224 protein-coding genes and 4 tRNA genes (1 of these 228 running past the window's edge) are annotated in these 229,808 nt (G+C 62.5%); 99 read left to right on the top strand and 129 right to left on the bottom strand.

The features are described from left to right. Nucleotides 1–809 precede the first annotated feature (809 nt). Complete coding sequence (locus R4P65_RS15390; protein WP_317827161.1) at nt 810–1,040, top strand: PLD nuclease N-terminal domain-containing protein; 231 nt, start codon at nt 810–812, stop codon at nt 1,038–1,040. Here R4P65_RS15390 and R4P65_RS15395 read toward each other — a convergent pair. The 8 genes from R4P65_RS15395 to R4P65_RS15430 form a co-directional block, all read right to left on the bottom strand. Further along, a complete protein-coding gene (locus R4P65_RS15395; RefSeq protein ID WP_230814153.1) occupies nt 1,028–1,969 on the bottom strand; it encodes an antibiotic biosynthesis monooxygenase in 942 nt (313 codons plus the stop codon). The genes R4P65_RS15390 and R4P65_RS15395 overlap by 13 nt on opposite strands. Nucleotide 1,970: 1 nt before the next feature. Further along, the gene (locus R4P65_RS15400) at nt 1,971–3,371 is read right to left on the bottom strand and encodes an amidohydrolase family protein (protein ID WP_317827162.1); all 1,401 of its coding nucleotides are present in this window, start codon (nt 3,369–3,371) and stop codon (nt 1,971–1,973) included. 69 nt (nt 3,372–3,440) lie between these two features. After that, complete coding sequence (locus tag R4P65_RS15405; RefSeq protein WP_317827409.1) at nt 3,441–4,139, bottom strand: CPBP family intramembrane glutamic endopeptidase; 699 nt, start codon at nt 4,137–4,139, stop codon at nt 3,441–3,443. A gap of 168 nt (nt 4,140–4,307) precedes the next feature. After that, entirely contained in the window at nt 4,308–5,270 is a 963-nt protein-coding gene (locus R4P65_RS15410) for an iron-siderophore ABC transporter substrate-binding protein (RefSeq protein ID WP_411742547.1), read from the bottom strand. Between the two features lie 110 nt (nt 5,271–5,380). Next, complete coding sequence (locus R4P65_RS15415; protein ID WP_317827164.1) at nt 5,381–5,860, bottom strand: VOC family protein; 480 nt, start codon at nt 5,858–5,860, stop codon at nt 5,381–5,383. A gap of 85 nt (nt 5,861–5,945) precedes the next feature. After that, a complete protein-coding gene (locus R4P65_RS15420) occupies nt 5,946–6,932 on the bottom strand; it encodes an alpha/beta hydrolase family protein (RefSeq protein WP_317827166.1) in 987 nt (328 codons plus the stop codon). After that, nucleotides 6,929–7,453, bottom strand: a complete 525-nt coding sequence (locus tag R4P65_RS15425) for a hypothetical protein (protein ID WP_317827167.1) — start codon at nt 7,451–7,453, stop codon at nt 6,929–6,931. Before R4P65_RS15425 ends, R4P65_RS15420 begins: the two co-directional genes overlap by 4 nt. A gap of 394 nt (nt 7,454–7,847) precedes the next feature. Continuing rightward, nucleotides 7,848–7,979, bottom strand: coding sequence for a hypothetical protein (locus R4P65_RS15430; RefSeq protein WP_269068115.1), 132 nt, complete (start codon nt 7,977–7,979; stop codon nt 7,848–7,850). 273 nt (nt 7,980–8,252) lie between these two features. On the opposite strand from R4P65_RS15430, the gene R4P65_RS15435 reads away from it, so the two are divergent. Beyond that, the gene (locus tag R4P65_RS15435; RefSeq protein ID WP_317827168.1) at nt 8,253–9,374 is read left to right on the top strand and encodes a winged helix DNA-binding domain-containing protein; all 1,122 of its coding nucleotides are present in this window, start codon (nt 8,253–8,255) and stop codon (nt 9,372–9,374) included. A gap of 114 nt (nt 9,375–9,488) precedes the next feature. After that, nucleotides 9,489–11,186 (top strand): fumarate hydratase, encoded by a 1,698-nt coding sequence (locus tag R4P65_RS15440; protein WP_230814724.1) that lies wholly within the window; start codon nt 9,489–9,491, stop codon nt 11,184–11,186. 61 nt (nt 11,187–11,247) lie between these two features. On the opposite strand, the gene R4P65_RS15445 is transcribed toward R4P65_RS15440, so the two are convergent. The 7 genes from R4P65_RS15445 to R4P65_RS15475 all read right to left on the bottom strand — a co-directional run bounded on the left by R4P65_RS15445 (nt 11,248) and on the right by R4P65_RS15475 (nt 15,914). After that, nucleotides 11,248–11,598 (bottom strand): hypothetical protein, encoded by a 351-nt coding sequence (locus R4P65_RS15445; protein ID WP_230814160.1) that lies wholly within the window; start codon nt 11,596–11,598, stop codon nt 11,248–11,250. A gap of 52 nt (nt 11,599–11,650) precedes the next feature. Next, the gene (locus tag R4P65_RS15450; protein WP_317827169.1) at nt 11,651–12,214 is read right to left on the bottom strand and encodes a mismatch-specific DNA-glycosylase; all 564 of its coding nucleotides are present in this window, start codon (nt 12,212–12,214) and stop codon (nt 11,651–11,653) included. A gap of 20 nt (nt 12,215–12,234) precedes the next feature. Continuing rightward, nucleotides 12,235–13,560: a WS/DGAT domain-containing protein gene (locus R4P65_RS15455; RefSeq protein ID WP_317827170.1), complete on the bottom strand. Its 1,326-nt coding sequence runs from the start codon at nt 13,558–13,560 to the stop codon at nt 12,235–12,237. A gap of 32 nt (nt 13,561–13,592) precedes the next feature. Then, nucleotides 13,593–14,084 (bottom strand): SRPBCC family protein, encoded by a 492-nt coding sequence (locus R4P65_RS15460; protein ID WP_317827171.1) that lies wholly within the window; start codon nt 14,082–14,084, stop codon nt 13,593–13,595. Nucleotides 14,085–14,159: 75 nt separating this feature from the next. Then, entirely contained in the window at nt 14,160–14,525 is a 366-nt protein-coding gene (locus R4P65_RS15465; RefSeq protein ID WP_230814164.1) for a VOC family protein, read from the bottom strand. Beyond that, complete coding sequence (locus tag R4P65_RS15470; RefSeq protein ID WP_230814165.1) at nt 14,522–14,908, bottom strand: phage holin family protein; 387 nt, start codon at nt 14,906–14,908, stop codon at nt 14,522–14,524. Before R4P65_RS15470 ends, R4P65_RS15465 begins: the two co-directional genes overlap by 4 nt. Before the next feature lie 40 nt (nt 14,909–14,948). Beyond that, a complete protein-coding gene (locus R4P65_RS15475) occupies nt 14,949–15,914 on the bottom strand; it encodes an L-lactate dehydrogenase (RefSeq protein WP_230814166.1) in 966 nt (321 codons plus the stop codon). A 107-nt stretch (nt 15,915–16,021) separates the two neighbouring features. Between R4P65_RS15475 and R4P65_RS15480 the strand changes: the two genes are divergently transcribed. Then, on the top strand, nt 16,022–16,891 hold the full coding sequence (locus R4P65_RS15480) for a PE-PPE domain-containing protein (protein ID WP_317827172.1): 870 nt from the start codon (nt 16,022–16,024) through the stop codon (nt 16,889–16,891). A gap of 62 nt (nt 16,892–16,953) precedes the next feature. Next, nucleotides 16,954–18,051 carry a glycerophosphodiester phosphodiesterase family protein gene (locus R4P65_RS15485; RefSeq protein WP_317827173.1) on the top strand — a complete coding sequence of 366 codons (1,098 nt, stop codon included), beginning with the start codon at nt 16,954–16,956 and terminating at the stop codon, nt 18,049–18,051. Nucleotides 18,052–18,354: 303 nt separating this feature from the next. Here R4P65_RS15485 and R4P65_RS15490 read toward each other — a convergent pair. Continuing rightward, nucleotides 18,355–18,427: transfer RNA gene (locus R4P65_RS15490), tRNA-His, on the bottom strand. 188 nt (nt 18,428–18,615) lie between these two features. Between R4P65_RS15490 and R4P65_RS15495 the strand changes: the two genes are divergently transcribed. Together R4P65_RS15495 and R4P65_RS15500 are read left to right on the top strand one after the other, a co-directional pair. Beyond that, nucleotides 18,616–19,593, top strand: coding sequence for a pseudouridine synthase (locus tag R4P65_RS15495; RefSeq protein WP_317827174.1), 978 nt, complete (start codon nt 18,616–18,618; stop codon nt 19,591–19,593). Nucleotides 19,594–20,207: 614 nt separating this feature from the next. After that, complete coding sequence (locus R4P65_RS15500; protein WP_317827175.1) at nt 20,208–22,163, top strand: hypothetical protein; 1,956 nt, start codon at nt 20,208–20,210, stop codon at nt 22,161–22,163. Between the two features lie 716 nt (nt 22,164–22,879). Here the strand turns inward: R4P65_RS15500 and ychF are convergent. Next, entirely contained in the window at nt 22,880–23,959 is a 1,080-nt protein-coding gene (gene ychF, locus R4P65_RS15505; RefSeq protein ID WP_030536245.1) for a redox-regulated ATPase YchF, read from the bottom strand. A 70-nt stretch (nt 23,960–24,029) separates the two neighbouring features. After that, nucleotides 24,030–24,479 (bottom strand): CD225/dispanin family protein, encoded by a 450-nt coding sequence (locus tag R4P65_RS15510; RefSeq protein WP_317827176.1) that lies wholly within the window; start codon nt 24,477–24,479, stop codon nt 24,030–24,032. An 89-nt stretch (nt 24,480–24,568) separates the two neighbouring features. Between R4P65_RS15510 and R4P65_RS15515 the strand changes: the two genes are divergently transcribed. The 3 genes from R4P65_RS15515 to R4P65_RS15525 all read left to right on the top strand — a co-directional run bounded on the left by R4P65_RS15515 (nt 24,569) and on the right by R4P65_RS15525 (nt 28,750). Further along, on the top strand, nt 24,569–26,146 hold the full coding sequence (locus R4P65_RS15515) for an FMN-binding glutamate synthase family protein (protein ID WP_317827410.1): 1,578 nt from the start codon (nt 24,569–24,571) through the stop codon (nt 26,144–26,146). Nucleotides 26,147–26,258: 112 nt separating this feature from the next. Continuing rightward, nucleotides 26,259–28,541 (top strand): carbon starvation CstA family protein, encoded by a 2,283-nt coding sequence (locus R4P65_RS15520; protein ID WP_317827177.1) that lies wholly within the window; start codon nt 26,259–26,261, stop codon nt 28,539–28,541. Nucleotides 28,542–28,543: 2 nt separating this feature from the next. Continuing rightward, a complete protein-coding gene (locus R4P65_RS15525) occupies nt 28,544–28,750 on the top strand; it encodes a YbdD/YjiX family protein (protein WP_230814173.1) in 207 nt (68 codons plus the stop codon). 6 nt (nt 28,751–28,756) lie between these two features. Here the strand turns inward: R4P65_RS15525 and R4P65_RS15530 are convergent, their stop codons facing one another. Then, on the bottom strand, nt 28,757–29,161 hold the full coding sequence (locus tag R4P65_RS15530; protein WP_317827178.1) for a hypothetical protein: 405 nt from the start codon (nt 29,159–29,161) through the stop codon (nt 28,757–28,759). 152 nt (nt 29,162–29,313) lie between these two features. Between R4P65_RS15530 and R4P65_RS15535 the strand changes: the two genes are divergently transcribed. Beyond that, a complete protein-coding gene (locus tag R4P65_RS15535; protein WP_230814174.1) occupies nt 29,314–30,507 on the top strand; it encodes an AI-2E family transporter in 1,194 nt (397 codons plus the stop codon). Here the strand turns inward: R4P65_RS15535 and R4P65_RS15540 are convergent, their stop codons facing one another. After that, complete coding sequence (locus R4P65_RS15540; protein ID WP_317827179.1) at nt 30,508–33,486, bottom strand: SMC family ATPase; 2,979 nt, start codon at nt 33,484–33,486, stop codon at nt 30,508–30,510. Next, a complete protein-coding gene (locus R4P65_RS15545; protein WP_317827180.1) occupies nt 33,483–34,658 on the bottom strand; it encodes an exonuclease SbcCD subunit D in 1,176 nt (391 codons plus the stop codon). The genes R4P65_RS15540 and R4P65_RS15545 overlap by 4 nt, the downstream gene beginning before the upstream one ends. Nucleotides 34,659–34,875: 217 nt before the next feature. Between R4P65_RS15545 and R4P65_RS15550 the strand changes: the two genes are divergently transcribed. Beyond that, nucleotides 34,876–35,814, top strand: coding sequence for a DUF6542 domain-containing protein (locus tag R4P65_RS15550; protein WP_317827181.1), 939 nt, complete (start codon nt 34,876–34,878; stop codon nt 35,812–35,814). 68 nt (nt 35,815–35,882) lie between these two features. Here the strand turns inward: R4P65_RS15550 and R4P65_RS15555 are convergent, their stop codons facing one another. Beyond that, complete coding sequence (locus R4P65_RS15555) at nt 35,883–36,896, bottom strand: 4-hydroxy-3-methylbut-2-enyl diphosphate reductase (RefSeq protein ID WP_003945273.1); 1,014 nt, start codon at nt 36,894–36,896, stop codon at nt 35,883–35,885. Between the two features lie 152 nt (nt 36,897–37,048). On the opposite strand from R4P65_RS15555, the gene R4P65_RS15560 reads away from it, so the two are divergent. Genes R4P65_RS15560 through R4P65_RS15570 form a run of 3 tightly spaced genes read left to right on the top strand, consistent with a single transcriptional unit; the run spans nt 37,049 to nt 39,131 of the window. After that, the gene (locus tag R4P65_RS15560) at nt 37,049–37,648 is read left to right on the top strand and encodes a lipid droplet-associated protein (protein WP_317827182.1); all 600 of its coding nucleotides are present in this window, start codon (nt 37,049–37,051) and stop codon (nt 37,646–37,648) included. Then, nucleotides 37,645–38,910, top strand: coding sequence for an exodeoxyribonuclease VII large subunit (gene xseA, locus R4P65_RS15565; RefSeq protein ID WP_317827183.1), 1,266 nt, complete (start codon nt 37,645–37,647; stop codon nt 38,908–38,910). The genes R4P65_RS15560 and xseA overlap by 4 nt, the downstream gene beginning before the upstream one ends. Further along, entirely contained in the window at nt 38,907–39,131 is a 225-nt protein-coding gene (locus R4P65_RS15570) for an exodeoxyribonuclease VII small subunit (RefSeq protein ID WP_019744579.1), read from the top strand. Before xseA ends, R4P65_RS15570 begins: the two co-directional genes overlap by 4 nt. Before the next feature lie 21 nt (nt 39,132–39,152). On the opposite strand, the gene R4P65_RS15575 is transcribed toward R4P65_RS15570, so the two are convergent. Beyond that, nucleotides 39,153–39,722, bottom strand: a complete 570-nt coding sequence (locus R4P65_RS15575; protein WP_003945206.1) for a DUF4245 domain-containing protein — start codon at nt 39,720–39,722, stop codon at nt 39,153–39,155. A gap of 180 nt (nt 39,723–39,902) precedes the next feature. On the opposite strand from R4P65_RS15575, the gene glpX reads away from it, so the two are divergent. Both glpX and R4P65_RS15585 read left to right on the top strand, forming a co-directional pair. Next, nucleotides 39,903–40,937 (top strand): class II fructose-bisphosphatase, encoded by a 1,035-nt coding sequence (glpX, locus tag R4P65_RS15580; protein WP_003945202.1) that lies wholly within the window; start codon nt 39,903–39,905, stop codon nt 40,935–40,937. A gap of 101 nt (nt 40,938–41,038) precedes the next feature. Next, nucleotides 41,039–42,442 (top strand): class II fumarate hydratase, encoded by a 1,404-nt coding sequence (locus R4P65_RS15585; RefSeq protein WP_230814180.1) that lies wholly within the window; start codon nt 41,039–41,041, stop codon nt 42,440–42,442. A 48-nt stretch (nt 42,443–42,490) separates the two neighbouring features. Here the strand turns inward: R4P65_RS15585 and R4P65_RS15590 are convergent, their stop codons facing one another. Next, entirely contained in the window at nt 42,491–43,210 is a 720-nt protein-coding gene (locus R4P65_RS15590) for an NADPH-dependent F420 reductase (RefSeq protein ID WP_317827184.1), read from the bottom strand. Between the two features lie 59 nt (nt 43,211–43,269). Then, entirely contained in the window at nt 43,270–43,725 is a 456-nt protein-coding gene (locus tag R4P65_RS15595; protein WP_317827185.1) for a nitroreductase family deazaflavin-dependent oxidoreductase, read from the bottom strand. Nucleotides 43,726–44,065: 340 nt separating this feature from the next. On the opposite strand from R4P65_RS15595, the gene R4P65_RS15600 reads away from it, so the two are divergent. The 5 genes from R4P65_RS15600 to R4P65_RS15620 all read left to right on the top strand — a co-directional run bounded on the left by R4P65_RS15600 (nt 44,066) and on the right by R4P65_RS15620 (nt 48,888). Beyond that, complete coding sequence (locus R4P65_RS15600; RefSeq protein ID WP_317827186.1) at nt 44,066–44,632, top strand: TetR/AcrR family transcriptional regulator; 567 nt, start codon at nt 44,066–44,068, stop codon at nt 44,630–44,632. Nucleotides 44,633–44,729: 97 nt separating this feature from the next. Next, on the top strand, nt 44,730–46,301 hold the full coding sequence (locus R4P65_RS15605) for an MFS transporter (protein ID WP_317827411.1): 1,572 nt from the start codon (nt 44,730–44,732) through the stop codon (nt 46,299–46,301). Nucleotides 46,302–46,396: 95 nt separating this feature from the next. Then, entirely contained in the window at nt 46,397–48,010 is a 1,614-nt protein-coding gene (locus R4P65_RS15610) for a serine hydrolase domain-containing protein (RefSeq protein WP_317827187.1), read from the top strand. A 17-nt stretch (nt 48,011–48,027) separates the two neighbouring features. Beyond that, nucleotides 48,028–48,453 (top strand): limonene-1,2-epoxide hydrolase family protein, encoded by a 426-nt coding sequence (locus R4P65_RS15615; RefSeq protein WP_317827188.1) that lies wholly within the window; start codon nt 48,028–48,030, stop codon nt 48,451–48,453. A 30-nt stretch (nt 48,454–48,483) separates the two neighbouring features. Further along, on the top strand, nt 48,484–48,888 hold the full coding sequence (locus R4P65_RS15620; RefSeq protein ID WP_317827189.1) for a carboxymuconolactone decarboxylase family protein: 405 nt from the start codon (nt 48,484–48,486) through the stop codon (nt 48,886–48,888). Nucleotides 48,889–48,944: 56 nt separating this feature from the next. On the opposite strand, the gene R4P65_RS15625 is transcribed toward R4P65_RS15620, so the two are convergent. From R4P65_RS15625 to R4P65_RS15645, 5 genes are all read right to left on the bottom strand, one after another. Next, nucleotides 48,945–50,312, bottom strand: coding sequence for a PhoH family protein (locus R4P65_RS15625; RefSeq protein WP_230814187.1), 1,368 nt, complete (start codon nt 50,310–50,312; stop codon nt 48,945–48,947). Nucleotides 50,313–50,588: 276 nt separating this feature from the next. Next, nucleotides 50,589–51,305 (bottom strand): helix-turn-helix transcriptional regulator, encoded by a 717-nt coding sequence (locus R4P65_RS15630; RefSeq protein ID WP_317827190.1) that lies wholly within the window; start codon nt 51,303–51,305, stop codon nt 50,589–50,591. Between the two features lie 26 nt (nt 51,306–51,331). Continuing rightward, complete coding sequence (locus R4P65_RS15635) at nt 51,332–52,765, bottom strand: amidase (protein ID WP_230814189.1); 1,434 nt, start codon at nt 52,763–52,765, stop codon at nt 51,332–51,334. Between the two features lie 160 nt (nt 52,766–52,925). Beyond that, entirely contained in the window at nt 52,926–54,233 is a 1,308-nt protein-coding gene (gene glyA, locus R4P65_RS15640; protein ID WP_214885240.1) for a serine hydroxymethyltransferase, read from the bottom strand. Nucleotides 54,234–54,309: 76 nt separating this feature from the next. Beyond that, nucleotides 54,310–55,506 (bottom strand): DUF885 domain-containing protein, encoded by a 1,197-nt coding sequence (locus R4P65_RS15645; RefSeq protein WP_317827191.1) that lies wholly within the window; start codon nt 55,504–55,506, stop codon nt 54,310–54,312. Between the two features lie 172 nt (nt 55,507–55,678). Here R4P65_RS15645 and coaA point away from each other — a divergent pair, with 172 nt between their 5' ends. Then, nucleotides 55,679–56,611, top strand: coding sequence for a type I pantothenate kinase (coaA, locus tag R4P65_RS15650; protein ID WP_230814191.1), 933 nt, complete (start codon nt 55,679–55,681; stop codon nt 56,609–56,611). Nucleotides 56,612–56,617: 6 nt separating this feature from the next. Here the strand turns inward: coaA and R4P65_RS15655 are convergent, their stop codons facing one another. After that, nucleotides 56,618–57,385, bottom strand: a complete 768-nt coding sequence (locus tag R4P65_RS15655; RefSeq protein ID WP_317827192.1) for an isoprenyl transferase — start codon at nt 57,383–57,385, stop codon at nt 56,618–56,620. 172 nt (nt 57,386–57,557) lie between these two features. On the opposite strand from R4P65_RS15655, the gene trhA reads away from it, so the two are divergent. After that, nucleotides 57,558–58,226: a PAQR family membrane homeostasis protein TrhA gene (gene trhA, locus R4P65_RS15660; RefSeq protein WP_317827193.1), complete on the top strand. Its 669-nt coding sequence runs from the start codon at nt 57,558–57,560 to the stop codon at nt 58,224–58,226. Here the strand turns inward: trhA and R4P65_RS15665 are convergent. The 3 genes from R4P65_RS15665 to mca are packed head-to-tail and all read right to left on the bottom strand — an operon-like array spanning nt 58,193 to nt 61,429. Further along, nucleotides 58,193–60,220 carry a thioredoxin domain-containing protein gene (locus R4P65_RS15665; RefSeq protein ID WP_317827194.1) on the bottom strand — a complete coding sequence of 676 codons (2,028 nt, stop codon included), beginning with the start codon at nt 60,218–60,220 and terminating at the stop codon, nt 58,193–58,195. The genes trhA and R4P65_RS15665 overlap by 34 nt on opposite strands. A gap of 19 nt (nt 60,221–60,239) precedes the next feature. Beyond that, entirely contained in the window at nt 60,240–60,554 is a 315-nt protein-coding gene (locus R4P65_RS15670; protein ID WP_317827195.1) for a hypothetical protein, read from the bottom strand. Beyond that, nucleotides 60,551–61,429 carry a mycothiol conjugate amidase Mca gene (mca, locus tag R4P65_RS15675; RefSeq protein WP_230814728.1) on the bottom strand — a complete coding sequence of 293 codons (879 nt, stop codon included), beginning with the start codon at nt 61,427–61,429 and terminating at the stop codon, nt 60,551–60,553. The genes R4P65_RS15670 and mca overlap by 4 nt, the downstream gene beginning before the upstream one ends. 304 nt (nt 61,430–61,733) lie before the next feature. Here mca and R4P65_RS15680 point away from each other — a divergent pair, with 304 nt between their 5' ends. Beyond that, on the top strand, nt 61,734–62,159 hold the full coding sequence (locus tag R4P65_RS15680; RefSeq protein WP_230814194.1) for a DUF4307 domain-containing protein: 426 nt from the start codon (nt 61,734–61,736) through the stop codon (nt 62,157–62,159). A gap of 226 nt (nt 62,160–62,385) precedes the next feature. After that, nucleotides 62,386–62,880 carry a transcription elongation factor GreA gene (gene greA / locus R4P65_RS15685; protein WP_007726385.1) on the top strand — a complete coding sequence of 165 codons (495 nt, stop codon included), beginning with the start codon at nt 62,386–62,388 and terminating at the stop codon, nt 62,878–62,880. An 89-nt stretch (nt 62,881–62,969) separates the two neighbouring features. On the opposite strand, the gene R4P65_RS15690 is transcribed toward greA, so the two are convergent. After that, entirely contained in the window at nt 62,970–64,070 is a 1,101-nt protein-coding gene (locus R4P65_RS15690; RefSeq protein ID WP_230814195.1) for an NlpC/P60 family protein, read from the bottom strand. A 205-nt stretch (nt 64,071–64,275) separates the two neighbouring features. Here R4P65_RS15690 and R4P65_RS15695 point away from each other — a divergent pair, with 205 nt between their 5' ends. Both R4P65_RS15695 and R4P65_RS15700 read left to right on the top strand, forming a co-directional pair. Further along, nucleotides 64,276–64,521 (top strand): hypothetical protein, encoded by a 246-nt coding sequence (locus tag R4P65_RS15695; protein WP_317827196.1) that lies wholly within the window; start codon nt 64,276–64,278, stop codon nt 64,519–64,521. Next, on the top strand, nt 64,518–65,312 hold the full coding sequence (locus R4P65_RS15700; RefSeq protein ID WP_317827197.1) for an FAD:protein FMN transferase: 795 nt from the start codon (nt 64,518–64,520) through the stop codon (nt 65,310–65,312). Before R4P65_RS15695 ends, R4P65_RS15700 begins: the two co-directional genes overlap by 4 nt. Nucleotides 65,313–65,318: 6 nt before the next feature. On the opposite strand, the gene ilvA is transcribed toward R4P65_RS15700, so the two are convergent. The 3 genes from ilvA to R4P65_RS15715 form a co-directional block, all read right to left on the bottom strand. Continuing rightward, a complete protein-coding gene (ilvA, locus tag R4P65_RS15705; protein ID WP_317827412.1) occupies nt 65,319–66,482 on the bottom strand; it encodes a threonine ammonia-lyase in 1,164 nt (387 codons plus the stop codon). A 135-nt stretch (nt 66,483–66,617) separates the two neighbouring features. Beyond that, nucleotides 66,618–67,790: a cystathionine gamma-synthase gene (locus R4P65_RS15710; protein ID WP_230814198.1), complete on the bottom strand. Its 1,173-nt coding sequence runs from the start codon at nt 67,788–67,790 to the stop codon at nt 66,618–66,620. A gap of 44 nt (nt 67,791–67,834) precedes the next feature. Next, nucleotides 67,835–69,220 (bottom strand): cystathionine beta-synthase, encoded by a 1,386-nt coding sequence (locus R4P65_RS15715; protein ID WP_230814199.1) that lies wholly within the window; start codon nt 69,218–69,220, stop codon nt 67,835–67,837. An 80-nt stretch (nt 69,221–69,300) separates the two neighbouring features. Here R4P65_RS15715 and R4P65_RS15720 point away from each other — a divergent pair, with 80 nt between their 5' ends. Both R4P65_RS15720 and R4P65_RS15725 read left to right on the top strand, forming a co-directional pair. Then, the gene (locus tag R4P65_RS15720; protein WP_230814200.1) at nt 69,301–70,263 is read left to right on the top strand and encodes an SGNH/GDSL hydrolase family protein; all 963 of its coding nucleotides are present in this window, start codon (nt 69,301–69,303) and stop codon (nt 70,261–70,263) included. 121 nt (nt 70,264–70,384) lie between these two features. Beyond that, nucleotides 70,385–71,602 (top strand): acetyl-CoA C-acetyltransferase, encoded by a 1,218-nt coding sequence (locus R4P65_RS15725; protein ID WP_317827198.1) that lies wholly within the window; start codon nt 70,385–70,387, stop codon nt 71,600–71,602. Between the two features lie 66 nt (nt 71,603–71,668). Here R4P65_RS15725 and R4P65_RS15730 read toward each other — a convergent pair whose 3' ends face one another. From R4P65_RS15730 to R4P65_RS15760, 7 genes are all read right to left on the bottom strand, one after another. Then, nucleotides 71,669–72,424 (bottom strand): enoyl-CoA hydratase/isomerase family protein, encoded by a 756-nt coding sequence (locus R4P65_RS15730; protein ID WP_317827199.1) that lies wholly within the window; start codon nt 72,422–72,424, stop codon nt 71,669–71,671. Nucleotides 72,425–72,545: 121 nt separating this feature from the next. Beyond that, nucleotides 72,546–73,394 carry a Bax inhibitor-1/YccA family membrane protein gene (locus R4P65_RS15735; protein ID WP_317827200.1) on the bottom strand — a complete coding sequence of 283 codons (849 nt, stop codon included), beginning with the start codon at nt 73,392–73,394 and terminating at the stop codon, nt 72,546–72,548. 194 nt (nt 73,395–73,588) lie between these two features. Next, the gene (locus R4P65_RS15740) at nt 73,589–74,725 is read right to left on the bottom strand and encodes a class I SAM-dependent methyltransferase (RefSeq protein WP_317827201.1); all 1,137 of its coding nucleotides are present in this window, start codon (nt 74,723–74,725) and stop codon (nt 73,589–73,591) included. A 73-nt stretch (nt 74,726–74,798) separates the two neighbouring features. Next, the gene (locus R4P65_RS15745; protein ID WP_317827202.1) at nt 74,799–75,485 is read right to left on the bottom strand and encodes a nitroreductase; all 687 of its coding nucleotides are present in this window, start codon (nt 75,483–75,485) and stop codon (nt 74,799–74,801) included. 68 nt (nt 75,486–75,553) lie between these two features. Then, a complete protein-coding gene (locus R4P65_RS15750; RefSeq protein WP_317827203.1) occupies nt 75,554–76,459 on the bottom strand; it encodes a TIGR03619 family F420-dependent LLM class oxidoreductase in 906 nt (301 codons plus the stop codon). A 3-nt stretch (nt 76,460–76,462) separates the two neighbouring features. After that, nucleotides 76,463–77,314 carry an SDR family NAD(P)-dependent oxidoreductase gene (locus R4P65_RS15755; protein WP_317827204.1) on the bottom strand — a complete coding sequence of 284 codons (852 nt, stop codon included), beginning with the start codon at nt 77,312–77,314 and terminating at the stop codon, nt 76,463–76,465. A gap of 46 nt (nt 77,315–77,360) precedes the next feature. After that, nucleotides 77,361–78,026, bottom strand: a complete 666-nt coding sequence (locus tag R4P65_RS15760) for a GGDEF domain-containing protein (protein WP_317827205.1) — start codon at nt 78,024–78,026, stop codon at nt 77,361–77,363. Nucleotides 78,027–78,305: 279 nt separating this feature from the next. Between R4P65_RS15760 and R4P65_RS15765 the strand changes: the two genes are divergently transcribed. The 3 genes from R4P65_RS15765 (at nt 78,306) to R4P65_RS15775 (ending at nt 81,081) form a co-directional block, all read left to right on the top strand. Further along, nucleotides 78,306–78,983, top strand: coding sequence for a tellurium resistance protein (locus R4P65_RS15765; protein ID WP_317827206.1), 678 nt, complete (start codon nt 78,306–78,308; stop codon nt 78,981–78,983). 289 nt (nt 78,984–79,272) lie between these two features. Then, nucleotides 79,273–79,467: a hypothetical protein gene (locus R4P65_RS15770; RefSeq protein WP_317827207.1), complete on the top strand. Its 195-nt coding sequence runs from the start codon at nt 79,273–79,275 to the stop codon at nt 79,465–79,467. Between the two features lie 927 nt (nt 79,468–80,394). After that, the gene (locus R4P65_RS15775) at nt 80,395–81,081 is read left to right on the top strand and encodes an ammonium transporter (RefSeq protein ID WP_214885212.1); all 687 of its coding nucleotides are present in this window, start codon (nt 80,395–80,397) and stop codon (nt 81,079–81,081) included. Between the two features lie 325 nt (nt 81,082–81,406). Here R4P65_RS15775 and R4P65_RS15780 read toward each other — a convergent pair whose 3' ends face one another. Continuing rightward, entirely contained in the window at nt 81,407–81,715 is a 309-nt protein-coding gene (locus R4P65_RS15780; protein ID WP_317827208.1) for a helix-turn-helix domain-containing protein, read from the bottom strand. Nucleotides 81,716–82,086: 371 nt separating this feature from the next. Here R4P65_RS15780 and R4P65_RS15785 point away from each other — a divergent pair, with 371 nt between their 5' ends. From R4P65_RS15785 to R4P65_RS15790, 3 genes are all read left to right on the top strand, one after another. Further along, nucleotides 82,087–82,599 (top strand): hypothetical protein, encoded by a 513-nt coding sequence (locus R4P65_RS15785; protein WP_317827209.1) that lies wholly within the window; start codon nt 82,087–82,089, stop codon nt 82,597–82,599. A 240-nt stretch (nt 82,600–82,839) separates the two neighbouring features. After that, a complete protein-coding gene (locus R4P65_RS33160) occupies nt 82,840–83,424 on the top strand; it encodes a DUF6932 family protein (RefSeq protein WP_411742548.1) in 585 nt (194 codons plus the stop codon). Continuing rightward, complete coding sequence (locus R4P65_RS15790; protein ID WP_317827210.1) at nt 83,411–84,319, top strand: hypothetical protein; 909 nt, start codon at nt 83,411–83,413, stop codon at nt 84,317–84,319. Before R4P65_RS33160 ends, R4P65_RS15790 begins: the two co-directional genes overlap by 14 nt. Before the next feature lie 103 nt (nt 84,320–84,422). On the opposite strand, the gene R4P65_RS15795 is transcribed toward R4P65_RS15790, so the two are convergent. The 8 genes from R4P65_RS15795 to R4P65_RS15835 all read right to left on the bottom strand — a co-directional run bounded on the left by R4P65_RS15795 (nt 84,423) and on the right by R4P65_RS15835 (nt 90,244). Beyond that, nucleotides 84,423–84,623 carry a hypothetical protein gene (locus tag R4P65_RS15795; RefSeq protein WP_317827211.1) on the bottom strand — a complete coding sequence of 67 codons (201 nt, stop codon included), beginning with the start codon at nt 84,621–84,623 and terminating at the stop codon, nt 84,423–84,425. Nucleotides 84,624–84,625: 2 nt separating this feature from the next. Continuing rightward, a complete protein-coding gene (locus R4P65_RS15800; RefSeq protein WP_411742549.1) occupies nt 84,626–85,354 on the bottom strand; it encodes a recombinase family protein in 729 nt (242 codons plus the stop codon). Between the two features lie 213 nt (nt 85,355–85,567). Continuing rightward, nucleotides 85,568–85,641, bottom strand: a tRNA-Leu gene (locus tag R4P65_RS15810). 34 nt (nt 85,642–85,675) lie between these two features. Beyond that, nucleotides 85,676–86,641 (bottom strand): Ppx/GppA phosphatase family protein, encoded by a 966-nt coding sequence (locus R4P65_RS15815; RefSeq protein ID WP_317827213.1) that lies wholly within the window; start codon nt 86,639–86,641, stop codon nt 85,676–85,678. Further along, nucleotides 86,638–87,183, bottom strand: coding sequence for a DUF501 domain-containing protein (locus R4P65_RS15820; protein WP_214885201.1), 546 nt, complete (start codon nt 87,181–87,183; stop codon nt 86,638–86,640). The genes R4P65_RS15815 and R4P65_RS15820 overlap by 4 nt, the downstream gene beginning before the upstream one ends. Further along, nucleotides 87,180–87,911, bottom strand: coding sequence for an FtsB family cell division protein (locus R4P65_RS15825; RefSeq protein WP_317827214.1), 732 nt, complete (start codon nt 87,909–87,911; stop codon nt 87,180–87,182). The genes R4P65_RS15820 and R4P65_RS15825 overlap by 4 nt, the downstream gene beginning before the upstream one ends. Before the next feature lie 20 nt (nt 87,912–87,931). Further along, entirely contained in the window at nt 87,932–89,218 is a 1,287-nt protein-coding gene (eno, locus tag R4P65_RS15830; RefSeq protein WP_230814225.1) for a phosphopyruvate hydratase, read from the bottom strand. Between the two features lie 213 nt (nt 89,219–89,431). Next, nucleotides 89,432–90,244 (bottom strand): lytic transglycosylase domain-containing protein, encoded by an 813-nt coding sequence (locus R4P65_RS15835; RefSeq protein WP_317827215.1) that lies wholly within the window; start codon nt 90,242–90,244, stop codon nt 89,432–89,434. A gap of 140 nt (nt 90,245–90,384) precedes the next feature. On the opposite strand from R4P65_RS15835, the gene efeU reads away from it, so the two are divergent. From efeU to efeB, 3 genes are read left to right on the top strand one after another with little or no spacing between them, the layout of a single operon-like run. Further along, nucleotides 90,385–91,287, top strand: coding sequence for an iron uptake transporter permease EfeU (gene efeU / locus R4P65_RS15840; RefSeq protein WP_230814730.1), 903 nt, complete (start codon nt 90,385–90,387; stop codon nt 91,285–91,287). Between the two features lie 14 nt (nt 91,288–91,301). After that, nucleotides 91,302–92,432 (top strand): iron uptake system protein EfeO, encoded by a 1,131-nt coding sequence (efeO, locus tag R4P65_RS15845; protein ID WP_230814227.1) that lies wholly within the window; start codon nt 91,302–91,304, stop codon nt 92,430–92,432. Further along, nucleotides 92,433–93,713 (top strand): iron uptake transporter deferrochelatase/peroxidase subunit, encoded by a 1,281-nt coding sequence (gene efeB, locus R4P65_RS15850; protein WP_317827216.1) that lies wholly within the window; start codon nt 92,433–92,435, stop codon nt 93,711–93,713. Here efeB and R4P65_RS15855 read toward each other — a convergent pair. Continuing rightward, nucleotides 93,686–94,822: a glycosyltransferase gene (locus R4P65_RS15855; protein ID WP_317827217.1), complete on the bottom strand. Its 1,137-nt coding sequence runs from the start codon at nt 94,820–94,822 to the stop codon at nt 93,686–93,688. The genes efeB and R4P65_RS15855 overlap by 28 nt on opposite strands. A 116-nt stretch (nt 94,823–94,938) precedes the next feature. On the opposite strand from R4P65_RS15855, the gene R4P65_RS15860 reads away from it, so the two are divergent. The 7 genes from R4P65_RS15860 to R4P65_RS15890 all read left to right on the top strand — a co-directional run bounded on the left by R4P65_RS15860 (nt 94,939) and on the right by R4P65_RS15890 (nt 104,138). After that, entirely contained in the window at nt 94,939–96,696 is a 1,758-nt protein-coding gene (locus R4P65_RS15860; protein ID WP_317827218.1) for an alpha/beta hydrolase family protein, read from the top strand. Then, on the top strand, nt 96,660–98,105 hold the full coding sequence (locus R4P65_RS15865) for an O-antigen ligase family protein (protein ID WP_317827219.1): 1,446 nt from the start codon (nt 96,660–96,662) through the stop codon (nt 98,103–98,105). The genes R4P65_RS15860 and R4P65_RS15865 overlap by 37 nt, the downstream gene beginning before the upstream one ends. After that, complete coding sequence (locus tag R4P65_RS15870) at nt 98,042–99,064, top strand: glycosyltransferase family 1 protein (RefSeq protein ID WP_317827221.1); 1,023 nt, start codon at nt 98,042–98,044, stop codon at nt 99,062–99,064. Before R4P65_RS15865 ends, R4P65_RS15870 begins: the two co-directional genes overlap by 64 nt. A gap of 10 nt (nt 99,065–99,074) precedes the next feature. Next, nucleotides 99,075–100,664 carry a flippase gene (locus tag R4P65_RS15875; protein ID WP_317827222.1) on the top strand — a complete coding sequence of 530 codons (1,590 nt, stop codon included), beginning with the start codon at nt 99,075–99,077 and terminating at the stop codon, nt 100,662–100,664. Further along, nucleotides 100,661–101,743 (top strand): glycosyltransferase family 4 protein, encoded by a 1,083-nt coding sequence (locus R4P65_RS15880; protein ID WP_317827223.1) that lies wholly within the window; start codon nt 100,661–100,663, stop codon nt 101,741–101,743. The genes R4P65_RS15875 and R4P65_RS15880 overlap by 4 nt, the downstream gene beginning before the upstream one ends. Continuing rightward, complete coding sequence (locus R4P65_RS15885; protein WP_230814235.1) at nt 101,736–102,821, top strand: GH39 family glycosyl hydrolase; 1,086 nt, start codon at nt 101,736–101,738, stop codon at nt 102,819–102,821. Before R4P65_RS15880 ends, R4P65_RS15885 begins: the two co-directional genes overlap by 8 nt. A gap of 345 nt (nt 102,822–103,166) precedes the next feature. Beyond that, on the top strand, nt 103,167–104,138 hold the full coding sequence (locus tag R4P65_RS15890) for a cellulase family glycosylhydrolase (RefSeq protein WP_317827224.1): 972 nt from the start codon (nt 103,167–103,169) through the stop codon (nt 104,136–104,138). Nucleotides 104,139–104,153: 15 nt separating this feature from the next. Here R4P65_RS15890 and R4P65_RS15895 read toward each other — a convergent pair whose 3' ends face one another. Together R4P65_RS15895 and R4P65_RS15900 are read right to left on the bottom strand one after the other, a co-directional pair. After that, nucleotides 104,154–106,112, bottom strand: a complete 1,959-nt coding sequence (locus tag R4P65_RS15895) for a hypothetical protein (RefSeq protein ID WP_317827225.1) — start codon at nt 106,110–106,112, stop codon at nt 104,154–104,156. Between the two features lie 95 nt (nt 106,113–106,207). Next, entirely contained in the window at nt 106,208–106,987 is a 780-nt protein-coding gene (locus tag R4P65_RS15900) for a hypothetical protein (protein ID WP_230814238.1), read from the bottom strand. A 77-nt stretch (nt 106,988–107,064) separates the two neighbouring features. Here R4P65_RS15900 and R4P65_RS15905 point away from each other — a divergent pair, with 77 nt between their 5' ends. Next, nucleotides 107,065–107,565, top strand: a complete 501-nt coding sequence (locus R4P65_RS15905; protein WP_230814239.1) for a YdcF family protein — start codon at nt 107,065–107,067, stop codon at nt 107,563–107,565. A gap of 79 nt (nt 107,566–107,644) precedes the next feature. On the opposite strand, the gene R4P65_RS15910 is transcribed toward R4P65_RS15905, so the two are convergent. The 11 genes from R4P65_RS15910 to R4P65_RS15960 all read right to left on the bottom strand — a co-directional run bounded on the left by R4P65_RS15910 (nt 107,645) and on the right by R4P65_RS15960 (nt 122,545). Beyond that, nucleotides 107,645–109,153: a sugar transferase gene (locus R4P65_RS15910; RefSeq protein ID WP_317827226.1), complete on the bottom strand. Its 1,509-nt coding sequence runs from the start codon at nt 109,151–109,153 to the stop codon at nt 107,645–107,647. Between the two features lie 563 nt (nt 109,154–109,716). Beyond that, on the bottom strand, nt 109,717–110,625 hold the full coding sequence (locus R4P65_RS15915; protein WP_317827227.1) for a MazG family protein: 909 nt from the start codon (nt 110,623–110,625) through the stop codon (nt 109,717–109,719). 7 nt (nt 110,626–110,632) lie between these two features. Next, nucleotides 110,633–114,259, bottom strand: a complete 3,627-nt coding sequence (gene mfd, locus R4P65_RS15920) for a transcription-repair coupling factor (protein WP_317827228.1) — start codon at nt 114,257–114,259, stop codon at nt 110,633–110,635. 128 nt (nt 114,260–114,387) lie between these two features. Next, entirely contained in the window at nt 114,388–116,958 is a 2,571-nt protein-coding gene (locus R4P65_RS15925) for a glycosyl hydrolase 2 galactose-binding domain-containing protein (RefSeq protein ID WP_317827229.1), read from the bottom strand. Nucleotides 116,959–116,960: 2 nt separating this feature from the next. Continuing rightward, the gene (locus tag R4P65_RS15930; protein ID WP_317827230.1) at nt 116,961–117,947 is read right to left on the bottom strand and encodes a DUF1839 family protein; all 987 of its coding nucleotides are present in this window, start codon (nt 117,945–117,947) and stop codon (nt 116,961–116,963) included. Further along, nucleotides 117,947–118,903, bottom strand: a complete 957-nt coding sequence (locus R4P65_RS15935) for an amino acid--[acyl-carrier-protein] ligase (protein ID WP_317827231.1) — start codon at nt 118,901–118,903, stop codon at nt 117,947–117,949. The genes R4P65_RS15930 and R4P65_RS15935 overlap by 1 nt, the downstream gene beginning before the upstream one ends. Further along, nucleotides 118,900–120,090, bottom strand: a complete 1,191-nt coding sequence (locus R4P65_RS15940) for an acyl-CoA dehydrogenase family protein (protein ID WP_317827232.1) — start codon at nt 120,088–120,090, stop codon at nt 118,900–118,902. The genes R4P65_RS15935 and R4P65_RS15940 overlap by 4 nt, the downstream gene beginning before the upstream one ends. Beyond that, the gene (locus tag R4P65_RS15945) at nt 120,087–120,329 is read right to left on the bottom strand and encodes an acyl carrier protein (RefSeq protein ID WP_230814247.1); all 243 of its coding nucleotides are present in this window, start codon (nt 120,327–120,329) and stop codon (nt 120,087–120,089) included. The genes R4P65_RS15940 and R4P65_RS15945 overlap by 4 nt, the downstream gene beginning before the upstream one ends. After that, on the bottom strand, nt 120,322–120,768 hold the full coding sequence (locus R4P65_RS15950) for a holo-ACP synthase (protein ID WP_317827233.1): 447 nt from the start codon (nt 120,766–120,768) through the stop codon (nt 120,322–120,324). Before R4P65_RS15950 ends, R4P65_RS15945 begins: the two co-directional genes overlap by 8 nt. A 290-nt stretch (nt 120,769–121,058) precedes the next feature. Then, a complete protein-coding gene (locus R4P65_RS15955) occupies nt 121,059–121,700 on the bottom strand; it encodes a ScbR family autoregulator-binding transcription factor (protein ID WP_003946317.1) in 642 nt (213 codons plus the stop codon). A 191-nt stretch (nt 121,701–121,891) separates the two neighbouring features. After that, on the bottom strand, nt 121,892–122,545 hold the full coding sequence (locus tag R4P65_RS15960) for a TetR/AcrR family transcriptional regulator (RefSeq protein ID WP_230814249.1): 654 nt from the start codon (nt 122,543–122,545) through the stop codon (nt 121,892–121,894). Between the two features lie 169 nt (nt 122,546–122,714). Between R4P65_RS15960 and R4P65_RS15965 the strand changes: the two genes are divergently transcribed. The 6 genes from R4P65_RS15965 (at nt 122,715) to R4P65_RS15990 (ending at nt 128,780) form a co-directional block, all read left to right on the top strand. Next, a tRNA-Gln gene (locus R4P65_RS15965) sits at nt 122,715–122,785 on the top strand. A gap of 66 nt (nt 122,786–122,851) precedes the next feature. Beyond that, nucleotides 122,852–124,360, top strand: coding sequence for a bifunctional UDP-N-acetylglucosamine diphosphorylase/glucosamine-1-phosphate N-acetyltransferase GlmU (glmU, locus tag R4P65_RS15970; protein WP_317827234.1), 1,509 nt, complete (start codon nt 122,852–122,854; stop codon nt 124,358–124,360). Further along, nucleotides 124,357–125,337 (top strand): ribose-phosphate diphosphokinase, encoded by a 981-nt coding sequence (locus R4P65_RS15975; RefSeq protein WP_019744654.1) that lies wholly within the window; start codon nt 124,357–124,359, stop codon nt 125,335–125,337. The genes glmU and R4P65_RS15975 overlap by 4 nt, the downstream gene beginning before the upstream one ends. A 239-nt stretch (nt 125,338–125,576) precedes the next feature. Beyond that, the gene (locus R4P65_RS15980) at nt 125,577–126,233 is read left to right on the top strand and encodes a hypothetical protein (RefSeq protein WP_317827235.1); all 657 of its coding nucleotides are present in this window, start codon (nt 125,577–125,579) and stop codon (nt 126,231–126,233) included. Nucleotides 126,234–126,312: 79 nt separating this feature from the next. Beyond that, nucleotides 126,313–127,893, top strand: coding sequence for an SLC13 family permease (locus tag R4P65_RS15985; RefSeq protein ID WP_317827236.1), 1,581 nt, complete (start codon nt 126,313–126,315; stop codon nt 127,891–127,893). After that, complete coding sequence (locus R4P65_RS15990; protein WP_317827237.1) at nt 127,893–128,780, top strand: cyclase family protein; 888 nt, start codon at nt 127,893–127,895, stop codon at nt 128,778–128,780. The genes R4P65_RS15985 and R4P65_RS15990 overlap by 1 nt, the downstream gene beginning before the upstream one ends. A gap of 34 nt (nt 128,781–128,814) precedes the next feature. Here the strand turns inward: R4P65_RS15990 and R4P65_RS15995 are convergent, their stop codons facing one another. Next, complete coding sequence (locus R4P65_RS15995) at nt 128,815–130,020, bottom strand: PQQ-dependent sugar dehydrogenase (protein WP_317827238.1); 1,206 nt, start codon at nt 130,018–130,020, stop codon at nt 128,815–128,817. Between the two features lie 108 nt (nt 130,021–130,128). Beyond that, nucleotides 130,129–131,670 (bottom strand): HNH endonuclease signature motif containing protein, encoded by a 1,542-nt coding sequence (locus R4P65_RS16000; protein ID WP_317827239.1) that lies wholly within the window; start codon nt 131,668–131,670, stop codon nt 130,129–130,131. A 95-nt stretch (nt 131,671–131,765) separates the two neighbouring features. Here R4P65_RS16000 and R4P65_RS16005 point away from each other — a divergent pair, with 95 nt between their 5' ends. Further along, the gene (locus R4P65_RS16005; protein WP_317827240.1) at nt 131,766–132,110 is read left to right on the top strand and encodes a DUF4288 domain-containing protein; all 345 of its coding nucleotides are present in this window, start codon (nt 131,766–131,768) and stop codon (nt 132,108–132,110) included. Between the two features lie 12 nt (nt 132,111–132,122). Here the strand turns inward: R4P65_RS16005 and egtD are convergent, their stop codons facing one another. The 5 genes from egtD to R4P65_RS16030 form a co-directional block, all read right to left on the bottom strand. Beyond that, on the bottom strand, nt 132,123–133,094 hold the full coding sequence (gene egtD, locus R4P65_RS16010) for an L-histidine N(alpha)-methyltransferase (protein ID WP_317827241.1): 972 nt from the start codon (nt 133,092–133,094) through the stop codon (nt 132,123–132,125). Further along, the gene (gene egtC / locus R4P65_RS16015; protein ID WP_230814256.1) at nt 133,091–133,837 is read right to left on the bottom strand and encodes an ergothioneine biosynthesis protein EgtC; all 747 of its coding nucleotides are present in this window, start codon (nt 133,835–133,837) and stop codon (nt 133,091–133,093) included. Before egtC ends, egtD begins: the two co-directional genes overlap by 4 nt. 1 nt (nt 133,838) lies before the next feature. Continuing rightward, nucleotides 133,839–135,146, bottom strand: coding sequence for an ergothioneine biosynthesis protein EgtB (gene egtB / locus R4P65_RS16020; RefSeq protein ID WP_317827242.1), 1,308 nt, complete (start codon nt 135,144–135,146; stop codon nt 133,839–133,841). Further along, on the bottom strand, nt 135,143–136,366 hold the full coding sequence (gene egtA, locus R4P65_RS16025) for an ergothioneine biosynthesis glutamate--cysteine ligase EgtA (protein WP_317827243.1): 1,224 nt from the start codon (nt 136,364–136,366) through the stop codon (nt 135,143–135,145). Before egtA ends, egtB begins: the two co-directional genes overlap by 4 nt. Before the next feature lie 78 nt (nt 136,367–136,444). Continuing rightward, nucleotides 136,445–137,719 carry an APC family permease gene (locus R4P65_RS16030; RefSeq protein WP_317827244.1) on the bottom strand — a complete coding sequence of 425 codons (1,275 nt, stop codon included), beginning with the start codon at nt 137,717–137,719 and terminating at the stop codon, nt 136,445–136,447. Between the two features lie 14 nt (nt 137,720–137,733). Between R4P65_RS16030 and R4P65_RS16035 the strand changes: the two genes are divergently transcribed. Beyond that, nucleotides 137,734–138,915, top strand: a complete 1,182-nt coding sequence (locus R4P65_RS16035; RefSeq protein ID WP_317827245.1) for an aminotransferase class V-fold PLP-dependent enzyme — start codon at nt 137,734–137,736, stop codon at nt 138,913–138,915. Between the two features lie 82 nt (nt 138,916–138,997). Then, a complete protein-coding gene (locus R4P65_RS16040; RefSeq protein WP_317827246.1) occupies nt 138,998–140,458 on the top strand; it encodes an FAD-dependent oxidoreductase in 1,461 nt (486 codons plus the stop codon). Here R4P65_RS16040 and R4P65_RS16045 read toward each other — a convergent pair. Continuing rightward, a complete protein-coding gene (locus tag R4P65_RS16045) occupies nt 140,455–141,660 on the bottom strand; it encodes a GAF domain-containing protein (protein WP_317827247.1) in 1,206 nt (401 codons plus the stop codon). The two genes, R4P65_RS16040 and R4P65_RS16045, sit on opposite strands and share 4 nt — an antisense overlap. Nucleotides 141,661–141,950: 290 nt before the next feature. On the opposite strand from R4P65_RS16045, the gene R4P65_RS16050 reads away from it, so the two are divergent. Beyond that, on the top strand, nt 141,951–142,559 hold the full coding sequence (locus R4P65_RS16050) for a 50S ribosomal protein L25/general stress protein Ctc (RefSeq protein WP_230814263.1): 609 nt from the start codon (nt 141,951–141,953) through the stop codon (nt 142,557–142,559). A 108-nt stretch (nt 142,560–142,667) separates the two neighbouring features. Continuing rightward, a complete protein-coding gene (gene pth, locus R4P65_RS16055; RefSeq protein ID WP_230814264.1) occupies nt 142,668–143,240 on the top strand; it encodes an aminoacyl-tRNA hydrolase in 573 nt (190 codons plus the stop codon). Nucleotides 143,241–143,243: 3 nt separating this feature from the next. Here the strand turns inward: pth and R4P65_RS16060 are convergent, their stop codons facing one another. Further along, entirely contained in the window at nt 143,244–144,878 is a 1,635-nt protein-coding gene (locus R4P65_RS16060) for a fatty acyl-AMP ligase (RefSeq protein ID WP_317827248.1), read from the bottom strand. A 352-nt stretch (nt 144,879–145,230) separates the two neighbouring features. Between R4P65_RS16060 and R4P65_RS16065 the strand changes: the two genes are divergently transcribed. Together R4P65_RS16065 and pnuC are read left to right on the top strand one after the other, a co-directional pair. Next, nucleotides 145,231–146,835 (top strand): peptide chain release factor 3, encoded by a 1,605-nt coding sequence (locus R4P65_RS16065; RefSeq protein WP_411742552.1) that lies wholly within the window; start codon nt 145,231–145,233, stop codon nt 146,833–146,835. Beyond that, on the top strand, nt 146,835–147,485 hold the full coding sequence (pnuC, locus tag R4P65_RS16070) for a nicotinamide riboside transporter PnuC (RefSeq protein ID WP_230814267.1): 651 nt from the start codon (nt 146,835–146,837) through the stop codon (nt 147,483–147,485). The genes R4P65_RS16065 and pnuC overlap by 1 nt, the downstream gene beginning before the upstream one ends. A 93-nt stretch (nt 147,486–147,578) precedes the next feature. On the opposite strand, the gene R4P65_RS16075 is transcribed toward pnuC, so the two are convergent. Then, nucleotides 147,579–147,755 (bottom strand): hypothetical protein, encoded by a 177-nt coding sequence (locus tag R4P65_RS16075; protein WP_317827250.1) that lies wholly within the window; start codon nt 147,753–147,755, stop codon nt 147,579–147,581. A 55-nt stretch (nt 147,756–147,810) separates the two neighbouring features. Between R4P65_RS16075 and R4P65_RS16080 the strand changes: the two genes are divergently transcribed. Continuing rightward, nucleotides 147,811–148,119, top strand: coding sequence for a hypothetical protein (locus tag R4P65_RS16080; RefSeq protein WP_317827251.1), 309 nt, complete (start codon nt 147,811–147,813; stop codon nt 148,117–148,119). Nucleotides 148,120–148,164: 45 nt separating this feature from the next. On the opposite strand, the gene R4P65_RS16085 is transcribed toward R4P65_RS16080, so the two are convergent. The 7 genes from R4P65_RS16085 to R4P65_RS16115 all read right to left on the bottom strand — a co-directional run bounded on the left by R4P65_RS16085 (nt 148,165) and on the right by R4P65_RS16115 (nt 155,409). Beyond that, on the bottom strand, nt 148,165–148,839 hold the full coding sequence (locus tag R4P65_RS16085) for a pyridoxal 5'-phosphate synthase (RefSeq protein ID WP_317827252.1): 675 nt from the start codon (nt 148,837–148,839) through the stop codon (nt 148,165–148,167). A 25-nt stretch (nt 148,840–148,864) separates the two neighbouring features. Next, nucleotides 148,865–149,365 (bottom strand): nuclear transport factor 2 family protein, encoded by a 501-nt coding sequence (locus R4P65_RS16090; RefSeq protein WP_230814270.1) that lies wholly within the window; start codon nt 149,363–149,365, stop codon nt 148,865–148,867. A gap of 97 nt (nt 149,366–149,462) precedes the next feature. Next, nucleotides 149,463–150,104, bottom strand: coding sequence for a TetR/AcrR family transcriptional regulator (locus tag R4P65_RS16095; protein ID WP_317827253.1), 642 nt, complete (start codon nt 150,102–150,104; stop codon nt 149,463–149,465). Nucleotides 150,105–150,125: 21 nt separating this feature from the next. Beyond that, nucleotides 150,126–151,862 carry an ABC transporter ATP-binding protein gene (locus tag R4P65_RS16100; protein WP_317827254.1) on the bottom strand — a complete coding sequence of 579 codons (1,737 nt, stop codon included), beginning with the start codon at nt 151,860–151,862 and terminating at the stop codon, nt 150,126–150,128. After that, nucleotides 151,859–153,760, bottom strand: a complete 1,902-nt coding sequence (locus R4P65_RS16105; protein WP_317827255.1) for an ABC transporter ATP-binding protein — start codon at nt 153,758–153,760, stop codon at nt 151,859–151,861. Before R4P65_RS16105 ends, R4P65_RS16100 begins: the two co-directional genes overlap by 4 nt. Further along, nucleotides 153,757–153,975 carry a hypothetical protein gene (locus tag R4P65_RS16110; RefSeq protein WP_317827256.1) on the bottom strand — a complete coding sequence of 73 codons (219 nt, stop codon included), beginning with the start codon at nt 153,973–153,975 and terminating at the stop codon, nt 153,757–153,759. The genes R4P65_RS16105 and R4P65_RS16110 overlap by 4 nt, the downstream gene beginning before the upstream one ends. Before the next feature lie 51 nt (nt 153,976–154,026). Further along, the gene (locus tag R4P65_RS16115; protein WP_317827257.1) at nt 154,027–155,409 is read right to left on the bottom strand and encodes an MFS transporter; all 1,383 of its coding nucleotides are present in this window, start codon (nt 155,407–155,409) and stop codon (nt 154,027–154,029) included. Nucleotides 155,410–155,493: 84 nt separating this feature from the next. Here R4P65_RS16115 and R4P65_RS16120 point away from each other — a divergent pair, with 84 nt between their 5' ends. Beyond that, the gene (locus tag R4P65_RS16120; RefSeq protein WP_317827258.1) at nt 155,494–156,132 is read left to right on the top strand and encodes a helix-turn-helix domain-containing protein; all 639 of its coding nucleotides are present in this window, start codon (nt 155,494–155,496) and stop codon (nt 156,130–156,132) included. Between the two features lie 71 nt (nt 156,133–156,203). Beyond that, nucleotides 156,204–157,178, top strand: a complete 975-nt coding sequence (locus tag R4P65_RS16125) for an ABC transporter substrate-binding protein (RefSeq protein ID WP_317827259.1) — start codon at nt 156,204–156,206, stop codon at nt 157,176–157,178. Nucleotide 157,179: 1 nt separating this feature from the next. Here R4P65_RS16125 and R4P65_RS16130 read toward each other — a convergent pair whose 3' ends face one another. The 5 genes from R4P65_RS16130 to R4P65_RS16150 are packed head-to-tail and all read right to left on the bottom strand — an operon-like array spanning nt 157,180 to nt 162,134. Then, nucleotides 157,180–158,220, bottom strand: coding sequence for an ABC transporter substrate-binding protein (locus R4P65_RS16130; protein ID WP_317827260.1), 1,041 nt, complete (start codon nt 158,218–158,220; stop codon nt 157,180–157,182). After that, complete coding sequence (locus R4P65_RS16135; protein WP_317827261.1) at nt 158,217–159,095, bottom strand: ABC transporter ATP-binding protein; 879 nt, start codon at nt 159,093–159,095, stop codon at nt 158,217–158,219. Before R4P65_RS16135 ends, R4P65_RS16130 begins: the two co-directional genes overlap by 4 nt. After that, nucleotides 159,092–160,141, bottom strand: a complete 1,050-nt coding sequence (gene fepG / locus R4P65_RS16140; RefSeq protein WP_317827262.1) for an iron-enterobactin ABC transporter permease — start codon at nt 160,139–160,141, stop codon at nt 159,092–159,094. The genes R4P65_RS16135 and fepG overlap by 4 nt, the downstream gene beginning before the upstream one ends. Next, nucleotides 160,138–161,250 (bottom strand): Fe(3+)-siderophore ABC transporter permease, encoded by a 1,113-nt coding sequence (locus tag R4P65_RS16145; protein WP_317827263.1) that lies wholly within the window; start codon nt 161,248–161,250, stop codon nt 160,138–160,140. The genes fepG and R4P65_RS16145 overlap by 4 nt, the downstream gene beginning before the upstream one ends. After that, nucleotides 161,247–162,134 (bottom strand): siderophore-interacting protein, encoded by an 888-nt coding sequence (locus R4P65_RS16150; protein ID WP_317827264.1) that lies wholly within the window; start codon nt 162,132–162,134, stop codon nt 161,247–161,249. Before R4P65_RS16150 ends, R4P65_RS16145 begins: the two co-directional genes overlap by 4 nt. A gap of 257 nt (nt 162,135–162,391) precedes the next feature. On the opposite strand from R4P65_RS16150, the gene R4P65_RS16155 reads away from it, so the two are divergent. Further along, the gene (locus R4P65_RS16155) at nt 162,392–164,050 is read left to right on the top strand and encodes an ABC transporter ATP-binding protein (protein ID WP_317827265.1); all 1,659 of its coding nucleotides are present in this window, start codon (nt 162,392–162,394) and stop codon (nt 164,048–164,050) included. Further along, a complete protein-coding gene (locus tag R4P65_RS16160; protein WP_317827266.1) occupies nt 164,047–165,804 on the top strand; it encodes an ABC transporter ATP-binding protein in 1,758 nt (585 codons plus the stop codon). The genes R4P65_RS16155 and R4P65_RS16160 overlap by 4 nt, the downstream gene beginning before the upstream one ends. Here R4P65_RS16160 and R4P65_RS16165 read toward each other — a convergent pair. Further along, the gene (locus R4P65_RS16165) at nt 165,746–166,471 is read right to left on the bottom strand and encodes a hypothetical protein (protein WP_317827267.1); all 726 of its coding nucleotides are present in this window, start codon (nt 166,469–166,471) and stop codon (nt 165,746–165,748) included. The two genes, R4P65_RS16160 and R4P65_RS16165, sit on opposite strands and share 59 nt — an antisense overlap. A gap of 172 nt (nt 166,472–166,643) precedes the next feature. On the opposite strand from R4P65_RS16165, the gene R4P65_RS16170 reads away from it, so the two are divergent. Genes R4P65_RS16170 through R4P65_RS16180 form a run of 3 tightly spaced genes read left to right on the top strand, consistent with a single transcriptional unit; the run spans nt 166,644 to nt 169,338 of the window. Beyond that, entirely contained in the window at nt 166,644–167,921 is a 1,278-nt protein-coding gene (locus R4P65_RS16170) for a sensor histidine kinase (protein WP_317827268.1), read from the top strand. After that, nucleotides 167,912–168,565 (top strand): response regulator, encoded by a 654-nt coding sequence (locus R4P65_RS16175; protein ID WP_230814287.1) that lies wholly within the window; start codon nt 167,912–167,914, stop codon nt 168,563–168,565. Before R4P65_RS16170 ends, R4P65_RS16175 begins: the two co-directional genes overlap by 10 nt. After that, entirely contained in the window at nt 168,562–169,338 is a 777-nt protein-coding gene (locus tag R4P65_RS16180) for a DUF4097 family beta strand repeat-containing protein (protein ID WP_317827269.1), read from the top strand. The genes R4P65_RS16175 and R4P65_RS16180 overlap by 4 nt, the downstream gene beginning before the upstream one ends. A gap of 6 nt (nt 169,339–169,344) precedes the next feature. Here the strand turns inward: R4P65_RS16180 and R4P65_RS16185 are convergent, their stop codons facing one another. After that, nucleotides 169,345–170,169, bottom strand: coding sequence for a helix-turn-helix domain-containing protein (locus tag R4P65_RS16185; RefSeq protein ID WP_003946247.1), 825 nt, complete (start codon nt 170,167–170,169; stop codon nt 169,345–169,347). Between the two features lie 139 nt (nt 170,170–170,308). On the opposite strand from R4P65_RS16185, the gene R4P65_RS16190 reads away from it, so the two are divergent. After that, nucleotides 170,309–171,799 carry an acetyl-CoA acetyltransferase gene (locus R4P65_RS16190; RefSeq protein WP_317827270.1) on the top strand — a complete coding sequence of 497 codons (1,491 nt, stop codon included), beginning with the start codon at nt 170,309–170,311 and terminating at the stop codon, nt 171,797–171,799. Nucleotides 171,800–171,879: 80 nt separating this feature from the next. On the opposite strand, the gene R4P65_RS16195 is transcribed toward R4P65_RS16190, so the two are convergent. Beyond that, nucleotides 171,880–173,118, bottom strand: coding sequence for an HNH endonuclease signature motif containing protein (locus R4P65_RS16195; protein WP_317827271.1), 1,239 nt, complete (start codon nt 173,116–173,118; stop codon nt 171,880–171,882). Nucleotides 173,119–173,336: 218 nt separating this feature from the next. On the opposite strand from R4P65_RS16195, the gene R4P65_RS16200 reads away from it, so the two are divergent. Beyond that, nucleotides 173,337–173,756 (top strand): TetR/AcrR family transcriptional regulator, encoded by a 420-nt coding sequence (locus R4P65_RS16200; RefSeq protein ID WP_317827272.1) that lies wholly within the window; start codon nt 173,337–173,339, stop codon nt 173,754–173,756. On the opposite strand, the gene R4P65_RS16205 is transcribed toward R4P65_RS16200, so the two are convergent. The 4 genes from R4P65_RS16205 to R4P65_RS16220 all read right to left on the bottom strand — a co-directional run bounded on the left by R4P65_RS16205 (nt 173,753) and on the right by R4P65_RS16220 (nt 178,384). Then, a complete protein-coding gene (locus R4P65_RS16205; protein WP_003946255.1) occupies nt 173,753–175,561 on the bottom strand; it encodes an ABC-F family ATP-binding cassette domain-containing protein in 1,809 nt (602 codons plus the stop codon). The two genes, R4P65_RS16200 and R4P65_RS16205, sit on opposite strands and share 4 nt — an antisense overlap. Continuing rightward, nucleotides 175,561–176,496 carry a 4-(cytidine 5'-diphospho)-2-C-methyl-D-erythritol kinase gene (locus tag R4P65_RS16210; protein WP_230814292.1) on the bottom strand — a complete coding sequence of 312 codons (936 nt, stop codon included), beginning with the start codon at nt 176,494–176,496 and terminating at the stop codon, nt 175,561–175,563. The genes R4P65_RS16205 and R4P65_RS16210 overlap by 1 nt, the downstream gene beginning before the upstream one ends. An 81-nt stretch (nt 176,497–176,577) precedes the next feature. Then, nucleotides 176,578–177,354, bottom strand: a complete 777-nt coding sequence (locus tag R4P65_RS16215; protein WP_317827273.1) for an ABC transporter permease — start codon at nt 177,352–177,354, stop codon at nt 176,578–176,580. Between the two features lie 37 nt (nt 177,355–177,391). Then, a complete protein-coding gene (locus R4P65_RS16220; RefSeq protein WP_317827274.1) occupies nt 177,392–178,384 on the bottom strand; it encodes an ATP-binding cassette domain-containing protein in 993 nt (330 codons plus the stop codon). Between the two features lie 96 nt (nt 178,385–178,480). On the opposite strand from R4P65_RS16220, the gene R4P65_RS16225 reads away from it, so the two are divergent. Next, nucleotides 178,481–179,449 carry a helix-turn-helix transcriptional regulator gene (locus R4P65_RS16225; protein ID WP_230814295.1) on the top strand — a complete coding sequence of 323 codons (969 nt, stop codon included), beginning with the start codon at nt 178,481–178,483 and terminating at the stop codon, nt 179,447–179,449. 97 nt (nt 179,450–179,546) lie between these two features. Here R4P65_RS16225 and R4P65_RS16230 read toward each other — a convergent pair whose 3' ends face one another. Further along, nucleotides 179,547–179,750, bottom strand: a complete 204-nt coding sequence (locus R4P65_RS16230; RefSeq protein ID WP_003946232.1) for a cold-shock protein — start codon at nt 179,748–179,750, stop codon at nt 179,547–179,549. A 314-nt stretch (nt 179,751–180,064) separates the two neighbouring features. Between R4P65_RS16230 and R4P65_RS16235 the strand changes: the two genes are divergently transcribed. Genes R4P65_RS16235 through R4P65_RS16245 form a run of 3 tightly spaced genes read left to right on the top strand, consistent with a single transcriptional unit; the run spans nt 180,065 to nt 183,457 of the window. Then, complete coding sequence (locus tag R4P65_RS16235) at nt 180,065–180,274, top strand: heavy-metal-associated domain-containing protein (RefSeq protein ID WP_230814296.1); 210 nt, start codon at nt 180,065–180,067, stop codon at nt 180,272–180,274. Between the two features lie 7 nt (nt 180,275–180,281). Further along, nucleotides 180,282–181,196, top strand: a complete 915-nt coding sequence (locus R4P65_RS16240) for a hypothetical protein (protein WP_317827275.1) — start codon at nt 180,282–180,284, stop codon at nt 181,194–181,196. Further along, nucleotides 181,196–183,457 (top strand): heavy metal translocating P-type ATPase, encoded by a 2,262-nt coding sequence (locus R4P65_RS16245; protein ID WP_317827276.1) that lies wholly within the window; start codon nt 181,196–181,198, stop codon nt 183,455–183,457. Before R4P65_RS16240 ends, R4P65_RS16245 begins: the two co-directional genes overlap by 1 nt. Nucleotides 183,458–183,516: 59 nt before the next feature. On the opposite strand, the gene rsmA is transcribed toward R4P65_RS16245, so the two are convergent. Genes rsmA through R4P65_RS16260 form a run of 3 tightly spaced genes read right to left on the bottom strand, consistent with a single transcriptional unit; the run spans nt 183,517 to nt 186,711 of the window. Then, nucleotides 183,517–184,416, bottom strand: a complete 900-nt coding sequence (rsmA, locus tag R4P65_RS16250) for a 16S rRNA (adenine(1518)-N(6)/adenine(1519)-N(6))-dimethyltransferase RsmA (RefSeq protein WP_003946263.1) — start codon at nt 184,414–184,416, stop codon at nt 183,517–183,519. A gap of 9 nt (nt 184,417–184,425) precedes the next feature. Then, a complete protein-coding gene (locus R4P65_RS16255) occupies nt 184,426–185,553 on the bottom strand; it encodes a transglycosylase family protein (RefSeq protein ID WP_317827277.1) in 1,128 nt (375 codons plus the stop codon). 33 nt (nt 185,554–185,586) lie between these two features. Next, nucleotides 185,587–186,711 (bottom strand): transglycosylase family protein, encoded by a 1,125-nt coding sequence (locus R4P65_RS16260; RefSeq protein ID WP_317827278.1) that lies wholly within the window; start codon nt 186,709–186,711, stop codon nt 185,587–185,589. A 236-nt stretch (nt 186,712–186,947) separates the two neighbouring features. On the opposite strand from R4P65_RS16260, the gene R4P65_RS16265 reads away from it, so the two are divergent. Both R4P65_RS16265 and R4P65_RS16270 read left to right on the top strand, forming a co-directional pair. Further along, nucleotides 186,948–188,396, top strand: a complete 1,449-nt coding sequence (locus R4P65_RS16265; RefSeq protein ID WP_020908609.1) for an amino acid ABC transporter substrate-binding protein/permease — start codon at nt 186,948–186,950, stop codon at nt 188,394–188,396. Then, nucleotides 188,393–189,160 carry an amino acid ABC transporter ATP-binding protein gene (locus tag R4P65_RS16270; protein WP_269590708.1) on the top strand — a complete coding sequence of 256 codons (768 nt, stop codon included), beginning with the start codon at nt 188,393–188,395 and terminating at the stop codon, nt 189,158–189,160. Before R4P65_RS16265 ends, R4P65_RS16270 begins: the two co-directional genes overlap by 4 nt. Before the next feature lie 36 nt (nt 189,161–189,196). Here R4P65_RS16270 and R4P65_RS16275 read toward each other — a convergent pair whose 3' ends face one another. Both R4P65_RS16275 and R4P65_RS16280 read right to left on the bottom strand, forming a co-directional pair. Continuing rightward, nucleotides 189,197–189,586 (bottom strand): DUF6578 domain-containing protein, encoded by a 390-nt coding sequence (locus tag R4P65_RS16275; protein ID WP_317827279.1) that lies wholly within the window; start codon nt 189,584–189,586, stop codon nt 189,197–189,199. Nucleotides 189,587–189,662: 76 nt separating this feature from the next. After that, the gene (locus R4P65_RS16280) at nt 189,663–190,490 is read right to left on the bottom strand and encodes a TatD family hydrolase (protein ID WP_317827280.1); all 828 of its coding nucleotides are present in this window, start codon (nt 190,488–190,490) and stop codon (nt 189,663–189,665) included. A 21-nt stretch (nt 190,491–190,511) separates the two neighbouring features. Between R4P65_RS16280 and metG the strand changes: the two genes are divergently transcribed. Both metG and R4P65_RS16290 read left to right on the top strand, forming a co-directional pair. After that, a complete protein-coding gene (metG, locus tag R4P65_RS16285; RefSeq protein WP_317827281.1) occupies nt 190,512–192,110 on the top strand; it encodes a methionine--tRNA ligase in 1,599 nt (532 codons plus the stop codon). A 150-nt stretch (nt 192,111–192,260) separates the two neighbouring features. Beyond that, nucleotides 192,261–193,439 carry a DUF2786 domain-containing protein gene (locus tag R4P65_RS16290; RefSeq protein WP_317827282.1) on the top strand — a complete coding sequence of 393 codons (1,179 nt, stop codon included), beginning with the start codon at nt 192,261–192,263 and terminating at the stop codon, nt 193,437–193,439. Here the strand turns inward: R4P65_RS16290 and rsmI are convergent. Then, nucleotides 193,436–194,266, bottom strand: a complete 831-nt coding sequence (rsmI, locus tag R4P65_RS16295) for a 16S rRNA (cytidine(1402)-2'-O)-methyltransferase (protein ID WP_317827283.1) — start codon at nt 194,264–194,266, stop codon at nt 193,436–193,438. The genes R4P65_RS16290 and rsmI overlap by 4 nt on opposite strands. A 23-nt stretch (nt 194,267–194,289) precedes the next feature. Here rsmI and R4P65_RS16300 point away from each other — a divergent pair, with 23 nt between their 5' ends. Further along, nucleotides 194,290–195,849, top strand: a complete 1,560-nt coding sequence (locus tag R4P65_RS16300) for a dolichyl-phosphate-mannose--protein mannosyltransferase (protein ID WP_230814306.1) — start codon at nt 194,290–194,292, stop codon at nt 195,847–195,849. Between the two features lie 54 nt (nt 195,850–195,903). Here R4P65_RS16300 and R4P65_RS16305 read toward each other — a convergent pair whose 3' ends face one another. The 4 genes from R4P65_RS16305 to R4P65_RS16320 form a co-directional block, all read right to left on the bottom strand. Then, nucleotides 195,904–197,538: a BCCT family transporter gene (locus tag R4P65_RS16305; protein ID WP_317827284.1), complete on the bottom strand. Its 1,635-nt coding sequence runs from the start codon at nt 197,536–197,538 to the stop codon at nt 195,904–195,906. 84 nt (nt 197,539–197,622) lie between these two features. Beyond that, nucleotides 197,623–198,054 carry a DoxX family protein gene (locus tag R4P65_RS16310; RefSeq protein WP_003946228.1) on the bottom strand — a complete coding sequence of 144 codons (432 nt, stop codon included), beginning with the start codon at nt 198,052–198,054 and terminating at the stop codon, nt 197,623–197,625. Between the two features lie 48 nt (nt 198,055–198,102). Beyond that, nucleotides 198,103–198,462, bottom strand: a complete 360-nt coding sequence (locus R4P65_RS16315; protein WP_317827285.1) for a GntR family transcriptional regulator — start codon at nt 198,460–198,462, stop codon at nt 198,103–198,105. Nucleotides 198,463–198,487: 25 nt separating this feature from the next. Then, nucleotides 198,488–199,171, bottom strand: a complete 684-nt coding sequence (locus tag R4P65_RS16320; RefSeq protein WP_317827286.1) for an SDR family oxidoreductase — start codon at nt 199,169–199,171, stop codon at nt 198,488–198,490. A 94-nt stretch (nt 199,172–199,265) separates the two neighbouring features. On the opposite strand from R4P65_RS16320, the gene arsC reads away from it, so the two are divergent. Beyond that, nucleotides 199,266–199,619, top strand: coding sequence for an arsenate reductase (glutaredoxin) (arsC, locus tag R4P65_RS16325; protein WP_317827287.1), 354 nt, complete (start codon nt 199,266–199,268; stop codon nt 199,617–199,619). A 13-nt stretch (nt 199,620–199,632) separates the two neighbouring features. Here arsC and arcA read toward each other — a convergent pair whose 3' ends face one another. After that, nucleotides 199,633–200,850 (bottom strand): arginine deiminase, encoded by a 1,218-nt coding sequence (gene arcA, locus R4P65_RS16330; protein WP_230814311.1) that lies wholly within the window; start codon nt 200,848–200,850, stop codon nt 199,633–199,635. A 101-nt stretch (nt 200,851–200,951) separates the two neighbouring features. Between arcA and R4P65_RS16335 the strand changes: the two genes are divergently transcribed. Together R4P65_RS16335 and soxR are read left to right on the top strand one after the other, a co-directional pair. After that, nucleotides 200,952–201,440 (top strand): FABP family protein, encoded by a 489-nt coding sequence (locus R4P65_RS16335; RefSeq protein WP_230814312.1) that lies wholly within the window; start codon nt 200,952–200,954, stop codon nt 201,438–201,440. Between the two features lie 5 nt (nt 201,441–201,445). After that, entirely contained in the window at nt 201,446–201,925 is a 480-nt protein-coding gene (soxR, locus tag R4P65_RS16340) for a redox-sensitive transcriptional activator SoxR (RefSeq protein ID WP_050654499.1), read from the top strand. On the opposite strand, the gene R4P65_RS16345 is transcribed toward soxR, so the two are convergent. From R4P65_RS16345 to R4P65_RS16360, 4 genes are all read right to left on the bottom strand, one after another. Further along, on the bottom strand, nt 201,911–202,393 hold the full coding sequence (locus tag R4P65_RS16345; protein WP_230814314.1) for a DUF2505 domain-containing protein: 483 nt from the start codon (nt 202,391–202,393) through the stop codon (nt 201,911–201,913). The genes soxR and R4P65_RS16345 overlap by 15 nt on opposite strands. A 48-nt stretch (nt 202,394–202,441) precedes the next feature. Then, a complete protein-coding gene (locus R4P65_RS16350; protein ID WP_317827288.1) occupies nt 202,442–203,287 on the bottom strand; it encodes an SDR family oxidoreductase in 846 nt (281 codons plus the stop codon). A gap of 146 nt (nt 203,288–203,433) precedes the next feature. Next, nucleotides 203,434–203,589: a hypothetical protein gene (locus R4P65_RS16355; RefSeq protein ID WP_230814316.1), complete on the bottom strand. Its 156-nt coding sequence runs from the start codon at nt 203,587–203,589 to the stop codon at nt 203,434–203,436. A gap of 61 nt (nt 203,590–203,650) precedes the next feature. Then, nucleotides 203,651–203,908 (bottom strand): hypothetical protein, encoded by a 258-nt coding sequence (locus R4P65_RS16360; RefSeq protein WP_317827289.1) that lies wholly within the window; start codon nt 203,906–203,908, stop codon nt 203,651–203,653. Between the two features lie 160 nt (nt 203,909–204,068). On the opposite strand from R4P65_RS16360, the gene R4P65_RS16365 reads away from it, so the two are divergent. Further along, entirely contained in the window at nt 204,069–204,485 is a 417-nt protein-coding gene (locus tag R4P65_RS16365; RefSeq protein ID WP_003946231.1) for a helix-turn-helix domain-containing protein, read from the top strand. Between the two features lie 60 nt (nt 204,486–204,545). Here R4P65_RS16365 and R4P65_RS16370 read toward each other — a convergent pair whose 3' ends face one another. Continuing rightward, nucleotides 204,546–205,547, bottom strand: coding sequence for a hypothetical protein (locus R4P65_RS16370; protein WP_230814318.1), 1,002 nt, complete (start codon nt 205,545–205,547; stop codon nt 204,546–204,548). Next, nucleotides 205,544–206,044 carry an ImmA/IrrE family metallo-endopeptidase gene (locus tag R4P65_RS16375; RefSeq protein ID WP_003946241.1) on the bottom strand — a complete coding sequence of 167 codons (501 nt, stop codon included), beginning with the start codon at nt 206,042–206,044 and terminating at the stop codon, nt 205,544–205,546. Before R4P65_RS16375 ends, R4P65_RS16370 begins: the two co-directional genes overlap by 4 nt. 178 nt (nt 206,045–206,222) lie before the next feature. On the opposite strand from R4P65_RS16375, the gene R4P65_RS16380 reads away from it, so the two are divergent. Together R4P65_RS16380 and R4P65_RS16385 are read left to right on the top strand one after the other, a co-directional pair. Beyond that, nucleotides 206,223–206,957, top strand: coding sequence for a hypothetical protein (locus R4P65_RS16380; RefSeq protein WP_317827290.1), 735 nt, complete (start codon nt 206,223–206,225; stop codon nt 206,955–206,957). Nucleotides 206,958–206,959: 2 nt separating this feature from the next. Beyond that, nucleotides 206,960–207,127: a hypothetical protein gene (locus R4P65_RS16385; RefSeq protein WP_317827291.1), complete on the top strand. Its 168-nt coding sequence runs from the start codon at nt 206,960–206,962 to the stop codon at nt 207,125–207,127. A 295-nt stretch (nt 207,128–207,422) separates the two neighbouring features. Here the strand turns inward: R4P65_RS16385 and R4P65_RS16390 are convergent. The 5 genes from R4P65_RS16390 to R4P65_RS16410 form a co-directional block, all read right to left on the bottom strand. Continuing rightward, a tRNA-Ala gene (locus R4P65_RS16390) sits at nt 207,423–207,495 on the bottom strand. Nucleotides 207,496–207,597: 102 nt separating this feature from the next. After that, nucleotides 207,598–208,332, bottom strand: coding sequence for a gephyrin-like molybdotransferase receptor GlpR (gene glpR / locus R4P65_RS16395; RefSeq protein WP_317827292.1), 735 nt, complete (start codon nt 208,330–208,332; stop codon nt 207,598–207,600). A gap of 267 nt (nt 208,333–208,599) precedes the next feature. Then, a complete protein-coding gene (locus R4P65_RS16400; RefSeq protein WP_298777505.1) occupies nt 208,600–209,235 on the bottom strand; it encodes a GNAT family N-acetyltransferase in 636 nt (211 codons plus the stop codon). A 21-nt stretch (nt 209,236–209,256) separates the two neighbouring features. Beyond that, complete coding sequence (glp, locus tag R4P65_RS16405; protein ID WP_230814323.1) at nt 209,257–210,516, bottom strand: gephyrin-like molybdotransferase Glp; 1,260 nt, start codon at nt 210,514–210,516, stop codon at nt 209,257–209,259. A 125-nt stretch (nt 210,517–210,641) separates the two neighbouring features. Beyond that, entirely contained in the window at nt 210,642–211,553 is a 912-nt protein-coding gene (locus tag R4P65_RS16410) for a UTP--glucose-1-phosphate uridylyltransferase (protein WP_019744725.1), read from the bottom strand. A 59-nt stretch (nt 211,554–211,612) separates the two neighbouring features. Here R4P65_RS16410 and R4P65_RS16415 point away from each other — a divergent pair, with 59 nt between their 5' ends. The 4 genes from R4P65_RS16415 to mscL all read left to right on the top strand — a co-directional run bounded on the left by R4P65_RS16415 (nt 211,613) and on the right by mscL (nt 213,942). Further along, nucleotides 211,613–212,191, top strand: coding sequence for a 5-formyltetrahydrofolate cyclo-ligase (locus R4P65_RS16415; RefSeq protein ID WP_317827293.1), 579 nt, complete (start codon nt 211,613–211,615; stop codon nt 212,189–212,191). Between the two features lie 111 nt (nt 212,192–212,302). Then, nucleotides 212,303–212,614 carry an FmdB family zinc ribbon protein gene (locus R4P65_RS16420; RefSeq protein ID WP_317827294.1) on the top strand — a complete coding sequence of 104 codons (312 nt, stop codon included), beginning with the start codon at nt 212,303–212,305 and terminating at the stop codon, nt 212,612–212,614. A 77-nt stretch (nt 212,615–212,691) separates the two neighbouring features. Then, nucleotides 212,692–213,423 carry an SAF domain-containing protein gene (locus R4P65_RS16425; RefSeq protein ID WP_317827295.1) on the top strand — a complete coding sequence of 244 codons (732 nt, stop codon included), beginning with the start codon at nt 212,692–212,694 and terminating at the stop codon, nt 213,421–213,423. A 99-nt stretch (nt 213,424–213,522) separates the two neighbouring features. After that, nucleotides 213,523–213,942: a large conductance mechanosensitive channel protein MscL gene (gene mscL, locus R4P65_RS16430; protein WP_317827296.1), complete on the top strand. Its 420-nt coding sequence runs from the start codon at nt 213,523–213,525 to the stop codon at nt 213,940–213,942. 243 nt (nt 213,943–214,185) lie between these two features. Here mscL and R4P65_RS16435 read toward each other — a convergent pair whose 3' ends face one another. The 8 genes from R4P65_RS16435 to mrf form a co-directional block, all read right to left on the bottom strand. Continuing rightward, a complete protein-coding gene (locus R4P65_RS16435; RefSeq protein WP_176720912.1) occupies nt 214,186–214,683 on the bottom strand; it encodes a molybdenum cofactor biosynthesis protein B in 498 nt (165 codons plus the stop codon). Between the two features lie 80 nt (nt 214,684–214,763). Then, the gene (locus R4P65_RS16440; protein WP_317827297.1) at nt 214,764–216,209 is read right to left on the bottom strand and encodes a S1C family serine protease; all 1,446 of its coding nucleotides are present in this window, start codon (nt 216,207–216,209) and stop codon (nt 214,764–214,766) included. Between the two features lie 236 nt (nt 216,210–216,445). Further along, on the bottom strand, nt 216,446–217,825 hold the full coding sequence (locus R4P65_RS16445; protein ID WP_317827415.1) for a HAMP domain-containing sensor histidine kinase: 1,380 nt from the start codon (nt 217,823–217,825) through the stop codon (nt 216,446–216,448). A 65-nt stretch (nt 217,826–217,890) separates the two neighbouring features. Beyond that, nucleotides 217,891–218,577, bottom strand: coding sequence for a response regulator transcription factor (locus R4P65_RS16450; RefSeq protein ID WP_003946387.1), 687 nt, complete (start codon nt 218,575–218,577; stop codon nt 217,891–217,893). Nucleotides 218,578–218,647: 70 nt separating this feature from the next. Then, entirely contained in the window at nt 218,648–219,259 is a 612-nt protein-coding gene (locus R4P65_RS16455; protein WP_003946409.1) for a trimeric intracellular cation channel family protein, read from the bottom strand. A gap of 18 nt (nt 219,260–219,277) precedes the next feature. Beyond that, nucleotides 219,278–219,451, bottom strand: coding sequence for a 50S ribosomal protein L32 (rpmF, locus tag R4P65_RS16460; protein ID WP_007727540.1), 174 nt, complete (start codon nt 219,449–219,451; stop codon nt 219,278–219,280). Further along, nucleotides 219,451–219,708, bottom strand: a complete 258-nt coding sequence (locus R4P65_RS16465) for a type B 50S ribosomal protein L31 (RefSeq protein ID WP_317827298.1) — start codon at nt 219,706–219,708, stop codon at nt 219,451–219,453. Before R4P65_RS16465 ends, rpmF begins: the two co-directional genes overlap by 1 nt. Then, nucleotides 219,705–220,958: a ribosome hibernation factor-recruiting GTPase MRF gene (mrf, locus tag R4P65_RS16470; RefSeq protein ID WP_317827299.1), complete on the bottom strand. Its 1,254-nt coding sequence runs from the start codon at nt 220,956–220,958 to the stop codon at nt 219,705–219,707. The genes R4P65_RS16465 and mrf overlap by 4 nt, the downstream gene beginning before the upstream one ends. A gap of 104 nt (nt 220,959–221,062) precedes the next feature. Here mrf and rpmB point away from each other — a divergent pair, with 104 nt between their 5' ends. The 7 genes from rpmB to R4P65_RS16505 all read left to right on the top strand — a co-directional run bounded on the left by rpmB (nt 221,063) and on the right by R4P65_RS16505 (nt 225,093). Continuing rightward, nucleotides 221,063–221,299, top strand: a complete 237-nt coding sequence (gene rpmB / locus R4P65_RS16475) for a 50S ribosomal protein L28 (RefSeq protein WP_003946346.1) — start codon at nt 221,063–221,065, stop codon at nt 221,297–221,299. A 4-nt stretch (nt 221,300–221,303) separates the two neighbouring features. Then, on the top strand, nt 221,304–221,468 hold the full coding sequence (gene rpmG, locus R4P65_RS16480) for a 50S ribosomal protein L33 (RefSeq protein WP_003946358.1): 165 nt from the start codon (nt 221,304–221,306) through the stop codon (nt 221,466–221,468). Between the two features lie 2 nt (nt 221,469–221,470). Then, nucleotides 221,471–221,776, top strand: coding sequence for a 30S ribosomal protein S14 (gene rpsN, locus R4P65_RS16485; protein WP_020908632.1), 306 nt, complete (start codon nt 221,471–221,473; stop codon nt 221,774–221,776). 9 nt (nt 221,777–221,785) lie between these two features. Next, a complete protein-coding gene (gene rpsR, locus R4P65_RS16490; protein ID WP_003946414.1) occupies nt 221,786–222,043 on the top strand; it encodes a 30S ribosomal protein S18 in 258 nt (85 codons plus the stop codon). 112 nt (nt 222,044–222,155) lie between these two features. After that, the gene (locus R4P65_RS16495; RefSeq protein ID WP_317827300.1) at nt 222,156–223,094 is read left to right on the top strand and encodes an AEC family transporter; all 939 of its coding nucleotides are present in this window, start codon (nt 222,156–222,158) and stop codon (nt 223,092–223,094) included. Between the two features lie 19 nt (nt 223,095–223,113). Next, nucleotides 223,114–223,578 (top strand): hypothetical protein, encoded by a 465-nt coding sequence (locus tag R4P65_RS16500; protein ID WP_317827301.1) that lies wholly within the window; start codon nt 223,114–223,116, stop codon nt 223,576–223,578. A 153-nt stretch (nt 223,579–223,731) separates the two neighbouring features. Next, on the top strand, nt 223,732–225,093 hold the full coding sequence (locus R4P65_RS16505) for a flavin monoamine oxidase family protein (RefSeq protein WP_230814335.1): 1,362 nt from the start codon (nt 223,732–223,734) through the stop codon (nt 225,091–225,093). 36 nt (nt 225,094–225,129) lie between these two features. On the opposite strand, the gene R4P65_RS16510 is transcribed toward R4P65_RS16505, so the two are convergent. Further along, nucleotides 225,130–226,647 carry a PucR family transcriptional regulator gene (locus R4P65_RS16510; RefSeq protein WP_317827302.1) on the bottom strand — a complete coding sequence of 506 codons (1,518 nt, stop codon included), beginning with the start codon at nt 226,645–226,647 and terminating at the stop codon, nt 225,130–225,132. A 169-nt stretch (nt 226,648–226,816) separates the two neighbouring features. Here R4P65_RS16510 and R4P65_RS16515 point away from each other — a divergent pair, with 169 nt between their 5' ends. The 3 genes from R4P65_RS16515 to R4P65_RS16525 form a co-directional block, all read left to right on the top strand. Then, complete coding sequence (locus tag R4P65_RS16515) at nt 226,817–228,247, top strand: gamma-aminobutyraldehyde dehydrogenase (RefSeq protein ID WP_317827303.1); 1,431 nt, start codon at nt 226,817–226,819, stop codon at nt 228,245–228,247. A 90-nt stretch (nt 228,248–228,337) separates the two neighbouring features. Next, complete coding sequence (locus tag R4P65_RS16520) at nt 228,338–229,237, top strand: universal stress protein (protein WP_317827304.1); 900 nt, start codon at nt 228,338–228,340, stop codon at nt 229,235–229,237. Beyond that, nucleotides 229,234–229,808, top strand: the start of a protein-coding gene (locus R4P65_RS16525; protein ID WP_317827305.1) for an APC family permease. The gene runs 952 nt beyond the window's last position; 575 of the gene's 1,527 nt are visible here — the first part of the coding sequence; it begins with the start codon at nt 229,234–229,236; its stop codon lies beyond the right edge, outside the window. Before R4P65_RS16520 ends, R4P65_RS16525 begins: the two co-directional genes overlap by 4 nt.

Below are 229,808 nucleotides of genomic sequence, written 5' to 3' on the forward strand. Positions count from 1 at the left end.
TCGTGTATGGTAATCTCTTACAAGTTTGTGGTACTTTTGGTCTGTGGGCGCGCTACCGTCGGATGTGGAAGTTTCAGTGCTGGCCCGGCTTGCCCTTGGGTGGGGGGCACTTCTTGCTCTGCGGGACTTACTCTGCCGACAGGCCTTCAACGCTTCCGGAGATGAAGTCGAGGAATCCGAAGAGGTCAGCGAAAGCGCCGAGGAAGTCTGAGATGTCGCCGAAACCGATAGTAGGCATTGATATTGCTCCTGTCAGTGATGAACTGTCCGTGATGGCGGGCCACTGGCTGGCTGCCGGGGCTAACACTAGAGCCCTTCCGTTACTTTTGCGACACCAAATGTGTCCGGGACGTTACATTTCAGACCCGCTCAACTGACCTCATATCCACAGGTAACAACCAGTCACGGTGAACAATTTGTCACCATATAGCGCATTCTTGACAAAACTCGAACATGGTTCCCGAGAGCAGTTATCGTGCAGCGTCACTGCTGTACCGTGGTTGCAAGTGCGGAACGCTCGACTTCCCCACCCTGAGAGATTCGCCGTCAAAGGCTCTTACTTGCGAATCGGTGCCAAATCGCCCCATCTCGGGCACATGCACCCTGAGGATGTGCGCAATTTTTCAGCCATAACTTCGGTTAGCGAGATCTTTACGCCGAAAACGACCGCCCCGACGGCCCCGACGGCCTGCAGGACCGTACCTATCGGTCATCATAGTGACGCTATTCACACTGATTCGAGCAACTCGAGGCACCGATAACAACCCGATCTCGACACCGATTGGACGTTCGAGGGCAAAGTGGAGTTCATGAACGTCACAAAGAAGAAGTCCTGGAGTGAGCTGTCACCCGCGCAGCACCGCGTCGTCGCCGTGCTCGCAACGATTCAGTCCCTGTTGGCGATCGCCGCGTGGACAGACCTGGCGCGACGCCCTGCCAATACGGTCAACGGCAGCAAGAAGAAGTGGGCGGCGATCATCTTCGTCAACTTCTTCGGGCCGCTCGCTTACTTCCGCCGAGGCCGGATTCAGTCGAAATAGTCCCAGAACTGCAGCCACTTCACGGACGCGAAGAGCGTCAGAGTCACTGCGTACACCGCAATTACCGCCGCGACACCGCGCCAGTTCGTGCGGGGAACGGCGCCGTCGACCGGGTCCAGCCAATGGCGGAACCACCTCGTGACCGTCGGCATCAGGAACCACGTCATGGCGCCGACGCTGACTATCTGGCTCAGCCACATCGAGAGCCATGGCGGCGCTCCGATCCCGTCGAGCAGCGGACCGAGAAACCTCGACAGCGTCATCACCGTCGGATAGAGAACGAGCAGGATGATCATCGCCGTCTTCCAATTCGGCGTCGCACGGGTCTGCCCGTTCTCCGTGCGCAGAATCGTGCCGAACGGCGTCGACCGCGTGGTCTCGGTGAAGTCCTCGACTAACTCCGCTCGCAGTTTCGGTAGTGCCGCGGCCCTTTCGGGCGACGCCATCCACACCGCCAACTGCTGCTCGGTCCTGAACCGAAGGACGGACTTCCACTGGGTGGAATCGGTGACCGACCGCAACAACATCACCGACTCGTAGCCTGAAAATCGCGAACTGAGATCGATGAGATGCCGTTGCGTTCGCAGAAACTCGTTCTCCTTACCCACGACGACGGCGTGGTCGTACACACCGATACCGGGCGGCGGCAGAACGCCGTCGACCAGTACCAGATCACTCGTCTGCGCGAGAATTCCCGTTGCCGCAGCAAATCTTTCGAGATCGCGGCGTTCGCCCGACTCCAGCCAACGATGAAGATCGTCGGCACTGTCGAAAGTGACGGACAACCCGTGCGACACCGGTTCCGGTTGATCACTGATGCCACAGCTCACGTAGCCGTCGAATCGACCGGCGATCTCGGCCGCACGCTCTACCCACGCCCGGAATCCCGAACTCGTTCGGTGGTACCCGGTGATGGCGGTTGCGGACACGTCAGCCCGACACCCGGCGCCCTTGCACGTACACGTGCGCAATCGCAGGTTCGCGCATCGCCATCAGAAGCCCGAACAGCGTCTGGTCGCGGGCGAGTATCGGATCATCCGAACGCGTTCCATGGTTGACGAGCCCGGCGAGCGGCGGCCACCCGGACGGATCGATCACCAGGAAGTCGGCCTCTTTGCCCTCGTCGAAGTTGCCGATCCGGTTCTCCATGTCCAGCGCGCGAGCGCCGGCGAGAGTTCCGGTGAACAACAGTTCGGCGGGATGCATCGACACGCCGTCGTCGCCGGCCTCGGAGATGTGAACCTTGAAGGCGTCGCCGAGGACTCGGGTGAGCAGGCATTCGTCGCCGCCGCCGAAGTCCGATCCGATCGCGATGTTGACCCCTGACGCAACGGTTCGTTTCCACGGCATGGTGCCGGAGCCGAGAAACTGTTGGGACGTCGGACAATGTGCGATCGAGGTTCCGGTCTCGGCCATTCGTGCGAGTTCGGAATCCTGGCAATGCACCGAGTGCGCGAGAATCGCGCGCGGACCCAGGAAGCTCTTTCCACCGACCTGCGAGCCGGGTAGGAATTTGCCGTCGTACGTGTCGAGGTAGGTCTCGACCTCGTACTCGGCAAGTGTGGTTGCCACCTCGCCGGTCCCGGGCCGATTGTTCTCGTTGAGGTGACTGTGGAAGTAGACGCCGCGGTCGCGGACCGAGTCGTACAACTCCCCCAACTCCTTCAGCGTCCGGGTCGTCACCGCGAGGGAGAACCGCGGAACCACCGCGACGTGAACCAACGCAGTGTTCACGTCACCGGTGTCGGCCGCGTGCCACTGGTCGATCTCCTCGCGGGTGAGTCTGATCGCGTCCTCTTCCGAGGTGATCAGTGCGGCAGCGGAGGCCGGGCCGGTGGTTTGAATACCCCGGCCGCTGACTACCCGAAGGCCGCGTTTCAGAGTTTCCGAGAACAACGCGTCCTGCGCGTGCGGGAAAGCCGATCCGAACACCATCGCGGCCGTGGTTCCCGTGGCGATTCGGCGAGCGCAGAAGGCCTCGGCAGCGTGCTGGGCGAACTCCGGATCAGCGAATCTCGATTCGGAGGGAAAAACACAGAGGTCGAGCCACTCGAGTAGTTGGCCGCCGCCGTATGCATCGCCGGCGTAGGTCTGCGGGAAATGAATGTGTGCATCGACGAATCCGGGCAGCAGGAAACCCGGTCGGTGGTCGTGGGTTTCAGCGCCTTCGAGATCGCTCGGGAGTGATTCGAATTCTCCGCAGTAGACGATCGTTCCGGCATCGTCGATCGCCAAGACGCCGTCGGGGATCGAGACGAGCGACTGCGCCGCATCCTCAACCGTCGGACGACCGGAGATGTGGAAGACATGGCCTCGATGAAGGTGCGTCACTTACTGAGCAAAGCACAAAACTACCCGGCGCCGCGCGGCGAATGCTGTCCTTTTTGTCAGATATTGGGATCAAGCAAGAGTTGCATGCCAAACAAGAGCCGCAGCCAGCGCGCCCGCCCCGTTCAACGACCAATGCAGAGCAATCGGCGCAATCAGGCTGCCGCTGCGATGACGAAGCCAGGTGAAGACGAGACCGGCTGCAGCGGTGGCGAGAACAGCCCCGAGGATTCCGGCGACCTGACCGACGACTCCGGTACCAAGAAAGCCGGAAAGCCCTTCGTTGCCGCTGGTCAAACCCATCGACGACGCGATGTGCCACAGGCCGAACATCAATGAACCGGCCGCTGCGACGCCCCGGAATCCACTGACCCGGTTCAATGTGCCGTGCAGGACGCCGCGGAAAGCCAACTCCTCGGGAATGACGGTCTGGAGCGGAATGACGATCATCGACGCGATGATGGCGCCGGAAATTGTGGCGTAGCGATCCGCCATGAAGAAGGGGCGCGTAAGCGGAAGTAGCGCGCCGACGGCGACAACCGTCAGCACCAGGCCGACGGCGGCAAGGGCGTACTTCGAACCCTTCCGCAGGTCACGAGGCGACAGCCCGAGCTCCGCCCACCCCATCCCCCGGCGTTTGGTGAGCGCCAACAGAACAAGAGCAGAGATAGGCACCGTGGCGATGCTCGCCCACGCAGTGGTGAAGTGTGCAATCAGATTGGTTCCCACCAGCACCACGATCACAACAGCGACATCCACGTATGCATGCATCCGCGGAAAACGAGGAGCGGTCGCCGCGATCTCCACTGGACCGATCTCCACGGGGGCGCCGCTCGTTAGCTGAAAGTTCACTTTTTCCAGTGTACCGACGCACGAGAACCGCCCGCCACTGTTTGCGAACACGCTCACAGTGACGGGCAGGTCCCGAAACAGCTCTGATCAGGCCCCGAGTGTGCTCGCAAACTTCGGAACGGCGTTGTCGATTGCGTAGGTCAACCCCGGTACCGAGCCACTCGAGAACGCATTGACGAGTGCCGGGTCATCGAGGATCAACAGATGTCCCTGCTGAGCCGACGGGATTGCGCGCAGTAGCGGATCGTTCGCAAACGCACTGCTGTCGAGGAAGATCGGGAACAGCACGGTTAGATCGGCGTCGAACAGGTTGAGGTTCTCGTTAGCGACCGGAACGTAGAAGTTGCCGGTGGCCTTCTCGGTGATCGCGGCCGGAATCGTGAAACCGAGACGCGTCATGAAGTCCGCGCGTGCGTCGCCGGGTACGTAGGCGCCGTAACCGTCTGAACTGTAGGCGCCGACCGCCGCGGTCTTGCCCGCGAAGTTCGGATTGGCGGCGATTGCGGCGTCGAACTTGGCGTCGAGGCCGTCGAGTAGCGCCTTGCCTTCCGCTTCTTTGCCGAGTGCCTTGGCGACGAGTTCGGTCTGCTGCTCGACCGTCGTCCCGTAGGCCGTGGCGAGACCTGGAGGCGGCCCGACCGTCGGCGCGAGGGCACTGAGCTTGTCGTATGTCGCCTGCGTGTTGTCGCTTCGCGTCCACAGAATGAGGTCCGGTTCGAGTGCGATGACGTCTTCGACGCTCAGATCCATCGTTCCGAGGATCTTCGGGTCGGCGGTGAACTCGTCCGCAATCCACGGTCCGACGCCCTTGCCGCCGAACGCCATCCAGTCCGCGACGCCCACTGGTTGAGTGCCAAGAGCGAGTGCCGTCTCGGCATCCGACCAACCCAGCGCCACGACGCGCTGCGGGTCGGCCGGGACCTCGACGTCGCCGAACATCGTCGAAATGGTTGCGCCCGCCTCAGCCGGTGCGTCAGCACTGTCGCTGGTGCAACCGGCAAGCCCGACGACGGCAAGCGAGGCTGCCAGCGCCGTGACTGCAACCTTCATTCGAGAGACTTTGATCCGCATGGTTACAAGCACTCCTCCAACGCTCCAGCGAGAATTAGGGAAGGCTAGCATAAGCTAAGGAAGCCTGTCGCCCATCGGCCAGATCGTGTTCAGGATGCGTTGGCGGCCTTGTCGAGTTCCGCGATATCGATCTTCTTCATCTTCATCATCGCGTCCGTGACGCGTTGCGCCTTGGCTCGATCTGGATCCTTCATCAGTTCGAGAAGACGATTCGGGACTACCTGCCAGGACAGTCCGAACTTGTCCTTGGCCCAGCCGCACGGGCCTTCTTCCCCACCCTCGGTCAGTCGGGACCAGTAGTGATCGACCTCAGCCTGATCGGTGCACGGAATCTCGAAAGACACGGCCTCCGAGAACGTGAACATCGGTCCGCCGTTCAATCCGGTGAATCGCTGACCGCCGAGTTCGAAGCTGACGGTCATCACCGAGCCTGCCGGCATTCCGGAGGGCGATCCCTCGACGTACCTTTCGATTCCGAGAATCTGCCCGGAACCGAACACCGAGATGTAGAAGTTCGCTGCTTCTTCTGCTTGGTTGTCGAACCACAAACAGGGAGTGATGGAAGGCATGTTCTGTCCTTGTCGGAGAGGTTACGAATCACGTGTACAGGGTTATAGACCCGACCCGATACGAAAACTCATCGCCAGGAACTGCTCAAGCGGACAACGCAGATTCAAGGATTGGCCAGGAGCGAACGAGTTCGTCGCGCCAGTACGGCCAACCGTGCGTCCCCACCGGTTGCGCGCTGCGGGTGACGTCGACTCCTCGATCGCGCAGCACCTGCGTGATCTGGTCGGTGCACACGTTCGATCCCAGTTCCATGACTCCGCCCACGACCAGTACACGACCCAGCGCAGGAGTATCGAGGGTTTCGTGCGGGCCTGGCAGTCCCGATCCCGACGCAAGGTACACCTTGGTTCCGCGGAGCTTGTCGGCATTGGCGAAGATGTCGTGCTCTTGCCAAGCCTCACTGCCGGCCGGACCCCACATCTGCTCCGAACGGGCATTTCCGTTGATGACCACAAGATCGGTCAACGCCTTGCCGAATCCTCCGACGGTTGTGTAGCAGCCGCTGTAGCCGGCGACCGCGTCGTACAACCCGGCTGAACGTTGGGCCAGGATCAGCGCAGCTTCTGCGCCCATCGAGATCCCGCCGATTGCGTTGTGCCCGTTGGTCGCGAACCTCTCGTCGATCAGTGAGGGAAGCTCTCTTGTCAGGAACGTCTCCCACTTCAGACGACCGAATTTCGGGTGATCTTCCTGCCAATCGGTGTACATGGTGCCGGTTCCACCGATGGGGAGTACGACGTTCACATTCTTGTCGGAGAAGAACGGCACGATATCGCCGTTGGCCTGGGCCAACCAGTTGTTCTCCTCGATCTGCCCGGAATTGCCGTCCAGGAGATACAGCGTCCCGCGCGGTTCCGAGCGGTCAGCCGGAAGCAGCACTTTCACCGTCATGGTGCGCCCCATGGCGGGACTCACGACGTCGAGAAGAACCAAGCGTGAGGACAGCTCGGTGACGCTCGTTATCTTCGGAGCCTCGTCGGCGAGTGCAGTCGACGGCAGCACAAGAAGTGAAGTCAGGGCGAGCGCGCCGACAAGAACAACGCTTCGAAGGCTCGCTCGACAGGAATTCACACGCCGAGCGACGCGGCGATCATCGGCCACGAGTCGTGTAAGTCGTCTTCCCAGTATCCCCATGAATGTGTTCCTGCCGGCTTGAAGTTGTAGCGAATGTTGTTCATACCCAATGCGTTCGTCTTGTCCGCAAGCTGGGTGGTGCAGTGGCGAGTTGCTGCCTCGATTCCGCCACCGAGAACAAGCTGCAACACGAAATCTGTGACATCGTTGCCGATCCGTGGATCGGCAAGCGTGTCGTACGGACCCGGAATCCCGGTTGCGGTAGTGATGTACATCGGGATTCGAGGTAGCTTGTCCGCGTTGACAACCGGGTCGTGAGCCGGCCAACCCGGACCATCGTACGGACCCCACATGTTGACCCCGTTGTTGTCGCCGGATTTCGCGAGGCCGGGGTCCGGCCGCTCCCAATCGGTGTAGTAGCTGAACGCCCCATCGACGGTGAGTAGACCGAGATGTCGACCAGCCTGCTGTCCACTGGCTGAGCGTGTCCTGGTGCTGCGAGGAGCTCGGGCCCACATACGGCCGTGGTCAACGCCACGAAGACGCGGAAAACCGTTCGCAAAGCGCAAGTCTCGATCATCGGGGTCAATCTCTTCGGCAGCGGAACTTTTCGAACGGTACCGCCTGAAAGAGACAACCCGACGTGATCGGAAAAACTCGATCCGGTCGACGCGGAAAGGCTCACGCACCGAGTGCGTGAGCCTTTCTCGTCAGACGACGCTTACTTGGGCGTAACCGTGCCGCCGCTGAGCTCGGTCAGCGCATTGAAGAATGCGGTGCCGACGCTGTTGACAGCCGTGACGACGGTTCCCACGATTTCGATGGATCCCATGAAAACTCCTACAGTTGTTTAGGTCTCGGTCACCCGAGCGGAAGTTGTGTGACAGAACAGTCCGATTCCGACGAGCGGAATCAGCCGAGCGGCTTGAGGCTGCCCGTGTTCGTCTGAACCGAACCGATGAAGGTTTCGAACAACTGGTCGCCGGCACCAACCGAGCCGAGGCCCTTGAGTGCAAGTTCGACGATCGACATCAGTGAACCCATGTGAATCTCCTAGAGAAGTCAGAGGTCAGCTGTCAAGAAGCACCCGACAGTGCTGTGACAGCTGCGTCACATCTGTAATGTATCCGTGACGTGGGTAACACGTAATCATACGAACGACCAGTTGGCAAAGAATTCCGACAATGGGGTCATTATTTCGACTAATAAGGTCTGCTACTGAAAAAATTCCGGCAAATCGGTCGGATTTTACTGATTCTGTTGCCGCGATCTTCAACCGCCCCAAATCCTGCGGTTACCCACCAGTAAACTGAAATCATGTCTAGCGCAACCTCACTCACGCAGGTAGCTAATTTCCGGTGGCACCGCCATCAACTCGACACCCCCCTTGCCGGTGATGCCGATCACCACGATTGCGACATTCTCGATCTAGGGATTCAGAACACCGGACCGGACGGCGCCGCCTGGGCATTACAGATCCGCGGCGTACGCGTCGACGCCACTGACCTCGCTCTTGCCTGGACGTTGCGCGGAGCTCCCCACTACTACCGTCGTCGCGACCTGCCTGCCGTCGCTGTCGCCACGTCGCCGTTCAGTGAGGCCGATGCAGCCAAACGCATTTGCGACGCGAACCGGCCGCTGAAGGCCGCCGGCATCCCGACGCTGACTGCCCTGCAAACAGTTGCTACTGCGATGCGGGACATCGTCTCGAAACCAACCGTCAAGGGCGAGATGTCCGCGCAATTGACCACGCGGGTCACCGAGCCCTATTTGCGATTCTGCCGCCCGTGCAATGCCACTCATCTGTACGAGATGCCGTTCCGGCTCGCGGCGCTTCAGGCAGGCCTCGAACTGCAGCCGGGCACATCTCCCCCAATGCTCGAACGCATTCCGGGTTGGCGCCGACGCCCGTACACAGCCACAGGTTCTGACGCCGATCCCCGCTTCGACGTGATTCGCGGGTATCTGCGCTTCTACGGCCCCGCCGCTCCTGCTCACGTCGCCTCGTTGCTCGATGCTCCGGTCAAGGACGTCAGAGCCCACTGGCCCACCGATGCCGAGGAAATCGAGGTGAACGGCGAGAAGCGGTGGATTCTCGAACAGGACCGCGAGGACTTACTCGGCTGCCCCACCGATTCGAGTACGCGCCTGCTCGGGCCTTTCGATCCGTATGTACAACTCAAGGATCGGGAAACCCTGGTTCCCGACCCGGCCGTCCAGAAGACGGTATGGCCGACCCTCGGGCGACCGGGCACGGTGATGGTTGGCGGCACGATCACCGGACTGTGGCGACCGCGAGCGTCCGGAAAGAAGCTGAAGGTCGCGGTCACCCCGTGGGGAACGTGGTCACGATCGGCCCGCGCAGCAGTGGCCGAGCAGGCCGAAATACTTGCCGGATTTCGCGGCGTCGGGCTCTCCGAACTGGTCGAAGTACCTTGATCGAGCCAGTGGTATCCGGATAATTCCAGCTCACACCCGCCCCGATTCAGAGAAGGAAACCCCCAACGATAACCTGAATGCGACCTTCGCACGCACCCTTGTTCAGGAGAGATGATGGCCGACTTCCTCTATGAGGACCTGTTGCCGATCGGTGATGACACCACCGAGTACCGATTGCTCACCACCGAAGGGGTGTCGACAGTCGAGGGACCGGACGGCCGCACCTTCCTGCAGGTCGAGCCGGAGGCGATGCGTCTGCTGACCGAAACGGCGCTGCACGACATCTCTCACTACCTGCGCACGGATCACCTGACGCAGCTGGCGAGCATCCTCGACGATCCCGAAGCGTCGAACAACGACAAGTTCGTAGCGCTCGATCTTCTCAAGAACGCCAATATCGCCGCTGCCGGCGTTCTGCCGATGTGCCAGGACACCGGAACCGCCATCGTCATGGGCAAGCGCGGTCAGCACGTGCTCACCCCCGGCGACGACGAGCAAGCCATTGCCCGCGGCGTCTACGACGCCTACACGCGCCTGAACCTGCGCTACTCGCAGAACGCCCCCATCACGATGTGGGACGAGAAGAACACGGGCAACAACCTGCCCGCGCAGATCGAGCTGTACGCCGATACTGCTGCCGGACACGAGAACTCGTACAAGTTCCTCTTCATGGCCAAGGGCGGAGGCAGCGCCAACAAGTCCTATCTGTACCAGGAAACCAAAGCGATCCTGAACCCCGACTCGATGATGCAGTTCCTCGAGGCGAAGATCCGCTCACTCGGTACCGCGGCCTGCCCGCCGTACCACCTCGCGATCGTCGTCGGCGGTACTTCAGCCGAGTTCGCGATGAAGACGGCGAAGTACGCGTCGGCGCACTATCTCGACGAACTGCCTACCGAAGGCGCCATCACGGGTCGCGGCTTCCGAGATCACGAGCTCGAGAAAAAGGTCTTCGAGCTCACGCAGAAGATCGGTATCGGCGCCCAGTTCGGCGGCAAGTACTTCTGCCACGACGTCCGCGTCGTCCGACTTCCCCGCCACGGCGCTTCCTTGCCCGTCGCCATTGCGGTGTCTTGCTCGGCCGATCGACAGGCGAAGGCCAAGATAACCCCAGAGGGCGTGTTCCTGGAACAGCTCGAATTCAACCCTGGCCGTTTTTTGCCCGAGGTCACGGACGCGCAGCTCGACGAAGAGACGGATGGCATTTCGGGTACCGGCAAGGGTGCTGCGGTCAAGATCGATCTGACCAAGCCGATGTCGGAGATCCTGGCCGAGCTTTCCAAGCACCCGGTGAAGACTCGTCTCTCCTTGACCGGTCCGCTCGTCGTAGCACGCGACATCGCGCACGCCAAGATCAAGGAACGCCTCGACGCCGGCGAAGAAATGCCGCAGTACCTCAAGGATCACCCGGTGTACTACGCCGGCCCCGCCAAGACTCCCGACGGTATGGCGTCCGGTTCGTTCGGCCCGACCACGGCCGGCCGCATGGACTCGTACGTCGAGCAGTTCCAGGCTGCCGGTGGCTCGATGATCATGCTGGCCAAGGGGAACCGCTCCAAGCAGGTCACCGACGCCTGTAACTCGCACGGCGGTTTCTACCTCGGATCGATCGGTGGACCGGCCGCTCGCCTGGCGCTCGACTGTATCAAGAAGGTCGACATCCTCGAGTACGCCGAACTGGGCATGGAAGCCGTCTGGAAGATCGATGTCGAGGACTTCCCCGCCTTCATCGTCGTCGACGACAAGGGCAACGACTTCTTTGCGCACACCGGTGAAGTGACCTTGACGATCGGCAAGCGTCCGGGCCTGTAGATACATCAACAGCAAAGAGCCCCGGCGGGTTTCGATCGCCGGGGCTCTTTTTCGTGTGTGGTCAGGTCCAGAGCGCAGCGACGAAAACGGTCACGATCGACAACCCGCCGACGACGTGCACCAGATTCGGATTGGCCTGCCCCTTCTTCTGCTTCGCCCGGGTGATCTCGGCGAGGGCCACGATGACCAGCGAAAGCACCAACTTCACAGCGATCTTCGCGTGAATGTAGTTCTTGTCCAGGGCGCCCTCACCCAGACCGACGATGATCAGGCCGGACACGAATTGCATCCTGGCACCCCACACCATGACCTCGGTGATCGAAGGAGCCTTGAGGACGGTGAAGTAGCTACCGACCAGGGCGGCCATACCGAGCAAATGAATCACTACAAAGATGTTGTATAGAACAGACATACAAGCACTTTAACTTGTACCTTGTTCTGGCCGAACGGAACTGCGACTTCTCTCAGAGAATTCCGGCTTCGGATGCGGCGGAACGATATTTCGCTGCCAATGTGTCCACCGTCTCGTGTGCGTTGAGGCCGCTGGGATTGGGCACAATCCACAGCGCTGCCCCCTCGAAAGTCTGATCCTGCCGGCCCGCCTTGGCTCGTTTGTCACCGAAAGCAGTGCGATAGGCGGTGATTCCGGCGAAGGCAACGACTACAGGTTTGTTTGCGCGCACGATGTTTCGGACCCGGACTCCACCAGTTGCGAGTTCCTCGGACGTCAATTCATCTGCGCGCGCAGTTGCCCGGACCGCCAAGTTGGTGATGCCCACTCCCCGATCGATCAGATGTTGTGTGTCAGCGTCCGACATACCCGCGGAGGGATCGATCGCACGCTCGATTATGCCTGCCCGCAGCAGTGCCGGATAGAACCGATTACCCGGCCTCGCGAAATGCGCGCCCGTCGCGGCAGTCCACAGTCCCGGATTGATACCGACGAACAACAGCCGACAATTCGGCCCGATCAGATCCTCGATCTCGGCGTCTCGGAAAGACTCCAGCTCGGCGCGCGTGAATCCCATGCTGCCAGTACATCAGGCCGTCACGACAGCGCTTCGCGCACCTCGTCGATTGCGTCGTGCATCATCTGCCCGTACACATCGATGTCCGGAATCGAGGCCGGACTGCTGGTGATGCTGATCGTCACCGTGTCCCCGATCCCGTGTACGCCGTGGGTCAACGACATGACCGGCGACAAACTCGGGAAGCCCGCTGTGAACCGAACGACGCCGCCTCCGAGCACCAGATCCGCATCACCGCGCGCGACACTCGACACGACGGTATTTCCGGTGACCTCGTCGGGCACTGCCGTGAAATCGTATTGCTGCACGCCCCAACGGACGAGCGGTCCGGGAACCGCGTTCAGCGCGAGATCCGACGCTGCGCTGGATGAATGGGACGCACGTGCGCGACGCTCGTCCATCGACTCCTTGATCCGTTGGGCTCGCTCACGGAGGTCGTCGACATCCGGGAACAGTCCGACACCCGCATTGCGGAAGTGGTTGCGCGCCGTGGGTGTACCGGCCTTGGCAATGGTCACCTCAGCTCCCAATTCGGGCGGTACCGAGCCGTCTCGTTCGGTGAGGTAGTTCGCCATCGCTACCGAGATGGCCGTCATCGCTCCGACTGTGACGGACACGCCGCCGCGGAAATCTGCACTGTCCCGCACGACCATGCGGACCAGTCGGTGAGGTCCGGGTGGGACGTTGGAGCGCACCTTGGGACGGCTCGCCGCTTGCGGCGCAACAACTCCCGATTCGGTGTCCGCCTGCAGGCGCAACTGTGCTTTGTGCCCCGCCCGGCCGTCGCGGAACAGCGAGACAAGCTGACCTGGCAGACGCAGGGCCGCGCGGCCCAGTATTTCGGCTGATCCGCTGCGTCGCTCGTCCATCTTCTGTGGTGTGGGAGGTTGCGGCGAGAACAGCAAGCGAGCAATTGCCGACGCCCGTTTGCCGTCTGCCAAGGAATGTGCGACCTGCAGAACTGCGATCAGCGCCGGGCCGCTACAGCGCGGCACGCCGGTGACGCCGTGAAACAGGTGCAGCGCCCACGGCGACTCGCGCGGGTCGACGTGGTTCGCGAGTAGTTTCTCGATTCCCTGAATGCACGAGAGCCACGAGTTTTCGGGCAGCTCATGCACTCTCACCAACGAGGAATCGACCGGCATGGGCTCCCAGACCGGATAGTCGAGGTGCCACGGTGATTCGCGAATCCGAACATTAAGATCCGGAATGAGCGACGCTCTTTCCACCACCGCGCGTCGTAGCTCGTCCATGGACTGGCTCTGCCCGTCGAAGCAGTAGAGCAGCAGCTGATCGTTGGGGATCTTCTCCGAAATCCAGAAGGTTTGGGCGTCGGTGGGCGTCATCCGTAACACCGGGAGACGGTACCACCGGCTTGTCAGCTCTTTTCTGCAACAGCTTTCAGCTGAGACAGGCCCTTCTCGAAATCCTTACCGACGAGCTTGTCCATGCTGAAGATGAAACCGAAGATCTTGAAGAACAGATTCTTCTTCCCGGTCATCTTCCACGTCACCTGAACTTCACCGGCATTCGGCGAGACACCGTTCGGCGAGATGAGAAAGGTGGTGACGTTCTGCGCCTTGAACGGCTTGAGGAAAGCCAGGTCCAGAACTACGCGTTCATTCGGGACGGATTCGGTGATCACCATCGAACCAGATCCCGCCTTCTTGTTTCCCGCCCAGGCATACGAAGCCCCGACGCCCGCGTCAGGACCCGCGTACGTGCGCTGCATCGCCGGGTCGAGACCTTCCCATGGCGACCACTGAGTCCACTGATGGAAATCGTTGATCAACGCAAAGACGACCGGTGCTTCTGCCTTGACGATCGTCGTACGTTCTACCAGGAATTCGTCGGAATTCTGCGAAGCCATCGTCGATCTCCAATTCTCGGGCGTGACAAGTGTTCGGAATTATCCACGGTCGACGAGATCGGGGCGAGTCGACACTCAGTCCCGCAGGCACAGGCAGAAATAGTGACCGACCGGGTCGCGGTAGACGCGGAAAGTCTGATGCTCCGGGATGCCGGTCACCCGCTGCGCACCCAGGCTGATCACCCAGGCTTCCGCAGGGTCGAGAGAAGCCACAAGCAGATCCAGATGGATCCCGACGCCGGAGGTCGGCCAGTCCACCGGAACAAAATCCGGAGCGAGCTGAAACGCGAGCCGCTCCCCGCCGGGTCCTTCGATCACGTGCCAATCATCCTCGTCGCGAACACTTTTCCAGTCGAGGACCTGGACGTAGAAGTTGGCCAATGCAGCCGGATCGGGGCAGTCCAGGACTGTGTAGTCCATACCGATGTTCGGGCGCGTCACTGTGCCTTCTTCTCCTGAACTTTCTTACGCACGAACAACAACGGAAGAACCAGCGTCGCAACGGCGGTTACCAGCCACACGACGACGGTTCCCAGAATCCACGTCGAGACACCGGAGATCGACAGATTGGAGAAGAGGGACGCCACCAACAGAGCGACAAACGTCGACACCAATCCGATTCCGCCGAGAAATGCCGGTGCATGTCGCTTTGCCACCGTCGCGATGAACGGCGCCAGGACCGACTGCGCAATCGCAAAGATCACGACGGCAACGATGAATCCGGATGTAGGCGCCGAGAAGCCCGAAAAAATCAACGACGCAACAAGAAGCCCGACAGCGGCAGAACCCAGGAAGATCGCGGCGCGAATCAGGAAGCTGATCATTTTTTGATCCTATATGTCGGATATCGAGGACAACAGATATTCACAATCCCAGAGATTGCTGCACCTCTTGCAATGTACGGGCGGAAGATCGGAGCCCCGAAGCCTCCTTTTCGGAGAGCGGTACTTCGAGGACTCGACCGGCACCTTCGCGACCGACCATCGTGGGCAGTGACAGGCAAACGTGCTCGAGTCCGTGGACGCCGGTCTGCAAAGTCGATACCGGCAGCACCCGTTGTTCGTCCCGCAACACGACTTCCACGATGAACGCGCTCGACAATCCGATGGCGAGGTTGGTGGCACCTTTTCCTTCGATGATCTCGTAAGCACTCTCGACCACCGACTTCGCGACATTCGCGCGTAGGTCGAGGCCGAGGACACCGCCCGACGGTCCCACGAACGAGGTTGCCGGCACTCCACCGATGGTCGCGCTCGACCAGAGCGGAATCTCGGAGTCCCCGTGCTCGCCGACGATGAAGGCGTGGACGTTTTCGACCGCGACTCCGAGTTCGGTGGCCATCAGGAATCGCAATCGGGCCGTGTCCAGCACCGTTCCCGATCCGAAGATTCGGCCGCCGTACGACGGTCCCGCGGCCTGGATCGCTGCGTAGGTCGCCACATCGACCGGGTTGGTGACGAAGAGAAGAACCGCGTCCGGCGACACCGCCAACAGTTGTTCGGTCAGTGTCTGCGCGATTTTGACGTTCACCGCGGCAAGTTCGAGACGCGACTGACCGGGATGCTGTTTGGCGCCTGCGGTGACGACGACCAAGTCGGAGCCCGCGGTGACCGAGATGTCGTCACCTCCCTCGACGGTGCACGGCGGTGTGAACTGGGTGCCGTGGTTGAGATCGAGAACTTCGGCCCGGACCTTTGCGCTGTTGGTGTCGTAGAGAGCGAGCGCGTCGGCTGATCCGCGTATCAGGCACGCATACGCAATTGCAGTGCCGACGCTTCCCGCCCCGACCACGGACACTTTTCGCCTGGATGACCGATTCGGCGTCGTCATGGGTAAATAGTGCTCGCTCCATAACGATTTCGCAGCACAACGGATTGCCAGTCTCTTCTCAGGGTTTGGATGCCGACCTCTCAGAATCGACGTGGATGATCGCTGACATGGCTGAGGTAACCGTTCTTGCAGTTGGCGGCACCGGCGAATCCCACGTCGGCGACAACGGCGCCCGCGTGCTCGGACTCCTCAGCGCCGTCACCGACGAACTCGACAGTCGATTCGATTCTCGCTGGGTCGCTTATCCTGCGTCGTACGGCCCGGTCGCCGACGGCGGCCTGAGCTTTCGGCACAGCACCTCGATGGGTGTGAAGGCCCTCTCGACCGCAATCGCAGAGATAGACGGCCCAGTCATGCTGATCGGATACTCACAGGGATGCACCGTGATCCGCGCGGCTCTTCCGACATTGACTTCTCCGACGACTTCTCCGGCGCTGAACGGCGCCAACATCATCGGAGTCGGACTGATCTCCGATCCACAACAACCGACCGGCGTCATCGAAGGTTGCGAGGGACACGGAGTTGCCGGCGACGGACCCGAAGTCCAGCCGTGGATTCCGGTCAAGTGGATCGGGCACCCACAGGACATGATCTGTAATGCCAGCGACGACAGCTACATTCGCGACATCGCAGACTTGACGCGCTGGATGTCCTTCTCGCAGGCGCGCGTGTGGGCACGAAAGGTGTGGGAACTACTTCGTAGCAATGCCTTCCAGAACGCGCAGAAGACTCGTTTCAGCCCCAAGCAGTGGCGTACCGATCTACGACGCATTCGCACCGCGTTCCTCGAAGTACTCGGTTATCTGCCGACGAAGTTGAACCTGAACCGCTTTCAGCTGAAGAACCCTCGCGGCGGTAGGCACATCAGCTACGCGATCGAACCTCTCGACGCCAGTGGGCTGACCGGGTGTGAGCTTCTGGCGTCGTGGATGAAGGTCCAAGCGAGCGGCGTCGGGCAGCGCATTCACGCGGCCTGACCTTTACCGTTAGTTTACCTAACGAACCCCGGCGAGCCATTCGACGCCTCTACGTTCCTTGCATGCAACTGAGCAGAATATTGTCGTGCGCCGCCGTGACCGTCGCGCTCCCCCTCGCCGCGCTGGCGACCCCCGCCGACGCATCGCCAAGCGGCAGTCTCGACTGGTCCGGTTCGTTCGGTAGTTCAGCGCCCCAGCCGGTTTCGACGTTCGACGTCCAAGCCCACCGCGGCGGACTCGGCCTGTACACGGAGAGCAGCCTGGCCGCGTTCGCCAATGCCCTCGAAATGGGCGTCACCACACTGGAACTCGATACCCAGATCACCGAAGACGGGATCGCTGTCGTCACGCACGATCGTAAGATCTCGAACAAGAAATGCCTCGATACCGAGCCGGCAACTACCGGCGACCCGGAGTTCCCGTTCGTCGGCAAATTCGTCAACACGCTGAGCCTGCAACAGATCAAGACCATGGACTGCGGCACCCTCCCCCTTGCCGGATACCCTGAGCAGCAAAATGTTCCGGGAGCGACAATGCAGTCGCTCGAAGAAGTGCTCGCTCTGGTGAAGTCGTACAACGCACCCGGAATCAAGCTCAACATCGAGACCAAGGTGGAAGCGGGAGCACCTCACGAGACCGCCCCGCGTGAGCAGTTCGTCTCTGTAGTCCTCGACACGATCCGGGCAGCAGGAATGTTGGACAGCGTCACCATTCAGAGCTTCGACTGGGGCTCACTCATGCTCACCCGTCAACTCGCACCGAGTGTCCCCGTCGTTGCGCTCACCAACGGCGACTTTCTCCAGGTAGGCAAGGACGGAGCATCACCGTGGCTCGGCGGCCTGGACATCGATGATTTCGGTGGCGACGGCATCGCGGCGGTAGCAACCTTTGGTGCCTCCGCCTACTCTCCTGTCCAAGGAACTCCGCAGGGCGGAAAGGTCGGGGATCCCGGTTTCACCCTCTATCCGACAGCCGACATGATCGCGAGCGCACATGCGCGTGGCATGGAGGTCATCCCGTGGACGGTCGATGATCCCGCCACCATGCACGCCCTGATCAACCTCGGTGTCGACGGGATCATCACCGACTACCCCGATCGTCTCCGAGCCGTTCTGGCCGAGCGAGGCATGCCGCTACCTGCGCCTGCGGTCAAGAAGTAGCCTGCGGCCCACTCCGAAGCAGGTACCTGAACAGGTACTACGGCCGATGTCCGCGGGGTCCTGCCGGACGCATCCTGGACAGGTACTTGCTCGGGTGATCGGAGGTGAATTCTGATGATGTCTTTGAAGGATCAGTTGGACAACTGCGAATACCTGCTTGCCGACGCGGAAATGGCGGGTGACTGGAATGCTGTTCGGCGATTCAGGGAATACCGACTGAGGCTGGTTCGGCAACTGTGCAGGCAAAGGGCTTCCGGTCTCTGCGTCTAGGGCGCGGCCATTCCCTCCTGAGCTGAACCCGAGTCCCTCTGGGCGGTTACGATCCGCCGTCGCCCGAGTCACAGTCGGGTGCTCTCACCAATTGAGCTACAGAAGGTATGGACCGCAGCGCTTTTCGACTGCGGTCTTTGTTTCCCGAACCATACGGACCCGCCTGTCGTCCGCGCTACTCATTTTCGACCCGACGGTCTCTGAGCGGCCGCCGCTCCGAGTTGGTCCCCGCGTCCCCGCAGGGACGTCTCCGACAAGGCCACACCGAATCACCGCTGACCAGCAGTCGATGGGATGATGACCTGCGTGTCCATGTCCCCACCGCTGCCCGTCAAGAACGGGGTTGGCCCGACGCGCCTACGCATCCCGCTCTCTGGGCCGTGGGCGACAATCGCTGAGTACGTGGTGGCCAAGTTCGACCATCTGGACGCCGAAAACCTGTATCGGCGGTTCGACGACGGCGAGTTCGTGGGTATCGACGGCCAGTCGATCTGCCGGAGCACAGAACTCAGCGCGCACCGGTTCGTCTGGTACTACCGTGAGTTGCCGGCGGAGGACCCGGTGCCGTTCCACGAGGAGATCTTGCACGTGGACGACGACCTCGTCGTCATCGACAAACCACATTTTCTCCCGACCACCCCCAGCGGGCGCTATCTCCGCGAGTCGGCGCTTGTCCGACTACGGGTCCGCCTCGACAACCCAGATCTGACCCCGATCCATCGGCTCGACCGCGGCACCGCCGGCGTGGTGATGTTCTCGGCCCGCCCCGCGACGCGCGGCGCGTACCAGTCACTGTTCGAGAAGCGGCAGGTCACGAAGGTCTACGAGGCAGTGTCGGCGCGACCGCCCCGGTGGGACCAGGATGCATCGGGGTTCGCCGAATCCGACGGTCCCCTCGTGTACCGCAACCACATCGAAGCTCGGCGCGGCGAGTTGCGGGTCCTCGTCGACGACAGCCGTGAACCTAACTCCGAGACCATGATCGAGGCGCGAGAGACGGGCGTGAGCGCCTCCGGACGTACAGTGCTGCACACGGTTCTACGTCCGCGGTCCGGACGGATGCACCAGTTGCGGGTGCATTTGGCGGCTCTCGGCGCCGGGATCCTGGGCGACCGCCGATACCCCGACCTGCTTCCCGACGCCCCGGACGATCATTCCCTCCCACTCCAATTGCTCGCGAGGAAACTCGAATTCACCGATCCGCGGTCGGGGAGGCCGCGGCGGTTTGTGACACGTCGGACGCTCAGCGAGATGCCCGTGTCTGACTGCTGAGCGCCCGCCTGCCGTCGGTGTCCTCAGGCACCTGGAGACCGTCACTGGCCTGGCATCAGGCGAAGTCACGGTGGTGGACCGGCGGCGACCACACCGTCCTCGTGAAGGACGCTGGGAGATCCCCGCGACGGCCGGACTGCTCGAGATTCTCTCGGAGCATGCGGGGCGATCATCGCCCCTATTAGTCAAACGGCGTGGTTGTTCCTGGTGTGAACGTGCACCTCGGCCTCCCGACGCAGACGGCAAACCCCGCAGAGCCGCAGAACCCGCGGAGCCGCAGAACCGCGGATGACTTGTTCCGGACTACGCGGGTACTGCTGCGGACGGACGATGAATAGGCCGCTGACCGGTGTCCTTAAATATTGAAGCGGAAGGCCACCACGTTCCGGCACACATAAGCATCTGCCGGCGACGAATCACGGGGACGCGGCTCATGAGGCACTCAAGGGATGATCAGTTCGACGCCGGCGCACACGGAGAAGTCTTTGTTGTTGCGGGAAGTGCACGCAACCCGAGCGGTCTTGATCGGGCCAGCCTTCGCAAGCCCTGTTCTGTCGCACCAACCCGCCATAATGACGTTGTTCGGGCTGCGCGAGGTGAAGTGAGGTCAGCAGGTGAGCGAAGTGGACGCAACCGCACGTCGGGTTCGGTTCTATGGCGTACATGACGTGGCAGCAGGTTGGCACGTCCCGCGCGTCGCAGAGCTTGCTGAGGGGTTCGACCCTAAGAGTGTCCCCACGAGCACTGAGGACATGCTTGAGCTCCACAACGTTCAGCAGTATCTCGAACATGGTTTCTTGCCGAACGCCTACTCCGAGGAACAGCGCAACCAAGCTAAGGCACTGATTCCTCAGATCCACAGTGCGGTGGCGCGGTACTTTTCGTCGGTCGACAACACGAACTTCGCAGCCACGGTGGCTGGTGTCGGCCACGACTATCACGGGGATCTTCTGCACTTGCTCGGCCGGAACAAGGCCTTCGAACGTTGCGACAGTGCGACGGTCCTTCCCGCGCTCTCCGCGGCAGGTGTGCGTCTAGGGGAATTGCTCGCGAGCAAGAAGCTTGTGCAGGCCTATGACGCCGAGATACGGGATGAGTTGCGTGCTTCCTCTCGTGGTGCTGAGCATTTGGTTCGAAAGTACCTGCAGGACGACGTGAAAGGAGAGATACATCTTCCACCGAGCTTCACTCAAGTCGACGCTCGCGAACTGCTGGAGGGTTACGTCGACAGCGAGGACGCTAACCCCAACTACGTTGGGCTGATTGCGACTGCCAAGGAGTGTTCTCTGTCCGGAATCGACGCCAAGCTCAAGCTGCGTGCGAAGCGACGCTCCGACGAGATAAGCGCGAACTTCTTCAACGAGAACCAGGGCTTCAAGACTGGATGTGAGGTGGGCATCTCCGAAACCCAAGATGATCCGGTTGTGTTCGAATTGGACACCTCGGAGGAGTTGGTCTACCGGTACATATACAGCGGTCGGTGGCTGGAAGAAAGCAGCGACAACCCCGGTATCCTCAACAACTTTCTGCACCTCTTCGAGTTCGCTGACCTTCAAGCGCTGCTGCTCCTTCCGTCCTACCCGGCGTATTTAGGCGTCATGGAACGGTTCATGGGGACCACAGGAAAGAACGAGTACAAGATCGGCGCAGCCTTTCGAGCCATCGACATGAGCACCCTGCTCCAGACGCGCCTCTACCACTGCTTCCTAGAGTCGAAGGACATCGACCTGGAGCAGGTCATCTCTTGGTTCTTCGAGGAGTACCTCGTTAAGGAATTCGGCGCCTCAAACTTCTCATTCACCCCGTCAGACAGGGGGTCGTCATACCTCCAGAAGGTGAGGCACCTTTTCGCCGAGATGGAAAGCGTCGCAAATCAATTCACCCTGTTCGCCAGAGACGGCGAACTCGACCGCGATCTGCTCGCCATGGGATCTGAGCAGGTCAAATACAAGGAGATACCAAGCCTCCTCGACGGTAAGTACGTCTGCTCATCCGAAAGTGAGGAAATTGCTGGCATCCTCCACCACCTGTTCTCCGACCAATCGAGGCTCCACTACATCAATGACTCCCTGAACGCGGACAACGCAGCAACGCTTCTTCTGGAGAACCAGATCGCGTACGACGACTTCGAGGACTACCAGAAGCCAACCGTCGACCACCTGATCAAACTGGGAGTTCTTGAAGACACTGGAGCGCGAGTTCAGCTCGCGAACTCGGAGCAGTACCTCATCCTCAAATCACTGTTCGCCACTCAAGCAGCTAGCTACTATCACCTCTCAGATGCCGGGCGGGCGACGGCGGACGACATGGTGACGAAGGGCTGGACAACGCGCTCCTCCTCGTTGCTGACAGATGCGGAAGGGAAGTACTTCAACTACTTCCTCAACGGGGTGGACTTCAGCAACGGACCTCAGCTGCGAAACAAGTACCTTCACGGGGCACAAGCCGGTATGGATGGCGACGATGCACACTTCAGGACTTACATCACCGCGCTACGACTGACCGTGGCACTGGTCATCAAGATAAACGACGACTTCTGTCTCGCAGCGCCCGAGGATGACAATGGCTAAGGATCACTGCTCTCACGTCCTAGCTCTGCGTACATTCGCATGGCTTCGCAATGTCGCAGCAGGCAACGAGGTGGGAGCTAGCAGCAAAGCCGAACCGCATGATCTCCCAGACCTTGTGCCCTGCGTTCCAACTATCTGGACCCCTGGAACGAATTAGATACCCCGCGAAAGTCAGTCCCTAGCGCGCCAACGATTCTAGCCACGTCCGCTGCGGGCGCTGCGCGATGGAAGTGAATACTCCCGGCAGCGCTTTCGCGACTCGGAGCCTGCGAGTGCGAAGAGCCCAAGCACCCGCTCGGAGATCAGAAGTACGCTGGCTGGCAGACCCCGTCAGCCCGAGCCTGTGTAGATGGCGCGAAAGGACTGACTACGCGGAGCTTTCGTCTCTTTCGCTCCCCACGAATTCGACGGTGAGAGATGCGAACTCACGCGCGGAGGAGTCGATGCCTCGGAAGTAGTCGACATTCTTACGGGCGCCGCTTCGTCGACGCTCGCGAAGAGAAAGTTCAGGAACAGAAACCTGCTCCGTGGGTGAGGACCAGAGCGGCCTCGTATCGCTGCCACAGGGGCCACGCCACCAAGGCAGCACCTCAGACCAATGAAGCACTAGATCGCCTTCGCCTGAAAGCTCGGGTGAGACGCCGCAGGGCAATTGTGCAGCCGCGAGGACAGTTCTCCCTGCGGCTGCACAATTGCCCTGCGACAGTACGGCGGATTTAGACGTTGAAGCGGAACTCCACCACATCGCCGTCGGCCATGACGTATTCCTTGCCCTCCATGCGGACCTTGCCGGCAGCCTTGGCCGCGGCCATGGAACCCGCCTCGACGAGGTCGTCGAAGGACACGATTTCAGCCTTGATGAAGCCGCGCTCGAAGTCGGTGTGAATGACGCCGGCAGCCTGGGGCGCGGTGTCACCCTTGTGGATGGTCCAGGCGCGAGCTTCCTTCGGACCAGCCGTCAGGTAGGTCTGCAGTCCGAGGGTGTGGAAGCCGGTGCGAGCGAGGGCATGGAGGCCGGGCTCGGTCTGACCGATCGAGTCGAGCATTTCCTGGCGGTCTTCCTCGTCCAGTTCGAGGAGTTCCTGCTCGACCTTCGCATCGAGGAACACGGCGTCGGCCGGAGCGACGGATGCGCGCAGTTCCGCGACCTTCGCCTCATCGGTGAGCACCGACTCGTCGGCGTTGAAGACGTATAGAAAAGGCTTGGTGGTGAGCAGGCTCAGCTCACGAAGCAACGAGAAGTCGAGCTTGTCCTTGACGCTGAAGAGCGTCGTGCCCTCGTTGAGGAAGGCCTGAGCCTTGAGTGCCTCGTCGTGGGCCGGCTTGAGCTCCTTGTTCTTGCGAGCTTCCTTGTCCAAACGCGGGAGAGCCTTCTCGAGAGTCTGCATGTCGGCGATCACGAGCTCGGTCTCGATGACCTCGATATCGGAGGCCGGGTCGACCTTGCCGTCGACGTGAATAACGTCGTCGTCGGCGAAAACGCGCACTACCTGGCAGATAGCATCAGCTTCACGGATATTGGCCAGGAACTTGTTACCAAGGCCTGCGCCCTCGGATGCACCCTTGACGATGCCGGCGATGTCGACGAACGACACGGTCGCGGGGAGGATGCGCTCGGAGCCGAAGATCTCGGCGAGCTTCTGCAGCCGCGGATCGGGCAGCTCGACCAGGCCGACGTTGGGTTCGATGGTCGCGAACGGGTAGTTCGCTGCCAACACGTCGTTGTTGGTCAGTGCATTGAAAAGGGTGGACTTGCCGACGTTGGGCAGTCCGACGATTCCGAGGGTAAGGCTCACGGTCTGTGGATTCTACGGCCTCGCGGCGACGTGACGGGTACTCGCCCCACCGTCACGTCGCGGCAGGTGATCAGTTGTAGGTATACGAATCGACGGACGACACGATCGCAACCAGGAAGATGACGTAGAACGCGATGAACAGCACCCAGCAGATAACGGCTATGAGGAGCGAGATCTGACCGAGCTTCTTCACCCGCTCGGACGCGTACTGCGCGCCCTGGTGATCGCCCATAGCCCACTTCGGGTAGATGTCGTGGAGATGGTTGAACGCGGCGAACGCGATAGGCCAGAAGAACAGGATCGACGCGACGGCCCATCCCGCGTTGGACTTCGGCGGACCGTAATGGGGCGCCGCGTACGTGGGAGCAGCGCTGTACTGCTGGGCCGCGCTGTACTGCTGACCGGCCGGGTACTGCTGTCCGGCCGAATACTGCGGGTCAGTCGGGTACTGCTGGCCCGTCGGATACTGCTGCTCCTTCGGATCCTGCGGGTCGGTCGGATACTGCGGTTCGGTCATCATTCCCCCAAAGAGTCGGATTCGGTTCTCTATCGCAGAACCTAGTGGAGACTTACCGCTGCCGTGTCACAGTGAGCGCCTACGCTCTCGAGGTGACTCGGATGCTGATTGTGCTCTTGATATGGATAGTGGGTCTCTGCACCGCCGCTCTCGCGATTGTGGTCTCGCCCGGATGGTGGGTGATCGCGGTCGTCACTCTCGCGCTGGCGGCGATGGGCACCTACGACCTCACACAGAAGTCCCACAGCATCCTCCGTAACTATCCGGTCCTCGGGCACGCCCGATTCCTCCTCGAGAAGATTCGACCTGAGATCCAGCAGTACTTCGTCGAATCATCCACCGATGGAATGCCATTCGATCGCGAAACGCGAGATCTGGTCTACGAGCGTGCCAAGGGAACACTGGCAGAAGAGCCCTTCGGGACCGAGCGCGACGTCAATGCGATCGGATACGAGTTCATGACGCATTCGATTCGCGCACGGACCGCCCCCGACACCGTTCCGCGAGTTCGCCTCGGCGGACGCGATTGCACGATGCCGTACGACATCGCTCTCCTGAACGTCTCCGCGATGAGCTTCGGATCGTTGTCCGCCAACGCAATCGAGGCCCTCAACGCCGGCGCCGCCAAAGGCGGTTTCGCCCACGACACCGGCGAAGGTGCGATCAGTCCGTATCACCGCAAACACGGTGGCGATCTGATCTGGGAAATCGCTTCGGGATACTTCGGATGCCGGACCGAGGACGGCCGATTCGATCCTGACCGTTTTGCCGAGCGCGCCGGCTCCGACCAGGTGAAGGCCATTTCGATCAAGCTCTCGCAAGGTGCGAAACCCGGGTTGGGTGGCGTGCTTCCCGGAGTCAAGGTCTCCCCCGAAATCGCCGAAACCCGAGGGGTACCCGTCGGCCAGACTGTGATCTCGCCACCCGCGCACACCGCGTTCAGCACCCCGGTCGAACTGGTCGATTTCATCGCCACACTGCGAAAACTGTCGGGAGGCAAGCCGGTCGGGATGAAACTGTGCGTCGGCTCGCGTCGTGAATTCCTCGGAATCTGCAAAGCGATGATCGAACGCGGCATCACGCCCGACTTCATCATCGTCGACGGTTCCGAAGGCGGCACCGGCGCAGGTCCGGTGGAGTTCGAGGACCACATGGGCATGCCGTTGACCGAAGGCCTGATGCTCGTGCACAACGCCTTGGTGGGAACTGGTCTGCGCCCTCTCGTGAAAGTCGGCGCCTCCGGAAAGGTGGCGAGCGGTTCCGACATCGTCAAACGCATCATCCAGGGCGCAGACTTCACGATGGCGGCCCGCGCAATGATGTTCGCAGTGGGCTGCATTCAGGCCCAGATGTGCCACACCAACCGCTGCCCGGTCGGCGTTGCCACTCAGGATCCGGCACGTACCCGCGCGCTCGACATCCCCGACAAGAGCGAGCGCGTCTACCGCTTCCAGAAGGCAACTGTCGCCAGCGCGCAACAGATGATCGCGTCGATGGGCATCGATTCCTTCGACCAACTGCAACCGGGAATGCTCAACCGCCGCGTCGACGGTCTCACCACCCGAACCTATGCCGACCTGTTCGACTGGCTGATGCCGGGAGAACTGCTCGAATCCCCGCCGCAAAGCTGGCTCACCGATTGGATCGACGCCGACGCTCACCGATTCTGACGCCGGTCGACTCCCGCGCCTCAGATCGCGCGGATTCGCCCTGCTGGTCCTACAGTGACAGATGGTCCGCTGTGACGGCGGCCACACGTGCACTAGTGGACGGAGTTCGACGATGAGCTTGACGACTGCGCCGGAACCAAATGTCGAGTACCTGAAAACCGATCCCGACCTGCCACCTGTCGGTGTTATCGACAAAACACCCATTTCCACGACTGCGCGCGTCGTCTTCCTCGTTCTCGGACTGGTCGGCGCGGGCGCCTGGTACATGATCGCGATTGTCCGCAGTGAGCACATCAGTGCCGTGTGGTTCGTGTTGGCCGCAATTTGTACCTATCTGATTGCCTACCGTTTCTATGCGCGGTTGATCGAACGCAAGATCGTCAAACCCCGCGACGACGTGGCCACTCCCGCCGAGATCATGGAGAACGGCGCCGACTACATGCCGACCGATCGTCGGGTGCTGTTCGGTCACCACTTCGCGGCAATCGCCGGTGCCGGTCCACTGGTCGGGCCTGTCTTGGCCGCGCAGATGGGATATCTGCCGGGAACGATCTGGATCATCGTCGGCGTGGTGTTCGCCGGGGCGGTGCAGGACTTCATGGTCCTGTGGATCTCGTCCAAGCGCCGCGGGCGCAGCCTCGGTCAGATGGCCCGCGAAGAACTCGGCCTCGTCGGCGGCGTCGCCGCGTTGATCGGCGTGTTCGTCATCATGATCATCCTCATCGCAGTGCTCGGGCTCGTCGTCGTCAATGCCCTCGCAGAATCCCCGTGGGGTGTGTTCTCGATCGCGATGACCATCCCCATCGCCCTGTTCATGGGCGTGTACCTACGGTATCTACGGCCGGGCAAGGTCTCCGAGGTCTCCCTGATCGGCGTCGTCCTCCTCCTGCTGGCCATCGTCTCCGGTGGATGGGTTGCCGATACCGGTTGGGGCGCAGACTGGTTCACGCTCTCCAAGGTCACCATCGCGTGGCTGATGATCGCGTACGGGTTCGCCGCCTCGGTGCTGCCGGTGTGGCTGCTCCTGGCGCCGCGTGACTATCTGTCGACGTTCATGAAGGTCGGCACCATCGCGCTGCTGGCCATCGGAATTCTGGTCGCACGACCCGCGCTGAACATGCCTGCAGTGACGCCGTTCGCCTCCAACGGCGAAGGCCCGGCCTTTGCCGGTTCACTGTTCCCGTTCCTGTTCATCACCATTGCCTGTGGCGCGCTCTCGGGCTTCCACGCGCTGATCGCATCCGGTACGACGCCGAAACTGCTCGAGAAGGAAAGCCAGACCAAGATGATCGGGTACGGCGGCATGCTGACCGAATCGTTTGTCGCGATCATGGCTCTGGTCACCGCCTGCATCCTCGATCAGCACCTGTACTTCGCACTCAACGCTCCCGCGGCGCTGACCGGTGGAACACCGGAAACGGCAGCCGAATACGTCAACAATCTGCCCCTCGGCACTGCCCCCATCACACCGGACGTGCTGAGTCAGGCAGCCGAGGCCGTCGGCGAAGAATCGATTATCTCGAGAACCGGCGGTGCCCCGACGCTCGCGTTTGGCATGTCCGAAGTGCTCAGCGACGTGTTCGGCGGTGACTCGCTGAAATCGTTCTGGTACCACTTCGCGATCATGTTCGAGGCGCTCTTCATCCTCACCACGATCGACGCCGGCACCCGCGTCGCTCGATTCATGCTCTCGGACTCGCTCGGCAACTTCGGCGGTCCGGCAAAGAAGTTCAAGGACCCGTCCTGGCGCATCGGTGCTTGGCTGTGCTCGTTGATCGTCGTCGCCGCCTGGGGTGCAATCTTGCTCATGGGTGTCACCGATCCACTCGGCGGAATCAACACGCTCTTCCCGCTCTTCGGCATCGCCAACCAGTTACTGGCCGCGATTGCCCTGACGGTGGTCATGACGATCGTCATGAAGAAGGGCCTGTTCAAATGGGCGTGGATCCCCGGCGTGCCGCTGGTGTGGGACCTGGTCGTGACCATGACCGCGTCGTACCAGAAGATCTTCTCCGACAACCCCGCGATCGGTTACTGGGCTCAGCACAACGTGTTCAAAGATGCGAAGGCCGCAGGCGAGACGGCGCACGGTTCCGCAAAGACTCCGGAGGCCATCGACGCCGTCATCCGCAACACCTTCATCCAGGGCACGCTGTCGATCATCTTTGCCTCACTGGTGATTGTCGTCGTCATCGCCGGGATCACCGTGTGTGTCAAGGCAATCCGAGCCGGCGGCCTGCCGACCACCGAGTCCCCCGAAGAACCGTCGAAGATCTTCGGTCCCGCAAGCTTCATTCCGACGCCCGCCGAGAAGGAAATCCAGAAGGAATGGGACGAGCTGATCAAAGCCGGGAAGGTCCGCGCGCCCGGAGCCGCGCACGGAGGTGGGCACTGACCATGACTGCGACCATGACGGCAAAACTCACCACAGCGTTCCGCGGAACGCTGTGGTGGGTTCGCTCGGTGATGGGTGATCTCGACTATCAGCGCTACGTCGAGCACACCCGACGCCACCACGCCGACTCACCGGTGATCAGCGAACGAGAGTTCTGGCGACGCCGACACGCAGCAGCCGACGCCAACCCAGGCGCACGCTGCTGCTGAATCCGATCAGGGGCAGGTGGCCTTCGCGAGTTCGTAAATGTGGCCAGCCTGCTCGTCGGTGGGCTTGTTGCCGTTGTTCTCGGCCAGGTCGGTGATCTTGGTCTTGACCTCCGCCTCGTCCGTGCCGTTGGCGACCTCGGTGCACGTGGTCGTCAAGATCTCCTCGATGTCTGCGTCTTCGCGGTTTTCCGCCAACGGTGCGTAAGCCCCTCGGAAAGTGGCGACGAACAGCGCCGTCTTGCCCTGATCGATGGCGTTGCCCGCGGACTGTTTGGCTGTCTCGAGCGCCTGTTGCCCGCTCGTGACTGCCTCGCTGATCTTGTTCTGTGCGTTGTCCTGATCCTCGGTGCTACACGCGGTGAGCCCGAGAACGACGATTGCTGCTGCCCCGACTGCTGCTGCGATTCTCATGACGGAAATGTTAGTCCGAGCGGCATGCTTCAAAACACAGTATTGCAGCGCAACACACGAGTTATCGCATGCAGTCGTTACGATCAGCTCAGCTAGATCACCGGATTCTCACATCGGCGAGGAGATCCCTGCGCCGACGGAAAGGACGATCAGTGAGCGAGCAAGACAAGGGGACGTCCGTAGGGGTGCGAAAGCGCGACCGCGGCGAGATCATCGGGCAAGGGGGTATGTGGCTCGCGAAGTGGTCGTTGGTGTTGGCGTCGATTTCGCTGGGCGCCTGGATTTTCGGTTGGCTGATCGAAAAGCTCTGGGTCATCGTCCTGCCGGTGGCTCTGGCTATCGTTGTCGCGACAGTCATGTGGCCACCGACCCGCGGCATGATCAAGCGCGGTATGCCACCGGCCGCGGCAGCCGGCATCACCCTGGTGCTCTCGATCGGAATCTTGGCCGGTGTGATCGCAGGCATCGTTCCGTCAGTGGTCAGCCAGGCCCCCGAGCTCGCGAACAAGACCACAGAGGGCATCAACCAGGTTCAGGACTGGCTCCAGGGTCCGCCGCTGAACCTGAAGGACGACCAGATCGACAACGCTGTCCACGCCGTCATCACCAAGGTGCAGGAAAGTGGAACCGCTATCGCTTCGGGCGTTTTCAGCGGTGTGAGCACGGCAAGCTCGTTGTTGGTCACGCTCGGTTTGGTCCTGATTCTCGCGTTCTTCTTCATCAAGGACGGACCGAGGTTCATCCCGTGGCTGCACGCTGTCGGCGGCGGCCGCGCCGGTCGGCATCTCGAAGAGGTCCTCACCCGCATGTGGGACACGCTCGGTGGATTCATCAGGACTCAAGCACTGGTGAGCCTGATCGACGCGGTCTTCATCGGCGCCGGATTGCTGATCCTCGGGGTCCCGCTGGCACCGGTGCTGGCAATTCTCACGTTCATCGGTGGCTTCATCCCGATCGTCGGCGCGTTTGTCGCCGGCGCCCTGGCCGTGTTGGTTGCGCTGGTGGCCAACGGTCTCACCACCGCCATCATCGTGCTGATCATCATCCTGGCCGTTCAGCAGATCGAAGGAAACGTCCTTCAGCCTGTGCTGCAGAGCAAGTCGATGAAACTCCACGCCGTCATCGTGCTGCTTGCCGTTGCCGCCGGTAGCTCGCTGTACGGCATCGTCGGTGCCTTCCTCGCAGTGCCCGTCGCCGCTGTGGCAGCAGTTGTCATCCGGTACATCGGAGAGCAGATCGACGAACGCGCAAGCGACAACGAGCCGATGCCCGCCGGCGATGCGTCGGACATCCTCGAGGATCAAGACGACGACGCCGAGTCAGAGGTAGAGAACAAGAAGGCCTGATCAGCCCGCGATCACCTTCACCGAGGAGCCTGCACGTCCGCGAATGACGTGCAGGCGACTCGGGATTCGCTGCCTCATCTCGTCCACGTGACTGACGATGCCCACCACTCGTCCTCCGTCGCGAAGCTCGTCCAACACAGCCATCACCGAGTCGAGGGTGTCGGCGTCGAGCGTGCCGAATCCTTCGTCGATGAACATCGTGTCGAGAACGATTCCACCCGACTCCGCCGCAACCACATCGGCGAGTCCGAGCGCCAAAGACAATGACGCCAAGAACGATTCACCACCGGAGAGCGTCTTCGCCGAGCGAACGACACCCGTGAAGTCGTCCCGGATGTCGAGCCCCAGACCGCCGCGGCGACCCCGAGAACCTGCCTCGTCACTGTGCACGAACTCGTACCGTCCCCCGGACATCCGCTGCAGCCGAACCGATGCCGACACGGCGATCTCTTCCAACCGCGACGCGAGTACGTAGGCGCGCAGCGACATCTTGCGACTGTTCTGACCTTTGCCGGCGATCACGTCGGCAAGCGCCGCGAGTTCGTCGTGCAGTTCCCGCTCAGGTGCAACCGCCTCGTATGCCTTCTCGAGTTGTCCGCTGAACCGTTCGAGATCCGACACACGGTTCTCGGCCAGGGATGCGGCTGCAACAGCCGAGTTCACCACCTCGGCGCACTGAAGAGCGCGCTCACGAGGACCGTCGACGTCGACTGTCTCGATTTCGCCCACCGCAACGACGTCGGGGTCGTCGAGGACCGTCCGAGCGGCCACCTCGAGGTCACGCGCCTTGGCGAGTTCCGTTTCGATTGCGGCGATTCGTGCAGGCGATCTCACCCCTTCGATCGCAGCCTCGACCGAATCGAATCCGGCAGCGGCCGCCGCAGCGGCCAGTTTGGTCGACAGTTCCGCCGATCGCGCCTGCGCACGAACGGCCTCGTCACGCATCTCAGACGCCGCCGTGGCAGCGGAGGCAAGCCTTTCGAACCGCGAGCGCCGAGCAGCGATGGTCGAATCTTCTCCCACCGCAGCGACGATCGCCGCTCGAATCTGCTCGACCATGGCCGACAGTGTCGTCATACGCTCGGTCAGTGCCGCCAATTCGGCAGTCAGAGAAGCCGATTCCTGTTGCAGCTCGCCGTCACGCTCGTTGAGGTGCGCGAGCCTGTCGGCCAACACTCCAACCTGACCGGCAGAGTGTGTCGCCTCGTCGACGGCGCTCTGAGCCGCCGCGCGGAGCCTGTCGAGTTCTTCGACGTCTCCATCCCCGCCGCGGGCGATCACCCGGTCGATGTCACGGTCGACGGCTACCTGGCGGTCGACTACCTTGCTCAGGGCTTTCTCGGCCCCACGCTCGGCTGCGGACGCGGCTTCCAGATCCGGCTCGGTGACCGTGACGACATCCGACTGCGCCAGCGCAGGGTGTTCACGCGAACCACACACCTGGCATGCGTCACCGGGCGCGAGTGAACTCGCCAACTCCGCCGCCATGCCCTCGATACGCTTCTGCACAAGATCGAGCCAGCGCCCGCGAGCACTCTGATGGGCATCGCGCGCATCCAATACCTGCACACGAATCATCTCGGATTGCGCACGCAGAGAGACGATTTCATGGGCCGCTGCCGCAGCATCCGACGCTCCTACGAGTGCCGCCTGGAGGCCGGGCAGAGTGGCATGCGCGCGTTGCGCGTCGTCCAATCTTTGGCCGGCCGCGCGTACCAGTTCTGGCAGTTCGGTGCGTTCAACCGCGATGACAGCGATGCGCTCGGACAGGGCGTCTCGCCGAACTCCGAGTTTCTCGATCTCGGCTTCCGCCGCATCGGCTTTGCGAGCGTCCTCCGCCATCGCGTCGAGACGAACGATTTCGTCACGCCATGTCCGGATCTGAGCTACGACGCGTTGACGCGCATCGTCGGTGGGTGGCCACACTTCCGGCTCGAAAATCTCCGGCCCGCCCGTTGCCGAGTAGGTCGACATCGCGGTGTTCATCGATTCGAGCGATGCGGCAAGACCCACGCGGGCCGTCTCTACATCGTCGGCGACAGCGGCTACCGGCACAGCCCGCTTGGCGGTCGCGAGTTCGGCGCCGATCGCAAATCGGTGCGCGGCGCCCGTATTGAATGCTGCGAGTTCAGCGGTCGCACGATTGCGGCGAGCTAGCAACTCTGCGGTTCGCTGCGCTGCCGTGAACACCCGATTAGCCTCGGCTGCTGCATCTTTGGCGGTCACCAGCTCGGCGAGACTTGCGTCGCGGGTGTCTTGAGCCTCGGCCAGAAGTTTGCGCGACCATTCCAGTGGGTGCGCTTCGGCTCCAACCTCGAGTCCCGCCGCGGTCTCGACCTTGGCAAGCAGCAGTCGCACGGACTGCTCCCTGGCCGCGAGCGCGGTGGCACTTGCCTTTCGCTTGGCGTCGAACCATGCCTCGACGGAGACAAAACGCTTGGTGTCGAACAGACGCTCGAGCAGTTTGCCTCGCTCGTCGCTTTCGGCACGCAGGAATTTGGCGAACTCACCCTGCGGCAATAGCACCACCTGGAAGAACTGATCAGCGCTCATGCCCATGAGGCGGTTGATCTCGTCACCGATGTCAGGGATGCGCGAAAGATTCTCGCCGCGCCCGTCCAACCACGTCAGTGTGGCCTTGGCATTCTCGGTAATCGAACCGGTCCCGCGCTTCTTCGGACGCGAATACTCCGGACTGCGAACAAGTTTGATTCTGCGACCATTGATGGTCGCTTCGAGTTCCACGCACGGCACCGAACCGGCCGGCGCGTGATCGGACAGCAATCGCTTGCCCTCGTTGCGTGCACCCGGAACCCGCCCGTACAGGGCGAACGCAACCGCGTCGAGGATCGTAGTCTTGCCTGCCCCGGTGTCACCGTGCAGAAGGAACAGCCCGTCTGCACCCAAACGGTCGAAGTCGACCTCGACCGTGTCGGCAAATGGTCCGAAAGAGCTGACTTGGAGTTTGTGCAGTCTCACGCGGTTTCACTCAGTTCTACCGTGGACTCCTCGGCGCGCGCGGCAGCGCTGAGTGCTTCGGCCATCATCGCGGCTTCCCGCTCGGACGGGTCACTACGCACTGCAGAGACGAAGCCGCGGGCGATCTCCATGTCGGTTCGACCCCGAACCGCGTCGCGGTACTTGAGATCCGATTGTCCTTCCGGCCTTTGCCATTCGAGATGAACGGCAAACGGGAAACGGGCCTGAAGTTGTCTCATGGCATCGACGGGACGGACCGGGTCGGTGAGCAATGCGGAGACATAGCACTGCTCAGAATCGGCATATTTCGACTCGGTGAGAAGCTCCTCGAGCGTTCCAGCCACCTGGCTCAGCCCCCGAATCACCGGGAGATCGAGGCGCTGCACCGACGACAAGCCGGCTGCGTCGAGCTCGATCAGGAGCGCGGCCTTACGGTGGCTGCGCTCACCGAACGAATACGGCAACGGTGAACCCGAGTATCGAACACTCTCCGAGAGCATCTGCGGAGAATGCAGGTGTCCGAGGGCGACGTAGTCGACGCCGTCGAACTCGCCCACTGCGACGGTTTCCACTCCGCCGACCGAAATGGAGCGTTCCGATTCAGAGGCCTCACCGCCCACGACGAAGGCATGGGCGAGCAATACCGATCGAGTCGACGGGTCGGCAGCCGTTCGCTCGGCGAGATCTCGCCGAACACGTGACATGGCCGCTCCGAGGATGTCGGAATGGGTACGAGCCCGGGGCACGTCCAACTCGACGCGCGTGATCTCCGGCTCGAGATATGGAATCCCGTAAAACGCGACCGGCCCGAATTGATCGCTCAGCATCACCGGAGTACCGATCTGGCCGACGCGGGTGATCAAGTGCAATCCGCCGGCAGCGGCGAAGGATGCCCCGGCCCCGAGCCGCACCGCGGAATCGTGGTTGCCGGACGTGGCAACGATGACCGCTCCGGCAGCCCGGATCGCCTCGAAGCCTCGATTGCACACCGTGACCGCGTCGGAACTGGGAATGGAGCGGTCGTAGATGTCACCGGGCACGACCACGACGTCGACGCCGTGTTCGCGGACGGAATCCGCGATGGAACCGAGCACACTCGCCTGATCGGCCAACAGATCGACGCCGTGAAAGGTGCGACCTATGTGCCAGTCGGAGGTGTGCAGAATCTTCATGAATCCGACGGTAGAGCAGCCCACCGACACCGCGGATCTCCCACGCTGACGGCTTCGGCGGTGTGCCCCAACCCACGAGCGTCCGGTGACCCTCCACACAATCCGTCCGGTTCGTTTGACGAAGAACCCGAAACCATCGCGCCATCGCGCCGATAAATGCGCCAGCCACGACCCGCACAAACACGGCCGACAACGCAAGAACCGCTAATGTCGTTATGTGTCTGCAACCCAACGTGCTCGCTCCGGGGTACCGCTGGACAAGCGATCGCTCATCGTGACCGTCCCCGGCCTGCCCTGGTGGGGAGTGATCCTGCTTGCTGCCGGCGTCACCGCCGTCGGCGTACTGATCGATGCCACCGGAGGTGGCGGCGAGCTCACAGCGGTGTTCTCGACGTTCTACTTCCTGGGCTGTCTCTTTGCCGTGGTTGCCGCTTCGAACAAGGCTTTGTTCACCGCAATGGCCCAACCGCCTCTGCTGCTCTTCGCTGCGGTGCCGATCGGGCACACGCTCATCGGTAAGGACAACAGCACCGCATTGCGCGACATCGCGATCAACATCGCGTACCCGTTGGTCAACCGCTTTCCGATCATGTTGGCCGCAACCGTGGTCGTGCTGATCATCGGAGGCTTCCGATACTTCCTGCTCAATCAGCGCCCCACAGGGCCTGTGCGCTCGACCCGCTCCCGCCGTTCGGCAACGTCAGCGTCTGCCACTCGAGACCCCGCGCCCGAGACCGGGCGTCGTCGCCGAGTGACCGAGGCACCCGTCTCCGAGCCCCCTCGTCGCCGTCCCCCCGAGGTGGACGAACAGTCCGCTTACCGAAGCACCCCCAGGCGCGAGCCGATCCAGGACGAGCGCCCGCTGCCGCCTCGGAGAAGCCCACTGCCACCCAGGGTCGATCGCACGCACCAACCGCCCACGCGTCGCCCTCAGCCGGACAGCAGACCGACAGCAGACGACGACTACCCGTCGTACGGTCGCCGCCGGGCGCCCGAGCCCACTCCGTCGCCCAGGCGTGAGGAGCGGATGGAGCCCTTCTTCGCTTCGGGTGACGACGTATCGCCGCCGCTGCCCCCTCGCCGCCGCCCACCTGGAGTCGATCTTCCGGCGTATCCGCCGCCGAGAGTTCGGTATCGCGATCGCGACGAGCCCTGACAGACGAGCCCAGTACCAAAATGCGGGGCACATTCCAGATGGAAGGTGCCCCGCATTTTTGTGCTGTTTTACGACGTGCGCGCTGCCCGCAATTCACGGGGAAGAGCGAACACCAGAGTCTCGTTGGCTGTGGTGACGGGCTGAACGTCGTTGTATCCGTGCTCGGCCAAAAGTTCGATCACACCGCGCACGAGCACCTCGGGCACCGAAGCACCCGACGTGATGCCAACTGTCTGGACACCCTCGAGCCACGCGAGATCCACCTCACGGGCGTAGTCGACCAGGTACGACGCGGCAGCGCCCGCCCCGAGCGCAACCTCCACCAGGCGAACCGAGTTTGACGAGTTCCGTGAACCCACCACGATCACGAGATCACACTCGGGAGCCATCGCCTTGACCGCGACCTGCCGGTTCTGTGTGGCGTAGCAGATGTCGTCGGACGGCGGGTCCTGCAGATTCGGGAAACGCTCACGCAGGCGTGCGACGGTCTGCATCGTTTCGTCGACGCTCAGAGTGGTCTGGGAAAGCCAGATGACCTTCGACTCGTCGCGAACCGTAACCGCGTCGACCGAATCCGGGCCGTCGACGATGGTGACGTGATCGGGAGCCTCACCTGCGGTGCCCTCGACCTCCTCGTGGCCTTCGTGGCCGATGAGCAGGATGTCGTAATCGTCGCGAGCGAACCGCTTCGCTTCTTGGTGCACCTTCGTGACCAAGGGGCACGTCGCGTCGATCGTGCGCAGGTTCCGCTCGGCAGCCGAGTCGTGGACGGCCGGCGACACACCGTGCGCCGAAAACACGAGCAACGATCCCTCGGGAACCTCGTCGGTTTCGTCGACGAAGATCACGCCCTGATCTTCGAGCGTCTCGACGACGTGGCGATTGTGGACGATCTCCTTACGCACGTAGATGGGTGCGCCGTGCTTCTCGAGCGCCTTCTCGACGGTCTCGACCGCGCGGTCGACGCCGGCGCAGTAGCCGCGAGGCTCGGCGAGGAGCACGCGCTTGGCGCTGCCCTTGCGGGTGGACGGCGAATCAGCCGAGTGCGCGATACCGAGATTGAGAGGAACAGCCGAAGACATGTGACCAGCCTACTGGCACCTCGAACGTGAGACACTCCGGCAAACATGAACACCTCGTTTCGCGCGCCGATCGAGGGGTGCGAAGTGAACGAGTACGGCCGTCACAGGCAAGTCGGCTACCGATTGTCGGTGCTTTGCGGCAAGCTGTGGGAATGATCCGACCACCGTTCGTGGCGCGCGTTGCCGCGGGACTCGCCGTCACCGCGATGGAAGAGGCAAAGAAGTTGCCCACCACCGCCGTCGCCCTGCCGATGACCGCCGTGAGCCAGATGCTGCAGACAAGCATGCGTGTGCAGCAGTCGATCACCTCGTTGGCAATCAAGGGCGATCAGGCATTTGCCCTGATCAACTGGTCTTCCGAAGACGAACAGCCCGAATGGGCAGTCTTCGACGAGGATGCCGACGCGCCTGCTGACTCGACCTCTTCCACAGGATCGACCTCGGCTGACACCCCGACCAACGCCGGTCGCTTCGCGCTCTACTCGCTCGAGCCGACTGCCCCCATCGAGGAGCCCACACCCGGCGCCGAGTCCGAATCCGCAGCACTTACGTCGGACAAGCCTGCCGAAGAGCCCGAGATCGTCACCGAACTCGACTACCCCAACCTCACACTGGCACAGCTCCGTGCGCGCATCCGGACGCTCAGCATCGACGAGCTGACCGCCGTCCTGGATTACGAGAACGCGACGCTCGCCCGCGCACCGTTCCAGACCATGCTCGCCAACCGCATCACCACAGCCAAGGCAAAGTGACTTCCGCAACGCCCCCCGCTTCATCGCAGCGTTCGTCCGGCGCCAGTAGCGCTGAGCAGCCGTGGCCGGTCCGCACGGTTTCCGCCAAGGTAGCCGGCTGGATCGATCGGCTCGGCAGCATCTGGGTCGAAGGTCAGATCACCCAGATCAACGCACGCCCCGGTACCCGAACGGCCTTTCTCGTTCTGCGCGATCCGTCGGCAGACATGTCGCTGTCGATCACGTGCTCCCCACTGTTGTTGCACAACTCTCCGGTGCCGTTGACCGAGGGCTCGCGTGTCGTGATGTTCGGCAAACTCTCGTTCTACACCGGACGCGGAACGGTGTCGTTGCGCGTCACCGAGATTCGCGCCGTGGGGATCGGTGAACTGCTGGCCCGCATCGAGAGACTGCGCGCCTTGCTCGCCGCCGAGGGCTTGTTCGATCCGCGGCTCAAACGGCCGCTTCCGTTTCTGCCCGGCACGATCGGCCTGATCACGGGCCGAGCCAGTGCGGCTGAGAAGGATGTCGTCTCGGTCGCCCACCGTCGTTGGCCAGCCGTTGCTATCGCGGTGCGTAACACCGCGGTTCAGGGCCCGACTGCTGTTCCCCAGATCATCGAAGCACTGAAGGAACTCGACGCCAACCCGGTAGTCGACGTCATCATCCTCGCTCGCGGCGGCGGTAGCGTCGAGGATCTCCTGCCGTTCTCCGACGAAGCGCTGTGCCGCGCCATCGTGGCTTGCACGACGCCGATTGTCAGTGCCATCGGCCACGAGCCGGACAGCCCGCTCAGTGACCACGTCGCCGACCTGCGTGCAGCCACACCCACCGACGCGGCCAAGCGCGTCGTACCCGACGCGGTTGCGGAAGCTGCCCTGGTTGCGGATCTGCGTGACCGCAGCGCTGCGGCACTGCGCAGCTGGGTCAAGCGTGAGTCTCATCTGATCGAACAGTTACGTACTCGACCGGTCATGGCCTCACCGCTGTTGGCGGTGGATCACCGCGCCGAAGAGGTCGAAAGGCTCCAAGCCGCGGGACGACGCGACGTAACTCGGCTGATCGACTCGGAGTCCCGAACGATCGAGCATCTGCGTGCCCGGCTCACCACTCTGGGCCCCGCCGCGACGTTGGCCCGCGGGTACGCCGTCGTGCAACGTGTTGTCCCCGACGGTGATCCGGAGGTTCTGCGCTCGATCGAGGACGCGCCACCCGGTACCCAGATTCGCGTTCGACTTGCAGACGGCGCCGTTCGCGCCGCAGTGATGGGAAGAGAAAAATGAGCAACGCCACCGACACCGACACCGACATCAACGAACTCGGCTACGAAGCCGCCCGCGACGAACTGGTGAGCGTCGTGAAGATTCTCGAACAGGGCGGTCTGGACCTCGACGCGTCACTCTCACTGTGGGAGCGCGGCGAAGCGTTGGCCAAGCGCTGTGAGGAGCATTTGGCCGGCGCCAGGGCCCGCGTCGAAAAGGCTCTGGCCGAAGCGGACGAATAACGTCCGCTCCGACCGCAGATCCTATGGCGTGATCGGCTGCGCTGCGCCGACCTTCTCGGCAAGAATCCGAAACTCTTCCGGCGTCGCCGCGCCCGTGAGCAACAGGCGAACGTCTCCGACGTCCGTGACCCAGATCGACTCGACACCTTCGCCGCCGAAGACATTCCACGTATCGGCACCGACGGTCTCGACTCCGGTCGCGAATCGCTGTCCACCGGCAACGTGTGACACCAAGGGGAATTCCTCGGCGTTGCTCTGCGTCAGCTGAATGTAGCGACCACTGGTCGTGATGAATCCCACAGTGCTCGAATCACCGCCGCCGTCGCCGGAAATGATCTTGCGACTGCCGGAGTTCGGGGTCCACCCGTCCGGAACGCCGGGATTACGGATGGGGAATCCGAGTTCCTTCGCGTCGTAGTTCAGAGCTGCGTCCACGTCGACGCTCGGGATAGGCCCCTGCGTCGGGCCGCCGGGACTGAACGTGCACTGGCTGGCGATGCCCGCAATGATGATGCAGAACAGCACCAACGGTACGAGAGACCAGACCATGTCTTTGTTGTCTTCGAGAATGCGGGGTTTCTTCGATGCCACACCCCCAGTATCCAGGTACTCCGCAGTAGATACGATTCCCGGTCCCCCTCCAGCGCGACAAAACGTCCGTGCGGCGACCCGACAGCGCACGTAGCCGCTCCCATCTGGGACAATGACGCTTGAAGAAACCACTGCGTCGACACACCCCGTCGACCGCGACCGCGCCAGGAGGCACCGCACATGACGGCCAGCAGCACTCATCGTGAGACCCCGGACCGTAACCTCGCACTCGAATTGGTCCGAGTCACCGAAGCCGGTGCTATGGCTGCCGGCCGCTGGGTAGGCCGCGGCGACAAGGAAGGCGGCGACGGAGCAGCCGTCGACGCAATGCGTCAGCTCGTCTCCTCCGTCTCGATGCGCGGCATCGTTGTCATCGGCGAAGGCGAGAAGGACGAAGCGCCGATGCTGTTCAACGGCGAAGAGGTCGGAAACGGCGACGGTCCCGACTGTGACTTCGCTGTCGACCCGGTTGACGGCACCACGTTGATGTCCAAGGGCATGCCCAACGCCATCTCCGTTCTGGCTGTTGCCGAGCGCGGCGCGATGTTCGATCCCTCGGCCGTGTTCTACATGGAAAAGATCGCCGTCGGACCGGATGCTGCAGATGTCATCGACATCAGCGCACCGATCGCCGAGAACATCAAGCGCGTCGCCAAGGTCAAGAAGGCGTCGGTTTCCGACATCACGATCTGCATCCTGGACCGCCCGCGTCACAACCAGCTGATCCAGGACGTGCGCGACACCGGCGCTCGTATCCGGTTGATCTCCGATGGTGACGTTGCCGGCGCTATCGCCGCGGCGCGTCCGGAGTCCGGCACCGACATGCTCGTGGGCATCGGCGGAACGCCCGAGGGCATCATCGCCGCAGCCGCCATGCGCTGCATGGGCGGATCGCTGCAGGGCAAGCTTGCGCCCACCGACGACGAAGAGCGTCAGAAGGCCATCGACGCCGGTCACGATCTCGATCGGATCCTGTCCACCGAAGATCTCGTCTCGGGCGAGAACGTCTTCTTCTGCGCCACCGGCGTCACCGACGGTGACCTCTTGCGCGGCGTCCGCTACTACGGCGGCGGCGCCAGCACTCAGTCCATCGTGATGCGTAGCAAGTCCGGCACCGTTCGCATGATCGACGCGTACCACCGTCTCGAGAAGCTCCGTGAGTACAGTTCCGTCGACTTCGACGGTGAAGAGGGCGCGGTTCCCCCGACGTTCTGATCGGCTCCGCCCCGTGAGTGGTTAGGGCGTCCCTGCACTCCTTAACCGCTCACGGGGGACGTAGTCCCCTGCCCGCTCTCCAAAAGTGGCAATGTGGAGCCATGACGGAGAGCAACGATCAACAGTTCCGAATCGAACACGACACCATGGGCGAAGTTCGGGTGCCCATCGACGCACTGTGGCGAGCACAGACCCAGCGCGCGGTCGAGAACTTCCCGATCAGCGGGCGCCCCCTCGAGCGCACCCAGATTCGCGCAATGGGCTTGCTGAAAGCAGCGTGCGCGCAAGTCAACAAAGACCTCGGGCTGCTCGACGCGGACAAGGCCGACGCAATCATCGCCGCCGCGAACGAGATCGCCGAAGGCAAGCACGACGATCAGTTTCCCATCGACGTCTTCCAGACCGGTTCCGGAACCAGTTCGAACATGAACGCCAACGAGGTCATCGCGTCCATCGCGAAAGCCGCCGGCGTGGACGTTCATCCCAACGATCACGTCAACATGTCGCAGTCCTCCAACGACACCTTCCCCACCGCCACGCACGTCGCAGCTACCGAGGCAGCGGTCACCGATCTTGTTCCGGCACTGGAACATCTGCATGCTGCACTCGCCGCGAAGGCGTCCGAGTGGAAGACCGTCGTCAAATCCGGACGCACCCACCTGATGGACGCTGTGCCGGTCACGCTCGGCCAGGAGTTCGGCGGCTACGCACGTCAGATCGAGGCCGGAATCGAGCGCGTCAACGCAACACTCCCCCGCCTCGGCGAATTGCCGATCGGCGGAACAGCAGTCGGTACCGGTCTCAATGCTCCGGATGGATTCGGCCCCAAAGTTGTTGCCGAGCTGGTCAAGTCGACAGGTGTCGACGCTCTGACTCCGGCGAAGAACAGTTTCGAAGCGCAAGCTGCGCGCGATGGGCTGGTCGAGGCATCGGGCGCGCTGCGGACCATCGCCGTCTCACTGACGAAGATTGCCAACGACATTCGGTGGATGGGATCGGGTCCGCTGACCGGGCTCGGCGAGATCGCCCTGCCCGACCTGCAGCCGGGTAGCTCGATCATGCCCGGCAAGGTGAATCCAGTCCTGCCGGAGGCGACCACACAGGTTGCGGCTCAGGTGATCGGAAACGACGCCGCCATCGCATGGGGCGGCGCTGCCGGAGCTTTCGAACTCAACGTCTACATCCCGGTCATGGCCCGCAACCTGCTGGAGTCGTTCACCCTGCTGGCCAACGTCTCTCGACTGTTCGCGGACAAGTGCGTCAGCGGACTGGTCGCGCACGAGGAGCACCTCAAGACACTCGCCGAATCGTCGCCGTCGATCGTGACGCCGCTCAACTCGGCGATCGGTTACGAGGAAGCCGCAGCCGTCGCGAAGCAGGCGCTCAAAGAGAAGAAGACGATCCGTCAGGTCGTCATCGAGCGCGGACTCGTCCCGGACAAGCTGAGCGAGGAAGAACTCGACAAGCGTCTCGACGTTCTGGCGATGGCGAAGGTCAAGGACTGAACAAACAACAGAGTGGCGGTTTCCACTTCGGAAACCGCCACTCTTTCCCTACACCGCGGTGGATGCCCGCCACTCGTCGGTGCGGTCGGGGCTGGCCTCGGCTAATGCCTTCAGCGTCGCTTCGCGATCGAAGTCCTTGCCGTACACGGGAGTTCCCGGCTGCTGACGCCAGGAGTCGTCGATCGTTCCCGCATCGACGGGATCGAAGCCTAGCTGATTGATCAGATCGAAAACGATCTGCTTGTTCGCGTCGTCGTCGCCGGCGACGGGTAGCGCGATGCGCCCCTCCGCACCCTCCGGAAGCCCCTTCTCGAGGAGATGCTTCCACCAGATTCCGTTGAACGCCTTGAATACCGGTACACCCAGGCGCTCCTGCACCCATCCGCTTTCGGTCTGTCCGTCCTCGATGGCCGAGATCAGACCGTCACGTTGTTGCGGGTAGTAGTTGTTGGTCTCGATGACCGGGGCACCGGCGACCGCACCGCTGAGGATCCCCGCCGGTAGATCGACCACGTTCTTCTGCGGGATGCTCACGATGATCAGCTCGGCGCCCTCGGCGGCCTCGGTGCTGCGGACTGCCTTCGCGCCCGTCTCCGCTTCCAGTTCTGCAAGGGTGTCCGGTGTCCGCGAGTTCGAGACGCGCACATCGTGGCCGAGCGCAGCGAGCCTACGTGTGAGCGTGCCACCGATCTGACCGGCTCCGATGATTCCGATGCGCATGACCCTGCTCCTTCGTCGTGTGCAGTGGCGATCGCGCCACCGCTGCATTCGTCAACGACGAGAACGCACCGGGTCATTCCGTACCGACTACTTCAACTCCCGTTGATTCAATCGGTTGACGGATCGAGTTCGAGCCTGATGCGAACACTGACCGGATCGGTCTGCAATCCGCGAAAGGCAGAGGCCGTCAGCGCCGATCTGAATTTCCCCGACGTGAATGTCTTCACCCGCGCCGGCACGTCGTCGTCCGGCATGATCTGGGCCTGTCCGTCCACCCACTGGCCGCGGCGACGGATCCGAACCTTCGGCGTCGCAGAGATATTGGCGCCCCAGCCCCTGTCGATGCCGTGCTGCGCGATGACCCACGCCTCGTCGCCGTCGTAGGTGATCGCAACGGGCACTCGGCGGGTCAGACCGGTTCGGCGTCCAACCGTCTCGATCTCGGTCATCAACGACGGCATCAAACCGATCCGATTCAATCCGGTGACCAGCGGATTGGCGAAATACTTCCCGACTGCGACTTCGATTCTTCGTTTTCGTGCAACTGACGTCGGTACCGGCATGCCGTTTCCTCTCCTCCGGAGCTAGCGCTCGAAGCAACAGCTCTATACCGCACGATATAACCACTGATCCGGGAGTTTTGCCACCATGAATATCGATCAATACCCACTACCTGCACACAACACTTGACTGTGTCTGTCGGTTACATCTAGTCTCAGATTCGTTCCTATACCGATCGACATACTGGGAGGCAGTGATGAACACACCTCGAGACGCCTCGTTGCCATGACCGGCCCGCAGACGCGTTGTCCGATCGCCGCAGCGCGTCGCAAGTGGGGAGTACCAAGAGAATCAGCGGCACCAGATGAATCGAACAGCTCTGCGATTGCATACGATGGCGGGATGGCCGACTCCGATTCCCGCACTCTGATGCTGGTCGGCGCCATCAATGCCTTCCGTGAACACGGGATCGCGACGACCTCGCTCACCGAGATCGTCGAACGCTCGGGAGCTCCCCGCGGGTCGGTGTACCACTACTTTCCCGAAGGCAAAGGACAGCTGGCCGGCGAAGCAGTTGCCTACTTCGGCCGAGGCGTCAGCGCCGCCATCAGTTCGATGATCGCCCAGTCTTCCCCACCGGAGATCATCGACGCGGTTGTCACGATATTTCGAAACAGCTTGGTAGAGAGCGATTTCACCTCCTCCTGTCCGGTCGCAGCCGCGGCGGTGGAGGGCGCGTCGACGCCGGCGGCATTAACTGCTGCGGGCCAATCCTTCACCTCGTGGGAATCGCTTCTCACATCGTTCTTCTGGCAGCAGGGACAGCCGTCCGAGACTGCAGCACAGTGGGCAACCGTCGTGATCGCGTCGATCGAAGGCGCGACTCTGATGGCAAAAGCTCAGCACACCACCGCGCCTCTCGATCGGATCGGCGCTCACCTCAAGGCTCTGGTCTCGGCCCCGAGCTGACCAACCCCTCTACTTCCAACCGCTGCTGCCGTCCGCGCAGGAGCAGAGATGGCGTACAAACATGTCTCACACACTTGCACCGGCGCCCTCGGTGCCCATGATGACCAAGTCCCGTCGATTCACTGCGCTGATCTTCATCTGCCTCGCCGAACTCCTTGTCGTGCTGGACAACACAGTGGTCAACGTCGCACTTCCGACGATGAGCGTCGACCTGTTCGCCAGCGTCAGTGACCTGCAATGGATCGTCGACGCGTACACGTTGACCTTCGCCGGGTTCCTACTCACTTTCGGCCACCTGGGTGACCGCTTCGGACGCCGCCGAGTGATGATCATCGGTCTGATCGGCGTCGGCGCGATGTCGCTCGTCGGCGCGTTGGCTTCCAACCTCGAACAGGTCATCATGGCGCGCGCTGCCATGGGTGTCTTTGCCGCAGCGGTCTTTCCGGCAACTCTGGCCATGATCACGAACATCTTCACCGACGCCAGAGAGCGAGCCATCGCCATCGCTGCCTGGACCGCAATGGCCGGCTTTGCGATTGCGATCGGTCCGACGGCAGGCGGTTGGCTTCTCGAGCACTTCTCCTGGCACTCGGTGTTCTGGATGAATGTTCCGGCTGCGTTGCTGGTCATCGTCGGTGTGCTGCTGGTTGTTCCGGAATCGAAGGCGCTTCACGTCGGCCGATTCGATTTCGTCGGAACAATCTTGTCGCTCCTCGGCATCGTCATTCTGGTGTGGACCATCATCGACGCGCCACATCGCGGATGGGTGTCGCCATTCAGCATCACGGGATACCTCTCTGCAACAGTGTTGTTGGCGGCATTCGTCGCATGGGAACTGCGCACCGATGCCCCGATCCTGAACATGAATCTCTTCCGAATCCGGCGGTTTTCATTCCCCGCCTTGGCTATTGCGGTCAGCTACTTCAGCATGTTCGGGTTCTTGTTCTTGATCACGCAGTACTTCCAGGGTGTTCGGGAGTATTCGCCGCTCGAATTCGGCATCCACTCTTTGCCTTTCGCTGCCGCCGTTGCCGTGGGCGCCCCGGTCGCCACTTTGGCGGCACAGAAACTCGGCACAACGGCAGTGATGGTGTTCGGCCTCCTCGTCCTCAGCGGCGGCATGTTCCTGGCAGGCCAGACGACCGTCGACACCCCCTATCTCGGACCCGTCGTGATCTCGATGGTTCTCATGGGTCTCGGCCTCGCGATTGTCCAGGGCCCGGCGACCGACTCCATCATGTCCTCGGTCCCCCTCGACGAAGCCGGCGCAGGATCGGCAGTCAACGACACGACGCGTGAACTCGGCGGGACACTGGGCGTCGCCGTCATCGGCTCGATCGTCGCGTCGTACTACACGTCCAAGGTGGCCCCGATCGTCGACGCCATCCCTGACGCCGTGATGTCCGCCCAGGAGAAGGGCTTTGCTCGCGAGTCGGTACTGAGCGTCATCGAGATCCGCTCCCGCGACATCAGCCCGCTCTTCGAGCAACAGAAGGAAAGTCTGATCCTGACGATGAAGACCGCGTGTTTGGAAGGCTTCGCCATCGCGTCGTACTTCACGGTCGGAGCAGCACTGATCACCGCTCTGCTGGTCGCGGTGTTGCTCCCCTGGAAACCCGTCACCGAAGGTTCGATCCTCAGCAGCCTGACAACAAAGGCTCCGAATTAGGCATACGGTTTTCCGATTTGTCCCACTATGGGCCGACGATTCCCGATACTGGATTGACCGAGTGGTACCGACGACGCCCCGTTAGGGAGAATCTCGTGTCCATCACCAGTAGAAACAGCTCTCGACTGTCGGCTGCGGCGGTTCCGGTCGTACTGACGGTCGCCCTGCTCGCCGGGTGCTCGTCCGATTCGGACACGACCTCAGCGCCCGGGCCGGTCGTCAGCGACGCCAGCCCGGGCCTCGATGCCGGGGTACCGATCCCGGACGGGCAGATCGACGACGCCGTCGGAAAGCTCGACGGCCTCGCGAACGATCTCATGGAGAGTTCCGGTGTTCCCGGCATGGCGATAGCCGTAGTGCACGGCGGCAAGACTGTGTACGCAAAGGGATTCGGGGTTCGCGAGTTGGGGAAGAGCGCCACCGTCGATGCCGACACCGTGTTCCAACTGGCGTCGGTGTCGAAATCGGTGGGGGCGACGGTGGTCGCCCACGAGGTCGGAATCGGGACCGTCGACTGGGACACTCCGGTGATCTCGAAACTGCCGGGGTTCGCGCTTGCCGATCCGTGGGTGACCGAGCACCTCACGATCTCCGATCTCTACACACATCGGTCTGGACTACCGGACCACGCCGGCGACGGACTCGAGGACCTGGGCTACAACCGGGCTCAGGTGCTCGAGAAACTTCGCCAACTACCGCTCAATCCATTCCGAATCACATACGAGTACACGAACTTCGGCGTCACAGCCGGCGCTGAGGCCGTTGCAGCTGCGGCGGGCACCGATTGGGAAACGCTGTCGCAGAACACGATCTACGGTCCGCTCGGTATGACGTCGACGTCTTCGCGGTTCGCCGATTACCAGGCCCGAGAAAATCGAACAGTGGGCCACATCCTCGAAGACGGAAAGTACAAGGTAGGGCCGGTTCGGGACGCCGACGCCCAATCCCCCGCCGGTGGAGTCAGCTCCTCGGTGAACGACATGGCCAAGTGGTTGGACATGGTGCTGTCTGGCGGTCGGTATCAGGGGCAGCAGGTCGTTCAGACAGATGCGCTCGTGTCCGCGGTCAACCCGGAGATCGTCTCGCGGCACGCGCAGGAAATCGGCGAGCGCTCCGGCTTCTACGGCTACGGGTTCAATGTTTCCGACAGCGCTGCCGGCCGTGTCACAGCCAGCCACTCCGGAGCCTTCCTGGTCGGAGCCGGGACGAATTTCGTGACGATTCCCTCCGCTGACGTCGGCATCGTCGTTCTCACGAACGGCACTCCCACCGGTGTCGCGGAGACCCTGACCGCCGAGTTCGCCGATCTGGTGCAGTTCGGAAAGATCACTCGTGACTGGCGCCCACTGTACGAAGCGTCGTTTGCCTCGCAGACCGATCCTGAGGGCGAACTCGCTGGGAAGACACCACCGGCCTCCCCTGCTCCAGCCCCGCCGACAAACCAAGTGACCGGCGACTACGGCAACGCGTACTGGGGTCCCGCGCTCGTGACGCAGAAGAACGGTGCGCTGACCTTGACCATGGGACCCGCGGCCGTGACGTACCCACTGACCCACTGGGACGGAAACACCTTCACGTTCCCCCTCAGCGGTGAGAACGCACCGGCTGGGACGGTCTCGAAGGCCATCTTCGACGGAAACTCGCTAACCTTGGAGTACTTCGATCATGATCACCTCGGTACCTTCATCCGGGAAACACCACCCGAATAATCAGCCAAGGACACCCCATGAGTAGTTCGACAGCCACGGTGAACGCAATGTTCGCCGCCCTCACCGATTTCGACGTGGACACCGCAGCCGAATTGATGACAGACGACATCGTCTGGCAGAACGTCTCGCTCCCCACACTGCGAGGCAAGAAGACCGTCGTGCGAGCGCTCCGTCTGGTCACCAAGCCTTCACTGAAATTCGAGGCGGAGATGCACCACATCGTCGGCGACGAGTCCACGGTGCTCACCGAACGCACCGACATCCTGACCGTCGGGCCGCTGCGCATCGAATTCTGGGTGTGCGGAACCTTCGAACTGCGCGACGGCAAGATCTCCGTCTGGCGAGACTATTTCAGTCTGCGAGACGTCGCGTGGGGTGTGGTGACCGCGGTCGGCCGCGCAATGGTCGGGAACGGGTCACGAAGTAGGCTTGCTCCGGCCTGAAAAAACCTGCCGAAAGCGAGCGAACCTTCCATGCCCGAAAACACCACGCCTGACTCCTTCGATGCCGGCTTGGCTGTGCGAACCGAAGTCATGGGCGCCGATTTTGTCGACGCTGCCTTCGAACGCACCCGCGGCACCGACAGCGAAGAACTGCAGAACTTCGTGACGGCCAACGTCTGGGGTTCGGTGTGGACGCGCCCAGGACTGGATCGCCGCAGTCGCAGTCTGATCAATCTGGGGATGCTGATCGCACTGCGCGCCGAGAACGAACTCAAAGGCCACGTACGCGGGGCACTACGAAACGGCTTGACGCGCACCGAGATCGTCGAAACCGTGATCCACGCCAGCGCGTACTGCGGCGCTCCGGCCGGACTCGCGGCAATGCGTGTGGTGCAAGAGGTTCTCGACATCGAGCTTGGGCCGTTGCAGGGCTGAACTACTAAAACCTGAACTCCCCGTGCAGACCGAAGTCTGCACGGGGAGATCGCCTCTCAAGAAGTAGGGCCGAACTCCTCGAGCATCTCGGTCACCAACTCGGCGATCGGCGACCGCTCACTGCGAGTGAGGGTGATGTGCGCAAAAAGCGGGTGCCCCTTGAGCTTTTCGATGACGGCCGCAACTCCGTCGTGCCTGCCTACCCGCAGGTTGTCTCGCTGCGCGACGTCGTGTGTGAGAACCACTCGCGACCCGGTTCCCAGACGAGAAAGCACTGTCAGCAGAACATTTCGTTCGAGGGACTGCGCTTCGTCGACAATCACGAACGAATCGTGTAGCGACCGACCGCGAATGTGCGTCAGCGGCAACACTTCCAGCATTCCGCGGGCGAGAACCTCCTCGAGAACCTCGGGCGAGGCCAACCCGTCGAGAGTGTCGAAGACGGCCTGAGCCCACGGGCCCATCTTCTCGCTCTCGCTACCGGGAAGGTAGCCGAGTTCTTGTCCACCAACGGCATACAGCGGACGGAAGACGACAACCTTGCGCTGAGTGCGGCGCTCGAGAACGGCTTCCAAACCTGCCGTCAGAGCCAAAGCCGACTTACCGGTGCCTGCCTTACCACCGAGAGAGATGATGCCGATACTCTCATCCATGAGGAGATCGAGCGCAATGCGCTGCTCGGCGGAGCGGCCGTGCAACCCGAATGCCTCGCGCTCACCGCGCACCAACTGGATGCGCTTGTCGGGAGTCACCCGTCCGAGCGCGCTCGACGAACCACCCAACAGCCGAAGGCCCGTGTGACACGGCAGATCTCGCGCCTCGTCGAGGTCCAGGAACCCCTCGTTGAACAGTTCGTCGATGTCCGTCGAGACGACGTCCAGTTCGGTCATTCCCGTCCATCCGGAGGGGACAACGTCGTGAGCGTGGTACTCGTCGGCCGGCAACCCCACCGCGCCTGCCTTTACACGGAGCGGGATGTCCTTGCTGACGAGGACTACGTCCTTGCCCTCCGCCGCAAGATTCAATGCGCACGCCAGAATCCTCGAATCGTTACTGTCCGTGCGGAATCCGACGGGTAGGACCGCAGGGTCGGTGTGATTGAGTTCGACCTGCAGCGTCCCGTTCTCGGTGCCGATCGGCACCGGACGGTCGAGTCGGCTGTATTCGATCCGGAGATCGTCGAGCATGCGGAGCGACTCTCGGGCGAACCATCCCAGTTCGTGGTGGTGTCGCTTGCCTTCGAGTTCGCTGATCACTACCAGTGGCAGTACCACGTGGTGTTCGGCGAATCTGGTGACAGCCCATGGATCGGACAGTAGTACCGAGGTATCCAAGACGTACGTGCGAAGTGCATCTCCCGAATGATTCCCGGCTGATAAATCAGCCCGGGCCGAGTGGGCAGAGACGGAGCGTGATGCAGTCACGTTGGGCTCCTAGGTCTGCGCGGCACCCGCGCAAACTCAGCTCGCTGGGCCGGACCGGCTCTGGTGTCAGGTGACGCTGTGTCAGCTGATACAAGGGCCGGGCGCCGGCCCTCTCGTACTGAGTGTTTCAGTCACGATCAGAACCTCCCGCACAAGTAACTTCTGGTTACTCGTTACTGCCGACGGTACTGCGGATCGGACACTCGCGCCACGGAACGAGCCGCACATCTGGTGAACGCCAGGTAACAAAATGCCACTCGTGTGATTCGGCGTCACTCAGGACTCGATCAGACCCCACTTGGCGGCGCGCACCGCTGCCTGAACCCGCGAATTGGTTCCGGTCTTGACGAAGATGTTCTCGAGGTGGGTTGCGACCGTACGACGGCTGACGAACAGCTCCTCGGCGATCTCGCCATTGCCCGCGCCCTTGGCCACCAATTGCAGAACCTGAATCTCCCGTGGGCTCAGGCGGACGCGATCGAGCGCCACCTGGTCCCCCACGACGCGGGAGCAGGCCGCGCTGGACGCCGCCACCACCTCCCGCACGCGATCGACGACGCCGGAATCCGCGAAGCTCATGTGCAGCAATCCGGTCACCTCACGGCCCGAGAACCCCAATGCGACCGACGCACCCTCGGCGTACCCGGACGGCCGGAGCACATCGGTGACCATCTCGACCTGCTCGAATCGTGGCACGTCCTGCCAGAACACCGGCACGCCCGAGGCCTCGCGAATGATGCCGAAGAGATTTCGATCGGCCACGAAGTCGTCGAGCAGGAACTCGAGCACCCTGGCGTTGTATCCGGAACTCGCCAGAGCCCGATGCCGTCCGGTCGACGGTTCTCGGTAGGTAACCGCGGCAGCCGAGTACTCGAGTCCACGCGCGCGAAGTTCTTCGGCGCACAGGCCGAGAATGCCGTATGCGCCGGCCGCCGGCGATCGCGGCGCGAACATGTCAGGTCCAGCGCCGCGATCAGGCAGTACAGACGTCATCACACCAATCTAGCCAATCGTGTGAGCTAGGCCACCACCAGCGAATCTGCAGGCTTCTTGTCGGCCCACGGACGAGCCGCCTCGAAGTTCGCAGCCGCTCGCAGGACCAGTGCGTCCTGACGGTGGCGTGCGGCGATCTGCAGCCCCACCGGTCGGCCGTCGGCGGTGAATCCGGCAGGCACGGTGATCGCCGGGTTGTTGAGCATGTTGTACGGGTAGGTGAAGAGCCAATCGAGCAACTGCTCACGCAGCGACGCACCTTCGAGCCACGACGGTGCAAACTGGCTGAGCGGGAACGTGGCCGAAGCCAAGGTCGGCGAGACCAACACGTCGTAGTCGTTCATGAACGTGGTCCACGTGTCCCACATGACGCCGCGAAATGCGTCGGCCCGCCCGACGTCGACACCGGTGAGTCGTTCGGCCTCGTGCATGATCTCGATGAGGTTGTCGTCGACCTCGCCGCGCTGGTTCTCCCAGTCGAGCAAGTCGTACTCCGAAGCGAAACCGGGAACCCAGATGCCGTTCCACATCGACTCCGACGGATTTCCCCACTGCGGGGTCGCCTCGGTGATCTGGGCGCCCAGTTCTCCGAATGCCGACAACGCGTCGAGACACACCGCCAGCACCTCCGGATCGACATGGCCGAGCCCGAGATTCGTCGACCACGCCACGCGAAGTCCCTTCACGTCACCCTTCGATGCTTCGACGTACGAGGTCTCGGCACGCTCGATCGAGAGCGGATCCGCATTGTCCGGCCCGGCCATGATGTCGAGCATGAGCGCGTTGTCGGCAACCGTCCTGGTGATCGGACCGTGGTACGCCCAGTTGTAGAAGCGTCCGGCCATAATGGTCTGCGGGATGACACCGGTGGTCGGCTTCAGCCCGACAACCCCGCAAAGAGCCGAGGGTATACGCACCGATCCGGCGCCGTCACTGCCCTCGGCGAGCGGCCCGAGGCCTGCGGCCACAGCAGCCGACGCACCGCCGCTGGACCCACCCGCGCTGTTGCCAAGCTTCCACGGGTTGTGCGTCGGCCCGTACAGGTGGTTGTCCGTGCCACCGTAGTAACCGCTTTCGGGAGTGTTCGTCTTTCCCAGGAACAGTCCGCCCGCGGCGCGCAGCCTGTCCACGACGACGGCATTTCCCGTCGCGATGTTGTCGGCCATCGGCTTCATCCCGAACGTGGTCGGCAACCCGTCCACTGCCGTCAGATCTTTGATCGTGAACGGAACACCGTGCAGCGGGCCGAGATTCTCGCCCGATTCCTGCTGCCGTGAGAGTTCTGCCGCGTCGTGCGTGACCTGCTCGCGATCGAACTGCACTATCGCGTTGATCGACGGGTTGACGGCGTCGACGCGCTGGATCATCGCTTCGGCAATCTCGTTGGGCGAGAGACTGTTCGACGCGACCGACGCCGCCATCTCGGTAGCGGAGAGCCAATGCAGATTCTGTTCGGTCATGGGGTTTCCTTCGCCGGAGGGGTGATGCTCTCAGGCTAGGAAGCACCGAACTCCGCCACCATCGGTCATGTGACCGATGCCACAAGTCCGTAAACCGCAAATCCATGAACACCGACGGCCCGGCCCCTCGAAAGGGACCGGGCCGTCGGTGAAGTAATTCCTAGACGTTCTTGCTGAGCAGGCCCCAGTTCTCGAGACCGTCGTACAGCGGAAGGTCGAGGGCGAGCTTGGCGACGCGCGCACGCAGCGCCGGCAGATCCGCGTTGCCGGCCAGAGCGGTACCGATGATGTCGGCGACCTCGGTGAACTCGGCATCGCCGAATCCGCGGGTGGCCAACGCTGCGGTACCGATACGCAGACCGGAGGTGGTCATCGGCGGGCGGGGATCGAACGGAACAGCGTTGCGGTTGACCGTGATGCCGATTTCGTGCAGAAGGTCCTCACCCTGCTGGCCGTCGAGCTGCGAGTTACGCAGGTCCACGAGAACGAGGTGGACGTCTGTGCCACCGGTCAGGACGCTGATGCCCTGATCTGCGACGTCCTTGTTCCCCAGACGCTCGGCAAGGATGCGCGCACCGGAAAGCGTGCGTACCTGACGATCCTTGAACTCTTCGCCCGCAGCGATCTTGAAGGTGACTGCCTTGGCCGCGATGGCATGCATGAGCGGTCCACCCTGCTGACCGGGGAAGACAGCGGAGTTGAGCTTCTTGGCCCACTCCTTCTTCGCCAGGATCAGACCGGAACGCGGTCCACCGAGGGTCTTGTGGACGGTCGAGGAGACGACGTCCGCGTACGGGACGGGCGACGGGTGCAGGCCTGCCGCAACCAATCCGGCGAAGTGAGCCATGTCGACCCACAGGTACGCCCCGACCTCGTCTGCGATCGCACGGAAGGCCGCGAAGTCCTGCTGACGCGGGTACGCGGACCAGCCGGCGACGATGACCTTCGGCTTCTCGGCGAGGGCGATCGAGCGCACCTCGTCCATGTCGATGCGGTGATCTTCCTTGCTGACGCCGTAGGACGCGACGTCGTACAACTTGCCGGAGAAGTTGAGCTTCATGCCGTGCGTGAGGTGGCCGCCGTGTGCAAGGTCGAGGCCGAGCAGCTTCTCACCCGGGTTCATCAGTGCCATCAGGACAGCAGCATTGGCCTGTGCGCCCGAGTGCGGCTGAACGTTCGCGAACTCCGCACCGAAGAGTTCCTTTGCACGGTTGCGCGCCAGATCCTCGATGACGTCGACGTGCTCGCAACCACCGTAGTAACGACGTCCCGGGTAGCCCTCGGCGTACTTGTTGGTCAGGACGCTGCCCTGAGCCTGCAGAACCGAGCGGGGAACGAAGTTCTCCGACGCGATCATCTCGAGCGTGTCGCGCTGACGAGCCAATTCACCAGCCATCGCCTCGGCGACTTCGGGGTCGAGTTCGGCGAGTGATGCAGAGTTGACGTCGGAGCCGGGCACAGCGGTCATCGAAGAATCTCCAAGCTGGATGCGGAAACGAATGCGTCCAGTCTACGAAGTTCGCTCCCGCCGTCTCCACCCGGCACTAGGCAGCACGCAGAGAGCTGGGGACCAGCGGCTCGTCGAGCAGCCTGCGGAAGCGTTCGGTGCGCTCTGCGCCTACCGGCACCTCGTCCAGCCAGCCCCCGAGCAATCGGTATCCCTCGACATACGTGCTGGTGTACGCCCGCCACAGCGGTGAGGACAGGAACTTGAGCGACTGCCGCGCGCGTTCCGGCGTCGACAGCGACCACCGTTCGAGGAAGAGCGCCACGTCGTCGAGGCTGCGGCCCTCGTCGTGCAACATCAGAGCGGCGTCCTGACGAACGCTCAGCAATTGCCCCGACGCGGTGGAGAGCCGTTGTGCCTTATCCCCGTCGAAGGACAACCCGAGATCGGCGTAGATCTCCTGCGCCCACAAACCCCAGTCCGGGCCGACGATCGCTTCGAGCGCCAGGTCCGCGAGTCCTTCGGCCATGATGCACTGCGGCGTGTTGACCAGGAACAGCGTCTGCTCGAGTTGGCCGGTGCCGACCAGGCCGGCTTCTTTGCGGCAATGCTCGGTGTGATGGCCGGGGTAGGACTCGTGCGCGATCAGCCGCGGCAGGTTGGCCATGAACTGCGGCAGGTCCGAATTGATCGCAACCTTGGAGCGGTAGTCACCGAGGTAGTAGTTGAAGCCGGACCACGGCTTGTCCCCCACCACTTCGTATTCGACGGTTTCCGACGCGGGAAGCCCGAACGTGCCGCGCACCAGATCGCGCAGCGCACTCGACATTGCCTCGACGCACTCGTTCAATCTCGCCGCGGGGATCTCGTCGGCCTTGCGATGCGCCTGCACCCGCTCGGCCAGCGGTCCCGGACCGGGCAGAACTTCACCCATCAATCGGTGAGCGTCGCTGTAGGCGTCCTCGTTTCCCTTGGCGATTCGCACGTCGAAGTACGCCTCCACCTCGTCCACGAAGCCGATGTCCTCACCCGCGAACTTGCGCCCGGAGCATTCGAGGGCGCGCAGGTGAACGTCGATGAAGTGAGCGCGCTCGGCGTTCAGACCACTTCCGGCCAGTTCGCCGCGCAATTCACGTGCCGTGCGTGCGAGTTCACGCGGATCGGGCTTCGGGGCGCTCTCGACCTGCTTACGCAGCGCCGGGTCACCGGTGAACGCGTCGACGAATCCGTCTTCGAGACGGTCGAAACCTAGTCCGAGCAGCAGATATTGGCGAACAAGTGTGTCTGGATCCATAACGACCGAGCCTAGCCGCTCGCTCCGGAATGCCACCCGGCGAAAGTCCCCGACGTGGCACCGAGCACAATCCGACTATGCACTCGGATCGTGCGCACTCGCGCCTGGCTTGCTCGCATAGCTGTTTCGTCCGCCGGGCTCCGGGTTCACTACGCGCCGCTGAGCTGGGCTGATGGCGCGTACCAACGAGTCGAGTCCCTACGTCGAGTTCGACCGCAAGCAGTGGCGGACACTGCGTAAGTCGACGCCGCTGGTGTTGACCGAGGACGAGTTGTACGGCCTGCGTGGTCTCGGCGAGCAGATCGATCTCGAAGAGGTCGCCGAGGTCTATCTCCCCCTTGCACGTCTGATCCACCTGCAGGTGGCGGCGCGTCAACGACTGTTCGCGGCCACCGCCACGTTCCTCGGCGAGAAGCATCCCGATCGTCAGGTGCCCTTCGTCATCGGTGTCGCCGGTTCGGTTGCGGTCGGAAAATCCACAACAGCTCGTGTGCTGCAAGCTCTCCTGGCCCGCTGGGACCACCATCCGCGCGTCGACCTCGTCACCACGGACGGATTCCTGTATCCGACCAAGGAGCTCCAGCGTCGAGGCATCATGCACCGCAAGGGTTTTCCCGAAAGCTACGATCGTCGCAAGCTGTTGCGCTTCGTCACGGAAGTCAAGTCCGGCGCGGAAGAAGTAGCGGCGCCGGTGTATTCACACACGTCGTACGACATCATCCCGGGCCAGTACCATCTGATCCGCCAGCCGGACATCCTCATCATCGAGGGCCTCAACGTCCTGCAGACCGGCCCGCGTCTGATGGTCTCCGATCTGTTCGACTTCTCGATCTACGTCGACGCCCGCATCGAGGACATCGAAGCCTGGTACATCGAGCGGTTCCTCGCGCTGCGCAACACGTCGTTCGCCGATCCGAACGCTCACTTTCACCACTACTCCGGCCTCTCCGACCGCGACGCGACCATCGCGGCGAAGGAGATCTGGAACTCGATCAATCACCCGAACCTGGTGGAGAACATTCTCCCCACCCGTCCCCGCGCAACCCTGGTGCTGCGCAAGGACGCCGATCACACGATCAACCGGCTCCGACTGCGCAAGCTCTGAGCCGGCTCAGGCGCCGAACCGGCGGTGGCGCGCTGCGTAGTCACGCAAGGCTCGAAGAAAGTCGACTCGGCGGAACTCGGGCCAGTACGCCTCGGTGAACCAGATCTCCGAATAGGCGCTCTGCCACAACAGGAATCCGGAGAGCCGCTGCTCGCCGGAGGTGCGGATCACCAGATCCGGATCGGGCTGCCCCGACGTGTAGAGGTGACCGTCGATGCCGTCGACCGTGACGGCCTGGATCAGTTCGTCTCCGCTCAGACCTTCACCGATCTTGTCGCGCAAGAGCGATTGGACGGCGTCGGCGATCTCCTGCCGTCCGCCGTATCCGATCGCGACGTTGACATGCGTCCCGGTTCGGCCATTGGTTCCGGCTGCAGCTTCCCGCAATCGCCTGGACTGCTCGGGGGGCAGAAGATCGAGGGCACCGACGATCTGCACACTCCAGTTCTTCCCGGGCCCGGAGATCTCTTCGACGACGTCGGTGATGATCTCGAGGAGGGTGTCCAACTCTTCCGGTTCGCGGCGCAGGTTCTCGGTCGAGAGCAGATAGATGGTTGCCATCTCGATTCCGGCGGCGTCGCACCATTCCAGCAATTCGGCGATCTTGAGCGCGCCCATGCGGTGCCCGTGACTGACATCGGTGAAGCCGTTCTCGCGGGCCCATCGCCGGTTTCCGTCACACATCACGGCTACGTGCCGTGGGTGCGCGAGACCGTCGAGATGACTGAGGAGTCGTCGCTCGTAGATGCTGTACAGCAGTCCGCGCAGATTCACCGTGACATCACCATGGTGTCAAAGACTACGCCCGGCAGTGACAGCCACATGCGAGCGCCGTCACGCTTTTTGTACACGTCGAAAACCTGCAGGTAGGTTATGCTACTGGTGCGTAACCTACGGTACCGTAGGTTACGCGGTTCGCAACAACACGGAACGAGAGAGGTTGCACATGACGGCATTCGGGCTCGACGAGCTTCCGGTCAAACCACGCATGCGCGGTTGGATCCACCTGTGGGCGCTCGGTGTCTCCGTCGTCGCGGGCGTCGTTCTCGTGTCCGTGGCGGGCGCTCAGGTAGGCGCCAAGGCGGCCTGGGCAACCGCAATCTACAGCATCACGATCTGCGGACTCTTCGGCATCAGCGCGACATATCACCGCATCCAGTGGCAGACAGTCAAGGGCCGTACGTGGATGAAGCGCGCGGACCATTCGATGATCTTTCTCTTCATCGCCGGCAGCTACACACCGTTCGCCATGCTCGGTCTCCCCACTGACACCGGCAAGATAATTCTTGCGATCGTGTGGGCCGGCGCGCTCGCCGGCGTAGCACTCAAGATGCTCTGGCCCACCGCCCCGAAATGGGTGGGAGTCCCGCTCTACCTGCTCCTCGGCTGGGCGATCGTCCCCGTGGTCGGTGAACTGACACACCAGGTCGGTGTGGCGCCGATGGTGCTGCTGCTCGTCGGCGGAATCTTCTACAGCGTCGGCGCAATTCTGTACGCGACAAAATGGCCCAACCCGTGGCCCACGACGTTCGGTCACCACGAGTTCTTCCACGCCGCGACGGTCGTCGCGGCGATCTGCCACTACATCGCGGTATGGCTCGTCGTGTTCAACTGACTCGCCAGTTCCACCACCGTCGTCACCGGCCGATCGCACACGAATCCCCGGCAGATGTACGCGGCTTCACCACCGTCGACAAGGGGTCGATCTGCAAGCAGCGGTGAAGAATCCGGCGCTCCGCCGACCACCACTGCACCACCCGGGGCAAGCCGGCGGGCATCGCCCAACAGCGAACCTTCACCGACGACGGCCACCTGTATCGGACCGCGCAACGACGCTTCCGCCACCGCGAGCCAGTGTCCCGCCGACCGAGGCGCACGCTCGAGCGGCAGCGTGGCCCTCGCCATCGCGTCCGCCGCGGCCTGGGCGTAACGAGACGAGCGCTCGGCATCGGTCAACGCCGCTGCGGTCAACAGAGCCTCCGCGACGCTCGACGCACCGGAAGGCGTCGCGCCGTCCAGCGGGTCTCGGGGCCGAGTAACGAGAGACTCCGCGAAATCGGCTGTGTCGAACCAGCTTCCCGGCTCCGCCGGATCGGCGAAATGATCGAGAGTGACGTCGAGCAGCTGCTGCGCCGCATCAAGCCATCGCGCAGATCCCGTTGCTTGGTAGAGAGCCAGGAGGCCCGTCGCAACCGTTGCGTAATCCTCGAGCACTGCCGTCGGGGTGCCGACAGTCCCGCCGAGGGAAGCACGGCGCAGATGACCGTCTACCAGGTGAAGGTCGAGAAGAGCGCCGGCGCACTCGGCTGCCGCGTCGATCCAGTCGGGTCGGTCCAGGGCAAGGCCCGCTTCCGTCAAAGCCGTGATGGTCAGCCCGTTCCAGGCAGTCACCACTTTGTCGTCGCGGCCAGGCTGTGGACGCTGGGCCCGGACGGCACGTAGAGCGTCGGAGACCGTCTGCCAGCGTGACCAGTCGTCGGGATCACTTGGCAATTGCAGCACCGACGCGCCCTCTTCGAAGGTGCCGGTGTCGGTGACCCGGAACAATTCCGACGCCCACTGCCCGTCCTCCGCGCCGAGGATCTCGACCAATTGCGCCGGAGTCCATACGTACGTGAGGCCTTCGACGCCGTCGGTGTCGGCATCGAGAGCCGAAGCGAAGCAACCGTTCTCGGTCAGCAGATCGGCGAGCAGGAACCCTGCGGTCTCCGCGGCGACGCGGGTGGCCAGGTCCGATCCGGTTCGCCGCGCCCAATGCGCGTAGAACCGCAGGAGCAAGGCATTGTCGTAGAGCATCTTCTCGAAGTGCGGAACCACCCACTCGGCATCGACCGAGTACCGCGAGAAACCGCCACCCAATTGGTCGTAGATGCCGCCACGTGCCATTGCTTCGGCGGTGCGCTCGATCCCTCCGAGGATCTCGCCCGAACCCGTGCGCTCGAACTGTCGGAGCAGTCCCTCCAGAAGTGCCGACGGCGGAAACTTCGGTGCCCCGCCGAATCCCCCACGCGGAATGTCCTCGTCGCCGAGGATCGACAGGCCCGCCGCATCCAGCAGCTCCGCATCGACGGGCGCGCCGCCGTACGGGATTCCGCCGGACGCGCGCTGAAGTTCCGTGACGATCGACTGTGCCGCGTTGTCGACCTCGTCGCGCCGATTGGTGAACGTGTCCGCTATCGCTTCGAGAAGCTGTGTGAACGAGGGCATTCCGCCGCGAGGCGTCGGCGGGTAGTACGTACCGCAGTAGAAAGGTGAACCGTCGGGAGTCAGGAAACAGGTCATCGGCCAGCCGCCCTGACCGGTCATCGCGACCGTAGCGTTCATGTAGACGGCGTCGATGTCCGGACGTTCTTCGCGGTCCACCTTCACACAGACGAAGTTCGCGTTCATGATCGCCGCGATCTCGTCGTTCTCGAACGACTCGTGCGCCATGACGTGGCACCAGTGGCACGCCGAGTACCCGATAGAGAGGAGGATCGGCACGTTGCGCTCGCGCGCCCACTCCATCGCCTCTTCGCCCCACTGTTGCCAGTGGACCGGATTGTCGGCGTGCTGACGCAGGTAAGGGCTCGAGGACCCACCCAGGTTGTTCCGCATCCGTGGGTCCATCGTCGCTACCTCGTCCGTCTCAGGATTCTTGCTTCGGCTTCTTCTCGGTAGAGACGTTCGGTTCCGCCGGGCTCGGAGCTGTGATCGCTCCCCGGTCGGTGCCTTCGTCCGCCTGCTGATCGAGTTCGGGACGATCCGGTTCGAAGGTTTCCGGCAGCTTCTTGAGCTGGCGATTCATCGACCGAACCAACAGGATCACACCGATGAGCAGCGCAAGAATGACCAGCAATCCGACCGGAGACGACTTTCCGAACTCCGGGCCGGAGGGATTACTCGGGGTCTGAGCAAGAAATTGTGTGGTGCCGAGAACTACCTCGGCGGACAGAGCATTCACTTCTGAGCGTCCTCTTCGAGACCTGCGAACAGGTCGGTTTCCGGAATGGACGTGGTGACCCGCGTCTTGGCGAGCTCGAATTCCTCGGTGGGCCAGATCTTCTGCTGAATGTCGAGCGGCACAGCAAAGAACGAACCGTTGGGATCGATCTGCGTCGCGTGCGCACGCAGAGCGTCGTCACGCTGAGGAAAGTAATCGCCGCACGTGACCTGAGTGGTCACCCGGACCATCATGTCTCCACGCTCGGTCTTCCATTTCTTGAGCCAGTCCGCCATCGGGAACGGCTCACCCCGGAGCTCGTACTCCTCCTGGAAGAGTTCGAGGCGCTTACGGATGAATCCGTGCGAGTAGTAGAGCTTCTTGATCTCCCATGGCTGACCGTCCTCGGGGAAGTACTCGGGATCGGCGGCGGCTTCGTACGCAGCCATCGACACCTCGTGGCACCGGATGTGGTCCGGGTGCGGGTATCCGCCGTTCTCGTCGTACGTCGTGACGACATGGGGACGGAATTCGCGAATCACCTTGACCAGAGCGCGCGTGGACTCTTCGAGCGGAACGAGGGCGAAGCACCCTTCGGGCAGCGGCGGAAGAGGGTCGCCCTCGGGGAGCCCGGAATCGACGAAACCGAGCCAGCGCTGCTTCACGCCCAGGATGCGAGCGGCCTCGGCCATCTCCTCCTGGCGGACTTCGCTGATTCGATCGCGGACGCCGGGAACATCCATGGCCGGGTTGAGAATGTCGCCACGCTCACCCCCGGTGAGCGTCAGGACCATCACTTCGTGGCCTTCGGCTGCATAACGGGCGGTGGTGGCCGCACCCTTGCTCGACTCGTCGTCGGGATGGGCATGGACGGCCATGAGCCGGAATCCGCTCACGTGTTCGTTCACCTCAACTTCACCTGGAGCCGTTGCCGGCAGTTCACCTGTAGCCGTCACCGGCAATTCACCTCTAGCCGTCACCGGCAGTCTTCGACTAACACGCTTTGCACCTCTCGGATTGCTCCGAGCCTTTGCCGTCAAACGTACCGACTGCCGTCAAACCTACCGACGGCGCGACGGGACACGTCCTCTATAGTTCCACCCGAGAGTTCCTGGCGCAGCCGTGACCCCTTCAGTAGTTCGGTGGGGGCGCAGTCAGTTGCTGCACGACACGTGAACTCAAGTCTTCGAGAGCAGAGTGATGAGCAAACCGCTTCCCCAAGATCGGTACCCGAGCACTACTCGCACGGGCAGTCCCCGCAAGTGGATGGTGTGGGCTCTGACCGCTCTCGTCATCGTCGTCGGTGGCGGAATCGCGTACTACGCGTACGGAAAATTCGCAGTCAAGGAAATCGAGACCGAGACCATCTCGTTCGACATCGCCAACGACGCCACGGTGAAGATCCGCTTCACCGTCACGCGCGATGATTCGTCACGTGAAGCGATGTGCATCGTGCGCGCCCGCTCGAAGGACGGCTCCGAAACCGGTCGACGTGAGGTCTACGTCCCGCCTTCGGAACATCAGACCCTCGAGTTCAACACCGAGGTCAAGACGTCCCAGCCGCCAGGCATGGCCGACGTCTACGGCTGCAGCTTCGACGTTCCGGAGTACCTGACCAAGAGCTGACCTCGGACGCACCCACCCTGCCGGACGTTTGGCGCCGGACAGGGCGGGTAGTCATGCGTGATAGAATTGCCCGATACACGGTTCCGGGTGGAACCGTGTATTGCTGCATTGACGCAAGGTTTGACGGCAAGGCTGCACCCCTGGTGGTGCTTCTGCGTCGTTGTTCGCTGCTGTTGCAGCGATCGTCGAGGGAGCCCCCGGCTCCGACTACTAGGGAGTGATCGAGATGACCGAGACCCAGGTGACCTGGCTTACCCAGGAATCACATGACAGGCTCAAGAACGAACTCGACCAGCTCATCGCCAATCGCCCTGTCATCGCTGCCGAGATCAACGAGCGTCGCGAAGAGGGTGACCTGAAAGAGAACGGCGGCTACCACGCTGCCCGCGAAGAGCAGGGTCAGCAGGAAGCCCGCATTCGCCAGCTCCAGGAGCTGCTGAACAGCGCCAAGGTCGGAGAAGCCCCCACGCAGTCCGGTGTTGCACTGCCCGGATCCGTAGTCAAGGTCTACTACGACGGCGACGAGAGTGACACCGAGACGTTCCTCATCGCCACTCGCGAAGAAGGCGCCCGTGACGCCAAGCTCGAGGTTTACTCCCCGAACTCACCGCTGGGCGGCGCACTGCTCGAAGCCAAGGTCGGCGACACGCGTGAGTACAACCTGCCCAACGGCAGCACCATGAAGGTCACGCTGCTGAGCGCGGAGCCTTACCACAGCTGATCTGCTGCACGAGCTCTCAAAGAAGTACCAGCTCTGAAAAGAAGCGCCACCCGACTCGGTCGGGTGGCGCTTCTTGCAACTCCGGCGCACTACACCACGCGGCGAGCCTTCATTCCGGCGAAGATCGGGCCGACCTTCACGACGTCACCGAACGTGGGTGCGTGAAGCATTTGGCCGTTGCCCACGTAGATCGCCACGTGGCCGGGTCCGCCTGCCTGCCAGTTGCCGAACAACAGATCACCGGGCTGCGCCTGATCGAGCGGGATCTCGACGCCGACGCCCCACTGCGTCTCGGATGTCCGCGGCAGAGTCACGCCAGTTGCCGCGTGGATCGCGTACGACGTCAGGCCCGAGCAGTCGAACCCGCCCATCGACGGCCCGTTGACGTTTCCGCCGCCCCACACGTAGGGCAATCCGAGAAACTTCAGACCGGCCTCGACGACGCCGCCCACCGCAGCGGCGAGGTTGTTGTAGTCGAAGGGTGCGAGCATCAGGGCGAACGAGTCCTGCAACGATTTGATCTGGGCAACGAACGGAGCGGCGGCCGCCTGCTCCGCGGGAACCTCGCCCGACTTGTCTGCCGGAACGCCGCCCGCTTCTCGAACGGCGTCGGGTCCGACGTCGTATGCCGCGAGCGCGAGGTCGACGGTATCGCCCTCGACCTCACCGGACTTCTGCCAGGACTGCGCTTGCTTGACGAGATCGCACAACCGGTAGCCGGTTGTCATCACCGGGTCGGCGACACCCAGGATGTCCATCTTTCCGTCGCCGTCGCCGTCCTTGCCGTAAGCAGTCCACGCCGCGGTGGTGAAACGGCCAGGCCCGCGCCCACCTTCCGGTGAGATGTCGGTATCGGGACCGTACTTGAATCCGTTCTCGACCGAGTACAACGAGGCGATCACCGCAGGGGTGATCTCGGAGCACAGTGCGCCGGCCTTCTTGATCCACGGCGCGAACACCGCCACCGCTCCCACGGGCGCCAACGTCGCTCCCGGAAAGTTGGAGGGTACGGACGGCACGATTCCCTCAGGCGTGTCCTGAGTTCGTGCCGGTCCGTTCCAGGCTGCAAGTGAGACTGCAGCATTCGAAGACTCGTTCTTCTCGACTTGTGCGGGCGCTCCGAGAGTTCCACTCATCACGCCCAGTGCGGTGCCGATCGACACAGCGATCGCCAGGACACCGACTGCCATCCGAACCTCCGATAAACCTCTGAAAATCTACGTACGTGGTCGTACCCGAAACTTGTCGGTGCGAACATCTACTCTTTCGAACATGCATTCGACACGGCTCAGTCTCGCAACTCCTGTAACCAATGTCTCATTTATCTCGGCGGGCGTTACGCAAATGACTACAGACGCCAAGGCTTTTCTCAGGTTCGGCGTGCAAGCTGAGTGCATGAGCGACGATCGGCCACGACCCGCCCGGGGACGCACTACGGTGTATCGACCCGTTCGCCTCGCCCTCGCAGCCACGGCTGTGGCGGGAGCACTCGCAAGCGGCGGACTTTCTCTCGTTTCTTCTCCCACTGCCACGGCACTCGCGCCGGACACCTCGGCTTCTCACATCAAGAATCCCGCTGTAAAGCGGCCCGTCGTGGTCGCCGGATTCGGAACCCCGGACGCCATCTCCAACGGTTCGTGAGCACTCCGCGCTCGGCCTCCGAGTGGCTCACCTGGGGGGTGCAGGCCCGGGTCGTCGTCACCGACCCTGAAGTCCTGCCCTCCGCTGCCAGCCTGGTTCGCGGTTACCTCACCGCGGCCGACGCCGCCACCAATCGAGATCGCGCCGATTCCGAAATTCGTACCTACGTCAGCGCCGCAAGCAACGTCGACGGCGTCGGGGTGACGCCCATGTTCGCGCACTTTCTCGAGGACGCGTTGGCTGTCGCACGACTGACCGACGGCAAACTCACCCCTACGGCCGGCTCGGCAGACCCTCACTCCTGGTGGAAGATTCGCGTCGAGAACAATCGTGTGTACAGCCCGGACGACGTAGTCCTCGACCTCTCCGCGACCGCCCGTGCCAGTTCGGCGGATCACTGCGCGGCATCGACTGCCACGCTTCTCGGGTGCGGAGTGCTGGTCGGCCTCGGCGGCGACATCGCAGTTGCCGGTCCGGCGCCCGAAGACGGCTGGCAGATTCAAGTTCAAGACCTGCCCGGGGATCCGACGTGCCAAGTGGCTCTCCCGTCCGACTGTGGGATCGCCACGGCCAGCACTGTCAAACCACTGCACCGCGAATCGACGGCGACGCCCATGTGGCGCACGGTGTCGGTGATTGCATCCTCCTGCGCCCAGGCCGCCGCATTCAGTCGGGTTGCGGTCGGCATGGGCGGTTCGGCCATCGACTGGCTACATCAACTCGACGTACCCGCCAGGCTGGTCGACCAGGAGTACCGCGTAACGGTTCTGGGCGGCTGGCCTGACGAGTAACTCGCGTCAGTTCTGCAAGCGCACTGCGTAGCCGGCGCGGTCGAAGGCGGTGAGAAGTTCTGCCTTGTTGTCCGGACCACGGGTCTCGACCGTAAGGAAGACTTCCACTTCGTCGAGCGCGAGTTCGCCACCGGTACGGGAGTGGATGACGTCGACCACGCTGGCGCCGTTCGCCCGAACCACTTCGAGCAGCGACACCAGTGCGCCCGGCCGATCGTCGATGGTGATGTGAACACCGAGGAACCGTCCGGCTGCCCGCAGTCCGTGGGAGATGACGTGTGTGAGCAGCAGCGGATCGATGTTGCCGCCGGAAAGAACGGCGCACACCGGCCCGGTCAGTCCCAGCTCTTCCGGAGAGCACGTCATCAACGCCGCAACGGCCGCGACGCCTGCCGGTTCGACGATCAGCTTGGCGCGTTCGAGGCACAGCAGGAGCGCTTTGGACAACGCTTCCTCGCTGACCGTCACCACCGCGTCGACATGGGCGGCGACCTCGGCGAACGGAACCTCGCCGGGGCAGCCCACGGCGATACCGTCTGCCATCGTCGACATCGACGCCAATGCGGTCGGCTTCCCGGCTGCCAACGACGCCGGCCAGGCAGCCGCGGTCTCGGCCTGCACTCCGACGATGCGCACCTGTGGGCGTACAGCTTTGACTGCGGCAGCCACCCCGGCGATCAACCCACCACCGCCGGTGGGAACGACGATCGTGCCCACCTCGGGGAGTTGCTCGAGGATTTCCAGGCCCACCGTGCCCTGCCCCGCCACGACGTCTTCGTGGTCGAAAGGGTGGACCAGAACCGCTCCGGTCCTGTCCGCGAATTCGCGAGCGGCGACGAGCGCTTCGTCGACAGTCGAACCGTGCAGGTAGACCTGGGCCCCATATGCCTTGGTGGCCACCAACTTCGGCAGCGGCGCACCGGTCGGCATGAAGACCGTCGACTTGATTCCCAATTCTGTTGCAGACCACGCAACTCCCTGCGCGTGGTTACCGGCGCTGGCCGCCACCACGCCCGCGGCTCGTTCCTCCGGGGATAGATTGGCGATGCGATTGTAAGCACCGCGCGGCTTGAAAGAGCCGGTGCGTTGCAGGTTTTCACATTTCAAACTCACGGCGAAGCCTGTGGTTTCAGACAACACTCGAGAGGCCACCACCGGGGTGCGGCGCATGACCGGGGCGAGAAGTTGGTGTGCAGCCTTTATCTGTTCGAGATTCACGCATGCCTCCAGAAAGTGCGCCTCCACACCCTCGTGAGGTGTGAAGGCGCACTGCAGGTTCGAATTCGAATTACCGTAGAGCGAAGGTCAGGACAGTGCTTGCTCGATGTCGCCGACCAGATCAGAGGCGTCTTCGATGCCGACCGACAGACGAACCAGATCGTCGGGAACCTCGAGCGCGGAACCGGCCGTCGAGGCGTGGGTCATCGCACCGGGGAACTCGATGAGGGATTCGACTCCGCCCAGAGATTCTGCCAGCGTGAAGATCTCGGTGCGCGAGCACAGGTCGAGAGCTGCCGCCTTGCCACCCTTGAGGCGCACGGAGATCATGCCGCCGAAGCGCCGCATCTGCTTGGCCGCGACCTTGTGCGACGGGTGCGAAGCCAGGCCGGGGTAAATGACGCTGGCAACCGCGGGGTGGCCGTCGAGCAATTCGACGACCTTCTCCGCGTTGTCGCTATGACGCTCCATGCGCAGCGCCAGTGTCTTGATTCCGCGTAACGTCAGGAACGCGTCGAACGGGCCGGGAACGCCGCCGGATCCGTTCTGCAGGAACGCGAAGGCGGTATCCAGTTCTTCGTCGTTGCAGACGAGAGCGCCACCGACCACGTCGGAGTGTCCACCGATGTACTTGGTCGTGGAGTGCAGCGCGATGTCGGCACCGAGCTGCAGCGGCTGCTGCAGGTACGGCGACGCGAAGGTGTTGTCCACCACGATCTTTGCGTTGCCTTCGTGGGCGACCTCGGTGAGGAGCTCGATGTCACCGATGTTGAGCAGCGGGTTCGTGGGGGTCTCGACCCAGACCAGCTTGGTGTTGGACTTCATCGCCGCGCGCACCGCATCGACGTCGGATACCGGAGCCGGGGTGTACTCGATCCCCCACTGCGTGAAGACCTTGTCGATGAGACGGAAGGTTCCGCCGTACGCGTCGTCCGGGATGACCAAGTGATCGCCAGGTCGAAGCACCGAACGGAGCAGGCAGTCGGTGGCCGCCATTCCCGAACTGAACGCTCGACCGTAAGTTCCGGATTCGAGTGCGGCCAGGTTCGCTTCGAGCGGGCGACGGGTGGGGTTACCCGTTCGCGCGTACTCGAAGCCACTGCGCATTCCACCGACGCCGTCCTGGGCGAAGGTGGAACTTGCGTAGATCGGCACGTTGACCGCACCGGTCAGCGGATCGGGTTCGTAACCCGCATGCACCGCTTTCGTGGAGAAACCCTGCCAGCTGATGTTGTCGGCCTTGCTGCGTTGCTCACTCATGGTCCCCAGCCTAATGGCGCCGGTGCCGGCGCAGGAATCCGAACTCAGGAATCCGAACTCAGGAAACCCAGGAGATCGTGGCGCGTGATGACACCTACCGGCTTGCCGTCGTCGACGACCATGAGTGCGTCGGTGTCACCGAGCGCCTTCGTGGCAGCCGAGACCGGCTCGCCGGAACCGATGAGCGGGAACGGCTTGCTCATGTGCTTCTCGACGGAATCCGCAAGGTGCGCACGGCCTTCGAATACCGCGCTCAGCAGATCTCGCTCGGACACACTTCCGGCGACCTCGCCTGCCATGACCGGCGGTTCCGCACCGACGACGGGCATCTGGGACACGCCGTACTCGCGCAGGATCTCGATCGCGTCGCGCAGGGTCTCCGACGGGTGAGTGTGAACGAGGTCCGGCAGCTCGCCCGACTTGCCGCGCAGAACGTCGCCGACGGTGGGGACGTTCGTCTTGCCGTCGAGTGGGGTGCGCAGGAATCCGTACGACGCCATCCACTGATCGTTGAAGATCTTGGACAGGTAGCCGCGGCCACCGTCCGGGAGGAGCACGACGATCAGGGCGTCGGGGCCCTCGCGCTTGGCTACTTCGAGGGCGGCGACGACGGCCATACCGCAGGAACCGCCGACCAGCAGTCCCTCTTCACGGGCGAGGCGACGCGTCATCTCGAAGGAATCGGCGTCCGAGACGGCGATGATCTCGTCCGGGATGGACGGGTCGTATGCGGTCGGCCAGAAGTCTTCGCCGACACCTTCGACGAGGTACGGGCGACCGGTGCCGCCGGAGTAGACGGAGCCTTCGGGGTCTGCGCCGATGACCTTGACCTTGCCGCCCGAAACTTCCTTGAGGTAGCGGCCGGTGCCGGTGATGGTTCCGCCGGTGCCGACGCCCGCGACGAAGTGCGTGATCTTGCCGTCGGTGTCGGCCCAGATCTCGGGACCGGTGGTCTCGTAGTGGCTCTCCGGTCCGCCCGGGTTGGAGTACTGGTTGGGCTTCCAGGCGCCGGGGATCTCACGGGTGAGTCGGTCGGAGACGCTGTAGTAGCTGTTCGGGTTGTCCGGCGCGACGGCCGTGGGGCACACGACAACCTCGGCGCCGTAGGCACGCAGGACGTTGCGCTTGTCTTCGCTGACCTTGTCGGGGCAGACGAAAACGCACTTGTATCCACGCTTTTGCGCCACGAGCGCCAAGCCGATTCCGGTGTTGCCCGAAGTCGGTTCGACGATGGTGCCGCCAGGCTTCAGTTCACCCGAAGCCTCGGCTGCGTCGATCATCTTGACGGCGATGCGGTCCTTGGAGCTACCGCCCGGGTTGAGGTACTCGACCTTGGCTGCCACCGTGCCGAAGTTTTCGCCCGTGACGGACGTGAGCTTGACGAGTGGGGTGTTGCCGATGAGGTCGACGACGTGTTCCGCGATGCGCATTCGTCCATGTTCCCAGATGAAAGAAAACGGTGCGCGCGGACGTCGGGCGAAGGTGGTGCAATCCGGCTAGATTGGCAAGTGTGAGTCGAACCGGACTGAAAGCGTCGGTGGCCACGGTGGTGGCCGGATCGAGTGCAGGCACGCTCTCCTGGTTGGGCTACAACTATCTGATGTCGCAGGCAGGTGCGGCGCGTGGGGTGATCGGTCGCAATATCGCCAAGCCACCCGAGGCGGACGGTGTGTACGCGCCCGGCGCCGACAACCCGGAACTCTGGTGGCGGGCCGTGCCCTTCGATCTCCACTTGATGATCTTCGGCGATTCGTCTGCAGCCGGCGTCGGCGCGCTGACGGCGTCGGACGTTCCGGGTGTGCAGGTCGCGAAGCTGCTCGCGAGTGAAACCGGTAAACGAATCCGCTTGAGTACCAAGGCCATCGGCGGCGCCACCTCACGCGGGTTGAGCGGGCAGGTCGACGCCATGTTCGTCGCCGGCCCTCCCCCGGACGCTGCGGTGATCCTGATCGGCGCCAACGACGTCACCGCCAAGAACGCGATTCGCGCTTCGGCAAAACGCCTCGGCGACGCGGTACGACGCTTACGCGAGAGCGGCGCCGTCGTAGTTGTCGGCACCTGCCCGGATCTGGGGGTGGTCGCGGCCATCCCGCAACCTCTGCGCTCCGTGGTGCGTGAATGGGGTCATCGTCTCGCGCTCGCCCAGGCGGCCGCGACCAGAAACGCCGGGGGTCATCCCGTTCCGCTAGCCGACCTGCTGGCCAAGGAATTCCTGGCCTCGCCCGACACGATGTTCTCCGCCGACCGTTTCCACCCCTCCGCGGCCGGATACGAACTCGCGGCGAAGCAGATCGTCCCGGTTCTCGCATCGGCTCTGGGTGAATGGCAGGGTGGTCCGCTACCCGAACTCCCCCACGTCTCGGAGGCGGCGCAAGCTCGCACCGTCGCGGCCCGACTGACGGCGGCGGCAACCCAGTGGAAAGCCTTCGCACGACGCACCAAACCTGCAGGTCAACGCCACGACGTCAACTGAGTGAGACTGCGTGACCACCATCTGGGAGTGGCAACGTAAATTGTAAGTCGAAGCTGCATTCAACTTGCCCTGCTCGACGGCGTTTCAAGCCGCCCGCGAGCAGTACACAAAAGGAGTTTTCATGCCCGAGGCAGTAATCGTCTCAGCAGTACGGTCGCCCATCGGCCGCGCAATGAAGGGTTCGCTCAAGGACATCCGCCCGGATGACCTCGCAACTCAGATGGTTGCCGCCGCGTTGGCAAAGATCCCCGAGCTCGACCCCACCGAGATCGACGACCTCATGCTCGGTTGCGGCCAGCCCGCCGGCCAGTCGGGCTTCAACATCGCCCGCGTCGTCGCCGTCCAGCTCGGCTACGACTTCCTCCCCGGTGTCACGGTCAACCGTTACTGTTCCTCCTCGCTGCAGACCACCCGCATGGCACTGCACGCCATCCGCGCAGGCGAGGGCGACGTCTTCATCTCCGCCGGCGTCGAGTCCGTCTCCAGCTTCATCACGGGCAACGCCGACGGCCTGCCCAACACCAAGAACCCGCTCTTCGACGCAGCCCAGGCTCGTAGCGCCAAGCTCGCCGAAGGTGGAGTCGCCTGGACCGATCCTCGCGAAGAGGGCCTGATCCCCGACGTGTACCTGGGCATGGGCCAGACCGCCGAGAACGTCGCGTCCGCCACCGGCATCACCCGCGAAGACCAGGACCGCTGGGCAGTTCGCAGCCAGAACCGCGCCGAGGATGCCATCGCTCGCGGCTTCTTCGAGCGTGAGATCACCCCCGTCACCCTCGCCGACGGCACCGTCGTCTCCAAGGACGACGGCCCCCGCGCCGGCACCACCTACGAAGGCATCAGCGGCCTCAAGCCCGTCTTCCGTCCCGACGGAACCGTCACCGCGGGCAACGCCTGCCCGCTCAACGACGGCGCAGCCGCACTGGTGATCATGTCCGACACCAAGGCAAAGGCACTCGGCCTGACCCCGCTCGCTCGCATCGTCTCCACCGGCGTTTCGGGCCTGTCCCCCGAGATCATGGGCCTCGGCCCGATTCAGGCCGTCAAGAACGCCCTGAAGATCGCCGGCAAGTCGATCTCCGACATCGACCTGTTCGAGATCAACGAGGCATTCGCCGTGCAGGTCCTCGGATCCGCTCGCGAACTCGGCATCGAAGAAGACAAGCTCAACATCTCCGGTGGCGCGATCGCACTGGGCCACCCCTTCGGTATGACCGGTGCCCGCATCACCAACACCCTGATCAACAACCTGCAGGAGCAGGACAAGACCTTCGGCGTCGAGACCATGTGTGTCGGCGGCGGACAGGGCATGGCAATGGTGATCGAGCGCCTCAGCTGATCCCCTGAGCACGTAGAAAGCGGCCGCCCGGCTTCTACCGGGCGGCCGCTTCCGTGTGGTCGTGTTTCAGGTAGTCGTGAATTTCTGAGCAAAACTCCCCAACTCGCGAATCAACGCTCGTGCAGCGTCGTCCTCACGCTGAACTGCGGCGCGGGCTTCGTCGGCCCAACCGTGGCGGAGCAGTCCCTTGGCGGCAAGCACTGCCGGTCCGATGTTGGCCGCAATCTGCTCGGCGCTCTCCCGAGCACGGATGTGAACCTCGTCGGCTGGTACGGCGTCGGTCGCCAGTCCGTAGGCGGCTGCTTCGACGCCGCTGAGCCACCGGGCCGACAGGATCAGCTCGGCGGCGCGCTGCGTTCCGATCACCTTGGGCAGTAACCAACTACTGGCAGCTTCGGGCGCTGTACCCAGCGACGTGAACGGCGCCCGTAGACGTGCGTCCTCGGCGACGTAGACGACGTCGCAGTAGAGCAGCACGGTCAGGCCGATGCCCACGGCAGCGCCGTGCACCGCGGCAATCAAGGGCTTCGGGAACTCCACCAGCGCGACGATCAGCGGCGCGAATGCGTGGCCGAAGTCTGCATTATCCGTGCCTGGTTCGGCGAGCGCACGCAGGTCGACACCACTCGAAAAAGCCTTGCCTGCACCCTCGACTATCACCACGGCTACGGAATCGTCCGACGCCGCGTCGTCGAGCGCCTTGGTCAACGCTCGAAAGCCGGCTGCGTTGAAAGCGTTCAGGCGGCTCGGGTTGTTGAAGGTCAGCGTTCGCACCGCTCCGGCATCCGCCACCAGCACGGGTTCGGTGATGTTTGTCGACATCCGCTCCCCTTTGTTCCAAACCAAGCAGTTGCTAGGTACCCAAGCACCGTAACCGCCCACAGACGACCAAAGAAGGGCCCCTCGCGGGGCCCTTCTTTGGTGTTACGGAACGACTGGAGAACTAGTCGTTGTTGAAGTAGCTCAGCAGACGGAGGATCTCGACGTACAGCCAGACCAGGGTGACGGTGAGGCCGAATGCAACGCCCCAGGCTGCCTTCTCCGGAGCCTGCGCGCGGATCAGCTGATCAGCTGCGTCGAAGTCGAGCAGGAAGCTGAAGGCCGCGATGCCGATGCAGACGAGGCTGAAGATGATGGCAAACGTTCCGCCGTCACGCAGTCCCAGTCCACCCTCGGTGAAGAAGCTGGCGACGAGGTTGCCGAGCGCCAGAACGACAACACCGATGAGCGCACCGATGATCATTCGCGTCAGACGCGGAGTCACCCGAATCGCACCGGTCTTGTAGACCACCAGCATGCCGAAGAACACGCCGAAGGTACCGAGGACTGCCTGCGCGATCAGCATCGATGCGTCGGCGCCTTGGAGATTGAAGGTGAACATGAACGACAGCGCACCGAGGAACAGACCCTCCGCGACGGCGTAAGCCAACACGATTGCCGGGTTGTCCATCTTGCGGCCGAACGTGGCGACCATGACCAGGACCAGGCCGACGAGACCGCCGCCGATGACCAGCGGGCCTGCGAGGTCGGAGTTGTTGTTGACGAGGAAGTACGACACCAATGCCGAGATCGTCAGCACACCGAGCGTGATGCCCGTCTTGGTGACGACGTCGTCGATCGTCATGGCCCGCGAGGTGGGACCGGTCTGGTACGGCTCGGCCGGAGCGTACTGCGGCTGACCGAACTGCTGGGTTGCCTGCGAGGCGCCCGCCGTCGCAGATCCGAACGAGGCGTATCCGTTGCCCTCTTGCTTGGGCAGATTGCGGAACACCGGGTTGCTGGTGGTGCGCACCGTGATCATCCCTTCATCGTGGTGGCCTACGACGGGTGCGTCGCGGGTTCGCCGGACGGATCCGAGTTTCCGACACGGTCCGTGTACCTAACTAAAAGTAAAGCACTCGTAATTTACAACGTCGAAGCATCCGTTGTAGTTCCCGGCGCGTTTCCGGAAGGTCAACACTCTTCGACACTCGTGCCTTTTCGATACTAGGACGGTTTGACCGACTTCATCACGATGAACTTCGCGTTCTTCGCCATCGCCTCACTAGGACCCACCGCGGCTTTCAGCGGTTCGCGATAACCCAGATGCGCGTTGTGGACAGTCCACAGCTCCCCACCGGGGCGCAGGACACGACCAGCGGCTTCGAACATCTTGAGCGCTCCACCGGTGTGAACCGCCGCGCCGACGTGGAAAGGCGGGTTCAACAAAACCAGATCAGTGCTCGCGTCGGGCAGCGAGCTCATCGCGTCGTCGCGCAGACCGCTCACCCGATCGCCGACTCCGTTCGCGGACGCGGTCGCCAACGACGAAGCGACAGCTGCCGAGGACTGATCCGTCGCGATCACGTGCACGTCCGGGAACTTGCGTGCGATCGCCGTCGCGAGAATGCCGCTGCCACAACCCAGATCGACCACATCGCTCAACGGGTCGACCGCTATCTTGCCGAGATTCTCCAGCAACAGCCGGGTGCCGATGTCCAGGCTCGCCCCGGCGAACACTGCGCCGTGAGCAACGACGTCGAGATCGAACTCGTCGAGGCGTTCGGTCAACGGGAACGTGATCGCAACATCGGCCTTGGGTTCCGAAGCCTTGAGTACGCGCGACTTTTGACGCCCACGCGAGGCGCTGACGTCGGAAAACGATTCGCCGAGAACCTTGTTCATCGCCGGGGTGATGTGCTTGTCACGCCCACCGGCGAAGACACGAACCGCCGGGTCGGCGTGGAGCGCGATCAGCTGAGCGATCTCGGCCAGTTCGGCGAGGCTACGCGGCAATTGCATGAGCACGACGCGGGCGCCGCTGAGCAACTCCTCGTCCAGCCCGCGCGAGGTGAAGGCGTCACTGAATCCGAGTTCGCGCGCATTGTTCGCGAGGGCCAGCTCTCCAGTGAGCGGATCCTGGTGAACCCGCACGCCGGCGATTCCGTGAACGAGCGCAACACCGGCGGTCAGCGCACCGTAGTGATCGCCGATCACGACGACGGTGCCCGCCGGCGCGGCGGCCAGAGCGTCGGCGGCCTCGTCGAGGATCAGGCGATCGGCCGCGTCGACGGCAAAGAGATTGGGTGCCTCGACATCGGGAAATCGGCGCAGACGATCGAACAGTTCGGGTGTGTCGGACATGCCACCAGTCTTTCAGGTGGAACTGCGCAACACTCAATCCCCCGACCAGCAGGTGATCAGTTCGACATCCCGGTTAGTTCGACATCCACTGCACGACGTTGTCGACGGTTTCGCGTTCGGTGCGGAATCCGTTCACGGGGTGGTCGGTGTCGGGGTATCCGAACGAGATAGCGCACACGACTTTGCGGGTGTCGTCGATGCCGAAGTGTTCGTGAATGAACTTGGAGCTGCCTGCGAGCGCCGCCTGCGGAATGGTGGCCACCCCCAGACTCTGCGCCGCCAGCAGGAAGCTGTTCACGTACAACCCGCAGTCGACGGCTCCGTAGGTGCCCAATGCCTCGTCGGTGGTGATGATCGCGACGTGGGGAGCGCCGAAGAGCTCGAAGTTCTTCATCGTCTGTGCCGCGGAACCGGCGCGGTCACCGTGCTCGATTCCGACGCTCGAATAAAGCGCCATCGCACAGTCGAACCGACGCGACTTGTAGATGCCCTGGTACTCGCGGGGGAACTCGAAGTCCGACTCCTGGGCGTTGGTCATCCCGTACTCACCGAGGCCTGCGCGGAATCGTTCTGTGCCCTCCCCTTCGGTGATCGCAACCTGCCACGGTTGCGTGTTGCACCACGACGGCGTCTTCTGCGCCAGCCGAAGGATCTCCTCGATCACCTCACGCGGCACCTGACGGTCCTCGTAGGCGCGGCAGCTGATCCGGGCATCGAGCAACGCTTCCAGGCTCGTATCCACGACGATGCACTCGGTCATGTGTTCTCTCCTCGATCAGGCTGCACTACAACACTTCGCACGATAGAACTATCGCTTCGACGCAATTGTCATCGGGTCACCTTTGCGAAGGCCGACACCAACTCGCCGAACTCCGACATCGCCGTGTCCGGATCCGGATCTACTGCTGCCAGCGCGACCAGCACATCGGTAGCCCCGGATTCGAGCAGCTGTTCGGCACCGATCATCGTCGCCGGGAGATCGATCGAACCGTCAGCCCCGCGAACGACGGTCAGTCGCCCACGGACCTGCAATTCCGCTGGATCGCGTCCGAGGTCAGCCATGGCCTTCCCGATGACGGTGATCCCTTCACGTAGGTCGTCGTCCGCGGCGCCCATGATCGGAATCCACCCGTCGCCCCAGGTTGCGACGCGTCGTACCACGGCCTTGGAGAGCGAACCGGACACCCAGATCGGGATTCCCGCGGACGGACGGGGCGCGCAGTACACGTCGTCGAACTTCAGGCGAGGTGTGTCGATGCTCGCGGGCGCCGAACTCCACAGGGCCCGGCACACCGCAAGTGCGTCGTCGAGCAGCGGTCCCCTCTTACCGAAGTCCATGCCGACGGCGTCGTATTCGCGTTCCTGCCAACCGGTTCCAACGCCAAGGTCGAGTCGGCCACCGGACAGCAGATCGAGTGTCGCGGCCGTCTTGGCAAGTACCGCTCCCCCGCGCAGCGCCGCGATGACGATTCCGGTACCCAAGCGAATTGTCTTCGTCTGTCCGGCAACAAAAGCCAGGACGGTCAGCGGTTCGAGCCAGTTGGCGTCAGGCTCGGTGGGGAACGCCGACCACGTGTATGCCGAGTTGTCCGAACCCATCACCACATGATCGGTGACGAGGACCCGGTCGAAGCCGGCAGCTTCCGCGCTCTGGCAGACCTGCACGAGTTTCCCGTAGGAGTCCTCCGCGAGAGTGGCGCCGAAGTTGGGAACGTTCAGACTGAAAGTTGTCATGTGTCAAGCCTTTCGGGGCCGGTTGGTCCAGCCGCCTTCTTCGGTGGGGAACCAGCCGCCGGCAGCGTGCGAGCCGCCGTCGACGTGGATGACGGTTCCGGTGATGTATCTCGCCAGGTCTGAGGCCAGGAACAGCGCGGGGCCGGCAATGTCGACGGGCTGGCCCGGTCCACCCAGCGGTGCCCACCCCGGCCACTTGTCCCAGTCGTCGGCAGAGACGATCCTGCGATACGGCACCTGTACCGACTCGATCAGATCCGGGGCAATGGCGTTGACGCGCACTCCGGTTCGACCGATCTCCACACCAAGACTTCTGGTGAACTGTGTGAGCGCCGCCTTGTATGCCGAGTACATCGTGTGGCCCGGGATCGCTCGATGCGCCTCCACCGTCGTGAGGTTCACGATCGATCCACCCAAACCGCGGTCGATCATGCCGGGAAGCAGGGCATGGGTCAGACGCACGACGTGATCGAAATTGATGCTGCCGGCCTCGGACCAGAAACCCGGATCAGTTCCGGTGAACGCTGTCGGCGGATTCAGGAAATGCCCCACGTTGTTCACCAGGACATCTGGTGCGAACTCGGTCAACGCGACGGGGACTTCCGGCACCCGCACGTCGTACTCGAGATGTTTGATCGAACCACCTGCAGCGGAGTCGAATTCGACGCCGTTCAGCGGAGCCACGTCGACAACCAGAACTGATGCGCCATGCGATGCGAATGCCCGAGCTATCGCTGCTCCGATTCCCTGGGAGCCGCCTGTGACCACTGCCTTCTTACCCACCAGCATCGGCCCTGGGGAGTACGCCGATCCGACCTCCACGAAGACACCCTTCTGCAGTTCGATGTGAATCACTTCGGCGTACCGTCACACATCGATTCGCAAAACGGGCACTAAGTTCTCACTCAGTGGTAGCCGCTACACCCCGCCTGCTCGGACCGCCGAGTCGCCGCCGAGAGATTGCCGGGAGAGCGTCAGGGCGGCAGTACCCGATGCTGTACCCGATCTCCAACCGCGTGCCTGCCACTGTGATCGGATCATGGAGTGCTTCGATGTAGCGGCCGAGCAGAGTTCGCACGTGCGAACTGTCACCCACATCGGTGAAAAGAATCGCGAACTCGTCTCCGCCCAAACGCGCGAACAACTGTGACACCCCTCCGGCTTCGGACAGGCGATCTGCGACCTCCCGCAGAACCGCGTTGCCAACCGTGTGTCGCAGTGTGTCGTTGACCGATTTGAAGTTGTCGAGGTCGAGCATGGCCAACGCGAGACGGCTTTCGCTTGTGTACGGATCGTGCAGCAGTCGTTCCAACCCGGTCCAGAAGCTGTGCCGATTCGGCATTCCGGTGAGTGCGTCCACCCGACCCATCCGTACGATTTCGTCACTCTGCAGTTTCACTTCGGTGACGTCGGAACCGGCTCCTCGCCAGACGAACTCGTCGGACAGGAAAGGCCACAGGCGCGGCAACAGTCCTCTGTCCGGTGGAATCACATACAACGCCGACCCGAGCGTGACGACGAGGTGGACGGCTGCGGCCCATGGCAGCACGCCGAAGGTGACGGCCATCTGTTCACGCGTTACGTCTTCGCGTTGCGCGGGAGTCAGTCTTACTCGGGTGCGGTTGCAGACAAGAGAGGACCGACATCTCTTACCCCCACTCACACGCCGCAATTTCGAATCGGACGTCCGACTGAGCAATTCTCCCGTAAATGGGCACTGCTGCGTGTCCACGGATTGAAATTCGGATATGAGGGACAATGGCCGGAGATCGCCGATCACGTCGGTGGAGATTCCCCGACGGGTAACACGATCGGACTCATTCGAGTTCAGACAAGGACTATCACGATGGCAATCGACTACACCCGACGTTCCAGCGAGTCCACACCGTCGCAGGCACCGGTCAGCTTGAGCAAGATCACGCTCACCAAATCAGCGCCGACGGTCAACCTCGCGAAAGCGGGTGAACGACAAGGCAATATGCGCGTGAACCTCAACTGGTCACAGGGAGCGCCAGCGAAAAAGACCGGTTTCCTCGCCAAGCTCGCCGGCGCAGGCTCTGGCGCGGTCGACCTGGACCTCGGATGCCTCTACGAACTTGCCGACGGGTCCAAGGGAGTAGTCCAGTCCCTGGGCAACAGTTTCGGTTCACTGACTTCTCCGCCGTACATCTCCCTCGACGGCGACGACCGCAGTGGTGCGAACACCGGCGGCGAGAACATGCACGTCAATCTTGGTGACCCCAGCGCTTTCCGGCGAATCCTGATCTTCGCGATGATTTACGACGGCGCCCCCAACTGGGCGGCGGTGGACGGCGTCGTCACCCTCTATCCCACCAACGGACCCGAGGTGGAAGTGCGGCTCGATTCGGCCAGCAACCAGGAGCGTTTGTGCGCAATCGCTCTCATCCAGAGTTCAGGTCAGGGCGTGACGGTCACCCGCGAGGTGCAGTACATCAACGGCAGTCAGTCAGATCTCGATCGGGCATACAACTGGGGAATGAAATGGGCGGCCGGACGAAAGTAGGTGTCGCGGGCGGTTTGTCCCCTATCCGAATGACAATGTCCGAATCTTACACAATGCCGCAAGTTACTGGATAGTGTCGAGAAGTGGGGTCGGACATGAGGGGTCACGCTCGACACCGATAGTGGGTCGGTGACGCTATGTGCTTGGCGACGCCGACGTTCGACAGGAAAGGCCCTCGATTTCCCCCGATATCGAGGGTCTTTCCGTATCTTGCGTCACTGTTCGCACCCTTTCATTAGTTGATCGTTAAACTAGGCGTTCGTCCAACATGCACCGATGGAGAACGTGAATGTCCACGAATTCAGATCGACGCCCGCGCCTGCCCGTGAGAATTGGCTACCTCGCTGCAGGAATTCTTTTTGTCGCCGCCATGCTCCTGCTGGCAAGCGTCGTCAACCCTGACCGGGACCGCGACTTCTCGATGAACCACGTCCCCGCGGGGACGCCGACGACCGCCGTCGTTGCCACGGCTGACCTCGGCTAACGAAGGTACTGGTACGTAAGTGGCGCGCGTCACGAAGTGTGGGTACCTTCAACGCCAATGGTTCGCCGTAGGTCGGTATTGAGAGGGACGGCAAGCCACTGCCCTGCCTGGTTGCCCCACCCAAGCAGGCAGGGCACCCCCGGTAATTCAAGTCTCAAGTAGCTGTTACTCGGGGAAGACTTGTATCAAACCGAGACGAATCGTACATTTCATCCGGCAGTCGGCCTTTCGTCCGACGCCTTCGCCGTCAATGTCGACGGAACTTCTCTGAACACCACCACAAGTCGGCCACTTGTCGTGACCGCATTCGTCCTCGCGAAAGGCTCGCCCATGTTCGATTTCTTCGGCGCAATCTCCGGCTTCTTCGGTCTACTGTTCGGCACCGGCTCGTCGAGCGGGAGCTCGGGAGGAAGCAGCGACGCACCCGTCGCACCGCCTACCTGATCCACAAGCCTCACCCGACGCCGATCCGCCGGGTGAGGCTCTCCCGAATCTCTTTGAAACACAACGTAACAGCACTTCAACTCCACCGACTCTTCTGCGGACCCACGCCGACACACTCCGGCGTCCGGACGGTTTCACCGCAGCGCCTGCAGTAATGGGTCCGATGCCCGCCATTCTCGGTCGAGGCACACCCGCACACCTCCCAGCCGACAAGGCAGGTGTTCGCCGTGAGCCGGTGTCCGTTCGGGCAGCGGTCCGGAGATTGCTCGGTCAACCGCATCTCTACATCTTCGCACACATGTTCGATGATTTGGTACTGCGCACTGCAAATTCAATTGCACCGGCCGCTTCCGATCGGCCCGAACGCAACTATCCCTTCTGTCACTTCGGTCTGCTTTAATACGAAGGCTTTGTCGGGGGTTTACCAATGTCCGAAGTTGTCGAGTTTCTGCGAGCACACGCAGGCGAACACGGGGTTGAACTATGGGTTTCTTCAAGAAGGCGGCTGTGACTGCTCTAGCGGTCGCTGCAGTCGGAGCATCAACAGGGATCGCATCAGCTGATCCGTCGACCGACGTGAATTACGAAGCGAAGGTCGTCGACAAGTCGATCGTCACCACCATCGACGCCGGGCTGTTCAAGGTGTCCGGCGACGGCAAGTCCGTCGTCTTGCAGGACAGCAAGGGCGCCGACCTGGTTTCCCTGCCTCTCGCATACAACCTCGGAGATCTGCAGTTTCCCTTCGATCGCGCGATCAGTGAAGACGGTAAGACCCTCACGCTGACACCGATCACCGATTCGGCGAAGGCCACCCCTCGGCCCGAGAGTGCGCCTGCGGCAAAGGAATGGACGCCAGTAGCGTCGCCTGAGGAAAATGATCGAGCAATCGCGCACTTCCAGAGCCAACTCGGTCTCGGCACTCAGGTCGGGAGCCTGCTCGGCACCATCGTCGGCGCCGGAATCGGTTGCGCTGTCGGTGCTCCGCTGGGCTTGACCATCGTCGGACTCCCCGTCGCCGCGGCACTGTGCTTGGGCGGTCTCGCGACAGGAGCCGGCATCGGCGGTGTCGCCGGAACGATCCTCGGCGGCGGCGGCGCCGCAGTCGTGGCCGGCATCGATCTCGTCAACACACTGAATGCGCCTGCCGGAACGACTGTCTGGGCTCAGTAGCCCCTGGAACGTCAGTCACCACCCCAAGGAAAACCCCGCTCATCGGAAGAGGATGAGCGGGGTTTTCGATTCAATGTGCAGGCGGATCTACTTGGTGCCCCCAGTCGGACTCGAACCGACACTTGACGGATTTTAAGTTTGCCCTTCTTGGCGTTTGTTTCGATTGGCAGGTTTGGTGCGATTGGATTATCGCTGCAGGACAGGAGGTTTCAACCTTTGTGGCCTTGTTCCGATTGGGGAGTAGTGAAACTGCTGCGGACGCACTGCGGACGCAATCTGCCGATGGGTTGTGGGCAAAATGTGGGCACAGACGGGAAATCACCCACTACGAGGGTTCGAAACGCTCGCGATCGCGAATGAAGCGTTCTATTTCGATTGTTGAGACCTGACGCCCTCTGCCAATACGCACGCATTTGAGCTCGCCGGAGTTCCATAGCTTTCGAACAGTGGAAGCATGGACGCCAAGCAAGTCACCCGCCTGCTCACCGTCAAGAAGGCTGGGACCAGAGACAGTCACACCCGAAACGGAGGTCGTTTCATTCAGCCCGGACCTCCTGTCTGACAGCTGACTGATGATCAAGATGAGAGCATCGACCACTGCAGCAGGGATGACGATCGGTTCAGTTCGTGTCATACCTCAATTCAATCTCCAATCCACGCTATGTCCGGACTGTCTGGTATGTATTTGCCATGAAACGAACTCTGCTCGCTGTAATCGCAGTAGCCTGCCTAGCCGCCGGATGCTCGTCCGAGGGACCGACGGACACAGCGAACAACATCCCCCCCACAACTGCAGCAACATCGTCAGCTTCTGTTGTCGAGCCACGCACACTCAATGTGGGAGACACCGTTAAGCTTCGCGACGGCGAAGCGACCCTTCTCTCAGTCGAAATGATTAGCGACTGCACGTATCGCGACGCCTGGGACTCCACGGACGCGAAGCAAGGTCGGAACACGCATATCGCAATCGAACTCTCTGTCTCGGCCAACCCAGGCACAGGGTTCATGAACATTCCAAGCCTCAACATCTCCGAACGCGATCCCGATGGCTATGTAGCTACAAGCACCGCACATTCAACAGAGGGCAGATCGTGCATCGCAGAGCGAGATCGCCTCGACACTGTTGACGCCGGCACCAAGCAAAAGGGTTGGGTACTTCTGGCGACGAAGGCCACCGAAGGGGAACTACTTTGGAATGTCGGCGGCGGGACGTCGGTACTGATCCCGTTCCCGACCTCGACGAGTGAAACCGGCGGCGCACAGTCCCCTATAACTGTCACGACAAACCCAGCTGCGCAGATAAGTGGACAAGAACTGGCCAAGCGAGCATCTGAAGCAGTAGGCGAGCCTGCCACTGTCCAAGAAGTTGAACAGATGGCGGAGGTGGTCTGCCTCCAACTTCAATCCGGGACCTCAGTTGACGAGATCAAGACCCAGATGGAGTCCGGAATCGGAGATGGAGCGGACAAGGTTTCATCGTTAATTGACTTGATCGTCTCCAACCGCTGCCCCCGATAGCTGGACCGAGCCGCAAGGAAGGCCCCACCGTTTGGTGGGGTCTTCCCGTTTTTGAGACCGGTAAGTACGGTTCGGGTGATGCTGGCCGGTTGCGGCATGCGATGATTCGCGGACGATAAAGATCAGCCCCGGCGGATGCGGCAAACACCCCCCGAGGCCCGGCCGACAGGTTGACGTCGACATGAATGACAGTACGCAGCGGTACCGACAAGACTGTGAAGTCGTCAACACGCGGGCACGATGATCCCCTCGTTCGGTACCGATGGACACCTACCCCCGGGCCGGTACAGGTGCACCCTTGAGGAAGTTGAAGAGAGCCTCGTTCGCTCGCGTGTGTTTTCCGATCCGGCGCGCAGGGAGGAGCTATTCAGCGGATTGATTCGGTATCTCACCGCTTGGGAAGACACGCAGAGGAACACAGGTGCTGATGCACCGCTGCTGAGGTCGGTTTGGATGGCGGGCAGCTTTGTGTCAAGCAAGCTAAGCCCTAGCGACATCGACGTATCACCGATTGTTGATGGAGTCATCGCCGATTCAGTTGCCAAACGCCCTGGTTCGAGGATGATTCGAAATCTGACCCAAGACCGGGCATCAATTCTGCGGAAGTACGGCGTCGAAGTATTCCCCGTTCGATGGTTCCCCATCGAACGCCCGTTTCAAGCAGGGCTAGATTTGGCAGGCGATCAGCTCGCATACTTGTCTGATCGCGGCAAGATGGATGACTGGTGGCAACGGTGTCGTATCGACGGTGTTGACTTACCGTCTATTGCAAGCTGTGCAACGCGTAGAGGCTACCTGGAGGTGATGGTCGATGAGTCTTCGTGACAGATTTCCTCGTGCCGCACTGAACTACGAGCCAGACCCGGAACTCTTCGACATCGATCCAGCACCGGCTTCGACATTTCTGCGCCAGGCATTCTTGGACAGTGTTCGCAAGTTTGAGCCCGATGCACGCCTCGATGCGTTCGCGAATGTGCGCCTGTTCGGCCGAGGCATCACCGACGGAGTATTCGACAAGCACGCAGCGGAGATATTTCTCCGGCTTCAAAATGAGATTAGCTCGGCGGCCGAAAGTGGCGATGTTGACGCGGTTAACATCGGATTCTCGACTGTCGCCGAAGGCAGCGTGATCATGCACCTGCAGCCTGCATCCCCAATGGTTGCAGGTCCCGACGAAATGGAAATATCGGCCCCGTCGCCACTTGAAGTTGCATTGCTTCGGGTACTCGATTTGCATGACGCAGTAGAAACTGGCAATGGTGAGGCAGCGATCGGCAGCGCCAAGTCCGGCCTCGCAGCACGGCTTCGGCAGCTCGTTGAATCTCTCGATGATGCCGAAGCAGGGATTGAGATCGACATCTCCAGGTCCAGCGGAGCACGCAGAAAATCGGTCTTCACAGAGTCTGGACGCAACAACGCCCGTGAACTGCTCAAGCCAAAAGATCACGTCAAAAGAGGCTTGATCAGCGGCACCTTGAAGAGCGCCTCCACTGCAGGCAAGGTCGAGATTCAGGTAAACAGCCGCAGTGCTGTGGAGATCGTAGGTGTCCCACCGGACGATGTTAAGAAGCTGCCATGGGATAGGCAACTACGGGTTCGCGTTCGCATTGAAAAACTGATCGACCCTGCTGCAAGTCGCTCCAAAGTGACAAACCACTTCTTAGAATTGGTATCACACGACGAAATCATCCCCGAATCTGAAACACATCCAACGCCGTAGTGCCATCAGCGCTCCCAACCGGATGAGGTTGGGAGCTCTGTCTATTTCAGATGTAAATTCTGGGGCTGAAAATTGACCAGGAAATATACCGGCCACGCGCTGGTCATTGTGTTTTCCAGACGTAGTCGACACGGTGTGGGTCGAGTCCGTCGCGGCCTCGCCGGTCGGTGGGTTTGACGGTGAGATGGTCGACGACGATGGACACGACATCGCGGCGCCGGCGTTTATCCGCTTCCTCCCACCACTTCACGATGTCGTCGGCTGACGGTTCGGGTAGGTCGATGAGGACTTCCCGTTGCGCCATCTTCAGTTCGGTTGCGGCGATGTTCGCTCGTACTCGGTCGGTGCCAGCGCGCATGGATTCGCGATCGATGAGCCCGTCGGCGAAGTCCTCCCCAACGCGGTGAAACGGGCATTGAGTTCGGCTACCCGGTTCTCGCCTTCTTCGAGTGAGCCGAGCTCGTTAATCGACTTCGTCAACGCCTTCCGGTACTTCGGGGACGACAACCGCGCAAGGACCCGCTCGATGACGTCCGCCTCGAGCAGTTCAGCCTGGACGGACACGATGGACGGGCAGTCGCTGCTGCGGGTGGAGCAGGCGTAGACGGTGGGGCGGCCGACGGCGGATGCCGCGTACATGGGTCGGCCGCAGCCTCCGCACCGTGCGAGCCCGCCACCGAGGAGTGCCACTTGGGTGCGGTCGCCGGTGTACTTCGCTGGCTCCGGATCGAGAAGCAGTTCGCACAGCCGCTTGTAGGTTCGGGGCTGCAGGATCGGTGGGATGGTGGTGGCGACTAGTGTGTCGCCGCTCTGCTTCTTTCCGATCATGCAGGGGTTGGTGAGTGCGCGTTTGACGGTGATCGGTTTCCACGCTGTGCCGGAGACGGTGGAGATGCCTTCGGTTTCGAGGTGGTCGACGAGGCCGCGGAGTGAGCCGCCGTCGAGGAGTGTGGCGGCCATCATGCGGATGACTTCGGCTTCCTCGTTATCAAGAAGGCTGGCGTCCCAGCCATCCGCCTTCACTACGCTCTTCACACGTGCGCGACTTTGATGCATCTACGTGGGGTTCCGATCGCCGTCATCGCGGCATGGATGGGGCATGCATCGGCGGCTTTCACTCTGTCGACCTCTGCGCACGCGCAAGATCCGGCTCTGCTCGATGCCGCGAGTTACGCACCAGTTGTGACAATCCGTGACAAAAAGGCGTCCAGCTAGCAGGCGAATCCCTTCGAAACGTCTGCTGACCTGTGCCCCCAGTCGGACTCGAACCGACACTTGACGGATTTTAAGTCCGTTGCCTCTGCCAATTGGGCTATGGGGGCCTTGACGCACGCGACTGGTCGGGTGCGTCAGGAATCAGACTATCGGGTCGGTCTGAGCTATCGACATCGCGATGCCGTCGAGGATGTCGTGTTCGCTGACAACCAGTTCGGTGATCCCGGCTTTGGCCTCGAAGCTCTGAGCCAGCACCGTGGTGATGATCGCTCCGCCGCCGATGACGTCTACCCGCCCCGGATGCATCGGACCGAAGGCAGCACGCTCAACTCGAGGCATAACGATAAGGCGCTCACACACGTCGAACAGTTGATTGAACGGAATCCTCGACAGGTGCACCTTCTCGGCGTCGTACTCCGGAAGATCCTGCGCGATCGCGGCCAGCGTCGTCATGGTTCCAGCGACACCCACCCACGTGTGCGCCTTCTCGACGGGTACGGCCTCGAACGCCTCGGCCAATTTCGCGGTCGCAAAAGCCGTCGCCTCGGAAACCTGCTCTGCCGTAGGCGGATCCGACGGAAGGCACCGCTCCGTGACGCGCACGCAGCCGATGTCGGTGGAGTACGCAGCTTCGACGCCTGAAGCACCGCCGAGGACGACTTCAGTGGATCCGCCGCCGAGATCTACCACCACGAAGGGGCCCTCGGACGGATCGAGTTCTCCCACAGCACCGCTGAACGAGAGGCGTGCCTCTTCATCGCCGGTGATCACCTCTGCTCCTGATCCGGGAATCACCGCACCGAGCACGTCCCGCGTCATCGTGAAGAAGTCTTCCCGATTCGCAGCGTCGCGAGTAGCCGAGGTGGCGACCATGCGAACGGCGGTTGCTCCGGCGTCGGCAATCATCGACGCGTACTCGACCAGCGCGACCCGGGTGCGTTCGATGGCCTCGGGCGCGAATGTCCCTGTCGCATCAACACCTTGACCGAGTCGCACGACGCGCATCTCGCGCCGGACATCCACCAGACGACCGTCGGCGCCGACGTCGGCGATCAGCAGTCGAATGGAGTTGGTACCGCAATCGACTGCGGCGACACGGCGAGTCACTGGTCGGTGTTGTCGGCATCGTCGATGCCAGGCCAGTCCGCGGGAATTGCAGTGCCGCGGAGCTTTCCGTGACCGGCCAACGCGACGGACTCGTCACCGAGCGGATTCACGCCGGGACCCTTGGCAAGCGAATGCGCCATCAGCACGTGCAGGCACTTGACACGATCCGGCATCCCACCACCGGCAAAGTCGGTTCCGAGAGATTCGATCGCGTCCCGCTCGGCAAGGTACGACTCGTATGCCCGCCGGTAGGCCGCGGCAAGTTCCGGATCCTGAGTCAGGCGTTCGGTCATCTCACGCATGACGCCGGCGGATTCCTGACGGCTCGCTTCGGCCGTCAGTCGCGGATCGGTGAGGTAGTACAACGTCGGGAACGGTGTTCCGTCCGGAAGTTTGGGGGCAGTCTTGACGACGCCCGGCTGACCGTCCGGGCTGCGGTACGCGATCTCGATCACTCCGCGTGGCTCACGGCCCAATTGAGCGGCAACGGCGTCGAGGTCCGCCTGTGAAACCTGTGGGGAATTTTCGGACGTGTTGCTCACCCGGTGGGTACTCCTTGTTCTTCTGGCTCTATCGGCGCCAACGGCATCGGGGCCGGTGTCATCGTCTCGGGAACCACTGGCGGTTCCGAAATCGTTTGCCACAGATCGCGATACCACGGACCTGTCAGCGGTGTTTCCTTTTCCTGCTTCTTCTCGGGTTCCTTGTAGTCACCGGGAAGCTGAACCTGAAATGGGGTCTCGCCCGGTTTGACGTACCGAAGGCGTTCTCGTGCAAGAGCTTCGATGTACGCAGGGTCGTCGAAGCGCGCGTTCTGGCCTTGCAGCTTTCGCAGTTCTTCCTCGAGCACCTGACGTTCGGCCGCCACCTGCGCGGCATCCGAACGCTGGCTGATGTAAGTACGCAGCGGCACTGCCAGTGTCAGCGCCAGCATGAGCACAACCATCGCGAGCACCACGGCCCGACTGGTGGACAAGCCGAAAATGGTGTTGTCCGACTTCGGAAGCCGAGACCAGAACTTGTTGGTTCCGCTCTTCCCCCGGGCCGACTTCGACCCGCGCGCCGACGCTTTCGCGGCGGAGACCCCCGGTTGCGCGGGGTCTGTCGCAGCGGAATCAACTGCTGCCGGATCGACCGAAGATGCCGGTTCCGACGCGCGTGGGCGTCGAGCGCTGTCACGACGCGCACGAGACGGTGTGTCTCCACGACGGGAACCACGACCCCCCGGACTTCCGCCGGGGGATCGTGGCTTACCGCGCTGTGCAGACACTACTGAATCTTAGATTTCTGTCAGGCCTCGAAAGCGAAGCGCGGGAACGCAACCTCGCCGGCGTAACGTGCTGCATCGCCGAGGTTCTCCTCGATACGCAGCAGCTGGTTGTACTTGGCAACGCGCTCGCTGCGGGCCGGAGCACCGGTCTTGATCTGGCCGCTGCCGACGGCAACTGCGAGGTCGGCGATGGTGGTGTCCTCGGTCTCGCCGGACCGGTGGCTCATCATCGTCTTGTAACCGTTGCGGTGAGCGAGATCGACAGCGTCGAGGGTCTCGGTCAGGGTGCCGATCTGGTTGACCTTCACCAGGAGTGCGTTGGCCGCGCCCTTGACGATGCCTTCTTCGAGACGCTCGGGGTTGGTGACGAAAAGGTCGTCGCCGACGAGCTGGATCTTGTTGCCGATCTGATCGGTGAGCGCAACCCAGCCGTCCCAGTCGTCTTCGTCGAGCGGATCCTCGATGGAGACGAGCGGGTATGCGTCGATGAGGTCGGCGTAGAACGCCGCCATCTCGGCCGCCGTGCGGTTCTTGCCCTCGAACTTGTAGCCGGTGCCGTCGGTGTAGAACTCGGTAGCGGCGACGTCGAGAGCGAGCGCGACGTCGGTGCCCAGCTTGAGGCCCGTCTTGTTCACGGCGATCGTGATGAGGTCGAGTGCTTCCTTGGTGCCAGCGACGTCCGGAGCGAATCCGCCTTCGTCACCGAGGCCGGTGGAGAGGCCCTTCTCCTTGAGAACCGACTTCAGGGCGTGGTAGACCTCGGTGCCCCAGCGCAGCGATTCCTTGAAGCTCGGGGCGCCGATGGGCGCAACCATGAATTCCTGGACGTCGACACCGGTGTCGGCGTGTGCGCCACCGTTGAGGATGTTCATCATCGGGACGGGGAGTACGTGAGCGTTGGGGCCACCGACGTAACGGAACAGCTCCAGGCCCGAGGACTCGGCAGCGGCGCGAGCGACGGCAAGCGAGGCACCGAGCAAAGCGTTTGCGCCGAGGCGGGACTTGTCCGGGGTGCCGTCTGCGTCGAGCAGCGCCTGGTCGACCGTGCGCTGCTCGGTCGCGTCGATGCCGATGATGGCGGGAGCGATCTCGCCGAGCACAGCCTCTACGGCCTTCTCGACGCCCTTGCCACCGTAGCGCGCGCCACCGTCGCGCAGTTCGACGGCTTCGTGCTCACCGGTCGAAGCGCCGGACGGCACCGCAGCCCTGGCGAAACTTCCGTCTTCGAGCAGAACCTCGACCTCAACCGTGGGGTTGCCACGGGAATCAAGGATCTCGCGAGCTCCGACCTGCTCAATACTGGCCACTGTGTGGTTCTCCTTCGAATGGGCTTCGCATTGGGGCACGCACTGCGTGCTTGACACTTGGGCTCCGACCCCTCCGGTCGACAGAGGACCACGATCGCGGCTGGGCCTCTGCAGTGCCAGCACCTCTGTAGTGCCAGCACACAGCCTAACCGCACCGGCCGAAGGCTTCTTTATCGACGCGCGGTCATGGCCCCGACCTGCGGTAGATCACCGTCAGTCCGGTCGAACCCCGACTGAATATGCCGCCGCACGATCTCGGACCAGCGCGAGATAGTCGCCCGAAAGGTTGTACGCCATCAGCGCCTGCTGCCAACCGGCAGCGGTAGTGAGGTCTCCCCCGCGTGCGCACAGGTAACGGGCAGCGGTGAGCGCGGCGTCGTCGATGTTGTCCGGGTCCACGCGGCCATCACCATTGGCGTCGACACCCCATTTGAGCCACGTCTCAGGGATGAACTGCATGGGCCCCATGGCGCGGTCGTGCACAGGGTCGCCGTCCATCGCTCCGCCGTCGGTGTCGGGAATCTCGGCAACTCCCGGGCCACCGTCGAGAGGGATTCCCCGAATGATCGGGGCGACTTGACCCAACGCGTCGACCGACGAACCGTCGTAGGTCCCGTGGCGGCTCTCGACGCTGCCGATACCGGCCAGAGTTGTCCACCCGATTCCGCAGCCGGGAAGCGTCTCGGCCATGACCGCAGCGGCATACCCGTATGCCTCGAGCGCAGTGGTACCGATCCCGATGTCGTCGGACAATCCTGCCGCCCAATCGGCAAGTTGATCAGCACTGCGGCCGGGAGCGTTGATGTCGATCGGCGGTGTCGGAGAGCCGCTACCTGGGGGTATGCCCTCGGGAATAGCAACCTTCGGTTCGTTCGATCCACACGCGACGGCACCTACGCCCAGCAAAGCTGTTCCGGCAGCTACTGCGGCGACGGCTCGCGAGAGACGCCGGGGACTTCTGCGGGCAGAGGAGGTTCGGTACACCCTTCCATCATCCACATGCGAGCGAACTACTCCCCGATCCATTGGTAAAGAACAGCAAAAGTACAGGTCAGGGCATGGTTCCCCACTGATTGTGGAGTATCTTTTTCTGAGTTAAGGCTGGCCTAGCCTGATGAAGCTGTCCGAACCTGTTTCACCCACTCAGTCAGGAGTCGCCCGTGCCCGTGTCGGTACTCGCTGCCGCGAGCACACCGTCAGTTGCCACTCAGCTATTCGGTAGTGGCCTGATCGGTCTGCGCGAAGGCCTCGAAGCAGGCATCGTGGTGATGATTCTCGCTGCCTACCTAGTGAAGGCTCAGCGCAAGGACGCACTCAAATGGGTGTGGCTCGGCGTCGCGATCGCCGTCGCGATGGTGGCGATCATCTTCTTCGCGATCCACTACGGAACATCGACGGTCGACGGCTTGACCGCCGAGATCATCGCAGGCGTTGCCTCCCTGATCGCCGTTGTCATCGTCACGATCATGGTCCTGTGGATGCGCACGGCAGCGAAGAACATTTCCGGGGATCTGAAAGCCGGAATGGAAAGGGCGCTGATCGCCGGCCCCGTCGCCATTCTGTCGCTGTCGTTCTTCGCTGTTGGTCGTGAAGGCGTCGAGACGGCGTTGCTCATGGTCGGATATGCCGAGAACACCGCGGGCAGCTCCTGGCCGTTGGTCGGATTGCTCCTCGGAATCCTCGTGGCCGCCGTCTTGACCGTCGCCATGTACTTCGGCGCCCTCCGTCTCAACCTGACGACGTTCTTCCGGTACACAGCGATCTTCCTTATCGTGGTTGCCGCCGGAATCCTTTCGTACGGTGTTCGCGCTCTACAGACCGGAAACGTCTTGCCGGGCGGTTCGAATCTCGCGTTCAACCTGACGCCCGGCTATGACCCGTCGACCTGGTACGGCACCGTCCTCGCCGGAATCTTCAACTTCCGCCCGGACCCGACCGTCCTGCAAGCCGTCGCGTGGGTCGTCTACCTCGTAGTCGTCCTCGCGCTCTTCCTGCGTCCCCTTCCGTCTAGCCCTTCGGCGCCGACAACCCCGCCTGCGCACGACACACACGTTCCCGAGAAATCCTGAGAGGCATTGCCGACATGCGTAAATCCACCCTCGTACTGGCCACGGCTGCGGTACTTCCCTTCTCCCTCGCCGCGTGCACCGAGAAGACGACGGCGAGCGACGGCGACATCGTCGTCACGGCCACCGACGATTCGTGTGACGTCAGTGCCACCACCGGAACTACTGGCAGTTCGACGTTCCAGGTGACGAACAACGGCTCGAAGGTCACCGAGTTCTACGTCTTCGCCGAGGGTGATCGAGCGATGGGTGAAGTCGAGAACATCGGCCCCGGCCTTACCCGGCAGCTGATCGTCTCTCTCCCCGAGGCTGCGACCTATCAACTCGCATGCAAGCCGGGCATGGTCGGAACCGGCATCCGTCAGGACTTCGTCGTCACGGGCGATTCGCAGGCGGCCACCGACGAGAGCGGCCAACTCGCCGAAGCTGCCGACGGTTACCGGCGGTACATCCGCAGCCAGATCGTCGCGCTGCAGGACACCGCAGCTCAGTTCGTCGCCGCCGTCCAGTCCGCCAACGTCGACCAGGCGAAGGCACTGTTCCCGATCGCACGTACCTACTACGAGCGCATCGAGCCCGAAGCCGAGAGCTTCGGCGAACTCGATCCCAAGCTGGACCTGCGCGAAGCAGATCTGGAGCCCGGTCAGGTCTGGACGGGATTCCACCGCCTCGAGAAGGATTTGTGGGTCACCGGACTGCAGCCGGATACCAACGCAGTCGCCGATCAACTGCTCGAAGACATTCAATATCTTGCCGATCAGGTGAACGCCGAGGACTACACGATCGATCCAACCAAGATCGCCGGCGACGCCCAAGGACTGCTCGACGAGATCTCGACTTCCAAGATCACCGGTGAGGAAGACATCTTCTCGCATACCGACCTGTGGGACTTCCAGGCCAACGTCGACGGCTCGCAAGCTGCGATCGCGGCACTGAACCCGATTCTGCAGGAACGTAATCCCGAGCTCGCCCAGCGCATCGCCGACCGATTCGCCGACCTCGACGCCGCGCTGGCACAATTCCGCGTCGGCGACGGATTTGTTTACTACGACACCGTTACCGAGGCGCAGCGTCAGGAACTCTCACGTAAAATCGATGCCCTGTCCGCCGAGGTCAGCCAGGTCCAGGAAGTAGTTGCGGGGCAGTAGATGACTGATTCACCAGAAGGCACGCCCGCTGCGGAAAACACAGCACCGCAGGGAGTTTCACGACGCCGATTGTTCGGCGCCGTGGGAGCCGGCGCAGTCCTGGCCGGTGCCGGTGCCGTCATCGGACGGGTGACCGCCGACGACAATTCCGGCGCAAATCACGCAGATGTGGTGACCTTCCGCGGTGAACATCAGGCAGGCATCACGACGCCGGCCCAGGATCGCATGCACTTCGTCGCTTTCGACGTAACGACGAAATCACGTGACGAACTGATCACGCTGCTGCAGACGTGGACAGCGATGGCCGAACGAATGACTGCGGGTCAGGAAGCAACCGAGGACGGCGCGACCGGCGACGGCCCGTACGCACCGCCGAGCGATACCGGCGAGGCACTCGATCTCGCGCCGTCGCAACTCACCCTGACCATCGGATTCGGACCGTCCCTTTTCGACGACCGTTTTGGGCTCGCGGACAAGAAACCTGCTGCCCTACTGGACCTTCCCCACTTCCGTGCGGACAACCTCGATGCGAACCGCAGCGGGGGTGACATCGCCATCCAAGCGTGCGCCAACGATCCCCAGGTTGCCGTGCATGCGATCCGCAACCTCGCACGAGTCGCTTTCGGGACTGCGTCGGTCAAATGGTCGCAACTCGGGTTCGGACGAACGTCCTCGACCTCGACGACGCAGGCGACACCACGAAATCTGTTCGGGTTCAAGGACGGAACCGCCAACATCAAGGCAGAAGATCCAGACGCGCTCGCCCAGCACGTCTGGGTCGGCCCCAACGACGATCAGGCCTGGATGGCGGGCGGATCGTTCCTCGTCGCCAGACGCATTCGGATGCTGATCGAGCAGTGGGACCGCGCAGTTCTCAAGGAACAGGAAGCCGTCATCGGCCGCTCCAAACGGAGAGGAGCGCCGCTCGGCGGCAAAGACGAGTTCGATGAGCTCGATCTCGACTCCAAAATGGGACACGACTACGTCATCCCAGAGAATTCACACGTGCGCCTGGCCTCGGCCGAGGAACTCGGTGGGATTCAGATCCTGCGCCGCGGATACAACTTCACCGACGGCTCCGACGGCTTCGGCCACCTGGACGCGGGACTGTTCTTCGTCGCGTATTGCCGGAATCCAGTCGAGCAGTTTGTTCCGATGCAGCAGAACCTTTCGCGGCACGATGCGTTGAACGAATACATCCAGCACGTCGGTTCTGCAGTCTTCGCCTGCCCTGGTGGTCTCGCCGACGGGAGCTACTGGGGCTCCACGCTGTTCGCGTAGCCGAAGACCGGGACACCAGTCCAGGTAGCGATCTCGGAACGAAATCTGCGCACGGAGTACTTCTCGTGGGAGCGTGCACCATTCACGTCTACCACGGCGATATCTCGGATGCACTCGGCCACCGATTCCCAACTGTCGTCGTGAAAATGGAGTCCATCGACACCAGGTGTCACGGTTTCCGACGCTCCCCCGATGCTGTTCGTAATCACGCGCGCACCCGCAGCCATCGCCTCCACCGGCATGATTCCGAAGTCTTCGATCGCCGGAAAGACGTACGCGAGTGCCTGCTGATACAGCGCGAAAAGCAACGCATCCGAGGGGCGACGAACAATTCGAACGGGAACCGACGCAGAGTCAGCCATTGCGCGGAGCCGATCCTCTTCCGGGCCCGACCCTGCGATGACAGCAGCCGTCCCGGCCCGCTCGGCTGCCCGGATCACCCAGTCCAATCGCTTGTACGGAATGAACCTGGAGGCACCGAGAACGAATGGCGACGGCAAACTGGATAGTAGCTGAAGCTCGTTTTCACTCAATCTGGATCGCCAATCATCGACGGCGGAGATCCGATCGACGTCCACAGGGGGGTGAATGACCCGCGATTGCACGCCCCAGGCGCGCTCGACCCGCCGACGAACAAACTCGCTGTTCGCTGCGAACGAAGCCCCCTCTGACGCCCGTTTGCGGTCGATTTTGCGCAGAATGGGTGATCCCAGCCTCGCGAGTGGCGAGTTTCCACGCTCGTCCAGTTCCGGATTCCACACGTACCTGGCGGGGGTGTGCACGTAGACGAATTTCCGGAATCGCGCAGACTGCTCTTTGAATGTTGCGTGATGGGCGAACACGTGGGAACTGATCAGCGCGAAGTCATAGCCGCGATTCTCCAACCCTCGCCAGGTGAACGGCATGACGGGCAATGAGAGCGCTTTGCTACGGCGCAATGGTGTTGCAGCGAGCATACTTTCGTTGACATCGGTCGTCGAGTAACGCCCCGGAGCATCGTTCCACAGGCAGTACAGGTCAGCATCCGGATAACAGTTGACGAACTCGTCCAGCACCTTCTCTGCGCCGCCTGAACGCTCGATCCATTCGTGGACGAGTACACCTGACATTTCGGACTCCTATGCGCTTTTTCTACGCTTCACAGACCTAGAGACTGTCTCTACGCGATCAAACGGGCCAATGGTATGTTTACCAGCAACATACAGGCAACCGAACTTGACCGGGAGTGATCACCATCGAGACCCAACTGGCCACATGGTTCGGGTCGGCAGACAAGCCGTTGCTCGGATTCGTTCACGTACCCATCTCGGGCACTGCCCGTGAAGCCGTGGTCATGTGTCCCCCGCTGGGCAAGGAGCACATCGACACCTATCGCGGCATGCGACTACTCGGCGAAAAACTCGCGGCACGAGGAATGGCTGCTTTTCGTTTCGAGTACGCGGGAGTCGGCGACTCAGCCGGCGCAGAAGACGATCCTGTCGCTCTCACCTTCTGGCTGGAGAGCATTGTCAGTGCTGTGGACTACGTCCGACGGGCGGGCGCAGAATCCGTGAGCATCGTTGGACTGAGGGTAGGGGCACTACTGGCAGCGTCGGCATTGGAGGCATGTGGGACCGTCAACTCGATAGTCCTGTGGGACCCAATTCTGACCGGCCGCAACTACCTCAGGGAACAACGTGCGTTCTATGCGATCAGCGTCGGAGAGGACGATCCCACCGACTCACGCGTGTCGATCATGGGTGGCGTGCTGGCACCCGAATGCGCCGACCAATTGTCACGTCTCCGCATCACCGGGCCATTTCTCGGACGCCCGCACACGCTTCTGGCCGTGAAGTCTTCGGTAGTGGAGAGCAGGGCTGTCGCCGGGCTCGCAGCAACTCTCGATCCCGAGATGATGATCTTGGAGAACCACGACGCGTTCACCTCGCCCCCCAGTTTCTACGTCGACATTCCTTACGACCACATCGAAGAACTGGCCGAATGGGTGGCTGAGCACGCCCCGGTGACTTCGCACGCTTTCACTCCGGCGATTACCACGACGGCACGTGTCGCAGTGACACCCAGTGGCGACGAGGTTTTCGAATCACTCGAACGCGTGGGACCCAGCAAACTGTTTGCGATACGTACCCATCCCGCTGGAACAGAATCGCCTGGAGGCACTCTGGCCCCGCCCACTCCCGAGCGAGGCTTGTTGTTCTACACCACAGCTGTGGAGCACCGCTGTGGCCCAGGCCGCTCATGGGTGACTATCGCGCGTGAGGCTGCTGAACATGGGGTGACCAGCCTTCGATTCGACCGTCGTGGTGTCGGTGACACCGGACCGATTCGCGCCGACATGCCGACCGCTGTGTATTCCCGAAACGCCGACGAGGACGCCCTGGCTGCCGTCGACGCTCTGGGCGCGGACCCCAAGAATCTGATTCTGGCGGGATTGTGCTCCGGCGGCTGGACCGCAGCATCGGTCGCTCTGAAAGTCGGCGCCCGTTCCACCGTTCTCGTCGACATGATCCTGTGGTCGGTACGACGGAAGAAGTCGCTCGTCGACGCCGTGTTGCCGGAGGCTCCGCGGGCCATTTCTGACGGCGAGAAGCAGAAGCTGCCGTTCAAGGCCTCCCTCAAAGCTCAACTACAGTCCCGATTGCCGTACCTCGCATGGAAGCTGTTGGGGCAGAGGGGAATTACCCAGGTTCCCGAGGTGCTGCTCGATGCACTCGACAAGAAGGGCGTGCACGCGACGGTGGTTCTCTCGCCGGCGGATGTCGATTGGTTCCGGCAACAGCGTGGGCCCGAAGGGATCGCCAGAATGGCTCGTCGCGGGTACGACTTCGACGCCATCATGGCGCCCGTCGGTGACCACCCGGCATATCACCGTGACCTTCGAACCCTCATCCAGTCCTCGGCAGTTTCCGCCGTCGCCACCCAGTTCGGAGGATCGAAACCGGGACAGTGCGTCTCGCGAACGACGAGCGGACGGTCGATGTGAATATCGCCACCCTGCTGATCGGTGCGGTACTGGGTGCCGTCGTGTGCGCGGCCATTTACCAGCGGCCACAGCGTGGCGTCCTGCTGGTGGCGCTGTTCGCCCCGTTGCACGGGTTGCTGGCGATCATCCCGAACGGCACGGCGTTGGCGGGGTGGAAGGAAGGTCTCATCCTCCTCACCTTGATATGCGCTTTCCTGAGCCCGAATCGCCACGGAGTCATTCGGCCGTCGATGCCGTGGTGGCCCGCAGCAGTCGTGTGGGTGGCGATGGGGTGCGTGTCGGCATTCACCCTGTCCGGTCTGGGGAGTCTCGGCTCGATCAAGATCACCTACTTCTACATGCTGCTTCCCCTCATTCTGTGGCGCGCGCCGTTCACTCGTGAGGATCGTGATCATCTCGTCTCGATCCTGATGGGGGTGGGAATCCTCGCCGCAGTGGTCGGTCTGCTTCAACAAGTGGTCGGACCCGAATTCCTCGTCAGTCTCGGGTACAGCTACACCGAGGAGATACGTATCACCGGTGGGATTCTGCGGAGTTTCAGCACGTTCACCGGTCCGTTCGCATTCGGCCTGTACGTGATGCTCAGCCTAGTTGTGGGGTTGTCCGTCAGTCTCAACGAGCCGACGCGTCTGCGGAACATGATCTTCCTTGCCGCCACGCCCATCATGATCGCCGGTATGGGGGTGTCCATCGTGCGGGCCAGCTACATCGGTTTCGCTGCCGGTCTCCTCTGGCTGGCGATCTACAAGTACAAGTCGCTGCTGGTGCTGTTCGCTGCCGCAGCCGCTGCAATCCCGATCGCTCTCCTTCTCACGCCCACTTCCGTGATGAAAGCGTTGTTCTCCTCGAACAGTCTCGAGGAACGTGGCAACGGTTGGTCGGAGACGGTCAGCTCACTGTGGGTGAATCCACTCGGACAAGGTGTCGGCGCGACCGGGTCTGCTGCAGCGAAGGCCGCGGAACTGGCGCATCCCATGATCAACACATTGACGATCAAGGCAGCTACGACGCTGCGTCTGATCCCGTACCAGCCTGACAACTACTACATGAAGGTCGCCGTCGAGCTGGGACCGATCGGGCTGTGGGTATTCACGTTGATCTTGGTGTCGGCGGCCGTCACGGGACTCCGTGCATCGCGCATCCTCCCCGGCCAGGACGGCGCTCTCTCGTTAGGCGTGAGTGCCTCGATCATCGCCGCATGCGTCGCGTCCCTGGTCTCGACCTACTTCGAAATTTTTCCACTCGACCTTTACTTCTGGTTACTGATAGGAACCGCAGGATGCGCACTGAGCCAACATCACTCGGAGAAAACCGCGACACTCGGTCCGGAATCACCTACGGAGCCATGGCCCTCCGACCCGGCGGTGGTGGGGTCCAGACCTACGCCCGTGAGCTCCTCTCCGAGCTAGTTCCGTTGATCGGCGCTTCCGCAAAGCTGAGCGCCACTGTGCAACAGGACGCAATCGGTGAGCTTCCGCCGGCGATGGAACCGATCAGCCGTCCCGTCGTCGCCGGCGTCCGCCGAGCAGCGTGGGCGATGGTCCCGATCAGCGGAACTGACCTCTTCCACAGTCTCGACGTCGATATTCCGTTACGGCAGCGAGGCCTGACCGTATCGACCTTCCACGACATGTCAGTGTTCGACGTCCCATGGGCATTCAGTAAGTTTCGGGCCACCGGCGAGCGACAACTTCTGTCCATGGCGCTGCGTAAGGCAGATGTCATCATCGCGGTATCCGACTTCACGGCCGAACGCATCAAAGCATTGAGTGGTCGCGACGCTGTGGTCACCCCCCTGGCGCCGGCGCCGTGGGCCACCGTGCCCACCGACGCCGAAGTCGCGGATGTAAGGGGACGCCTCGGTCTTCCCGAACGATTTGTACTCCAAGTCGGGACGATCGAGCCCCGCAAGGATGTCGCGTTGGTAGCCGACGCCTGCCGTGAACTGGACATACCGATTCTTCTCGCCGGTTCCGGTTCCACGGGACCCGATGCTCCGGAACACTCTGTCGGCCTCGGTTACGTTGCAACAGAGGATCTTCCCGCACTGTATTCAGCGGCTACGGCCGTCGCGTACTCGTCGCGATACGAAGGATTCGGACTCCCACCGCTCGAAGCCATGGCATGTGGCGGCGCGGTGGTCGCCAGCGCCGTAGGCGCGCTCCCCGATTTCGCCGACAACGGCGCTGTCCTGGTGAAAACTCACGACAAGGATTCCTGGGTTCGAGCACTCCGATCGGTGATCGACGACGCCGACTTCAACCGCACCCTTCGATCCGCGGCACCTGGAGTCGCGGCGCGATCGACCTGGACTCGAACCGCTGAACTCACCGTCGACAGCTATCGATCAGCGGGACTGAGCGTGTGAGTTGGCATTCATGACGAAGCGTCGACAATCCGCGGTCAGCCGAGTTTCGGAACGCGAATTCGCCGAACTCCGACAGGCTGCCGTCGACAAGTTCGAGCGGGAAAGCCTGGAGCGAGCGGCCAAGATTCACGGCCCGTCCGTTCCGGAACTGACTGCGAATGCAGCTCGTCGAAGCACCGTCATCATGCTGGCGAGCCGAGTTGCCGTCGCCGCGATGGGTTGGATTGGCTCCGTTCTGATCGCTCGATCGATCAGCCCGGAGCAATTCGGCCAGTTCTCACTGATTTTCGGGCTGCTGGGGCTCTTGTCCGTCATCACCGACCTCGGCGTCGGTAGAGTCGTCCTCGCGAAATTGGTCGAGAGCAACCCGTGGGACGTATCTCTGGTCACGTCGGCCTTCATCTCGCTTCGTATCGCCCTCGGCTTGTTCGGATACGTGTTGGCAGTCGGATACGTATGGGTTCTCGGCTACCCCGCCGACGTCGTCGAAGCAACGGCGATTGCCGGCTTGGTCGTCGTGGTCGCAACACCGAGCCACGCGCTTTCCGTCATGTACCAGAGCCGTCTGCGAATGACATATGTGGCTATCGCCGAAGGCCTGGGACAGCTTGTCCAATTGATCGCGACTATCGCCGCGGTGCTGTGGAACCCGGTACTTGTCGTTCTTGTCCTTCCAGCCGTCGCCAACGAAGTAGTCGCCGCCGTCATCAAAATTCGTGGAGTGCGAAAAGGGATCGCCGGACCGCGGCCGTCGTCACGCGTCCAGTTTCGGCGATGGCGCGAAATGCTCATCGAGGCGATACCGCTGAGCATCGGATTCGCATTCGTCACACTGCTGTCGAAAGTAGACGTGCTTCTCCTCGGTAAGCTCGACACCTTCGATTCCGTCGGTCTGTACACCATCGGCTACAAGTTCGCCGACCTCTTGTCGATAGTCGCGATCACGGTGGTCACCCCGGTCACGACCCTGCTGGTATCGGCTTGGCCGGACCAGCTCGATGTCTTCCGGCAGCGCAGTCGCGAGGCATTCATCGTGCTCACGTTGATGGGGAGTGCCGCACTGGTCGCATTCTGGCCCGCCGCAACCGAAGTTCTTGCCCTGCTGTACGGCTCGAGATTTGCTGCCGCCGATACATCCACTCGTCTCCTCGTCCTGGGAACCTGCTTTTCCATGCTGACCCAGTTGGGTCTCATGGTCCTGGTCGCGAGTGGTCGTCACCGCACGTATCCTTGGATCGCCATCGGCGGTTTGGTGATCAATGTTGTGATCAACCTGGTCCTCATTCCCCGAATGTCTTTCAACGGAGCCGCAATCGCCACGGTTGCCACCGAGATTCTCCTCTTCGCGGCAATCTGGATAGTGGTATTTCACACACTCCCCGTTCGGAAACTCTTTCCGGCAGTGCCGTTCACGATCATCTCCGCCGTCTGCGCCGGCGTAGTCGTTCTGGGAACGCTGTGCGTGGACAGATTCGGAATTCCATGGCTCGCTGTTTCGCTCGTTGCACCGATCATGATGATCGGAATCGTCGCAATGCTCCCCATCTCGGACGGAAAGTCCTTGACCTCACTCGTCAGACCACGTGGAGGAAATGCGTGACTCGCACGCTCGTATTCGTCAGTCACACCGGAGAAGTGTCCGGTGCCGAACTTGTCATGCTCGAACTCATGCGATTGGCCAAAGTACGCGGGCACTCCGTAGTCCTCGCATGCGCAGAAGGACCGCTACGCAAGCGCGCGGCCGACATTGCCGAAATCATCGAACTCCCGGTTCTGGGCCTACGCGGTGAAAGCGGATTCGACCGCATCTCCGCGATCACGACGGTCGTGAAGAACTGGCGTAAAGCCGGACGTGTCATTGCCTCCCGAACACGAGGATCGAATGCGACCGTCATAGTGAATTCGCTGTTCGCGCTTCCGGCAATCAGACTCGGTGGGGTCGACGGCGGTGCCACATGGTTGGTACACGACACCCTCTCGAGCGCCAAGCAACGAATCGTGGTTCGAATCGCGAAGCCTGCCATCGTCAAAGCTGTCGCAGTGTCCGGACCCACCGCCGTTCCCGTGCGCCAGCTCGGTGTTCACACCACTATCTCGCGGCTCGGTGTCCCGGTACCGGCCGACGTCGTCGACATCAATTCTCCCGCAACAGGAGTCATCGGGATCATGGGCTCGATCACGCCGTGGAAAGGCCACCAGGTCTTGCTCGACGCAGTAGCCGAAATACCCGAGATCACTCTGGAGGTCGCCGGCACCGCGTTCCCGGGCGACGAAACGTACGTCGAAGAGTTGCAACGCCGTTCAGCGCTCCCGGATCTCGCCGGCCGCGTTCGGTTCCTCGGCCATGTCGATGCATTGAGCACCGTGCAGCGATGGGACCTGGCTATTTCGGCCAGCACGTCACCGGAAGCGGGACCTCTGGTGCTTCTCGAAGCAATGAGCGCGGGTGTACCGGTTATCGGAACGAACCACGGCGGTACGAGCGAGGTTCTCGCCGACGGCGCCGGCTCGCTGGTCGCGGTTGGCGACGCATCTCAACTGGCGTCCGAGATATCCAGACTGCTGGCGGACCACGCGTGCCGCACCGAACTTGCCGGAAAGGGTCGGCGGCGGGTAGTCGAGCGCTACGACATCAAGAAGAATCTACCCGCGATGCTGCAGGAACTCGTCAATGACTAGATATGTTCGGATGGCCGCAGTCGCCACAGTTCTCGTGACCGTCGGAGCGTTACTCCATTCGTCGGTGTCCACGTCGTACGAACCTTGCCCGGTAGCGCCGCCCATCGATGACCTCGGAATCGCTCTGGGAGCCGGCTATACGGCACTCCCGAAATCCGATATCGAGATCAACGTCGACGCAGTCCGGGATTCGGGCTCGAGTTGGGTCAGATTCGACGTCGACTGGTCGTCCATCGAAGCTGAGCAAGGGCAGTTCGATTGGTCGGGTACCGATCGACTTGTGGAGGCCTCGAAATCGGCAGGGCTCGAAGTACTTGCTCTGATCACGTACACGCCGGCGTGGGCACGGGACTCGAAAGCACCCGCCTCCGATTCGCACACCAAACCAGCCGACCCCGCGACGTTCGCCACCTTCGCGGCCATCGCCGCCCAGCGCTACGGCGATGCGATTTCGGCCTGGGAAATATGGAACGAACCCAACCTCCACATGTTCTTCAATCCCGCGCCGGACCCCACCTACTATTCGACACTTCTGTCCCTCTCCAGCGCGGCGATCAAGCGGGTTCAGCCCCATGCAACGATAGTTTCGGGTGGACTCTCACCGGCCCCCGACGACGGTGTGAACATCAGTCCCACCACCTTCCTTTCCGAGATGTACCAGTCAGGAGTACGGACCCATTTCGACGCCGTCGGAATGCATCCGTACAGCTTCCCTGCCATGCCCTCGGACCCACTCACCAAGAGTTGGAATGCGTTCTTTCGGATGAAAACAATGCGCCAGACCATGATCGACAACGGCGACGCCGCCAAGACGATATGGGCGACCGAATTCGGTTCGCCGACCGGTAACGATCCGACCTCTGTTACCACAGCCGATCAGGCAGCCATTCTCCGCGACGGAATCAACGAAGCCCGTCGGGGTGGCTACGTGTCGAAGCTATTCGTCTACAGCCTCGTGGATCGCGGAATCGACAAGGGAGACCGAGAACAAAACTTCGGATTGTTGGATGCCGCATTCGAACCGAAGCCGGCAATGAAAGTTCTCGAAGATGCCAGCAAAACTGGCGGATGTACCTGAAAAAGAATCACTGAATCCATCCACAGTCGGCCAAAGCCGAAAAATACCAACCGGCGCATTCCACCAAGCCATGGAAGCAGTCATAGGTGCTGAAGAAAAGACCTGGCGACTTCTGTCTAACAAGCGATTTCGTGCAACCCTGCTAGTTGCCGGATAGTTCGGCAATTTCCGGTTCCGCTTGGTCATTGGTGTTGCATCCACTGTGGAAGGAAGGTGGTCGACGTGAGTCGACTTCGGTTACTCCTCGCTGTTGCTCTGATATTTACGATCGGTTCGTTGAACGCCTGCGCACCGGCGCCGGTTCCGACAACAACTTCGACTCCCCCCGCAACAACCTGCAGTTCCGTGAGTCTGGGAATCGCGGCAGGAGCACCACTGAACACCCTGTCCCAGAATGATCTGGATGCCGAACTGGTCGCCATGAAAAATGCCGGCACCACGTGGCTTCGATTCGACATCGACTGGTCGGTAGTCGAACCTACACGTGGACAGCAGAATTGGGCATCAACCGACCGCATCGTAGACCGAGCGCGCCTCCAAGGACTCTCACTACTTGCCATCGTCACGTACACCCCGCCCTGGGCGCGAGTGGCGGGCGCAAGTGACAGCCATGGATACCCGTCCGACACCGCAGCCTTCGCAAAGTTCGCACAGCAAGCAGCACAACGCTATTCAACCAAGATCAGCACTTGGGAGATCTGGAACGAGCCGAACCTCACCCAGTTCTTCCGGCCGAAGCCGAACGTCAATACGTACACGACCATGTTGAAGGCCGCGGCGGCGAGCATCAGAGCGGTGCAACCGGGCGCCAAGATCCTCAACGGAGGCCTCTCGCCGGCCGTCGACAATGGCTCCGACATCTCGCCGGTGACGTACCTCAAGGGTATGTACGCCGCCGGGGCGAAATCGTCCTTCGATGTCTTCTCGATCCATCCATACAGCTGGCCCGCCCTCCCCTCCGACGCGAGTACACAGGAGTGGAACACTTTCTACCGAATCCGGCTCATGCACGATTCCATGGTCGCCAACGGTGACGGTGCCAAGAAAGTCTGGGCTACCGAATTCGGCGCCCCCACCGGCAACGGCCCGACCGCGGTCAGTCCACAATTGCAAGCAAGTATCTTGGCCGATGGGTTCGCGCAGGCGAAGATACTCGGATACATCGAACGGATATTCGTGTACAGCATGCGCGACCGCGGCACCAACACGGCGGACATTGAACAGAACTTTGGCATGGTGACGATGAACTACACCGCCAAACCCGCCCTGGCAGCGGTCAAACAAGCCATTGGCGGTTGCAGCTCACCGAAGATTTGATACTGACACCGTCGATCAGTTTTTCGATGTGTTTGCATTAGGCTCCGTGCGTGCCAGGTTTACTCGCGAAGCAGTTCGCCGCTCACGCGCCGCCGAAATATCTCTGGTGGTCAGCATAATTCGTTCGGTTCTCATTTCGGAGTTGATGTCGTCTCCATCGGCGACATCAACTCCGCGTCCGTCGCTGTCATCTTTCTCGACGTTGCGCGAATCGTCGTCATTCTTTGCCGCGTCCGGCTTTCCATTGTCCTCTGCGCCGGGAAGGCGGTTCCGATCGATAGTCACGGTTGCCGAATCGATCAAATCCCGACGGGCTCGGCGATCGATCATTTCGAACGACTCGGATGAAGAAACGACTCCTGCACCAAGATTGGCCGCTCCGTCTCCGTCAGCGGGGTTACGACGCCACGCTTGCCCGTCCACGGTGTGAGGCCGGCGCCGGTCGCTACCTACCGGCGCGGCCTCGTTCCAGGGTTCAGGGTTCCCCACATCACGGCTCCGTATGTCACGCATCTTGCCATCCATCGAGTCGAGCGACGCCGGAGACGGTGCGCGTGCAGCGCGACTCAGCTTCGCTCGCTCGTTGAGACCGTCCAGTTCGACCTGCGCAGGTGGTGGTCCGAGAGGCTCTGCTGCCCTGGCAGCCCCGGATGTGTCTGGCTGCCCGCTTCCTTCGCCTTTCTTCGACGAATCCGCGTGACCTTCGGCTCTGGGTCGGGGGGCGGCGCCGACGCTGCCCGTTCCGCCCAATCGACTTCGTACAGAAGCGATGAGAGACTCCGACACGGCGGGCCCCACGAGGATGAGCGATCGTGTGACGTCTACTTCGGCCAACGCGCGGAGGCAGTCGGTGACGTCCTTCTGATCAGCATCGAGAACCGAGACCACCACGAGGGCAAAGTCGACCGCATTGGAATCGACTGTGCTCCACCAGTCAGATGACAACGAACGTTGCGAGATGCGCGAGCGCAGCCCCTCCGGCACCACCCACGAATCCATGGCGACACCTTCACCGAACAACACCAATACGTGACTACCGAGACTTGCACGCTGAGTCACCGTCAAAGCGACATTCGACGGCATCTCGGCGGTCGGCGAATGCTGAAGCAACAGAGACGTACCGAACTTCTTCGCCGCGCGACGCGCCCAGGCGTCGGTCATGCGTGTGCCGAATCGACCCCGGCAGGCGGCAAGAATCTCGGCAGCAAGGATGGTCACAGCCAGGAAGGCAACAGCCGATTCCACAAAGGGCTTGGGGGCGACCGGTAGTCCGGACCCGGCAGGCGCCGACAGCAATTCCAGTCGATCGCCCGAGCCCGCATCGGTCGTCATCTGCTTGAGCTGTTCGAGCTTGGCGTCCAGATCAGCTCTGACGGCCGTGTCCTCGACCGGTGTTTCATAGTTGTCGATACTTTCCTGCCGCGCATCCGACAGTTCGGTATTCAGTCGTGCGACCTCGTCGTTCAGGGTCTTCGTTCGACGAACGAGAGTCTCGGCATTGCGCTTGCTCTGAGCATCGTCGAGAGCTTTGACGATGACACGCCCCAACTTGTCGGCCTCGAGTTGACTGTATCCAGTTGCCTTCACGAACAGGAGTGACGGCGTGGTTCCGGGCGTGACCGCCATGAAAGCAGAGACAGGCACACCGCTCCAGGCATCGCCCATTTGAGCCTGAATATCTGCGACAACGGCGTTGTCGGTCGCCAGTGCGACGTACGGAGCCACCAACTGGCCGAGATTCGCATCGGTGATGACGACCTGCGAGCCGGCCTGAACTTCGGCGACGATGTTCGACTCGTAGACCGGCGTCGCACTGCCCCGCACCATGTACAGCGCGCCACTCACCAACAGTCCGAGTACGAGTGCTGGAAGGAGGACCCGACCAAGGTTGCGCACGTGCGCAACCAGATCGAAGGTCGGTGGGACACCTAGCTCACGACGAATCGCAGCGTCCCTCGCCCGCACTTCTGACACGTCAGTTACCTCCAGTGTGACAATCGGCTAAAACCTTCAGCGAAAAGAAACTGATAGTTTGCTGAATCCAGTTAAACATACCCGAAGTCGGTCAATCAGTTACCCAACAGCCAACGAGGCCTCGACCACATCTGCCAGTACTCGATGATCTCGGCACCTGCCGCGTCGTACAAGCCGTTGCCGACGTCACTACCGAGGAAGCACACCGAGCCCTCCCCAACCTCGGAATATGCGGTTCTGGCCACCTGACGCACAACGCGCAACCCGTGACCCTTCCGTCGTCCGGTCGTACGCGTGCCGCCCGCCCAAGCCGTGCTGATCGGTTGCCCGAACGAGAGCATTGCCGCAGTCTGCAGGTCCCCATCTTCGATCAATCCGAGGACTAACCGTTCCACGCGCCCGTCTGTGTACTTCGACGAGTACACGAGTTCCGCGGACGCCAGATCGACGCCGAACACGTCTCCAGCGAGTTCGCGTGCGCCGGAAAGCTCCGCGCCATCGAGCACTTTGACGCTGGAGTCAGCTTCCCAAGGGATGTTCGGCATTGCTCGCAACGGACTCGACGCAACACAGACCCAGCCCGCGTCCGCCATGACGGTGGCAGCGTTCAACCCAGCGCCGGCAAGCATGATGACGCTCCGCGTCTCCTCTGCGAGAACCCGTTCCAACACCTCGGACGCATTCTTACGGACGTTCCCGTCGTAGACGAGCGCCAAGTTGTAACTTGGATCCGGAGCACCCGTGAGCGCAATCCACCACCCGTCTTCCATGATGTGCAGACCGTCCGGCGGCACAAGTCCATACATGTTGTGTCCGAAAGCCTCCCTGACCGTGCGAATTCCAGCCACGGTTCCGGGTACTTGTCTCGCACTCATCAAAGGGATCCTCGATTCAAAGTATGATCGGGTCTATCGGAAAACAATCAAAAGCCTTGAAGATTTCGGGCGCATCCTTGTCAGTACTCACCCTCGTCACGATCGCAGGATGGCCGGTATATGTGGCCCCGAAGATCGACACACCTCGAACCGCTGACGCCGTTGTGGTGCTCGGCGGTGCGCACGACGGCCGTGAAGAAGTGGGGCTCGAACTGATGAAGCAGGGCTTCGCGCCACGCATCGTCTTCTCGAATCCATACGGCGACAACGACCACACGATGCGATCGTTGTGCAAGCCGGCAGTCGACTTCGAAGTTGATTGTTTTGTGCCCTCACCGTCGACCACCGAGGGTGAGGGCATCGAGATCGAGCGGCTCGCTCAGCTGCACAATTGGCACACCGTGATCGTCGTGACCTTCGTTCCGCACATTTCCCGTGCGAGGTTCATCATTTCGCAGAGCTTCTCGGGGAAACTGCTGATGGTCGCGAGCCGCCCCGATCTTCCGATCGGCACCTGGGCCTTCAACTACGTCTACCAAACCGCGGGCTACTTGAGAAATGTGATCTCGCGCCGCTGATCGAGTTGATATCGCGACCAACCAAACCGGGCCATACTCGGAGATTCTGTCTCCAAGCATGGCCCGGCGGCTTTCGGTGTCAGTAGGCCCCATCGCTCTTCACGACAGCCGATACGGTTCGGACGATAATCGAAAGATCCTGCGCCACAGACCAATTCTCAACGTAGGAGGAGTCGAGACGGACCGAATCTTCCCAAGAAAGATCGCTACGTCCACTGATCTGCCACAGCCCGGTGATACCCGGCTTCACGTACAGGCGTCGGGCAACTTCGTCGTCGTACATTTCAACCTCACGCCGCAGCGGCGGTCGCGGGCCGACAACGCTCATCTCGCCACGCAGGACGTTGAAAAACTGTGGCAGCTCATCGATGCTGAGGCGACGAAGGATCCTTCCCACCGGCGTAATGCGGGGATCTGCGCGCATCTTGAACAGAACCCCGCCTGCACCTTCGTTGTCGCCGAGAAGATCGGTCACCTGCTGGTCTGCACCCTGAACCATGGTCCGGAACTTGTACATCGGGAACGGCTTTCCGTTCAGCCCGATGCGCTCGGCCTTGTAGAAAATGGATCCCTTGGACGTTGCCTTCACCGCGATCGCCGCAGCCGCCATGACTGGGGACACGAGAAGAATAATCAGAACCGAGAACATGGCGTTGAAGACGGCTGACAGACGATGGTTCGCACCTTCGTACCGCGGCCGCGCGACGTGGATGAGGGGCAGCCCGGCAACCGGACGGAACATCAGTCGCGCCTTGGACACATCAGCAACAACCGGCGACACTACGAGGTCGACGCCCTCGGCTTCCAGATCCCACATGAGGGTGCGGAGTCCAACCTGACCCAAGTCTTCCGTGCCAGTGACGACGACCGTGTCAGCGATGCTCGAACGCATCGCGTCGACTACCTCGAACTCGTTGCCGAAAACCGGAATTCGCGTTCCATCGACCATGATGTGGTCGTCAACCGCGGTAGCACGGCGAGGGATACACGCGCCCACGACGTCATAGCCTGCCGATGCGTTACGGACGAACGAGCGAGTTGTCGCCACGACGGACGCGTGCCCACCGACAAGCAGAACTGAATTTCGGCACTTACCCGACGAGCGCTTGCGCAGAATGTCACGGCGCCACAGGTAGCGGCCGAGAAGCAACGCACCCAGTCCGACGGGGAGTGCGATCATGAGATAACTCCGGGCAATGCCTACACCCAGAACGATGGCCGCGAGAGCGCCGAGCCCGAACACCTGGCCGGTGGCAAGAAGTACGCGCTCGTACTCGTCGCTTCCCTCACCCAGCATCGACTGGTGGCGACTGCGACCCCGAGCGAGTGCGATCATCCAGAGTCCGCCGAGCGTCACCGACGCGCCTACCTTCATCGGAGTCAACCACTCGATGGGGTGCGGCCACATGCTCACGACCTGTGCAAGGACGATAACCAACACGACAGTGACGGAGTCAGTGACGGCGATGCGACGCCTGTATTCCTGTCTCCAGTCCTCACCGACCTTCGCCGGCGAACTCGACACGGGACCGAACGCACGGACAGGCGATAGCTCGGACTTGGTTTCCACCCCGACATGAACGCTCATGGATAGTCAATCTTTCTCGTCATCGAACAGCTGCATGGTCGGAGCCAGTTCTCATTTGAGTCGCTGACCGTTAACCAACATTGCGATCCGATCGCAGCAACACCCCGCAGTTTGCTGTTCTCGGAGACGCACGGTTTCAAGTCGACCTGACCGTAGATCCCCCTCGATAACCAGGTCCAACCTGGTTAAATTCAGGAAATCGTACCCTGCGTCAAACTTCTTGGATGCAAACATACCTTAGGTTTGTTTCTAGCGCACTCATCGAGGGCGCGAAACCTATCGTTAACCAGAAAATTGCGGAAAAGCCCGACAAACCGGACGGAGGAGGCGTGCAAAGCCCCTGTGCGTACACGCAAAAACGTTTTCCACACTCCCGCTGTGAGTTATCGGCGGTCCGGTGAATCCGTTACTCACAATGGATCGAAGATGGCCGGATCGTGTCGGCGCCCACCCCCGACGCCGCTACCCGCTCACCGGGCGAAGCTGGTCACCAGAACCCCACGCAAGATTTGCGGGTTCTCCGCGACTCAGTGCAATTGTGCCCCCCCACATAAGATCATTCGTCACGTTCGGTCGCAGTTTTCCCAGGCGGCGAACCACTGTTCAGCATTCGTGGGCGGCCCGACCTGGCCGTCCGAATGGTTCCTGCCAGCAGAAATACGACTTTCCGCAACGCGGACGTCAGCGGCGAATTTCTCTGCCTCTGCGCGCAATCGGGCCTCCAGCTCCCGATGGTCCGCCAACATGTCCAGGAGGTCCGCGGGGACCAATTCCTCGGGAAATCCGGCCCGCAACGCTCTGCTCACGAACTTCTCGGCCAAGTGGCCGGCCGGCTGGCTCTCCGCGATCCCGTCCATCGCGGACCTACGTGCCTTCTCCAGCGCCTTGAGGGCCTCCCATGCACGTTCCTGCTCATCGATGTCCACGAGGCCCGAGGTCGAGAGATGCGGACTGCGGTGAACCAGCTTCGTGATGAGCGCCCCGGCCACGTCATCCAATTCGAAAACGCCGCGTGATTGGGCGATCCGCGAGTGGAACAACACCTGGAGCAACAGGTCGCCGAGTTCCTCACGGAGATCGCTCTCGTCGTCGCTTCGAATCGCGTCGAGCACCTCGTAGGTCTCCTCAACGAGGTAAACCGAGAGACTCTCGTGTGTTTGAGTCGACTCCCAACCGCCTCGATTCCACAATCGGTCCATGATCGACGCCGCTTCCACCAGCCGATCGCCGTGAACTGGTTCGGCACGAATCACCCTCACACCGGAAACGAACAACGACTCGATCCTCTGGCCTGGGGTGTCCATCATCACAGTCACGGTGGCGCCGGGTGTCGGGGTCGGTAATGCGCTGCGAACCGACTCGGGTACGTCGGCGTCGATATCCAGCGCACCGGACAAGAACGGTAGTGCCGCAAGCGGAAAGACATGCGGCCGCAAAGGATCGAGCAGTACGACGACGGGCGATTCGTTCACCGTGTGCTCACGCCTCGACCAGGACGGCACCGGCGGCGCGCCCGTCTATCGCCAGGATGAAGTCCGCGATGTATTGGAGTAATTCGACGTCCCGCAAGCGATCCGAGCCGACTCCACCGGTGCGAGGTAGTGGGAGTTGCACCAGCCCCGTCGTGGCCCGGTACTGCGCACTCGGATAGATCCTCTTGAGCCTGATCTGTTTGGAATCGGGCAGCGACATAGGAGAGATCTTGAGCTGAGTTCCGGTGACGGCGACTTCCTCCAGTTGGTACTCGCGGCAGAGCAGTCGAAGCTTGGCCACCGAGATCAGCCGTCGAACCTCTTCGGGCAGTGGTCCGTAGCGATCGACCAGTTCTTCGACGACGGCGGCGATGCCGTCGGAATCAGTTGCCGCAGCGAGCTTGCGGTATCCCTCCAATCTGAGCCTGTCACTGGTGACGTAATCGGGCGGGATGTGCGCGTCCACCGGTAGATCGATCCGGACTTCCTTCGTGCCCTCGTCCATCGCGATCGGTTTGCCGTCGGCTGCAGCCCGGAAGGCCTCGACCGCCTCACCGACCAGCCTGACGTACAGATCGAACCCGACCCCCGCGACGTGACCGGACTGTTCTGCGCCCAGGACGTTGCCTGCTCCACGTATTTCGAGGTCCTTCATTGCGACTGCCATACCTGCGCCCAGGTCCGAGTTCTGCGAAATCGTTGCCAGTCGGTCGTATGCCGTTTCCGTCAAAGGCTTTTCGGCCGGATACAGGAAATAGGCATATCCGCGTTCACGACTACGCCCGACGCGTCCGCGAAGCTGATGCAACTGCGAGAGGCCCAGCGAATCCGCACGTTCGACGATCAGCGTGTTCGCGTTCGAGATGTCGAGACCGGTTTCGATGATCGTGGTACAGACCAACACGTCGAAGTCGCGCTCCCAGAAGCCCTGCACGGTCTTTTCGAGAGTGTCCTCGTTCATCTGACCGTGCGCCACGACGACGCGAGCCTCCGGAACGAGTTCGCGGATCTTCTTGGCTGCCTTGTCGATCGAGCTGACGCGGTTGTGCACGTAGAAGACTTGGCCGTCGCGCAGAAGTTCACGCCGAATGGCCGCGGCAACCTGCTTGTCCGCATAGGCACCGACGTAGGTGAGGATCGGATGACGTTCTTCCGGCGGCGTGAGGATCGTGGACATCTCGCGGATCCCGGCCATGCTCATCTCGAGAGTACGAGGAATCGGGGTAGCCGACATCGTCAGGACGTCGACGTGGGTGCGTAGTGCCTTTATGTGTTCCTTGTGCTCGACTCCGAATCGCTGTTCCTCGTCGACGATCACAAGCCCGAGGTCCTTCCAGCGGATACCGGTCTGCAGCAACCGGTGAGTACCGACGACGACGTCGATCTCACCTTCGGCCATGCCGGCGATGATTTCCTTCGAGTCCTTGGCATCGGTGAAACGGGACAGCCCTCGCACCTTCACCGGGAACGACGCCATTCGTTCGGTGAACGTCTGAAGATGTTGCTGTGCAAGCAGAGTCGTGGGCACCAGCACCGCCACCTGCTTGCCGTCCTGTACTGCCTTGAACGCGGCGCGAACGGCGATCTCCGTCTTGCCGTAACCGACGTCACCGATCACCACCCGGTCCATCGGAACCGGCTTCTCCATATCGGCCTTGACCTCACTGATAACGGTCAACTGGTCGATGGTCTCGGTGAATGCGAATGCGTCTTCGAGTTCCTTCTGCCACGGCGTGTCCGGGCCGAACGCATGCCCGGGTGCTGCCTGACGCGCCGCGTAGAGCTGAACCAACTCACCCGCGATCTCACGAACCGCCTTGCGGGCCTTACGCTTGGTGTTTGCCCAATCAGATCCACCGAGCTTGCTCAGCGCCGGCAACTCTCCACCGACGTATCGGGAGAGTTGATCGAGCGATTCCATCGGGACGAACAGACGATCACCCGGGTGACCACGCTTGCTCGGCGCGTATTCGATGACCAGGTATTCACGACGCGCTCCGCCGATGGTCCGTTCGACCATCTCGACGAACCGGCCGATACCGTGCTGATCGTGCACGACCATGTCGCCTGCCGACAGCGCGAGGGGGTCAACCTGATTGCGGCGCTTGGCCGGCAAACGCTTTCCGTCGCCGACCGCCGCAACACGGTTGCCGGTCAGATCGGACTCAGTGACGATCACCATCCCCGGCGTCGAGTCGTCGCCGGCGAGTACCAATCCGTCATGCAGTGATCCGCGGAGCACGCCGACCTGTCCACGGGCGGGGGCAACGCCGGCGTCAAGCATCTTGGCGGGCACTTCGGCTTCACCGAGTCTCTCCACGACGCGGCTTGCCGTTCCAGCACCTGCCACCACGATCGCCGCGCGACCGCCCGTGCTCACGTGTGCCCGGAGGCTGACGAACAGCTCGGCCAACAAGTCGTCGGAACCACGTACCTGCGGTGCCGCCTGAACCGGGAGCTCGAGTTCTTCACCGTTTCCCGACGCCAGCGGACTGACCGTCCACCAAGGTCGTCCGGCAGCTTCGGCAGATTCGCGAACATGGCGAAGCGACCGGTACGCGGAGGCGCCGAGATCGACTCCCCCGCCGTTGAGGATCGACGTGTCGAGCGGTGCCGCGCCGCCGATCGACGCCGCCGTCCACGACGCTTCCAAGAATTCCTGGCCGGTGCGCACCAGGTCGGTGGCGCGGGTGCGCACCTTCTCCGGATCACACAGAAGGATGTGGGCCCCTACAGGAAGAACATCGGAAAGTAGTTGCAGTTCACCGGGTTTGAGAACCGGGAGCAGAGCTTCCATTCCTTCGACAGGGATGCCTGCCGAGATCTTGTCCAGCATCTCGACCAACGACGCGTCAGCCTGGTTCTCCGCGGCAAGTGCCGCAGCTCGATCGCGAACATCAGCTGTCAGAATCAGCTCACGACACGGCGGCGCAATCACGGAATCGACGTCGACGTCCGGTAGCGAACGCTGATCGGCAACAGAGAAGTACCGAAGCTCCGATACCTCGTCACCCCAGAATTCGATACGTACCGGATGATCCGCGGTCGGCGAGAACAGGTCGAGAATGCCGCCGCGGACCGCGAACTCACCACGCTTTCCCACCATGTCGACACGGCTGTACGCCATCTCCACCAAACGTACGAGAACGGAATCGAAATCGATCTCGGTGCCGACGCGCAACGTTATCGGCTCGATCTCGCCCAGACCTGGTGCCATCGGCTGAACGAGAGAGCGCACCGTGGTGACGATCACCCGAAGAGGCGAACCGTACGAGGCGTCGTCGGGTCTGGCAAGTCGGCGCAGAACCTCCACCCGACGCCCGACGGTGTCCGCGCTCGGCGAGAGCCGCTCGTGCGGCAGCGTCTCCCACGACGGGAACTGCGCGACACCTCCGCCGAGCATCTCGGTGAGTTCCGAAGTCAGATCGTCGGCTTCACGGCCGGTGGCCGTCACCAGCAGCACCGGCGTGCGGGCGGCAAGTGCGGCGGCGATGAAAGGTCGCGCCGGCTTCGGTGCCACGATGTCCAGGGCGGCGGCGCCAATGGAGTCGATCACTGGAGTGAACGCGGCGTCTGCGAGGGCGACCTCGGCGAGTCCAGCGAGCGCAGTCTGGGCAGGGGACAAGGAAGTCAACGAATGCGCTCCTGAACAGTGATGACGGGTTGCGGACGCACAGCCCGAGCGCAAGATCCCCGCCGAGGCAGAGTTGTGCGCCGGTTCGATTCTATCGGTGCGCGATCTCGCAGCGCAGTCCGATCCGTTCAGTTTCCCGTAGCACTCGTCTTCTTCGACGTCCGCTTGGACTGTGAAGATTGTGTGGCCGGGACGCTCGGAGGTGTAACCGCCACACTGGTGTGAGAGTTGAGCGCCCGAACGCGACCGATCACTTTCGTCGCCTGGCCGGTTCTCCGTAGGCGTACGGTCCTGCGACCGTTCGGCGCGAGGTGGAACCAGGAGTCTTCAGGCTCGAAGCACTGAAGTTCGAGTGCGACGTATTGGGCCGCGGCATCGGTCGAGACATCGACCACCCACTCGTCGTCACCGATGTTGCGCGCCGTGGCGACAAGTCCGACCGAACGCTCGCGGGGCCGCGCCGGACCTCCCAGGAGGTGCACAACTTCGTCGACCATCTCGCCGTCTTCGGTTTCGAGGGTGACGGTGACCGCGTCGTATGTCCTGGCCCCGAATTGAAAGACGTGGGTGAGGTCGGTGAATCGGCCGACCAGGCTGTCAATTGACCAGGTCAGACTCGAATGCGCTTCCACCTTGACCGGTAACCCGACGTCGACTGGGACGACGCCTGTCCGACTGTGCGCCCGAAACCTGATCTCGCCGACCACGGGGTGGGCGGCCTCGTTGATCGCGTCGAGCCTCAAGCCATCCATACCGTCATCCGTGACGAGCAGTGCGATCGGTTTGGCGCTCCTGCGCAGTATGAACCACGGAGCCTTGGGATTGCCGTTCCAGTCGAGGACTCCCCATCCCGGTCCGGGCTCCAGGTCCCGCAGTGCGAGTGTCAAGGCGCCGTCGCACCGAGAGTCCGGCCGACGCCAATAGCCGAGAGTCGACGCGTACGCCTCACAAACAGCTGCCCGACCCAGGTCGAGATACCGTTCCGGATCGGACCACCGAACGGCGCGGGGGTCCTCGCCGAAGAGTGTGTGGACGTAGTGGTCCCGAACATCCTCGAAATCCCACGACGATCCGTTGTCCCGCGGTACCGCGGCTTTCCACGCCGGGTGGTGCCCTGCCACGGCGAGTGAACCGAATTCGTTTTCGATCACGGCGTTCGACGGCGGAATTGCGAAGGCCAGTGACTCGGTGGCAAAACGCACTCGTGCGCCGAGTACGTCGGCAAGTGGACGACGGTACGCGCCTACCCCGAAGTAGTGGGCGACTCCGCTACCGACATGGGTGGCCAATTGATCTCCCTCGAGCGGCGCCGAGGGCGACGACGTCACATATTCGAGTTCAGGTGCAACTTTCGAGATCAGCTCGGGAAGTCTCGAATGAATGAGGGGAATGTGTTGATCGACCAAGCCCAGCATGGTCGGCTGCTGTTCGGTCTCGCTTCCCCCGCAGAGGACAGCCAGTGCCGGATTTCCGTGCACCCTCCGCAAGAATGCAGTGACCTCGGCGGCAACGAGTTCGAAGAATTCGTCGGTGTCGGGCGGGTCGAGCGTCGCCAACATCATGTCCTGCCACACGAGAATGCCCAGGCGCGCGCATTCGTCCCAGAAGTGGTCGCTCTCGTAGACCATCGTTCCCGGGACTCGGATCATGTTCAGACCCGCCTCGGCCAATCGTTCCAACACACGAGTGGTGCCTGAGTCGTCTTGCAGTGAGACCGGGTCGGTCGGTACCCAGACCGAACCACGGCAGTACACCCCGACACCGTTGACACTCAACCGGAATCCGCCATCGGATCTGTCGACTTCCACCGTCCTGAAGCCAACTGGACCGAGGTGCTCGGATACTCCTTCCGTTTCCACCGTCACCGGATAGGTACGCGCGTCGCCGTGAGTGTGTGGCCACCACAACTGCGCGTCCGATACCTCCACGACGCCGGACACCTCGAGCAATCCGTCAGGACCGGGAACCGCGGCCAACTGTCGCGAGTGTTCGCCGACGCGCACGGTGACGTAACCCGTCGAGGCCGGCAATCCGGTGAGCCGAGCATTGACGGCGACGCGACCGGTTGTGCCGTGGACACTCGCGTGCTTGTCGGCCGAAACTACGGCGGCAACTCCCAAGTCCAACAAACGAATACCCCGCCACGGACCCACCGGTACCGCCACGCTGCCGAAGACAGGAGCCATACCGAGCATCGTGGTCCGGATCCACCGAAGACCCTGTTCACGGACCATCGACGAACGCCAACGTCCGCGCGGCCGCCGTGAACTCAAAGTTGCCGAGAGAGAATGAAAACGAATGGCCACTTGAACGCGTTTGTCGACCCCGGTTCCGACGGTAACGTTCACCTCACCAGGCGTGAACATGGATTCGGCGGACGCCACGAGAACTCCGTCGATCCAGACATCCGCGAACGCAGTCACGCCGTCGAACTGAAGCAGCCACGACCCCTCATCGGTCGTAGCCACCGAGGTGACGAACCACCAGTCCGACGATTCAACAGACGCCGACGCAACAGATTTTGTGCGTCCGGCGTCAGACTGCGACTCACGCAACGCTCCGCCGACCGTTCCCGGCACGGACGCTGTCACCCACTCGGTTACGGTGTCGAGAGCATCCGGATCGGACACGGACCCGGGTTCGGTTGCAGCGCATCGCCATCTCGCGCCGACCAACAGGTCTGCTGACGATCGAGGCACTGCTAGACCAACCTCAGGCGTCGATACGAATCGACTCCAACTACGTCAGCGACGACATCCATCGCCCTCGTCCACGACACGGCCATCTCCTCGAGCTGCTCGCGGGGATCCACCGCACGCCCCCTGGCTGCGCGAGCCATCTGAAACTGCACGCTTTTGGCCCCGGCCGCCACCCTGCGGAAGTCGGGCGCAGCCTCGCCCGTTCCGGAAAACCCTGCGGTATCCAGGAATTCGCTGACATCGGCAGCAAGCTCCGCACTGGCGCCGCACTGACGAAGTAGCCCGAACGACCAGAGATGAAAGCCGTCCATTCCCGCCCCCTGCACCCATTCGAGGTCGTCGATCACCCTCCGGCCCAGCTCGCGCACAGGATTGCCCGGCGCTCGAACCGCCACATTCCGCCGAGCCACTTCGGCGATGTTTCCGGCGTTGGTGGCGTGAACCGGATTCAACCGAATCTGTTCGACGTAGGGCACAAACGAAGGAAGTGAGGAACGATCGAGATCGAAAATACCTGCGAAGTCTTCCCCTCGTAGCAAGTAGTACCCGCTGTTGTGGAAGTACTCGAGCTCGCCGGCCACGCGATCGATCCGATTGGGCACGATCGTGGTCTTGGTGTGTGCCTCGTGATAACTCGTTCCGAGTGTGTCGGGAAGCCAGTATCCGTCCACCTCGACCGTCGACAGCATCCCGACCGCGAGGTTGTCCTCGACATGTATCAGCGGTGCGCGCCAGACGTTCATCTCGGCGACTTCAATCCCGTACAGCGCGTAGATGTCCTCGGCCTTGAGCTTGAGGAACGTCCACTGATTACCGTCGAATCGGGAGGAAAATGCGCAGGCCAATGCCGGGACGGGGTCCAGTCCCAACGAATGCAACACTTCAATCCACAGATCCGTGTAGCAGTTGGTCTGCGCCCACACCCTGTCGTCCCGGTGCAATGTGTGAGGCAGGTGACGCTCCGGCGAGATGTCGACGAGACGTGACATCACATGCCCATTCGTTCACGAACGGCAAGGGGCCATGCCGATACATCGAGACCATGAGTTCTCAACAAAGACAATGCAATTCGCTCCATTCCGAAACCGACACATGAGCTGTGTGCCACCTCGCCCCGCGCCGTCCTGATGTCGAAATTGACACCGAAATGGTCGAGATGATTGTTCGACGACACGATGGCCGTCCCCTCGTCGAGATCCCCGTAGAGCCGAACTGTCAGTTCCGTCTTGAGATTCTCTTCGCGTTGATTTGCCGCGAGCATCTTTCCTGCGCGGCCGAAGAACGGATCGTTGGCGATGACCGGAGTGGCGTCGAGTTCGAGCCGTCCCAGTACCTCGAGTCCCCGCTCGATCCAGTACTCGCGATGTGCTCGCGCCGCTGCGGCGTCGCCGATCGTCACGAACTCGTGCATCCGAAACGCTTGCATGCGAGCCGGATCGATCGCCGGTTCGTGTCGGAAGCAAAAGCCGTAGATGTCGAGCAGTACCCCACCTTCGGGGAGAACCCCGGTGAACTTCGCATATGCCGGATGGCACGCAGCGGACACGAGCATGGTTTCGGTCGGCTCGAGGTGCTGATCCCAGGATTGCCCCTCGGCACGATCTGCAAGCAATCGCGCGTGATCGCGGTTGGAGCCGGAAAAGGTGTTGATGGCGCCGGTGAGGTTGGGAAACGACGCGATGTAATCGGTGCGCTCGAAACTGCTGCGCGGGAACACCGGCGGGAACCGCAGCCGAGTAGCAGCGGCGCCCGGACCCGCTGCCATCACCACTCGGTCGATCCCGTCGACGATGTCCTCGAACACACCGGAACGCCCGTAGAGTCCCGGTACTTCCGTCTCGACGAGAAGCCCTTCGACAAGCAGTTCGCGCTGAAAAGTGGCCCTTGCCAGATCCAGGTCGGTCTCGCGTGCCGCGGTCTCGCCTGTCACGATCTCGGTTGTCATATCGTTCCCCGGTATCCGATAGCCATGTGAGCTGACCCCGCCATGATTCGATCGTTGTTCACCATCACTGCTGCGCCGTGCGCGTCACGAAGGTGCCGGCCGAGCGAAAATTCGGTGTCCTCGCGATAGCCGGAGATTCCGCAGATCAACATTGCCTGCCCGACGATTTCCACCACCGCGGTGGAGGTAGTGACTTTCAAGTTGTTCATCGCGAGCGAAAAGCCCACAGCGCCGGTCGCCTCGGAATCGGCAGTGCCCACTTCGGCCTGGACCGCCTGGTCGTAACGTCGTGCCGAAGCGTCGACGAGATCAGCGAATTGTTGCGCAGAGGCTGCAACTTCGGCCAGCCTGAGCGCCCCGGGGGAGGCTACTCCCGGCTGTTTGCGGGCCGCGGCACGAACGTACTTGCGCGCCTTCTCGACAGCCGCATCCGCGATTCCCAACCACACCGAACTCCAGACGACGTGCGAGACGGGGAGCATGGTGTGCGTGGAGATCTCGGAATACGAGACGTCGGCAACCATTTCAGGCGTCGAGGTGGCCCGAAGGATGTAGCCGAGGCTGCAGGTTCCCCTCAGCCCCAGCGTGTTCCAGTCGGTGGTGCGTTCGAGAGTCAGGTCTCCGGTGCGACACACCACGAGAACCTGATCGTTCGGCTGACTCTCCACGGTACGCCTGGCAGTCACGACTATCGCGTCGGAATGCTCACCGTACGAAATTACGGGCGCGTTCTTGATCAGAAGGAGGTGACCGCCCAAATCTTCTACGGCGCAGTAACTCCGGCTGACGTCACCACCGATTCCCAACTCGGTTGTCGCCGACGCCAACAGCAATTGCTTGTCGACAGTTTCCTCGACGAACTCGCGGAGGGCTTCGGTGTTGCCATGTTTGAACAGCGAGTAGATTTGCGTCTGATGCATGGCGAAAATCATTCCGCTTGCTGCGCAGCGTGTTCCGAGCACTCGAGCGATCTGCGACACCTCCTGCAGCGAGAGGCCCTCGCCGCCGAGTTCCTTCGGCACGGCTACGGACAACAGTCGTTCACTGCGCATGGCATCGACGGCTTCGCGCGGAAACCTTGCTTCTACATCAACTTCGTCGGCCCACATCGCTGCAACTTCGTCGGCCACCCGTACAGCGCGCTCGAGAGCAGTCCCGGTCGAGCACTGCGATTGCGGAGCGTTCATGCAGCACCGAGCTCCGTCAGCGCGCCCTCGATCGCGTTCACGCTCGCGAAGGTACTCTTCCGCAACAACTCATCCGGGAACTCGATGTCGAACGAATCTTCAAGCGCCAGCATGACATTCACACTTGCGTGCGATGTCAACCCCAACTCGTAGAGATCAGCCTCGCCGTCGATCGTGTTCACGTCGACCGCTAGTCGACCGTGCTCGACGAGCACATTCCGAATTGCCTGATCAATCATCAGCGATGTCGTCCTTCTTTTCGATGCGAGCGCCCGAGCGCGTTGCGATCACCATTGCGATGGCCACGTCCGCCTCGTGCGAGATAGATACTTGAAAGTCGTGTAAATCCTGCACCTGTGCGAGTTCGGCAGCATTACCGGTCAGAGCGACCCCGCAACCGCCCCACTCGGCTCGGGTGATCTCGATGGAGTTCCACGGCACGGGGACGTCACCAGGCCTGAGCACCTTCACAACAGCCTCTTTGGCCGCGAAACGTGCAGCCAATCGCTGATCCCGAGCCGGCCCGGCGCACGTCTGCAATTCATGTGGAGTGAAGGTCCGATCCAGGTACCGTCGCCCGAAAAGATCGATACTGCGGGTGACATCCACGACATTCATGACGTCACAGCCGATCCGCGGACCGATGTCGAGCATCGGCGCCCGTGCGGTGTCACCCATCGCCTGACTCCCCCTTTTTTGGGGCCGCACACGCCGGGCAGCCCCCTATGCTGCCCGGTGCGCCGACGCCGTAATCCTGCCCTGACCAACCCTGCGTACTCAGCAATTCTTCAGCTACCAGTAGAACATACCGCAATCCGAAGATAGTCCGCAAGATCAGACTCCGAGATTCACATCAACGCCATAAACATACTCCTAGTTTGTTTTGAATGCAGAACAAACAGAATATTTTCCCTACCAGGAAATTTGCGACGAACTGAGCAAAAATGAGGTGGTCGAGCGCCGCGATGTCAGTGATCGCTGGCAAGGCGGCGAGCCGCAAATTGCCTGAAGTACTCCACTTTGGATTCCGGGACCACGATCGGAAGTATCAGGTTCCAGGACGCTTTCATGGAGTCCGAAAGCTCACGCACAGTCCCGGTCGCCGCTGCCATCAGCCGAACTCCGGATGCCACTTCCAACAGGAACCGGGCGATGTCGGCGGAATCCGCGTCCGAACGCAAATCACCTTCGTCCGCTGCACGACTGGCAAGTTCGCGGTAAATATCGAGCCAGACGTCGAGAGTTGCCGGACCGGAACCTCGATAGTCACCGATCTCCACCAACAAACGGAAGGTCGCACGAACCATAGCGTCGTGCGCGCCGATATCCACGATTACGGACGAAATGCCGATCAGCGACTCGAGCGCGGGCGTGCGACGGTCCAACCAGAGTTCACATTTTGCATCAAAACGTGCCGACCCCTCGTCGATCACTGCCCGAGCGAGTTCTTCCTTGGACCCGAAATGGAAGTACAGGGCGCCCTTGGTCACCTGGGACTCGGCGATGATCTCGCTCAAGCTGGCGTTGGCATAGCCCAGGCGCAAGAACACCCCCGCTGCTCCGCGCAGCACCGAATCACGGGTGGCTTCTGCCCGCTCTTGCCTCACCATCGATCCGGCCTCCAATCACCACACATCGAACGAATCCCTGGTCTTACCCGTTCACAGCGTCAAAATGGAAGGCTCGGTTTCGGCATTCAACCCACCCTTGCAAACAAATAAATCATTTGCCCATCAAACGATCGTGATACAGCGAACACAGCTTAGACCGCGATCCATCTCTGCGTGGCAGGCGCGCCTGGTTAACCCTCCAATTGAGGGTCGGCTTCCAGATTCGTCAAGCCATTCCAACACAAATTCACTAGGTGAGCGGCGACAACTTCCTTGGACGGAGTTCGTTCGTCGAGCCACCAAGTAGCCGTCGTGGACACCATGCCGACAAGTGCCTGGGCGTACATCGTTGCTAGTCCTGGGTCGAAACCGCGCCTGGAGAAGTCTCCGGCCAGTAGGTAGCCCACCTGGCTGATCGCGTCATTGAGCAAGCTCGAATACGTCCCACTCGGTGCGACAACCGACGAGTCACGCACAAGTATCCGAAATCCGTCCGTGTGCTCCTCCACGTAGGTGAGCAAAGCCAACGCAACCCGCTCCACTCGAACTCTCGAGCGATTCTGGGAGAGGGAAGACGTGATCATCTCGAGAAGGCGCGACATCTCCCGGTCCACGACGACGGCGTAGAGACCCTCCTTGCCACCGAAGTGCTCGTACACGACCGGCTTGGACACGTTCGCTCGCTGCGCGATCTCCTCGATCGAGGTCGCCTCGTATCCGCGCTCCGCGAAGAGTGCCCGCCCGATCTCGATCAGTTGTTGCCGACGTTGGGTACCGGTCATCCGGATCCGTGCCGCTCGTTCGGGAACTGGATCCCCGCCAACCGAACCGGGCACCGTCGCCATGGTCTTCCTCTCCCTGACACCTGAATCCTGACACCTGCAACAACTGCTGCGGCTACTCAGCCTATCGGGACTTCGGGGACCTATTTGGCGTAGCGGTTCGACCTACGGCGGGTCGGCATGCGATTATTCTTTCGCGCGTTCGACCGCAAGGCTCGGCAATGCGTGGCAATCCGCCGTGGTGTAATGGCAGCACCTCTGATTTTGGTTCAGATAGTTCAGGTTCGAGTCCTGGCGGCGGAGCTGGTGAACACCGTGCGTTTTCCGAGTGGAAACGCACGTCTTGATCGACAAGAGGGAGCTCAACCAGTGCAGACCGCCGTGATCGTTCTCGCAGCGGGTGCCGGTACACGAATGAAGTCGAAGACTCCCAAGGTCCTCCACGCTCTCGCCGGACGCAGCATGCTGGCACATTCGCTTCACGCAGCAACGTCACTGAACCCCACGCACCTGGTGACCGTCGTCGGTCACGACCGTGAGCGTGTCACCGAAGCGGTCAGCGCAGTCGCCGGCGAACTTGGCAGGCCCGTCACCGTCGCTGTCCAGGACGAGCAGAAGGGCACCGGGCACGCCGTCAGTTGCGGACTCGAGGGTCTGCCTGCCGACTTCGCCGGGACCGTACTCGTCACAGCCGCCGACGTGCCGCTGCTCGACGGCAAGACAATCGCAGACCTCCTCGCTCAGCACACTGCCGCCCCTGCGGCTGCGGTCACGGTGTTGACGTCGACGGCGCTCGACCCCACCGGCTACGGACGGATCCTTCGTACGACGGACGGCGAAGTCAACGCCATCGTCGAGGAGAAGGAAGCCACCGATTCGCAGCGCTCGATCACCGAGGTCAATTCAGGTGTCTACGCCTTCGACTTCGAGACTCTGCGCGACGCGCTGGCGTCTCTCGACTCCAACAACGCACAGCACGAGTTCTATCTCACCGATGTGATCATGATCGCCCGTCGCGCAGGCAAGCGTGTTCGCGCGCAGCACATCGCGGATTCAGTTCTCGTCGCGGGCGCCAACGACCGCGTGCAGCTCTCGACGCTTGCCCGCGAGATGAACCGTCGGATCCTCGAGACGTGGATGCGTGCCGGCGTCACCGTCGTCGATCCCGCGAGCACGTGGATCGATTGCGGCGTGCAAATCGCACAGGACGTGACGCTCCAGCCCGGAGTTCAGTTGACCGGCACGACGTCGGTGGGCGAAGACGCCGTGATCGGCCCGGACACCACCTTGGACAACGTGAGCGTCGGGGAGCGCGCGGTGGTCGTCCGCTCGCACGGGACCGACTCCGTGATCGGCGCGGACACAACTGTCGGTCCGTTCGCCTACCTCCGGCCGAATACCCGTCTCGGTGACCACGGCAAGATCGGTGCCTACGTGGAAACCAAGAACGCCGAGATCGGCGAACATTCGAAGATTCCGCATCTTACCTACGTCGGTGACGCCACCATCGGCCATCACAGCAATATCGGGGCTTCGAGCGTCTTCGTCAATTACGACGGGGTGAACAAGAGCCGTACTGTGGTGGGGTCGCACGTCCGAACAGGCTCCGACACCATGTTCGTCGCCCCTCTCGTCGTGGGAGACGGCGCTTACACGGGAGCGGGCACGGTCTTGAAGAACGACGTACCGCCTGGGGCGCTTGCCGTCTCGGGTGGAGCGCAGCGCAACATCGAGGGTTGGGTACAGAAAAATCGACCCGGCACTCCTGCAGCCGACGCCGCTGCAGCGGCTGCACAACCTGACAGCCCTGCACAACCTGACAGCACAGATCACCACCAGATCGACCGGCAAGTACAAAAGGACGGCATGAACCAGTGACTGCGAATTGGATCGACAACCAGAAGAACCTGATGTTGTTCTCGGGTCGCGCACATCCCGAGTTGGCGGAGCAGGTGGCGAAGGAACTCGACATCCGCGTCACCCCGCAGACCGCGCGCGACTTCGCGAACGGTGAGATCTTCGTTCGATTCGAAGAGTCGGTTCGCGGCTCCGACGCGTTTGTCCTGCAGAGTCATCCGGCACCGCTGAACACGTGGGTGATGGAGCAGCTCATCATGATCGATGCGCTCAAGCGTGGATCGGCAAAGCGCATCACTGCCGTTCTTCCGTTCTACCCGTACGCCCGCCAGGACAAGAAGCACCGCGGACGCGAGCCGATCTCTGCTCGCCTGATCGCGGACCTGCTCAAGACTGCCGGCGCAGATCGCATCATCACGGTCGACCTGCATACCGATCAGATCCAGGGCTTTTTCGACGGCCCCGTCGATCACATGCACGCACACAGCCAGTTGGCCAACCACATTCGCGCGGGCTACAACCTCGAGAACATCACGGTGGTCTCCCCCGACTCTGGCCGCGTTCGTGTCGCCGAGAAGTGGGCCGACTCGCTCGGCGGAGCACCGCTGGCGTTCATTCACAAGACGCGCGATCCGTTGGTGCCTAACCAGGTCAAGTCCAACCGCGTCGTCGGTGATGTCGAAGGTCGCACCTGCATCCTGATCGACGACATGATCGACACGGGCGGAACGATCGCCGGCGCGGTCAAGGTACTCAAGGAGGCCGGTGCGGGTGACGTCGTCATCGCCGCAACCCACGGCGTCCTGTCCGACCCTGCGGCTGAGCGCCTGTCGACGTGTGGTGCGAAGGAAGTTGTTGTCACCAATACACTTCCGATCGACGAGTCGAAGAAATTCCCGACGCTGACGGTGCTGTCCATCGCACCGCTGCTGGCTCGCACCATAAAGGAAGTTTTCGAGAACGGTTCTGTGACTTCGCTGTTCAACGGCAGCGCCTAGTCTTCCGCCGCACTACGGGCGCGTACCTGTGACTTCACTGTCACCGGTACGCGCCCGTAGTCGTCTTCGTGAACCCAACGAAAACAGACCACGCGGTCATCATGAAACCACCTGTGCGACACACGAATACCAGCAAATGCGGCAAACAGCATGATCTTGATCACGCCCGCGTCGAGAAACCCAGGTCGATGTTGGGGCGGTGTTCACCGCGCCGCAATCTTCGCCTAGTGTGGCTCGTCGTGATCGACGCGCAAACCCTGGAATCCCGGCCCGAATCTCATTCCCTGAATTCATCAGTTCCGACGATCCGGCGGTGGCGCCCAGGATCTTGTGTCTGGTGCGGAGACGACAACTCCGTGGACATGTTCCGCAACGAACCCCGCTGTGGAATATGCCGTGAAAACGAAGGCATCATCGACGACGCCAAGCGCTTCCTCGGGATGTACGGTCTGCGCCCGCTCGGCGGCACGCTGCAGTCCGACGACGACGAAGAGCGCGAGTACCGCGTCAACGCACGCGAGGCACGCCGAGTCCTGAACGAGATCCGCATGGACGTCCTTCCCGATGCGGCCGCTGTTCGCAAGGCAATTCGGCCCCGCGCCGCAACGGTTGTCGCCGACACGTCACCTGCGCGGGCTTCCAGCCCCTCCAGCACGGGCACAGTGACGCGCGTTGCCGCTCCGGTCAAGACGGACACCGTGGACATCGACACGCTCCAGACGCGCGTCCTAGGGCTTCTCGATCAGCTCGGTTCCATCGACGAGCAGATCAAGGTCGCCGAACTCGCACAGGGGTTGCCGGCTCGCGCACGACTGAGCGATTTGAACAAGCAGAAGGCCACGGTTCTTCGCACGCTGGCCGCTCTCGAGAAGGCTCGCATCGCCGCCTCCAACTAATTCTCCTCGCGTCCATCCCACGGCCCCGTCTCCCTTGCGAGACGGGGCCGTTCTGTATGAGGAGGTACCTTTACGAATCGTGAATGACATCACCATCACCTTTGTCGTGCTTGCACTGGTCGTGGCGCTGTTCGTGATCGGCCGAATCCCGGTCGGCATCATCGCGATCGGCACTGCCCTGGCGCTGTACGCCACCGGCGTGATCACGATGGAGCAGGCGCTTGCCGGATTCGGCGATCCCACGGTGGTGTTCATCGCCGCGCTTTTTGTTGTCAGCGAAGCCCTCGATGCCACCGGTGTCACCACGTGGGCGGGCGAGAAACTGCTGGCGAAAGTCGGTGAATCCCGAGTCCGTCTCGTGAGTGCGATCATGTTGCTGGTTGCCGCGTTGACCGCATTGATCAGCGTCAACGGAGCCGTAGCCGCGTTGGTACCGATGGTGGTTGTCTTGGCAGTACGTCTCGGTAAATCGACGTCACAACTGCTTCTGCCGTTGGCATTTGCCGCCCATGCCGGATCGATGCTCACCTTGACCGGAACACCGGTCAACATCATTGTTTCCGAAGCCGCCAAGGAATCCGGGGCCGGTGCTTTCGGGTTCTTCAGTTTCACCTTGGTCGGTGCGCCGCTCGTATTGGGAACGATTGCGATCGCCGTACTTCTCGGTCCTCACGTCCTCCCCCATCGTGCAGGGACGTCGATGTCGCCTGACCTGAGCCGGCATGCCAAGACCCTCGCGAAGCAGTATCAGCTCATGGGAATGGATGCGCCGTCCGCAGAGCCCTTGATCACCAAGCACGACGGTGTGGTCGAAGTGATCATCCCGCCGCGCTCGGAAATGATCGGCGACAGGGCTTTTCCCGGCATGGTGACCGACAGTGGAGATCTGGTGATACTCGCAGTCCAGCGCGCCGGTGAGGACTGCGGCCCCAAGGGCGTCAAGTTGGCGGCCGGTGACACGCTTCTCCTGCAAGGCAGCTGGGACGATCTCGACACCCACACCGCGGTGGATCCGAACGTCCTCGTGGTCGACGCACCAGCCCAGATCCGTAAGCAGGCAGCCCCGTTGGGAACCCGCGCGGTCATCGCTCTCGTCGTCGTCGCGGCGATGGTCGTGATGCTGACGTTCGGATTGGTACCGTCGGCGATAGCCGGACTCCTCGCGGCGTGCGCGATGGTTCTGTTGCGTGTGATCAGCGTGGAGCAGGCGCATCGGTCCATCTCGTGGACAACGTTGATTCTCGTCGGAGGAATGATCCCGCTGTCGACCGCGATTCAGCAGACCGGCGCAGCCGAGAAACTCGCGCATGCGTTCGTCGACGTCGTCGGTGGTGCAAGCCCGTATGTCGTCGTCGCCGGACTCTTTGTCGTGACGGCGACTCTGGGCCAGCTGATCAGCAACACTGCAACCGCGTTGATCATCACGCCGATCGCAATCTCGGTCGCCATCGAACTCGACATCTCGGTGCTGCCCCTTCTGATGACGGTCACCGTCGCTGCCGCGGCCTCCTTCCTGACGCCCGTAGCCACTCCCGCGAACATGATGGTGATGGGGCCTGGCGGGTACAAGTTCGGCGACTACTGGAAGCTCGGACTCCCGATGTTGTTGTGGTTCCTGATCGTTGCAACGGTGTTGATCCCAGTGATCTGGAGTTTCTGATGTGCTCACCGAAGGTCTTGTCGGAGGTCTACGAATCGATCGGACGCGAAGGCAGGAAGGTCAGCCGTCGATCGATGTTCGCGGCGCTGGGCACCGGTGCCCTCGGCGCGGCCGTCATGGCCGGCGCTGTACAGCCCACTGCGTCGGCAGCACCAACCGGCCAGACCATCGTCGATCTGACCCACGTACTGACGCCGGAGTTCCCGGTGTGGCCGGGCGCGCGCTCGTTCGAGATGAGGAACCTGGCGAAGATCGCCGACGCCGGCGGCTCTCTGGGCTCGCTCGGGTCCGCCGGGTTAGGTGGAAACTTCTACCTCAACGAACTCCACCTCGAAGAACACACTGGTACTCACATCGACGCTCCCGCACACGCCAGTGCGGACGGAATCACCGTCGAGAAGATTCCAGTCGCCGACCTCGTCGTGCCGATTGCGGTCGTCGACATCAGTGCCCGAGCCTCCGTCGACCCTGACACACTGCTCACCCGCCAGGACATCCTCGATTGGGAGTCCCTCCATGGGAAGATCGCTCCCCGCAGCCTGGTTGCGATGAACTCGGGTTGGGATACCCGGGCCGGTGCCGGTGGGGCCTTCACGAATCGAGATGCACTCGGCGTGCAGCACACACCGGGATTCGACCCCGAGGCGATCGACTTTTTGGTGTCCGAGCGCGCCATCGTCGCCGTGGGCTCGGACACCCTCAGCATCGACGCGGGCCGAAGCACGACCCACGGGGCTCACCGAAGCGCTTTGGGCTCAGGAAAATACGCAGTCGAAGCCCTCGCAAACCTTTCCGTACTGCCAGCCGTCGGCGCCACGGTGATGGTGGGCGCGCCGACGCACGCGGGTGGTTCCGGTGGTCCGTGCCGGGTAATCGCCTGGTACTGAAGGCTCTGGTGTTAAAGGCTGACGTGTTGAGAAATCAGGGCGTGGGTGTCACCCGAAGCACCTTGTCGCCTGTTCCGTTGTCCGTGGTCACCAGAAGCGAACCGTCGGGCGTCGGAGTCACCGACCGCAAGCGACCGAACTGGTTCTCCAACCCAAAGGTCTGAGCGTCGACCGAACGGCCGTCGGCACTGAGGCGGAGGAAGATCAGTTCCTTGCTCTTGAGACCACCCATCACAAGCGCTCCGTCCCAGGCACCCCACGCAGCTCCGCTGGTGAAGGCTGCGCTGGCGGTAGCCAACGTGGAGCTACCTGAACGCCACACCGCCGCAACTGCTCCCGGCACGCGCACGGGATCGGTCATCGGCACGGATTCGTCGTACGTTCCGGGAAGCCGATCCGGGCGGTAGCCGTAGTTTCCGCCCGGGGTAAGCAGGTTGACCTCGTCGTCGACGCTGGTGCCCTGCTCAACCGAGTACACCCGGCCGGTTCCAGGTTGCACGGCCAAGCCTTGGACGTTGCGGTGACCGAGCGTGTAGACGGGGCTGCTTGCATTCGGATTTCCCGCCGCCGGCGTTCCGTCGGCGTTGATGTGCAAGACCTTACCGCCCAGCGAATTCGGATCCTGCGGGACGCTCGGTGTCGCGGTGTCACCCGTTCCGACGAACAGCGTTCCGTCCTGGTCCGCAAGAATTCGGCAACCCCCGTGACGCCCGGACGAGACCGGGATTCCTGGCAATACAGTTCCGATTCGAGTGAGCGCGGTCCATCCGGCGTCGACGGTCCACGAGATCACTCGAACGTCCGTGACTCCCCCAGCGCTGAATCCTTGACAGGTGTACAGGGTGCGCGACTGAGCGAAGTCGCGGGCAAGCGCGATGCCCATGAGGCCGGTTTCGGACTGAGCGTAGAGATCCGAAAGGTCAGCAGAGACTGGACCTGTCGTGTTGTCGCTTCGGCGCACGAAGAATCCGCCGGACCGTTGTCCCGTCAGGATTGCACCGTCCGGGGCCGCCGCGACATCCCAAGGGTGATCGAGTCCGTCGACGAGCGTGGTGACCGACAACTGTGGGAGGGTGTTCTCGATGGGGATGTCCGGGTCTTCGCCACCCAGCGATCCGGTGCTTCCGTTGCCGAAACTGCCGGGGTCGAAAGGGAATGGTTGAGCCACGCTCTGCGTTACCGGCATCACCAGTACTGCAGTCAGGGCCACGGTCAATGCGGCGAGCTTCGGATGACGCACGCGTTCTCCTCGGGTCGGAAACCGTTCTGCGCCTCACTATAAACGGACAAACACCATTTTTCGGGCCCTCTCGCTATACCCGCAGGCCACAGGAGAAACGAAACCCCTTCAGAAGTCGGCAAACTCCGGCAAGGCGTTCGCCAGTGGGGACGCGTTACGTCTTGATGCAGATCGTGCTTTCCTCCAGCCGGGCACACTACAGTCCAGGAGGTATTCAAGATCCGCTTCCACACCCCTGTCCCGAAGTCCGAAACGTCGTTCCAGCGCATCGTCGTCCGTCAATTGCGGTCTCGCCGCGTCGGGCACTCTCAATTCGGGGTCACAGAATGAGCCTACGGGCGCGGTAACCGTTCGTCGTCCTGAGGGATCTGTCCACTCCAGAAGACCACCTCCGATTTGCTTCACCGTCCACCTGCCAAACATCTTCAGTCGGTGATGTTTTCGACACAAGCAGGCCAAGTTACGCTCTGCAGTAGGCCCTCCCTGAGCGGGGTTGCCGTGATCGAACGGCACCGTGTGATCGATATCGCAACTATCAGAACGCACAACACAATTCGGAAAGCGGCACGTACCGTCTCGCGTCCTTACAATCGTCGCCAACGCCGCGGACGGCTGGTACGTGGATTCACCGCGCCGCGAACCACTATTCCTTCTCGAGCGATTACCCATTGCCACAGCGGGCAATATCTCCGGTGAGCGCATCGACCGACCCACGCCGAGCACCGGTCCGACTGCCCCCGCAGTCGAAGAACGTTGCACCTCGGACGGTGCAAGGGTGAGGACTCTCTGCCACGTGGCGTCCGCGGCGATCGCGCGCGCAAGGTCAGCATCGATGTGGCCGTACCCCTGCAAATAGCCTGGCAGGTCGTCGAATCCGAGCAGGGTGGAAGCGTTGACACCCACAAGAATTGTCGCAATCGGGAGCGCGGAGGTCTTCGAGTCGTCCGTACGGGTGCAATCGCCGTCGCACTGACAATCCAACGACGTCTTTCCTTCCGCCAATGCGATCAGTGCATCGGCACGACGTTGCCCGAAAGTTCTCGGATCGGAACCACACACCTGCATCGACATCGCACGGAGTCTTGTGGCCAAAGTCTGAGCGCCGACCGCTGGAAGCATTCCGTCCAGAGTCGACATACCGTCGTGCGACGCGCACGTCCGAACGTCCCGATCCGCCTCCGCACGAACTCGCCGGGCACGCACCCCATCAGGGTCGTGCCGAGCAATGAGACCTCGTGCGCGCGCCTTCAACTTGTTACCGGTTGCACGACAGGCACCGTCCACTAGGAGTCGCTCGATCTCATCGAGCACGTGCTCGGAAACATTGGCGAGAGCTTCGGACAGTGCCGTCGCTTTGGCCAGATCTATGTCACCGCAAGCAAAAGCGGCCGCCACCCGCGGAAGTCGCCAGCGCAGGTCACATCCCAGTGCAATCATTTTCTGCGCGGCGTACTCCGTAATGCTCAGTATCGACGCGATCTCCACGTGCGCGAATTGACCCCGAAAAGCCTCATTGACTCCAACCGCGGCATCCTCCTCACAACGGTCCAGGTACAGCGCAGTGACCGCGTCGATCTCGAGGAAGTGGGCGCGCGCGATTTCCGCATGCTGCCGAAACAGCGCGTCCGCGGAAGTCTTCGATTCGAACATATGGGCGATTCTACGGGCACCCGCCGACAAGTTTTGCGGAATCCCGGGGTATTCACCGATACCCTTTGCGCTCCGATGTCACTACGTTCAATCGCATGACTCAGCATCCGACACGAGATCAACCGTACTTCGGCATAGCGATATTCGAGTTGGGGAAGAATGACGGAGTCGGGTGCTTCTACCGAGAGGACTGTTATCTCATCTGGGCTGGCGACCCCGCTGAGGCGCGGTCAAAATTCGAACGCAAGGCCAGCGAGCAGGAGTATCCGGTCGGCGCGAGCGATGACCAGTCCTATGTAAAACTCGCGCATCTCGTGGATCTTGCGCCGGTGTCCGACACTGTCCATACTGGCACCGTAGATCTCTACTCCCGACACTTCTCAAATATTGCCGCCTACAGAACTTTTGAGGCACTTCTAGGAGGAGACAGCATCCTCTGACGTGCGCCCACTTCACGCCCGCTGCGCGCACAACAGCGCGAAGCGCTGATCCCGATCCGTCCACACCTGCCGCACCCCGAAACCCGCCGATGCGAGCTCCGCGGCAATCCCGCCCTCGGTGAACTTCGCCGAGATCTCGGTGCGCAGCTGCTCGCCCGCTGCGAAGGTGATCTCCAGATCCAGCTCGTCGATCCGGACCGAGAGTTCACGAAGCGCTTCCAGCCGCATCTCGATCCACTGGTTCTCGGCGTCCCAGAGCGCGACGTGACGGAAGTCCTCCAAGGGAAAGTTCGCTCCCAGTTGCTTGTTCAGGACCGCGAGAACATTGAGGTTGAACTGTGCCGTCACGCCGGCAGCGTCGTCGTACGCGGGCACGAGAACAGCCGGATCGATCACCAATCCGACGCCCAGGATCAGGTTCTCCCCCGGATCCAGCACCGCTGCAATGCCCGAGAGGAACTCGGCGCGTTCTGCCGGAACGAGATTGCCGAGAGTTCCACCGAGAAACGCGACCGCCCGCCGTCCACCACCGGGCAGATGATGCAGCGAGCCTGTGAAGTCACTGACCACCCCGACCACATCGATGCCGGGGAACTCGGCACCGACCTGCCGCGCCGCGCCTTCCAGTGCCGTCACCGAAACATCCTGCGGTACATACGTTCGCAGAGTTCCGCGCGCGGTCATTGCATCGAGTAGCAACCGCGTCTTCTCCGAGGAACCGGAACCCAGTTCGATCAGGATCTCAGGTTCGGTCAACGCAGCGATCTCGTCGGCGTACTGCGCGAGCAGGCCGCGCTCGGTACGGGTGGGGTAGTACTCGGGTAAGGCCGTGATCTCCTCGAACAATTCACTTCCACGCGCGTCGTAAAACCATTTGGGCGAGAGCCACTTCGGCGTAGCGGTCAGACCCTCCCTGGCCTCGGCTCGCAGTGCGTCGACCGATTCGGCCGGTGTCAGATAAACCTCGAGCGTAGGGGTTTTCATTGTTCTCCCATCGGTATCGGGGTGATGATCAAATGGCCAGGACGCGCGCAGACGATGTGCCGGTCCGGCACCTGCTCCCAGTCCGGCGATCGATCGAACGGTTCGGAAACGATCAGGGCTCGCGACTCGTCGACCCGCGTGTACAACGTGTGGCCCCAGGCCGTGGCCCATAGTTCCTGTCCGTCGCCGAACAGGAGGTTCAGTCGTGAATCCGGTGCCGCCGCAGCCACATCGTGAACGAGGCTCGTCACGGCGGCTTCCACGGGCTTCGACTTCAACCGATGCCGAAGCACTGTCCACAACAAGGCGGCATCCGTCGGGGCGGGCATCTTCAGCAGTTCGACGGCCGGAACTTCTGCCGCCAAGTCGGCAAGTGAACCAGGCCAACCGGATACCGCTCCGTTATGGCTGAAAGCGTAGGTTCCGTCGACAAAAGGTGCGCAGGCACCGATCTCGACGGCCATCCCCTCCGTCGCGGAACGTACGGCGGCGAGAACGGATCCGGAAACGATGTGGGACAACGTCTCGTCGACGGTCGGGTCCGACCAGATCGGCGAAATGCTGCGATACCGCCCCTGTCTTCCGTCGTTCCACCACACCGCGCCGAATCCGTCGGCATTGATGGTCCCGCCTCCACGCATCTCACGTGGTGCCCACGACTGTCGCATCAGTGAGTTCTCGCCGTCGTGGAGGAGCTCACGAACCGAACGTGGCGGCCCGAGATACCCGAGGTGCCGACACATGTCAGGATCTACCCGAAATCGTTCTGGCGCAGCGAAAACCCGAGAAGATCTGGCGTCTGATCGGATGGTCCCAGTTGCGGAACGTCCCCCGGCAGGCAACGCTGTCGGTCCCGAACGATCCCCCGCGCAACACTTTGTAGTCGCCGCCGAAGAACACCTCCGAATACTCCCGATACGGGAAGGCCCGGAAGCCGGGATACGGATGGAATCCCGAAGACGTCCACTCCCACACGTCGCCGATCAACTGCTCGACACCCGCTGCCGACGCCCCCGCCGGGTACGAGCCGACGCCGGCTGGACCGAGGTGGCGTTGACCGAGATTGGCAAGATTCTCGTCTGCGGACACGTCCCCCCACGGGAACCGTCGTGATCTTCCGGATTCCGGATCCCACCGTGCGGCCTTTTCCCACTCCGCCTCGGTGGGAAGCCTTTTACCCGCCCAATTCGCGTAGGCTTCGGCTTCGTAGAAGCTCACATGCACGACCGGCTTGTCCGGTGGGACCGGCGCCTCGACGCCGAAAGTCTCGTGCCACCAACCCGAACTGTCATGTTCCCAGAACAGAGGCGCTCGAAGCTTCGCGTCGACGCGATGCCGCCAACCGTCTCGAGACCACAGTTCCGGTCGGGAATAGCCGCCGTCCTCGATGAATTCGATGAACTGCCCGTTGGTGACCGGGAATCTGTCGATTGCGAAATCAGTGAGATAGACCTGATGTGCAGTGCGCTCGTTGTCGAGTGCCCACGGCTCGTCGTCGGTCCCCATGACGAAGGAACCGGCTGCGATGGTGACCTCGTCGAGTTCCGGCGTGCAGCCTGCTTGCGGAGCGGGTGTCGCAACGAGTGCCGCCGGCCCCGAACGTAATTGGTGTGTCGCGAGCATAGTCTCGGCGTGTTGCTGTTCGTGCTGGGCGATCATCCCGAAGGCAAACCCGTCCACGTCGAGTTCTGTGCGCCCGAACGTGCTGGCTTCGAGCACATCCCACACCTTCCCACGAACCGTACGTACGTATTCGCGCGCCTCGGCCGGGTTGAGCAGGGGAAGTGTGGGTCTCGACGACCTCGAATGCTTGAAAGCGTCGTACAACTCGTCTATGTCGCTACGCACCGGATCGCGGCCACCGACATCGCGCACCAGCCAGAGTTCCTCTTGATTGCCGATGTGCGCCAGGTCCCACACGAGCGGACTCATCAACGGGGAATGCTGAGCGATCAATTCGGTATCGTCGACGCAGTCGGTGAGCAGCGTCGACCGCTCACGCGCTCGCAGAAGTACGGCCTCGACCGCTTCTTTGGTGATCTCCCCCGTCATGTGTCGCTCTCACCGGGCACGATTGCGCGACAGCACCGTTCGGCTGCGGCATCGAGAAGGCGAACAAACTGGGGTTCCGGCGCGTACGACGCGGCAAGCGACATCAGAGATGTTGCCGCCGAACGCAGTTCGACGTCGTCCAAACCGTACTCTGCCGCATCCCGCCACCTCCCGGCTGTCGACGCTGCAGCATCACTCGCCTCGCGCATCACAGCGGGCCCGGACAGCAACGCGTCGACCGCTGCTATCGGCACTCGCCACAAATCTCCCGGTTGTGCGTCGATGTAGCGAACCTCCAGATGGCCGACAGCGCGAACCGGCGGGAACAGCGTCGACAGGTGATAGTCCAAGTCCGCCCAGACGGGACGACGTCCGATCTCGGCATCCAAGGCGCCGTCGATCCAGTCCGCGAATGTCGCACCCCTCGGAGCCGTCCAATCATCGCCTTCGTTTCGCACACACATGAGCGGAACGTCGAGCGCCCGGGCGGCGTAGTCCTGCGCTTCCGGGATGGCGGCTGTGCGCCAGGAATCGAGCTCGAGCCACGTCCGCATGCGTTGGGAAGCCCAATCCCCCCTCGGAACCCCTTGCAAGCGTGGAGAACACGCAAATGCTGCGATGAGAGCCGGGCCCATGTCCCCGAGGAGCCGCCAACGCTGGGCGATGGACTCCGGACTCCCGCCGGCATCGACACTGACCTGCACTGCTGCGGTATTGCACATCATCAAGGTGCCGTACGGGCCTATCCCGGCGAAGCGGGATTCCATTGCGCAGTAACGCGGCAACCGGAGAATGCGAGATGGCGGGCGGGCGACGTCGGCCGCGGCAGAACTGATTTCTATGGAGTACGACGCGAGGAGAGATTCGAGAGTCCGACGGTCTTCGTCGAGACAGTCACACAGTTCACGGGCGGACGTGCGCGGAGCGGACGAGAGTTCGATCTGTCCGCCGGGTTCTACGGTGACCAGGCTGCCACGAGGGAGCGGAACCGCCGGTGAATCCGGGTCGATGCTGGTGGGTGCGTGTCGCCCGAGTGCTCTTGCCAGCGTCGCGGCGGATGGCCGCTCCCCACCGGGATCTTGCCTGGTCAGCCACTCGACCTCGGCTCCGACCAAGCGGGGTGGCCCCTGTTTGAAGCACACACCACCGACGTAGGCCTCGGCCGCAGGACGCGTATCCACCTGCATGGTCTGTGCTGCTGTCAACGCTGCTGTCACCATTCGACTTCCCCTTCGGGCGGTCTTCGCGGTCGTTACCGACGATAGAACGCCTACGTCCGAGATGCACCCATTGTGGTGTTACGTGTCGTTGAATTTCTTCAGTCGTATCCACCGGTACCCACAACCGGCCAGAACCACACCTACCCCGGAAACAACCGCGATCCACGGAAGTGTGACCACCAGAACGACACAACCGGCCGCCCCGACTGCCTGCAGCCACTTCGGATACATCCGGTCCACTCCGCGCTGGCTGTACGCGCTCACGTTCGCAACGAAGTAGTAGAGCAGCACTCCGAACGACGAAAAGCCGATCACGCCACGAAGATCGGTTGTCGAGACCAAAGCGATCACAACGGCTCCGACCACAAGTTCTGCATGGTGAGGGACTGCGTACCGTGGATGGACGGCAGCCAGGGCAACGGGCAGATCACTCTCGCGGGCCATTGCCATCGCCGTACGACTCACCCCGGCGATCAGAGCCAGCAGCGCCCCCGCCGACGCCGCCGCGGCACCGATCACCACCACGGGGACGGCCCAATTCCACCCGGCTGCGCTCACTGCATCGGCCAGGGGCCGCGCCGAATTCGCCAGCCGATCAGGCCCCAGCGTCACCAACAGCACCACCGCAACCAACGCATAGAGGACAACCGCGATGGTGAGTGCAATCAGAATCGCCCGCGGAATCGTGCGGCGCGGATCACGCACTTCCTCCCCCAGCGTCGCGATCCTGGCGTAACCGGCGAAGGCAAAGAAGAGCAGCCCCGCCGACTGCAGAATCCCGTACCACGACCCGAACACGAGATCCGGGAGCTCACGTATGGCGCCAGGTCCCACGACGGCAATCAGCAACGCCACACACAATGCCGTCGTCGACACGGCGACGATCACCCGGGCCATGTGCGCCGTCCGCGTCACTCCGCGGTAGTTGACCGCAACCAGAGCCGCCACCACCAGTACCGCGGCGGGGACACGCCAGGCCGCAGGAGCAACGTACGTAGCGAAGGTCAGAGCCATTGCCGCGCAACTCGCGATCTTCCCGATCACGAACGACCAGCCTGCGGCAAACCCCCACCAGGGTCCGAGCTGCTCACGTCCGTAGACGTACGTCCCACCTGACGTGGGGTATCTCGACGCAAGCTGCGCCGACGACGTCGCATTGCAGTAGGCGACGAACGCTGCGATCGCCAGGCCCACAAGCAACCCGGTACCGGCTACTGCGGCAGCGGGCGCGAACACCACGAAGACTCCGGCGCCGATCATCGCGCCGAGGCCGATCACCACGGCATCGGCCGTGCCCAGTCTTCGCTCCATCGGGACAGCTTCGTTCACAGGTAGTTTGAACCACACCGACATGAACGGAAGGTGCCATGTTCGATCTCGACACGATCCGCCGCGACACTCCCGGATGCCTCGACAAGGTGTTCCTCGACAGTGCGGGATCCTCGCTCCCGCCCGAGCCGGTGCTGACCACCATGATCGAGCACCTGCGACGTGAAGCCGACGTCGGCGGGTACGTCGCCGCTGCTCGCCAGAGCGGCGCACTGGCTGCTGTTCCGCATTCACTGGCCCGGGTCATCGGCGCCCAGGCAACCGATATCGCGTTGACCGACAGCGCAACCCGCGCGTGGAACGACTTCTTCGCTGCCGTTCCACTCGGACCTGGTGATCGAATCCTCATCAGCGGAGTCGAATACGCGAGCAACGCAATCGCCGCTCTGGGGCGGGCGCGTTCCACCGGCGCCGGCGTCGAGGTCATTCCGAGCGATCAGTACGGACGCATCGACCTCGACGCACTCGAGAACATGCTCGACGATCGGGTTCGACTCGTCTCCGTCGTACACGTCCCCACCAACGGCGGCTTGATCAACCCGGTCCGTGAGGTCGTCGAATTGGCCAGAGCCCACGGCTCCCTCGTTCTGCTCGACGCGTGCCAGTCCGTCGGCCAGTTGCCCATCGACGTCACCGAACTCGGCGTCGACGCGCTCAGCGCCACCGGCCGCAAGTGGCTCCGCGGGCCACGCGGAACCGGATTCCTGTACGTCCGCCCCGGACTCGTCGACGCGCTCGAACCCGCTGCGATGGACCTGCACGGAGCGGAATGGACCAGCGAGAACAGCTTCGTCCCTGCGCCGGACACAACACGATTCGAACTCTGGGAAACGAGTGTCGCTGCGCGCCTGGGTCTCGGCGTCGCCGCAGACTATTTGCTCTCGATCAGCCCCGACACGGCGTGGGAACAGATCGAATCCCGAGCCTGCGCATTGAGGGAAGGTCTGGCCGCGATTCCCGGAGTCGAAGTCCGCGATCGAGGAACCCATCTGAGCGGCATCGTTTCCTTCACCGTAGACAGTATTTCCGAGCATCGGGTGCGGGATCAGCTTGCAGCACAGAACATCACCGTCACCGTCAGCGGTCGCGGGTCCACCCTCCTCGACATGGATGCCCGCGGGCTCGACGCCGTGGTTCGCGCATCGCCGCACTACTTCGTCGACGAAGCCGACCTGGACACATTTCTGGGCGCGGTCAGGAGTTTGCAAACTTCCCGTTGACCGGGACCATGCCTGATCTGGGGAAGTCGAAACTGCAACTGTGTGATGACCAGTAGTTTCGCCTTCCGAGAGGACGCTTCGCATGGCCGACCCCACCGTCAAACCGATCTCCGCTGCCGACATCACCACCTGGGACTACGAGGCCGACGTCGTCGTCGCCGGATACGGCATCGCCGGCGTCACCGCTGCGATCGAAGCGGCGCGGTCCGGCGCCGAGGTTCTCGTCCTGGAGCGAACGGGCGGCTGGGGTGGAGCAGCATCGCTGGCGGGCGGATTCATCTACCTGGGCGGTGGAACGCCGCTACAGAAGGCGTGTGGGTTCGAGGATTCGGTCGAGAACATGAAGACGTTCATGAAGGCAGCGCTCGGCCCCGGAACCGACGACGCAAAGATCGACGCGTATTGCGAGGGCAGTGTCGATCACTACAACTGGCTCGTCGATGCCGGCGTTCCGTTCAAGGAGTCCTTCTGGGGTCAGCCCGGCTGGGAACCGCCGTACGACGACGGCCTGATGTACTCGGGAGGCGAGAACGCCGCGCCGTTCAACACCCTCGTCGATCCCGCGCCCCGCGGACACGTTCCGCAGATGTCCGAGAAGAATACCGGAGAGCGGGGCGGCGGCTACATGCTGATGAAGCCACTCGTCGAGACGGCCGAAAAGCTCGGTGTCCGAGCAGAATACGATCTGCGCGTCCAAACTCTGGTGGTAGACGGCGATCGGGTTGTCGGCGTAGTCGCCAAGCGCTACGGCAAAGACGTCACGATTCGCGCACGCAAGGGCGTGGTGCTGGCGATGGGCAGCTTCGCGTACAACAACGAGATGGTGCGCTCGAACGCACCGCGTATCTTCGGCCACCCGGCGGCCTCCATCGAGGCGCACGACGGCCGCGCAATCCAGATCGGTCAGGCACTCGGCGCCGACACCGCGCACATGGACGCCACCGAGGTCGCGTTCTTCTGCGACCCGCAGTTGATGGTGCGCGGCATTCTTGTCAACGGCCGCGGTCAGCGATACATCCCCGAGGACACTTACCCCGGCCGCATCGGCCAGGCAACGCTGTTCCAGCAGGACAACCAGGCATTCCTCGTCATCGACGAAGCTGCATACGAGGAAGGCATGAATGCCGAGTCGTCCAGTGCGCAGTTGCGGGCGCAGCCGAGTTGGGTGGCGGAAACCGTCGAGGAACTCGAAGCCGAGATGGGGTTGCCCGCCGGATCGTTGCAATCGACGGTCGACCTCTACAACCGGCACGCGGCTGAAGGGTCGGACCCGGTGCTGGGGAAGAAGGGCGAGTGGGTGAAGCCGATTGTCGGCCCGTTCGCGGCAATCGATCTGCGCGGACGCACGGGCGGATTCACGCTCGGCGGGTTGAAGACCACCGTCGACTCCGAGGTTCTGCACGTCTCCGGTGAGCCGATTCCGGGATTGTTCGCGGCGGGCCGGTGCACTTCCGGTGTGTGCGCGGGTGGTTACGCCAGTGGAACCAGCCTCGGTGACGGCAGCTTCTTCGGACGACGTGCCGGAATCAGCGCAGCGCGCTAGATCACCACCACCCGCACGCCGTCGGCAAAGCGGTACGGCTGAGTCTGCAGGACCGCGCCGAGGTGTTTCCGCAGTCTGGACACCTCGGCGCGCACTGCCACCACATGCTCGCGATCACCGAAGAGCACTTCGCTCAGGCCTGCGGCATCCACGCCCGCCGAACCGACCGCTGCCAGGGCCCTCAAGATCTGGGCGTGCCGCGGCGAGAGCGCTCGCGTCCAGTTGGCGTCACCACGCACCGTCACCTGCGGCGATGCGCCGAGGGACAGCTCCAGCTCGATCACCGGCCCGCCGAGGCCGGTGCGCAACAGCCAGCCGTCCCCGAGCGGCTCGGGCAGACACATCCCCAGCCCTGGCACGATGACGGGCTTTCCCGCGCTCGGCGCGGCCACGCGGTCGGGCGCGGCTATCCCGCTGGCGCCGGCCACCCATCCGAACTCGTCGACCACCAATGCCGGACCGGTCCCGGCCGCGAACAACGGTGCTGCCCGCGAGCGCAGACGCTCGAGCTGAGCTGCGTGCTCGCGCCACAGCGTCGCCTCCGCGAGGCGAACCGCGGTGCGAACCAGAGCGACGGTGGTGGGATGCACCGAGGCTGCTGACCCACTGATGTCCACCACTCCCAGAATCTCGCCCGTCCGCGGGTCGTGCACGGGCGAACCGGTACACGACCAATTGTGGTGAGTTGGCGCATAGTGCTCGGCCGAGAAGAGTTGCACCGCAGAATCTTCGATCAGCGCGGTACCTATCGCGTTGGTACCGACCGACTGCTCCGACCAGCGCGCACCTTCGGCGAATCCGAGTGCGTCCGCCGCCCGCTTGACTGCCTTCGCACCCTCGCGCCAGAGCAGGACTCCTTCGGCGTCGGCAACGACCACGATGAAGCCCGCGTCTTCGGCCACCTCGGTCAGAGTGGTTCGCAACTCGGGCAGAACCGAGCGTAGTGCGGTACGCGAACGCCTCGACTCCAACTCGGAGAAATCAGCGACAGCAGACGCGCCGCAGTGATCCGGCGTGAGCCCGCCCGCAGCCACTCTCGACCACGACCGTGCCACGACGGTCCGCGGCTGCGCCGGTGGTTCCTGCCCGGAGAGAACTGCATCGTGCACCCGACTGAGAAGGCGAGCATGCTGCGACAGATCGGTACCCGGCACGACGGCACCGAGCCGACTGCCGTCGGGAGCGTTCCCCAGGGTGGTCACTCCGTCAGGCTACCGCTTTCGATGTGACGCGAACCACGTCCACACGGCCAGGTCTGCGCCACCTGCGATTAGCGGCGAGGAGCAAACTCCGGTAACGTATCCAAAGTTGTCTCGGCGAGGGTGAATCGCAGCAGTTCCACAAGTTGCAGGTTTACCGTGATCGACGCGGCTACGGCTCAGCTCGAGCGTTTCGCTCCTGGCCGTGTGCGCGCCTGTCCCCCTTTTCGCAGGCAAAACCACACGTCAGTAAACCGAGCACGAACCCCGTGAGTTGTAGGAGCCGTTTCATCATGTCTGAAGAAAACAACCTCGTCGCCGTCGTCCGCACCGAATTCGGCAAGGGCGCAGCTCGCCGCGCACGTCGCGACGGCCAGGTCCCCACGGTTCTGTACGGCCACGGCGAAGATCCCCGCCACCTCAACGTGCCGGCTCGCGACTTCGCTCGCATCCTCCGCGCACAGGGCACCAACGCCATCCTCACCCTCGACATCGAGGGCACGGAGCAGGTTGCACTGACCAAGTCGGTCGTCGTGCACCCCATCCGCAGCTACATCGAGCACGCTGACCTCCTCGTCATCAAGAAGGGCGAGAAGGTCACCATCGACGTTCACGTCGTAGTCGTCGGTGACGCTGCTGCAGGCACCATGGTCGCGCAGGATGCATCCACCATCTCCATCGAGGCAGACGCCCTCCACATCCCCGAGCAGATCGAGGTTTCGGTCGAGGGCCTCGAAATCGGCACCCAGATCCTCGCAAGCCAGCTCGAACTGCCCACCGGCTCCGTCCTGCAGGCTGACGCTGACACCCTGATCGTCAACGTCGTTGCTGCACCCACCGAGGCTGACCTCGAAGAGGGCGCAGAAGCTCCCGCCGCCGACGAGGCTGCAGAAGAGGCCTGATCCTCTCGGTTCCTACAGAACTCACTGCGCGCGGCGCGTCATTCCGATTCGGAGTGACGCGCCGTTCGCGCGTCGCAGGAAAAAGAACAAGCCAGAAAGTAGCGTCCGTTGAGCACAGATACCGCCCTCGTCATCGGCCTGGGTAACCCCGGCCCGCAGTACGAGAAGACTCGGCACAACGTCGGTTTCATGGTCGCAGGCACCCTTGCCGGACGCATAGGCGGAAAGTTCAACGTACACAAGAAGAGTGGCGCCGAGATCGTCGAAGGTCGCCTCGCCGGCCGACGCGTGGTCCTCGGAAAGCCGCGCTCGTACATGAATCTCTCGGGCGGCGCGGTCGCCGGTCTCGCACGATTCTTCTCGGTCGATGCCGCGAACATCATCGTCGTCCACGACGAACTGGATCTCGATTTCGGGACCATCAGGCTCAAACTCGGTGGCGGCGAAGGCGGCCACAACGGGCTGCGGTCCATTTCGAGTTCGTTGACCACCAAGGACTACCTGCGCACGCGCGTCGGGATCGGTCGCCCGCCGGGCCGCATGGACCCGGCGGACTACGTTCTCAAACCGTTCTCGTCCACGGAGCGAAAAGAACTCGATCTCGTGTGTGAAGAAGCTGCGGATGCAGTGGAGCTACTGCTCGAACTCGGGCTCGAGGCAGCACAGAACCGTCTGCACTGACGATCAGTTACCCAGCAGGGCAGCTGAATTGGCGCGGCGAAGCTTTCCCGACGACGTCTTCGGGATACTGCCGGGACCAAGGACCGCAACGGCGCGAGGGCGCACGCCGACGTCTGCGACCACGGCGTGGACCACTTCGCGCTCGATGCGCTTGACCTCTTCCGGATCCTCGAAAGCGTTGGTCTCGACGGCGACGGCAAAGCTCTCACGCTTCTGGCCGGCATCCAGGCGAATGGCGACTGCATTTCCCGGGCGCACACCGGCAACGCTCCCGGCCGCCCGCTCGATGTCGGTCGGATACACGTTCCGGCCACCCATGATGATGACGTCCTTGACTCGCCCGCACACCACAACCAGGCCTTCTTCGGTGAAATAACCGACGTCACCGGTGTCTAGCCAACCGTCGGCGTCCTGGGCCGGCTTGTGTCCGTCGACGGTGACATACCCGGGGGTGACTGCCTTGCCGCGAACCTCGATGATTCCGACGCCGCGAGCCGGGAGCACCTGGCCGTCGCGGTCGACGATGCGTCCCTCGAGGTCAGGCACCATCTTTCCCAGCGTGGCGAGGGCGCGCGCATTGGGACGATTGGACGGCACCGCGCGGGACATCGACTCGAGGAAATCGGGATCGACGTAGTCGAGAACCTGACCCTGATCGGGATCCGGAATCGACACCGCCAGGGTGGTTTCCGCCATTCCGTACACGGGAGCCAGCGCAGTCGGGTTCAAACCGAAACGCGCGCCGGCCGCGGCGAGGGCATCCATCGTGTCGGGATCCACCGGCTCGGCACCGTTCCACATGTATCGGACGCTGGACAGGTCGACCGCCCCGTCCTCTGCCTGCGCGAGTCGACGCGCCAAGAGGGAGTATGCGAAGTTCGGTGCGGCCGTGACAGTTCCGCCGTACTTGCCCATCAGTTCCGCCCACAGCACAGGGGTGCGGAGGAAATCCATCGGTGTGATGCTGATGACCTCGGCGCCCACCTGCATCGGAACCGTCAAGAACCCGACCATGCCCATGTCGTGGAACAGCGGAAGCCAGCTCACCATCACGTCGTCTTCGATGGAGAACTTGATGCGGTTGATCATCGCGTAGGCATTTGTGTAGAAGTTCTCGTGCGTGATCTGCACGGCCTTGGGCGAACCGGTGGAACCGGACGTCAACTGCTGGAGCGCGATATCCGATTCGACCGTTTCCACGGGATCGATCGACGTTCCGCCACGAAGCTCGTCCACCGTCACGACGGTGATGCCACGCTCTTCGAGTAGCGGCTTGGCCGCATCGAAGGGCGCGCCCAGAATCACGGCTTTTGCCGAGATCATGTCGATCACCGTCTCGGTGTCCTGAGCCCAGACACCCAGATCCGTTCGGGGGGTCGGCTGATGAAGCATCGTCACCGACGCACCGCGCATCCACGTCGCCTGGCAGGCAGGCGCAATGTCGACGGGCTGTCCAGCGAGAATGCCGATCGCAACGCCACGGTCTATACCGACCTCAGCCAGCCCGCCGGCCATGCGCCGCGCCTCCTGATGGATGTCGCCCCAGGTCTGACGGAAAGCGTTGTCGGGCTCTCCCGTCACCAGGCCGCGGTCGGTGACTGCGGCGGTCGCATACATCTCTTCGGTGAACTTGCTCAACGCAACTCCTCGGTCAGTGTCACTCTTCGATCACTGCAACTCTTCGCAGGACACAAATGGCTGTGTGTTCGAACACACACATACTTGGATAATCAGCGATCGTTCGCCGAGTGTTACGCCGCAGTGGTTATTGCATCGTGGTCTGCGAGTATCCTTTCTCTGTTGTGCTGCCGCACTCTCCACCTGTCCGCGCACCGGCACGTCGCCGGCACTGACGCCCACTTCGAGAGGTTCTTCGTTGACTACCCCGTCCGACTCGACCGTCCCTTCCGACTCGACTGTCCAGTCCGACACCGAAGGCCCCGATTCCACCGAGAGCGGGACGGTTGCGGTCACGACGACCACCAAGGGTTTGTCAGCCGAGGCGGAGCGTCGCCGCACCTTCGCCGTCATCTCGCATCCTGACGCCGGTAAGTCGACGCTCACCGAAGCGCTGGCACTGCACGCGAAGAAGATCTCCGAGGCAGGTGCCGTCCACGGCAAAGCCGGCCGCAAGTCGACGGTCTCGGACTGGATGGAAATGGAGAAAGCCCGCGGCATCTCCGTCAGTTCCACCGCACTGCAGTTCAACTACCACTCGTCCGAGACCCCGGACGAGCAGATCAACGTCATCAACCTCGTCGACACCCCCGGTCACTCCGACTTCTCCGAGGACACGTACCGCGTCCTGACCGCGGTCGACGCAGCCGTCATGCTCATCGACGCTGCCAAGGGTCTCGAACCGCAGACGCTCAAGCTGTTCCAGGTGTGTCGTCACCGCGGTATTCCGGTCATCACGGTCATCAACAAGTGGGACCGCCCCGGCCAGACTCCGCTCGAACTGCTCGACGAGATCAGCGAGCGGATCGGCCTCACACCCACTCCCCTGTACTGGCCCGTCGGCATCGCCGGAGACTTCCGCGGACTGCTGCGTCGCGGCGAAGACGGCGAGGCTCGCGAGTACGTCCGCTTCACCCGTACCGCCGGCGGCGCGAAGATCGCCCCCGAAGAGGTCATGGACGCCGACGCCGCACTCGCCAAGGAGGGATCCGAGTGGGAGACCGCGGCCGAGGAGAGTGAACTGCTCTCTGCTACCGGCCAGGACCACGATCAGGAGATGTTCCTCGCCGGTCAGACGTCCCCGGTGATCTTCGCGTCCGCGATGCTCAACTTCGGTGTCCGCCAGATCCTCGATACCCTGGTCGAATTGGCGCCACCGCCGCGAGGCCGCGAAGACCTCAACGGCAAGCCGCGCGAGGTCACCGATCCGTTCAGTGCGGTCGTCTTCAAGGTGCAGGCCGGTATGGACACCGCGCACCGTGACCGTCTGGCATTCATGCGCATCGTCTCCGGCGTGTTCGAGCGCGGCATGGTCGTCACGCACGCACAAACCGGCAAGCCCTTCACGACCAAGTACGCGCAGACGGTGTTCGGCCGCGAACGTTCCACTGTCGAGTCCGCGTTCCCCGGCGACGTCGTCGGCCTCGTCAACGCCACCGCCCTCGCGCCCGGCCACACGCTGTACACCGAGAAGAAGGTGGAGTTCCCGCCGATTCCGTCGTTCGCGCCGGAACACTTTTCGATCCTGCGCGCCGAAAGCGCAGGCAAGTACAAGCAGTTCCGCCGTGCCGTCGACCAACTCGACTCCGAGGGCGTCGTCCAGATTCTTCGCAACGACATCCGCGGCGACGCCTCCCCCGTCATGGCGGCCGTCGGCCCGATGCAGTTCGAAGTTGTCGCAGCACGCATGAAGGCCGAGTTCAACGTCGAGGCCAAGATGGAACCCCTCGGCTATGCATTGGCCCGTCGTACCGACGCCGCGTCCGAAGTCGAGCTGAACCGCCAACGCGGTGTGGAGGTCTTCACCCGATCCGACGGTGTCCTGCTAGCTCTTGTCAGCGACAAGTGGCGCCTGCAGTACATCCAGAAGGAACTTCCGGATCTGACGCTCGAACCCCTCGTCGCTGCTGCGGACTGATGAGCCTGATCGAGGCGCTGTTCGACGCAGAACTGCACATCGGCAGCGCCACGATTCTCTGGCGAGAGATCATCGGAAACGCGTTCGGAATAGGCTCCGCGATCGCCGGCGCACGACGCTCGGTATGGGCGTGGCCTGTCGGTATAGCCGGAAATGCCTTGTTGTTCACGGTGTTCATGGGCGCTCTTTTCCACACGCCGCAAGAGCTCAATCTCTACGGCCAAGCCGGCCGTCAGTTGTTGTTCATCACCGTCAGCGTCTACGGATGGACTCAGTGGCGACGTGGGGCACGCGACTCCGGTCGCGCAGTCCTGCCCCACTGGGCGACAACTCGCGAGCGTCTCGCGATGGTCGCCGTCATGGCAAGCGGCACAATCGCTTTCGCCTGGATCTTCGACCTTCTCGGCTCGTACGGGGCGTGGGCGGAGGCCTGGATCTTCACCGGTTCCATCCTCGCCACGTACGGCATGGCACGCGGCTGGACCGAGTTCTGGCTCATCTGGATCGGCGTCGACGCCGTCGGTGTCCCCCTCCTTTTCCGGGCCGGATACTACCCGTCGGCACTCCTCTATCTGGTCTACGCATTCTTCGTACTGTGGGGCTTCGCAATGTGGCTGCGTATTCAACGTCGAACTCCACAAGGGGTATGAACACAAACCAACTCCTGGTATGTTTACGTCCATTAAGCACACCTACGGTCTGTTTACGGGCATCAGGAGCAAAACAATGGAAGACAAAAACTCTCACGGAACATCGGCCTCCAGCGGTTCCGGCAACGGATCGAGAGCCAGCAGTTCAGCGAGTAATAATTCCGCGAGCAACGGTGCGGCGAGCAACGGTGCGGCGAGCAACGGTTCCGGCAGCGCCACCGCCACAGCAGATTTTCTGTCGACCGCACCCAAGCAATCGGATGCCTTCACGTTTCCGCTTCCCACCCGAACCACGGCCGCACACAGCAGCGGAGAGGACCTTTCAGTGCCAGCTTCAACACGCGAATCATCGAGGACACTCGAGACTCGGAGTCGCACCGTCGTACGGCGCGACGCGATGGGCGTAGCTGCCGTTCGAGTGGCCGGGCGTCTCACCCACACCGAACTCATCGCGAATCAGGCCTCACCCTCGAGCACGCATTCCTCCGATCCCATGATGGACCTGGACGAGTTGCTCACGATGCTCGGCAGTTACCTGTTGTCCTCGGGGTTCGAACATCCCGAAATCCACGCCAAACTCGGCGGACAGTCGATCGTCGTCAACCTCGTGTCGCCGGAGATCAGCGCCAGCTGATCTGGGCCCAGCTGTTCAGGGCCCAGCTGTTCAGGGCCCAGCTGTTCAGGGCCACAGCACTGAGCGTCTCCATGCTCGGTCCGAGCCACGCCTGTACAACCACCGCTGATGCCGACGCCCGGAGTCTGCCTGCCAGAACTCGACAGACTCCGGCTCGACGCACCACGCACGCCAGTCCTTCGACACGAACCCTGGGTCGTCGCCGATTCTTGCTTCCGCGGCGGCCACCGACGTGTCGTACGCATCGAAGTCTTCGAGCACCTCACTCTGCTTACTTGCCGTCGCCACCGCTCTCGCAGTGACGGAGCGTTCGACGAAGTCTCGGCGTCGAAGTGCGTCTTCACCCTCGTGAACCAATCCGCGAATCCGGACCTGCTGGCCCGTCTCACGCCAGTAGAACGCGAGCGACGCCCGCGGATTTTCTTTCAGCTCAATACCTTTCGGGGATGCAGCCGAACCGGAGAACCAGAATCCACCCTCGGTCACATCCTTGAGGATGAGGAAGCGGGAATCGGGCATGCCGTCGCCGTCCACGGTCGAGAGTGCACACACGTGTGGCTCGACGACCCCGAAGGCCACGGCCGCACGGAGCCAGTCGAGGAACAACTCTCCTGGGTTCTCCGGAAAACGTTCAGGCGCGGGCGGCGGGGTTCCGGTCAGTGCGGGAATACCGCGAATCCATGCCCGGACGTCCGGCAGCGAGAAATCTGCGTCAACCATGAGCCGACTCTAATCGCGCGCGACCTCAGGAGACGTTGCGAACGATCGAGTCACCGAACGAGGGTTGCTGCAGCAGCGCCCACTTGTTGGACGTCAATCGAAAACTAGGCATGTCGGCGAGCGCCACCACCGATTCCCAGGTGCGCTCGTAGCTTGTGTGGGAGATTCGCCATTTACCGTCGCTGCAGCGGGTGTATCTGTCGTGATAGAAAGCCGATCCACGAAGCAGCATGCCGTCCTCGGGGATGACCACCGTGTCCGCAAGGCACCAGATCCCGGTTGCGGTGTCTCCATCGACGTCGATCTCGGGTTGCCCACATTGATGTTCGGTGATGATGTGTGAGCCGAGGGTGTTCTCGAGGAAGGAGACAAATGAATCTCGAGAATCGAAGCTGAGTTGTTCTCCGTAGATCGCGGTGGCGTCGACGGTCAGAGTGTCCGCGAAATCGACCCACGATTTGGTGTCCAAGGCGCGTGCGTATCGGTACTTGAGTCTTTGGATGAGAACAATCGCTTCGAGATCCATGATCCCCGCCTCCCGGTGCAGCAACCACCCGTCCTATGCGTGCACATTAGCCTGTATCACGCAGAAACGGGCATTACTCTCAAAGCTAGTGGAAATGTCAGCCGATAACACGCTTTTCCAGGCCGTCGAGCATGATCGTGATCTTCTCGTCCAACCAACCGCGTCCGTGCCACCTCGATTCGTCGCCGATCCCCTCGATCAACGACTCCGACGCAGTCCAACTCTCCTGATACGCCTGGCGTGCGGAACGCGAATCCGCGGAGCTGACGGTCTTGTCCAGTGCCGCCATCATCGCGAACTGAGTCATCGTCACCTCGGAGATGAAGTCCACCGCCAGTACCGCGTCGTGTGGCGTGAAGCCTTGCGCAGTCAACGAACCGACCAGTTTCTCCACGATCTCGATTATCGCCGGCGGCGTGCCCGGAACAGCGAGACCAACCTGGGCGAGACCAGGATAGCGCTCGAACGAGGACCACAGAACGTCGCAGAGGTCCTTCAGAAATTCACGCCACGGACGATCCGTGTCCGGCCACACAGTCTGACGCACAACGTGATCCGAACAGGCCCGCAACAGCGCTTCACGGTCGGCGAAGTAGCGATAAAGTGCAGAATGACTGACGCCCAGACGCTTTGCCACACTCGGCATGGTCAATTCACTCAGATCACCAGCCAGGGCGGCCTCGACGATGTCCACTCTCGACAACGTCGGCGGCCGCCCCGTCTTCTTTCCGGTCTGCATTCTGCTCAGCCTGCCACCTGCTCAGCCTGCTACCAACCGCCATCCCGACGCACGGTGGCGCTGATTCCAGAACGCGGCGTAGTTCCCGCCGGCGGAAAGGAGAACTTCGTGGGTTCCCACTTCGACGATCGATCCGTCGTCACCGAGCACGATGATCTGGTCTGCGGCCACGACGGTCGACAGCTTGTGAGCGATCACGAGCAATGTGCTTTCGCTGGCGAGTTCCTGCATCGCTCGCTGAACGTGTGCCTCGTTCTCGGGATCGAGCGCCGCCGTCGCCTCGTCGAGCAACACGATGGGTGCACGTTTGAGGAGTGCACGGGCAATGGAGACTCGCTGCCGCTCTCCACCGGACAGTGCCGTCCCGCCCTCACCGACACGGGTGTCCCAACCCCGCGGAAGTCGCTCGACGATTTCCGCGACGCCGGCGATCCGAGCTACATCGAAGACTTCCTCGTCCGTGGCTTCGGGGCGGCCGAGGCGGATGTTCGCGATCAACGTGTCGTCGAAGAGATACACGTCCTGGAAGACCAGGGACAACTGCGACATCAGATCGGCACTCGTGAGGTCACGCACGTCGACGCCGCCGACACGCACCACCCCGGAGTCGACGTCGTAGAAGCGCGAGATCAGCCGGGTGACGGTGGTTTTGCCCGAACCCGACGGACCGACCAACGCCGTCAGCGACTTCCGCGGCACGTCGAAGGAGATGCTCCGCAGAACCTGCCCGCCGTCGGCGTAACCGAAGTCGACGGCGTCGAACTGCACGGCCTTCTCCCCCGTCGCCGTCCCGCTGGTTTCGGGTTCGACCAGTGGTTCCACTTCGAGGATCTCGGACATCCGACGGATTTCGTTGCGTGCCATTCTGATTGCGCCGCCGAACTCGCCGATCTCACCCAGTGGTTGGATGAACCGTGCGGTGAGCCCAAGTAGCGCGATCAACGTGACCGGGTCGATGTCGCCGCCGAGCGCGAGGAACGCACCCAAGATGATCACGGCCGAGAACACGAACTGTAGGGCGATCCCGTTGACCACGGAACCGATCACCACGAACCACAGTTGTGAGCGACCCGCGGAGTGCTGAGCTTCGATCGCGTCGTCGAGCGGTTCGTACACCCCGTGGGTGCGTCCGAAAGCACGCAGGACCGGTTGGCAACGCGCGTATTCGAGCACTCGATTATTCGATTCGACCGCCGCGGCATGCGCCTGATCGTCGGCTTTGGCGGTCATCGCCGAGGCAAAGCGTGCTGCTGCGAACAGAATCGGAACGCCGACCACCAGTGCGAGCCCGAGCCGCCAGTCGAAGAACAGCATGCACACGACAATGGTTGCCGGGCTGGCGATTCCGGAGATGATCGGTGTCATCAGATGCGCAGCCGCCCCCATCACCGAGATGGTGCCCTTGCTGGCGACCTGCGATACCTGGCCGAGTCGGCCGGCACCGAACCAACCGAGCGGGAGCCTGACGAGGTGATCGCCGAGGCGCAGATGCATCGTCCGCAGCAGGGTGAGCGCCGACTCGAATCCCTTGATGGCCTGCAGGTAATGCGCAATCGAACTGATCACGGCGCATACGGCCATGGCGGCGAGCCACCGAACGAAACTTCCCCAGTCCCGCTCGAACAGTGCCTGCACGGTCGGCACGAGCAACGCCACTGCCAAACCCTGCATCACGCCGTACAACACTGCCCACACCAGGAACTCTCGATAGCGTCCTTGATTCTGCGGGCCGAGTATCCGGAAGAGGTCGCGAATCATGAGTTGGCCTTTCCTCCTGCTTCGGACGTACCCGCGGTGTTGTTTTCAAACGAGTCGGCCCGACTGTTCTCAAACGAGTCGGCCCGACTGTGACTCGCCCACATCCGGGCATACGTCGAACCATTCGCCACGAGCTGATCGTGCGTACCCTTCTCCACGATCCGCCCGGCGTCGAGCACCACGATCTGATCGGCACTCACGATCGAAGCCAACCGGTGCGCGATCACCAGCACCGTGCGCCCCACCGTCAAACGCGACAATGCTTCCTGGATATCGGCTTCGGACTCCGGGTCCGCAAACGCGGTCGCCTCGTCGAGCACGAGAACCGGAGTGTCCGCGAGAATGGCCCGCGCGATGGAGACTCGTTGCGCCTCACCGCCCGAGAACCTGGCGTCGACCCCGACCACAGAGTCGTACCCTCTCGGGAGGGCTTCGATTCGGGTGTCGATCTGCGCGGCTGCGGCAGCAGCCTTCACCTCGGCCGGCGACGCCTGGGGGCGGGCAAGCCGAATGTTGTCGAGAACTGTTGCTTCGACCAGCTGCACGTCCTGCAGAACGAATCCGACGTGGCGATACAGCTCGTCGGTAGCGACGTCCCGGACGTCGACACCGCCGATAGCCACGGATCCGGTACGCACGTCATGGAATCGGGGAACGAGCGTCGCCAGTGTCGACTTACCCGAACCCGAAGGTCCGACCAGCGCCGTCACCGTGCCCTCCGGCAGAGTCAGATCGATGCCGCACAGAACGTCGGCCCCGTTGTCGTAGGCGAAAGAGACTCCGGAGAATCGAACTTCGTTCCCCGCCGGCTTTTTCGGATGATCGGTTTCCGCCAGTGCGTCGGTTGCGAACAGAGCGACCAGCCGCGCCGCAGCGGCAGCAGCCTCACGGCGGGCCTGCATACCGAAGCCGATGGTCGTCACCGAAACCGGAATCACCATCGCGACAAGAGAACTGGTCAGCACATCAATGGGTGACACCCACCCGGAGTGGACGAACCACGAGCCGAGACCAAGGTTCACCACCAGCACTACCGGTGCGCTCAAGGCAATCGAGGCCAGCGCCTCGGTCCGAAGCATCGGGCGAACCCAGCCCTCGTACGAAGCGGCAAAAGCCTTGGCGGCATCGCGGTATCGAGAATGTGACTGCCGGTCCTGACCGAAGGTCTTGACCACTGCGATGCCGGTGACGAACTCGACGATCGTATTGCTGATGGCCGCGATGCCCTCATTCATCCGGCTCATCTTGACGGCCATGTCCTTGGTCATCGTCGCATAGGCGATCATGTAGATCGGGAGCGTGGCAATCGCTACCAACCCCAGACGCCAGTCGATCGAAATCACGTAACCGAGTCCGACCAGCGGCACCGCGATGGCTCCGGTGGTCTCGACGGCGCTGTGCGCAACCAGGTAGTGGAGATCGGAGATGTCGTTCTGCGCAGCTTTGCGCACCGTCCCGGACGAGTGGGAGGTGAACCAGCCCAGAGGAAGTCGCCCGAGCGTCGCTGCGATTCGGCGTCGAAGCACAGCTTGGAGATTCACGTCGGCGAAGTGCGTGACAATCAACGCACCGCCACCGAAGAACGCACGCATACCCAGGCCGAAGACAACCACCCACACGATCGTCCAGACGCGGGACGAGTCGATGTCGCCGCCCACGATCAGCGTCTTGCCCAGTTCGGCGATGGCCACGTACGGGACGATGGCAGCGACCGCGGCAATCACCTGCATCACCGTCGCGATGGTCGTCCGTGTGCGAACTGGCGCAAGGAGTTCGCGTAGCGCGCTCTTGTGCGCCGCCGCTTCGGCCTTGGCCTGTGAGGCTTCAGCCGCAGATCCATGCGGCGTGTTTGCCTCCTCGGGTGGAACGTCTGCTGTCTTGTGCTGTGTTGTCGTCATTTCGAGAACGCCTTCCATCGGATGACTGCGTCGGCGTCGAATGCAAGGCAGCCTTGGAGTTCCGCGCCGGTGAGCGTGCGATCCGCAAGTACCCCGAGAGCCTCGCTCTGCAAGGCCTCCTTCGCTACCTGTGATTGCGGGGTGGCGAAGACCGTATCGGGCTTGACCTCGAGCGTGAGTGCCGTTGCTCGTAGGCCCCACTGCTGCCGCATCATCTCTCCCTGCTTTAGTTACATGCTGTCTCAATTAGGGGAGCCTACAATAACTCAGATCGTTTGTGCAGCCCTCGTCACCGGAAGTGCAATCGCCGGCAGACACGCGACAACACTGATGACGGCACCCATCACGAACGCCACCGCAAAGGAGTCGCCGGACATGCCGATCGCCAGGACCGCCGTGGTCACCGGGGCGCCCACCGCCGATCCGACGGTTCTGATCACACTGTTGACTCCACTGGCCGCTGCCATTTCCGATGGCGGGACGATCGAGGCAACCAGCAGAGCACAGACCGCGAACCCCACGCCGTTCCCCAATCCGACGAGGGAAAAGAACGCCACGATCGCACCCACCGAACTCGGCCAGATCGCGAGTCCGACTGCGCCCGCCGCCATGAGCGCGAGCGCTATGACCGCAGGCACTCGCGGCCCGAATCGCCGCGCGAGAGCCGGCGTCAAACGGCCACCGAGAAAGACGAGGACAGCGGCGGGTAAGAGCGCCAAGCCGGTCTGCACAACAGTGAATCCGCTTCCATACGTGGACGTTTCCGGCGCCTGGAGGATCCGCGGCAGACAGAGGTAGAAGATGTACGGCACGAACCCGAACACCAGGGTGAGTGCGCTGGTGATCATCATCGGCTTGTCCCGAAAAACTCGCATGTCGACGATCGGAGCGTCGTGACGGGAATCGACGGCAATCAACATTGCGAACGAAACGAACGCGATCACCACCAGTCCCCAGAATCCGAGCGACAGAACTCCCCAGTCGGAGGCTTTGGTGATCGCCAGGAGCAGGCTCACCAATCCGAACGCCAGAGCGCCGGCACCGGCCCAGTCCGTCGGCATACCCGGCCGGCGATGCGAACCCGGCACTACGGCCACCACTGCGACCAATGCAAGCACGATCAGGATCCCGGCGATCACGAACAACCACTGCCAGCTGAGGTACTCGAGAATGACACCGCCGATCACCAGTGCACTTCCGGCACCAATTCCCAAAGTTCCAGCGAGCCAACCTATCCCTGAAGACAACTCGGGGCCGGCCACCGTTCTTCGCAGCACTGCCATCGCGAGCGGGAAGCTCGCCATGCTCACTCCCTGAAAAGCTCGAACGACAAGGAGCACCCCGATATTCGGGGCGGCCGCCGCGGCGAATGTCGCGAGAGCGAAGATGATCAGGACGATCACCAGGACTCGCTTGTCGCCGAATCGGTCACCCATCGCCCCGATTATCGGAGCCATCACCGCGGCCGCCAACAGGTACGCCGTCAGGATCCAGCCGGTCACCGCCACGGACGTATCGAAATGCTTGCCCAACACCGGCAACGCCGGCACCAGCATGGTCTGCATGAGCGAGTAGACGAGTACCGCTCCAGCCAGGGCTGCGATCACCCGCCTCCCGGATCGCGTGGGCGCCTCTGTCAAGGTCGTCATCGACACCTTCCTCCAATCATGAATCGAATCGGAACGGAACCCTCCGTTCCGATTGAGTAAACCATGCATTGCTAGCCTGTGGGAATGGCGAAAGAGAATGCGAGCCTCCCCGGACGCGCCCGAGAAGCCGCAGACAACGACGTCACCGTGCTGCGAGCAGCGCGCGAGATTTTTGCCGAACAGGGTTGGAATGCACCGGTATCGGCGATTGCCGCACGGGCCGGAGTGGGCGTCGGCAGCATCTATCGCCGATACCGAGGCAAGGAGGAACTGGCGCAATCCCTGCGCGTCTGGGCGATCGATCACCTCGCCACCCTTGCCCGAGAGTGCGTGAGCACCGCGAAAACCGATGAAGCCGTATTGAAGACGTTCTTCTCGCGATATCTCACCGAATCGGTGGGACCGCTCATTCCGGTCCTCGGCGGCAGGTTGCCTGAACACGCCGAAGTCACTCGTGCCGCCGAAGAATTGGAGGCCGCACTGCAATCCATGGTCGACGTCTGCGTCGACGCTCACGAAGTCCCGCCCGGCTTCACTGCTGCAGACGTCATGCTCATGACAGTGCATCTGCGGCCGACTCTGCCGATCGAGGGCGATCGAGCCACCGAAATACACACGCGTTATCTCGATTTCATGCTCGACGGACTTCGTGGCGGAACACCTCAACCGTCGATCACTCCCCCATCCTGGAGCGAATGGCTTCAGATGTGGCAGGGCACCTGACCCGGAGAACACCCGAACGGAACATCAGGTTAGGCTTACCTAGCTTAGTTCGCCATGTTCGGAAGGTTTTCATGAAACTCACCCGCCGGTTCGCCGGATTCGCCGCACTACCCGCCGTCGCCGCACTCCTACTCACCGGTTGCGGAAGTAGCGACGCATCACCTTCTACCGAGACCAGGTCCGCCGACCAGTCCTGGAGTTACACAACGGGATACGGAAACACGATCACCCTCGATCACGCCCCGCAGCGGATCGTCGTCGACGCGTATTCCGCTGCTGCGCTGTGGGACTACGGTATTCGGCCGGTCGGCATCTTCGGTTACGGCGTCGGCAATCCCGACGTCACCGATCATGCCGACGAGTCGACCATGAGGGTCGTCGGCCGTGAAGGCGAACTCAGCGCGGAAGCACTTGCGGCACTGGACCCCGACCTCGTCATCGGGTACGGCAACAGTGACGACCCGACGCGCTGGACTTGGTGGGACGAGCCGATGGGCAACACCATCAACAATGTTGCACCGTTTGTCGGTGTCAAGTTCTCCGGAGCCTCGACACCGGACGTGTTGAGCGAATATGCCTCACTCGCCGAAGCTCTCGGCGGGAACACCGACACAGCCACAGCACGCGAGGGCAAGGAAGCATTCGAATCCGGTGCAGAGCGCATCCGAACTGCCGCGGGCAAGGTCGACGACATCGAAGTCCTCGCCCTGAACGGTGACAGCTCCGAGTTGTACGCAGGCACAACGGCGCTCGCCCAGTTCGGTTATCTGAAGGAACTCGGTGTGAAGTTCACCGGACCGGGAGGCGACAAAGGCTGGGCCGACCTCAGCTGGGAGCAGGTCCCGGATTACCCGGCGGACATCGTGTTCCAGTTCGCGAAGTCCGCAGAAGCATTCGCAGCATCACCCGTGTTCGTCAAGCTGCCCGCGGTGACCGCGAACCAGGTGATCGACTTCGACGACAAGCGTCCCAACACCTACGCCAATTACGGCGCTTGGTTCGAGCAGGTTGCACAACTACTCGACCAGGCCCGCAACGTCGCCTGAATTACTGCCCAGCAGTGATTCGCCCGGCCGCTTCCTCGAGAACGTCGAGGAAGATGGCCGCGGTGAGCGCAAATCCTTGGTTGTATCGCGCGTCGCTGGTCAACACGTTGCCCGCTTGAACTGCAGGCAACCGCTGCCACGTCGGCTGCGTCTTGATCGCGTCGAGCGCTTCCTGATCGCGTGCTTGCGCGATGATCACATCCGCCGGAGCCAAGGTGTCGAGTTGCTCGAAAGACAACTCAAACGAGTTTTCTGCATTGTCGTCGTCGCGGAAAAGCACGTCGAGGCCGGCATCGATTGCGACGCTGATCCTCAGATTCCGCTGGTGCACCAGGAATCCGGTCGGCGTCTGAACGCCGAAAACGATCTTCTTTCCGCCGAGCTTCTCCTGCAACATCGGACGCAGTCTCGCGAGTTTGTCGTCGTACTCCGCGATGGAAGCCTCGGCGATCGCCACCCGGTCGAGCTGGCTCGCCTGCGCCATCAGCGCACCTCGCCAGTCGACCGGGTGTCCGGCGATCGGTTCGACGTCGTCGCCGACGACCAACAGCGGCGCGATGGAAGACAAGCGCTCGGTGCCGTACCAGTCACTCGTGTGGCCAATCGCAGTGATCACGATCAGATCGGGTTCGAGAGCGAGCAGAGCCTCGAAATTGGTGGAGAAATCGCCGGCGACGTTGACGAAGCTCGCGTCCTCGATGGTGCGGCCGGGAAACTGGAATCCTGCCTTGGCATCGGGGAACCAGAAGTTCCCCGAACCGACGATCGGGTAGTCCATCATCATCGCGAATTCGAGGTCGACGCGGCCGTCCAGCACCACAACGCGCTTGGGGTCGCGCGGAACGTCGCCGCTGAACTCGCCCCACGTGTACGGGAGAGTGTCACTGGCCGAGTCCGACTCGGCATCCGAAGTTCCACACGCACTCAGCACCAGTGCTGCAGCCACACCGGCTGCGCCACCGAAGAATCGGCGCCGTGAAATGCGGTCGACGATCTGAGCCCACTCCCTGTCGGTGACCTGCGTATCCAGAACGAGTGTCATACCTTTACTCCTTCGATGTTTCGCTGACGCTCGCGTCCCAGCGGAATGACAAGCGGTGTGCGGGAAACCGGATCGTCGATGATGCGGCACGCCATGCCGAACACCTCCTGCACCAGTTCTTCGGTGATGATCTCCGCGGGCGGGCCCTCGGCGACCACCGCGCCGTCCTTCATCGCAATGATGTGAGTTCCGTAGCGGCACGCGTGATTGAGATCGTGAAGCACAGCCACCAGCGTGTGCCCGTCGTTCTCATTCAGATCGCGGCACAGCTCCAACAGCTCGATCTGATGCGCAATGTCGAGGAACGTCGTCGGCTCGTCCAGCAGCACCAACGGAGTCTGCTGCGCGAGAACCATCGCGACCCAGACACGTTGGCGCTGACCACCGGACAGTTCGTCGACCGGCCTGGCCGACAGATCCGTGACCTTGGTTGCCTCCATCGCCTTGATGACGGCGGCCTCGTCCTCTCGCGACCACTGGCGGATCAGCTTCTGATGCGGATAACGTCCTCGCGCAACCAGATCGGCTACCTTGATGCCGTCCGGGGCGATCGACGTCTGCGGCAGAAGCCCGAGCCGCCTCGCAACTTCCTTGGCCGGGTACGACGTGATCGCTTTGCCGTCGAGAAGGACCTTGCCGGTGGTCGGCTTGAGCAACCGGGACAACGCACGCAGAAGCGTCGACTTGCCGCAGGCGTTGGGACCGACGATGACGGTGAAACCACCGTCGGGGATCTCGACGTCGAGGTGCTCCGAGATGACGCGCTTGTCGTAACCGATCGTGACATTCTCGGCGCGAAGCCGATTCATCCTTTCAGCCACGACGGCGGCCGTACTTGCCTCGTTCACACTGTTCCTCGTTCCTTCACCGATCACTGCTTACGGGCCTCTCGCGCGAGAAGCCAAACAAAATAGATGCCACCGATGGAGACGGTGACGACGCCGACCGGCAACTGCGTCGGCGCAAAAGCTCGCTGCGCCACCCAGTCACTGACCATCAGCAGTGCTCCACCCATCGCAGCCGACGGCAGCAGAGTCACTCCGGCGCTACCGGTCAATCGTCTGACCAACTGCGGAGCCGCCAGCGAGACGAACCCGATGGGCCCGGCCGCAGCCGTCACCATGGCTGTCAACGCAACACCGAGAACAACCAGGGACAGCCGGGTGGGTTCGGCCCGGACGCCGAGCGCCTTGGCGGCGTCGTCGCCCATCTCGAGCATCTGCATCCGCCTGCCCAACACCAGGATCAGCGGAATGAGGATGGCCAGCACGACAACAACCGGCCACACCTGAGTCCAGCCGAGACCATTTAACGAACCGGCACCCCACACTGCAGCAGCCATGGCGTCGTCGAGTTTTGCCTTGAGGATCATCCAGGTGTTGACCGAGCCCAACATCGCACTGATAGCGATACCGACGATGATCAGCCGGAACCCCTGCACGCCACGTTTGTACGCAAGCAGATAAACGACTGCTGCGGTGGCGATTCCGCCCACCAGAGCGCCGACTGCGATCTCGTAGTACGTGCCACCGATGAGGAGGATGACCACCAGAGCACCCGTGTACGCACCGGAGTTGAACCCGATGATGTCCGGGCTACCCAACGGGTTCCTGGTGAGCGACTGGAAGATCGCACCACTCATGCCGAGCGCCGCACCGAGCATCAGCGCCAACAGAACCCGGGGCAGACGCCATTCCACGACGACCATGTGAATACGCGCGGGCGCCTCGCCGAACAGTGCGCCGAGGACGTCCCCGATCGGCACCTGGTAGTCACCACTACCGAGCGCGATGACACCGATCGCCAGTGCAAGCGCAACGAGGACGAGGCAGACCATGACCGTGCGGACGTCGATCCGCGCGGACCAGCCTTCTTTGGGTGATCGCACCACCGTGGTGGGGCGCCCGAAATCGATGCTCATAGACCGCTCACCTTGCTTCGACGCACCAGCATGATCAGCACCGGAGCACCGATGAAGGCCGTGACGATGCCGACCTGAAGTTCACCCGGGCGCAGCACGATTCGGCCGACGACGTCGGAGAAGAGAAGAAGAATCGGCGAACACACCAATGTGTACGGAAGAATCCATCGCTGATCCGGCCCGACGAACCATCTCGCGACGTGCGGAACCATCAATCCGACAAATCCGATCGGTCCGGCCGCAGCCGTCGCCGCGCCACACAGCAAGGTCACCGCAATGACGCCGAGGATACGAGTACGGGTGATGTTGGCACCGAGCGAACGTGCCAGATCGTCACCCAAGGCCACGGCGTTGAGTTGGCGCGCCAATGCGAGGGCCAGGAAGAGCCCGATGAGAATGAAGGGGGCAACGGCGAGAACGATTTCCAACGAACGTCCACTGAGTGAGCCGGCATTCCACTGACGCATCTGGTCGAAGGCAGTCGGGTTGAGCAGGGTGATACCGGAAGAGATGCCGCCGAGCACCGAGCCGATCGCAACACCGGCCAGGGTCAGCCGAATGGGCGTCGCACCACCTCGGCCGATCGACCCCAACGTGTAGACGATCGCCGTGGCTATCACCGCTCCGAGGAAAGCGAACCAGATGTAGGACCAGATGCTGGTCAACCCGAAGACCGCGACGGCAACAACCATCGCGAACCCCGCGCCGGCATTGACACCGAGAATTCCAGGGTCAGCCAAGGGATTTCGTGTCATCGCCTGGATGAGGCCACCGGCCACACCGAGCGCCATGCCGACTAACAGACCGAGCAGAGTTCGCGGTAGCCGCAGGTCACGGATGATCACGTGATCATTGGAGTCGTCGTAGTTCATCAGAGCGTCGATCACGGTGCCGAACGGAATGGTCTTCGATCCCACCGCGATACTCAGAAGGAGCACGGCGGCGAGCGCTACCAGGCACACCAGAAGACCTGCCATACGACGAGAGTTAGTCGATACCAGCCCGTCCGGTTGCTTCTGCTTCTCTTGCAGCGACTCGTCGATCAGCTCTTCGGTGTGTTTGTCGACTGCGCTTTTGTCGACTGCACTTTTGTCGAATCCAACGGTCACAAGCCGGCGCTCTCTAGAGTCTTCTCGACCTCGTCGCGGATCTCTTCCTCGTCGCGGTCCGATTCCCAGGCTGCATCGAGTGCCGCGCGGACATTTTCGTCGAGGGCCTCGTACTTCGCGTTCCACACCTCGGCCTTGTAGGTCCAGTAGCCGATGACCTTGTACTGCTCACCAGGCAACTTCAGTTCGTGGCGAAGGTACTTGCGGATGTCGCGGAGCATCGTGCTTTCGCCGGCCACCCACACGTATCCGAGATCGGTAGGCAGGTTCATCGCGCGGACCGCGTCCGGGAGTTTCGACGGTGCAACACCGTTGCCGCTGCCGACGAGCCAGATGAACTCGACGTCGGCCGCGGAGGTGATCTGCTGCTTGTGAGACTCGTCCACCACCTCGACGATTGCCTTCGCCGACGTGCCGGCGGGCAACTGTTCGATCAGGCGCCCGAGTGCGGGGAGTCCAGTCGCGTCGGCGACGAATACCTGCCAGCGTACGTCGGCCGGCGGCTCGTAGAGCCCGCGAGATTCGCCGATCGCCAACTTGTCGCCGATCTCAGCGTTCTGCGCCCAGTCGCTGGCGATGCCGCCCTCGTGAACGACGAAGTCGATCGTCATGCGGCTGGCTTCGGTATCGAACCGTCGCACGGTGTACGGCTGGCACGGGGACGGTTCCTCGCCCTCCGGGTACCGCCAACCGCGTGGCGCGTCCGGATCTTCGGCCGGCAGAACGAACTTGCCCGTGGCCGGGACCGGGAAGTGCAGACGCAAGTATTCGTCACCGGTGCCAGTGGTTTCGAACGCGGCCAGCTCCTCCCCACCGAACACGATACGAACCATTCCCGGGGTCACGTACTCCTTGTGAAGTACCTCGCCGAACACAAGACTCACAACAATCTCCAACATCGATGGAACATGAACCGGACCCGAACACGAGGATCAATCCGACTTCCGGACATAGTTAACCCGCGCTAAGTAAGGTAGACCTTAATTTATTGCAGTGTTGTCGATGAGTCGATGCCTTCCCCGCCGCAACGGGGCCAACTACTATCGCGATTCGGCCACCGCCAGACGTATGGCCTGTTCACGACAAGTATTGGCACCTGTGTGACTTCTGACTACCGCCCACGGTCCCTAGCGTGGACCCAGTGCCTTCGACACCACTTCTTTCGGCCGATACAAACGGTCCCCCAACCAGCCCGGCGATCACGCCGCGCCAGGTAATCAGACACGCGATCGCCTCCGACGGACGCGGAGCCAAGCTGGCGGCAGCGTCCGTCGGCTTCACGGGCCACCAGGTCGCGGAAGCATTGGTGCCGGTGGTGATCGGTGCGGTCATCGACCGAGCTGTGGCGACCAGCGATGCGGCAGCACTGGGAAAGTGGATCCTCGTTCTCGGAATTCTCTTCACCGGCTTGTTGCTCAGTTGGCGCTTTGCGGCGCGCATCTCCGATTCCGTCACCGAGCACGGAGCACACCGCTTGCGGATGGACATCGCGAGCCGAAGCCTCGATCCGCACGGCATGTCGCCGCGGCGCATGCCCGGCGAGGTCTACTCGATCGCAACATCCGACGCGGGTTCGGTGGCCGGATTCACGCACACGCTGAGCACAAAGCTCGCCGCGGCCTGCGGAGTACTGACCGCAGCGATCTCGCTGCTCGTGATCTCGGTACCGCTCGGCCTGCTCGTCATCCTCGGCACTCCCCCGGTACTCGCCCTCATGCAGGTGGTCAGCCGACCGCTCGAACGCCGAGCCGAAACCGATCAATGGCAGGGAGCCAAAGCCGGTGCACTGGCCGCAGACCTATTGTCGGGGCTTCGAATCCTGTCCGGAATCGGCGCCGGAGACGCTGCAGCGCAGCGTTATCGGGGAGCCAGCCGGACTTCGCTGGAAGCAACCCTTCGCGCACAGCGATACCAAGCGATGTACTCCGCCGCGAACGTGGCGATCGCCGGCGCTTTCCTGGCCGTCATCGCGTACGTAGGTGGGCGGATGGCAGCATCCGGGAGCATCTCGGTCGGTGAATTCGTTGCCGTGGTGGGCCTGGCACAGTTCCTTCGAGGTCCGTTGATCGACATCATCTACTTCGGCGCCGGCCTGGCACGGGCCCGCGCTTCCGCCAACCGCGTCGCAGCGCTTCTCAGGACCGGCGAGGCTGTCACACCCGCGAGTGAACCTGTACCCCTGAACCACTCGGAGTTCCTGACGCTGCGTGACGTCGTGTTGGCCGGAGCGTCACCGGTCGATCTCGATGTCAAACGCGGCGAGATCATCGGCATCGTCACCGAGAATGCCGCCTGGGCGGATGCGTTGGTCGACGCACTGGCTCGTCGAATCGAGCCTTCGAGCGGAACGATTCATCTCGGCGACAACGCCATTCACGAACTGCACATCGACGAGCTCCGGACCCATGTTCTGGCTGCGCCGCACGACGCCGCACTGTTCATCGGCACAGTCGGTGACAACATCGAGGCACTCGCACCGATCGGCAGCCGCAGTGACGGGGCAATCGCAGCCGCTGCCGCAGATCAGGTGATCTCGGCCCTTCCACTTGGCCTCGCCACCCGAGTCACCGAGCAAGGAAATTCGCTCTCCGGCGGTCAGCGTCAGCGCATCGCCCTGGCAAGGGCACTGGCGAGCGAAGCTCCGGTCCTGGTGCTGCACGACCCCACCACTGCCGTCGACTCCGTCACCGAAGCGCGCATTGCACGCGGGATCGCCGAGGTACGCGGGGCGCACGCCACAATACTTCTGACCAGCAGCCCCGTGCTGCTCGATATCTGCGATCGGGTGATCGAGCTGTGAACGAACTACTCCCCACCGCAACACCGAAACAAGCGCGCCGCGCGGCACTTCGGTTGATGGGACCCCACCGGATCTCCGCGATCGCAGCAGTCGTCACCCTGACCGCCGCGACCGCGATCGGCCTGCTCACACCGCTGGTCCTCGGCGCCATGGTCGACGCCGTGACCGACGGAGACGGCGACGCTGTCTCTCGCATCGGCACACTGACTCTCGCGTTGGTCGGCATCGCGGTTGCCTCCTCCTTCCTCGTCGGAGTCAGCAACTACCTGCTCGCCGGTGTCGGCGAACGGGTTGTCGCCGACCTGCGCGAAGAAGTTGTCGTCCGGGTTCTCGATCTTCCGCAGAGCGACGTCGAACGAGCAGGGCGCGGAGATCTCGTCTCCCGCATCACCGGGGACGTCCGCTTGGTGACCCGCGCTGTATCCGAAGCACTTCCGGTTTTTGCCACCGCGGCACTGACCATCGCGTTGACCCTGATCGGATTGGGCAGCCTCGATTGGCGATTCGCCATGGCCGCGGTGATCGCGGCGCCCATCCAGATCCAGGCGCTGCGCTGGTATCTCTCGAGGTCGGCACCGGTCTACCGCGAGGAGCGAGAGGCGGAAGGTGCACGTGCGCAACAGCTCCTGGACTCACTGAGCAACTCCGACACCGTCGGATCGCTCCGTCTGGCCGAGCCGCATCTCGAACAGATCGAATCTCGATCGATGACGGCCGTCCGGCTGAGCTTGTTGACCACGCGTCTACGCACCAGGTTCTTCGGCCGACTCAACATCGCCGAGTTCATCGGCCTGTCCGCCGTGCTGATCACCGGCTTCTGGCTGGTGAAAGACGGTCAGATCAGCATCGGTGCCGCCACCGCCGCAGCATTGTTCTTCCATCGTCTCTTCGATCCGGTGGGTGCGGTTCTCAGCGTGTTCGACGAATTGCAGGAAGGCACAATCGCGTTGGCTCGCCTGGTCGGAGTCACACTTGCGCCCGTGCCATCCGCACCGACCGATCCGCAGGAACCTGTCGACAGCTCGGCGTCGTTGGAACGCGTCACATTCTCGTACCGTGGCGGCGACGCTCCTGTTCTGCGAGACATCGACATCATCATTCCGGCAGGAACCGTCACCGCACTGGTGGGCGCTACCGGAGCCGGAAAATCGACAGTCGCAAAACTGATCGCGGGGACCTACGAACCGACCGAAGGCGTCGTGAAGATCGGGGACGTCCCCCGGAACGAACTGCCGCGGTCGACTTCTCGAAGCGCGGTCGCTCTCGTGACGCAGGAGGTCCACGTCTTTGCCGGCACATTGGCCGAGGATCTGCGGCTGGCCGACCCGTCGGCAACCGACAACGACATCACTGCGGCGCTCGATACCGTCGGGGCCTCCGATTGGCTGCGGGCGCTCCCGGACGGACTCGAAACCGTGGTCGGAGACGGTGGACACCGGCTGACCGCAACACAGGCACAACAACTTGCGTTGGCGAGAATCGAATTACTGGATCCGCCGCTGCTGATTCTCGACGAAGCGACCGCCGAAGCGGGCAGCGCCGGAGCCAAGGTCCTCGACGATGCCGCGCTCGCCCTGACCCGGGGTCGCACTGCTGTCACAGTGGCACACCGACTCTCGCAGGCCGTCGACGCCGACCAGATCCTCGTCATGAACGACGGCCGCGTCGTCGAGCAAGGCTCTCACGATGAGTTGGTCAACCTCGGCGGTCGGTACGCGGAGCTGTGGGAAGCGTGGTCCGCGCCGCGGCGCTAGGCGAGATCGATACGCCGTCAGCCTTTTCGGAATCGAGATGCCGGCGTATCAATGACGTCCCGACAACCACCACTGCCGGAACCCACATGAAGCTGTACAGAGTGCGGAACGTCTCGCTCTCTCCTGCCAGAGCTCCTACCATCACCAATCCAGTAGCCCAGATCAGCGCTGCGAGCATGTTGAGCAGCGCGAACTCTTTGTGCTGCAGGGTGCTACCGGCTAACAGTCGAGGTGCAACGGTCCGAACAGCTCCCACCGGATGCGCGCACAGTGCAGTCAGCTGAGGGCGCTTGTGTACTTGCTCGATCAACACGCCCTGCCACCGCACCGCAACCTTGGGCAGCTTGACTTCGAGTCCTTGCGGAAGCACCACGAGGCCACGAACCCGTGACCGCCGAAACGCGAGTTGTGCCCCCGCACTGGAACCCACAGCGATCGCGATCACCGCAGACACCGCGTCGACCGCGCCGGCAGATACCAACACACCCATCGTGATCGGGAGACTGTTGCCCGGAGTCGCCAAACCGAACAGAAATCCGGACTCGATCAGCAAGAGAAGTGCGACGCCGACGAGCAGGACTACGGACGGAATATGTGCAAGGTTGTCGACATCGACGACTCGGGTGAACTGCGCCGCCAAGGTGTCGATCCGCTCCAGAAGTTCCATAGGCACCAGCGTCGCGATTCCAGCGACCGAAGTCGGCAGCGTGTGCCGACCGATACACGGTGGGGTTTCCCCTACTATCAGTCCGTCAGTTGGCCTGAATGTTTGGACGACCCAGCGCCTCTAGGCTGTTCAAACCGGCAGAGTGTCGGGTTGCTGGACGGAGGTGAACCAGATGCAAGAAAGTGGCTTGTTCATTCCACGCAATCCCCTGCGTGCCTGGTTCACCACGTCGTGGTGGCTGGCATTCGTTTCTCTCGGGACCTCGCTGGTCTCGGGTTCACTGGCAATCGTCGTCATCGCATGGCTAACCCTCGCCGTCGTCACACTGCCATTTGCACTAGTGGGCGTGTTGGTATTCGCGCTCATGATCCCACCGTTGCGGTACGCCGACCGAGCACAGCTGTGGTCAGTGAAGTTCTTCAGTGGCGTGGTCACCGATCGTGCTTCGCCAACCCGTGCTGCCACCTTCCGTGCACGCTTCGTCGAGTCCGTTCGAGGTCCGACGCTGTGGAAGTCGTTACTTCACTGGATTCTTCGCCTTCCACTATCAATTGCCGTTCTTGTCCTCGTCACAGCGCAACTGATTGTGCCTGTCGTTTTTACCGTTGCGCCTCTCGCCTGGCTGATCACCGATCCTCCGGGATCACAGCTCGAGATCGCCGAAACTTTCACGCTGGAAGTGCTGGTAATCATCGCGATCCCCGCTGTCCTGTGGTTCGTATTTGTCACACCACCTTTCGTTACCTGCCTCGCGCGCGCCGACTGGTGGTTCAGCCGTTCGCTTTTGGGTGCGTCCGCACAGGAAACACGTGTAGAAGAGTTGACGCACAGTCGGACACGGGTCATCGACGCGGCAGAGGCGGAGCGCTTGCGCATCGAACGGGACCTCCACGACGGCGCCCAACAACGTCTGGTGGCAGTGTCGATCTCTTTGGGTCACGCAAAGTCTCGCGCCAAATCTTCAGACGACGCCATGCTTCGCTCCTTGCTCGACGACGCGCATCGCGAGACTCGGAACGCGATCGCCGACATTCGTGCGTTGACCCGAGGCCTGCACCCGCCCATCCTGACCGATCGTGGACTCGACGCCGCTCTCTCGTCCGTCGCGGCACTGTGTTCGGTTCCAGTCGACATCAACATCGCTCCCGAATTGGGCGGAATTTCGCGGCCTACGGCCACCATGGAGTCGACCATTTACTTCCTCGTATCGGAGGCACTCACCAACGTGACCAAACACGCGCAAGCAACCCGCGCAACCGTTTCCGTCGAGCGTCTCGGGCAAAGCTTGAGGATCGAAGTCTGCGACAACGGACGAGGCGGCGCAGTGATCCAACCTGGTGGCGGACTTGCTGGTCTGGCGGATCGTCTCAGTGGTGTCGACGGAAGTTTGCACGTCGAGAGTCCAGTCGGCGGCCCAACTTCGATTGTCGTGGAGGTACCGTGCGCGTGATGCTTGCCGATGATTCGGTTCTGCTTCGAGAGGGCATCAGACGGCTCCTCACCGACCACGGAGTCGACATCACGGCGAGCGTCGGAGACGCCGAGAACCTGCTCAGAGAACTCTCTGAGGTGGACGTGTTACCCGATGTCTGCGTGGTCGACGTTCGTATGCCACCGACTTTTCTCGATGAGGGTCTGCGCGCAGCCCTTGTCATCCGTCAAAGGTGGCCTGCTGTAGGCGTTCTCGTCCTCTCCCAATACGTCGAGGAACGGTATGCCGCCGAACTGCTTCGAAGTCGTATCGACGGCGTCGGCTACCTTCTCAAAGACCGCGTCGCGGATGTCGACGAATTTGTCGACGCCGTCAACCGGGTAGCCGCTGGCGGGACTGTGATCGACCCGGACGTCGTACAACAGTTGCTTGCTCGCGCGCCCAAGGACGACCCGCTGGCCAGGCTCACTCCGCGCGAACGCGAAGTACTCACGGTAATGGCGCAGGGTCAGTCAAACTCGGGTATCGCGGCCACTTTGGTCATCGGCCATGCTGCTGTCGAAAAGCACATCGGCAACATCTTCACCAAACTCGATCTGTACAACGACTCTGCCGACCATCGCCGAGTTCTTGCGGTACTCAGATATCTGGGAGCGACGTGAAATTCACCAAGACCCCGCGGCGATTTGTAGCGATCGCCGGCGCACTGACTACCGTTCTCCTCGTCAGCCTTCTTGCGGGCTCCACTCTCGTGTACGCCTTCGGCGTGCCGAAGTGGCAAGACTTTCGCACGACAACAACCCGCGAATCCAGTTCGTCGCTCGCGGTTCTCACAGAGAGCGGCGACATCGATGTTCGACTTCAACCGAGTACCGACGGTCAGGTTCACGTAACGGCCGAGGGCCGGTATCGGGGTGATCCACCGAGCGTCGACTTCGCTTCAGACGATTCATTGATTGCGCACTGCCCAGACCTCGGCTTTGCGCGATGCGATCTGACCGTCACCGTCGAACTTCCTCCCGATACAAGCCTTACCGTCGAAACGCGGGCAGGGTCTGTCGAGGCCAGCGATCTGTCCGGTCGTATACGAGTGACCTCCTACGTCGGCGATGTCACACTGCGTCGCCACTCCGGGGACATCACCACGCGAACGACAGTCGGCCGGATCAACGTCAGTGCCGAATCCGCCGATCCAATCGACGCGCAGTCCACCGTGGGCGATATTCGAATCAGTGCGGAATCGCCGCCGTCATCGGTGAAAGCACGCACTACTCATGGCGATATAGCGGTACAGGTTCCGAACAACGTGACCTACATGGTCGACGTGCGGTCCGAGATCGGACAGTCGATGTCATCGGTCCCCGAGGACTCGATGAGCGCCCACCGGATAGATGCTGAATCCGCCGCCGGAACTGTGCGCATACGCCCGCTGTGACCCGAATCAAGCGTGCAGAAGGTACGGCACCGATTCGGGCGCCACACTCCCCTTGTTCATCATGCTTCCGGGCGTACGGCCGGTGACCCGACGGAACACTGCGACAAAAGCACTCGGAGTTTCGTACCCGACTCGCCTACTGACAACCGAAACCGGCACTCCAGCAGCCAGATACGTCAGTGCTGCGCGGACTCGAACCTGAATTCGCCACTGTGCAAAGGTCATTCCCGTGCCCTGCGCGAACACTCGCGTCAACGTACGGACACTGCCGCCAGCCGTCAGTGCCCATTCCGACAGCGAGCGCTGGTCTGCGGGATTGGCGACCAATGCTTCGGCAACGAACAGCGCCCGCGGATCGGTCGGCATCGGAACCTCCACAGCAGCAACTTCGAGCGGCTGCAGCATGTCGAAGGCCACCCGCTCGGCTCGACTACGCGCTTCGTCGGGCATGTTCCGCCGATGCATGTGCAGGAGCACCTCACGCAGGAGAGCACTGACACCGAACAAGCCCGGAACGCCCGAGGGCGCGGCGTGAGCCTCGGGCCGGAAATAGGTGCAGAAGAACTCCGTACCCGGACCTGCCTTCACGGCATGCAACGCGCCGGCGGGCAACCACAGCCCCGCCGAAGGCGGAACCTCCCAGGTGATGCCGTCAGCGACAACCGTGAGCATTCCGCCGGAGTTTCCCCAGATCAGCTCATGTTCAGGGTGACGGTGCGGTGCCCACTGCCGTTGGTGAGAGAGCTTCAGAGTCACCGTTGTCATCGAGTAGGGGTGATCGATGGAACGCGGCCCCACGGGCACCGAAATTCTCTCTGCCACAGCTGTCATGATGACGAGTATAGGACTTTCGTTAGGCATACCTAAATAGGAACCCGAAAATTGTTGACTGTGACCCCAGAGTTACACATACCAGGGTCCCCGATATCGTGACTGCAACTCCCGGCTACGGGTCGGCAACGAGAGGTACATGATGGTTGACGCATCACGAATCCCGGTCATCGTCGGCGTCGGCGATCTGCGCTGGAATCCCGCCGACGGGCACCGCGAACCTCTCGATCTGATTCACGACGCCACCGTCGCCGCCTTGAACGACAGTGGACGCGCTGAACTGGGAACACAGATCGATTCCGTGTTCGCGATCAAGACAGTCAGCTGGTCGTACGACGATCTCCCCGGGCTGCTTGCCTCACGACTAGGCGCGACCCCCAAGGTCACCTCGACCTCTCCGATCGGTGGACACTGGCCCGCGGCGCTCCTCGATCGGATCGGCGCGGCCATCGCCCGCGGTGAATCTTCGGTTGCTCTGCTCGTGGGCGGAGAATCGCACGCCAGCACCACCGCGCTGCGAAAGTCCGGAGTCACCCCCGACTCGATCGGGTGGACGGCAGCGCCCGGTGGGCCTCCCGGATTCGATCCGACCGACCTGGGAAGCCCCGAAATGCAGCGCGCCGGTTTCATCGTGCCGACGCGCGTCTACCCGCTGTTCGAGAACTGTTTCAGTGCAGCGGAGGGCCTCGGCGCCCGCGAATCGCTCGCCTGGTCCGCGAGGATGTACGCCGCGTTCTCGGAGCTGGCGTCGAAGAATCCCGCTTCCTGGACGTCGGAGATCCGATCGGCGGAAGAGATCGGCACTGTCGGCCCCGGTAACCGGATGGTCTCCGAGCCGTACCCACTGATGCTCAACGCGATGCCCTTCGTCAATCAGGCTGCGGCCGTTGTCGTCTGCTCATTGTCGACGGCCGTCGAATTCGGTATCGACGAAGGAAATCTGGTCTATCTCTGGGGCGGAGCCGGTGCCAGTGATCCATTGGACATCCTCAGCCGCAACGGCTTCGACAATTCAGCCGCGATGCACGATGCCGTGCATCGCACCCTCGATGGTGCCGGAGTCGGTACCGACGCACTCGACATCGTCGATGCCTACAGCTGCTTCCCGATCGTGCCAAAGCTGTTGATCCGCGAACTCGGGCTCCCAGAAACCGCGATCCCGAGCGTCACCGGAGGTCACTCGTTCTTCGGGGGGCCACTGAACAGCTACACCCTGCATTCCGTCGCCGAGGTCACCAGGCGAATTCGTGACGGCGCCAACCTTGCCCTCGTCCACGGCAACGGTGGATTCCTCACCTACCAGCACTGCGTACTGTTGTCCGCCGCCGCTCATGCTGACGGGTACGTCGGCGATCCCAACGCACGCGCGTTAACTGCGGAGGTTCCGGAACTGATCACTGATTACACGGGCACGGCGGAAATAGTCACGGCTTCTGTCGAATACGGCCGCACTGGCGAGCCTGAGATCGGGTTCGTGATCGCGACGACGCCGGACGGCCGTCGCGTCGCCGGTCACACTGGTCCCGAGAATGCGGCCGAACTGACCCAGCTTCGCGGCGACAACCCGCCGGCGATCGGGCGAACTGTTCACATCAACGACGAGAACGGGCGACTCACGCTCACGTTCTGACAGTTGCGTTCCGACAGGAGACAGCCGTCAGCACCGGGGCATAGTTCTGCCCCGGTGCTGACGTCTTCAGTTGTCGCGGTTCACGCCGCTGTCGGTGGACTGTTCCCGCCGATCGGCCGCTGGAACGGATCAATCGACATCGGCGGATAGAACACCGCCTTCCGATCCTGGCCGATCTCCACCCGCCACTCGGTGTGGTGCAGCGTCCGATGATGATGACCACACAACAAGATCAGGTTGTCGAGATCCGTTGGGCCACCGTCACTCCAGTGAACGATATGGTGAGCATCACACCACCCCGACGGTGTCCCGCACCCCGGAAACGCGCACCCGCCATCACGCACCGTCAACGCTCGCCTTTGCGGAACCGTCGCCGTTCTTACTTCCTTACCGCAGTCGAGCGGAACACCATTCTCGTCCAACAGAATCCGCGTCACGGTGCAGTCACAGGCCAACATCCGTGCGGTGTCAATACTGATCGGGCCCACCCAATCCGCCCACGCGTACCCGAGTTCCTCCGTCGACGGCAGGAGGTCTTTCAAGGCCTGCATATCGGTCATGTCTTTCGCGCTGGCGGTGACCGTGATGTGTGGTTTCACGCCGCCCTCGATTGGACCCAACCCCGCCCGCTCGTACCGGCGCAACAACTCACAGAACCCGTCCGCACGTCGTAGTGCCGGAGTGCGAGTGTCTTTGACGCCGTCCTTCTCCGGCGTCGGCGCCGACAGGCTCGACAGCAACGTGATCAACCGCGCCCCGTTCACCGCATCCAGATCACCCTTGACTGTGACCCGCCCGTACAGGCCTTTCGAGGCGTAGAACTCATTCCGCTCAGAGTCTTCCCCGACCGGAACACCGTCCTCACGCTTGCCGTACTGCTTCTCGATCCTCCGGATCGCCGCCCGCACCGCATCACAATCCGCAATATTCTTCGACGCCAACGACAACAAAATCCCGCGAGCCTTCTCCACATCCGCCAGGGTCATATTCTTCGGCGGATGCTGACAAAACGACGCCACCTGCCGCGCCTTCAACGCATCAACATCGCCCCGGTGAAACGCATCCGCGACAACAGGCTCGAGCAGAAGCAACCGCGCCAAACCAACGAGCAGACTGCACTCACCGATCTCCAAATTCGTCGAACCGTGCAACCACTGCGCGATCGCCCGAAAACCCTTCCCACCGAGAACCTCCCGGGAAAACATCTCCACGATCAACAACACCATCCGCGACTGCAACTCGTGCCGGACACGCACCAGATCCAGAACCTCACCCTTGAGGCTCTCACCATCCAGCTGCCACGCATCCCGACTGTCCATACCGAAATTTTAATCGAACACACTTTCGAACGCCAGGGGCAAAACGGACAACTTCGAGAACATGAAGACTCGAGACCTGTTGAAGTACATCAACATTCGCCTAGTCGGTCAATATCACGCGATAGAAGACATACCCCGCAAAACACACAATCGCAACAACGCACAGCACAAGCAGGGTGTCGAAAGAGACGAGCCGGGTTGGGTTTCGAGCTTGGTCGATGAGGGGTGTCGAGGACGAAGCCGGCGTGCCGCACGGCAGCGCACGGCACTATTTCGCAAACCAACGTGGGCTGATAGTCGAAGTGGTGCGACACCTTCTGGACGGCGATCTTCCTCGCCCGGGCGAGACGCCGAAGCAACAGGTGGCCCGGTGGCTGGGGCCCGAGTCCGGTCGCACTCGTGCTCGCTACGAACTGATCATCGCGTCATTCCACGATCCCGACCTCGCAGTGGAACTGGTGCGTGGTCGGGATCGATTTGTTGCCATCTTGATCGAACGCGGCATGACCTCGTCCGATGCAGCGGAATTGGTCGCAGCACTGGACGGGCTCGTTCTGGATGCGCTGCTGCGCAGGCAGGCTCCGGACACCGTGGATCCAGAGCGAACCTTCAAGAAGTTCGGGGCGAAGTTCCCCTAGCCGTCGAGCTCGGCGAACAGCTCCATCCACTGCTCTTCGGCGGCTTCCTTGTCGGCGATGACCTGCTTGAGTTCTGCGCCGAGCTTCTGCAGCTTGTCCGGGTCGGTGGCCGCGTCGGCGAGTGATGCGTGCAGCTTCTTTTCACGGTCGTCGAACTTCGCGATAGACCGCTCGAGCTTCGAAAGTTCCTTGCGTGCAGCGCGATCCGCGGCACCGTCGCGAACCTGCTTGCTCTTCGACGCACCACTCGCGGTCGAGGCCACTGACGGGTTGTCGCCATCCCCCATCGCGGCGCGCCGACGCAGGTAGTCCTCGATACCGCCGGGCAGGTTGGTGAGCTTGCGATCACCGAAGAGCGCCCAGGTGGTGTCACAGATGCGCTCGATCAGGTACCGGTCGTGCGAGATCACAACCATGGTGCCTGCCCAGCCGTCGAGCAGATCCTCGAGTTGCTGAAGCGTGTCGATGTCGAGATCGTTGGTGGGCTCGTCGAGAAGCAAGACATTGGGCTCGGCCATGAGAACACGCGTCAACTGCAGACGTCTGCGCTCACCACCGGACAGGTCACCGACGGGGGTGCGCTGACGCGCCGGTGTGAAGCCCAGCCGCTCAGCCAGCTGACCAGCCGATACTTCCTTGTCACCCAGGGTGATTCGCTCGGCTACATCCTTGACCGCGTCGAGTACGCGCATGTCGGTCGGAAGATCGTCGAGTTCCTGCTTGAGCCAACCGATGTGGACGGTCTGTCCCTGAATGCGCTTTCCGGCTGCAGGCTCGAGTTCACCGGCCAGCGTCCGCAGCAGCGTCGTCTTGCCCGAGCCGTTGACGCCGACCAGGCCGACACGCTCGCCCGGTGCCAGACGCCAGGTCAGATCCTCGACGAGTACGCGCCCGTCCGGGGTCTCCAGACGAGCGTCTTCGAGTTCGATGACAACCTTGCCGAGCCGACGCTGCGCGAACGACGCAAGCGCCACCGCGTCACGAGGTGCCGGAACGTCGGCGATCAGGGCTTCTGCTGCTTCGATGCGGTACTTCGGCTTGGACGTACGGGCAGGAGCACCGCGGCGCAGCCACGCCAGTTCCTTACGCGCAAGGTTGCGGCGACGCTCTTCGGAAGCGTCGGCCTGACGGGAACGCTCGGCACGGGCGAATACCCAGTCGTTGTAGCCACCCTCGTAGCTTTCGACGCCGCCACCGACAACCTCCCAGGTGCGGGTGGCGACGGTGTCGAGGAACCAGCGATCGTGGGTCACGACAACAAGCGCACTGCGACGTGAGACGAGGTGCTCGGCCAACCACTGAACACCTTCGACGTCGAGGTGGTTGGTGGGCTCGTCGAGCACCAGCAGATCGAGGTCCTGAACAAGAGCTGCAGCCAGCGCGACGCGGCGGCGCTCGCCGCCGGACAGTCCGTCGACCTTGGCGTCCAATGCAGACCGCTCGCCGCCGGCGCCCAGGTTGTCGATGCCGATACCCGAGAGCACTGAACGGATGCGCGCATCGCCGGCCCACTCGTGCTGAGCTACTCCGAGCGGCCCCAGGACCACTTCACCGACCGTGGAGCCGGGAGGCAGTACGCCGCGCTGTGTCACGACGGCCATCCGCAATCCGCCGACGCGGCTCACTCGTCCCGAATCCGGCTGCTCCACACCCGCGAGGACCTCGAGCATAGTTGTCTTGCCGCCACCGTTGAGGCCGACCACGCCGATGCGCTCGCCCTCCTCGACGCCCAGGGAGACCCCGTCGAGCAACGGCTTGACGCCGAAAGACTTCGACACGTTTTCCAGATTGATCAGATTCGCCATCAGTGCTGTCCCTTTGCCGCATTGTCGAGTATTCGTGCTCCGGGAACAGGTCCGCTCGCCACGCGAACGGTGCGGCACACCCCCGCTCCCGCAAGTTCTGCGCTCACTTCCACCGCGGACTGTGCGTCGGCGCAGAGAAACGCGCATGTCGGTCCGGAGCCGGAGACGATGCCGGACAATGCTCCGGCTTCGACGCCCGCTCGCAGCGTCCGTCGTAGATCCGGGTTGAGTGAGAGCGCTGCCGCCTGCAGATCGTTGCCGAGGAGCGGGGCGAGCAGATGAGCATCACCGGTGGTGAGCGCCTGAATCAAGGCGTCGGCACTCCCCAACCGTTTCGGAGAACCTTCGGCCCGCAGCTTGTCCAGTTCTCGAAACACGACGGGCGTACTCAAGCCGCCCTTGGCCAGCGCCAACACCCAATGAAAGGTGTGGCGGGTCAAGACGGGGACAAGTTGTTCGCCGCGGCCGGTTCCGAGCGCGGTGCCACCGTGCAGGGAGAACGGGACGTCGCTCCCGAGGCGTGCCGCGAAGGCGTCGAGATCGGGCCGAGAGAAGTCGAGCTTCCACAACGAGTTGAGCGCAACCAACGCGGCGGCCGCGTCGGCGCTCCCGCCGGCCATTCCTCCTGCGACGGGAATGCCTTTCTCGATGACGATCTCCACGTTCGGGGCCACGCCACCCTCAACCGCGAGCATCTCGGCGGCCCGCCACACGAGATTGGTGCGATCGGTAGGCACGGCCGCGGCGTCGTCGCCGATAACCCGCACGGTCAGAGCGTCCGCAGGCGCCACCGTGACGGTGTCTGCCAGCGACAATGCCTGGAACACCGTCGTCAGTTCGTGATAGCCGTCGTCGCGCAGGTCCCCGACGGCAAGGTGGAGATTCACCTTGGACGGGGCCCGGACAACTACGGGGCGGGGAACGACGGAGAGCACAAGGAACAACAATAGGCGCTGCGAACACCTGGGCGAAAACCTGCGACCGCCGCACCCCGTCCGACAGCCAGCACACCGACGCTATTTCACCGCGCGCACACCTACGCCCAGACCGACAACCGCAACGCCCACAGCGGCCACGATTCCTGCCAGAACGCTGCCCGACGCGAAGTCACCGGCAAACAGTGCCCGCTCGGCGTCGACGACGTAGCCCAGCGGATTGATGTTCACGAGGACCTTCATCCAACCCGGCGCATCGTCGAGCGGAAGCATGGTTCCCGACAGGATCAGGAGCGGGAACATCAGCGTCTGCTGAACGACCCAGAACATCCAATCCTGCTCTCGCACAGCCAGAGCGAGAGCGTACGAGAGCGCACCGAGTCCGACGCCGAACACTCCGAGCAGGACGATCCCAAGCGCGGCGCCCGCTGCGTTGACGTCCAACCCGAGCGGAAGTGCAACTAGAATGATCAGAATCGCCTGCGCGGCAAGCGGAACCATCTCCTTGCACGCCCTGCCGATCAGCAACGACGAGCGTCTGAGCGGAGTCACCAGCATGCGCTCGTGCGATCCCTGCTGCATCTCCATCAGAAGGTTGGAACCGGTCATCGTCGTTCCGAAGATCGCGATCATCACCAATACACCGGGAATGAACCAATTCCATACGCCGTCACCGGTACCCGGGACCCCTTTGAGCGGAGGTCCGAACAACGCCAGCAGGATCAGCGGCTGAACGAGGCTGAAGATGACGCTGACCGGGTCACGCAACATCGGTCGCAGCTCACGACCCATCACGATTGCGCTGTCTCGAACGATGTTGCCGCGCAAGGTACGTGGGGCATCGAGTGTGATTGTCATGGCAGATTCCTGTTCGTCGAAGTTCTTTGTCGTGGTTTCAGGAAACGACCGCGGCGGCACTCTCGCGCAGACTGCGGCCGGTGAGGGTGAGGAAGACGTCGTCAAGAGTGGGTCGGGCGATGTCGGCGGTGAGAGCGCGGGCACCTCGGGCATCCGCTTCGCGAAGCAACACAGGTAGGGCCGAATCACCCTCGTCGGCACGGATACTCACTGCGCTTGCGTCGACAGTGACTTCACGGACGGTGACAAGTTGCTCGGCCACCGACGCTGCGATCCCGGCCGCCTCGGCGCTGTCGAAGGTGAGCAGAAGATGATCTCCCGCAAGATCCGCCTTGAGTGCGGCAGCGGTGTTGTCCGCGATGACAGTGCCCTCGTCGATGACGATGACCCGCTCTGCCATCGAATCCGCTTCTTCGAGGTAGTGCGTGGTCAGCACGATCGTCGTGCCCATCTCTCGCCGCAACCGGAGGATGTGGTCCCAGAGGTTGGCCCGACTCTGCGGGTCCATGCCCGTGGACGGCTCATCGAGGAACAGGAGGGGCGGGCGATGGACCAGGCCCAGGGCAATATCGAGCCGCCGTCGCTGCCCGCCGGACAGCGTACTGACCTTGCGAGCGCCCAGATCGGTGAGTTCCAGATCACCCAGCAACTCGTCGGCCCGGACCTGCGAGTCGCCCTTGGACATTCCGTAGCACAACCCCTGCGTCACCAACTCGTCGCGAACCCGCTGGTTGTGGCCGGCGCCGTTGCCCTGTCCGACGTATCCAAGGCTCGAGCGCACCTCGTTTCGCGCCGCGGAGATGTCGAACCCTGCGATTCGCGCGCTGCCGGACGTGGGCTCGAGCAAGGTGGTCAGCATGCGCAACGTCGTCGATTTTCCGGCCCCGTTCGGGCCCAGCAAGGCAACCAACTCACCCTCCGCGACGTCGAGCGTGACTCCCTTGACGGCTTCCACGAGCTTCTTGCCCTGAGCGAAGTGCTTGGTGAGCGCCTTCGTCTCGATCATCGGTCTGTCGTTTCTGCGACTCATGATGTGCCCCAATTTCTTCTCGACTGGTCGGATGTGGACCAACCTAAATTCAATTGAGGACGCATTGGGTCCTAAATGTTTGGCAGACTTCTTGCCATGAAGGAGACATCGGCTCGCCTACTGCGGTTGCTGTCACTGCTCCAGACACGTCGAGACTGGTCCGGTGCCGAACTCGCAGACAAGCTCGCGATCACCCCGCGCACAGTCAGACGTGACGTGGACCGCCTCCGCGATCTCGGCTACCCGGTCGACGCGACGGTCGGCGTCGGCGGCGGATATCGCCTGGGAGCCGGTGCGGAAATGCCCCCGCTACAGCTCGATGACGAAGAAGTGCTCGCGGTGGCGCTCTCTCTGCAGTCTGGAGCGACCGGATCCGTGGTCGGCATCGGCGAGGCTTCGATGCGCGCGCTCGCGAAACTGCGACAGATCATGCCGTCGAGACTGCGGCACCGTCTGGAGTCCCTGTCGATCGACGTGGTGCCACGAGAGCCGGCAGCGAGCGCAGTCGATGCGTCCGTCCTGTCCGCCATCGCGTCGGTGTGCCACAACCACGAACGTCTGAGGTTCGACTACAGCACGCACGACGGGACGCAGAGCCGGCGCGAGGTGGAACCGTACCGACTCGTGCGGTCGGGAGTTCGGTGGTACCTGGTGGCCTGGGATCTCGCTCGCGAAGACTGGCGGTCGTTTCGCGTCGACAGGATGGAACCCAAGATCCCCACCGGTCCACGATTCACGCCTCGGGACCTACCTGCCGGTGGCGCAGCAGACTTCGTCTCCCGCGGTGTTGCTCGGGCTTATTCCTCCACGCGCGCAACAGTTCTACTGCATGCACCCATCGAGCAGATTGCACCCATGGTCAGTGAACAGTGGGGATCAGTGGAGTCCACCGACGAAGGCCGTTGCGTCATAGTGCTTTCGGGCACTTCGCTGCGGTCGATCGCACAGTGGCTCAGGGCCTTCGACGCCGATTTCACGGTGGTGAATCCACCTGAACTCCGCGAAGAATGCCGCACGATCGCGGCGGAAACGACAGTAGCCGCTCAGCGTTATCTCAATGCATGACAGCACTTTTCGCGCAAAATACAACAAGACCCCAACTCCGAAGAGCTGGGGTCTTGTCAGTACGTCATGCGCCGGTTGCCCGACTTACATGGACGTCTTAGACGATGGTAACGCCGGTGGCCTGCGGGCCCTTGTTGCCCTGACCGATCTCGAACGCCACGCGCTGGTTCTCCTCGAGAGTGCGGAAGCCGCCACTCTGGATCTCGGAGTAGTGAACGAAGACGTCAGCACTGCCGTCTTCCGGAGCGATGAAGCCGAACCCCTTCTCGGAGTTGAACCACTTCACGATGCCCTCTGCCATGTAAATCTCCTCTAACACAGTGTCAACAGGCAGTCGCTTCGACCGCCCGGGTCACTTACTACGACCGTTCTGAGACAAATCCGTGGAGGATGTCCAAACGCTCGCAACCTAACTATTTGCGAGCGTGGAAACACAAACACAAACACTTACGACCAACACAAGTAGACCACACATCCGCCCTGTTGTCTTCCCTGAGGCCTTCATCACTGCCCAACCCATTGACAGGCATACCCCCTGGGGGTACCTTCAGTTGCAGAGCGATACCTACACCGGGTATCCGTAAAATGAGTTTTCCACAACCGAAGGGATCTGCGATGACCACCGCCGAATACACCGTTTCCGGAATGACCTGCGGACACTGCGTCGGATCCGTCAAGGAAGAGGTCGGCAACATCGCGGGCGTAACCGCGGTGGATGTCGAATTGGCGAGCGGACGCGTCGTTGTCACCAGCGATGCTCCTGTCTCCGAAGCCGACGTCGCCGCAGCAGTCGACGAAGCCGGCTACGCAGTCGTACCAAGCTGAGTCAGCCGTGCGCACCTCCACAACACTTGCCACCTACGCCGTAGGGTTGGTCGCCGTCTTCGGCGCCGCCCTCGGCGTGGGGGCCGCAATCGGAAGCCCGATAGACATGTCCACCACCCAGCACAGCACCCACGAATCAACCACCGAATCGATGCCAGGCATGGATTCGGCAACACCTGCAGGGCTCGAAGTCTCTTCCGGCGGATACACACTCACCGAAGTGACCGCACCCGTTCGAGCTGGGGAGCCGGGAACCTTGACCTTCCGGATTCTCGACAGCAACAACGCGCCCGTCGTCGATTTCGACCTCCTGCACGAGAAGAAGCTTCACCTCATTGTCGTCCGAAACGACACCAGCGAATTCCGCCACGTGCATCCGTCGCTCGCCGCAGACGGCACCTGGTCGATCGACTGGGCCTGGCCCGTCGCCGGCACCTACCGAGTCTTCGCGGACTTCGATCCCACCGACGGCACCCAACTGACACTCGGCCGAAACTTCGACGTGGCAGGCGAATTCACTCCTGCGCCGCTGCCTGCGAAGAGCGCGACCGCAACTGTCGACGGATACACCGTGACTCTCGACGGTGACCTGACCACTGCCGGCGGCCCGATCACGCTGAGCGTTGCTCGCGACGGAACCCCGGTCACCGATCTCGATCCGTACCTCGGCGCCTATGGTCACCTCGTTGCCCTGCGCACCGGCGACCTCGCCTACCTGCACGTGCACCCCGAAGGTGAGCCGGGCGACGGCGTCACAGCTCCTGGTCCGGACATTTCCTTCCACGCACAGGCACCGAGCGAAGGCACATACCGACTGTTCCTCGACTTCCAGCACGAGGGCGTGGTTCGGACCGCCGAATTCACTGTAGATGCAGGCACTTCCATAGCTTCAGTTCCAGACAATCACGAGGGAGGGCACTGATGACGTCACCGACTGCGGTCGACAATGCTGCCAAATCGAGCAGCGTCGAACTCGCGATCACCGGAATGACCTGCGCCTCCTGCGCGTCACGAATCGAGAAGAAGCTCAACAAGATCGACGGCGTCACAGCCACCGTCAACTACGCGACGGAAAAGGCCAAGGTCACCTTCCCGGACGGGGTACCCGTCGAAGATCTGGTCACTGCCGTCGAGAACGCCGGCTACGCCGCCGCGCTCCCCAAGCCACCCAGCGCGCCTGACAGCGTCGACCCGGACGCGGAAACGCCGCAGGATCGCGATCTGCGCGAGCTTCGTACCCGCCTGATCATCTCGACTCTGCTCTCGGTACCGGTCATCGCGATGGCGATGATTCCTGCGCTGCAGTTCGACAACTGGCAGTGGCTCTCCCTCACACTGGCCGCGCCGGTCATCGTGTGGGCGGCCCTTCCCTTCCACCGTGCCGCCTGGGTGAACCTGCGTCACGGCGCCGCCACGATGGACACGCTCATCTCCCTGGGCACCATCTCGGCGTTCGTCTGGTCGCTCTACGCACTGTTCTTCGGCACTGCGGGCGAAGCGGGAATGAAGCACGCGTTCAGACTGACGGTCGACCGGATGGACGGCAGCGCCAACATCTACCTCGAGGTTGCCGCGGGCGTCATCACGTTCGTACTGGCCGGACGCTACTTCGAGCACAAGTCCAAGCGCACGTCCGGTGCCGCACTACGCGCGCTCATGGAACTCGGTGCGAAAGACGTCGCGGTATTGCGAGACGGCGTCGAAGTACGAATCCCCGCCGAAGAACTGGCAGCGGGCGACTCCTTCATCGTTCGGCCCGGCGAGAAGATCGCCACCGACGGCATCATCACCGAGGGCCGCTCAGCCGTCGACATGAGCATGTTGACGGGTGAATCCGTGCCGGAGGAAGTCGGTGTCGGGGACACTGTCGTCGGCGCTACCGTCAACGTCGGTGGAACGTTGACCGTCGAGGCCACCCGCGTCGGGAGCGACACCCAGCTCGCCCAGATGGCGGCACTGGTCGAAGACGCACAGAACGGCAAGGCCGAAGTTCAGCGCCTCGCCGATCGGATCGCCGGTATCTTCGTTCCGGTCGTCATCGCGATTGCCGTTGCGACACTGGGCTACTGGCTCGGGACTGGTAACCCCATCGAGATGGCGTTCACCGCTGCGGTCGCCGTGCTGATCATCGCGTGCCCCTGTGCTCTCGGATTGGCAACGCCCACAGCCTTGTTGGTGGGCACGGGCCGCGGAGCCCAGATGGGAATCCTGATCAAGGGACCCGAGGTGCTCGAATCGACGCGCGCAGTCGACACCGTCGTGCTCGACAAGACGGGAACCGTCACTACTGGTCAGATGACATTGCTGGACACCGTCGTGGGCGAAGGAACAACCGTCGACGAGGTACTTCGACTGGCCGGCGCACTCGAACATCGCTCCGAACACCCCATCGCCGCAGCGATCGCGAAGGGCGCGACCGAAGCCGTGGGCGAATTACCTCCGGTCGAGGATTTCGTGAACGTCGCCGGACGCGGCGTGCAGGGAATGGTCGACGGTCATGCCGTCGTCGCCGGCAGAGACGCGCTGCTCGCCGACTGGTCGATGCCGTTGCCGGAGAATCTGCGCGAGGCGAAAGCTGAAGCAGAGAAGGCCGGGCGCACCGCAATCGCGGTGGGCTGGGACGGCGAGGCACGCGGCATCCTCGTGATCGCCGACGCGGTCAAGGACACGAGCGCCGAAGCGATCGCACAGTTGAAGTCACTCGGCCTCGAACCCGTTCTGCTGACCGGTGACAACGCCACCGTCGCCCGCACTGTCGCGGATCAGGTCGGAATCAGCACCGTGTTCGCCGAGGTCATGCCGGCCGACAAGGTCGACGCCGTCAAGAAGCTGCAGGCAGAAGGACGCGTCGTGGCCATGGTCGGCGACGGCGTGAACGACGCGGCAGCCCTGGCCCAGGCCGATCTCGGTCTGGCAATGGGCACGGGTACCGACGTTGCAATCGAGGCCAGCGACATCACTCTGGTGCGCGGTGACCTGCGGTCGGCAGCCGATGCAATTCGTCTGTCTCGCAAGACGCTCAAGACCATCAAGGGCAACCTGTTCTGGGCATTCGCCTACAACACGGCAGCGATCCCGCTGGCTGCGGCCGGCCTGCTCAACCCGATGCTCGCCGGTGCCGCAATGGCATTCAGCAGTGTGTTCGTGGTGAGCAACAGCCTGAGGTTGCGGCGGTTCAACTAAGGGGGCGAGCCCCCTGTGCGCGGTTAGGGAGTCCCTGCACTCCTTAACCGCGCACGGGGCTATTCGCCTCCAGCCAGCCGAACGAAGGCTGCTGCGTCGAGCATCTCGCCACGCGTCTGTGGCTCGATGCCCGCAGCGAGGAGTCGTCGTTCGGCTTCAGCCGGCGAACCTGCCCATCCGCTGAGAGCGGCACGCAGAGTCTTGCGGCGCTGTGCGAATGCGGCGTCGATGGCAGCAAAGACCTGCTTGCGGTGCTTTTCGTCCATCGGCCACGGTGGCTCCGCGTACCGGTCGATACGAACCAGACCGGATTCGACCTTGGGCACCGGCCAGAAGACGTTGCGTCCGACGGCACCGGCGCGGCGAACCTCGCCGAAGAAGTTGGCCTTGACGCTGGGAACGCCGTAGATCTTGCTTCCGGGATCAGCCGCCAGGCGATCGGCGACCTCGGCCTGCACCATCACGAGTGCGGTCCGCAGACTCGGAAGCGATGCAAACAGATGCAACAGCACCGGCACCGCGACGTTGTACGGCAGGTTCGCGACCAGCGCGGTCGGCTCGCCGGGAATCTGTGAAGGCAGCACACGCATCGCGTCCGCTTCGACGACGGTCAGTCGATCGGCCAGTTCCGGCGCTCGCTCGGCCACCGTCTTCGGAAGGCGAGCCGCGAGGTTCGGATCGATCTCGACTGCGATCACGCGATCGACGACGTCCATCAGCGCCATCGTCAGCGAACCGAGACCAGGCCCGACCTCGAGAACGACGTCGTCACGAGTGACGCCTGCCGTGGTGACGATGCGCCGCACGGTATTGGCGTCGTGAACGAAGTTCTGCCCCAACTGTTTCGTGGGCCGGACACCGAATTCCTCGGCAAGAGCGCGCACCTCGACCGGACCGAGCAGGGCTGCCTGCCCGCGCGGAGTAGCGATGGGTTCGTTCGATTGTTCGGCGTCTGACACCAGTAGAACTTATCCCAGTCCGAGGCGACCCGAGCACGACGGCCATGCGCCCCAGCCCTGAGTGCGCTGCGTTTGCGTCGCGATCGCGATCTGCTCTTCACGGGTTGCGAGGTCGGCGCGAGGCGCATACTTCAACCCGCCCTGCCGTTCCCAGGTGTTCTGATCGAACTGCACGCCGCCGTAGAAACCGTTGCCGGTGTTGATAGCCCAGTTGCCGGTGGCTTCGCACTGTGCGAGCGCATCCCACGTCGCACCGTTCTCCACGGGCGGCACCTCGGTGCCCGGCTTCGTTCCGACACGCACGACCTTCGGCTGCGCCGGTGTGGTGATCGTCTCCGATACCTGTGTGCGTCCGGCCTCGACACCGTTGACGAGATTCACGGCGAACGTCACGTCACGCACGCCGGGCACGCCCGGGTTCTCGACGATCGTGCGACTCTGGTTCATCGTCGGATCCTCGATGCGCTGATCCGGCGGATCGAGCGGCAAGGTCTCAACTTTGTTCTCGGTGCGGTTGCGCGTCACCGTGACCTCGAGGCCCTCGGTCAGTGGAGCGTCGGCGGCGGGAACCACCGTGTCCGACTGCTCGAGAGGAGTTCCGTTTGCGGTGAGGAACTCCCCTACCGTCGGAGCCGCGACACGCACGTCTGCTGCCGCGTTTGCGCCGTCGACCAGTTTTGCGACAACCGGTGTCAGCACATCGAGCGCGGCGCCGTCGAGCGGGAGACGCTGCGAGCGCGAAGCCGACACGTGCACATCTGCCGCGACATCCAACTGCTTCAACGCGTCGTCGACGGTCAAAGCGGTGGTCCAGAGCTTCTGCGGCTGACCGTCGACCGTCAGCGTGATCTCTCGCGCGCGACGGAGCACCACGGTGTCGCCGTCGGACAGTGAAGCGTCGGCCGCGGGGGCAACTGCGTCCTTGTCACCGATCGGGTAGCCCGCGTCCTCGAGAGCGCCGTCGACGTTGGTCGACATGGTGCTCAGGCGAATCTGCTCACCGTCGACGTCGAGTGTGATGGTCTTGTGCCGGACGACAGCGAGAACACCACCCACGAGGACGGTCAGAAGGAGCGCGGCGATCGCCGAGTACAACAACGGCGACCTGGTCGAGTTGATCTTGGCGAACGGTGACATGGGTTCCTGAGTTCTGTGTGGAGTGAGGGCGGGTCAGCGCAGGCCCAATTTGCTGGTGCAGGAGGGCCACGCACCCCAGCCCTGACCGGCGCGGACCTTCTCGCCGATCGCGATCTGCTGTTCACGTGATGCGAGGTCGGCGCGAGCCGCGTACTGACCGCCGCCGAATGCTTCCCAGGTGCTCTGGGTGAACTGAAGTCCGCCGTAGAAGCCGTTGCCGGTGTTGATGGCCCAGTTTCCGGTCGCTTCGCACTGAGCAATGGAGTCCCACGTCGACGCGTTGGACACGGCGGGCGCGGAAGTCTGCTTGGTGCCGACCTTCACTACTGCTGCGACCGGTTCCTTGATCACGGTCGCGGACAGTTCGGTTCGTCCGGCCTCCACGCCGTTGACGGTCTTGACCTCGACGGTGGCCGTGCGCTCGCCTGCAACACCCGGGTTTTCGACGACGGTCTTGTCCTTCTCGAGCTCGGGATCTTCGACCTTGTTCTCGGGCGGCGCGATCGGCTGGGTCTCGACGCGAGTGTCCGTGCGCTCGCGGGTGACCTGGATGGTCAGGCCGTTGGTAACGGGTGTGTCAGCGGTGGGAACAACCGAGTCGGCCTGCTCGAGCGGCACATTCCTGGCAGCGAGAAGATCACCGACGGTCACGGCGGCGAGCTTGATCTCCGACGCGGGAGCGCCGCCGTCGCTGACGCTGACGGTCTTCGGGCTGACGACGTCGAGTTCGGTCCGTTCGAGGGGCAGACGATGCGAACGCGAAGCCGAGACTGCGAAGTCGTCGGAAACATCTACTTGCTTCAATGCCTCGTCGACCGTCAATGCGGTGGTCCAGATCGTCGTCGGCTGGCCGTCGACGGTCAGCGCCAACTCACGGGCACGGCGCAGTACGACGGTATCGCCGTCGGACAGAGAGGAATCAGCGCTGGGAGCGAGAGCGTCCTTGGGATCGACCGGGTATCCGGCGTCCTCGAGAGCGGTACCGACACTGCTCGACATCGTGGACAGCGAAATCATGTCGCCGTCGACATCGAGGGTGATCGTCTTGTGCCGAACCACGGCTAGAGCACCCCCGACGATGAGCGTCAGAAGCAACGCACCCACCACTGAATAGAGAAGTGGTGACTTCGTGGAGTTGATCTTGGCAAAAGGCGACACAGGAAATCCCAAGGCAGACGACGTTCGATCACAATACGGTAACGGCCGAGCGTTGTATCGGCAACCAAATCACAACGAAATGCGACTTTTGTCACGAAACGACAACGGCGTGTCGCGTGTTCTGCACTTTCCGGCTCCGATACCCGTGTATCGATTCAGCTCTGGGCGCAGTATGTTCTCGTCTGGTTCAAAGCAGTCCGGCGATCCCGGGCGCGACAGAAGAAAGCTGGGCGATAGTGCGAAGAAGATTCGACAGACCACGTAATGCCAGGTGGCCGATCCTGGCCATCCTGCTGGCGCTGATCGCAGCGCTGTTCGCCCCCGGAATCGCGAGCGCGCAACCCGGTCGCACCTACACGATCGCCACCGATCTGACATTCGCCCCGTTCGAATTCGAGAACGAAGACGGCAAACTCGTCGGCATCGACATCGACCTGCTCAATGCGATCGCCGAGGACCAAGGTTTCAAGGTCGACATCAAGCAGCTCGGGTTCGACGCGGCCCTTCAGGCCGTGCAGGCGGGGCAGGCCGACGGCGTCATCGCCGGCATGTCCATCACCGACGCCCGCAAGCAGGTCTTCGACTTCTCCGACCCGTACTTCGAGTCGGGCGTGCAGATGGCGGTTCTCGAGACCGACAACGACGTGAAGTCGTACGAAGACCTGAAGGGCAAGCGCGTCGCCGTCAAGAACGGCACCGAGGGCGCCAGCTTCGCCGAGTCCATCAAGGACCAATACGGTTTCACCACTGTCTATTTCGCTGACTCCGCCAGCATGTACGACGAGGTCCGCACCGGGAACTCCGTCGCAGTCTTCGACGACTACCCCGTCCTCGCCTACGGCATCACACAGGGCAACGGCCTCAAGACGGTCACCGAAAAAGAGGTGGGCGCGAGCTACGGCTTCGCAGTCAACAAGGGTCAGAACGCCGAACTGCTCCAGATGTTCAATGCCGGACTGCAGAACCTGCGCGACGACGGCCAGTACGACGAAATCGTCTCGACCTACCTCGGTCAGGGCGCGTCGACGTCGGACAACTCCATCATCGGCTTGATCAAAAGCACCTACCCGCAGCTTCTCAAGGGCCTGTGGTTGACGATCGTTCTCTCCGTCGTCTCGATCGCGATCGCTCTGGTCCTAGGCGCGATCTTCGGACTCTGCCGCGTGTCCACCAACATGTTCGTCCGAGGTATAGGCACGACCTACGTCGACATCTTCCGTGGCACACCGCTGTTGGTGCAGGCATTCTTCATCTACTTCGGCATACCGGCAGCCCTGCATTTCCAGATGTCCGCCTTCACCGCAGGCATCATCACGCTCTCGCTCAACGCCGGCGCGTACATGGCTGAAATCGTCCGCGGCGGCATCCTGTCCGTCGACAAGGGACAGATGGAGGCGTCACGAAGCCTGGGCATCAGCTACATGAAGTCGATGCGAAAAGTCATCATGCCGCAGGCAATTCGCACGATGATCCCGTCGTACATCAACCAGTTCGTCATCACCCTCAAGGACACGTCGATCCTGTCGGTCATCGGACTCGCCGAGCTCACTCAGACAGGGCGCATCATCATCGCGCGCAACTTCCAGTCGTTCAACATGTGGCTGATCATCGGCGTCATGTACTTCATCATCATCATGGCGCTCACCAAGCTGTCGAACCGCCTCGAGAAGAGGATCAACAAGTGACCGAAACAGCCGTCAACATGGGCAAGTCCGACACCGAGGTCAAGATTTCGGTCCAGGGACTGAAGAAGTCGTTCGGCGACAACGAGGTCCTCAAAGGCCTCGACGTCGACATCAAGAGCGGCGAAGTGGTCTGCGTCATCGGGCCTTCCGGTTCGGGCAAGTCCACCTTCCTGCGCTGCCTCAACCGCCTCGAAGACATCACCGCAGGTTCAGTGCGCGTCGACCAGTTCGACCTCACGAACAAGGACGTCGACATCGACAAGGTGCGCCAGCACATCGGGATGGTGTTCCAGCACTTCAACCTGTTCCCACACATGAGCGTCGTCGAAAACGTGATGCTCGCTCCGGTGCAGACCGGGCGATCGACCAAGGAACAGGCTCGCGAGATCGCCGTCAAACTGCTCGGCCAGGTCGGCCTCGCAGAGAAGGCAGATGCCAAGCCCGCCAGCCTGTCCGGTGGGCAGAAGCAACGTGTCGCCATCGCCCGCGCGCTGGCGATGAGCCCGGACATCATGCTGTTCGACGAGGCCACCAGCGCCCTCGACCCCGAAATGGTGGGCGAGGTTCTGCAGGTGCTTCGCGACCTCGCCAAGCAGGGCATGACCATGGTCGTCGTGACCCACGAGATGGGCTTCGCCCGTGAGGTTTCCGACCGAGTCATCTTCATGGCCGACGGGTACATCGTCGAAGAAGGCAAGCCGGAGAACTTGTTCGGCAACCCCCAGCAGCAGCGCACCCAGGACTTCCTGGCGAAGGTTCTCTAGGGGCAAGCCCCCTGTGCGCCTTTTTGGTAGTGGGGACTACCGGAAAGGCGCACGGGTGGTGGCCAATTCGACGACAACGGCCGTCTCCATCCAGCCGCGCCGACCGGCAACCAGCGACGACATGCCGCGAAAATGTGGTGGGACCTTCTCGACTCGAACGTGATCGGTGCTCCCAGGTACCAATACCCAGTGCCTGGGTTCTTGTTCGACAAATTCGCCGCGCTCGAGTCGGATCGCGAGAACGATCCCGGCTGTTGGTTCCACGTCGTCGGGATGGATTCCTCCATGAACCGACCCGTCGAACCACCGCGACTCACGAATCGGGTGCAAAGCCCACGAAGATTTTTCGCCGACCACTGGCAACGGTGCACAGCACTCGAATTCCCACGTTTCGATGCGGACTGTGACCACGTTGTAGTCATTCATCTGAATACCCCGCGCAGTAGACGAGCCGGGACACGACGGTCCCGGGCGCGGAGTTACCTGTCAGACCACCATAGCGTCAGAGCTTGTAAACGCGCTCCGCTGTCGCCGTGGACGCTGCTGCGAGCGCCTGCGGATCCTCGCCGCGAATGTCTGCGAGCGCGCGCACCGTGTAGGGCAGGCAGTACGACTCGTTGGGCGCCCCGCGAAACGGGTGCGGCGTCAGGAATGGCGCATCCGTTTCGACGATCAGCTGATCCGACGGCACCAGCAGCGCGGCCTCACGCAGTGCTTTCGCGTTCTTGAAGCTGACGGTTCCCGAAAAACTCAGCACGTACCCGGCGTCGATGCACTCCTGCGCCATCTCCGAATCCGAGGAAAAGCAGTGGAAGACCACCGTCTCCGGTGCACCTTCCTCGTTCAATACCCGCAGCAAGTCCTGGTCGGCTTCGCGGTTGTGGATCATCAACGTCTTGCCCAGACGCTTCGCCAAGTCGATGTGCCACCGGAAACCGTCGACCTGCTCCTCGATGGTGGCGCACCCCTCGAGCTTGCCGGGCCAGTAGAGATCCAGCCCGGTCTCCCCGACGGCAACTACCCGTGGATCGGACGCCAAACGCTCGATCTCGGCTCGGGTGCCGGCATCAAGAACGTTTGCCCTGGTCGGATGGATAGCAACGGCTGCGTAGACCCTCGAATCCCAATGGGCCGCGTCGACGGCAAATCGCGCGGCGTCGAGGTCGTCGGCCACCGTGACGACTCGTCCGACGCCGACGGCCTCGGCTCGATCGACTATCTCGGCCACGGTCGCAGCGTCGTGCGCACCACACGCGTCGAGGTGTGTATGGGCGTCGATCAGAGGCGACAAGGGCTCAGGGGCATCGGGGGCGGGACGGTCTTTGCTCACGCCCGATAGAGTAAGCGCACCATGACTGTGCCTGCCTCACCCTCCCAGACCTCGCGCCCGGACTCCGCCGCCTCGGAAGGCGCGGAACGACCGCCGTTCTACATCACGACAGCGATCGCGTATCCCAACGGCGCTCCGCACATCGGCCACGCGTACGAGTACATCTCCTCGGACGCGCTCGCCCGCTTCAAGCGGTTGGACGGTCATGAAGTGTTCTTCATGACCGGCACCGACGAGCACGGTCTGAAGATGCAGCAGACAGCGATCAAAGAGGGTATCGACGTCCGCGAACTCGCGGCTCGGAACTCCGATGTGTTCCAGAACCTCGACAAGGTCCTGAACATCTCGTACGACCGTTTCATCCGCACCACTGACGCAGATCATCAGGTCGCCAGCAAGGCGATCTGGGAGAAGATGGCAGCATCGGGCGACATCTACCTCGACACGTACTCGGGGTGGTACTCGGTTCGTGACGAGGCTTTCTACACCGAAGCCGAGACCACGCTTCTGGAGGACGGCACCCGCCAGTCCACCGAGACCGGTACGCCGGTGGAGTGGACCGAGGAGTCCAACTACACCTTCCGTCTCTCGGCGTACGAGGACCGTCTCCTCGCACTGTACGAAGAGCATCCCGAGTTCATCGCCCCCACGACTCGCCGCAACGAGATCGTCAGCTTCGTCAAGGGCGGCCTCAAGGACCTGTCGATCTCGCGCACCACGTTCGACTGGGGCGTCGAGGTTCCCGGCGACCCCGACCACGTCATGTACGTCTGGGTCGACGCCCTCACCAATTACTTGACCGGCGTGGGCTACCCGAACGTCGACTCGGAGGAGTTCAAGAAGTTCTGGCCCGCGAGTCTGCACATCATCGGCAAGGACATCACGCGGTTCCACACCGTGTACTGGCCGGCGTTCCTCATGTCTGCCGGCATCGAACTGCCGGAGCGAGTCTTCGTCCACGGTTTCTTGTACAACAAGGGCGAGAAGATGTCGAAGTCGGTCGGCAACGTGGTCGATCCGATCGCGATGGTCGATCAGTACGGCCTCGACGCGGTCCGCTTCTTCCTGCTCCGCGAGATCTCGTACGGCCAGGACGGCAGCTACAGCCATGAAGCAATCGTGACTCGCATGAACGCAGACCTGTCCAACGAACTGGGCAACCTCGCGCAGCGTTCACTGACGATGGTCGCGAAGAACTGCGACGCCCAGGTCCCCACTCCCGGTAAGTTCACCGAGGACGACCTGGCGATGCTGGCGTCGGCAGATGCCTTGCTTGCCAAGTGCCGCAGCGAGTTCGACGTGCAAGCGCTGCATCTCGCGTTGGAAGCCATCTGGGGCGTCCTCGGAGAGACCAACCGGTACTTCTCCAAGCAGGAACCGTGGGTTCTGCGCAAGACCGATCCGGCCCGGATGGCAACGGTCCTCTACGTGACGATCGAAGTTGTCCGTATCGTCGGCCTTCTCGTTCAGCCCGTCATGCCCGACGCGGCGTCACGCATCCTCGATCTGCTTGGTCAGAGCGAAGAGAACCGTCAGTTCACCGACATCGCGGTTCGCATCGACTCGAACCGGAAACTGCCTGCTCCGGCCCCGGTCTTCCCCCGCTTCGTCGAGGAATGACCTAGGCACGAGTGCCGCACGTGGGGTCCGAAATATCCGGCTACCGGCGGATGTGTCGGACCCCACGTGCACACTCCAGCCATGACTACGAATAGAACATACATTCGAACCAGCGCTTCGGCGCAGACACTGCCTTGGAACGGAGCACGGGTGTCCACTCAGGAGGTCAGCCCTCAATCCGTCTCTGCGGCGCAGGGTCTCGTCAGCGAACTGGCCGCGGCCTACGAACACGGATGGCAACCGGCAGATCTGATCCATCTGGCGCGCCGAAGCAAAGACGCGTCCGACGCCGATCTCGCTGCCACCACCATCCTGTTCGACGCGAACGCATCCCGCGCGTCGGATCGCGCACCACTCGAGTGGGTGGGGCAGTTGCAGACGATCGGCGAGCAGTACCCGAAGTCTCGGCGCGTCGCCTCTCGAATCACCGTGGACGACGACGCTTTCCGCTCCCTCGCGGCCGGCCTACTGTTCCAGGACCCCTACTTCCTTGTTTCGCAGATCGTCGATGTCACGCGATCGTGGATGCGCCTACCTCAGTGGACGGTATTGCTCGCGCCACCATCCATCTGGCCGTCGCAACGCACCGACACCAGCTATGCCGGCGTCGGCGACACCGAGGTCGATGCCAAGGTACTCAAGCGAATTCGTGGGCTACTCGCCAAAGCCGAAGCCACCAACTTCGCGGAAGAAGCCGAGATCTTCACCGCGAAGGCCCAGGAGCTGATGACTCGATACGCGATCGATTCCGCACTGCTCCACAGTCGTGCCGGGGTCACCGACACGTCAGTAAAGGCACGACGCATTCACATCGAGAACCCGTACGTGAAAGAAAAAGTTCACCTCCTGACCGAGATCGGCGAATCGAATCGTGTCAGGACGGTGTGGTTCAGCGACATCGCGCTCGCGACCGTCGTCGGCACTCCGGTCGACCTTCAGCAAGTCGACATGCTGTTCACTTCACTGCTTGTACAGGCAACCCGTGCAATGCAATTCGCCGACTCGAGCAATCGCGGCGGCTCCCGTACCACATCGTTCCGCAAGGGGTTCCTGGCCGGTTTTGCCAGCCGAATCGGACACCGCCTACGCGACGCAGGCACCAAAGCCACAGCCGAAGCGGCCGACGCAGCATCGATGGACGTCGCGGATCTTCTGCCGATCCTCGCCACCACATCCGAGGCCGTCGACGCCGAATTCGATCGACTGTTCCCGACAACCCGCAAGACTCGCGGACGCTCCGTCGACGCCGAAGGCTGGCACGCCGGCCAGGCCGCAGCCGACGACGCCAACCTGCGTCCCGGTGCGCCGGCAGTGCACCGCTCGCGCTAGTCCTTGCGAGCGGCCAGAACCGTCTCGTACAACTCACGCTTGGATACTCCGGCGGTCGCGACCAGTGCGCACGCGTCCTTCAAGCGCGCTCCCCCCTCGACCAGCCTTTCCACCTCGTCGACAAGATCGGCAGGATCAGATGCCACCAGCACGGCGCCTTCGAGCACTACCGTGATCTCGCCGCGAACACCCTCGGCCGCCCAGGCAGCTAACTCCCCGAGAGTGCCGCGCTTGACCTCCTCGTAAGTCTTGGTCAATTCCCGGCACACGGCCGCGCGGCGATTCGGCCCGAGAACTTCCACCGCATCTGCGAGGCAGTCGGCAAGGCGATGGGGTGCTTCGAAGAACACACACGCTCGCTGCTCGGTTGCCAAGGCCGAGAGCCACGTCTTGCGCTGCCCCTGCTTACGCGGCGGGAATCCGTCGAAGCAGAACCGCTCCACCGGCAAACCCGAGAGTGCCAGCGCTGTAGTCACCGCCGACGGGCCGGGAAGGCACGTGACGGCGAGGTTCTCGGCTACACAGGCAGCAACGAGGCGGTATCCAGGATCGCTGACAGACGGCATGCCGGCGTCCGTGACCAGAAGAACGGTCTTGCCTTCGGCGACGTCGGCGACCAGTGCGGGCAGCCGTGAAATCTCGACCTGATCGTAGAAACTGACAATTTTTCCGGTAATGGTGACGTCGAGCGCGGACGCCAGAGACTTGGTGCGTCGTGTGTCCTCCGCAGCGACGACGTCGGCGGTTGCGAGAGCAGACCGAAGACGCGGAGACGCGTCACCGACATCTCCCATGGGTGTTGCGGCGAGTACCAAACGACCAGTCATACCTGACAGCCTACGATTGCCAGGTGACTGTGCAGACGGACGAGCGGCCAACGCCCGCCACGAGCGATCGGGTAGTGCGTAGTCCCGGGCCGCTGGTACCGGATCCTGATTTCGGCCCGACCGACAGATTGCGCGGCTGGATCGTCACCGCTTTCATCACCGCCATCGCGGCAATCACACGCTTCACGATGCTCGCCTATCCGACCGACGCCGGCACTCCGGTCTTCGACGAGAAGCACTACGTACCCCAGGGTTGGCAGGTTCTCACCGGCGGCGGCATCGAGGACAACCCCGGCTACGGATTGGTAGTACACCCGCCGATCGGCAAGCAGATGATCGCGATCGGCGAAGCACTCTTCGGTTACAACGGTTGGGGGTGGCGATTCTCGTCGGCCCTGGTCGGGACGCTGATGGTCTTGCTCATCATCCGCATCGTGCGCCGCATGACGCGATCCACGCTGATCGGCGCCATTGCCGGAATCCTGCTCATCGTGGACGGCGTCACCTTCGTCTCCTCACGCCTGGGGATGCTCGACATCTTCCTGGCTTTCTTCGTCCTCGCCGCGCTCGGATGCCTGGTGGTTGATCGCGACCACGTCCGCGAACGGATGGCGAAGGTATACGAAGAAGGCCGAATCGGTGATTCTGCCTGGGGTCCGCGATTGGGTTTCCGTTGGTGGAGGTTCGGCGCCGGCATCCTGCTCGGTCTGGCCTGCGGAACCAAGTGGTCCGGCATGTACTTCATTCTGTTCTTCGGATTGCTCAGTGTTGCCTTCGACCTGTCAGCGCGCCGCGCGTACCGCGTGCAGCGCCCCTGGGTCGGCACCGCCGTTCGCGACATCGGTCCGGCACTGTATGCGCTGGTGATCATTCCGCTCGGTGTGTACCTCGCGAGCTACTGGGCTTGGTTCACCAGCGAGACCGGCGTCGACCGTCACGCCGTCGGTAACGAGATCGGTGAGGGCGGCACGTGGAGCTTCATCCCCTCCGCGCTGCGCTCACTCTGGTACTACAGCGGAAATGTTCTCCAGTTCCATGCCGGTCTGACGAACTCCGCCGGAAACCACCACCCGTGGGAGTCGAAACCGTGGACGTGGCCGATGGGGCTGCGACCGATGCTCTACTACTACGCCGACGGTGAGCAGGTCACCGGTTGCGGGGCCGCCAGCTGCGTCAAGGCCGTGATGCTGATCGGCACACCGGCGATGTGGTGGCTGGCCCTGCCGATGCTGGCGTGGGCGATCTGGCAGACGTTCGTGCGCAGGGATTGGCGATACGCAGTGGTCCTGACGGGTTACGGTGCCGCCTACCTTCCGTGGTTCGCGACGCTGGACCGCCAGATGTACTACTTCTACGCCGTTGCGCTCGCCCCGTTCATGGTCATGGGGTTTGCGCTCGTCCTCGGCGACGTTCTGGGCAAGGCGAGCGCGTCCGTCGAGCGTCGTACCACCGGACTTCTTGCAGTTAGTTTGTACATCGGTCTGGTCGTGGCCAACTTCGTCTACCTCTGGCCGATACTCACCGCCATGCCGATCACGCCGGAATCGTGGCAGAACCACCTGTGGTTGCCGAGCTGGAAGTAACAGGACAAAAGAAGGAGGCACCGAACCCAGTTCGGTGCCTCCTTCTTTTCGCGGTTACTCCGCTGATCTACCGACGCGCCGCCCCCGCCGCGGGCGCAGGAGTGCACGTTTCTGCTCCTTCGCCGCAACGATGATCGGGTCGTGCGAAAGATCCTTGTACAGCGAGAAGCACAGTCCGATCATGACAAGCACGAACGGCGCCGCAGCGATGATCGTCATCGTCTGCAGGCCGTCGAGCGCTTCGGAACCACCGGTCCACAACAGAAGCGCCGCGACGCCACCGGTCAACATGCCCCAGAAGACCACGACCCAGCGACTCGGTTCGAGCGTTCCGCGCTGCGAGAGCGTGCCCATCACCATCGACGCGGCGTCGGCGCCGGAGACGAAGAACACTGCGACGAGCAGCATGACCAGGACAGTCGTCACTCCGGCCAACGGCAGATTGTCGAGCATGCCGAAGAGTTGAGCCTCTTCCGAGCCTCGGCCGGACAAGCCGATTCCGTCGCGTTCCTCGCCGATGCCTGCGCCGCCGAAGATCGCGAACCAGAGCAAGCTGACAGTCGTAGGAACGGCGATGACGCCGACGATGAACTGACGGATCGTGCGACCGCGGCTGATGCGCGCCAGGAACATGCCGACAAACGGCGTCCAGGACACCCACCATGCCCAGTAGAAAATCGTCCAGGACGACAGCCACGCGCCCGTTTCAGGATTCGACGACGCACCCGTGCGGGCGGACATCTGGGCAAGGTCGGAAACGTATGCACCAATGGTCGTCGGAAGCAGATTGAGAATCAGTACGGTGGGCCCGAGGACGAACACGAACAGGGCCAAGATCAGCGCGAGCACCATGTTGATGTTGGACAGCCACTGAATTCCCTTGGCCACACCGGAAACCGCGGAAGCGACGAACGCCAGGGTGAGCACCGCGACGATGGCAACGAGCAGGAACACGCCGGCTTCTTCCATCCAGCCGACTACCTCGAAACCGGAGCCGATCTGCAGTGCGCCGAGCCCCAAGGATGCTGCGGTTCCGAAAAGTGTCGCAAAGATTGCCAGGATGTCGATGACCTTGCCGATCGGCCCTTCAGCTTTGCGGCCGAGCAACGGGATGAAGGCCGAACTGAAAAGTTGCTTGCGTCCGCGGCGGTACGACCCGTACGCAATGGCAAGGCCCACAACGGCATACATCGCCCAAGGGTGAAGACCCCAGTGAAACATGGTGGTAGCCATGGCAGTTCCGACGCCGCCGTCGGTGCCGGGAGGCGGAGTCACGTAGTGCGCAAGCGGTTCCGCGACACCGAAGAACATCAGGCCGATCCCCATACCGGCGCTGAACATCATGGCGATCCAGCTGACGGTGCGAAACTCGGGCTTCTCGCCGTCTTTACCCAGCGGAATGTCGCCGAATCGGCTCACTGCGAGGTAGATGGAAAACAGCACGAAAGCCGAAGCTGCGAGTACGAAGAGCCAGCCGATATTGGTCACCAACCAGCCGAGAACACTTCCGGTTACCGAGTTGAGGTTGTCGGGCGCTACGAGGCCCCACACGACAATGGCCAACACCGCTGCGGCCGCCACGGAAAACACCACGTAGTCGGTCCGAACGCCTACCCGAGTAAAGCCCGTCTCCGGGTGCTCTTCGTTGGCCCCGGAATCTTGTTCGGATCGATCAGATTTCGTCACCATAGATGACTACGTTCGTCACTTTGTGGTCCAAAAGCAAGCCAGAAGGCGGGCTCAACGTCCGCTGAGCCCGCCTTCTCACCCCGATCAAGCTGGGGTTTTAACCCAACCGTTGCCCTTGCCGATCAACCCGTCGATGCTGATGCGTCCTGCGCCGATCACGGCGATCAAGAGCGATCCGACACCGAGAGCGACGACGAGTTCGTAGCCTCCGTTGTCGATGAAGACACCCTTGTCCGCGTGCACGATGAAGAACGCGCCGACCATGTCGAGGAACAAGAGCGCTCCGACGAGCGGGGTCAGCAGACCTGCGATGAGCAGGATGCCGCCGCCGAGTTCGATCGACGCTGCCAGAACTGCAGAAATCTTGGGGAGCGGGGCGCCCATCCCTTCGAATGCGGCCTGCGTTCCGGCGATCTTGTAGGTGAAGAACTTCTGCCAACCGTGGGCGATGAAGATGATCCCGAGGCCGACACGGGCGATGAGGAGTCCGAGGTCACGAGCAATCGACGAATTCATGAGCCAAGACTGACAGCTTTAACTTGAAGCGTCAACTTAATCATTGTGTCACGCACCTCTCAATGCCGACTCCACCATGGCGACGATCTCACTGTCGGAATACCCGAGCGAGCGGACGCTATGCGCAAACGCAGTCGCCGCTTGTTCGGCCTGCGCCTGCACCGGATCGGCCCCGGAAGCGATGAAGGTCCCTTGCTTTCCCCGCGTCTCGATGACGCCCTGATCGCTGAGCGCGCGATAAGCCTTCGCGACGGTGTTGGCCGCCAAACCCAGCTCCGAGGCGAGCGCCCGCACCGTCGGAATCTTGGTTCCCGCGATCAACCCACCGCCGTGCACCTGCTCGATAATCTGTTGCCGCAGTTGGTCGTACGGAGCTGTGGAGGAATCGTGGTCGATCGCGATCTTCATCGTCACCCTCGTCGTATCTTCTCGGTCACAGGCCCTCGATCGCTTCGCGGATCGTATGCGGGCCGGAGGTCAGAACCAATATCTTGCCGACACTGGACGGGGCATCGATGAGCGCTTCGACCACCGCGGCGACATCTGCACGAGGCACCGAGCCTCGATCGACGGGCGGCTCGGCAAGAAGGACTTCACCGGTGGGATCGTCGTCCGTCAGAAGCCCTGGCCGAAGAATCGTCCAATCCAGCGAAGTCCTTGTCTTGAGATCTTCCTCCGCTGCAGTCTTCGCTCGTAGATAGGCGGCAAAAACCTCGTCGGTGTTCTCCGGTATTTCGTCACCAGCACCCAGGGCGCTGATCTGGATGAACCGACGCACTCCGGCTTTCTCGGCAGCATCGGCCAACAACACCGCCGCGGCCCGGTCGACGGAGTCCTTGCGCTCGATCGAGCTACCAGGTCCGGCACCTGCGGCGAAGACCGCGACGTCGGCACCGTCGAGTACCTTCGCAACTTCCTCGACCGTGGACGATTCCAGATCGATCACCACGGGGAACGCGCCGAGTGTGCGGACGGCACCCTCGTGCGCGGAATTGCGGATCAGCGCTACCGGCCGATCACCATGCCCTGCCAGCAAGTACGTCAGGTGCTGCGCAATCTTGCCGTGCCCACCGGCAATGACCACGCGTCGTTCGTCCACACTTCGATGTTCCGTCATCGTTTTCTCCTCACAAGTCGGTACTTCAAGTGCAGCGCGCCGGAGGTGTCCGTTGTTCCCCTGTTTGTCCCACGAGTCCGGACGCAGAGGCAGAATGACGGACATGGCATCTGCAACCATCTTCCACAATCAACGGTGCAACACCTCGCGAACTGTTCTCGGGCTCATCCAGGACGCGGGCATCGAACCCACAATTGTGAAGTACCTCGATACTCCGCCTACCCGATCCGAGCTGGAAAAACTCCTCGCCGACGCCGGCCTCGAGCCCAGCCAAGCGGTTCGCAAGCGCGAAACGCAATACAAGGAACTCGGACTCGCGGATGCTTCCGAATCCGAAATCCTCGACGCGATGATCAAGCACCCGATTCTGATCGAACGCCCGTTCGTGGTCACCGACAAAGGCACCGTCCTCGCGCGGCCCGCAGCCAAGGTGGAAGAAATTCTCTGACAGCGTCGACGGCTCACAGCGGATCGCGGGCGATCGGGCAGGACATACACCGAGGTCCACCGCGGCCGGACCCCAGTTCCGAACCCGCGATTCGCAAAACCTCGATACCCGAGGCCTCCAGCCTGGCGTTCGTTTCGACGTTGCGCTCGTAAGCGACGACGACGCCAGGTTCGACGGCCAGCGTGTTGTTCCCGTCGTCCCACTGCTCACGCTCGGCAGTCACCGTGTCGAGTCCGGTGTCGATCACACGAAGTTTTCCGATTCCCATGGCATCGGCCGCCGCTTCGAGGAACGGCGTGGCCCCGCGAATACTCACCCCGTCGTCTTCCTTGCGCAGAGTAAACGCCGCCAATGTGTCCTGGATGGCCGGATACATGACGACCGCGTCGGCCTCAACCATGGTGCAGACCGTGTCGAGATGCATCGACGCTCGGCGCTGCTCGATCGGAACAACCAACACAGTGTGAGCGAGACCGTCGTCGAACACGCTGCGCGCCAATGCTTCTGCTCCGGCCGGTGACGTCCGCTCACCGACACCGATTGCGATCACCCCCGGAGCGAGAAGCAGCACGTCCCCTCCCTCGACAGGAGCGGTGTGGGACTCGTACGCGCGGCGCACGCCCTTGAATCGAGGGTGATGGGCGTACACGAGATCCGTGATCGAGGATTCGCGAGTTCGCGCCGACAACGCCAAGGACGTGATGATCACCCTCGGCCCGACCCAGAACGACGAATCGCGGGTGAAGAGCAAATTGGGCAGGGGGTCGATCACGAAGTCACCGCCGTGATGCATCCTGCGCACCAACGAGGTCGAGTCGGCATCGATCGGCAGCTCGTCGAACGTCATTCCGGCAGTGAGGATCGACGACAGCTCCTTCGGCTCTACCTGTCGCAGGTACGCGGCGAGGTGTTGTCCGAGCGCGTGCCCGATCTTGCGTGCGTCGACGGCAGCCGCGATTCCCTGGATCCTGGCTGCGCCACTGACCTCGAGCGCCTCGGTGAGGAGATCGGACAAAAGCAGTACCTCGACGCCACGCTCACGAAGGACGGTCGCAAACTGATCGTGCTCTTCCTGCGCACGGTCCACCCACGGCAACGCGTCGAACAGCAGCTCGTCGTTGTTGCGCGGGGTCAACCGTTTCAACTCGTCGCCAGGCCGATGAAGAATGACCGATCGCAAGCGGCCCACCTCGGAATCGACACCGAGGGGGACGGAGCCAGAAGCGTTCATGAGTGAACACTAATCCCGTAGGCCCCACCCAGCAGGGAGAAGCAGCTGCCGTACCGGCCCGCGTAACGTCTGATCCGACGCAGGCGAGAGAGGACTACGCAATGGGCAGTACGGATCAGGCGGCGCTGAGCAGCGCCGGAATCGACAGGTTCACCGGACGCTGGGTCGGCGCTGGAGCCGGACATTTCCCGACCATCGACGACTTCGAGTACTCCGAGGAGATCGAGTTCGCGGCCACTCCCAAACCATTTGTCACCTACTCGTCGCGCACTCGCGGGCTCCCCGACGGCCGACCGCTTCACATGGAATCGGGATACCTGCGCCCAACACCTGGTGGCGAGCTCGAACTGCTCGTAAGTCAACCCACCGGATTTGTCGAGATCCACCGCGGCACCGTCGACTCCGAAGGCACTCTCGCCTTGACCCGTCTCACGCTCGCAGCATCGCCCGACGCAAAACCCGTTCACGACGTCCGACGCGTCATGCGGGTCCAGGGCGACACGCTGACATACGACTTGTGGATGGCGCACGGAGACACCCCGCTGACGCATCATCTCCACGCCACTCTTCATCGGGCGACGGACCGGTAACCGTCATGGAGATGCCGTCGTGGAAGGCCAAGGAACTGACGCCCGGCCAACTCTCCGAGCGCAGCGGCGTGGCCGTCTCAGCCCTGCATTTCTATGAACGGGAAGGCCTGATCGTCAGTCGCCGGACCAGCGGCAACCAGCGTCGATACCAACGAGACACGCTTCGGCGCGTCGCCTTCATCAGAATCTCGCAACGCGTCGGCATTCCGCTGTCGGAAATCCGGGAGGCCCTCGGCACACTGCCTGAAGGCCGGACGCCGAACCGCGCAGATTGGGAAAGGTTGTCGACCGGGTGGCGGCGCCACCTCGATCTACGCATCGAGCAGTTGGAACGCCTGCGTGACAACCTCACCGGTTGCATCGGTTGCGGGTGTCTCTCACTGGAGGGGTGCGCCCTCGCCAACCCTCACGATCAACTCGCGTCCGCCGGTCCGGGTGCGCGCGTTCTGGAGGTCGATTTCGGCGCCGATTCAGGCGAGAAATGACTCGACGGCGTCCCGATCGCGCCTCAGCAAGTCCTCGACGGTCTTCTTCAGCAACTTCTCGATCTGGCCGCCGATAATCGGCATCTTCACTTCAGCCGTTCCATCGACAACCAGCCGCGTGCAGGACTCGACGGCGGTGAGATCGAGCGTCGTCTCGATTCGTATCGGCAGTCCGTGCGCGATTCCGGTGACCGACCCTGCTGCCTTCCCGTCAGACAGGGGTCCCCAGTGGTCGACCCTTTTCAGACCGAGTCGACTCGGCGCAACCTTGGCGACCAAGCTCGGGAGGGAGGCGGAGTCGATTTCCTCGGACACCGATACTTGAATCGATCCGTCTGCAACTTCGATGCCCGAGGTGGCATAGAGGTCTCCGAGTCGGACTTGCCAATAACTCGGGTCCGTCAAAGTTCGATGAACGTCGTCGATGGGATATTTGAATTCGATATCGAAGTGAAAACTCTTCGGCATGACTTTGGTCCCTATTCGACTAGATAAAAGTCCCGGCGGAGTTAACGCTCATCGCTTGATCAATTTACTGAACTGGTCGTTCGCTTTTTGCATCACGAACTCGTATGGTGGGGCGAATTTACGCGCCCACCAGTATCCGAATCGGATGTCATTGGACGTATATACGAGATACGTGTTCTTCTCGATTCCCCGCAGAATGCACGACGCCACCTTCTCCGGAGAAACCGCGCGCTTCTCGAATCGGTGCGTGAGCTTTTTGACCCGCGGGTCATCCCTGTCGATACCCGCGATTTCCACGGTTCCCACCAATGGCGTCTTCACGCCACCCGGCACAACCAGACTGACGCCGATGCCGTGCCGCTTCAGATCGAATCGCAGCACTTCGGAGACACCGCGAAGGCCGAACTTGCTCGCGCTGTAGGCGGCGTGCCACGGCAGGGCCAGGAGCCCGGCGGCCGAAGACACATTGACCAGGTGCCCACCCTTGCCGGCACGAATCATGGGCGGAACAAACGTCTCCATGACATGGATCGGCCCCATCAAGTTGACGTCCACCATGGACTTCCAGTGCCGATGTTCGAGGTTCTCGATAGTTCCCCACGCCGAAATGCCGGCGATATTCATGACGACATCCATCGGAGAGAATTGAGTGTGAATCTCGGTACCGAATTTCACGACCTCGTCGTAGTCCGAGATATCGAGCGCCTTCGCCATGCTCACCGTGCCGCCGGCGGCGCCGACCATCGCGACCGTCTCTTCCAATCCGAAGTTGTTGATATCGGTGAGAAACAATTCGGCGCCGGCCTCGGATGCACGCAGCGCGGTTGCGCGTCCAATTCCACTACCAGCGCCGGTGATCAGGCATTTCTTGCCGTCGAGCGACCTTACAGACATGGATGAACACTCCCCCGCACTCGTACTGTGGACATGCGGGAAAGTCTACGCACGCACGCTGCGGCCGCCCCGAAACACGCAAGGCGACCTGCGAGTGCGGCCGCGCACCTCCACAAATATTCAAGGGGAGACGACCGCACGCAGCACTACAGACGCTGCATCATCTGCTCTTGATAGCCCCTGACCGTACGGTCGAGTTCTTCCGCCGCTACATCGTCCCCACGCTTGCGCGCATCGTGGGCTCGATCCTGAATTTCACGGATTGCGCGGCGCAGTTCACCATCGCTCATTGTGTGTTTCATGTCACAATTCTGCACCTATCCAGAGAGTTTAGCTAGCACAGATCGCATTCCGGCAAACCGTTCAAGGTTCAACCCCGAAGTGATCCCCATGACATCGCGAAGAAGCAGTCAGATTGCGACCCCATTCGCTCAAACCATGCCTGAACTGCAGTTTTTCAACCGAAATAGTCGCGGAAAACCAGGCTAACGCATAGCTAATATCGTCAAAACGGGTAAAAGGTTTGATATTGGGCAGATTGGGCAAGTACTGGAAGGTTCGAATAGCGCAGTCGTAGCTGCGCATTTCCGCGCGGCGGAAACTCAATGTGCGCTGAGACATAGCTGAGCACTCATTGGCCGGACGAATCCAATCTCGGACACATTTGACAACTAGTCCACTAAACAGACTACGGTGAGCTACCGATCGGTTATCCGCGTGATACCGTAGGATTCACTGAACGGACAATTGCTAGCTAGAGAGGATTACGGGGCGGTTCACAATGGCTGACTTTGCAGAACGATTGAACAAACTGTTCGACAGTGTTCATCCTCCGGGGCGCAAACCCCACACCAATGCCGAGGTTGCGGCAGCGCTCATCGAAGACGGCCATCAGATCTCCAAGCCGTACATCTCGCAGCTCCGCTCGGGACAGCGCACCAACCCCTCCGACGAGACAGTCGCAGCGTTCGCCCGGTTCTTCAAGGTGAAGCCCGACTACTTCTTCAATGACATCTACGCAGCCAAGATCGATCATGATCTCGAACTGCTCTCGCAGCTCCAAGGCTACGGTCTTCGCCGCCTCTCGAGCCGTGCATTCGACCTCTCGGAAGAATCGCAGAATCTACTCACAACGATGGCTGAAAAGCTCCGCGCGAGTGAAGGTTTGCCAGAGGTTCCGCCTGACGCGTCGCGCTGATGCGAACGTGCTGAAGCTCTGAAATGACCTGAAGCACTGAAATGACATGGAGTAGGTCGACTATGAACGTCGACCTACTTTTGTCGTTTCATCGAGTTCTTTCGCCAACAACAACACCCATCGGCGCGCCGACATCTTCTCCGGTGGCGCAATCCACCTGGTGTCCAACACATCCGAGGCCAAGGGATCGGCGATCCACCCTGCCAATATCCCCGCGTGTGCAGTGACCGCCCGCGGCGGTTCCTGTCCACCGACGTCGAACATCCCGGCACCGGACTGGATGTACATCGCATCCATGATCTGAGCGATCATGTCCGATGCCCGCAGCACGGACGTACTCCCGGCACTGTCCGCGTCGACTACCTCGGGGAATCGCTTGACGAGAAGCGCGTGCATCCGCCGCAGACGGTACAGATCACGTCGCGCACGTATCCAGGTCTCGAGAAGCACCCAGGTGATGCCCAGCGCGATCAGAACACTCGACGCAGCGATGAACCACACCCCTGCGCCCGTCCAGATATCCGATTCGAGTGCGCCGGTACCACCGATCGATTCGACCAGCATCACGACGACCACGACGAGCAGGATCGACGAACCGGTCACGATCAACGCGATTCCACGCCCCAACGGTGCCCACGCGACGTGCCGTAACCCCGTCGAAATGACAAGGGACAGAGCAACGATGATAAAGATGAGCGCCGGCGCCGGGTAACCGAAGAGAACCGCGATCGCCACCAGCAACCCCACCGAGTACAGCACCGTGGCGAGACCGCGCATGGCTGGACGCGACATCACCGGCCAAGCGGACACGGCGCCGACTGCGCTGGCTGCAGACAACGCGGTCCACAAGACGATGACGATCATCGCTGCGGCATGCTGCTCCGGTGCAATGCGATCGACGATGTCCCACACCGCCGGCACCATGACCGTCGAGGACAATGCGACCGAGAAGCCTGCGAAGACCATCGACATCCGCAGAGGCGTCGCGGTGCGCGCGACAACTCGACCCAATCTCGCGCCGGCTGCAACCCAGACGAGAAGGGCCACAGCCCAAAAGATCATCCGATCGCCTCGTCGTACCGCAATACCGACAGCGGTGTTCCACGGCCACTCATCGTTCGCAGACGCATGATCAACATCGACGCGAACGTCTCGGCTTCCCACTCCGCGATGTCATCCATCGGCACGGGTTCATTGCGCCTCAGAGAACGTTGACTCAGCATGTACGCGATCAAATCGTCACTGACCTCGAGCGTTGCCTCGGCGATCTCGGCACCCTCGTGGCGAAACACTATGTGCCCCAACTCATGTGCCAGAGTCCGCTCGACATTGGGCAACCCGGGGGCCAAAACGATGACGTCGTGATCGTCGTAGGCCCGGCGCTGCCCGCACACTCCCGTGGCGAGCGGGGTTTCCAGATCGATCTCGATCGGGCGACCACGCTCGCGCGCGACTGTCTGCACCACCGTCAGCAGTGACACGGCCTCCGACGACGCTGCTGCGTCACATACGGCATCCACTGCGGCCAGAACGCGGCGATGTGAACGTCTGTCCGGCACTACTCACGCACCTCCCTGTGATCCGGGTGCCAGGAATTCAGCACGTGCGGCAGCCAATCGCGCCTTCTGCAACGATGCTCCGCGGAAAGTCAATGCTCCCGCACCGGCCGCTACTACTGCCATTCCGCCCACACCGCCGGCGACGGCGGCAGCGTTGAGAATCGGCGGAAGCCCTTGAGTGAACGCCGTCGGGAATGCCTGCGGGTTCTCACTCGGACTCGCGACGTTCGGAGCGTTCGACGGCACTTGGGGAGCTACGGGTGCCGGTGCGGCCAGAACCTCGGGCGCGGAAGGTGCTGCGACTGCGCCCGGTGCTGCGTTCGCTGGTCCACCAGCAGACGGTGCCGGTGCTCCGCCGCCGGCCGGCGGCCCTTGCGGGTCGGACGGCCCCGCCGGTGGAACTGCCACCGCCGAAGACTGCTCGGAGCTCTCCTGCGACTCGGAAGGGGACTGCGTCTCAGAGGTCTTCGACTCGGAGGGCGCTTCGCTCGAAGGACTCTCGGTCGGCGAGGTTGCATTGGTCGCCGGTGAGACACTGCTGCTCGGACGGTGCGACACCGAAGGGTTCGCCGAGGGCTCGGTCGTCGTCGTGGTCGGCTCAGTCGTGGTCGGCTCAGTCGTCGTGGTCGGCTCAGTCGTCGTGGTCGGCTCAGTCGTGGTCGGCTCAGTCGTCGTGGTCGGCTCAGTCGTCGTGGTCGGCTCAGTCGTCGTGGTAGTCAGCTCAGTCGTCGTGGTCGGCTCAGTCGTCGTGGTCGGCTCAGTCGTCGTGGTCGGCTCAGTCGTCGTCGTGGGCTCGGTCGTCGTCGTGGGCTCGGTCGTCGTCGTGGGCTCGGTCGTCGTCGTGGGCTCGGTCGTCGTCGTGGTCGGCTCGGTCGTTGTCGGCACTACCGTCGTCCCGCAGTTGTGGTGGTGACAATGCCAGCCGTAGTTGCCGTTGCCGTTACCGTAATTGCCGTTGCCGTTGCCATTGTTGCCGCCGCCGCTGTTGCCGCCAGGTTGAGCGGCGACGATGGCAGGGAAGACCGATACGGCAAGGACGCCGATACCCATCAGGCACATCACAGCAACAAGCATCATCGCTAGCCGTCGTGGCTGGCTCATCGACATTCCTCCCCGACACATACGTCCGACCTGCGGAAAACTGCGGCAGACTCACCGTGCCTATCGCACCGGACACACCCTCGTTACATTTCCGGCAAACATGTATCCGCCCAAGGATCATCCCTCACTTGGAAGCTCAACGGTCCGGATCAGCGGTCGCAATCGTATGAAACGGCGCACACTCAGATCGAATCTTCGCAATTCGGGCAGGCCCTGAAAATGCAGGAAAGGGTCGTTCAACTTTCGTTGAAAGACCCTTTTTGCTGGTATTTCTTAGTGGAGCTGAGGGGAATCGAACCCCTGACCTCTTCGATGCGAACGAAGCGCGCTACCAACTGCGCCACAGCCCCGTGCCACCGCCTCAGCGGTGCTCGGCAACTCTAACAGGAACGAATACTCCCGTTGGAATCACCCGACACGAATTTCCGGCCCGGCAAGGTCGGCCCAGAAGATCACTGACCGGACGCGCGACGCATCTCGGTGTGCCTGACCTCTTCTTCGTAGTGATCCAGGTGATCGAACACCGGATCTTCGTCGTCGACCTCGAGGACAACCGCTCCGGGCCGACGCAGTCGCGCAGGAATCAGGCGCAACTCTTCGTCGGTGTGCGATTCAACCCCGAGTCGCGATCGATTGAGGCGTTCGGTGCGACGACGGCGAATCTCCTGCTCGATCCGAACCTGCCGCCGCAGGTACGCCATGTACCCGCCGAGGCCGCACACGGTGAGCGCGAACAACCACCACATCATCGGCGAGATGATCAACGCGAGAGCGCCCGAAAGAATTGCGACGAACGCAAGTCCCAGCAATGTCCGCTGACGGAAGGCATACCGCGCCTCCCGGGCGATGGCATCCGCTTCGGGGTCGAACCCGCCTCGGCCTCGCCTGACGGGAACAAATTCTCCGACCGGCGCACGACCGCCGGCGTAATCGTCTTCTGCGTGAGTGTCCATCTGGTCCTCCGCGTCGTAGCCGCTGCGCACTGGTTCTGGTTGCCAGTTCGGATCGCTTCGATGTCCTGCTGCCGGCCCGCGCTGAACAGGGTTGCTGTCGCCGCGGTGGAGTACTCGAGTCGCGAGCGCCGCGTCACTCGTCTGCCGGATCCTGGGGCGCTTGTTGACAAGCATCGGTACCAGGACGAACAGCCACACGGCCACCAGCCCGATCCACACGAATGAGCTAGGCATGCCGCGGCCTCCTCCCGATCACCTACCAGCACCTATGCCAGCCGTTGACGAGTCAAGGTTAACGGCCGACGCCCTCGCATCGTTGCCGACGCGCCGAACCCCACCATACTCATGTGTCACACGCGTACCGAACTGAACTTCCGGTTCAGTCCCAAAAGTCTCAAGTTCTAGTTGAATCAAAAATCACAAAATTTCGACCAAAAGTAGGACTACTCAGCGGTAACTGCTGTTTAGCTCGCGTTTCTCACGTTTCTGGCGCCGTCTTCGTCACACCCACGAAGCGCGTCCGGACCGCACCAATCTGTCAACGACGGTGGTGGGTACTTCCTCGATCGTCATTCCGACCAGAAGATGGTCGCGCCATTGGCCGTCGACGTCGAGATAGCGTTTGAGGAGACCTTCCTCCCGGAACCCCACATTTCGTAGGACTGCGCGACTCGATGCGTTCTCCGGCCGAACAGTGGCCTCCACTCGATGGAGACCGACCTTCGAGAATGCGTGATCGAGTGTGAGCGCAACGGCCGCTGTGGCAACGCCCCCACCGGTGACGTGCGAGGCGACCCAATAGCCCACCCAGGCGGACCGCAGAGCGCCGCGCACCACATTTCCGATGGTGACCTGCCCGCAGTACTTCCCGTCGAGTTCGATCACCAAGGGGAGGATCCTGCCCTTGCGCGCTTCGGAGCGAAGGTTTCCGCACAGGGACGGCCAGACAGTGATGTGGTGGCGAGCGTCCCAGGGCGATTCTCCGGTGGGCTCCCAGGGCTCGAGGTGCTCGCGATCGCGAATGCGGAGACGACTCCACACAGCAGCGTCACGAAGTTTGACGGGGCGGACGGTCACCACGCCCGCGGGCACTCGCAGCGGGCCGAGATCGTCCGGCCATCCTGGATGGACTGACATCACACCCCACTCGGGTCGGCGTTACCCACGTTGGGCGAGAAAAGCTACGTCGACTTCTTCACCGATGTGCACTTCGGTGACGTCTCGATCGACAAGAACCAGGCAATTGGCTTCCGCCAAGGTCGCGAGGAGATGAGAGGACGCGCCGGGTGCACCGCCGAGGGCTTGCACCAGGTACTCCCCCGTCGCTTCGTCACGCATCAGCTGACCACGCAGGAAACCCTTGCGATCGGCAATCGACGTGATCGTTCCCACCGTGCGCGCCTTCACTACTCGTCGCATCGGTTGGCGTCGTCCCAGCGCGATTCTGATCAGCGGGCGAACCATGACTTCGAATACCACCAGTGCGCTGACCGGGTTGGACGGTAGGAGGAAGGTCGGAACCTCGTCTCGTCCCAGCTGGCCGAAGCCCTGGACTGATCCCGGATGCATGGCAACGCGCTCGACCTCGAGTGTCCCCAGATCGGCAAGCGCCTCACGAACTTCGTCGGACGCTCCGCCGCCCACTGCACCGGCGATGACAACGATTTCCGAGCGAATCAGCTGACCCTCGACTACTTCACGAAGACGGCGCGAGTCGTTGCCTGCGATTCCGACGCGGTTGACGTCGGCACCAGCATCGCGCGCGGCGGCGGCGAGAGCATACGAATTGACGTCGTAGACCTGACCAGGCCCCGGCGTGCGATCCACGTCGACGAGTTCTCCACCGACGCTGATGACGGAGAGGCGCGGACGCGGATGGACGAGCACTTTGTCGCGGCCGACGGCGGCAAGCAACCCGACCTGCGCTGCTCCGATGATGGTGCCCGCACGAACGGCGACATCGCCCGGTTGTACGTCGTCACCTGCACGGCGAACGTAATCACCCGAACGCACCGGCTCGAAGATCCGAACGCGAGCGCGACCACCGTCGGTGTTTTCGAGCGGAAGAACCGCGTCGGCCAGCGTGGGCAACGGCGCGCCGGTATCGACTCGGACGGCCTGACGAGGTTGCAGCCGGATCGGTTGGCGTGAGCCCGCCGTCACCTCGCCGACCACCGGCAAGCTGAGGTTCGTGGGCTCGCCGTCCTCGCCTCGGAGATCGGCTCCCGCACCGGCGACATCGACGCTGCGAACCGCGTAACCGTCGATGGCAGCTTGATCGAATCCCGGCAATGGGCGTTCGGTCACCACTTCCTCGGCACACAGCAGTCCCTGCGCCTCCGAGATGGCGACCCGAACCGGACGGGGTGCCACTGCAGCAGCGGTAACCCTGGTCTGCTGCTCCTCAACCGACCGCATCTGGTCCGCGTCCTCCTGTGTCTGGAAATTCGGTGATATCCGTCAGCTCATGATGCCTTGCCTTCGAAAAGGGACAAGCACATTGATACTGCGTTATCGGGCGATCAACCACCGTGGCGACACGCTCAGCGGTCGAGTCGATCCGCGAGCCACTTGCGCAAGGACGGACCGTAGTCGTCACTGTCGAGAGCCAGGTCAACCGAAGCGCGGAGGTACCCGCCAGGGTTGCCCAGGTCATGACGCGTTCCGCGGTGCACAACCACGTGAACCGGATGGCCCTCGGAGATCAGCAGCGCGATGGCGTCGGTGAGTTGCAACTCACCGCCGGCTCCCGGCTTGATGCGACGAAGTGCGTCGAAGATCGCACGGTCGAGCAGGTAGCGACCCGCCGCGGCAAAGGTCGACGGCGCATCTTCCACAGCCGGCTTCTCGACCATGCCGACGACCTTGAGTACGTCGGGATTGACCGCGTCGGGAACGATCTCGACGTCGAAGACGCCGTACGCGCTGACCGCATCCTTGGGGACGTCGATCGCACAGAGAACGGACCCGCCGCGCTTGGCCCGAACTCGCGCCATGATCTCCAGGACACCACGCGGAAGTACGAGATCGTCGGGCAGAAGAACCGCGATGGCATCCTCGTCGTCGTCGAGAACCGACTCGACGCAACCGACTGCATGCCCGAGCCCAAGGGGCTGTTCCTGAATCACGGAATCGACTTCGAGCAAACCGGGCGCTTTGCGCACCTTGGCCAGAGCAGCAAGTTTTCCGCTTGCTTCCAGCTTGCTTTCGAGCACCAGATCCTCGACGAAGTGAGCAACCACTCCGTCTTTGCCCGGGGACGTCACGATGACGAGGCGCTCGGCTCCCGAGTCCGCGGCTTCACCTGCCACCAGTTCGATACCCGGTGTGTCCACGACCGGCAGCAATTCTTTCGGAACCGTCTTGGTGGCAGGCAGGAAACGCGTACCAAGTCCGGCTGCGGGGACCACGGCCGTACGGAAGGCCCTCGTGCTGCTAGCGACAACGTCTGTCATGCCAACACCTTAGCCGCCGCTTGTTACCGCTCGGTCAGCAAGACGAATATCGTTGCGGGGTGACACCTCGGACAAAAGCGCAATGGCGACAAAACGCACTCGTAGCCCGTGAAGCAGTCTCGGAGCACACTCGAAACACGGAAACTGCGGCGTTGATCACGCACCTACGGTCGGTGATCGTCGAAGGGTCAACGGTATGTGCGTACGTCCCCACCCGCACTGAACCCGGGTCCACCGAATTGCTCGACGCTGTTGCCGAGATCGCCCAGCGTGTACTACTTCCGATCACCGGGGAGCCGGGACCCTTGTCCTGGGTGCAGTACAGCGGCGCCGACAGTTTGCGCCCGGCGAAGTACGGCATTCGGGAGCCCGTCGGACCCGTCCTGCCACCGGAAACCCTGTCCGAGGTTGAATGCATGCTGATCCCTGCACTTGCAGTGGACTTTCGCGGAACACGCCTCGGCCGCGGCGCAGGCTTCTACGACCGCACTCTCGGGTCGGTCGGCCCGCAGACTCGATTGGTGGCCCTCGTCAGGGACTCCGAACTCGTCGAGACCTTGCCGGCAGACGACCACGACATTCCCATGGGCTGGGCACTGACGCCGGGCGGCGGTCTCACACGGCTCCAACACCAATGATCTGCGGGAATAGATCCCTGATTAGCGCTGTTGGCACTGTCACTTGTAGAGTGCTAAAGGCTGCGGTGTAAATACGCGGCTGCTCGAACATCACAGTGCGGAGGAAGCCCGGTGCCCACCTACTCATACGCATGTACGGAATGTGACAACCGTTTCGACATCGTCCAGTCCTTCAGCGAAGATTCGCTGACGGTCTGCCCAGCCTGCTCAGGCAAGCTCCGCAAGCTGTTCAACTCTGTTGGCATCGTGTTCAAGGGCAGCGGCTTCTACCGCACCGACAGCCGCGGCGGCTCCGGAACAGCGAGCGAGCCGGCCAAGAGCGATTCGGCACCCGCTGCGAAGGCCGAGTCCAAGTCGGACTCCTCTTCGACCCCGAGTTCGTCGACCAGCACGCCGGCGCCCGCGAAGGCTGCCGCAAGCTGATTTCCACAACCTCCGGGTTGTCCACAGGTTCACATCGTTAGGGCCGGAAGCACCGCTTCCGGCCCTAACGTGCATGAATGCCGTCAGTACGTTCTCGTTCGCCGAGGCGCTCCCATGCATTGCGCGCCCAGCTCGATCTCACGCCGAACACCTTCGATCGCGTCGTCGAACTGACACGCGGCACACGATTTCGCTCGGCGACCGTCCGGAAGATCGCAGCCGTTGTCCTGGCTACACTCGGCGTTGTTCTTTTCTTTCGAGGCGATCCCGCGACCGACACCGCCGCCGTAGTTGTCTCGAGTCGCGATCTCACTCCGGGGCAGGTAATCGCGAATTCGGATGTCGAGATCCGAGAGATCGACTCGAAACACCTTCCCGATGGAGTTGTCTCCGATACCGACCTGGTAGTCGGGAGAACCGTTGCCGGCCCGATTCGCTCCGGAGAAACCGTCACCGACGTGCGTGTTCTCAGCCCACGGCTGGCCGGGTTGTCGGTGGGCACCGACGACGCCCGCATCGTTCCCGTTCGACTCGCCGATGCGGCCGTTGCAGACATTTTGCGCAGCGGCGATGTCGTCGACGTCCTGACTGTCGGCCCAGACACACCCCGCCCCGACACACCCAACGAATCAATTCCCGACAAGACCCCGCAGATTCTTGCCGCGGGGGCGGTCGTCGCGCTGGCCACCACCTCGGAAAGTGCACGTAACCAGCAGGAACAGGTGATTCTGCTGGCACTACCGACACCGGCAGCCAACGTCGTAGCCGCAGCATCTCTGTCCAATGCGATCACCGTGACATTCCGCTGACCGTACAAAGCGGCCGAAGCTCCTCTAGGATTTTTCCAGTCGGTTCGGTATCAACGGACCATCTGGCACTTGCCATCGGAGACTCGAGGGGACACCGACATGCTCAAGGGATTCAAGGATTTCCTGCTTCGCGGAAATGTGCTCGACCTGGCCGTCGCAGTGGTCATCGGAGCTGCCTTCACCGCCATCGTCACGGCATTCACCAGCAACATCATCAACCCACTCGTCGCTTCGATCGGCGGCGGCAACGAATATGGGTGGGGCATTCAGCTGACGGGTGACACCTCTGAGACGTTCCTGAACTTCGGCGCAGTGGTCACCGCGATCATCAACTTCATCATCATCGCAGCGGTCGTCTACTTCGTGCTGATCGTCCCCGCGAACGCGGCGAAGAAGAAGTTCGTCTCCGAGCCCGAAGACAAGGAAGCAAGCGAAACCGATCTGCTCATCCAGATCCGCGACATCCTCTCCGCCAACAGCGGCGCCGACACGGGAGCGCACGCGAAGACGCTCGAATAGGCAGTGCCCACAGAACGAATCAGGCCCTCGGACATTGTGTCCGAGGGCCTGATTTTCTACTCAACCACCGTGGTGCGGGGGCCTCTGGCTGCGCAGCCAATCGTCGTCCGAGGATCGCGACGATCCTTCCGGGCCCCGCTCGTCAGACGTCGTCTCCGGAAAGACGTCCCCGAAGATGCGCGCCAGGCGCTTCTTGTCGACTGGCGGCTTCTTCGGGATATCTGGCTGCTCGGGCAAACCGTCTCAGCCCTCGAGGCTGGACAGCTCGGCGATGACGTGGCTCGCCAGTGCCGTCAGGGTTGCCATGCCGTCGCGAATTGCCGGCCTGGTCGACGCCAGATTGGCGACCACGGTGCTTCCCGAAACCCCGACGAGGCCCCGGGACAAGCCTGCTTCGAGCGATCCGGCCGAAAGACCGGAAGCACGAAGTGCTTCGGCAATTCCCGGGATCTCGCGATCGAGAACCTCAGCGGTCACGTCGGGAGTGACGTCACGCGGGGATACCCCGGTACCGCCGACCGAGATGACGAGGTCGACGCCACCGATGACTGCGGTGTTGAGAGCGTTGCGGATCTCCACTTCGTCGGCGGCGACGGCGACCGTCGCATCGACGAGAAAACCCGCTTCGTTCAGCAGTTCCGTGACCAGTGGACCGATGGAGTCGGTGTTGTCGCCGTGGGCAGTGCGATCGTCGACGATGACGACCAGAGCGCGGCCGGCGGATGTGGCTTCGAGTTCCATGACTCCTACCGTAGTGTCCGATCCCGACGCCGTTGCGATCTGGCCGAAGATCGGGTCGATCGTCTGCTGATCGCCGAACATCATCGGCCGCCCTGCGCCGCCGCGGTTCCCAACGTGACGTCGACGGTCTTGGTCTGCCCGCCGTCGCTGTACGTGATCGAGACCTTGTCTCCGGGAGCATGTGAACGCACTGCCGCGATCAGCGAATCACCATCTGCGACAACACGATCGTCGACTTTGGTGATGACTGCACCCTTCGGGATACCGGCCTTCGCGGCCGGCCCGTCAGCGGTGACATCCATGACGGTTGCGCCGTCGGCGTTGTCCTGCGACGGCACGGTCACGCCGATCATGGCTTGGGTCGCCTTGCCGGTCTTGATCAGCTCGTCGGCGACGCGGCGTGCCTGATCGATCGGGATGGCAAAACCGAGGCCGATGGAGCCGCCCTGGGTGCCCGAAGACGCTCCGAGCGAGGCGATCGCCGTGTTGATGCCGATCAGCTGGCCGTCCATGTTGACGAGGGCGCCACCGGAGTTACCTGGGTTGATCGCTGCGTCGGTCTGCAGAGCGTCGATGACGGTATTCTGGTTGCCCGACTCGCCGCTCGTGGACACCGGACGATCGAGTGCGGAGATGATGCCTTCGGTGACCGTGCCGGCCAGACCGAGCGGGGACCCGACGGCAACAACCTGCTGTCCGACCTGGACGTCGCCGGAGTTGCCGAGATCGATAGGCGTGAGGTCGTTGCGGCCGTCGACCTTGATGACGGCGATGTCGGAGACGGGATCGGCACCGACCAGGGTGGCCGAGGCCTTGGTTCCGTCGGAGAACGCGACGCGAAGTTGCGCTCCCTGAGCTCCGACAACGTGGTTGTTGGTGAGGATCAGGCCGTCGGAGGACAGGATGACACCGGAACCCTCACCGCCCTGTCCCTGCGCGGTGGCCACCTCGATCTGCACGACGCTGGGCACCACCTTCGAGGCAACGGCCTGAACCGAGCCGGCAGGAGCGTTGGACGTGTTGGTGGCAGTGGGCTTCGGAGCGTTCAGCGAGTTGGTGACCGTCGCGGTTCCACCGTTGCGGTCCGCGACGACGGCACCGACCACGCCACCGACGCCGCCACTGACCAGGACCAGAGCGAGAGCGCCGGCAACCAGCGCCATGCGTCCTGACCTCGGCTTGGTGGTGGTCGACCTGGGGTTCGGCCCCTGCAATGGCGCGGGGATCTGATTGTGGCCCCCCGGACCGTTCGGGCCGCCGGGTCCACCAGGGTTGGGCGCGCCGTACGGAGCGTTCTGCTGGTACGCCGCCTCATGAGCACCGTGCGGGTGGCCGAAAGCCTGCGTGGGCTGCTGCGGCGCCTGCCCGAAGCCTTCGGTGGGTCGGCCTTCGGTGGGTCGGGCAAAGGATTCGGTCGGCTGGTACGGCTGCTGGGGCGCCTGCCCCTGAGGCTGCTGCGCCTGGGTACTGGGCTCGTTGTTTGACTGCTCGGGCCGGGTCGGCCCGACGTTACGGTCCTCGGTCATCGGCTCGCTTTCGTCTACGGTGACCACCGGACGGGCAGTCACAACTGTTCTGCCGACAATGCTGCCTTGCGCTGCTGAGAAGGCGCTGAGACGTGCCTGTCACTTTACCCAGAGTTCGACGTGAAAAATCGGTGTTGCCGGCTCGGCCCGAAATACTTTCGGGCCGAACGCATTTACCCCGTGACCTCGGTCACCGATACTCGGGACCGACGGGCCTGGGCGGCCGCCGGAACACGCTACTCGGCGGTCGGACCCGGTTCACCGGGAAGCACGATTCGAACCAGCGCTCCCCCACGATCTGATTCGTCGATCGCGATGGTGCCGCCGTGCTTGACGACGACCTGACGCACAATCGCGAGTCCCAGACCCGATCCCGGCATGGAGCGAGCCGCAGTCGACCGGTAGAAACGATCGAACACCAACTCCCGATCCTCCTCCGGAATGCCAGGTCCCGCATCACTTACGGTCAACTCCAACAATCCTTGGCCGACCGGACGCATTTCGACGCGTACCTGTTCGCCCTTCGGGCTCCATTTCGCAGCGTTGTCCAGGACATTGAGCACGGCACGCGACAGGCCCGCCTGGTCTCCGTAGACGTACCACGGAGTGGTGACCGCCTCGAACTCGATTTCGTTGCGCCTGCGCCGTGCTCGCTCGAGCGCCCGCTCGACGACGTCGCTGACGTCTACGCGCTCGTACACAGTTTCGGGCGCGTCTTCGCGGGCCAGATCGACGAGGTCGCCCACAAGAGTCGACAGTTCCTCGATCTGCGCGACGACGTCGGCGCGTAGTTCGGCCATGTCCTCGTCGGGAATCTGCGGCGCACCTGGTCGACTGGACGCGATCAGCAATTCCATGTTGGTACGCAACGAAGTCAACGGTGTGCGCAACTCGTGCCCGGCATCCGCGACGAGACGCGACTGACGCTCGCGGGACTCGGCGAGTGCCCGCAGCATCGTGTTGAAACTCTCTGTCAGGCGCGCCAATTCGTCGCTGCCGGTCACGGGAATCTGTGTCAGATCGTCTGTCCGGGCGACGCGTTCGGTGGCTGCAGTCAGCCTGGCAATGGGCCGTAAACCGGTGCGGCCCACGGTAGTACCCGCCACTGCCGCGAGAATGACACCACATCCACCGACCACAAAGAGAACCCAGGCCAGACGGTCCAGTACCGCAACGGTCGGCGCGAGCCGCTGCCCGATCACCAAAGTGCTTCCGTCATGGGTTCGTTGGGCCAGCACGCGCTGGCCGTCGACGGTTCGCAGCGAGGAATCCGATTCGCCCCGCGCAACGGCATCTTCGGCTTCGCCGATCGGCACGTCGGAACCGGGCGGCTGGTACGTACTCAGATCCGAGAAGATCAGGGCAACGCTGATGTCGGTGGTGTAGAGCGTCGCGCCGGAGATGTAGCGAGGATCGAAGCGCACGACATTACTGTCGATGAGCACCGCTGCTCTGGTCCGCAACTGGTGATCGACGTCCGCGTAGAGCGCACGCGAAACCACCGCGTACGCCGCGATCGCCATGACCGCGACGGCAATGGCCACCACCGACGCAGCGAGCAGTGTCACGCGCCAACGCAGCGACACCGAACGGGTCAGTGGCATCGGCGGGCGCATCTCGACGGACGCTTGGGTGGTGGAGGATTTCTTCGGTTCGGCGTTCTTGCCGAACGGAGCGGTGATCACGGAGGCGTCTCCCGCAGGACGTAGCCGACTCCACGGACGGTGTGAATCAACCTCGGTTCGCCGTCCGCCTCCGTCTTACGACGCAGGTAGCCGACATACACCTCGAGCGCATTGCCGGACGTCGGGAAGTCGTATCCCCACACCTCTTCGAGAATGCGTCCACGAGTCAGCACGCGGCGCGGGTTGGCCATAAGCATTTCGAGCAGGGAGAACTCGGTTCGGGTGAGGCTGATCGATCGTTCGCCGCGCTTGACCTCGCGGGTGACCGGGTCGAGGGTGAGGTCCTCGAACGCCATCATCTCGGAATCGGCGTCGAGATCGGGTGCGGTGCGACGCAGCAGAGCGCGTAGTCGCGCGAGCAGTTCCTCCAAGGCAAAAGGCTTGGGCAGGTAGTCGTCGGCTCCGGCGTCGAGGCCGGCGACTCGCTCGCTGACCGAATCGCGAGCGGTGAGTACCAGGATGGGCAGGTCGTCGCCGGCGCTGCGCAGTCGGCGGCACACTTCGAGTCCGTCGAGTCGCGGCATCATGACGTCGAGAACTACGGCGTCGGGCCGGTTGGCGAGGATCTTCTCGAGAGCGTCGAGCCCGTCGACCGCGAGTTCGACCGTGTAGCCGTTGAAGCTGAGCGACCGCCGAAGCGACTCGCGAACCGCCCGGTCGTCGTCGACCACCAAAATACGCATACCGACAGTTTGGACTGAAGTGCTGAGATGCGGCTGAGAGGGTCCGATTCCGGGCTCCGGCGTGTCGCGATCAGTCCCGGGTTCGCCGGGGTCCCGGCAGGCTCCAATGACGCCACAACGCAAGCAGTCTGAACACCGCGGCGAATGCGGTGCCGCATACCAGCGCTGCGTTGGTGGACAGTCCGGCTTGCGAGACTGTGACCACCAACGCAGCGCCGAGCAGTGCGGGAACCGCGTACAGGTCCTTGTGCAGGAGCAGTGGCACCTCGTTGACGAGGACGTCGCGGATCACTCCGCCGCCGATCGCAGCGGTCGCACCGATCAACGTCGCCGCCAGCGAACTGGCGTTGTTGTCCAGCGCGATGACGGCGCCGGTGCTCGCGAACAGGCCCATTCCCAGTGCGTCGAGCGCCAGGATTTCACGACGCAGTCGATTCAGCGGCTCGTGGAGGTAGAACACGGCGAGGGAGGTGGCGGCGGCCGTTCCGAAGTACGGCCAACTGCTCAGCGAGCTGGGCGGATGGACGCCGAGGAGAACATCGCGGACGATGCCGCCGCCGATACCGGTGAACACACCCACCGAGCACACTCCGAAGATGTCGAGTCGCTTGGTGACGCCCACCAGGGCACCCGAGGCCGCGAACGCCACGATGCCCACCAGTTCGAGGATCCTCAGCAGCACCGGCCAAGGATCGCACGGTCAGATGCGACTCGGGTCGATCACCCCGAGTCGAACTGCTTTGACCAGTCGCCGGGGAACCCGGTGGGTCTGGCCGAAGGCCGTGACCTCGACCAGATCGGGCGCCGTCGCCTTCCACTGGGCACGGCGACTGCGCGTGTTGGAGCGGGACATCTTCCGCTTCGGAACGGCCATCAGAGTGCCTTGCGCTTTCCGTAGCGACGCTCGAATTTCTCGACGCGTCCTGCGGTGTCCATCACGCGTTGCGCTCCGGTCCAGAACGGGTGCGAGTCGCTCGTGACATCGACGACCAGCAGCGGGTACGTGCCGCCGTCTTCCCATTCGACGGTGCGGTCACTCGTCACGGTCGATCGGGTCAGGAAGCTCTTGCCGGTGCTGGCGTCCTGGAACACCACCGGGTGGTAGTCGGGGTGGTGCATCTGCTTCTTCATTCGTTTCCCTCTCGCGTTGATTCGGTTTCGGCATAAGGTGATTCGGATTCGTCGCACGGGTCTTCGTGGAACTCACCGAACGGGTCTTCCCAGGTGGCCCACGACGCTTCGTCCGCCAACTCCTCGTCGGTGACCAAGGCGTGCTGCAGTGTTCGGTCGATCTCGAGCGGGTTCGCACCGCAGGTCAGAATGACCATCGAGGTGTCGCGGTCACCGAAACGCTCGTCCCATTTCAAGGCCGCGAGGGCACGGCGTTCGGCTGGAACGCGCTCTCGTTGCTCCGGCGTCATCGCGGCAAGCCAGGTGTCTGCGCTGGCAACTCGCAAGCCCCCGCCGGCCGATTCGAGCCAGAGCGCTTCACCCGGTTGCGTCGCCACCCAGACGCGCCCCCGGGAGTACACGACGCCTTCGAGCAGGACGTCGATCGCCTCGTGCAGACGCCCGGGGTGGAACGGCCGGTTCGCGGTGAACTCGACCAGCATCACTCCGCCGTCGTCGTCGAGCGGCGGCTGGCGACGCAGCAACGGTGAATGTGCGCCGGCCAGTTCACCGCGTCGCGCATCCGTCGGCACCTCGAGGAGCAGTGCCTCGATGTCGTCTCCCTCATCGAAGACGGGTACCCGCGGAGCAATGCGCGCGAGAACCGCGTTCAGGCGGGACCGCTGCCAGCCGTCGAGTCCATCGGACCCGCGTAGGACGAGCGCGTCGGCGAAGTCGACCTGACCGACGATGACCTGAGCCAGGGTGCGGTCGTCGTCGAGAGCTTCGTCGCCGATGGCGTCGGCCAGCCAGGTCTGCGCGTCGATACACGTCACGACGGCGTCGACACGGACGTCACGCTGTGCCGGTCCGTCCAGTTGGCCGACGACGCCGGTCACGACGACGTGCTCGATCGCCCAACACAGCGCTTCGGGTTCGAGTTGGCGGTCCAGCAACAGGACGATGCGCTGCACCGAACTGTGCGAGTGAAGCCGACGCAGAAGCGGCAGCAGGTCTTCGCGCAGGGTGCAGGAGACGCAGCCGTGCGCGAGCTCGAGGATCGTCTCGCGCTCGGACACTGTGCCGGCAGACCCGGTACCCCCGGTCATCGAAGTGACCGTCCGCCGGACCACCCCTTCACGGACGTGGCTCAGGTCGTGGTGAACCAGAACAGTTCCGGTTCGCAGCAACGCTCGTGCGGTGTGTGGGGTGGATTCGCTCATACCGGCGACCAGGACCAGCGGAGTCCTGCCGTCCAAGATCGTGTTCACAGCGGGCCTTTCTGGGAATGATTGTCATTACCGAGGTTGAACGCTACATTGATCTCACCGCATTGTCGAAAATGATTGTCATCTGCAAGTTGAAAGGAATACCCATGTCGGCTCACTGCCAAGTGACCGGACGTGTGCCGGGGTTCGGAAAATCCGTCTCGCACTCCCACAAGCGTTCGAACCGTCGCTGGAACCCGAACATCCAGCGCAAGACCTACCTGCTGCCCAGCGAGGGTCGTCGCATCACACTCACTCTCTCGACCAAGGGCATCAAGACGATCGACCGCGACGGCATCGAGTCCGTCGTCGCCCGGATCCGCGCGCGCGGCGAGAAGGTCTGAGCAGATGGCACGCAACGAGATCCGCCCGATCGTGAAACTCAAGTCCACCGCGGGCACCGGGTACACGTACGTGACCCGCAAGAACCGTCGCAACGACCCCGATCGACTTGTACTGAAGAAGTACGACCCGGTGCTGCGAAAGCACGTCGATTTCCGAGAAGAGAAGTAGGCATGGCCAAGAAGTCGAAGATCGCCAAGAACAATCAGCGACGGGTCATCGTCGAGCGCTACGCGGAGCAGCGGTCCGCTCTCAAGGAGACGATCCGCTCCCCGAAAAGCTCGCCCGAGGAGCGCGCGAAGGCCCAAGCGACCCTGCAACGTCTACCACGCGACGCCAGTCCGGTACGATTGCGCAATCGAGACGCTGCGGATGGACGTCCGCGCGGCCACCTGCGGAAGTTCGGGCTCTCCCGGATTCGCGTGCGAGAAATGGCGCACCGTGGGGAACTGCCTGGCGTACACAAGTCGAGCTGGTAAGGAAGTCGGATGGCAGTCAAGCGTTCACCGTCGAAGAAGCCACGCCCCGTAGAGGGTCGTAAGCCCAAGAAGAACCCGTTGTTCGCAGCGAAGATCACGCATGTCGATTACAAGGACATCAACTTGCTTCGCACGTTCATCTCGGACCGCGGCAAGATCCGCAGCCGTCGCGTCACGGGCCTGACTCCGCAGCAGCAGCGTCAGGTCGCCGTTGCAGTGAAGAACGCACGCGAAATGGCGTTGCTCCCCTTCACCGCCGCACGGTAGTCATACGTAGAAGTACCGAAGAGGTCGCGCAGTCACTCGACTGCGCGGCCTTTTTGTTGCCCGGACTAAGATTTCCCGAAGTCGTTCATTCCAGTCGAGAGGTGCCCGCAGCGTGTCGGGAGTTGTTGCGGGTTTCACCGTAATTTTTGTCGTCATCGCGGTCGGGTATCTCCTCGGCCGTCTCGGCACCCTCGGTAGCCAAGGACAGTTCGTTCTCGGTCGACTCGTCTTCTTCGTCGCGACGCCTGCCCTGCTGTTCACCACCCTCGCGTCATCCGATCTGTCGGTGATCTTCTCGCCGACGCTCGCAGTCGCGTCCGCCACGGCCTTCGCCGTCGGCGCTTTGTACGTTCTTGTTGCAAAGCTCTGGCTCAACCGGCCGCTGCCCGAACTGACTATCGGAGCGCTGTCGGCTTCGTACGTGAATTCGGCCAACCTCGGAATCCCGATCGCGGTGTTCGTGCTCGGCGATGCCACGTTCGTCGCGCCGCTCCTGCTTTTCCAGATCGTCGTGTACTCCCCGATCGCCTTGACGATCCTCGATCTGACGGCGCTTCGCGGCGCGGATGCCGAGAAGCTCTCGTTGATCGACACCGTCACCGCCCCGTTCAAGAACCCGATCGTGCTCGCGGGCGCAGCGGGATTGATCGTCGCGTTGGTCGGTTGGTCACCGCCCCGGCCATTGATGCAGCCTTTCGAATTGATCGGCGCCACGTCGGTACCCGGAGCGCTCTTGGCATTCGGGCTCTCGCTGTACGGCGTTCGGGTACTGGAGAAGGGCTCGAGTCCGCGCCGCGACGTCGCGCTGGCGTCGACGCTCAAGATCGTCGTCCAACCCGTGTTGGCCTATCTGATGGCGCATTTCCTCCTCGGCATCGACGGCCATCAGTTGTTCGCCATCGTGGTTGTCTCGACATTGCCGACGGCGCAGAACGTCTTCATCTACGCAAGCCGCTACCGGCGCGGAATGGTCCTCGCCCGAGACAGCGCCTTTGTCACCACTTTGGCGTCGATTCCGGCAATTGCGCTGGTCACGGCACTACTCGCTTGAGCAGGGTTACGGTGGATTCATGCGTGTACTAACCCTCGCCGTTCTGGCCTGCCTTGCTTTGGCCGGATGCTCCGTCGGGGCCCAGACAACCGGGCCGGTAGCCGCGCCGAATCCGATGGCGGCCAACGAAGCGAGTCCCGCCGACTGGTCGCTCGGAACGCCCGTTCCCGACGAGGTCGACGACAGCGAGATGGGCACGGAGTTCGACAGTCGCACCGACATCGTGGGTGCGACGGCCACGATGTTCGAATCGTGGTCCGAGGTCGACGATCACACGGTGGCCGTCCACTTCGTGACCGGCACTCCGGAGTGCTACGGCGCGTACGCCACCGTCGAGGAGACTGATACGACGGTGATCGTCACTCTGAGAACCGGGGCACTGCCCGAGGCCGCGGACAAGATGTGCATTCTGGTTGCCGTGTTCGGCAGCTTGGACGTCCCGCTGAGCCGACCGCTCGGCGATCGCCACGTCATCAACGGCTAGCCGCGCCTAAACGTCGCAAGATCAACGATCGAACACTCCGTTTCGTCAGGTGTGGTGTGCGTCTCCTCGGGACAGACTGAAAACCGACACCCGTTCACTCGCTCGTCGGCAGCTTTTCGACTCGAGCGGTGCTCAACATGAAGGAGCTCGCAAGTGCCTACTCTCCAGAGAGACGTTGCAATCGTCGGCGCCGGCCCCTCTGGCCTGGCAGCTGCAACCGCGCTGCGCAAGGCCGGCTTGTCCGTCGCCGTGATCGAAGCACGTGACCGTGTCGGCGGCCGCACGTGGACCGACACCATCGACGGCGCAGTCCTGGAGATCGGCGGCCAGTGGGTCTCGCCCGACCAGACCGCTTTGATCTCGCTGCTCGACGAACTCGGCCTGAAAACTTTCGAGCGCTACCGCGAGGGCGAATCCGTCTACATCTCGTCCGCGGGTGAGCGGACGCAATACACGGGCGATTCCTTCCCCACGAACGACACCACGAAGAAGGAGATGGACCGTCTCATCGACGAGATGGACGATCTCGCAGCGCAGATCGGCGCCGAGGAGCCGTGGGCACACCCCCTCGCTCGCGATCTCGACACCGTCTCGTTCAAGCAGTGGCTGATCAACCAGTCCGACGACGCCGAGGCGCGCGACAACATCGGCCTCTTCATCGCCGGCGGCATGCTCACCAAGCCCGCCCACTCGTTCTCCGCTCTGCAGGCAGTCCTGATGGCCGCCTCCGCTGGTTCGTTCTCCCACCTCGTCGACGAGGACTTCATCCTCGACAAGCGAGTTGTCGGAGGAATGCAGCAGGTATCCATCCGCATGGCCGAGGCGCTCGGTGACGACGTCTTCCTCAACGCGCCCGTGCGTACAGTGCAGTGGAACGAATCCGGCGCAACGGTGTTGGCGGACGGCGACGTTCGAGTCGAGGCAAGCCGGGTCATCCTGGCTGTACCGCCCAACCTCTACTCCCGGATCTCCTACGATCCCCCGCTGCCGCGCCGTCAGCACCAGATGCACCAGCACCAGTCCCTCGGCCTCGTCATCAAGGTGCACGCCGTGTACGAGACGCCTTTCTGGCGTGAAGACGGCCTGTCCGGCACCGGCTTCGGCGCGTCCGAGGTAGTGCAGGAGGTGTACGACAACACCAACCACGAGGACGATCGCGGCACCCTGGTCGCTTTCGTCTCCGACGAGAAGGCCGACGCGATGTTCGAGCTTTCCGCCGAGGAGCGTAAGGCCACGATTCTGGCCTCACTCGCCCGCTACCTGGGCCCGAAAGCCGAAGAGCCGGTTGTGTACTACGAATCCGACTGGGGCTCGGAGGAATGGACACGCGGTGCCTATGCGGCGAGCTTCGACCTCGGTGGCCTGCACCGCTACGGCGCGGATTCCCGCACGCCCGTCGGCCCGATTCACTTCTCGTGTTCCGACATCGCGGCCGAGGGGTACCAGCACGTCGACGGTGCTGTCCGGATGGGTCAGCGAACCGCCGCCGACATCATCGCCCGCAGCAAGGCCTGACGGCCGCTTTGCCAAGTCTCGATCATTGCCCGGCAATCACGACTGCCGGGCAATGATCGAGAGCAGCAGTTCCGCACGGACTCTCGCAACTTCCAGCCGACAGTCGATCAGGCTCTCCACCTTCGCCATTCGGCTTCGCAGCGTGTGTCGGTGAACGCCCATCGTGATGGCTGCCGCTTCCCAGTGCCCGTTCGCCTCGAGGAACGCGCGCAACGACGCCAGCAGTTCGGTGCCGTTGTCACGGTCGTAATCCTCGATCGGAGTAATCATCGTTTCCGCCAGCGTGTTGAGCACTTCACGGGTGGAATCGAAAGACAGCAGCACACTTCCGGTCAGAGCCGCGAATTCCAAAGGTTCGCCGCCGATTTCCGCCGCAGACGCACACAACTGGGACTGTTCGACGGCGACCGCCAGCGCCGCGACCACGCGTCGGGCGCTCAGGCCGACGCGAAGTGAGCGAAGATCCGACCTCGATACCCCGCTCAGTAACTCTCGGGCGAACTCGACGTCGTCGGATCCTCGCAGCAGCACGGTGACGCGAGCGTCGTTGATCCGCGAAAACAACTGCCGGCCTGCCTTGTTCATGAACTCGGCAATCTCGCCTGCGACGCGTCCCGCGACGTCGGACGTGTCGGCAAGAACTGTCAATCCACGGATCATTCCCTCGCCGTCCGCGGCTTGCCGGATCTGTTGCCACGCCGGCGCCGGGTCGCGCTCTTCGGTGAGCAACAGCCCGAGGGCATGCGAATTCAACTGATCCTGAGTGGCACGCAGGCGCGCAGGTTTCTCGAAGTCCAACGCCAACAACGAGTTCGCGTGACCGAGAAGTATCTGATCGACATAGCTGAGCGCAGACGTACTGATCACCGCCAGGTATCCGTACGGCATCCTCCCGACGCTGATCTGCTGCACAGCGATCGACGCTCCGGAACTGGCGAGCGTCACGCTGCTGGACGCGCCGCCCCCGAGAGTCGCTCGTAATTCGTCGATCACGTCTTGGGTCGGCAGTTGAGGTGAGCTCTCGAGAACCCGTCCGGCGACGTCGAGCAGGAGCACCGTCGCCGAAGTCGCGATCGCCAGTTCACGCACGGTCGCAGCAGTTCCGCCGGAAATGACTGCGCGCGTCATCCGCGGTTGCGCCCGTGACGCTCGAAGGACAGCTTCGTATTCCTGCTCTGCCAACCGGCTCATCACGCGCTTGACGACGGCTGCGAACGGTGTCGGCAGCGGCACCTCGATCAGCGGCAGTCCGATCTCGTCGGCAACCGCCACCAGATCGGCTGGGACCTCGGGGTACGAGAGTCCGGTCCCGAACCCCACCGCCGCCACACCCGCCGCGTCGAGCATCCGGAGGTAACGGCCGCGCTTTTGCTGAGTGGACGGCAATCGAATGCCGGTGGTGAGGATGAATTCGCCGCCGGTCAACCATCGGAACGGGTCGAGCAACTCCGTGGCGTGCGCAAATGTGATTTCGCGACCGACACCCTGCGCCCCACCTTTGAGTTCCAGCGCGAGGTCCGGCTGCGCCAACATCCACCGCACAGCGATCGTCATGGGCTGGACTGTACAACTCGGCGCGTTGGTGATCAGAGATTTCACCTTTTTGGCAGCTGCCATTATTTGTGAGTCAGCGCACACTTGCTCACACACGCCCCACAAAGTGCGAGTTCCGTGCTGATCACCTCGGCCGGAACTCGTTCGACCTCGAGAGGAACCGGTACCGATGTCGATCGTCGTACTCGAGAACTACATCAACGGTGAATTCGTCGCCTCAGCCGCGACGGAAACGCTCGACCTGATCAACCCCGTGGACGAGAGTCTGGTCGGGCGTACGCCGATCTCCACCAAGGAAGACGTCGACGCCGCCGTCGAAGCCGCGCAGCGCGCATTCGAGACCTGGGGCAAGACGACTCCGAGCGTGCGCCAGGCCGCACTCCTCAAACTCGCCGACGCCATCGAAGCGCACAGCGACGAAATCGTCGCGGCCGAAAGCGCCAACACCGGCCAGGCCCACCAGATGATCGCGGACGAAGAGGTCAAGGTCGGAGCCGATCAGATGCGGTTCTTCGCCGGCGCCGCACGCCTTCTCGAAGGCAAGGCTGCCGGAGAGTACATGGAGGGTTTCACCTCGTACGTCCGTCGTGAGCCGATCGGCGTCGTCGGTCAGGTCACTCCCTGGAACTACCCGTTCATGATGGCGCTGTGGAAGATCGGGCCCGCGCTCGCTGCCGGCAACACGATCGTCCTCAAGCCCAGCGACACCACACCGGGCAGCACGCTGGTCCTGGCGAAGCTCTCGAAGGGCATCCTGCCGGACGGCGTGTTGAACGTCGTGCTCGGCAACGGCGGAACCGGCGCGACGTTGGTGGAGAACCCGGCCCTCGGTCTCGTCTCCATCACTGGTTCGGTGCGGGCAGGCATCGCCGTCGCCGTATCCGCGGCGCAGCAACTCAAGCGCGCACACCTCGAATTGGGCGGAAAAGCCCCGGCGATCGTCTTCGGCGACGTCGACATCGAGAAGACCGCCACCGGTATCGCCGAGGCAGCGTTCTTCAACGGTGGCCAAGACTGCACCGCGGCCACTCGCGTGCTCGTTCACGAGTCCATCCACGATCAGCTCGTCGAAGCCCTCGTCCGGAACGCCGAGAAGCTGCGCCCCGGCGCGCCTTCCGATCCTGACGCCTTCTACGGCCCGCTCAACAACATCAACCACTTCAACGCCGTGAGCGACAAGATCGCGAACCTGCCGGCGTCGGCCAAGATCGTTACCGGCGGAAAGCGTTCGGGCGAAACCGGATTCTTCTTCGAGCCGACCGTCATCACCGGCGTCGCGCAATCGGACGACATCGTGCAGGAAGAGACTTTCGGTCCTATCCTCACAGTCCAGAGCTTCTCCGACGAGAAGGAGGCGATCACGCTTGCCAACGACGTTCGGTTCGGCCTGGCCTCGAGCATCTGGACCAAGGATCACGGTGTCACGCAGCGCGTCTCCGCTGCTCTCGACTTCGGTGCGGTATGGATCAACTGCCACATCCCGCTCGTCGCCGAGATGCCGCATGGCGGCTTCAAGTACTCCGGCTACGGCAAGGATCTCTCGGCCTACGGAGTCGAGGACTATACCCGTCTCAAGCACGTCATGAGTTCGCACGACTGAGTCGCCGCCCCTCCTGCTGTGCGCCTTTATCAACCCCCCGCGGTTGACAAAGGCGCACAGCAGATTCCTCCAATCCGGAAAAGAGCCACCATGCGCCTTATCGTCGGATACCTCGCCACACCCAGCGGTAAAGACGGGCTGGTCCTCGGGGCCCAGCTCGCGCGCAGTCTCGGCGCGCAACTCGACATCTGCATGGTCCTCCCACCGGATCGGACACTGCCGGCCAAGGTTCCCTCGGAAGCCGGCTACGACGACATCCTCGCCGCACGTGCACACGACTGGCTCGCCGAAGCGAAAGCGTCGGTGCCCGAGGACATCCAGGTGGAAGTACACCTGAGCTTCCACGAGTCGTTTGCTCAGGGCCTACTCGACGAGGTGGACCGACTGAACGCGCTGGCGATCGTGGTGGGCGCTTCCGGCGACGGTCTGCTCGGCCGTCACGCGATAGGCTCGGTCTCGACCGAACTGCTGCACTCCGCCCACGTCCCCGTAGCACTGGCCCCTCGCGGAACGCGGCACTCGTCGGCTACCGCAATACGAGAAGTCACCTGTGCACTCGGCACCCGTGTCGGCGCCGACATCGTCTTGAACACCGCCGTACGCACCAGCAAACTGATGCAGGTTCCGCTGCGACTGGTCTCTCTTGTGGCGCTCGACCCCCAGAACGATCTGCGCGATCATCGCGATACCGCCGAGTCGGCCAGGGAGCGTGCACGAAATCACGCTCAGGACACACTCGACGTCGCAAGAGCCGCGCTCCCCGCGGAGTTCCCCATCGAGGTCATCATCGCCGACGGATCCACCGTGGAATCGGCAGTGCGTCAATTGGACTGGCAGGACGGCGATCTCGTGATGGTCGGTTCGAGTCGCCTCGCACAGCCCCGCAAACTTTTCCTGGGTTCCACCGCCGCCAAGATGCTGCGCGTGTTGCCCGTTCCCATGGTCGTAGTGCCCAAGCACGAATTCACCCAGCCGGAGGCACTGTCATGACCAGCACCGAACTGAGTTCCAAAGGCCTCGCCACCGGCAAGATCGGCATGATCTCCGGCGCAGTCCTCGGAATCTCTTCCGTGGCACCGGGTTACACCCTGACGGCCAGCATCGGATTGATCGTCGCCGCAGTCGGCCTCAAGATGCCCGCCATCTTCATCGCCGGCTTCATCCCGATGTTCCTCACCGCGTACGCGTACCGCGAACTGAACGCCGACACTCCTGACTGTGGGGCGTCATTCACGTGGTCCACCAAGGCATTCGGACCATACGTCGGCTGGATGTGCGGCTGGGGCATGGTGATCGCGACCATCATCGTGCTCTCGAACCTCGCTGCCATTGCCGTCGACTTCTTCTATCTGTTCATCGCGCGGGTGGTCGACAATCCCTCGATCGCCGATCTACCGGGCAACAAATTCGTCAACGTCGGCACCACGCTGGTGTTCATCGCCTTGGCCACCTGGATTGCCAGTCGAGGAATCACCACCAGCGAGCGCGTACAGTTCGCGCTCGTCGGTTTCCAGATGGTGTTGCTCGTCGTCTTCGCCGTCGTTGCCCTGGTTCACGTCGG

The organism is Rhodococcus sp. IEGM 1318, assembly GCF_033142465.1.
Lineage (GTDB): Bacteria > Actinomycetota > Actinomycetes > Mycobacteriales > Mycobacteriaceae > Rhodococcus_F > Rhodococcus_F qingshengii_B.

Bases quoted from the DNA above. Each gene is read 5' to 3' on its own strand.
- R4P65_RS15390 (WP_317827161.1), top strand. From the start codon at position 810: ATGAACGTCACAAAGAAGAAGTCCTGGAGTGAGCTGTCACCCGCGCAG.
- R4P65_RS15405 (WP_317827409.1), bottom strand. From the start codon at position 4,139: ATGCATGCATACGTGGATGTCGCTGTTGTGATCGTGGTGCTGGTGGGA.
- R4P65_RS15410 (WP_411742547.1), bottom strand. From the start codon at position 5,270: ATGAAGGTTGCAGTCACGGCGCTGGCAGCCTCGCTTGCCGTCGTCGGG.
- R4P65_RS15415 (WP_317827164.1), bottom strand. From the start codon at position 5,860: ATGCCTTCCATCACTCCCTGTTTGTGGTTCGACAACCAAGCAGAAGAA.
- R4P65_RS15425 (WP_317827167.1), bottom strand. From the start codon at position 7,453: ATGTGGGCCCGAGCTCCTCGCAGCACCAGGACACGCTCAGCCAGTGGA.
- R4P65_RS15430 (WP_269068115.1), bottom strand. From the start codon at position 7,979: ATGGGTTCACTGATGTCGATCGTCGAACTTGCACTCAAGGGCCTCGGC.
- R4P65_RS15435 (WP_317827168.1), top strand. From the start codon at position 8,253: ATGTCTAGCGCAACCTCACTCACGCAGGTAGCTAATTTCCGGTGGCAC.
- R4P65_RS15440 (WP_230814724.1), top strand. From the start codon at position 9,489: ATGGCCGACTTCCTCTATGAGGACCTGTTGCCGATCGGTGATGACACC.
- R4P65_RS15445 (WP_230814160.1), bottom strand. From the start codon at position 11,598: ATGTCTGTTCTATACAACATCTTTGTAGTGATTCATTTGCTCGGTATG.
- R4P65_RS15450 (WP_317827169.1), bottom strand. From the start codon at position 12,214: ATGGGATTCACGCGCGCCGAGCTGGAGTCTTTCCGAGACGCCGAGATC.
- R4P65_RS15455 (WP_317827170.1), bottom strand. From the start codon at position 13,560: ATGACGCCCACCGACGCCCAAACCTTCTGGATTTCGGAGAAGATCCCC.
- R4P65_RS15460 (WP_317827171.1), bottom strand. From the start codon at position 14,084: ATGGCTTCGCAGAATTCCGACGAATTCCTGGTAGAACGTACGACGATC.
- R4P65_RS15470 (WP_230814165.1), bottom strand. From the start codon at position 14,908: ATGATCAGCTTCCTGATTCGCGCCGCGATCTTCCTGGGTTCTGCCGCT.
- R4P65_RS15475 (WP_230814166.1), bottom strand. From the start codon at position 15,914: ATGACGACGCCGAATCGGTCATCCAGGCGAAAAGTGTCCGTGGTCGGG.
- R4P65_RS15480 (WP_317827172.1), top strand. From the start codon at position 16,022: ATGGCTGAGGTAACCGTTCTTGCAGTTGGCGGCACCGGCGAATCCCAC.
- R4P65_RS15485 (WP_317827173.1), top strand. From the start codon at position 16,954: ATGCAACTGAGCAGAATATTGTCGTGCGCCGCCGTGACCGTCGCGCTC.
- R4P65_RS15495 (WP_317827174.1), top strand. From the start codon at position 18,616: ATGATGACCTGCGTGTCCATGTCCCCACCGCTGCCCGTCAAGAACGGG.
- R4P65_RS15510 (WP_317827176.1), bottom strand. From the start codon at position 24,479: ATGATGACCGAACCGCAGTATCCGACCGACCCGCAGGATCCGAAGGAG.
- R4P65_RS15520 (WP_317827177.1), top strand. From the start codon at position 26,259: ATGAGCTTGACGACTGCGCCGGAACCAAATGTCGAGTACCTGAAAACC.
- R4P65_RS15525 (WP_230814173.1), top strand. From the start codon at position 28,544: ATGACTGCGACCATGACGGCAAAACTCACCACAGCGTTCCGCGGAACG.
- R4P65_RS15530 (WP_317827178.1), bottom strand. From the start codon at position 29,161: ATGAGAATCGCAGCAGCAGTCGGGGCAGCAGCAATCGTCGTTCTCGGG.
- R4P65_RS15545 (WP_317827180.1), bottom strand. From the start codon at position 34,658: ATGAAGATTCTGCACACCTCCGACTGGCACATAGGTCGCACCTTTCAC.
- R4P65_RS15555 (WP_003945273.1), bottom strand. From the start codon at position 36,896: ATGTCTTCGGCTGTTCCTCTCAATCTCGGTATCGCGCACTCGGCTGAT.
- R4P65_RS15560 (WP_317827182.1), top strand. From the start codon at position 37,049: ATGATCCGACCACCGTTCGTGGCGCGCGTTGCCGCGGGACTCGCCGTC.
- R4P65_RS15570 (WP_019744579.1), top strand. From the start codon at position 38,907: ATGAGCAACGCCACCGACACCGACACCGACATCAACGAACTCGGCTAC.
- glpX (WP_003945202.1), top strand. From the start codon at position 39,903: ATGACGGCCAGCAGCACTCATCGTGAGACCCCGGACCGTAACCTCGCA.
- R4P65_RS15585 (WP_230814180.1), top strand. From the start codon at position 41,039: ATGACGGAGAGCAACGATCAACAGTTCCGAATCGAACACGACACCATG.
- R4P65_RS15590 (WP_317827184.1), bottom strand. From the start codon at position 43,210: ATGCAGCGGTGGCGCGATCGCCACTGCACACGACGAAGGAGCAGGGTC.
- R4P65_RS15595 (WP_317827185.1), bottom strand. From the start codon at position 43,725: ATGCCGGTACCGACGTCAGTTGCACGAAAACGAAGAATCGAAGTCGCA.
- R4P65_RS15600 (WP_317827186.1), top strand. From the start codon at position 44,066: ATGGCCGACTCCGATTCCCGCACTCTGATGCTGGTCGGCGCCATCAAT.
- R4P65_RS15605 (WP_317827411.1), top strand. From the start codon at position 44,730: ATGATGACCAAGTCCCGTCGATTCACTGCGCTGATCTTCATCTGCCTC.
- R4P65_RS15615 (WP_317827188.1), top strand. From the start codon at position 48,028: ATGAGTAGTTCGACAGCCACGGTGAACGCAATGTTCGCCGCCCTCACC.
- R4P65_RS15620 (WP_317827189.1), top strand. From the start codon at position 48,484: ATGCCCGAAAACACCACGCCTGACTCCTTCGATGCCGGCTTGGCTGTG.
- R4P65_RS15630 (WP_317827190.1), bottom strand. From the start codon at position 51,305: ATGACGTCTGTACTGCCTGATCGCGGCGCTGGACCTGACATGTTCGCG.
- R4P65_RS15635 (WP_230814189.1), bottom strand. From the start codon at position 52,765: ATGACCGAACAGAATCTGCATTGGCTCTCCGCTACCGAGATGGCGGCG.
- glyA (WP_214885240.1), bottom strand. From the start codon at position 54,233: ATGACCGCTGTGCCCGGCTCCGACGTCAACTCTGCATCACTCGCCGAA.
- R4P65_RS15645 (WP_317827191.1), bottom strand. From the start codon at position 55,506: ATGGATCCAGACACACTTGTTCGCCAATATCTGCTGCTCGGACTAGGT.
- coaA (WP_230814191.1), top strand. From the start codon at position 55,679: ATGGCGCGTACCAACGAGTCGAGTCCCTACGTCGAGTTCGACCGCAAG.
- trhA (WP_317827193.1), top strand. From the start codon at position 57,558: ATGACGGCATTCGGGCTCGACGAGCTTCCGGTCAAACCACGCATGCGC.
- R4P65_RS15665 (WP_317827194.1), bottom strand. From the start codon at position 60,220: ATGGACCCACGGATGCGGAACAACCTGGGTGGGTCCTCGAGCCCTTAC.
- R4P65_RS15680 (WP_230814194.1), top strand. From the start codon at position 61,734: ATGAGCAAACCGCTTCCCCAAGATCGGTACCCGAGCACTACTCGCACG.
- greA (WP_007726385.1), top strand. From the start codon at position 62,386: ATGACCGAGACCCAGGTGACCTGGCTTACCCAGGAATCACATGACAGG.
- R4P65_RS15690 (WP_230814195.1), bottom strand. From the start codon at position 64,070: ATGGCAGTCGGTGTCCTGGCGATCGCTGTGTCGATCGGCACCGCACTG.
- R4P65_RS15695 (WP_317827196.1), top strand. From the start codon at position 64,276: ATGAGCGACGATCGGCCACGACCCGCCCGGGGACGCACTACGGTGTAT.
- ilvA (WP_317827412.1), bottom strand. From the start codon at position 66,482: ATGCGCCGCACCCCGGTGGTGGCCTCTCGAGTGTTGTCTGAAACCACA.
- R4P65_RS15710 (WP_230814198.1), bottom strand. From the start codon at position 67,790: ATGAGTGAGCAACGCAGCAAGGCCGACAACATCAGCTGGCAGGGTTTC.
- R4P65_RS15715 (WP_230814199.1), bottom strand. From the start codon at position 69,220: ATGCGCATCGCGGAACACGTCGTCGACCTCATCGGCAACACCCCACTC.
- R4P65_RS15725 (WP_317827198.1), top strand. From the start codon at position 70,385: ATGCCCGAGGCAGTAATCGTCTCAGCAGTACGGTCGCCCATCGGCCGC.
- R4P65_RS15730 (WP_317827199.1), bottom strand. From the start codon at position 72,424: ATGTCGACAAACATCACCGAACCCGTGCTGGTGGCGGATGCCGGAGCG.
- R4P65_RS15740 (WP_317827201.1), bottom strand. From the start codon at position 74,725: ATGTCCGACACACCCGAACTGTTCGATCGTCTGCGCCGATTTCCCGAT.
- R4P65_RS15745 (WP_317827202.1), bottom strand. From the start codon at position 75,485: ATGACCGAGTGCATCGTCGTGGATACGAGCCTGGAAGCGTTGCTCGAT.
- R4P65_RS15750 (WP_317827203.1), bottom strand. From the start codon at position 76,459: ATGACAACTTTCAGTCTGAACGTTCCCAACTTCGGCGCCACTCTCGCG.
- R4P65_RS15760 (WP_317827205.1), bottom strand. From the start codon at position 78,026: ATGGCCGTCACCTTCGGCGTGCTGCCATGGGCCGCAGCCGTCCACCTC.
- R4P65_RS15765 (WP_317827206.1), top strand. From the start codon at position 78,306: ATGGCAATCGACTACACCCGACGTTCCAGCGAGTCCACACCGTCGCAG.
- R4P65_RS15770 (WP_317827207.1), top strand. From the start codon at position 79,273: ATGTCCACGAATTCAGATCGACGCCCGCGCCTGCCCGTGAGAATTGGC.
- R4P65_RS15775 (WP_214885212.1), top strand. From the start codon at position 80,395: ATGGGTTTCTTCAAGAAGGCGGCTGTGACTGCTCTAGCGGTCGCTGCA.
- R4P65_RS15780 (WP_317827208.1), bottom strand. From the start codon at position 81,715: ATGACACGAACTGAACCGATCGTCATCCCTGCTGCAGTGGTCGATGCT.
- R4P65_RS15785 (WP_317827209.1), top strand. From the start codon at position 82,087: ATGAACATTCCAAGCCTCAACATCTCCGAACGCGATCCCGATGGCTAT.
- R4P65_RS33160 (WP_411742548.1), top strand. From the start codon at position 82,840: ATGATCCCCTCGTTCGGTACCGATGGACACCTACCCCCGGGCCGGTAC.
- R4P65_RS15790 (WP_317827210.1), top strand. From the start codon at position 83,411: ATGAGTCTTCGTGACAGATTTCCTCGTGCCGCACTGAACTACGAGCCA.
- R4P65_RS15795 (WP_317827211.1), bottom strand. From the start codon at position 84,623: ATGGCGCAACGGGAAGTCCTCATCGACCTACCCGAACCGTCAGCCGAC.
- R4P65_RS15835 (WP_317827215.1), bottom strand. From the start codon at position 90,244: ATGGATCGGGGAGTAGTTCGCTCGCATGTGGATGATGGAAGGGTGTAC.
- efeO (WP_230814227.1), top strand. From the start codon at position 91,302: ATGCGTAAATCCACCCTCGTACTGGCCACGGCTGCGGTACTTCCCTTC.
- efeB (WP_317827216.1), top strand. From the start codon at position 92,433: ATGACTGATTCACCAGAAGGCACGCCCGCTGCGGAAAACACAGCACCG.
- R4P65_RS15855 (WP_317827217.1), bottom strand. From the start codon at position 94,822: ATGTCAGGTGTACTCGTCCACGAATGGATCGAGCGTTCAGGCGGCGCA.
- R4P65_RS15870 (WP_317827221.1), top strand. From the start codon at position 98,042: ATGGCCCTCCGACCCGGCGGTGGTGGGGTCCAGACCTACGCCCGTGAG.
- R4P65_RS15875 (WP_317827222.1), top strand. From the start codon at position 99,075: ATGACGAAGCGTCGACAATCCGCGGTCAGCCGAGTTTCGGAACGCGAA.
- R4P65_RS15885 (WP_230814235.1), top strand. From the start codon at position 101,736: ATGACTAGATATGTTCGGATGGCCGCAGTCGCCACAGTTCTCGTGACC.
- R4P65_RS15900 (WP_230814238.1), bottom strand. From the start codon at position 106,987: ATGAGTGCGAGACAAGTACCCGGAACCGTGGCTGGAATTCGCACGGTC.
- R4P65_RS15910 (WP_317827226.1), bottom strand. From the start codon at position 109,153: ATGAGCGTTCATGTCGGGGTGGAAACCAAGTCCGAGCTATCGCCTGTC.
- R4P65_RS15930 (WP_317827230.1), bottom strand. From the start codon at position 117,947: ATGTCACGTCTCGTCGACATCTCGCCGGAGCGTCACCTGCCTCACACA.
- R4P65_RS15935 (WP_317827231.1), bottom strand. From the start codon at position 118,903: ATGACAACCGAGATCGTGACAGGCGAGACCGCGGCACGCGAGACCGAC.
- R4P65_RS15940 (WP_317827232.1), bottom strand. From the start codon at position 120,090: ATGAACGCTCCGCAATCGCAGTGCTCGACCGGGACTGCTCTCGAGCGC.
- R4P65_RS15945 (WP_230814247.1), bottom strand. From the start codon at position 120,329: ATGATTGATCAGGCAATTCGGAATGTGCTCGTCGAGCACGGTCGACTA.
- R4P65_RS15950 (WP_317827233.1), bottom strand. From the start codon at position 120,768: ATGGGTGACACCGCACGGGCGCCGATGCTCGACATCGGTCCGCGGATC.
- R4P65_RS15955 (WP_003946317.1), bottom strand. From the start codon at position 121,700: ATGGTGAGGCAAGAGCGGGCAGAAGCCACCCGTGATTCGGTGCTGCGC.
- R4P65_RS15960 (WP_230814249.1), bottom strand. From the start codon at position 122,545: ATGGCGACGGTGCCCGGTTCGGTTGGCGGGGATCCAGTTCCCGAACGA.
- R4P65_RS15990 (WP_317827237.1), top strand. From the start codon at position 127,893: ATGTGCTCACCGAAGGTCTTGTCGGAGGTCTACGAATCGATCGGACGC.
- R4P65_RS16000 (WP_317827239.1), bottom strand. From the start codon at position 131,670: ATGTTCGAATCGAAGACTTCCGCGGACGCGCTGTTTCGGCAGCATGCG.
- R4P65_RS16005 (WP_317827240.1), top strand. From the start codon at position 131,766: ATGACTCAGCATCCGACACGAGATCAACCGTACTTCGGCATAGCGATA.
- egtD (WP_317827241.1), bottom strand. From the start codon at position 133,094: ATGAAAACCCCTACGCTCGAGGTTTATCTGACACCGGCCGAATCGGTC.
- egtC (WP_230814256.1), bottom strand. From the start codon at position 133,837: ATGTGTCGGCACCTCGGGTATCTCGGGCCGCCACGTTCGGTTCGTGAG.
- egtB (WP_317827242.1), bottom strand. From the start codon at position 135,146: ATGACGGGGGAGATCACCAAAGAAGCGGTCGAGGCCGTACTTCTGCGA.
- egtA (WP_317827243.1), bottom strand. From the start codon at position 136,366: ATGGTGACAGCAGCGTTGACAGCAGCACAGACCATGCAGGTGGATACG.
- R4P65_RS16030 (WP_317827244.1), bottom strand. From the start codon at position 137,719: ATGTCGGTGTGGTTCAAACTACCTGTGAACGAAGCTGTCCCGATGGAG.
- R4P65_RS16035 (WP_317827245.1), top strand. From the start codon at position 137,734: ATGTTCGATCTCGACACGATCCGCCGCGACACTCCCGGATGCCTCGAC.
- R4P65_RS16040 (WP_317827246.1), top strand. From the start codon at position 138,998: ATGGCCGACCCCACCGTCAAACCGATCTCCGCTGCCGACATCACCACC.
- R4P65_RS16050 (WP_230814263.1), top strand. From the start codon at position 141,951: ATGTCTGAAGAAAACAACCTCGTCGCCGTCGTCCGCACCGAATTCGGC.
- pnuC (WP_230814267.1), top strand. From the start codon at position 146,835: ATGAGCCTGATCGAGGCGCTGTTCGACGCAGAACTGCACATCGGCAGC.
- R4P65_RS16085 (WP_317827252.1), bottom strand. From the start codon at position 148,839: ATGGTTGACGCAGATTTCTCGCTGCCGGACGTCCGGGCATGGATTCGC.
- R4P65_RS16090 (WP_230814270.1), bottom strand. From the start codon at position 149,365: ATGGATCTCGAAGCGATTGTTCTCATCCAAAGACTCAAGTACCGATAC.
- R4P65_RS16095 (WP_317827253.1), bottom strand. From the start codon at position 150,104: ATGCAGACCGGAAAGAAGACGGGGCGGCCGCCGACGTTGTCGAGAGTG.
- R4P65_RS16100 (WP_317827254.1), bottom strand. From the start codon at position 151,862: ATGATTCGCGACCTCTTCCGGATACTCGGCCCGCAGAATCAAGGACGC.
- R4P65_RS16105 (WP_317827255.1), bottom strand. From the start codon at position 153,760: ATGACGACAACACAGCACAAGACAGCAGACGTTCCACCCGAGGAGGCA.
- R4P65_RS16110 (WP_317827256.1), bottom strand. From the start codon at position 153,975: ATGATGCGGCAGCAGTGGGGCCTACGAGCAACGGCACTCACGCTCGAG.
- R4P65_RS16115 (WP_317827257.1), bottom strand. From the start codon at position 155,409: ATGACGACCTTGACAGAGGCGCCCACGCGATCCGGGAGGCGGGTGATC.
- R4P65_RS16120 (WP_317827258.1), top strand. From the start codon at position 155,494: ATGGCGAAAGAGAATGCGAGCCTCCCCGGACGCGCCCGAGAAGCCGCA.
- R4P65_RS16125 (WP_317827259.1), top strand. From the start codon at position 156,204: ATGAAACTCACCCGCCGGTTCGCCGGATTCGCCGCACTACCCGCCGTC.
- R4P65_RS16130 (WP_317827260.1), bottom strand. From the start codon at position 158,220: ATGACACTCGTTCTGGATACGCAGGTCACCGACAGGGAGTGGGCTCAG.
- fepG (WP_317827262.1), bottom strand. From the start codon at position 160,141: ATGAGCATCGATTTCGGGCGCCCCACCACGGTGGTGCGATCACCCAAA.
- R4P65_RS16165 (WP_317827267.1), bottom strand. From the start codon at position 166,471: ATGGAACTTCTGGAGCGGATCGACACCTTGGCGGCGCAGTTCACCCGA.
- R4P65_RS16170 (WP_317827268.1), top strand. From the start codon at position 166,644: ATGCAAGAAAGTGGCTTGTTCATTCCACGCAATCCCCTGCGTGCCTGG.
- R4P65_RS16185 (WP_003946247.1), bottom strand. From the start codon at position 170,169: ATGACAGCTGTGGCAGAGAGAATTTCGGTGCCCGTGGGGCCGCGTTCC.
- R4P65_RS16190 (WP_317827270.1), top strand. From the start codon at position 170,309: ATGATGGTTGACGCATCACGAATCCCGGTCATCGTCGGCGTCGGCGAT.
- R4P65_RS16195 (WP_317827271.1), bottom strand. From the start codon at position 173,118: ATGGACAGTCGGGATGCGTGGCAGCTGGATGGTGAGAGCCTCAAGGGT.
- R4P65_RS16200 (WP_317827272.1), top strand. From the start codon at position 173,337: ATGAGGGGTGTCGAGGACGAAGCCGGCGTGCCGCACGGCAGCGCACGG.
- R4P65_RS16205 (WP_003946255.1), bottom strand. From the start codon at position 175,561: ATGGCGAATCTGATCAATCTGGAAAACGTGTCGAAGTCTTTCGGCGTC.
- R4P65_RS16215 (WP_317827273.1), bottom strand. From the start codon at position 177,354: ATGACAATCACACTCGATGCCCCACGTACCTTGCGCGGCAACATCGTT.
- R4P65_RS16220 (WP_317827274.1), bottom strand. From the start codon at position 178,384: ATGAGTCGCAGAAACGACAGACCGATGATCGAGACGAAGGCGCTCACC.
- R4P65_RS16225 (WP_230814295.1), top strand. From the start codon at position 178,481: ATGAAGGAGACATCGGCTCGCCTACTGCGGTTGCTGTCACTGCTCCAG.
- R4P65_RS16230 (WP_003946232.1), bottom strand. From the start codon at position 179,750: ATGGCAGAGGGCATCGTGAAGTGGTTCAACTCCGAGAAGGGGTTCGGC.
- R4P65_RS16235 (WP_230814296.1), top strand. From the start codon at position 180,065: ATGACCACCGCCGAATACACCGTTTCCGGAATGACCTGCGGACACTGC.
- R4P65_RS16245 (WP_317827276.1), top strand. From the start codon at position 181,196: ATGACGTCACCGACTGCGGTCGACAATGCTGCCAAATCGAGCAGCGTC.
- R4P65_RS16255 (WP_317827277.1), bottom strand. From the start codon at position 185,553: ATGTCACCGTTCGCCAAGATCAACTCGACCAGGTCGCCGTTGTTGTAC.
- R4P65_RS16275 (WP_317827279.1), bottom strand. From the start codon at position 189,586: ATGAATGACTACAACGTGGTCACAGTCCGCATCGAAACGTGGGAATTC.
- metG (WP_317827281.1), top strand. From the start codon at position 190,512: ATGACTGTGCCTGCCTCACCCTCCCAGACCTCGCGCCCGGACTCCGCC.
- rsmI (WP_317827283.1), bottom strand. From the start codon at position 194,266: ATGACTGGTCGTTTGGTACTCGCCGCAACACCCATGGGAGATGTCGGT.
- R4P65_RS16305 (WP_317827284.1), bottom strand. From the start codon at position 197,538: ATGGTGACGAAATCTGATCGATCCGAACAAGATTCCGGGGCCAACGAA.
- R4P65_RS16310 (WP_003946228.1), bottom strand. From the start codon at position 198,054: ATGAATTCGTCGATTGCTCGTGACCTCGGACTCCTCATCGCCCGTGTC.
- R4P65_RS16315 (WP_317827285.1), bottom strand. From the start codon at position 198,462: ATGAAGATCGCGATCGACCACGATTCCTCCACAGCTCCGTACGACCAA.
- R4P65_RS16320 (WP_317827286.1), bottom strand. From the start codon at position 199,171: ATGACGGAACATCGAAGTGTGGACGAACGACGCGTGGTCATTGCCGGT.
- arsC (WP_317827287.1), top strand. From the start codon at position 199,266: ATGACGGACATGGCATCTGCAACCATCTTCCACAATCAACGGTGCAAC.
- arcA (WP_230814311.1), bottom strand. From the start codon at position 200,850: ATGAACGCTTCTGGCTCCGTCCCCCTCGGTGTCGATTCCGAGGTGGGC.
- R4P65_RS16335 (WP_230814312.1), top strand. From the start codon at position 200,952: ATGGGCAGTACGGATCAGGCGGCGCTGAGCAGCGCCGGAATCGACAGG.
- soxR (WP_050654499.1), top strand. From the start codon at position 201,446: ATGGAGATGCCGTCGTGGAAGGCCAAGGAACTGACGCCCGGCCAACTC.
- R4P65_RS16345 (WP_230814314.1), bottom strand. From the start codon at position 202,393: ATGCCGAAGAGTTTTCACTTCGATATCGAATTCAAATATCCCATCGAC.
- R4P65_RS16350 (WP_317827288.1), bottom strand. From the start codon at position 203,287: ATGTCTGTAAGGTCGCTCGACGGCAAGAAATGCCTGATCACCGGCGCT.
- R4P65_RS16355 (WP_230814316.1), bottom strand. From the start codon at position 203,589: ATGAAACACACAATGAGCGATGGTGAACTGCGCCGCGCAATCCGTGAA.
- R4P65_RS16360 (WP_317827289.1), bottom strand. From the start codon at position 203,908: ATGTCTCAGCGCACATTGAGTTTCCGCCGCGCGGAAATGCGCAGCTAC.
- R4P65_RS16365 (WP_003946231.1), top strand. From the start codon at position 204,069: ATGGCTGACTTTGCAGAACGATTGAACAAACTGTTCGACAGTGTTCAT.
- R4P65_RS16370 (WP_230814318.1), bottom strand. From the start codon at position 205,547: ATGATCTTTTGGGCTGTGGCCCTTCTCGTCTGGGTTGCAGCCGGCGCG.
- R4P65_RS16385 (WP_317827291.1), top strand. From the start codon at position 206,960: ATGCCAGCCGTAGTTGCCGTTGCCGTTACCGTAATTGCCGTTGCCGTT.
- glpR (WP_317827292.1), bottom strand. From the start codon at position 208,332: ATGCCTAGCTCATTCGTGTGGATCGGGCTGGTGGCCGTGTGGCTGTTC.
- R4P65_RS16400 (WP_298777505.1), bottom strand. From the start codon at position 209,235: ATGTCAGTCCATCCAGGATGGCCGGACGATCTCGGCCCGCTGCGAGTG.
- glp (WP_230814323.1), bottom strand. From the start codon at position 210,516: ATGCGGTCGGTTGAGGAGCAGCAGACCAGGGTTACCGCTGCTGCAGTG.
- R4P65_RS16410 (WP_019744725.1), bottom strand. From the start codon at position 211,553: ATGACAGACGTTGTCGCTAGCAGCACGAGGGCCTTCCGTACGGCCGTG.
- R4P65_RS16425 (WP_317827295.1), top strand. From the start codon at position 212,692: ATGCCGTCAGTACGTTCTCGTTCGCCGAGGCGCTCCCATGCATTGCGC.
- mscL (WP_317827296.1), top strand. From the start codon at position 213,523: ATGCTCAAGGGATTCAAGGATTTCCTGCTTCGCGGAAATGTGCTCGAC.
- R4P65_RS16435 (WP_176720912.1), bottom strand. From the start codon at position 214,683: ATGGAACTCGAAGCCACATCCGCCGGCCGCGCTCTGGTCGTCATCGTC.
- R4P65_RS16440 (WP_317827297.1), bottom strand. From the start codon at position 216,209: ATGACCGAGGACCGTAACGTCGGGCCGACCCGGCCCGAGCAGTCAAAC.
- R4P65_RS16445 (WP_317827415.1), bottom strand. From the start codon at position 217,825: ATGCGCCCGCCGATGCCACTGACCCGTTCGGTGTCGCTGCGTTGGCGC.
- R4P65_RS16450 (WP_003946387.1), bottom strand. From the start codon at position 218,577: ATGCGTATTTTGGTGGTCGACGACGACCGGGCGGTTCGCGAGTCGCTT.
- rpmF (WP_007727540.1), bottom strand. From the start codon at position 219,451: ATGGCCGTTCCGAAGCGGAAGATGTCCCGCTCCAACACGCGCAGTCGC.
- R4P65_RS16465 (WP_317827298.1), bottom strand. From the start codon at position 219,708: ATGAAGAAGCAGATGCACCACCCCGACTACCACCCGGTGGTGTTCCAG.
- rpmB (WP_003946346.1), top strand. From the start codon at position 221,063: ATGTCGGCTCACTGCCAAGTGACCGGACGTGTGCCGGGGTTCGGAAAA.
- rpmG (WP_003946358.1), top strand. From the start codon at position 221,304: ATGGCACGCAACGAGATCCGCCCGATCGTGAAACTCAAGTCCACCGCG.
- rpsN (WP_020908632.1), top strand. From the start codon at position 221,471: ATGGCCAAGAAGTCGAAGATCGCCAAGAACAATCAGCGACGGGTCATC.
- rpsR (WP_003946414.1), top strand. From the start codon at position 221,786: ATGGCAGTCAAGCGTTCACCGTCGAAGAAGCCACGCCCCGTAGAGGGT.
- R4P65_RS16500 (WP_317827301.1), top strand. From the start codon at position 223,114: ATGCGTGTACTAACCCTCGCCGTTCTGGCCTGCCTTGCTTTGGCCGGA.
- R4P65_RS16510 (WP_317827302.1), bottom strand. From the start codon at position 226,647: ATGACGATCGCTGTGCGGTGGATGTTGGCGCAGCCGGACCTCGCGCTG.
- R4P65_RS16515 (WP_317827303.1), top strand. From the start codon at position 226,817: ATGTCGATCGTCGTACTCGAGAACTACATCAACGGTGAATTCGTCGCC.
- R4P65_RS16520 (WP_317827304.1), top strand. From the start codon at position 228,338: ATGCGCCTTATCGTCGGATACCTCGCCACACCCAGCGGTAAAGACGGG.